We start from the raw sequence: 225,347 nt of genomic DNA, 5'->3' as shown, positions 1-225,347 counted from the left end.
CGCTGCCGGGCGCGACGGCCGACACCTGGGGCAGCGTGTACCACGACCGCGACGGGGACCACACCGCCGACGACGGCGAGACCGTCACCGGCGTCACCCTCACCCTCGTCAACGTCTACACCGGCGAGGACGTCGCCTCCGCCGTCGCCAGGGCCGGGGACGGCCGCGCCGACTTCACCGGTGTGCCCGCGGGGCGCTACCGCGTCGACGTCAGCGGACCGTGGCGGCCCGCCGAGGCCAGCACCGTGATCCCCGTGGTCGCGGGAACCGATCGGTACCAGGGCTGGTCGCTGCGCGTCGTGCCCGCACCGGAACAACCGGGCCCTGGCGGCGACGGCGACGAGAACCCGGGTCCGGCCCAGGGAGGCGGCGGCTCCGACGCGGCAGGCAAGGGCGGCTCCACCGGCCAGGCCACCGAGGACCTGGCCAGCACCGGCGTGGACGCCGTGACCCTGACGGTGTCGGCGGTGCTGGCACTGCTCGCCGGTAGCGCGGCCCTGCTGCTCGCCCGGCGCCGCCGCGCGACGTCGTAGTTACACGAGCCTGCGGTCGGAAGCCCAGCGGGACAGCTCGTAGCGGTTGGACAGCTGGGTCTTGCGCAGGACGCTGGACACGTGCGTCTCCACGGTCTTCACCGAGATGAACAGCTCGGAGGCGATCTCCTTGTAGGCGTAGCCCCGCGCGAGCAGGCGCAGCACGTCGCGCTCGCGCGGGGTCAGCAGGTCCAGCTCCGGGTCGCTGATCGGCTCGGAGCCCGGCCGGTCGGCGAAGGCGTCCAGCACGAACCCGGCCAGCCTCGGCGAGAACACCGCGTCACCGTCGGCGACCCGGACGATCGCGCGGACCAGCTCCTTCGAGGAGATCGTCTTCGTGACGTAGCCGCGGGCACCGGCCCGGATCACGGCGATGACGTCCTCGGCGGCGTCCGACACCGACAGCGCGAGGAACACCACGTCCGGCAGCTCCGGGCGCAGGCGGCGCAACACCTCCGCGCCGCCGCCGTCCGGCATGTGCACGTCGAGCAGCACCACCTGCGGACGTGCCCTGCCGATCCCGGCGACCGCCTCGGCCACCGAACCGGCCTCGCCCACCACGCGCACCTCCTCGGTGATGGACTCGAGCTCGGCGCGGACCCCCGCGCGGAACAGCGCGTGGTCGTCCACGAGGAACACCGACACCGGCTCCCTCGGCTGCTGGCTGTCTGTCACGTCGCCCCCTGCGCTGTCTTGACGTTGACCTTGCGCGGCATCTCCAGCTGCACCTCGGTGCCCTCACCGGGCGAGGTCCGCAGCCGGCACGTCCCGCCGTTGCGTTCCATCCTGCCCCTGATCGAGTCCGCGAGGCCATGCCGGTCGCCGGGAACGGCCTCCGGGTCGAAGCCCTTGCCGCGGTCGCGCACGAACACCGTGACCGCCGTGGGCTCCACCTCGGCGTAGACGCTGACCTCCTCGACACCGGCGTGCTTGGCCGCGTTGACGATGGCCTCCCTTGCCGCCTGCACGAGCGCCGCCAGTGGCTCGTCCAGCTCCGCCTCCCCCACCACGACGTGCTGCACCGAGATGGCGAACGTGTCCTCCACCTCGCCGCACGCGGCGGCGATGCCCTGCGCGAGGCTGCCCCTGCTCTCCTGCAGGTCCGACGTGGCGGGCTGGCCGTAGCCGGACGGCCCGTACAGCCAGCCGCGCAGCTCCCGCTCCTGGCCGCGAGCCAGCCGGGCCACCTCCCGCGGCGACTCGGCCTGCTTCTGGATCAGCGCGAGCGTCTGCAGCACCGAGTCGTGCAGGTGCGCGGCGATCTCCGCGCGTTCCTCGGTGCGGATGCGGGCTCGGCGCTCCTCGCCGAGGTCTCGCACCATGCGCAGCCAGAACGGCACGGTCAGCACCGCGACGCCGACGAGGGTCGCCAGCACCGAGATGAGCGCGAACTGCATCTGGTCGAAGTTGCTGCCGCGCAGCACGATCACCCCGATACCGGTGGTGACCAGTGCCACCCCGGCCAGCACGCGCACGAACGCCGACCAGCGCCGGTCGCCGAGCACCGCTCCGGCCACGCCCGAGCGCGCGCCCTGCCGCCAGCGCCTGCGCTGCGACTCGTCGGCCTCCCGCCACACCACGGCGATGCCGACCATGACCACGGCGAGCGGCAACCCGACCCAGCCCTGGAACAGGCCGGTGATCGCTCCGCCCACGACGGTGAGGCCGATGCCCAGCGCGAGCAGGCCGAACGCCTGCTGGCGTTCCCTCGGCGACTCGGTGGTGCCGGGTTCGTCCCTCGACTGCTGCGGCGCGAACACCCACAGCAGCCCGTAGGCCACGAGCCCCATGCCGCCGAACGCGGCGAGCACCGCGAAGGCGGCCCGCACCCAGACGACCCGGACGCCGAGGTGGTCGGCCAGCCCGCCCGCGACGCCCGCGACGACACGTCCGCTACGGCGCCGGTACATCTTCGGCGGGCCCTCGGCGTCCGCCACGGCGCGGGACGCGGCCTTGGCCGCGCTCGCGGGCGCGGAGCCCGTCGGCGCGGAGCTCACCTCCCCGCCGGGCGCGGCGGGCACGGCGGGCACGGTGGCCCCGGTGGCCGCGGTGTCCTGCCCGGTCTGCTGTTCCTGCACGTCATCCATGGTCACACGGGTTCAGGGAGCTTTCATCAGGGAAACCCCCGGGACTTTCCCCGATGTGCCCGGGCGGGCCCGGGACGCATCCTCGAGGACATGAGTGGCGCGACGAACGCCTCGAGACACCTCAGCGGTTTCGAGGACACAGTGAAGGACTTCTGGGCGAGCAGGCCCAGGCGGCCGCACCGGGGCCGCAAGCTGGCCGGTGTGGCGGCAGGCGTCGGGTACCGCTACGGCATCGATCCCGTCGTGGTCCGCGTCGCGCTGGTCGTGCTGACCATCTTCGGTGGCATCGGCATCACCCTCTACGTGCTGGGCTGGCTGTTCCTGCCCGGCGAGGACGACGAGGTGTCGGCCTTCGAGAGCCTCATCGGCCGGGGCCGCAGCTCGGTGTCGAAGCCGCTGGCCGTCCTGCTGTGCCTGCTGCTGTTTCCGGTGTCGGGCTGGGCCTTCGCGGGCAGCGACTGGTTCGACGGCGGCGGGTTCATCGGCCTGGCTCTGGTGATCACGGCCGTCTACCTGCTGCACCGCAGCCGGGGCCACCTCAACCGGCCCGTGCCGGTGCGGGCCGCGCAGCACGACCGGGCGTCGGCCACGGGGAGCGTGACCATGCCCGTCACCACCGTGTCCGGTGAGCAGCGAATGCCGCCCGACTGGGACCCGCTGGGTGCCGCGCCGCTGGCCTGGGACCTGCCCGACCCGGCGCCCGCGCCGGAGCCGCCCGCGCCGGCACCCCCGCCGCGCCCCAAGTCCAAGATCGGTGTCGCCGCGTTCGGCGTGGCGCTCGCGGTCGGTGGTGTCGGCGCCGCGCTCGCCGCGAGCGGCACGCCGTGGTTCACCTGGGCCCACGTCATCGGGCTGGTGCTGGGCGTGCTCGGCGTCGGGCTCGTCGCCGGCTCGTTCCTCGGCGGCGGGCGTGGGCTGATCTGGCTGGCGGCCCTGCTGTCGGTGGCCGGGATCGCCCTCACCACCGTGCGGTTCGACCAGTTCGGCGGTGGGTTCGGCGACCTGACCGAGCGGCCACGGACGGCCGCCGACGTGCGGCCGCTGTACGAGCGCACGGCAGGCAACGTCCAGCTCGACCTGCGCGCCATCGAGGACACGCCCGCACCGGTCACGACCACCGTGCGTGCCGGCGCAGGCGAGATCAGCGTGCTCGTCCCGCGCGACGCCGACGTGACCTACACCTGCCAGACCACCGCGGGTGACGTCGACTGCCTCGGCAGGAAACAGTCCGGAGCCGGGCTCGACCCGCTCACCGGCACTCATCTCGGCAGCGACGGCGAGGGCGGACCGCGGTTCGACCTGACCGTCGAGTCGGCTGCCGGAACACTGGAGGTGACCCGTGGCTGACCAGGAGAACGGCAACGTGCAGCAGCGCAGGCCAGGGGTCGACGTGCTGACCCTGCTCGCCGGGATCGCGACCCTGCTGGTCTCGGCCTACGTGCTCTCCGACGGCGTCACCTGGCTGCCCGCGTTCGACCTGCGCTGGGTGCTGGCGGGCGGCGCGGTGCTGGTGGGCACGTTGATGCTCGCGGCGTCCGTGCGAGGCGGCGGGCGGCGGAAGTGCTGAGGCGGCTCAGCTGAGCACGTCGGCGACGACGAGGCCGACGCCGAGCAGGGTCGAGGCGACGACGCCGGCGGCGAGGAGCTTGTGCCGCTTCACGCGGGAATCGCGCAGCTGCTGCTCGGTGCGGGTGGAGATGAGGAAGTGGCCGCCGTTGTCCGGCTTGCCGATCACCAGCGGCCCGATCCGGTCGTGCACCTCGCCCAGGATGTACAGCCTGCGCCCCGGCCGGATGACCCACTCCTTGTAGTCGAAGCCGATGGTGGTGCTGCCGCCGCCCGCCACGAAGTCCGGGAGCCGGACCCCGAACACCTCGACGCCGCCACCGCCCCGGTGCGGCTCGAACCGGTTGACGGTCTGCTCGGCGCCGTCGGGGTTCGTCCCGGTGGGATCGACCCCGATGGTGCGCCTCTCGTCGTCGATGAGCGCGAAGCCCTCCCAGGACGTGTGCCCGGCGACCTTCTCGGTGCGGCGGCTGCGGCGCCGCTTGCCGTCGCGGTACTCCACAGTCTCGTACTGGCGGTGCACCTCGTAGCGGTACCAGACGCACTCCGTCTTGGAGAGCTCCGCCTTGAGCGGCCCCTCCGGGCGGGGATGGGCCGCGCCGACCACCTCGGCGGTCTTGCGGAACGAGCCCGTGGCGCCGAGCTCGTCGGAGACCTGGCGGAAGCGTTCCAGCTCCGGGATCGGCAGCGTCTCGGTGCCGATCATGGCGTGCAGCTCGCTCTTCGTGTGCCGCATGTAGAGGAACGCGGCCACGGCGAGCGCGAGCAGCAGAGCACCGGCGATCCACACGATCGCTCACCCCCAGTCCGGCCCGGCGGGCCTCGTCACTCCCATTCGATCGTGCCCGGCGGCTTGCTCGTGACATCGAGCACCACACGGTTCACGTCGGCCACCTCGTTGGTGATGCGGGTCGAGATCCGTTCGAGCACGTCGTAGGGCAGGCGCGTCCAGTCGGCCGTCATGGCGTCCTCACTGGACACCGGACGCAGCACGACCGGGTGGCCGTAGGTGCGGCCGTCGCCCTGCACGCCGACGCTGCGGACGTCGGCGAGCAGCACCACGGGGCACTGCCAGATGTCGCTGTCCAGCCCCGCGGCCGACAGCTCCTCCCGCGCGATGGCGTCGGCGGCGCGCAGGGTCTCCAGCCGCCCGGCGGTGACCTCGCCGATGATGCGGATGGCGAGGCCGGGGCCGGGGAAGGGCTGCCGGTGCACGATGGTCTCGGGCAGGCCGAGCTCGAGGCCGACGCGGCGCACCTCGTCCTTGAACAGCAGGCGCAGCGGCTCGACGAGCGAGAACCGCAGGTCCTCCGGGAGGCCGCCGACGTTGTGGTGGCTCTTGATGTTCGAGGTGCCCGTGCCGCCACCGGACTCGACGACGTCCGGGTACAGCGTGCCCTGCACCAGGAACTCCGCCTCGCCCTTGGCCTTGAGGTCCCTCGCCGCCTGCTCGAAGACGCGGATGAACTCCCTGCCGATGATCTTGCGCTTCTCCTCCGGGTCGGTGACCCCCGCCAGTGCCGACAGGAACCGCTGGCGGGCGTCGACCGTGACGAGGTTGACCCCGGTCGCGGCGACGAAGTCGCGCTCCACCTGGGCCCGCTCCCCGGCTCGCAGCAGGCCGTGGTCGACGAAGACGCAGGTGAGCCGGTCGCCGATGGCGCGCTGGACGAGCGCGGCGGCCACGGCCGAGTCCACACCGCCGGACAGGCCGCAGATGGCGTGCCCGTCGCCGATCTGGGCGCGGATGCGGGCCACCTGGTCGTCCACGATGCTCGCGGTGGTCCACTGCGGACGGATCCCGGCGATCTCGTGCAGGAAACGGCGCAGCACCTCCTGGCCGTGCGGCGAGTGCGCCACCTCGGGGTGGTACTGCACGCCTGCCAGCCTGCGGGCGGTGTCCTCGAACCCGGCGACGGGCGCGCCCTGGCTGGTGGCGGTGACGGCGAAGCCCTCGGGAGCCTTGGTGACGCAGTCGCCGTGGCTCATCCACACCGGGTGCCGCGCGGGCAGCTCCTCGTGCAGCGCGCCGCCGGACACCCCCAGCTCGGTGCGGCCGAACTCGCGGGTGCCGGTGTGCTCGACGGTGCCGCCGAGCGCCTGCGCCATCGCCTGGAAGCCATAGCAGATGCCGAAGACGGGGACACCGGTCTGGAACAGGGCCTCATCGACGCGGGGTGCCTCGTCGGCGTAGACGCTGGAGGGCCCGCCGGACAGGATGATCGCCGAGGGCTTGCGCTCCAGCAGCTCGTCGACGGGTGTGGTGTGCGGCACGACCTCGGAGTACACCTGCGCCTCGCGGACCCGCCTGGCGATCAGCTGCGCGTACTGCGCGCCGTAGTCCACCACGAGCACGGGACCCTCTGCCACTGCCGGACCTCCTGCCTAGCCGATTGGTCACCCCATCGTCGCAGGTGAGCTACCCGGTCGTGAGCGCAGGTCGGGCGTTACGGTGCTCGCTATGGACGCCATCACACCGCAGCCGAGGGCGGCCTGGATCGCCGGGCGCGCCGAGCAGGGCGAGGGCACGCTGGCCGTCGGCCACCCCTACGACGGCACCGAGGTCGCGACGGTCGCCGTCCCCGGCCCTGAGCAGGTCGAACGTGCCGTGACGGCGGCGGGTGCGGCGTTCGCCGAGCTGCGGGGCACCCCGGCGCACGTGCGTGCGGCGGCGCTGCGCGGGGTCGCCGACGAGCTGACCGCGCGCACCGAGGAGTTCGCCGAGCTGCTCACCGCCGAGTGCGGCACGCCGCTGCGCTGGGCCGAGGCCGAGGTCGGCGAGGCGGCCTCCGCCCTGCGCGCCGGAGCGGCCACCACGCTGCGTTTAGCGGGCGAACTGCAGCGGCTGGACTCCGACGCCGCGGGTGAAGGGCGCCTGGCCGTGGTGCGGCGGGTGCCGGGGCGCCCGGTGCTGGCGGCGCTCGACGTCCACGGGCCACTGGGGCTGGCCGCGCGCTACACCGCCGCCGCGCTGGCCGTGGGTGCGCCGGTGGTGCTGGCGCCCGCCGCGCGAGCGCCGCTGTCGGCGCTCGCGCTCGGCGAGGTGCTGACCGGGGCGGGCCTGCCTGCGGGTTCCTTCTCCGTGCTGCCGCTCGCCGGCACGGAGACACTCGCCGCCGACGCGCGGCTGACGGCCGTGCACCCACCCTGCCCGGGCACCGCGGCCGCGGTGGTGCTGGCCGACTGGCCGGACCTGGGCGAGGCGGCGGCCCGGATCGCCGTGGCGGGAACCCGGCAGGCGGGGCAGGCGCCGGAGTCGGTCCGCCGGGTGGTCGTCGACGCGGCGGTCGCGGACGAGTTCGTCGGCAGGCTGACCGACGCGGTGCGCGGGCAGCGCACCGGCGACCCGTACGACACGGAGGTCTCCGTGGGGCCGCTGCCGGACGAGCCCGCGGCCCAGCGACTGGAGGCGTGGCTCGACGAGGCGACGGCGGCCGGGGCCAAGGTCCTCACCGGCGGCGCGCGCCGGGGCGCGAGCGTGGAGCCGGTGTTGCTGACGGAGCTGTCCCCCGACGCCGCCGCCTGGCGGGCGGCGGCACCGGGCCCGGCGCTGGCCGTGGCCGTGATGGACTCGCCGGAGCAGGCGTTCGCCGCGGCGGCCGGCCCGAGCGCGGGCGTGTTCACCCGCGACGTCGAGCACGCGCTGCGGGCGTCGGCGGCGCTCGGCGCGTCGTCGGTGGTGGTCGGGGACGTTCCCGGCTACCACCCCGGCAGCGTGCGCGCCGCCGTCGGCGAGATCACCGCGGAGCAGGTGACGGTCGTCCCGGGGCCCGCGTGGTGAGCGCGGCGGGCGCGTGCGCGGGCACGGCCGGGTTCTTCGGCGCGATCGGCTCGAGCCGCCGGTAGGCCTCGTCCTGCGCGGGCCGTGCGTCGGGCTCGCCCTTGTTCGGCCAGAGCGAGAACGCACGCTCCGCCTGCGCGGTGATGGTCAGCGACGGGTTGACACCGAGGTTGGCCGTGATCGCCGCGCCGTCGACGACGTGCAGGTTCGGGTAGCCGAACACCCGGTGGTACGGGTCGATGACGCCCTCGGCGGCGCTGGTGCCGATGGGAGCCCCGCCGATGAAGTGCGCGGTGAGCGGGATGTCGAAGATCTCGCCCCACGTGCCGCCCGCGGTGCCGCCGATGTGCTCGGCCGTGCGCAGGTTGGCCTCGTGGCCGGCGGCGATGAACGTCGGGTTCGGCTCGCCGTGGCCCTGGCGGGACGTGTAGCGCCTGCGGCCGAACAGCCCGCGCCGGGTGTAGGTGGTGATCGAGTTGTCGAGGCTCTGCATCACCAGCAGGATCACGGTGCGCTCGCTCCACCGGTAGCCGTTGAGCAGCTTGAGCGTCTGGAGCGGGTGGCGGGCGATGAACCGCAGAGCCTGCCGCCAGCGGGGCACCTCGGATCCGCCGTCGGTGGCGATGGTCTGCAGCAGGCTCATGGCGTTGCTGCCCTTGCCGTAGCGGACCGGCTCGATGTGGGTGTTCTCGTCGGGGTGGATCGACGACGTGATCGCCACGCCCCGGCTGTAGTCGTGCTCGGGGTCGACCGTGGCGCGGGCGGCGCCGATGATGGCCTCGGAGTTGGTCCTGGTCAGCTCGCCGAGACGCGGGGACAGCCGCGGCAGGGCGCCGGTGTCGCGCATCTCGTGCAGCAGCCGCTGGGTGCCCCAGGTGCCTGCGGCGAGCACGACGTGGGCCGCGGTGAGGGTGTGCGTGAACCGGCGCGAGGTGGTGCCGGTCTTGCGGACGTCGACCTCGAACGGCCCTGCCCCGCCGCCGCGGGGCCGGATGGCGGTGACGGTGGTGAGCGGGATGACCTTCGCCCCGCCCTGTTCGGCGAGGTAGAGGTAGTTCTTCACCAGCGTGTTCTTGGCGCCGACGCGGCAGCCGGTCATGCAGGAGCCGCATTCGGTGCAGCCGGTGCGCGCCGGTCCCGCTCCGCCGAAGTAGGGGTCGGCAGCGTGCTCGCCGGGCTTGCCGAAGTACACGCCGACCGGGGTCGGGTGGTAGCTGTCGGGCACGCCGAGATCCACGGCGACCTTGCGCATCACCTCGTCGGACGGCGTGACGCTGGGGTTGGTGACCACGCCGAGCATGCGGCTGGCCTGGTCGTAGTGCGGGGAGAGTTCGGCCTCCCAGTCGGTGATGTGCGACCACTGGCTGTCGGTGTAGAACGGCTTGAGCGGGCGGTAGAGGGTGTTGGCGTAGACGAGCGAGCCGCCGCCGACGCCGGCGCCCGCGAGCACCATCACGTCCTTGAGCATGTGGATGCGCTGGATGCCGAAGCAGCCGAGCCTTGGCGCCCACAGGTAGCGGCGCAGGTCCCAGGAGGTCTTGGCGAACTCGTCGTCGGCGAACCGGCGACCGGCCTCGATCACCGCGACCCGGTAGCCCTTCTCGGTGAGCCGCAGGGCGGCCACGCTTCCGCCGAACCCGGAGCCGACCACGATGACGTCGTAGTCGGGGTGGTCGGCGCGGCCGGAGGAGCCGGAAGATCCATCGCCACTGATGGTGTTACGCGCAGTCACACCTAAAGCCTAACCGCGGCCCCCTTTTCTGACCAGAGGTAAGTTACCGCCGGGTCACCTACAGGTGCAGTTAGCAGGCATACTGCTGTCGTTGCAGACGCGGGGTAGTGCAGTAAGCCCGCGAAACGCGCTTTGCCGGGGCCCGCGGAGTGCGTTTCGCGGGCTGAATGTCGTCAGGCGCGAACGGTGAGGCCCACCTTCTGGAACTCTTTCAGGTCGGAGTAGCCGGTCTTGGCCAGCGCCCGGCGGAGTGCGCCGAACAGGTTGACCACGCCCTCGGCGTCCGACGACGGACCCTGCAGCAGCGTCTTGAAGTCCACGTCCCGGCTCGGGCCGGGCACCACGCGCGAGCGCGGCAGGGACGGGTGCGCTGCCGCCGCCGTCCAGTACAGACCACCTGCCGGTGCCTCACTGGCCGCCGCCAGCGGCGCCCCCAGCATCACCGCGTCCGCACCGCACGCGATGGCCTTGGCGATGTCGCCGCTGCAGGCGACCCCGCCGTCGGCGAGAACGTGCACGTACCGCCCGCCCGTCTCGTCGAGGTAGTCGCGGCGCGCGGCGGCCGCGTCGATGATGGCCGTGGCCATCGGCACCCCGATGCCCAGCACGCGGTCGGTGCTGGTGACGCCGGGGCTGTAGCCGTGGCCGACGATCACACCCGCCGCGCCGGTGCGCATCAGGTGCATCGCGGTGCGGTAGTCGCTGACGCCGCCCGCGATGACGGGCACGTCCAGGTCGGCGATGAACTCCTTGAGGTTGAGCGGGTCGCCGTCGCGGGCGACGTGCTCGGCCGAGACGATCGTGCCCTGCACCACGAGGATCTCGACCCCAGCCGACAGCAGCTGCGGGGTCAGCTCGGCGGCGTGCTGCGGGCTGACGCGCGCCGCGACGGTGACGCCCGCGTCGCGCACCGTGCGGATGGCCTCGGTGAGCAGGTCGGTGCGGATGGACGCCGAGTGCAACTCCTGCAGCAGCTGCACCAGTTCCGCCTGGTCGGCGCCGTCCTTGGCGGCCTCGACGATGCGGGTGAGCGCGCTCTGCGCGTCGGCGTGGCGCGCCCACACGCCTTCGGCGTTGAGCACGCCCAGCCCCCCGAGCTTGCCGATCGCCACCGCGGTGTCCGGCGACACCACCGCGTCGGTGGGGTGCGTCACGAGCGGCAGGTCGAACCGGTACGCGTCGATCTGCCAGCTGGTGGACACCACCTTCGACGACCGCGTACGCCGCGACGGCACGATGTCGATGTCCGCCAGGTCGTACGACCGCCGCGCGGTGCGCCCCATCCCGATCTCGACCAGATCCCGCACGTGAAGTCCCTTCTGCCCGCGAAACGCTGCGGGGCCATTGTCGCCGCCGCCCGCGAGCCCCCTCGCCACGGGTCACCACCCGAACCGCGTTTCGCGGGCGAAACCCGGTAGTTGCACGCGCCGGGTACCGCAGTGAGCCCGCTGAACGCACGGACCGCGGCCCGGCGGAGTGCAGTTCGCGGGCGAAACGCGGTAGTTGCAGGCGCGCGGTAGTGCAGTTCGCCGGCGAAACGCGGGGGCGGGGTCAGCGGGTGGTGTAGTTCGGCGACTCGACGGTCATGGTGACGTCGTGAGGGTGGCTCTCCTTGAGCCCGGCCGCCGTGATCCGCACCAGCTGCGCCTTCTGCAGCTCCGGGATCGTCGTGGCGCCCGCGTAGCCCATACCCGAGCGCAGCCCCCCGGCGAGCTGGTGCACGACCCCGGAGAGCGGACCCCGGAACGGGATCCTGCCCTCGATGCCCTCCGGCACCAGCTTGTCCTCGGACAGCACGTCGTCCTGCGCGTAACGGTCCTTGGAGTAGGAGCGCTGCTCCCCGCGCGTCCGCATCGCGCCCAGCGAGCCCATGCCCCGGTACGTCTTGTACTGCTTGCCGTTGACGAGGATGACCTCGCCAGGCGCCTCGGCCGTCCCGGCCAGCAGGCTGCCGAGCATCACGGCGGACGCCCCGGCCGCGATGGCCTTGACGATGTCGCCCGAGTACTGGATGCCGCCGTCGCCGATGACCGGAACCCCGGCGGGCCTGCACGCCCGGTCGGCCTCGTAGATCGCCGAGATCTGCGGCACGCCGACACCGGCCACCACGCGGGTCGTGCAGATCGAACCCGGCCCCACGCCCACCTTCACGGCGTCCGCCCCGGCTTCCACGAGCGCCTGCGCCCCGGCCCGCGTGGCGACGTTGCCGCCGACGACGTCGACCGTGTCGCCGAGCTCCTTCTTCAGCGTCGACACCATGTCCAGCACCGCCCGCGAGTGGCCGTGCGCCGTGTCGACCATCAGCACGTCCACGCCCGCGTCGGCCAGCGCCATCGCCCGCTGGTGCCCGTCCGCACCGACACCCACGGCGGCACCGACCAGCAGGCGGCCGTCCGGGTCCTTGGTGGCGTTCGGATACTGCTCGGTCTTGACGAAGTCCTTCACCGTGATCAGCCCGCGCAGCTTGCCCGCGCCGTCCACGATGGGCAGCTTCTCGATCTTGTGCCTGCGCAGCAGGCCGAGCGCCGCGTCCGCCGTCACCCCCACCTGCGCGGTCACCAGCGGCGCCTTGGTCATCACCTCGCTGACCGGCTTGCTGTGGTCGACCTCGAAGCGCATGTCCCGGTTGGTGATGATGCCCACCAGCGCGCCGGCGGCGTCGGTGACCGGCACGCCGGAGATGCGGAACCGCGCGCACAGCGCGTCCACCTCGGCCAGTGTGTCGTCGGGCGAGCAGGTGACCGGATCGGTGACCATGCCGGCCTCCGAACGCTTGACGACCTCCACGGCCTGCGCCTGCTCCTCGATCGGCAGGTTGCGCTGCAACACGCCCATGCCGCCCTGCCTGGCCATCGCGATGGCCATCCGCGCCTCGGTGACCGTGTCCATCGCGGCGGACAGCAGCGGCACCCGCAGCGTCACGTTGCGCGAGAGCCGGGTGCTCGTGTCGACGGTGCTGGGCACGACGTCCGACTCGGCCGGCAGCAGCAGGACGTCGTCGAAAGTCAGGCCGAGCATCGCGAACTTGTCCGGAACGGCACCTGGTGCCGCCTCCGCGGAGGGGAACGCGTCGGCGGAGGTGATCTCGCTCGTCATAGCTGGCGACTGACCTTCCTCGGCATGTAAGCCAACAGGGGTATACGGACCTGTTAACGATGGTATCTGGACGTACCCCCGGTCCCGCCCGGTACCGTGCAGGCCGTGCCGCACGACGTGTTGCCCCCAGACCCGTTTGCCGACGACCCGAACGACCCGGCGAAGGAGATCGCCGCCCTGGACGAACCCGCGGGCGAGCCGATCAGCGCCGAGGAGCGCTCCGAGCTGCTCGCGGACCTGTCGGACCTCGCCGTCTACCAGGCGCTGCTGGAGCCGCGAGGCGTCCGGGGAATCGTCGTGGACTGCGGCGAATGCGATCAGCCGCACTACCACGACTGGCACCTGCTCAGGGCAAGCCTCGAGCAGCTGCTCGCCGATGGGCACATGCGCCCGCACGAGCCCGCGTACGACCCGAATCCGACCGACTACGTCAGCTGGGACTACTGCCGTGGGTTCGCCGACGGTGTCACGGCCACGGAGAGCGCGTACTAGCCGCAAGCACGCCCGAACGACCCGCCGCACCCGCAAGCAGCAGGGCGCGTGACCGATCTCTCACGGTCACGCGCCCTGCTTGCGTCGGCGGGTCAGCCTTCGGGTTCCTCGCCCAGATCGGACACGGCGGCGCCCTGCCTGCCGCCGCTCTCGGACTCGCTGCCGGTGGTGTCTCCCGTCGACGAGCTCGGCGGGGGCGTCGTCGTGGAGGTCGTCGGCGGCGTGGTGGGGCTCGTCGGTGTGGTCGGTTCCACCGGCTGGTGCGGCTCGGAGGAGCCGGGCGGCTCGCTCGGGTCGGCCGGGCTGGTGTCGGAAGGTGAGGACGATCCGCTGCCCGGTGTGCTGGAGGAGGTCGCGGGCGGTTGCTGCGGCTGCCGCTCGGGCTCGTCGAGCTGCGCCATCAGCTCCGTGTGCCGCGCGCGCAGCTCGGCCAGTTCCTCCTCGGCCGTCACCTCGGCCAGTGCCTGCTCCGCCTTGGCGAGTGCCTTGCGCGCGTCGTCGTAACGCTGCTGGGCCAGCGCGAGGCGGGCTTCCTGCAGGTCGGTGCGGACGGACGCGGCCGCCTCCACCGAGCGCGCGTGGTCGGCGTAGAGGACCTTGCTCAGTCCCCAGAGGGTGTCGCCGGGCTGGGCGTCGCGTGCGGCCAGCGCGGTGCCGGTGAACCCGATGGCCAGTACGGCGGCCGCGGCGGCGACGGGCACGAGCATCCGGCGTCTGCGGCCCCGGCTGCCGTTGCGCTTGGCCAGCGAGGCCGTCTTGATGGTGGTCACCGCCGAGGGCGTGTCCACCAGTTCGGCCAGCGGCTCGCTGTCGATGTCCCTGCGCCAGGCCAGCAGCAGGGCGTTGAGTTCCTCGTCGCCGAGACCGCTCGCGACCTGCGGGTCCGGCCCGCCCAGGGCGTCGAGCAGCGCGTCGTCGGCCTGGATCGCCGAAAGATCCGGCGGACCACCCTGCTCGTCGCCGGACGACGACATGGAGGTGCGCTCAGAGAACGACGAGGACGACGCCGACGGCATCGTGTCGTCGAGGGCATCGCTGCCGAGCGGGCGTTCGTGGTTGCCGCTCTCGCGTTCCGTCACTCAGACCACCTCCTCAGCGGCCAGCACCTTGCGCAGCCGGGCAAGCGCACGATGCTGCGCGACCCTGACCGCACCCGGGGTGGACCCGACAGCCTCGGCGGTCTCCTCCGCGGAAAGACCGACAACCACCCGCAACACCACGATCTCGCGTTGTTTGTCCGGCAGGACCTGCAGCAGCTGCGACATCCGCTCGTTCAGCTCTCCCTGCAGGGCCCGCTGCTCGGGACCGACTCCACCCTCGATCTCGTCCGGCACCTCGGCAACGGGCTCGGCACGGTTACGGGCCGCCGCGCGATGCGCGTCGGCCACCTTGTGCTGGGCAATCCCGTAGACGAAGGCCAGGAAGGGGCGTCCCTGGTCCCGGTACGAGGGCAACGCCGTGAGCACCGCCAGACACACCTCCTGGGCTACGTCGTCTGCTGAAGCGAACGAACGCTCCTGCCTGCCAACCCTGGCGCGGCAGTACCGCACCACAAGGGGACGGATAGCGGCCAGTAGCCGCTCGACCGCCTGTGGATCACCCTCGACAGCGGCGGCGACTGACTCGTCCAGTCCATCCCCCACAGTGGCCATCGCAGACAACAGTCCCGGTGTTACGTGTAGGCGTGCAAAGAAGACGGCGTGCGGCCCTGGTTATCCCTCACGCCGGTGACACCCACCGTACCTTCCGGCACCCCCAGTTTTCCGTCATGGTCGCCTTACGCGCGGCACGCACATTGCAACCTGCAGGAACACGACTGTACCAAGATCGGTGCCGGTGACGGCGCACATCACACAAACACGGCACGCCACACCGCGACTGCGGTGTGGCGTGCCGAGGGTCTGCGCGCGGCTGGGGAGCGTGGAGTCAGGACACGAGGCCACGCCGGAAGCCGTGCGCGACGGCCTGGGCGCGGTCGCGGACGCCGAGCTTGCGGAACAGCCGCCGGGCGTGCGTCTTGACGGTGTCCTCCGAGAGGTAGAGCTCCCTGCCGATCTGGCCGTTGCTCTTGCCCTGGCTCATCCCCCGCAGCACCTGCAGTTCCCGCTCGGTGAGCTGCACGCCGGGATCAGAGGGCTGCCGTGGTGCGGGCACGGACGTGCTCGCGAGCGTGTGCGCCAGCGCGGCGACCAGCTCGGGCCGGGAGGCGTCCCAGCGCAGGTAGCCACGCGCGCCGCCCGCGATGGCGGCGGCGATGCTGCCGGCGTCGTCCGGGGCGCCGAACACGATCACGTTCGCCTGCGGGTTCGCCGAGACCAGCCTGCGGGTGGCCTCCACTCCGGTGGGCACCGCGCGCTGGGTGCCCACGAGCACGACGTCCACCGGCTGCCGGGAGTAGCGGGCGAGCAACTCGTCACCGTGCGCTACACAGTCGATGCGACTGACGCCGGGAACGGCAGACATCACGCGGGTGAGCCCTTCGCGGACACTGCGTCGGTCGTCGCAGATCAAGACCGTCGTCACGGGGTTTCCTTCCTGCAGCCGGGTGACATTCCACTTCCCCTATCGGACGCTTTAGGTCTCACCTTGACACGATCCGGTGGCTTTTTTTGAAGAAGGCCTCGCCCGTATGTCGGTATACCGCGTGTGACCCAGGCAACAGCCTAGATCGGCACCCACGCCGACGCACGAGCCAGGCGGCGCCCCAAGGGGTCAGCCGCTGGTAACAGAGCGTATAACTCGCGAGTAACTCTGGATCGGTTCCAATCGGCGCGCGCGGGGTCCAGGTCGGCCGCGAGCAGGCCGGCGGGCCACGTGAGCGAGCCCAGCCGCCACCGCCGCGCCCGCTCCGCGGCGTCGGTCACGAGCGAGGCGGCCCGGTGGCGGTCTCCGGGATCTCCCGTGGCGGCCAGCGCCGCGGCGAGGACGAGATCGGACTTCACGGCATGCCGCGCGGCACCCCGGTCGCGGGCGAGCAGCGCCGCGCGCTCGGCGGCGGGCACCGCGTCGCCGGGCAGGCCACGGGCCAGCGCCAGCTCCGCGCCCACCCAGCCCGCGCGGACGCGGGCGCGCCAGCCCGGCTCCCCGGCCTCCGCCCTCGCGACCAGCCTGCGCGCCGCGCCGAACCTGCCGAGAGCGAGGTTGTCGGCGGCGAGGCCGAGCAGGGCGTCGGCGAGCGCCCCGGCCGCGTCGGCGCCGTCCTCGTCGGGCGGGCCGCAGGCGCCCGACGCTCTCAGCGCGGCGGCGCCGTCCCAGGGCAGAGCGGCGGCATGACCGCCGAGCTGACGGCGGTGGGCGGCGAAGGTCGCGCCCGCCAGCGCGGCGAGCACCGGATCGCCGCCGCGCTGCAACTCACCGAGCAGTGCGGCGGCCGCCGCATACCGGCCCCTGGCGCCGAGAACCACGGCCGCGAGCCACCGGCCCCTCGGTGTCGTCGCGGCGGCGAGTCTGCGGTCGGCGATGTCCGGCGCGTCGCCGAACGCCGCGCGGCGCAGCGCGGCCTCCTCGTCGTGATGCACAGCCTCATCCTCGCCCGGCGTCGCCGAGCAGCACGTACTCGACCCGGTCGGCGGCCTGGCGGATGTCACCGAGCAGCTCCACCCTTGGCGGGAGCTCGACGCCGCGCCAGCCGGGCCCGCACGCGAACAGCCGACCGCGCTGCCTGCCCCGCCAGAGCCGGGTGAACAGCCGGGGGCCGGCGGCCGAGCCGCGGTGCGCCCACAGCACCACGGAGGCCGGGGCGCTCCTGCGGGCGGCGACGGCCAGCACGTCGGCGGGCAGTGGCATGCCGAACAGCTGGGTGACCAGGCTCCGCTCGGCGAGCGCGGCGGCCAGCACGTACACCGGCAGGGTGTCGCGCTCGCCGGGCGCCGCGGTGAGCAGCACGGGCCGCTCGTTGCGTGGCGTGGACAGCACCGGCGTGGCCCTGACCAGGGCGGCGAAGACGCACTCGGTGAGCAGGTAGCTCACCTCCGGGCTGCTGCGCTCGTCGCGCCAGCCGCCGAGCGCGGTCACGACGGGCTGGATCACCCGCTCCCACGCGTCGAGCACGCCCAGCACACCGATCGACTCGGCGAGCAGGTGCTGGACGGTGCGCGCGTCGAGTGCGAGCGCGGCGGCGGAGAGGCGCCGGGCGAACCGGGCCGGACCCGGCGCGTCGTGCTCGGCCTGCGACGGCCCGGCTGAGGGCCGCATCCCGTCGCCGCCGGAGACCTCGACCCGGACCGCGGCCCGGTTCGCGGCCGTCTTGGGGACCTGTTCGAGTGCGAACCGCGCCGCCTCGGCGGTGGACGCGCCACGCAGCAGCGCGCGCTGCATCATCTCCAGCCGGACCACGTCGGTGGCGCTGTAGCGGCGATGCCTGCCACCGGTGTGCCTGCTGGGGCCGAGACCGTAGCGGCGGTCCCAGGTGCGCAGGGTGGACGGCGCCACCCCCAGCCTGCGGGCGACCGCGGCGACCGGCAGTGTCGGCTCCGCGGATGCCACCGTGGGAACCGGTTCGCGCACAGCCGGCGCCGCGCCGGCTGCGTGATCTGAGCCGGACTCCGATCCCACTCGGACAAATATCCCGGGACGACCGAGCGACGGCAACCGGAACATTTCCGAGCGCTGTGTCACGAATCACACAGGCGGGGGAAGCCTAACGGCTGAATTGATCCGAACCCCTTGAACAAGTATTGGCGCGCTTCTAACGTTACGCGCGTTGCGCCAAATGGAGTAGTCGCACCCAGCACAACTGCAGAATCCGGCCGCGTGGGGCCGGATACCGGAGGCGGTCACGATGGCAGACACGCGCAGGCTCCCTGGCCCGAACGCCGACGTTTGGGACTGGCAACTCGAGGGGGCATGTCGGGGGATGGACAGCGGGTCCTTCTTCCACCCGGACGGTGAGCGGGGGCCGGCGAGAGCACGGAGAGAAGCCAGGGCGAAGGCCATCTGCCACAGCTGTCCCGTTCTGCGACTGTGCCGCGAACACGCGCTCGCGGTACACGAGCCGTACGGGATCTGGGGTGGCCTTTCCGAGTCCGAACGCGAAAACATCATCAAATCCCAGAAGCGCACCCTGACGCTGACCGGAAGGTGAGTCAGACGCGAAAAACGGGGCGGCACCCGGAAAGCCCGGGTGCCGCCCCGTTCGTCTTCCGGGCGGCGAGCGCAGGTCAGTGCGCGTGGCCGTGCCCGTGGCCCGCGTCGTCGTCCTGCGGCTCCGGCTTGTCCACCACGGAGCTCTCCGTGGTGAGCACGAGCCGGGCGATGGACGCGGCGTTGGCCACCGCGGAACGCGTGACCTTCACCGGGTCGACGATTCCCGCGGCCAGCAGGTCGGTGAGCTCGCCGGTGGCGGCGTTGAGGCCGTGGCCCCAGTCCAGCTCGATGACCTTGGACACCAGGACGGCGCCCTCCTGGCCGGAGTTGCTGGCGATCCAGTAGAGCGGAGCGGCCAGCGCCTCCCGCACGATCTTCACGCCGGTCGCCTCGTCGCCGGTGAGACCGAGGTTGCCCTCCAGTTCCTTGGCGGCGTGCAGCAGCGCCGAACCACCGCCGGGCACGATGCCCTCCTCGACGGCCGCCTTGGTGGAGGCCACGGCGTCCTCGATGCGGTGCTTGCGCTCGTTCAGCTCGGTCTCGGTGGCCGCGCCGACCTTGATCACCGCCACACCGCCGCCGAGCTTGGCCAGCCGCTCCTGCAGCTTCTCGCGGTCCCAGTCGGAGTCGGTGGTCTCGATCTCCTTGCGGATCTGGGCGATCCGCGCCTCGAGTGCATCCTTGGTGCCCGCGCCGTCGACGATCGTGGTGGTGTCCTTGGTGACCTCGATGCGCCGGGCCTTGCCCAGCACCTCCAGGCCGGACTCGGACAGCTTCAGGCCCACCTCGCTCGAGACGACCTGGGCACCCGTGACCACCGCGAGGTCGTCCAGGAACGCCTTGCGCCGGTCACCGAAGAACGGTGCCTTGACCGCCACCGCGCTGATGGTCTTGCGCAGCGCGTTGACCACCAGGGTGGACAGGGCCTCACCCTCGACGTCCTCGGCGATGATCAGCAGCGGCCGCTTGGCCTCCGCCACCTTCTCCAGCAGAGGGAGCAGGTCGTTCAGCGCCGAGATCTTCTCCCTGTGCAGCAGCACGAAGGCGTCCTCGAGGATCGCCCGCTGCTCCTCGGGGTTGGTGGCGAAGTGCGCCGAGATGTAGCCCTTGTCGAACTGCACGCCCTCGGTGATGTCGAGTTCGGTGGCCAGCGTGGAGGACTCCTCCACGGTGATCACGCCGTCCTCGCCGACCTTCTCCACGGCCTCGCCGAGCAGCGCGCCGATGTTGGCGTCCCGCGAGGTCACGGTGCCGACCTGGGCGATGTTGTCGCGGCCCTTGACCGGGGTGGCGTTGGCCTTGAGCGTCTCGATGACCTTGTCGGCGGCCTTCTCGATGCCCCGGCCCAGTGCGGTCGGGTTGGCGCCGGCGGCCACGTTGCGCAGGCCGACCTTCACCAGCGACTGCGCGAGGACCGTGGCCGTCGTGGTGCCGTCACCGGCGACGTCGTTGGTCTTGGTGGCGACGCTCTTGGCCAGCTGGGCACCGAGGTTCTCGAACGGGTCCTCCAGCTCGATCTCGCGGGCGACGGTGACGCCGTCCAGCGTGATCGTCGGGCCGCCGAACTTCTTGTCCAGCACGACGTGGCGGCCGCGCGGGCCGAGCGTCACCTTGACCGCGTCGGCGAGCTTGTCCACCCCGCGCTCGAGAGCCCGACGAGCGTCCTCGTCGAAGTTGATCTGCTTGGGCATTGATTAACCTCTCTCCATGCGCGAAGCGCCCCGGCCCCCGGCTTGAGCGGGGCCCGGGGCGCTCGAACGCATACGCGGGTCGTCAGTTGATGACGGCCAGCACGTCGCGGGCGGACAGGATCAAGTAGTCCTCACCGTTGTACTTGACCTCGGTGCCGCCGTACTTCGAATAGATGACGACGTCGCCTTCCTTGACATCCACGGGGATGCGGTTGCCCTTGTCGTCGATACGGCCCGGGCCTACGGCCAGAACCTTGCCCTCCTGGGGCTTCTCCTTGGCGGTGTCGGGAATGACGAGACCGGAAGCCGTCGTCTCCTCGGCCTCGCTCGTCTGGACAACGATCTTGTCCTCGAGCGGTTTGATGTTCACGCTCACCGGGTTGACCTCCACGGGTCGTCGAAAGCGTTGGCAGGTACCTAGTTGGTTACGGCTCCTACCACCCCGCCGTCGCGGGTGCCGGGGCGTGTGTGGTGCCGTGCAATTAGCACTCTAATCACCTGAGTGCTAGCCGCGCAACCAGGGTATTGACTTGCCCCTGCGCTGTTCAGCGGGGGTGCTCTCCACCGGACATTCACCGCACGCTCACCCGATCGGGCAGAGTTTGTCATCCGGTCATCGCAGGGTGTTCTCCGAACTGGCTGATCGACACCACGTTGGGAGTCCCCCGTGCCCGGAACAGGTGAGAAGAGCCCCTCCGCCGCAGCCACTCCGTCCCGCCGCACCGTTCTCGCCGGCAGCGCCGCCCTCGGCGCCGCCGGGCTGGCCACCACCCTGCCGCCGGCGGCGTCGGCCGCGCCCGGTGCGGGCAGGCCGGTCACCGGCGACCCGTTCACGCTCGGCGTCGCCTCGGGTGAGCCCGACTCGCAGGGCGTGGTGCTGTGGACGCGCCTGGCGCCGTCGCCGCTGGCCGAGGACGGGCTCGGCGGCATGCCGGGCGGCGCCGTGGACGTCGAGTGGGAGATCGCCCTCGACGAGCGCTTCCGGCGGGTGGTGCGCCGCGGCGTCGAGCGCACCGGCCCCGAGGAGGGCTACGCGGTGCACGTCGAGGTGGCCGGGCTGCGCCCGGGCTGGGAGTACTTCTACCGGTTCCGCAGCGGCCGCCACGTCTCCCCCGCGGGCCGCACCCGCACCACCCCGCTGCCCGGCGTGCTGGGTGCGGGCCTGACGATGTGCTTCGCGTCCTGCTCGCAGTTCGAACACGGCTATTTCACCGCCTACTCGCACCTGGCCGCCGACGAGCCCGACCTGGTGCTGCACCTGGGCGACTACCTGTACGAGTACAAGCCGCAGGTCTACGTCTCCCCCGACGGCAACGTGCGCGACCACGCGGGCCCGGAGACCGAGACGCTGGCCAACTACCGGCAGCGCTACGCCCAGTACCGCACCGACGCCGACCTGCGGGCCGCGCACGCTGCCGCGCCGTGGCTGGTGGTGCCCGACGACCACGAGGTCGACAACAACTGGGCGGGCGACGTCCACGAGAAGCCGGAGATCCCGCAGCCCGACTTCCTCCAGCGCCGCGCCAACGCCTTCCGCGCCTACTACGAGAACATGCCGCTGCGCAGGCGCAGCAGGCCGAGGGGCTCGACCATCCAGCTGTACCGGACGGTGGCGTGGGGCTCGCTGGCGAACTTTCACATGCTCGACACCCGCCAGTACCGCGACGACCAGGCGTGCGACGACGGCTGGAAGGTGTGCGAGGACTCCGCCGACCCGGCGCGCACGCTCACCGGCGACGAGCAGGAGACGTGGCTGCTGCGCCAGTTCCGCCGGTCCCGTGCCCGCTGGGACGTGCTGGGTCAGCAGGTGTTCTTCGCCCGGCGCGTCAACGCCTCCGGCGCGAACAGCATGGACGCCTGGGACGGCTACAAGGGCTCGCAGGAGCGGGTCACCGAGGGCTGGCTCGACGCCGGCGTGCGCAACCCGGTGGTGCTGACCGGCGACGTGCACACCCACTGGGCCAACGAGCTCAAGGCGAACTACGCCGACCCGGACAGCCCCGTGGTGGGCGCCGAGCTGGTGACGACGTCGATCACCTCGGGTGGCAACGGCGCCGACTCCGATCCGGCGCAGGACCCGAACCTCGCGCGCAACCCGCACATCAAGTTCCGCAACAACCAGCGCGGCTACGTGCGCACGCGGATCACCCGCGACGCGCTGCGCGCCGACTTCCGGGTCGTGCAGCGCGTCACCGAGCCGGGCTCGCCGGTGAGCACCCGGGCGTCGTTCGTGATCGCCGACCGGCACCGCGGGCTCACCGAGGTGTCGCCCTCCCCCTAGACGGAGACCGCGCTGACGGGCAGCGCCGGGTTCGCGGAGAGATCCAGCGAGCTCGGCGCGCAGCCCGCGGCGACGACGTGCGCGCCGAGCGCGGCGATCATGGCGCCGTTGTCGGTGCACAGCCGGGGCCGGGGCACGCGCAGCTCGATGCCGGCCTCGGCGCAGCGCTGCGCGGCCAGCGAGGACAGCCGCGAGTTGGCGGCCACCCCTCCGGAGATCACGAGGGTGCCGATGCCGGACTCGGTGGCGGCGCGCACCGCCTTCGCCGTGAGCACGTCGGCCACCGCCTCCTGGAAGGACGCGGCGACGTCGGCCACGGGGATCTCCTCGCCACGTGCCTGGGCGCCCTCGACCCAGCGGGCGACGGCGGTCTTGAGGCCAGAGAAGGAGAAGTCGAACTTGGCGTCGCGGGGTCCGGTCATACCGCGCGGGAACGCGATCGCCTGCGGGTCGCCAGCCTTGGCGGCCTTGTCGATGGGCGGGCCACCGGGATAGGGCAGGCCGAGCAGGCGCGCGACCTTGTCGTAGGCCTCGCCGGCCGCGTCGTCCACTGTGGATCCGATCTCGGTGATCTTGCCCGCGATGTCGTCGACGCGCAGCAGCTGGGTGTGGCCACCGGAGACGAGCAGCGCCAGGCACGGCGAGGGCAGCGGCCCGTGCTGGAGGGTGTCGACGGCGATGTGCCCGGCCAGGTGGTTGACGCCGTAGAGCGGGACGCCGAGCGCGGCCGCGTAGGCCTTGGCCGCGGAGACGCCGACGAGCAGGGCGCCGGCCAGCCCGGGGCCCGCGGTGACGGCGATGGCGTCCACATCGGACATCTCGAGCCCTGCGGTGGTGAACGCCCTGCGGGTGGTGGGCACCATGGCCTCCAGGTGCGCCCTGCTGGCGACCTCCGGCACCACGCCACCGAAGCGGGCGTGCTGCTCGACGCTGGAGGCTACCTCGTCGGCCAGCAGTTCCACGGTGCCGTCGTCGTGCAGGCGGACCAGGCCGATGCCGGTCTCGTCGCACGAGCTCTCGACTCCCATGATGATCCTCGACATCAGTGGGCCACCTCCTGCGCCTGCCTGGCCTGCCGCTTCATGGTGTAGGCATCGGCGCCGGAGGGCTGGTAGTAGCCCCTGCGGACGCCGATCCGGGCGAAGCCGTGCCGCTCGTACAGCCGGATCGCGTTGTCGTTGTCGGTGCGGACCTCGAGGAACACGGGCGCGCCGAGCTCGTCGGCGCGGGTCAGCAGCGCCTCCAGCAGGGCGGTGCCGATGCCCTGTCCCTGGTGGTCCGGGTGCACGCCGATGGTGTGCACGCTGGTCTCGCGGTCGCCGGGAATGCCCGCGATGGCGAGCCCGGCGTACCCGGCGACGTCGTCGGTGTCGGTGAGTGCGGCGAGGTAGTAGCCGCCGGCGTCGAGCTCGGCGTGGAACGCGGCAGCGCTCCACGGGTCGTCGCCCGCGAAGAGGATCCTCTCGATCTCGACGCAGCGGCGGATGTGCTTGCGGCGCAACGGTTCCAGCCTCACGGCGCGGTCACCCGCTTCCGGGCTCCCGGCTCGGTGGCGTCGGGCCTGCGCAGGTACAGCGGGGTGAGCGGCGCCGGTTCGTCGCCGGCGAGGAGGCTCTCCCTCGCCGCGCGGACGAGGCCGAGCGGGGTGGGGTGCTCGTGGTCGAGCACGCGGCATCCGCCGGGGTCGAGGTCGGCGGCCCTGCCGACGTGCGGACCGTCGGCGCGGGTGCCGTCGGCGTCGTAGGCGGCCCAGTAGACCTCGCGGCGGCGGGCGTCGGTGAGGACTAGCAGCGGCTCGCCGGGGCCCGCGGCCGCGGCGATCGCGTCGAGGCTGCAGACGGGGTAGGCGGGGATGCCGAGGCTGTGGGCGAGCGTGGCGGCGGTGACCATGCCGGCGCGCAGCCCGGTGTACGGGCCGGGCCCGACACCGCAGGCGATCGCGCCGAGGTCGCGCAGCGTCACGCCGGCCTGCTCGGTGGCGGCGAGCACGTGCGGCGTGAGCAGTTCGCCGTGCGCGCGGGCGTCGACGGTGACGCGGGTGGCGACGGTGTCGAGGCCCCCGGTCTGCGGATCGACAGCGACGATCCCGGCGGTGACGGCGGGCGTGGCGGTGTCGATGGCGAGTACTAGCACCCTTCGAGCGTACGACCAGCCGTTCGGGTGGCGCGCACAACCTGTGCTCCGGCCACACGTCTGGGTTCTGCGATGACGATCATGCGTTTCGCGGCCGGACTGTCGTCGGTGCTGGCGTGCTGCCTGCTCACACCGCAGGTGGCGTCGGCCACCGCGCCCGCCTTCCTTGTTGTCGACAAGTCGACCGTCGCGCCCGGTGAACTGGTACGGGTGAGCGCGGGGTGCCCGCTCGGGGAGGGCGTCAACCACGTGGGCTCGGCGGCGTTCGCGCCGACCGGGCACGACGGCCCGTACAGCGGCAACGGCGGGGTCGCGAGGCTGACCGCGCAGGCCGCGGGAGCCGCCGCGGGCCGGGCCGTGATCCGTCCCGACGCCGCCCCCGGCCGCTACGACGTCACCCTCCGCTGCGGCGGCGGCCACGCGGGCACGACCACCCTCGACGTGCGTTTCGCGGGCTAACTGCACTCCCCGGAGCGCGTTGAGCGGGCTGACTGCAGTCCGCGGAGCGCGTTTCGCGGGCTGACTGCGGTTGCGGGTGTGGTCAGTCGGTGTCGTCGTCGGGGTTCCAGGCGAGCAGGCGCACCTTGGCGACGGTTCGCAGGTGCCTGCGCATCGCGGCGGCCGCCTTCTTCGGGTCGCCCTGACAGATCGCGTCGAAGATGGCGGTGTGCTGGCTGAGGGAACGCGACGGCCTGCCCGGCTGCCGCAGCGACTCGGTCCGGCTCTCGGTGACCTGGTCGGCGATCGAGCGCATGAACTCGGCCAGCAGCGAACTGTGCGCGGCGGCGGTCACGGCGGCGTGGAAACGGCGGTCGCCCTCGACGCCGTGGCCACCGGCGCCGACCTCCTCGCGCATGTAGTCGAGAGCGGCCTCGAGTGCGTCGAGGTCCTCGCGGGTGCGACGTTCGGCCGCCAGCTCGGCGAGCTTGGTCTCCAGCGCCTCGCGTGCCTCCAGCACGTCCGGCAGCCTGCGCCGCCGCTCGACCAGCCGCTCCACCGGCTCGATCTCGAGCGTGTCACGTACCAGGTAGGTGCCGCCTCCGTGGCGAGCCTCGATGAGACCCTGCACTTCGAGCACGACGATCGCCTGCTTGATCGACGCCCTGCTGACACCCAGCCGTTGCGCCAGCTCGCGCTCGGCGGGCAGTTTGTCACCCGCGCGCAGCCCGGCGTCGGCGACGTACTCCCTGAGCCGCTCGATCACCTGCTCGTACAGTCGCTGCCGGGCCATCGGTCGCAAGGCCTCGGACACTCGGGTCCCTTCGCTTGGTGCCGACCTCGTCGCAGGCAGCGTAACAGCCCTGCTGGCGCAAGTGGATGAGCCACTGGACCACTGAAGCCTTGACAAGCGTTCCCGGGTCACCGCAAAGTGGGTCAGCCACTGAGCCACTTCGCGCCGGCGCCGGTCGGAGATCAGGGCGTACGACAGCGAGCCCAACGACGGGAGCACCGCATGTCCGCCGAACTTGTCTCGATACTTGCCCTCGTGGTGGTGTTCGTCATCGCCACCACAAGATCCATCAACATGGGGGCGCTGGCCTTCGCCGCCGCCTTCGGCGTCGGCACACTGGCCGGAGGCATGGACGCCGACGGCATCTTCGCCGGGTTCCCCGGCGACCTGTTCGTGGTGCTGGTCGGCGTCACGTACCTGTTCGCCATCGCCCGCGCCAACGGCACAACCGACTGGCTGGTGCACGCATCGATCCGGCTGGTCGGGGGGCGCCTGGCGCTGATCCCGTGGGTGATGTTCGCGATCAGCGCCGCGCTGACGGCGATCGGCGCGGTGAGCCCCGCCGCGGTGGCGATCGTCGCGCCGATCGCGCTCGGCTTCGCCGCGCAGTACGGGATCAGCCCGCTGCTGATGGGCGCGATGGTGGTTCACGGCGCCCAGGCGGGCGGGTTCTCGCCGATCAGCATCTACGGCACCATCGTCAACGGCATCGTCGCCAGGGAGAACCTGCCCGGCAACGAGATCGTGCTCTTCCTCGCCAGCCTCGTCGTCAACCTGGTCATCGCCGCGATCGTGTTCGCCGTGTGCGGCGGCCTGAAGCTGGCGCGCTCCGCGGCGCAGGCACATGAGCTGGCCACTGTCGGCGGCGGCAACGCCCCCACGGGCTCCACCGGCTCCACCGGCGACGGCTCCGGCGGAAGCGGCACGCAGGATGCGCCGGAACCGCCGCGGCTGAACGCGGCACGCGCAGCCACGCTCGTCAGCCTCGCTGCGCTCGTGGTGTGCGCACTGGTGTTCGACCTCGACGTCGGGCTGACCGCCATCACCCTGGCCGTGCTGCTCAGCATCGTGTGGCCGGACACCAGCAAGAAGGCCATCGGACAGGTCACCTGGCCGACAGTGCTGCTGATCTGCGGAATGCTCACCTACGTCGGGGTGCTCCAGGAGATGGGCACCATCGACTACGCGGGCAACGCGGTGTCCGATGTGGGAGTTCCGCTCGTGTCGGCGCTGCTGATCTGCTACATCGGTGCGCTGGTGTCGGCCTTCGCGTCGTCGGTGGGCATCATGGGCGCGCTGATCCCGCTGGCCGTGCCCTTCCTGCTCGAAGGCGCGGTCGGCCCGGTCGCGATGATCGCGGCACTGGCGGTGTCGTCGACGGTGGTGGACGTGAGCCCGTTCTCCACCAACGGCGCGCTCGTGCTGGCGAGCGCCCCGGACGTGGACCGCGACCGCTTCTTCCGCCAGTTGATGGTGTACGGAGGCATCATTGTCGCGGTGGCTCCGCTCGCGGTATGGCTGGTGCTGCTCGTGCCCGGCTTCGGATGATCCTGCGACCGACAGCGAACGACAAGGAGACGACGTGACCGCGCTCTTCCCCGCCCTCCGCACCGAGCAGGACAAGCCGGCGTTGCGGTTCGGCGACCGCGGGCTGACCTACGCCGAACTCGCCGCCGTCGCCGGGTCACTGGCCCTGGACCTGCGCGCCCGGCAGTGCTCGCGGGTGGCCGTGTGGGCGACGCCGAGCCTGGAGACCAGCGTGGCGGTGCTCGCCGCGCTGCTCGCCGGAGTGCCCGCGGTGCCGGTGAACCCCAAGATCGGAGAACGGGAGCTGGCGCACATCGTCTCGGACAGCGCCCCGTCACTGGTTCTCGCGGCGCCGGGCGCCGAGCTGCCGGCGGGCCTGGCGCCGCTGACGAGGCTGGACGTCGACGTCACCGCGTCGGCGGAGGCGCCGCTTCCTGAGGAGCCGGGAGACGAGGCACCTGCCGTGATCGTCTACACGTCGGGCACCACCGGTCCCCCGAAGGGCGTCGTGCTCCCGCGGCGCGCGATCGCCTCGACACTGGACGCCCTGGAGGACGCGTGGCAGTGGAGCGCCGACGACGTGCTGGTGCACGGGCTGCCGTTGTTCCACGTGCACGGGCTGATCCTCGGCATCCTGGGTCCGCTGCGCCGGGGCGGCACCGTGCACCACCTCGGCCGGTTCTCGACCGACGCCGTGGCGAAGGAGCTGGCCGGTGAGGCCACGATGATGTTCGGTGTGCCGACCATGTATCACCGGATCGCCGTGGAGGTCGGCGACAACCCTGAGCTGGCGTCGGCACTGCGGGGCGCGCGGCTGCTGGTGTCGGGGTCGGCGGCGCTGCCGGTGCACGATCACCAGCGGATCACCGAGGCCACCGGCCAGCAGGTGGTGGAGCGCTACGGGATGTCGGAGACGCTGATGAACACGAGCGTCCGCGCGGACGGCGAGCGCAGGCCCGGCACCGTCGGCGTGCCGCTGCGGGGCGTGGAGCTGCGGCTCGTGGACGACGCGGAGAGGCCCATCGCCGCGAGCGACGGGGAGACGGTCGGCGAGATCCAGGTGCGCGGCCCGAACCTGTTCACCGAGTACCTGAACCGGCCGGACGCGACGGCGGAGGCGTTCACCGACGACGGCTGGTTCCGCACCGGCGACATGGCCACCCGTGATCCCGACGGCTACGTCCGCATCGTGGGCCGCAAGGCCACCGACATCATCAAGAGCGGCGGCTACAAGATCGGCGCGGGAGAGATCGAGAACGCGCTGCTGGAGCACCCGGCGGTGGCGGAAGTGGCGGTCACCGGCGAGCCGGACGACGATCTCGGTGAGCGCATCGTCGCGTGGGTCGTGGCCGACGGTGAGCCTCCGGCGCAGCGGGAGCTGGCCGAGCACGTCGCGCGGCTGCTCACGCCGCACAAACGGCCGCGGGTGGTGCGCTATCTCGACGCGCTGCCGCGCAACGACATGGGCAAGGTCATGAAGCGAGCGCTCGATGCGTGAGTCCGCGCGAGCCTGGATCGACGCGGTGGCGTCGGCGTTCACGGAGCTGCCCGGTACCGAGCCCGCGGAGTCCGGTGAGGACGGCCCGATCGGCTGGCCGGGCTACGACGAGGCCCGCACGCGGGCCGCGGAACGGACGGGCGAGCCGGAGTCGGTGGTGTGCGGCGTCGGCAAGGTCGGCCGCACGGAGGCGGTGCTGGTCTCGTTCGAGTTCTCGTTTCTCGGCGGCTCGCTGGGCGGGCGCACGGGGTTGCGGATCGAGCGGGCCTTCGCGCGGGCGAGGGAACTCGGTGCGCCGGTGGTGTCGCTCATCGCGACCGGGGGCAGCCGCATGCAGGAGGGCATGCGGGCCCTGACGCAGCTGCAGCGGCTCGCGCGGGCTGCGGCGCTGACCGGCAAGGCCGGTGTGCCGCAGGTGGCGGTGTTGCGCGACCCGACCACCGGCGGCGGCTGGGCGACGCTGGGCGCCGGCGCCGACGTGACGCTGGCGCTGGCCGGGGCGCAGGTCGGTTTCGCCGGGTCGCGGGTGCGCCCGGAAGGGGAGCCGGCCGCGTACACGGCCGAGGGACAGCTGGAGTCCGGGCACGTCGACCAGGTGGTGGAGCTGGCGCGACTGCGAGAGGCATTGGAGCGCTGGCTGCGGTTGTTGACCACCCCGGCGCCGGAGGCGGTGCCACCGCCCCCGGCGCTGGGCAGCGTGGACGTGCCGCGGACCGGGTGGGACGCGGTGCGGCGGGCCCGTGATCCGCGGCGGCCGCGTGCGATGTCCTACCTGGACAGCTACTTCGACTGGCGCGAGGACATCAGCGGCGACCGGTGCGGCGGTGTGGATGCCGGGGTGGTGTGCGGGTTCGGCTGGCGCGACGGCGCGGCGGTGGCCTACGCAACGCAGTGCGGGACGCCGACACGCCCGGCCGGGTTCCGGACCGCGGCGCGGCTGGTGCGGCTGGCCGACCGACTCGGAATCCCGGTGCTGACACTGGTGGACACGCCGGGCGCGGCGAACGACGCCGACGCCGAACGCGCGGGTGTGGGCCCGGCGATCGCGGAGCTGTTCGCGGCCGTGGCCGGTGCGACGGTGCCGGTGACGACGCTCGTGATCGGCGAGGGCGGCTCCGGGGGTGCGCTGGCGTTCGCGGCGCCGGAACGCACGTGGGTGACGCCGGACAGCTACTTCTCCGTCACGTCGCCGGAGGCGGCGGCCTCGATCCTCAAACGTGCCGACGAGGAGGTGCCGGAGACGGCGGACCGGCTGCGGTTGCGCCCGCAGGACCTCGTCGGCCTCGGCATCGCCCGCGGAATCGTCGGACCCGCACGCTAATGTGAAAGGTGGGGGTCCCCCTCGTGCACGAACGGGCCTCTCGTGACCAGCGGGTCGGCCACCACCCGGGCGAGCCCGCTCAACGCACGTTCGGTGGCGGACCGAAGTGCAGTCAGCCCGCTGAACGCAGGTCGGGGCAGCGGCCAAAGTGCAGTTAGCCCGCTAAACGCAGGTCGGTGACCCTGGCGGTCCAGGTGCCGTGGGGTTCGAGGTCGACGGTGCGCACCTCGTCGCCGCGGCGGTCGAGGCGGACCACCAGATGATCCTCGGACAGGCGCTCCGCCAGGCCCTCCCCCCACTCGACCACCACGGCCGACTCCTCCAAATCCGTGTCCAGATCGAGGTCGTCGAGCTGCGAGAGGTCACCGCCGAGCCGGTACGCGTCGACGTGCACCAGCGGCACACCCCGCTGCCCCGCAGGGTGCACCCGCGCCAGCACGAAGGTCGGCGAGCTCACCCGGCCCGAAACCTGCATGCCCTCGGCGATGCCCCTCGTCATCGTGGTCTTGCCCGCGCCGAGCGGCCCCGCCAGCAACACGAGGTCACCGGCCCGCAAGGCGCCGCCGAGCCTCCGTCCGAAGTCGACGGTGTCCTCGGCGGTCGCCAGCTCGACCGTCATCTGCGCCACCACCGCAACCTCCGTGTCCGCTTGTCGCCGTCCACGCCGGAACACTGCTGCACCAAGTCGATGATGTGGCTGTTGACCAGTTCCGGCTGTTCCAAGTGCACCATATGCCCCGCGCCACGCACCCGGACCAGCCGCGCCTCCGGCAGCTCGGCCGCCATCCGCTCCGCGTGCGAGAACGGCGTCAGCCGGTCGGAGTCGCCGCCGACCACCATGACGGGCACGTGCTTGAGCCCGGCCAGCGCGGCATACCGGTTGTGGCTGCCGAGCGTGTCCACGAAGTTCACCAGCTGCCGCACCGACGTCGCCGCCAGCATCTCCAGCATGAAGTCCACGAGCCGGGAATCCACGTCGCGCCTGCCGAACGCCAGCCGCCGCACCGCCTGCCGCGTCAGCTGACCACCGGCCGCGCGCACGAACTCCACCAGCCCCGGCTGCCACCCGGCCAGCTCACCCACCCCGCGCGTCAGCGGGTTGTACTTCGACAGCAGCGACCGGCGCAGGCCCCTGCCACCGACCTCCCCGGCAGCCGTCGCGATGAGCACCACGCCACACACCTGCTCGGCGAACACCTCCGGATGCCCCTGCGCCAACTCCATGATCACCATGCCGCCCATGGAATGCCCCAGCAGGACAACCGGCTCGCCGGGTGTCACGGCCCGGAGCACGGCGTGCAGGTCCGCGGCCAGCTGCTCGATCGTGCTCGTGTCCGGGTTCGACGCCGCCGACTGGCCGTGCCCACGATGGTCGTAGTACACCTGCCGCACCCGGGGCAGCCGCAGCGAATCCAGCGCCCGCCGCTGGAAATGCCAGCTTTGCCGCGACAGTGCGAACCCGTGCACGCCCACCACGGTGAGCGCCGGTCTGCCACCGTCGGGCTCGATCTCCTCCACCGAGATCGGCGAACCGTCGTCGGCGGCCACCGTCGACGTGCGGCCAGGTGGCAGCGCACCGAACAGCTCCCCTCCCGCCGGGTCGCCACCGGAAGGCAGCGGCGGGGAAGCCATCACCGGCCGTCCTCCCCGACGTAGCGACGGCGCACCCGCGGCCGGTACATCCCGGTGACGATCTCGTAGTCGATGGTGCCGATCACGTCGGCCCACTCGGTGGCCGTCGGCTCGCCCCGCTCACCCGAGCCGAACAGCACCACCTCGGCACCGAGTTCCGGTTCGTGGTCGCCGCAGTCCACGACCAGCTGGTCCATGCACACCCGCCCGGCGATCGGGCGCCGCGCGCCGTCGAGCCACACGCTCATCCGGCCGGACAGCGTCCGCGGAACGCCGTCCGCGTACCCGGCGGGCACCAACGCCAGCGTGGTGTCCCGCTCCGCCGTCCACGTATGTCCATAGGAGACGGACTCACCGGCCTCGATCCGCTTGGTGAGCACCACGCTGGAGCGCAGGGTCATCGCCGGGCGCAACGGTTCGGGCTGCGGCACCGGGTTCAGCCCGTACATCGCGATGCCCGGCCGCACCAGGTCGAAATGCAGGTCCGGACGGGTCAGTGTGGCGGCCGAGTTCGCCAGGTGCCGCAGCGGTTCCAGGCCGGCGTCGCGGGCGAGCGCGTAGGCGTCGGCGAACCGCTCGGCCTGCCGGTCGACCGACGGGTGACCCGGCTCGTCGGCACAGGCCAGATGCGACCAGACCGCCACGACGTCCACCCCGGGTTCGGCGGCGGCCCGCTTCACCAGGTCCGGCCACGCGTAGGCGGGGCAGCCGTTGCGCGCCAGCCCGGTGTCAATCTTCAGGTGCACCCGCGCGGGTTTCCCCGCCCGGCCCGCGGCATCCGCCACCCGCTCCAACTCTGTGAGAGAACTCACAGAAAGGTCCACGTCGTGGGCGATCCCCGGCGCGAAGTCGACGTCCGGGGTGTCCAGCCAGCTGAACAGCCGGGCGTCGATCCCCGCCTCGCGCAGGGCGAGCGCCTCACCGAGCGAGCACGCACCGAGCCACGTCGCCCCGCCGCTCATCGCCGCTCTGGCCGCCGGGACGGCACCGTGGCCGTAGCCGTCCGCCTTGACGACGGCCATCGTCTCCGCGCCGGACGCGGCGGCACGCGCGGCCAGCAGCCCGAGGTTGTGCCGGATCGCGCCGAGATCGATCACGATCTCGGCGCGGGGCGGGTGGTTGTCAGTCATGGCGTGCGCTGCGATGTCATTGAAGGAACGCCGGTCACCTATCCGTTCTCGGCGTACTCGCATACCTCCGTTCGAGGGGATTTTCCCACAGCGGTGTCACACGTTGTGCACGAGTGCGCGGGACTCGAGATGCCGCTGCCGGATCCGCTCGCCCTGCTCGGCATCGCCCGCGGTCGGCTCCGCGAGCCGCGACGCCACATCGGTCTGCCACGCGGGCGGCTCCGGCGTGCCCGCCAGGGCCCACGCGGCCTGCCGCGCGGCGCCGATGGCGACGTGCTCGGCGGGCTCGGGTACCGCCACCGGCACGCCGAACACCATCGGAGCGATGGTGCGCACGCTCTGCGACTGCGCCGCGCCGCCGATGAGCAGCACGCGCCGCACGCTGATCCCCTGCTCGCGCACGGCCTCCAGTCCGGCGGCCAGCCCGCACAGCATGCCCTCGACGGCGGCTCGCGCCAGGTTCTCCGGGGTCATGTTGGCGCGCCGCAGGCCGAACACCGAGCCCGCCGCCTCCGGCAGGTTGGGCGTGCGCTCGCCGTCGAGGTACGGCAACAGCGTGAGCCCCTCCGCGCCCGGGTCCGCCGCCAGCGCGAGGCGGTCGAGCTCCGCGAGCTCCACGTTCAGCAGGCGGGCGGTCGCCGTGAGCACCCGGGCGGCATTGAGCGTGCACGCCAGCGGCAGGAAGCGCCCGGTGGCGTCGGCGAACCCGGCGACCGTGCCGGTCGGGTCGGCCGCGGGCGTCTCGCACACCCCGAACACGGTGCCGCTCGTGCCGAGCGACACCACCACGTCCCCATCGCCGATCTCCAGCGCGAGTGCGGCGGCCATGTTGTCGCCGGTGCCCGCCGACACCAGCGTGCCGTCCGGCGTGTGGCCCGCGGCCTCGGCCGGGTCCAGCACCCGCGGCAACTCAGGGTGACGACCCCCGAAGGCCTGCGTCAGGATGTCGGTGCGGTAAGCGCCTTTAGCGGGCGAAAAGTAGCCGGTGCCGGACGCATCGCCACGGTCGGTCACCGGGTCGCCGCCCGTGAGCCGCCACGTCAGCCAGTCGTGGGGCAGCATGACGCGCGCCACCCGGTCGGCCAGTTCGGGTTCGTGCTCGGCCATCCAGCGCAGCTTCGTCACGGTGAAGCTCGCCACCGGCACGGACCCGACCGCGTCGGCCCACGCCTGCGGACCGCCCAGTTCCTCGGTGAGGTCGGCCGCCGCCTTCGCCGACCGGGTGTCGTTCCACAACAGGGCGGGCCGCACCACGGCACCGCCGTCGTCGACGGTCACCATCCCGTGCTGCTGCCCGGCCACGCCGATCGCCGCGACACCGTCCAGCAGCCCGCCGGTCGCCGACGTGAACGCCGACCACCACTCGCCGGGATCCACCTCCGTGGTGTCGGGGTGCTCGGCGCGTCCCGTGCGCACCACCGTGCCCGTCCTGGCGTCGCACACCATCACCTTCGTCGACTGGGTCGAGGAGTCGACACCGGCGACCAGAACTTCGTCGTTGCTGTTCATACCCCTGAGCTTTCCTGTTCGGCGCCCACGTCCGCCAGCACAACCTGATTACCGATCGCCCGCAGCGCCTCGACCTCGTCGGCGGGCGCCTGGCTGTCGGCGATCACCAGGTCGTAGGCACCCGCCTCCGCGTACGCGTAAGTGGCGGTCCTTCCGAACTTCGACCGGTCGACCACCAGCACGTTCCTGTTCGCGGCGGCCAGCGCCGCCTCCTTGAGCTCCGCGTACTCCCGCACCGGGTGGTACAGCCGCCCGCCCGCGACCGCGGCCGCCGAGACCAGCGCCACATCGGCCCGGATGCGTCCCAGCGCGGCGAGTGCGTCCGGGCCGATGCACGAGTCGAACTCGGTGTAGCGCCCGCCGAGCAGGATCACCTCGGCCCGCCCGGGCTCGCCCACGATGCGCGCGATCTCCAGCGAGTTGGTCACCACGGTCAGCTCGTCCACCTCGACGAGCCTGCGCGCGAGCGGGAACAGCGTCGTGGAGTCGTCCAGGAACACGGTCTGCCCGGCCGCCACCTCGCGCACGGCCCGCGCGCACAGCGCTTCCTTCTCCGTCCGATGCAGGCCCTCCCGAAACCGTTTCGCGGTCTCCATGGTCAGCGCCGGGTAGGCCGCGACCCTGCCGCGCAGCTTGCGCAGCAGCTTGCGCTCGGCCAGATCGTCGAGGTCGCGGTGCATCGTCATGAGGCTCACACCGAACCGCCCGGTGAGGTCGTCGATGCGCACCTCGCCGAGTTCGATCACCGTGCGCAGGATCTCCTGCCTGCGCTGCTCGACGGCAGCGTCCGGCGGGCGGGTCCTAGGCATACGGCAACACTACGGGTTTGATCACGCTGTCATCGCGGGCCGCGACGGTGAGCGCCTGCTCCACCTCGCCGAGCCCGAACCGGTGCGTCACCAGCCGGTCGAGGTTGACCTCGCCCGACGCCGCGAGCGCGATCGCCGCAGGCCACGTGTTGGCGTAGCGGAACGTGCCGGTCACCTCGATCTCGAAGCCCTGCACGTGTGCCAGCGGCAGCGGGATCTCGTCGCCGCCCATGCCGACGAGCACCACGCGCCCGGCACGGCCGACCTGCCGGATGGCCTCCCCGATCGCCGAGGGCACGCCGGAACACTCCAGCAGCACGTCCGGCTCGAACCCGGAGCCGGACAGCGACGTGGCGGAGACGTCGATCGTGGCCGTCGCACCGAGTTCCCCGGCCACGCGCAACCGCTTGGCGTTGACGTCGGTGACCACCACGTCGGTGGCCCCGAACGCGCGCGCCGTCTGCGCGGCGACCAGCCCGATCGGGCCCGCGCCGGTGATCAGCACCCGTGAGCCAGGCTGCACGGCGGCCTTGCGGCAGGCCCACACCCCCACCGACAGTGGCTCGAGCAGCCCGGCCGCCTCGTCGCTGAGCCCGTCGGGTACCGCGTAGGCGAACTCCTGCCGCAATGTCACGTACTCGCAGAACGCGCCGTCGATCGGCGGCGTGCCGAAGAAGCGCATGTCCGGGCACAGGTTGTACCGGCCGAGCCCGCACTGCCTGCACCGGGAACACGGCACGCCGGGTTCGAGCGCGACCCGCTGCCCCGGCTGGTGCAGGGTCGCGCCCTCGCCCGTCGCGACGACGACGCCGCTGGGCTCGTGGCCGAGCACGAGTGGCCGCTCGACGACGAAATCGCCGATGCGGCCGTGCTCGTAGTAGTGGACGTCGGAGCCGCACGTGCCGACGGCACGGACCTGCACCAGCACCTCGCCGGGTCCCGGCGAGGGCACCGGCCGCTGCTCGGTCACCACGTCGTGGATGCCGTTCAGCACGGACACCGTCATCGCTTCGGGAAGGTCATTCACCGGTCACGGCTCCCAACGTCAGTCCGGTCACCAGCCAGCGGCGCACCGCCAGCCCGGCGACGATCATCGGCAACACCACGATCGTGCCGATCGCGGTCAGCTGGCCCCAGTCGATCCCGGTCTGGGTCACGAGCTGGTCGGCGGCCATGGGCAGCGTCTGCGAGTTCGGCCCGCTGAACACCAGGGCGAACGCGTAGTCGTTCCACGAGAACACCAGGCACAGCACGAACGTCGTCACCAGGCCCGCCTTCGTCAGGGGCAGGATCACGTGCCAGAACGCCTGCCAGCGCGTGCAGCCCTCGACGAGCGCGGACTCCTCGACCGACGGGGGGATCTGCGCGAAGAACGCGCTCATCAGCCAGATCGCGAACGGCAGGTTGAACGTGAGGTAGGCCAGGATCAGCCCCGGGATGGTGTCGATGAGGTTCGCGCCGCGGAAGAGCAGGAACAGCGGCAGCACCACGACGGCGATCGGTGCCATGCGCGTGCTGATGATCCAGAACGCCAGGTGCTTCTTGCCGCGCATCCTGCTTCCGGCGAGGCCGTAGCCCGCGAGCGCGCCGAGCACCACCGCCAGCACCGAGGAGATGCCCGCGGCGAGCACGCTGTGCAGGATGTAGGGCCCGAGGTTGTTGGCTCCGGAGAACAGCTTCGCGTAGTTGTCCAGCGTGGGCTCGAAGAGCACCGTGGGCTCGGCAGAGGTGACGTCGGCCCCGGACTTGAACGACGACAACGCCATCCACACCAGCGGCACGAGTGTCCACAGCAGAGCGAGCACCAGCACCAGCCCGATGCCGAGGCGAGCCCGGCGCGTGGTGCGATCGACGGGGTGGGTGCGCAGCGTCGTCATCGGGTCAGCCCCTTCCGGTCCAGGATGCCGACGAACACCCGTGCGATCGCGATCGTCACGGCGAGCATCACGAGGCCGATCACGGCGGCGTAGCCGAGGTCGAAGAAGCGGAAAGCGGTCTCGTACAACCGGATCGGCACCACCTTGGTCGCGTCGGCGGGCCCGCCGTTGGTGGTCACGGCGATGATGTCGAAGTAGCGGATCGCGTCCATGGAACGGATCAGCAGCGCCACCAGCAGCACGCTGGAGATCGACGGCAGGATGATGTGGCGCAGCGTCTGCCACGGCCCGGCGCCGTCGAGCGCGGCCGCCTCGCGCACACTCTGCGACACGGCGGTGAGGCCGGCCAGGGTGATCAGCGTGATGAGCGGCGTCCACTGCCAGACGTCCATCGCCACGACCGCGAGGAAGGCCGAGTAGCTGCCGCCCAGGATGTCTCCCTCGTAGCCGACGAGCCGCAGCAGCCACGAGTACAGGCCGAACGTCGAGTCGGTGAGGAAGCGGCCGAGCAGCCCGGCGATCACCGGCGCGACGAACATCGGCAGCAACAGCAGGCTCAGCACGGCGTTGCGGCCGCGCATCAGCTTCCACAGGCACAGGGCGAGGCCGAGGCCGAGCACCATCTCCAGGCCCACGGTCAGCACGAAGAACACCAGCGTGCGCAGCCACTGCGTCCACAGGTCGACGTCGGCAAAGAAGCGCGCCCAGTACTCGAGGCCGACGAAACTGAACGACACCCCGCCGAGCAGGCGCACCCGCGAGAAGCTCATCGCGAGGACCGTGAGGAACGGGATGACCGACAGCACGGCCAGCAGCAGCAGGCCGGGCGTCATCATGGCGCCGTGGAAGCCGAACCGGCCGCGGCGGCGGTGCGGCCGGTCCGGGGCCGCCCGCTGTCCGGTCTCCGGCGCCTCGATGGTCAGGCTCACGACACCCACCCCCGCTCGGTGATCCGGTCGAAGCGGGTGGCGGTCTCGCGCATCGCGTCGGCGGGCGAGACGTCACCGGCGAGCATGCGCGACAGCTGCGTGTAGATGGCGGTGTCGCATTCGTTCCACATCGGAATCTTGGGCCGCAGTCCGATGTTTGCGGGCTCCCACGCCTTCCGGACGGCGGGTGCGGTGAGGATGTTCGGCATCGCGCTCGGCCGGTGCTCGGCCCGCTTCACTTCCGGCAGCTCGTACACCGAGGTGCGGGTCGGTGTGCCGCCACCGGCGTCGCTCTTGAGGTTGGCGAGCTGGGTGGCGGGTGAGGTCGCCCAGTTGGCGAACAGCCAGGCGGCGCCGCGTTCGTTGGGCAGTGTGTTGCCGTTGATGGCGATGCCGGTGCCGCCGAAGATGTTGGCGCTGCGCACCGGGCCGCGCGGCATGGGAGCGTAGGCGAATTTGCCGGGCATCGCCTGCTCGTTGGCGGCGGCGTACTCGTGCCAGTTGGGGCACATGGCGATGCGGCCGGACGACAGGGCGGGCGCGAGGCCGTTCCAGTCCCAGGTGCGCGACGACGGGTCGGCGATCGCGAGCAGCCGCTGGTAGAACTCGGCGGCCTCGACGGCGGCGTCGCTGCCGAGGCGGCACGGGCCCGGCTCGACGGTGCCGTAGAGCCCGACGCGCTCGCCGTCGCCGAAGTAGTCGCCGCCGTAGGACCACAGCACGTTCGAGAAGTCGCACATCAGCGAGTCGTGCTGCTTGGCCTGGTGACCGGTGCCGTAGGCGACGTCGTCGGTGTTGTCGTTGAACCACCGGGCGATCCGGTAGTACTCCTCCCAGGTGCGCTCGCCGCTGGGCGTGGGATCGAAGCCGAGGTCGTCGGCCATGCGGTCGTGGTGCTTGGCGAACAGGTCCGCCCGGTACTGCCAGACGATGGTCGGGCAGTCGTAGGGCAGGGCGTAGACGGCGTCGCCGCCGAAGCGGCCCACGGCGTCGAGCTGGGTCGGGATGAAGTCGCCGAAGCCGCCCTCGATGCCGGGCAGGCGCGGGTCGTTCGCGAGCTCGCGCAGGTCGACCAGGCCCTTCGAGTAGGGGGCGAGCACCTGGTACGGGTCGGCGTAGATCACGTGGTACTGGGATTCGCCGCCCGCGAGGTCGAGGGCGACCTTCTGCACGAGCGCGGTGAGCTCGAGCGTGATGATGTTGACGTGGATGCCGGTCAGCTCGGTGAACGGCCGCAGGTTGGCGGCGATGGCCGCGGTCGGCGCCGTGTTCTCCGAGACGAAGTTGACGGTGGCGCCTGCGAACTGCCGCCACCGGTCGTCCGTGGCCACCCGCGCCACGTCCTGCCGCCCGCCGCACGCTGCAGTTAGCCCGCTGAACGCAGCGAGGGCCGCCGCGCCGCGGAGCATCGTTCGGCGGTCGATTACCCCGCGCTGGGTCATCGGTTCCTCCGGTAAGCCCGATCGTCAGCATGCGCATGTCCGCATGCCGCGCCATTCTTACCAGAGAATCTCGCCGTTGTTAACACATAACTCGATAACTTCGCTCTCTTGCCGCCGCCCCCGAGCGCGTTTAGCCCGCTAAACGCACTTGGGGGTTCGCGAATGCACATCCGGGCGGCGGGGGTGAGCGCGCCCGGGGAGCCGGGCCGGGGGCGTCTGCCGTTGGTGGCCGGCCGTTACCGGGCGAGCGAGCGCGCCTGCCGGACCGCGTCCGGGACGGCGGCGAGCACTCCCGACGCCGACACCGGAACCCCACCCGCGGCGAGTTGCCCGGCTCGGGAGTGCACGTCGGCGGCGACACCGGCGGCAAGCCACGGATCGAGGCCCGACGCGAGCAGCGAACCGGTGAGCCCCGACAGCACGTCCCCCGACCCGGCGGTCGCCAGCCACGAACCCCGCGCGGCGTTCACGAGCGCCCGCCCGTCGGGATGGGCCACGATCGTCGTGTGCCCCTTGAGCAGCACCACCGCGTCGAACCGGCGAGCGGCGGCGCGGGCGGCACTCACCCGGTCGGCACCCGGCCTCGCACCGGTCAGCCGCTCGAACTCACCGTCGTGCGGCGTGAGCACGAGCGGCGTCTCCGGATCGCGCGCGTCCAGCACGTCCGGGTGCTGCGCGATCAGCGTGATCGCATCGGCATCGGCGCAGACCGGCACCCCCTGGCCGAGCGCGTGCGCGAGCACGTCCTTGCCGTCCCGGCCGGTGCCGATGCCCGGTCCCACGACCCACGCCTGCACCCGGCCCGCGTCGAAGATCGAGCCGGTGGCCACCACCTCCGGCCAGTGCCAGCGCACCACGTCGGCGGCGTGCCCCGCATACCGGACCATCCCCGATGTCGCGCGCACGGCTGCCGCGGCGGCGAGCACGGCGGCACCCGGGTAGGCCGACGAGCCCGCGGCGACGCCGGTGACGCCCTGCGTGTACTTGTTGTCCGCGGGGCCGGGCAGCGGCCACGCGGCGGCGACATCGGCCGGGTCCAACTGCAGCAGGTCCGCCTCGCCGAGCTCACCGCCGAGCCCGATGTCGACGAGCGTCACGTCCCCGCAACGTTCCGGGTTGAGCACGTGCACCGGCTTGTGCGCGCCGAAGGTGACCGTCGCGGTGGCCTGCACGGCCGGACCCTCCACCCAGCCGGTGTCCGGCTCGACGCCGCTCGGCAGATCCACGGCGAGCACGGGCGCATCGACCTGGGCCACCAGCTCCGCCGCGTCGGCGCGCAGCGGACCCTTCGCGGAGATGCCGACGATGCCGTCGATCACCAGGTCCGCCTTCGCGATCCACTGTGGACCCTGCTCGGGCGCGACGGCCCGGCCGCCCGCGCGCGTCAGCGCCGCGAGGCCGGCCGGGTGCGCCTTCTCCGGCTTCAGCAGCACCGCGGTCACGCCCACACCGCGCCTGCGCAGAAACGCACCTGCCCACAAGGCATCGCCGCCGTTGTTGCCGGCACCGACCAGGAGCACCACCCGCCGGCCCACCACCGCGCCGGTGTGCTCGGCAAGCAACTCCGCCGCGCGGACGCTCACGCCGTAGGCGGCGCGCCGCATCAGCGCGCCCTCGGGTGTCGCGGCCAGCAGGCGCGCCTCGGCGGCGCGCACGTGATCGGTCGTCCAGATTCCGCGCACAGCGCCTGTCTACTCCACCGTCACCGACTTCGCCAGATTCCGGGGCTTGTCGACGTCGTAGCCCCGGCTGCGGGCGATCTCGGCCGCGAGCACCTGCAGCGGCACCGTCGACACGAGCGGCTGCAGCAGCGTGGGCACGGCGGGTACCTCGACCAGCTCGTCGGCGAACGGACGCACCGTCTCGTCCCCTTCCTCGGCGATGACGATCGTGCGGGCACCCCGCGCCTGGATCTCGCTGATGTTGGAGACCAGCTTGGCGTGCAGCACCGCGCGGCCCTTCGGCGACGGCATCACGACCACCACGGGCAGGCCCTCTTCGATCAGTGCGATCGGCCCGTGCTTGAGCTCGCCCGCCGCGAAGCCCTCGGCGTGCATGTAGGCAAGCTCCTTGAGTTTGAGCGCACCCTCCAGCGCGACGGGAAAGCCGACGTGCCTGCCGAGGAACAGCACCGCCTTGGCGTCGGACATGCGGCGGCCCAGCTCGCGAACCTGATCCACAGTGGATAGAACCTTGTGGACGGCCGCGGGCATGGCCTCCAGTTCGGCGAACTCCCGCGCCACCTCGTCCGGGTACTTGGTGCCGCGTGCCTGGGCCAGCGCGAGCCCGACCAGGTAGTTGGCGGCGATCTGCGCGAGGAACGCCTTGGTGGAGGCGACGCCGATCTCCGGTCCGGCGTGCGTGTACAGCACGGCGTCGGACTCGCGCGGGATCTGGGCACCGTTGGTGTTGCAGACGGCCAGCACCCTGGCCTTCTGCTCGCGCGCGTGCCGCACCGCCTCGAGTGTGTCGGCGGTCTCGCCGGACTGGGAGACGGCCACGACGAGGGTGTCCCGGTCGAGCACGGGATCGCGGTAGCGGAACTCGCTGGCCAGCTCGACCTCGACGGGCAGCCGGCACCAGTGCTCGATCGCATACTTGGCCACGAGCCCGGAGTGGTACGCCGAGCCGCAGGCGACGACGAACACCTTGTCGACGTCACGCAGGTCCTGGTCGGACATGCGCTGCTCGTCCAGCACGATCCGGCCGGACTCGAAGTGCCCGCGCAGTGTGTTGGCCAGCGCGTCGGGCTGTTCCTCGATCTCCTTGAGCATGAAGTACTCGTGGCCGCCCTTCTCCGCCGCGGAGAGGTCCCAGTCCACGGTGAAGGGCTTGCCCTGCGCGGGTTCGCCGAAGAAGTCGGTCACCTCGCAGCCGTCGCGGCTGATCACCACCAGCTGGTCCTGGCCGAGCTCGATGGCGTCGCGGGTGTGCTCGATGAAGGCGGCAACATCGGAGGCGACGAACGTCTCGCCGTCGCCGACGCCGACGACGAGCGGCGACGACCGGCGCGCGGCCACCACCAGGTCCGGCTCGTCGGCGTGCGTGACGACCAGCGTGAACGCGCCCTCGAGCCGGCGGCACACGGCACGCACGCTGGCCGGGAGGTCACCCTTCGTGTCGCCCTCGGCGTAGGCGCGGGCAACGAGGTGAGCGGCGGTCTCGGTGTCGGTGTCGCTGGTCAGCTCCACGCCCGCGGCCTCGAGCTCGGCACGGAGCGCGGCGAAGTTCTCGATGATGCCGTTGTGCACGACCGCCACGCGCTCACTGCCGTCGCGGTGCGGGTGCGAGTTGCGGTCGATCGGCGCGCCGTGTGTCGCCCAGCGGGTGTGTCCCATACCCGCGGTGCCCGCGAAGGAACTCCGGCCGGCCGTGTCGAGGGCGGCCTCCAGGTTCGCCAGCCGCCCCGCCTTGCGCTCGACGGTCAGCGCGCCGCCACCGTCCAGCACCGCCACGCCGGCCGAGTCGTAGCCCCGGTACTCCATCCGGCGCAACCCGCCAAGCACCACGTCGAGCGCCTGCCGATGCCCGACGTATCCCACGATTCCACACACGTCCCCCAGCGTAACGACACAGCGTCACCCCCCGGCCCCGGCTCAGCGGGAGCGCGTTTAGCCCGCTAAACGCACTCTGGCGGCCGCCGCGCGCCGCGTTTCGCGGGCGAACTGCACTCGGCGCGCTGCGGTTCGCCCGCGAAACGCACTCCGTCTGCCGAGGGCGGGCCGGTCGGATACTCTCCAGCCATGGCCAGCAAGCCCAAGCGGTTACTCGACGAGCTGTCCCACCCCGGGCCCCACGAGGTGCTGCGCGGCGACCTCGCCCTCGTCGGCCTGCCCGGCGTCGTGTACACGCCCGCCGAGGGGCTGAACCTGCCGGCCGTCGCGTTCGGGCACGGGTGGCTCCAGCCGCCCGGCCGCTACCGGGAGCTGCTGCGCCACCTCGCGAGCTGGGGCATCGTCGCCGCCGCCCCGGCGACCCACCGCGGCCCGCTGCCCTCGCACCGGCTGTTCGCCGCCGACCTGCGCTCCACGCTCGACATGGTCACCGGCGTCCGGCTCGGCCCGGACGGCATCAGTGTCGACCCCCGCAAACTCGGCGTCGCCGGTCACTCCATCGGCGGTGGAGCCGCCGTCCTCGCCGCCGCGACAGAGGGTGACCCGCACATCAAGGCGGTCGCGACCATCGCCGCCGCCCAGACGATGCCCCAGGCCACCACCGCCGCCCGTTCCGTCACGGTTCCGGGCCTGCACTTGGCGGCCGACGACGACCTGGTCGCGCCCGCGACCGGCAACTCCGAGGCCATCGCCAACGCCTGGGCCGGGCCCGTGCAGCTGCGCACCATCCCCAAGTCGTCGCACCTCGGGGTCACCGAGGGTATGCACTGGAGCCAGCCGTTCCTGCACGGCAAACCCCACCGCACCACGCAGCGGGTGGTGCGCGCGCTGTTCACGGCGTTCTTCCTCACGGAACTGACCGGCACCGACACCTACCGACCGCTGCTGGACGCCGACCTCAAGACCGCACACCTGAACAGGGAAGCCGAGCCCGCGCTCAGCTGACGTCCGGCACTCGCAGCAGCCCGCACCCGACGGTGCCGTCGTCGTCCAGTGCCGTCACCAGGGCAAATCCAGGCCGGTCCAGAACGGCGACGACCTGGAACATCCCGATGGCCGCCCCGACGTCACCGACCGCCTCCGCAGGGTCCACGACTGCAGTCAGCCCGCTAAACGCAGCGTCGGCGACCGCGCGCTCCGCCTCGCCCAGTAGGCCGCCGGGGGCCGACAGGGCCACGGTGGTCACGTCGCCCGCCTCGATGGCGGCCCGCTCGAGCACACGCCGCACACCCGACGCGAGCGCCGCCTCGGGGTCACCGTCCACGGCCACGCGGGTCTCGATGCCGAGCACCTCCGCCAGCACGGGCCGCGGCGAACCCGCCGGCTCGACGAACACCGCCGCGGCCCCCTCGCCGAGCAGGCTGCCCCTGCGGCCCCGGTGCTCCTCCAGCCAAGCCCGCGCCGCGCTGTACTCCTCCACCGCGCCGCACACCACACCGCTCGCCCGCCCCGCGGCGAGCAGCCGCGTCCCGTACCGCAGCACCCCGAGCCCCGACAGCCTGCCGCCCGCGATCGTGGAGTTCGGCCCGGTCAGCTTGTGCCAGATCGCCGCCTGCGCCGCCGCACTGTTCATCAGCGCGAACGGCATCGTGGCAGGGTTGACGAAGTACGGTTTGCGGCGCGTCAGCGAGTCCCGGGTGAACTCCAGTTGGGTCTGCGCGCTGCCCGAGGTGGTGCCGAGCACCACCCCGGTGCGCTCGTCCACCGCAAGACCGGCCAGCACGTCACCCACGACGCCGATTCCCAGCGCGCTCGACCGGTCCATCGAGCCGGTGCCCTTCGTGCCCAGCGCCTCGTCCACCACGAAGTCCGCCGCCAGGAACGCCTCGTCGCCCGGTCCCCCGTCGACCCGGGTGGGCCGCGCCTGACCTGCCCGTAGCGCCGCGCGCCCGACCCCGCACGCCGAGATCGCCGACCACGCCGTGACCACCGCGCCCGTCACCGCGGCCTCCCCAGCACGACGACGGCGTTGTTACCGCCGAACGCGAGCGCGTTGTTCTGCACCACGTTCAGCTCGGCCTCCACGGCGGTGTTCGGCACGCAGTCGATGCCACACTCCGGGTCGGTCTCGCCGTGGTTGATGGTCGGTGGCACGAAGCTCCCGGCGATGCCCAGGGCACACGCGGCGGCTCCCAGAGCACTGGCAGCGCCCATCGTGTGCCCGAGCATGGATTTCACCGACACCGTACGGGGCGGCTGCTCGCCGAACACCTGCCGGATCGCGCCGCATTCGGTCGCGTCGTTGGCCTTGGTGCCGGTACCGTGCGCGGAGATCAGGTCGACCTCGTCCGGCGCCACCCCCGCGTCGGCCAGCGCCAGCTCCATGCAGCGCCGCACGCTGTCGCCATCGGGCGCCACCTGGTGGTGGGCGTCACAGTTCAGTCCGTACCCGAGCACCTCGGCGTAGCTGCGCGCCCCGCGCTCGCGCGCCGCCTCCAGCGGTTCCAGCAGCAGGACGGCGGCACCCTCACCGGTGAGGATGCCGCGCCGGTCCTTGTCGAACGGCCTGCACCGCTCCGGATCGACGGCACCCAGCCGGTAGAACCCGGTGAACGTCATCCGGCACAGCGCGTCCGCACCCCCGGACAGCGCGTACTCGGCCTCGCCGAGACGGACGGCGTCGAACCCGTTGCCGATCGCGTAGTTGCCCGCCGCGCAGGCTGTCGCGACGGTCGACACGTCGACGTCGGTCAGTCCCAGTTCCCGCGCGACGCCGACCGCAAGCCGGCTCGCAGGCACCCGGCGCGCCGCGGCCGGGTCCATCGCCTCGAAGCTCTCGCGGACAACGGTCTGCGCGAGCCGCTCACCGTCGTCGGAACCGCCGTCGGTGGTCCCGATCGACACGACCCCGGGCCGCTCGCGCAGCGCGCTCTCGGCGATGCCCGCGTCGGCGACCGCCATCCTCGCCGCCGCGATGGCGAACTGCGTCGCCCGGCCCGCCTCGGACACGGGAACGCGACGCAGCCAGCGCTCCGGCTCGAAGCCGCGCACCTCGCACCCGTTGGCATGGGCGAAACCCGTCGTGTCGAACGCCTCGATCGGGCCCGCGCCGCTGCGTCCCTCCCACAACGCCTCGGCGAACTCGCCGGCGCCGGTGCCGATGCTCGACACCACACCGATACCGGTGACCACGACCCTGCGCACGGCTCACGCGTCCAGCGCGGCGCTCAGCACCTCGTAGACGCCGCGGAGGTTGACGAGCCGGGCCAGCTCGTCCTCGTCGATCTCCACGTCGAACTCGATCTCCAGATGAGCCAGCAGCTCGATCATCTTCATCGAGTCCGCCTCGAGGTCATCGATGAACAGGTCCGTCTCGCTCACCTGCTCGGCGTCGACCTCCAGTACGCGGCAGACGAGCTGTTTGATCTCGTCGCTGCGCTCGGCGACCAGTGCGTTCATGTCAGCCAGCTGTTGTTCGAGAAGTCGTCGTCATCGAAGCTCTGCTCCCGGCGGGCGTGCCGCGGCGCCCGCCGGGGCGGTGGCGCCGGTGCCGGCTCGGGCTCCGGGGGTGGCGGTGGCGCCACCGAGCGGGAGTACTTGCGCTCCTGCGGCTCCGCCTGCGCCTGCGCATCGGCCTGCGGTGGTGACGGCGGTGGCGGCGGCGCCGACGAGTAGCCGGTGTAGCGGGCGAACTCGTCGGGCTGCTCGTCCTCCTCCGGGCCGAAGCCCATGACCTTGTCCTTGTCCGCGAGTGCCTTCTCGGTCACCCAGCCGCCGGCTTCCTTCTGCCTGCGTCCGAGCTCACCGAGATGCTTGGCGGCCCGCTCGGCGACCTTGCCCTGCTTCTGCAGGCTGTCACTCGCCCGCTGGCGCGCCTCCGAGGCCCTGCGCTCGCGCAGGGCCCGGCGGTCGGCCAGCTCGCGACTGATCTGGCCGAGACGCGCGATGACCGCCGCGGCCTTGCCCTCCGCCATCAGCCCTCCTCCTGTTCCGTCACGGGCGGTTACCTGTCGAACCGCACCGAGCGGTCACCGTCGTCGTGGAGCGAGCCGCTGATCCGTTGACCGCCGCCGCTGTTGCCGAAGATGCCGCCGTCGAGCCGGTAGGGGTTCGCGCCGCGTTCCTGGTCTCCGCCCTGGCCGCCGCCTGCGCCACCGCCCATGGCACCCATGCCGCCGCCCATCATGCCCATCCCGCCTGCGCCGCCCGCGCTGGCGCCACCCTGCGCGGCCGGAGCCGCCATGGCCTCCCCCATGCCGCCGGGCGCGGCAGCCACCCCGGCTCCGGCGCCGGCGGGTGTGGACTGCTCCTGGGCGCCGGACTGAGCCCCGGCGCTGAGCGTCTCCTCGGTGCCGGTCCCCACACCCGCGCTCCCGCCGGGGCCCCCACCGGCAACGCCTGGGTCGACGCCGCCGGCGCCGCCACCCATGCCGCCACCGGCCGCCGCGGCCTGCGCGTCCGTGCCGCCACCGCCGCCACCGCCGCCTCCGGCGAATCCGGCGGAGTCCGCACCGGCACCGGCCGGAGCCGCCGCGGCAGCGGCCCCCACGCCGGCCCCATCGCCGCCGGCCGGAACGCCGACGTCCCGCACGCCGTCGGCGGGACCACCGCGCACCGGATCGCCGGGCGCGCCACCCCCCTCGCCGCCCGCCAGGGGGTTCTCCCCGTACGCGGGCATCGTCCGGAAGTTCTCACGCGGCGCTCCGCCGCCGGCGCCGCCGGGACCCTGGCCGCCCGCCGTGCCGTCCTGAGTGGACTCGCCGAGCGTGTAGGTGGTGGGCGGCGGGGTGCCGTCGTCCACGGTGACCTTCGTGGGCCCGTCAGGGCCCTCCGGCTGCTCGGCCGTGATCTTGAGATTGCCGTCCTCGATGTGGATCTTGCCGTCCGGTCCCGGACGGTAGACCTTCTCGTCCCCTGCCGATCCCTCGCCCGAGCCCTGCGGCCCGAACTCGCCGTCTCGGCCGCCGCCCTCACCCCCGCGGCCGCCGTCCGTGCCCTCCGTGCCCTGCTCGCCGGTGCCGAAGTCGAGTTTGTAGTCCTTGGGCTGACCGGAGCCGTCGTCGACCGAGATGTCCATCTTGCCGTCGGCGTCCGGCTCGGTCATCTCCAGCTTGTGGTCGCCCTTCTCGACGGTGACCGTGTCCTGGTCGTCGCCGACGTCCTTGATGGCCTCGCCGGTCTCCGGGTCGATCGGGTACGGCTCACCGGTCTCCGGGTCGACCTCCAGGTCCTCGCCGGTCACCGGGTTCTTGCCGGGCTCCGGCGGCTTGTCCGCCCCCGGCGTCTCCATCTCGGGCACCGAGGGCGTGCCCCCACCGCCGGTGCCACCGCCGCCCGTGCCACCACCACCGGTGCCGGAACCTCCCGGCGTGCCGGGGCCGCCCGGGTTCGGCTGGGGCTGTGGCTGGGGTTGCGGCTGGGGTTGAGGGTTGGCGGCGCCCTCAGGGAACTCGCTCTTGTAGTCCTTGAGGTAGGTGTTGAGTTCCTCCCACGCCTGGTCGACCTGCTCCTTCGTGTTCTCGCACAGGTCCTTGAATTGCGCGTAGAGGTTGTCGTAGAGGTCGGTGTTCCACGACTGGCGAATCCACGTCTTGCACTCGTTCATCACCATCTGCTTGTTCTCGTCGTTGAGACCGCAGTCGTCGGAGCGGATGGTGGACTCGATATTGGTGCCGCACTCGGCGTCGACCCAGGCTGCGACCTCCAGCACCTCGTCCTGCGAGTCGAACTCTCCACGGGCGAGCTTCATCACCTGGCTGGCGATCTCCGGCACCGCGCTGCCGATGGTGGGCGTGTACATCGCGATGACCTCGTCGGCCTTGCTCTTGCACAACTCGTAGACGCTGCCGACGGTTTCCTCGATCACCTGCGCGGCGCCGTCGAGGTACTCGAGGAGTTCCTGCACGTTGGGTGCGATGTCCTCGCTGTACTTCTGGTAGGACGCGTTGGCGCCGGCACCGGTCCAGTCCTTGTACAGCGAGTTCAGGCTGGACTCGGTGGTGCCGTGGGTCTCCTTCAGCACGGTGTGCGCGTCGCGCAGCCGCTGAGCCTCGTCGAGGAACTTCTGGAAGTTGATGCCCCGCTGCTCGTCGAACAACTTCACGACGTCGCTGTCGTAGTTCAGGGGGCTGTCGATGTGACGGGAGTCGGACGGCGCCTCGGCGTCGATGGGCAGGAACTGTTCGAAGACCTCAAGGGCGGGCTTGGCCAGGTCGAACAACTCGTCGGACGTGGTGACGGCGCCGCTGCCGGAGCCGGGCGCCTGCGCACTGTCCAGTTCGGACTGGTTGCCGTCCAGCCGGTCGCGGACCTGGCGGTCGTGGTAGCCCGCCTGCTCGGACTCGTCCCTGGCGTTCTGGTAGACCTCGTCCGGGTTCACCCACTGGCCCTGGTTGTTCATCCCGAGCCCGGGTGCGACGTTGTACTGCTCGTAGTACTGGTCGGCGGCGCCGTTGTCGCTGCCGTCACCGGCCACCGAATACGCGGCGAGCACGTCCTGCTTCGTATCCGCCGAAACGTAGGGGTCGTCGAGAATGCGCTGCGTCTCTTCCCAGGTCTTCTCGCTCACATCCCGCTCCCCGACTGCGTGGCCGCCGAGGCCTGCTCGGACTCCGCCGCGGCGTACTGGTCACCCGCACTGCCGATGGACTGCGCCAGCCCGATGAGCGACGTGCACATGGCGTTGGCGCCCTTGCCCAGCTCGTCGATGGCGGCCGTGAAGTCGGCGCCCCACTGCGTGTGCGCCGTGCCGAACTCCGCTTCGGTCACCTTCGCGGGCGCGAGATCCTTCACCTCGTCCTGCGCGTCCTCGGCCGCGTCGTTGATCGCCTTGGCCTGGCTGGCCATCGCGCCGGTGTCGGCGGTGTAGCCGCCCGGCGCGTTGACACCTCCCGACGGCCCCGGCGAACTCGTCGTGGTGCTCTGCCCCGGTACGGACACGGCAGCTCCCCCTCAAGCTCGGTGTGGTGCGGTCGCTCCTACGACGCACGGGGGTCACGCCCGGTGCCGTCGCTAATGCACAGAATCTACCGATGTGCTGGTCAACCCGCACCGAAATCGGGGGTTTGCGTTACCAAACGGTATACGCCCGCGCAGGTGTCAGGACGCGGAGGCGACCACGCCGGCGAGCCGGTCGGCGGCGGCCTGGGCGGTGTCCTCGGCGGGCGCCTCGACCATCACCCGGATGAGCTGCTCCGTGCCGGACGGGCGCAGCAGCACACGGCCCTCGTCACCGAGTTCGGCGGTGACGGCGTCGACCGCTTCCCGGACGGTGGACGACGCGGCGACGGCCGCCTTGTCGGCAACGCGCACGTTGACCAGCACCTGGGGCAGCCTGCGCATGACGCCCGCGAGCTCGGCGAGGGGCTTGCCGGTCGCGGCGACGCGGCCCATGAGGCGCAACGCCGTCAGCAGGCCATCGCCTGTGGTGGCGTAGCCGGGCAGGACGACGTGGCCGGACTGCTCGCCACCGAGGGAGTAGCCGCCTGCGCGCAGTTCCTCGAGCACGTAGCGGTCGCCCACGGCGGTGGTACGCAGAGTGACGCCGTGGTCACGCATGGCAAGGTGCAGACCGAGGTTGCTCATCACCGTGGCGACCAGCGTGCTCTCGGCGAGCTCGCCCGCCTCGGCCATGGCGAGGGCGAGAACGGCCATGATCTGGTCGCCGTCGACGAGGTTTCCCCCGGCGTCCACGGCCAGGCAGCGGTCGGCGTCGCCGTCGTGTGCGATGCCGAGGTCGGCGCCGTGCTCGACCACCGCGGCGCACAGCTGCTCCGGGTGGGTGGAGCCGCAGCCGTCGTTGATGTTGACGCCGTTCGGCTCTGCGTGCAGGGCGATGACCTCGGCGCCCGCCTTCCGGTAGGCCGCGGGTGCGGCGGCCGAGGACGCTCCGTTGGCGCAGTCGACGACGACCCGCAGGCCGGTGAGCGGGTGCGGCGTCGCGGCCATGAGGTGGGCGAGGTAGCGATCGAGTGCGTCGCCGACGTCGGAGACCCGGCCGATCTGCTCCCCCGTGGGACGGTGAGGCTGGGCGGCGAGGCCGCTCTCGATCTCGTCTTCGATGCCGTCGGGCAGCTTGTGCCCACCGTCACCGAAGAGCTTGATGCCGTTGTCGGGCATCGGGTTGTGGGACGCGGAGATCATCACGCCCAGGTCGGCCGTCAGGTCGCCGACAAGGTGAGCGACGGCGGGGGTCGGCAGCACGCCGACCCGCAGCACGTCGGCGCCCGCGGAGGCGAGGCCTGCCACCACGGCGGCCTCGAGCATCTCGCCGCTGGCGCGCGGGTCGCGGCCGACGATCGCGACGGGGCGGTGTGAACGGTCATGGGCGGCGAGCACCCTGGCGGCACTGGCGGCGACCGACATCGCGAGTTCGGGCGTGAGTTCGGCGTTGGCGAGGCCGCGCACCCCGTCGGTGCCGAAAAGGCGGGCCATGTCCTCGACCTCCGTGTTCGTAGCTTCGCCGGCGTGTGTCGCGCCGGTCCGTGCCCCACCACCGTCGCGGTATCCCCCGAAAGGGGCGACCCGAACCAACCTAGCGGCCTGCCACCCCACCCCTCAGCCCGGGACGCACTCGGCGCGTTTAGCCCGCTAAACGCACTCCGGCGGCCCCGGCAAAGCGCGTTCAGCGGGCTCATTGCACCGATGAGCATGCCTCAGCAGTGCAGTAAGCCCGCTAAACGCAGGTCGGGGGCACCTGGGTACGACAGCACGAAGCGCCCGTCCGAGAAGTCGGACGGGCGCTCGCGTGTGTTGCAGGTCTCGTCAGCGCTTGCTGTACTGCGGCGCCTTGCGGGCCTTCTTGAGGCCGTACTTCTTCCGCTCGGTGGACCGGGCGTCCCGCGTCAGGAAGCCGGCCTTCTTCAGCGCCGGGCGGTCCTCGCTGTCCACCTCGGCGAGCGCACGCGCGATCGCCAGGCGCAGCGCACCGGCCTGGCCGGAGATGCCGCCGCCGTGCAGACGGGCGAAGATGTCGAACGACTCGGGCTTCTCCACGGTGGCCAGCGGCTCACGGATGAGCTGCTGGTGCACCTTGTTGGGGAAGTAGTCCTCGAGCGTCTTGCCGTTGAGCCTGAACTGGCCGGAGCCGGGCACGATCCGCACGCGGACGACCGCCTCCTTGCGGCGGCCGACCGTCTGCGCCGTGCCACCGGCAGCACGAGACGGCTTCGGCGCGGCCGGCGTCTCGCTGGTCACGACCGCGTCGGTCGCGGCCTCGGTCTCGGTGCTGGTCACGAACTGTTCCTCACTCACTGGGTCACCTGAGCGATCTTGGTGATCTCACGCTGCTGGGGCTTCTGTGCGGCGTGGGGGTGCTCGGGGCCTGCGTAGACCTTGAGCTTCTTCGCCTGCGCGCGGCCCAGCTTGTTCTTCGGCAGCATGCCCTTCACGACCTTCTCGACCAGCCGCTCGGGGCGGGTGTCGAGCAGCTCGCCGAAGGAGCGCTTCCGCAGGCCACCGGGGTAGCCGCTGTGCCGGTACGCGAACTTCTGCTCGCGCTTGTTGCCGGTGAGCGCCACCTTGTCGGCGTTGACGATGATGACGAAGTCACCAGTGTCCACATGCGGGGCGTAGGTGGGCTTGTGCTTGCCGCGCAGCAGCGTGGCGACCTCGGTCGCGAGCCGGCCGAGCACGACATCCTCGGCATCGATCACGTGCCAGGCACGGGTGATATCGCCGGGCTTGGGGCTGTACGTGGGCAAGGGTCTACCTCGTCGTCAACGGTCGTGTGGGGTCCGTGCGGGCGCAGCGCGTACGGCTGATGCGCGCACAACAACTTATGAAGATACCCGGTCGCTCAGAAGAGGGTGAAGGCGGGGGTCCGGCCCGACCTCCCATACTAATGTTTCCGGCAGCACACCGCGACCAGACGCTCCGGGGAGAAGAAAACATGAGACAGCGGCCGGCCGCCACCTCGCGCCCACGGCCCCTACGCCTGTCCGCCCTGGTCACGGCGGGTGTCCTGCTGCTGACGCTCGGCGCCGCCTGCTCCCCGGGCCGGGCCGGTACCGCGTTGCCCGACGGCGACCAGGCCGCCGAATACGTCAGCGCCAAGTTCACCCGGACCCTGGAACGGCTGGCCGACGACTTCGGCGGCAACGAACCGCGGCGGAGCACCCACCGGTCCTTCACGCGCATCGACGACAAGAAGGCCGACAACACGATCACCGCGATCCAGGTCGGCAGCCCCCCGTCGCGCCTCTACAAGAACCACTCCAACCGCGACTCCTCCGACTACCGCGACTACTTCCACCCTGCAGGCAGCGACGTCGAGTACATGCGGCTGGGACCGGTATACAAGGACCTCGCCCCCACCGAGTGGGTGTCGAAGCCGTACACCGCCGGCTCCCTCAACGTCTGCTACTGGGGTGGCTACACCGCCGTCTGCCGGATGCTGGACACCGTCAGCCAGTCGATGCAGAACGGCAGCGCCGCGAAGCAGGCGAAGAGCCTCGAGGACGGCAGCGTCGAACTCACCGCGGAGGTCACGCTGCGTGAGTTCCTCGACCAGCGGGTCGTCATTCTGCCCGACTGGGTGCTCGAACGGATCAGCGAGAAGATGCGCGACGGCGTGCTGAACACCCGGATCGCGCTCGACCCCGAGGGCAAGCTCATGGAGATCGAGATGAAGGGGCTGATCTCCGCCGACGGCCACGAGATCGAGATCAACGAGCACTATCAGGTGCTCGATCCCCCCACGGAGAACGATCTTCCGAAGGTGCCCTCGCCCGACGAGGTCACCGCGCTCACCACCGAGGCACAGGTCGACGACTTCTATCGGCGGATGGCCGAGATCACGAGCAGCGAGGGATAGCGGATGACACAGCCGCCCCACCAGCCACAGGGATGGTGGCAGCCGCCGCCGAACAACGGCCCGGGCTACCCGCCGCCGCAGACCGGATATGGGCAGCAGCCACCGATGCCAGCCGCGCACCAGCCGGCGCCCGCCTACGGTGGGAGCTTCCAGTCGCAGTACGGGGGCCTCGGCGCCTTCGACGGGACGACCGGATCGAGGCCCCGGCGTTCGAGGAAGCCACTGCTGGTCGCTGCCGGCGCGGTCGTCCTGGTCGCGGCGGCCGGTGCCGGGGCGTGGCTGCTCGGAGCCTTCCGTGGAGATGTGTTGGAGCAGGAGTCACTGCAGAACGGCGTGGCCACGGTCCTGCGCGACAGCTACGGCGAGCACGACGTGAGCAACGTGCAGTGCCCGGAGAACCAGGCGATCGAGACCGGCCACACGTTCGAATGCACGGTGGAGATCTCGGGCCGGCGCAAGGCGGTGTCGATCCGCGTTCTCAACGACAAACCCGAGTACGAGGTGGGGGCACCACAGTAGACAGTGGTGCGCCGGGAAACGTCGGCGCACACACGAAGGCGGGCCCGGCAGCAGTTGCCGGGCCCGCCTTCGTGTGTGATCCGCAGGGGATCAGAACATCCCCATGACGCCCTTGTCGGTCGCCTGGTAGCCGTCCGCGATCTGCGGCAGCGCGGTGCCGATCTGCGCGAGAACCTGCTTCAGCTCGTCCAGCGACTGGTTCCACTCCAGCTGCACGTTGTTCCAGGCCTCCATGGCCTCACCGGTCCAGGAGTCCACCAGCGGGGCGAGCCTGCCCTTGAGCTCCTCGAACAGCGCGTCGAGCTCGGCGCCGGTGCGGTCGCAGTCCTCGGCCGCGGTGTGGATGGTCGCGTAATCAACCTTGATGCCGTCAGGCATTGCCTACCTCCGTGAAGAAAGTCTGTGGAAATCGATGGGAAGGGTCAGCCGGCTCAGAGGCCGCCGAGCGTGTTGCCGATGTTGCTGATGGCGGAGTTCTGCTCCTCTTCCGCCTGCTGGTACTTGACACCGGACTGCTGGAGCAGCTCACCGATGTGCTGCAGCGCGTCGTTCAGCTTCCGGTTCTTCTCGTCGAACGCCGCCATGACGTTCTGGAAGGCGCGCGCCGCCTCGCCATCCCAGCCGGCCCGCGTGGCCTCGATGTTGTCGCGCAGCTGGTTCATGTTCTGGTCCATGCGCGACTTGATCTCTTCGACGTCCTGGTACGCCTGCTGGAACTGCTCCGGTGTCCCGGTAAAACCGCCTGCCATCGGGAGTGACCCCCTTCGTTTGTGGTTCGGCCTGTACGTCGGTCGTTCGTACTGGCTCTACGACGGAGACACTGCCATGAACGGTTCCCCGTTGTCGCGGCATGTGCCCAAGTAGTTGCTACCGTGAACGCTCCACATCGGAACCCGCCTGTGGACCAGCCGCAACCCCGATATCCAGGCCGTTTACCCCCGCCCACCCAGCTCCGCCCCCAAAGTGCGTTTAGCGGGCTAACTGCAGTCGGGGGAGCGGGCGGCCACCCGGGGGCACCGGGTTCCCGGGTGTGGTTCACCCGTGGGTGGGTCCGCCGGGTGGGCTCAGTTGGTGAACTCGAGGGTGCGCACGATCTGCTCACAGGCAGCCTCGACCCGCTGCCGCTGCCGGGCCTCCTGGCAGCCGATGCTCACCTGGGCGGTGCCTCGTGCGAAGACGTACCAGTTGACGATCGCGGCCGGTTTCGTCTCGACGTAGTGGATGGCGTCCTTGCCACCGAACGCGTGGTGCTCCCGGAACTCGCCGTAGCGCGTGGGGTTTGCCGCCAGCTGCTGCTGCAGCGCCGCGGCCAGCCGTCCGCGCTGGGCACCCGCGTCGTAGCCGAGGACGAACTCCTGCACGACCACCAGGTCGTCGTCCTCGGACCCCTGTGCGTCGTGGGGCTTCACCACCACCTGCCGGTCGGCGACGTTGTCCCCCGTCTGGGTCCAGTCCGCCGGCGCCACGAACTTGTACGAGTACTGCGCGAACGTGCGTCCCTGCGGCACCGGTGGTTCGTCGTCGCCGAGCGTCGCCACCAGCGTCACCGTGGCGGCGGCCACCAGCACCAAGGCCCCCGTGACCAGCCACAGCAGCGTGCGCCTGCGCCGAGGCTGGGTCGTCACCCCGCCGGTCTGTGGCGGCACCATGCCCTGCCGCACCGGCGGCATCGGCTGCCCCGCATGGCCACCGGGCCTGGCCGGCACCGGCTGCCGCGGCGCGCCGCCGCCCGCGCCCGCCGAACGCGCGGGCGGACTACCGTAACCGGGCCTGGCCACGACCGCCGTCCGCTCGTCGCGCACCGGCCCGCCCGCACCGGAGCGCGCCATGGCGGCCCCGGGCAGCGCACCAGTCCGATCCGGAAGCAGCTGCACCGCCCGCAGCGCGCCGCGCGCCACCACGGTCTCCGGCTGGTCCAGCGTGGTCGGCACAACGCCGGTCCGCTCGTGCACCAGCCGCGACACCATCGGAATCCGGCTCGACCCGCCCACCAGGAAGATGGCCGTCAGCTGCTGGGGACGCAGCCCCGCCGCCTCGATGGTCACGCTCGTCAGCTCCACCGCCCGGCCCAGCGGGGTGGCGACCAGACGTTCCAGATCCTCCCGGGTCACGTGGGCGTCCGCGAACGGCGGCGGCATCGGCACGTCCGTGTAGGCGTGCCGCGACAACGTCTCCTTCGCACCGCGAATGTCCTGGCGCAGCACCCTGCGCCGCCTGCGGTCGGCCAGCTCCCGGCCCTGCACGAGCTGGTCCCAGGCCCGCTGGTCGGCCGAGGACACCAGCGAGCCCACGTGCTCGAGTAGCGCCTGGTCGATGTCGGCGCCGCCGAAGCTGGGGTCGCCACGGGTGGCGAGCACCTCGAAGCCGCCCCTGCGGTGGGGACCCGCCGTCCGGCGCACCACGCTGACGTCGATCGTGCCGCCGCCGAGGTCCAGCACGGCCAGGGTGTCGCCGGGCTTGCCGCAGAACTCGACCGTGCGCTCCTGCCGGACGTCCGAGGGCGCGAACGTGGCGGCGTGGAACACCGCCGCGGCCACCGGTTCGGGTACCAGGGCCACCTCGTGCGCCAGCCGCCCGGCCGCCTGCCGCAGCAGGCGGGTCCGCACCGCGCCCCAGTCAGCCGGATGGGTCAGGACCAGCAGCCGCACCTCGGCACCCGCCGCGAGCCGGCGCGCCTCGCTCACCGCGCGGGCCAGCACGGCGTTCATCACGTCGACGACCCGCAGCACCGTGTCGCCCAGCAGCAGTTCGCCCTCGTCGATCCTGCGCTTCGGGTTCGGCTCGAACCGCGACGGATCGACCGCCGCCTGTCGTTCGGCCTCCTGCCCGACGAACAGCGTGCCGTCGGGCGCCGCGTACACGGCCGAGGACATCAGCGGCTGGCCGTCCACCACGACGACCTGTGGTTCGCGACCGTTCACCGAGGCGACCACGCAGGTGCTCGATGTCCCGAAGTCCACCGCCACCCGCAAGGTCACCAACAGCTCCCACTCGTCGTGAATATGTCGGAGGCCACTCTTGCAGATGCCTCCGACACGCCACCGCCGCGGCTCGCCGCCGGCCCTACTCCGGCTGAATCCACGAGACGTGCATGAGCTGCTTACCGACCTTGCGACTGACGAGAACACCCCGTCCGGGTGGCATCGGCCCCGCCTTCACGTTGCCGAGCAGTGCACCCTCGTCCTTGGACCCGTTCATGATCAGGCCCGGCATCGCCAGCTCCTTGAGCTTGCCGATGATCGGATCCATGCCGGTCCGCGCTGCACCACCGGTGCGCCTCGCGACCACCATGTGCAGGCCGACGTCCTTGGCCTGCGGCAGGTACTCCGACAGCGGGCGCAGCGGGTTGTTCGACGACGTCGCGACGAGGTCGTAGTCGTCGACCACGACGAACAGCTCCGGACCACTCCACCACGAGCGATCCTTCAGCTGCTGAGGCGTCACGTCCGGCCCGGGCAGGCGCTTGGCCATCGACGCCGCGACCTCCTTGACCATGCCGTCCAGCTGGTTCGCCGACACGGCGTAGCCGAGCAGCTGGTCGCCGTCGACGAAACCGAGCATGGTGCGCCGGTAGTCGACGAGGATGACGACCGCTTCCTTCTTCGAGTACCGCGTGGTGATGCCACGAACGATCTGCCGGAGCAGGTTCGTCTTGCCCGACTCGCCGTCCGCGTACGCGAGGAAATGCGGGTCGGCGTCGAAGTCGAGGTAGACCGGCGCCAGCTCGTCCTCGTTGACCCCGATGGGGATGAGCCGCGAGTCGCGACGCGGGTCCTGCGCGACCAGCTCCTCGTAGGTGATGAGCTCGGGCAGCAGCCTGACCTGGGGTGCGGGCCTGCCCTTCCACGCCGCCGAGATCTTCGCGACGGCGTCCGCCACGCCGTTACCCACGTCCTGGTCGTCGCTGGAGCCGTCGATACGCGGCAGCCCGGCAAGAAAGTGCAGCTTGTCCCTGGTCAGGCCGCGGCCCGGACGGCCTGCGGGCACGTTGACGGCCACCCTGCGGTCGATGTCGGACTCGCTCGGGTCACCGAGCCGCAGCTCGAAGCGCGTGCCGAGCATGTCCTTGATCGCGGGCCGGATGTCGGCCCACCGGTTCGACGCGATGATGACGTGGACGCCATAGGTGAGTCCCTGTACCGCCAGCTTGGTGATCTGCGGCTCGAGCTCGTCGAAGTCGTCCCGCAGCGCCCTCCAGCCGTCGACGACGAGAAACGCGTCGCCGAAGGGGTCCTGCTCGGCGGTGATCTCGCCACGGCGCTTGCGATTGCGGAAATCGTTCATCGAGTCGACGCTGAGCGCCCCGAACCGCGCCTCCCGTTCGTTGACCAGCGTGGTCAGCTCGGCAACGATGCGGCGCGCCTTGTCCGGCTCGCGGCGGGCCACGGCGACGCCGCCGACGTGCGGCAGCCCGTCGAGCCCGGCGAGCGTGCCACCGCCGAGGTCGATGCAGTAGAACTGCGCCTCCGCGGGCGTGTGGGTGAGCGCCATCGACATGATCAGCGTGCGCAGCAGTGTCGACTTGCCCGACTGGGGACCGCCGACCACCACGCCGTGGCCCGCGGCGCCGGAGAAGTCGGCCCACATCGGGTCACGCCGCTGCTCGTACGGGCGGTCGACGATGCCGAGCGGAACCTGGAGCCTCCCGTTGCCGAAGAACCCGACCGGCGACAGACCACGATCCTCGGTCGGGTTGAGGTTCGGCAGCAGGGTGTCCAGCGAATTGGGTTCCTTGAGCGGCGGCAGCCACACCTCGTGCGCGGGAGGGCCCTGGCCGACCAGCCGGGAGACGATCACGTCGAGCTCGCTCGGCTCGACGGCCTCCTCGGACTCCTGCCGGGGCTGCTCGACGATCTCCGGCTCCGGCTCCGGCTCGCGGGGCAGCTCCACGAAGTCCGGCACGAACAGCTGCGGCCGTTTGTCGGCGCGCACCACCTTGGCGCCCGGCGCCGCGGCCTTGATGCCGGCGGGCCGGTACGGGCCCGACACGTATGACGCCTTGAACCGCACCAGCGTGGAGGTGTCGTACTTGAGGTAGCCACCACCGGGCACCGACGGCAGCTCGAAGGCGTCCGGCACGCCGATCGCCGCGCGGGACTCGGCCGCGGAGAACGTCTTCAGACCGATCCGGTAGGACAGGTGCGAGTCCAGGCCGCGCAGCTTGCCCTCCTCCAGGCGCTGGGAGGCGAGCAGCATGTGCATCTGCAGCGACCGGCCGAGGCGGCCGATGGCGACGAAGAGGTCGATGAAGTCGGGCTTGGCCGACAGCAGCTCCGAGAACTCGTCGACGACGATGAACAGCGCCGGCAGGGGGTCAAGGTCGGCGCCGTTCTCCCTCGCCTTCTCGTACTCCCAGACGTTCTTGAAGTTGCCGCCGTTCTTCAGGGCCTCCTGCCTGCGGTTCATCTCCCCGGCCAGCGCGTCTTTCATGCGGTCGACCAGTGTCACCTCGTCGGCCAGGTTGGTGATGACGGCCGACACGTGCGGGGCCTTGTCCAGCCCGAGGAACGTGGCACCACCCTTGAAGTCGACGAGCACGAAGTTCAGCGTCGTCGACGAGTGGGTGGCGAGCATGCCCAGCACCAGAGTCCGAAGGAACTCCGACTTACCGGAGCCGGTGGCGCCGATGCACAGGCCGTGCGGGCCCATGCCCTCCATGGCCGCTTCCTTGATGTCCAGCTCCACCGGCTGGCCGTACTCGCCGACGCCGAAGGGCACGCGATAGCGGTCCCGGACCGGGCGCGGCCGCCACGCCTGCTGGACGTCGAATGTCATCGGGTCGCCGGGGATGCCCAGCAGCTCCAGCAGCGACGGGTTGGACAGCAGCGGCTGCTCCTCGCTGTCGTCCGCGGCGGCCGTGCCCATCCGGTAGGGCGAGATCTTGCGGGCGAGCGCCTCGGCCTCCACGACGCTGAGCGTGTCGGGCTTGCCGAACCACTCGACCCCGCCGGCGCTGCGGGCGCCGAGGCGGGTCTCCTCGACCACCAGCCGCAGCCCGCGCCGGGCGGCCAGGTTGCCGATCGAGTCGGAGAGGTCGATGAGCGTGACGCCGACCAGGCCTTCCTCGAGCAGAATCTGTTCCTCACCGGTGACGTCGGCGTCGTCGATGACGATCACGACGTGCGGCTGGTCGGGCGCGGGTGTCGCGTTGCGGGAGAACCGCTGCCGGTCCCGCAGCTCCTCGTCCAGCCACTGCTCGATCTGCGCGAGGGAGCCGGCCATCATGCGCATCTGCCCGATGCCGTCGGACAGCGCAGGGTGCTGCACGTGGGGCAGCCACTTGGCCCACTCCCACTCCTCCTTGGCGCGGCCCGCGGTGGCCACACCGATCAGCACGTCGTCCGGGCTGTGGAACGTGACCAGCTGGGCGAGCATGGCCCTGGTCAGCCCTCGCGTCAACGTCTTGTCGCCCTGCATGCCGACTGCGGCGAACCCCCGCAGCGTGATCTGGGTCGGCAGGTCGGGCACGATCGAGTGGGCGCGGACGAAACGGCGCAGCGCGAGCGTGGCGATGGGCTCCAGCTCGTCGACCGGGCCGGTCTGCGGCGGCACGAGCCGGGTGGCGAGCCGGTGGGAGCTGCGCCCGACGCGCAGGTGCAGAAAGTCCTGGTCGCTCTGCCTGCGCTCCCACATGCGCCGGGTCGTCGCCAGTGACCACAGGCTCCCCGGATCGGGGTGGACCCATTCGAGGGCGGCCCGCTGGTCGGCCATCGCCTCGCGGGCGCGGTCGCGCATCTGGCCGAGGTACCGCAGGTAGTCCTTGCGGTCCTCGTTCATCTCGGCCTTCTTCTGCTGACCGCCGCGGCCGCCACCGGCGAACATGCCGACCATGGACATCATCATCATGAGCGGCATCATGAGGAAGAACGGGCTGCGGGCCATGCCCGTGTCGGCCGAGAACATGAAGACGACCATGCCGACCATCGCCACGATCATGACGACGGGCATCAGCTTCATGATGATGTTGCCGGGAATGGTCCTCGGAACCTCGGGCGGCGGCTCGAGGTGGACCTCGCCACCCGGCGGGCGGGGAGCAGCAAGCCGTGGCGAGCGCTTGAACTGCAACGTGCTCACGGAAAATGGTCCCCTCTTCGACTCGACGATGGCGGCCGACCAGGCGCGCCGCTCAACGTATCGCACACCCCTGACAGCGGCGGAGCGCCGCTGCCGGACGACCACGGTATCGGCTCGGCGGGCGTTCGTCCCCGGAAATGCGTAAACGCGCACCCGGTCGAGGCACCGGCGACACGAAATCCGGGATAGTGGCCCACCACCGGGCGGCGAGGGTCAATACTGTAGGCCGCGCGACGCCGGACAAGGCGGCCTCGCCGGGCGGCGAGGCCGCCCGCAGGTGCGGTTCGGTATAAGTAGCTGGCGGCATTCTCACCAGGTAGGGGGCGAACAGGTGGCAACGGGCACGACCGTATTCAGCAGGGTCACGGTGGTGGCGCCGCGGACCCGCATCGACGTGGCGCTGCCTGCCGATGTGGCCGTGGCCGACCTGATGCCGATGCTGCTGGAGATGGCCAAGGAGGTCAGCCCGGACGGCGGGGCCCGGCACGGCGGGTGGGTGCTCGCCAAGCTGGGTGACGCTCCGCTCGATCCCAGTCGCACACTCGCCTCTCTCGGCGTGATCGACGGCGAGCTGCTCCAGCTGCGCAAACGCAACGAGAATCCGCCCCCTCCGCTGTACGACGACGTCGTCGACGCGATCGCCGAGGCGGAGCCGGACGGCTTCCGGCCGTGGACCAAGGAGACGGCCCAGCGCATCGGGCACATCGCGGGCGGGCTGGCGCTGGTCACCGCCGCGCTCGCCCTGTTCTTCGGCGGCTCCCTGTTCGGCGGCAATGGGCTGGCGGCCGCGATCACCGCCGGTGTCGGCGCCATCGCCTGCGTGGCCGTCGGTGCCACGCTCGCGAAGGCCTATCAGGCCGAGTCCACCGGGGTCCTCGTGGCCGCGGCCGGCGGGCTGCCGCTGGCCTTCGTCAGCGGCTTCTCCATCGTCCCCGGCGTGTCACTGCGGGCGAACCTGCTGCTCGCGAGCGCGCTGGTGGTCGTGGTGGCCGCCGTGTGCATTCTCGTGATCGGCGCGGGCATCACGACGTTCATCGCGGCCGCGACCGCGGGCACGCTGGGGCTCGTCGCCTTCCTGGTGGCGACGCTCATCGCCCACCCGGCGCCCGGCATCGCCGCGGGCACCGCCGCCGTGTCCCTCGCCGGCATCTCCATGCTGCCGCGGGCCACGATCTGGCTGGCCAAGCTGCCACTGCCTCATGTTCCGGGCACCGCGGAGGAGCTCAAGGAGGACTCCGGTTACCCGGACTACTCGGCAATCGAGCGCAAGACCAGCGTGGCGCACAACTACATGACCGGGCTGCTCGTCGGGTGCGGTTCTGTCACGGCGATCTCGGCGATCGTCACGTCGTCGGCGCCCGGCATCTACGGCATTCTCACCAGTGTTCTCGCCACGCTCGTACTGCTGCTGCGGGCGCGTACCTACGCCAACGGCAGCCAGGCCGTGGCCTTGCTGACCACCGGCATGTTCTCGGCGGGCGGCATCCTGATCGGGTGGCTGTGGACCGAGGATCCCGCCGGCCGCCTCATCTGGGTCTTCGGAGCGCTGATCCTGCTCGCCGCCGGCGCGCTGGTGCTCGGCGTGGTGTTCCCGAACCAGCGTTTCTCGCCGCCGATGCGCAGGACGGTGGAGATCATCGAGGCGGTGTGCATCGCGTCGATCCTGCCGCTCGCACTGGCCGTGATGGGGCTGTACTCGACGCTGCGCCACCTCGACTTCGGGTGATCGGGCAAGCCGCTTCATGAGAGCGAGGGGTTCACGCGTGCGCTCGGCAAGGCCCGTTCAGCGGGCGACCGCATTGTTGATGACCGCGACGATCGGCGCGCTCGGCCCCGGCCTCCTGCCGTTGCCCGCGGCGGCGCAGCCGACGGTGGCGCCCGAGGACGGCGGTTTCTACGCGTCCCCGCCGCCGGTCGACATGGGTTACCTGCCGGGCGACACCGGGCAGCCGGACCAGAACTACACGCAGAAGGTCGGCTGCGTCGAGCGGGACCTGGAGAACAACATCCAGCTGAACCAGGCGCCCTGGGGTCAGCTGTACCTGCGGCTCGACGAAGTCCACCGGCTCATGCGCGGCACCACAAAGGGTGTCGGCATCAAGCCGAACGGCCAGCCGGTACGGGTCGCCGTGATCGACACCGGCGTCACCGCGAGCCACCCGTTCTTCGAGGGCCGGGTGAAGTCCGGCGGTGACTACGTCAAGGACACCGGGCAGCCGGGGCTGGAGGACTGCGACGGCCACGGCACGGAGGTCGCCGGCATCATCGCCGCGGACACTCCCGAGGACCAGATGAAGTTCACCGGGGTCGCACCCGACGCGGAGATCATCTCGATCCGGCAGTCGAGCCAGAACTATGCGCCCGACGACTCCGCCACGCCGAGCCAGGGAGCAGGCGGGGACGCAGGCGGCCAGTCCGGTGGAGATGCGGGCGACGCGGGTGGAGATGCGGGTGACGCGGGCGGCGCCGGTGGCGCGTCGGGTCCCGGCCGCCCCGGCGGTACCGGTGCCGCGCAGGACGGCGGGGGCCGGACGCAGGGCGACGAGGGTTCGGCCGGGACGCTGGACACGCTGGCGCAGGCCGTGGTGCGGGCGACGGCCATGGGCGTCGACGTCATCAACGTCTCGATCAACAACTGCCGCTCCGCCGACGGCGGCATCACGGAGGGCGAGAAGCGCCTGCAGGCGGCCGTGCACAACGCGGTCGAGAACAACGTCGTGGTCGTGGCGGCCGCAGGCAACCTCAGTGAGAAGTGCGAGCAGAACGACCAGCCCGACGCGAACGCCCCGAAGACCATCGTGACGCCGCCGTGGTTCGCCGAGGACGTGCTGTCGGTGGCCGCGATCGACAAGACCGGCGGCGTCGCCGATTTCTCCCTCAACGGGCCGTGGGTCAGCGTCGCCGCGCCCGGGACCGAGATCATCTCGCTGGACCCGGCCGAGGGCTCGTCCGGCCTGGCGAACCTGACGATCGAGAACGGCGAGTCGCAGCCGATCAAGGGCACCAGCTTCGCGGCGCCCTACGTCGCCGGGCTGGCCGCGCTGGTGCGGGCGAAGTTCCCGGAACTGAACGCACGCGAGGTGATGAACCGCATCACGAGCACCGCGCAGCACCCGGCGGCGCCGGGTGGCCGGGACAACTTCGTGGGCTACGGGGTGATCGATCCGATGGCGGCGCTCACGGCGACGGTGCCCGAGGAGGAGGGGCTGCCTCCCGACTCGGCCGTGGCGTTGCCCTCCGACATGCCGCCTGCGGCCGACCGGAACTGGACGCCGGTGATCGTGGCGCTGGCGGGGTCCGGCGGCGCCCTGACGGCCCTGCTGGTGACCCTTTTCGTGGTCCACACGATCCGCAGGAACCGACCGGCCGAACCCCGCTGACGGACACGGACACCCGGACCCCCGCAGCCCTCTTCCCGTGCCCACCTCCGCCTGCCTCATGCGCGTTTAGCGGGCTAACTGCAGTCGGCCCCCGGCCACCGGAGCGCGTTTAGCGGGCTCACTGCACCCGGGTGGCCCCCGCTGACTGCAGTTGGCCCGCTAAACGCAGCGGTGGTGCGTTGTGGATCTTGGCCGTTGGGCTCTGGCGACTCGCCGAGAGGGACACGCGCAGACGAAAGGGCGGCCTTCGGAGCCCGGCACCGACCGGGCCCGAAGGCCGCCCTTGCACTCTCAGTTGCCGCCGGCCGCGGCTGCCCCCTCCTCCTGGACGATCGTGCCGCCCTCAGGATCCACGGGGATGGCGTCGTAGGTGCGCATGACGTCCTGCGTGTTCAGCGACGCGCCCACCGGGAGAAGCTTGATGATCGACTCGGGCGCAGGCCGTAGATCGGTCAGGCCGAGGGCAGTCGCGGTTGCCTGGTTCGGCACGCTGTAGCGCATACCGCGATCGGAGATCAACTGGATGCTGCCCTTACCGAACGTCTCCGCGGTCGTCGCCGAACGCACGGCCGCGGCGAAACCGGGCCGCATGTGGAAGTAGTCGATCTTCCAGCCGTCCGGACCCGGAGTGCCGATCTTGACCAGCTGCGGCTGGCCCTGCGCATTCTTCGGGCCAGGCATCACGGAGCGCACGTAGACCGCTGTCCGTACGGCCTCGCTCGCGCCCTCTCCCACGACGGTCCAGCCGAGGCACGACACGGGATGCTGGCGCGGCGAAAGAACACTGGGGACACTCTGCGGGTAGTACCCGACGTCCAAATACTCCTCGCTGCCCGGCTCCACGAACGGCATGTTCGTCAACTGGTCGGGGTTCACCGCCGGAATGCCGCCTCCGGCACCGGTGGTGGTGTTCTTGAACCGGGTCAGCTCAGCCACCGCCTGCGGGACTTGCTGCACACCCGAACGGCTGACGACGTAGTAGTCGCTGCCCTCCGTTCGCGGGATCCGGAAGACCGAGCCCACCGGGAGCGCGTCGATGTTGAAGCCCGACGTCGCGCTGCCTGCCCCCTCGATCTCAGGCGCCTTCAGCTCGCCCACCGCGGGGATCGCGTTCAGCAGGCCCGTCGAGATGTGCCGCGCATCGCTCGGGTCCAGTTCGAGCGCCTGCCGAACGGCCTCATCGGACAGGTCCACTTCGGCCCTCACGGCGTTGGCGCTGCCGTCCTCGGGCTCGGGCCCCTGCCGGTACACGAGGTAGGTCTTGCCGTCGTCGGCGGTTACCAGGAGTGCCTGCTCCTGGCTCAACTGCGAGCCGAGGTTGGTGTTGCCGGCGAACACCGTCGTTTCGGTCGTCGCGTTCTGCCGCGCGAGCTCGTCCGGAACGGTCTCGTCCATGACGATCTCGTCACAGACCGCCCAGTCGGTGGAGATCAGCTGGTCCTGGTTGGGCAGGAGTTCCGGGCCGTTCGGTATGCCCTGAAGCCGGCCACGTGGGATGTCCTTGAGCTGCTCGTCCGGGACGACCTCCGGTTCGACGGCCTGGACGGCTCCGCCCTGCTGTTGTGCGGCGCCGCCCTCGCCGCCGCCCTGCTGGGCCATGAGCATCAGGCGGGCCGACGCGAGATTGAACGTGGGAATGAGCTTCTTGGGGTTGCCCGCCACCACATAGACCGAACCCGACTGCTCACCGATGACGATGCCCGAATCGGGTGCTTTTGGCGCAGGCTTGAAGAAGCCGAAGATCACGAAGCCCAGCATCGCGAGGGCGCTGAGCACCACTCCGACGATGGTCGCACGCGAGTGCGTTCGCATAGGGTCGTGCAACATCACTGAGTCCTTGCGGACCAGCGCGGACTGCATCCGCCGCAGCACGAACTGGTACGCCTGGACTTGCGACTTGGTTGTCGGTGTTGACGGCATTCTCGACCTACAGCTCTCCCACTCGCGGTACGGTTCCGCAGGATAGCCGTGCGGGGACCGGTCTGGTGTTGGTTTCTACCAACTCAGGGAAGCGTCCGGTCCCCCGGGACCGGCTCCCAGCGCAGTTGCACGAACGAGGGGAAGAGAACGAGCGGATGTCCGTCACCACTCCTCCACGTCCGCCGGGTCCTCCACCTGGCTCACAGCCGCCTCCAGGGCGGCCTCCGGGGCCCCCGCAGGGCCCGCGAGGCCCGGGTGGGCCAGGTGGCCATGGCGGTGGGCCTGGCGGTCCTGGTGGTCCACGCGGGCCACAGGGGCCCGGTGGCCCGGGCGGACCCGGTGGGCCGGGGGGACCGGGCGGTCCTGGTGGGCCGCCTCCGGGACAGCAACCCCCTCGTCCGGGAGGCGCCGGTTCGGCGCCCCGGCCGACGCCGGTAGCCCCTCCGGCGCGACGGCGCGCGCTCGGCGCGAACCTGGGCCCGCTGCCCGTGATGAACATCGTGATGCTGGAGGTCGGACTGGCCGTCGGCCTCGTGCTCCTGGCCATCGACGATTCACTGTTGTATGTCGCCATCGGCATCGTCGCGGTCGCCCTCCTGCTCGCGTTCTTGCGCTGGGGTGGCCAGTGGTTCACTCAATGGGCTGGACTTACCGCGCGATACACGTTCCGGTCCCACGATCGGGTCGCGACCCCGCCGACTCCCACGAGCATCGAGGAGATCGCCGCGGAGGACGACGGGCAGGGAGTCATCGGCCCGGACGACGCGCGGGTCAGCCTCCTCAGGCTCGTCGTGCCCGACCTGGTGGTGGCGCAGGGCAGGGACCACGAGCACCAGGAAGTCGGTCTTGCGTGGCATGACGGCACCTGGACGGCGGTTCTGCTCGTGGAGCCGACCCCGGCGCTGATCACCCAGGCGGGTGGCGCGCCGAGTCTGCCGTTGTCCGCGCTGGCACCGTGCCTGGAAGACCGCGGGGTCGTGCTGGACTCCATCCAGATGACGTGGCATTGCTATCCGGGCAGCGCGGCGCTGCCGACCGACTCGCCTGCGCTCACCTCGTACATGGAGGTGCTGGGGCCGCTGCCTGCCGCTGCGCGGCGAACGACCTGGGTGTCGATTCGGCTGGACCCTCGGCGGTGCCCGTCCGCCGTTCGTGAGCGTGGCGGCGGTGTGGTGGGCGCTCATCGGGCACTGATGGGCGCGCTCTCCCGGGTGCGTAACGCCCTGGAGTCACGCGGCGTGCCGACACGTCCACTGGATCCGGACGAGCTGCTGCGTGCCGGTATTTCGGCGGCTGAACTGACCGGGGTCGCTGGTTCGCATTCCCGGGTCGCCCTTCACGAGCGCTGGACCGGTGTCACCGCGGCGGGTATTGGACACGCCAGCTACGCGATCACCGGGTGGCCGAAGGGCAAGATCACCAACAGCCTCAACGCGTTGACCAGTGTGCGCGCCTTGTCGGCAACGGTGGCGATGGCGATCTCGCCGTCACAGGAGGAGGGCCAGGTCGGGCTGCGAGGTGTCGTGCGGGTCAGCGCAAGGAACCCGCGCGAGCTCGACGCGGCCGATCAGCGGCTGTCGGGTCTGGCGGAGCGCGTGGGCGTGAGCCTGACGCCGCTACGAGGCTTGCAGGCCGATGGCTTCGCCGCCACGCTGCCGATGGGAGGCAAGGCATGAGCAGCTCGCGCGTCCACGACGCGAACCAGGGCATCGGGGTGGCGCCCGAGTTCACGGTGGATCCGGCGCTGCTGGACGCGATCAGCCCGTCCGGCGACCGGGGTGGGATCGTGCTCGGATCCGGGTTGCAGGGTGAGCCGCTGACGGTGTCGGCGCTGCGGGCGGCGCCCACCCGAATCGTGCTGGTCGGCGGGCTGTATCTGGCGCGGCAGGTGGCGTTGCGGGCGATGGCAGTCGGTGCGTGGGTCGTCGTGGCGACCGGCCGGCCGACCGCGTGGCACGTGCTGTCGAAGGCCGCCGGCACGCTGCCGAACGGTCAGCCGTCTCCGTTGGTGCAGATCCGGCGGCTTTCGCCGGTCGAGTTGCCACGTCCCTCGGAGGACGCGCCGTTGCTGGTCGTGCATGACGGTGGCCCGACCCCGCAGGATCTCTTCCCGCCGCGGTCGCCGTGGCAGACGACGGTGTACGTGCTGCCCTACCTGCACCCGCAGGCCGGTGCGCTGGCGAACGCGGCGGATCTGGTGCTGATGCAGCGCCTGCCGGCGGGCCAGGCGGAACTGGCCGCGCGGATCTGGCGGCTGCCACCGCAGATGATGCGGCAGCTCACGACGCTGAAGGACGACCAGGCAGTGGCACTGGGACGTAACCTGTGGCGCCCGTTGCGACTGGTCACCACCGGCAAGGAGCAACAAATCCTCGGCCCGGTCCGCCGCGGCGACTGACCGCACCCCCCAAACTGCATTTAGCCCGCTGAACGCACCCGGGCGCGTTCAGCGGGCTAAATGCAGTTTGGGGGTGCGTTTCGCGGGCTAAACGCGGTTTGGGCGGCGCATTGGGCCCAGGTGGATGCTGGGCAATGTGTCAAGGGTCGTGTGGCAGCTTGTGGACAAGGCCGGCGATGTGGACAACGACGCCTCTCGAAGAACGTTTTGGCGAATTGTGTCGGTGCTGTCAGCCACGCTGCATCCATGGTGAAAACAACACACCCAGAAGACCTGACGGACGTTTTCCGCGGCTCTGTCGCTCGCGCCGAGGGATACGTGACAGCTGGACAGCTACGGGGGCCTCGCTTCCGGCGCCTGTTCCAGGATGTCTACGCGCCTGCCCACTTACCGGTGACGCACGAACTCCGATGCCGGGGCGCCGCCTTGCTGGTGCCGAAGGACGCCGTCCTCACCGGACGGTCAGCAGCGACGGTTCTCGGCGTGGACCTGGCCAAACCGCACGACCCTGTGGAGTTCGTCGTCCCGGAGGAGTCGCGCTTCGGCCCGATCAAGGGCATCCACGTGCGTCGCACTGCCGTCAAACGACGAGAATCGCGGCCCTGGCACGGCATACGCATCGCTCGACCGTCCCGAATCGCACTCGATCTGCTGCTTCGCCATTCGCCGCGAACCCGCGGCTGGGTCCGTCGCCTACGCATCGCCGTCCCCGACCTTGACGCCTTTCTCCGCTCAAGGCTGGTCTCTCGCGCGACAGTCGAACGGTCGCTTTTCCGGCGCCGGAATCGCGGCATTCGACTCGCTCGGCACGCCCTGACGCTGTCCGACGCGCGCGCCGAATCTCCGCCCGAGTCCGAACTCCGCGTGATTCTGCGAGTCGGCGGGTTCGATCCCACACCGCAGTACAGCATCAGACGTGGCAGGAAAGAGATCGCAAGGCTCGATCTCGCCCTGGCGGACAGCAAGACAGCAATCGAGTACGACGGACGTTGGCATTTGGAACAGCTGCAAACCAAGCTGGACACGGCTCGGCGACGGTGGCTGACCTCCACGGGGTGGCACGTCATTGTCGTCACCGCGGAACAGCTGGCCGAGGACTACCGCAAGATTCTCGAGGAGGTTCGCGCCGCACATCGGCGACGGTGGGCTTAACCGTTGTCGGCGACCTCAGCGCGCACATTGCGCGTCAGCTCGGCACGCGCGGCCAACTCGGCGTCCGGTGGGTAGTCGACCCGTACCAGCGTCAGACCGTGCGGCGGCGCGACCACGCTCTCGCGAACGCGGCTGTCCAACACTTGGCCGGGCCACGACTTCGGCCGTCGCCCATCGCCCACCATCAGCAGGGCCCCAACGAGGCTGCGCACCATGGAGTGGCAGAAGGCGTCTGCTGACACAGTCGCGTGCACATCGTGTTCACCCACGCGCGTCCACACCAGTTGCTGCAGTTCTCGAACGGTGGTCGCACCTTCGCGCTGTTTGCAGAAGGCCGCGAAGTCATGCAGCCCGAGCAGCGCCTCGGAGGCCTCATTCATCGACTCCACGGACAGTGAACGCCGCCAGGCAAGCGTGTCGTGCCGCCGCAGCGGATCCACACCCCACGGCGCATCCGACACCTGGTAGCGATAGTGCCTCCGCACCGCTGAGAACCGTGCATCGAACCCAGCGGGCGCAACCGTCGCGCCCAGTACACGCACATCGGTCGGCAGTATCCGGTTCCAGCGATGCCGCATACGGTCAAGATCAGGAACCCCGTTCGCATCAACGGGAAGCCGGCCCGACGACGTTTCGCCCGCGAAAGGCACTACGTCGACATGGACCACCTGGCCGGTGGCGTGGACGCCTGCGTCCGTGCGGCCGGCGACCACCACGGGGCGCGGCACGGCGGCGCCGGGCGGTTGCTTGGCCAGGGCGTCCTCCAGGACGCCCTGAACGGTTCGCCTGTCCGGCTGCCGAGCCCAGCCGGAGAAGCCCGACCCGTCGTAGCTGACGTCGAGGCGCAGACGAACGAGCCCGCCCTCCCCAGAGGGAGTAGCGGGCTCGTTTCGCGGGCTAACTGCAGCCGTCAGGACTCATCCTTCTTGCTGGCAGGCTGGTCGGCGTCGGCACCCTCGGCGGGGTCGGCGGTCGCCTCGTCCGTCGCGGAGGCCGGAGCCTCCGTGTCGGTGTCCTCCTCGGACTTCGCCTCGGCGTCAGCCAGCTCAGCGTCGGTGTCCTCGGCCTTGGCCTCGTCCGCCGTCGCCTCCGCGGGCTCGTCGGTCCCGGCCTCCGCAGCGGCGGGCGCCGCGGCAGCCTGGTCCTTGGCGAACTTCGTCTTGCGAGCTGCCTCAGCCTCGGAGGTCACGGTCTTCTCCGACACCAGCTCGATGACCGCCATCGGGGCGTTGTCGCCCTTGCGCGGCAGCGTCTTGGTGATGCGGACGTAACCACCGTTGCGGTCCTCGAAGAACGGACCGATCTCGGCCATCAGCTTGTGCACGACGTCCTTGTCACGGATGACCCGCATGATCTGACGCCGATTGTGCAGGTCGCCGCGCTTGGCCTTGCTGATCAGCTTCTCGGCCAGCGGGCGCACCCGCTTGGCCTTCACCTCGGTGGTGGTGATCCTGCCGTGCTCGAACAGCGACGTGGCCAGGTTCGCCAGCATCAGCCGTTCGTGCGACGGCGAGCCACCGAGACGGGGTCCCTTGGTGGGGGTGGGCATCGGTTCTCCTCGTTCAGCTTCTCAGCCGCAAGACCAGGCGGTCCACACCGGTGTCCGTTGTGGACCGCCGCGCCCGGTCCTACAGCTGCTCCGTCTCTGCGTAGTCCTGGCCATCGTCGTGGCCGCCGTCCGGGAGGCCGTCAACGCCGTCGCTGCTCCAGCTCTCGCCTTCGTAGCTGGACGCGGCGGCCGTCGGGTCGAACCCGGGCGGGCTGTCCTTCAGCGTGAGGCCGAGACCGGCGAGCTTCATCTTGACCTCGTCGATCGACTTCGCACCGAAGTTCCGGATGTCGAGCAGGTCGGCCTCGCTGCGCGAGACCAGCTCGCCGACCGTGTGGATTCCCTCGCGCTTGAGGCAGTTGTAGGACCGCACGGTCAGGTCCAGGTCCTCGATCGGCATCGCGTAGGCGGCGATGGTGTCCGCCTCCTGCGGCGACGGGCCGATCTCGATGCCCTCGGCGTCGACGTTGAGCTCCCGAGCCAGGCCGAACAGCTCGACCAGCGTCTTACCAGCCGACGCGACGGCGTCACGCGGCGTGATCGACGGCTTGGTCTCCACGTCGAGGATCAGCTTGTCGAAGTCTGTCCGCTGCTCGACACGGGTGGCCTCGACCTTGTAGGTCACCTTCAGCACCGGCGAGTAGATCGAGTCGACCGGAATCCGGCCGATCTCGGCGCCGGCCTGCTTGTTCTGCAGCGCGGGCACGTAGCCGCGGCCACGCTCGACCACCAGCTCGATCTCCAGCTTGCCCTTGCCGTTGAGCGAGGCGATGTGCAGATCGGGGTTGTGCACGGTGACACCGGCGGGCGGCACGATGTCGGCAGCCGTCACCTCGCCAGGCCCCTGCTTGCGCAGGTACATGGTGACCGGCTCGTCCTCCTCGGAGGAGACGACAAGCTCCTTGAGGTTCAGGATGATCTCGGTGACGTCTTCCTTCACCCCGGGCACGGTGGTGAACTCGTGCAGCACGCCGTCGATGCGGATGCTGGTCACCGCAGCGCCCGGAATGGACGACAGCAGCGTGCGCCGCAGCGAGTTGCCGAGCGTGTAGCCGAAGCCCGGCTCGAGCGGCTCGATGGTGAACCGAGAGCGGGTCTCGTTGACCGTCTCCTCGCCGAGGGACGGCCGCTGGGAAATCAGCACTTTCCTTCTTCCTTTCCTGCCGACGCCCGCCATATGACGCCGAAAGGTGTGGCGTAGCGGCGACGCCTTCCAAGCGCCGCCGCCGGACCCCCTCCTGGCCGGAGCCAGGCCGAGATCACTTCGAGTAGAACTCGACGATCAGCTGTTCCTGCACCGGAATCTCGATCTGCGCACGCTCCGGGAGCTGGTGCACCAGGATGCGCAGGTTCGACGGCACGACCTGCAGCCACGCCGGGATGGGACGCTCGCCCATCGCCTCCTTGGCGGCCACGAACGGCAGCATCTGCAACGACTTCGGCCGCACGTCGATGATGTCGAACTTGGACACCCGGAAGCTGGGAATGTTGACGTTCTCGCCGTTGACCATGAAGTGGCCGTGGCTGACCAGCTGCCGGGCCTGCCGGCGCGTGCGAGCCAGGCCGGCACGGTAAACGACGTTGTCGAGGCGCGACTCGAGAATCTGCAGCAGGTTCTCGCCGGTCTTGCCTGCGCGCCGAGCCGCCTCCTCGTAGTAGCGCTTGAACTGGCGCTCGAGGATGCCGTAGGTGTGGCGAGCCTTCTGCTTCTCCTGCAGCTGAAGCAGGTACTCGCTCTCCTTGATCCGACCGCGGCCGTGCTGGCCGGGCGGGTACGGACGGCGCTCGAACGCCTGGTCGCCGCCGATGAGGTCAACCTTGAGGCGCCGCGAGATACGGGTTGCGGGGCCGGTGTAACGAGCCATGTGTGCTTACTCCTCCCCGTTCCTCAGACCCGGCGCCGCTTCGGCGGGCGGCAGCCGTTGTGGGGCTGCGGGGTCACGTCCTGGATGGTGCCGACCTCGAGACCCGCGGCCTGCAGCGAGCGGATCGCCGTCTCGCGGCCGGAACCGGGGCCCTTCACGAACACGTCGACCTTTTTCATGCCGTGCTCGGCGGCCTTACGAGCGGCGTTCTCGGCGGCCATCTGCGCGGCGAACGGCGTGGACTTACGAGAGCCCTTGAAGCCGACGTGCCCGGACGAAGCCCATGAGATCACGGCACCGTTCGGGTCGGTGATGGAGATGATCGTGTTGTTGAACGTGCTCTTGATGTGGGCGTGCCCATGAGCGACGTTTTTCTTTTCCTTGCGGCGAACCTTCTTGGCGCCGCCAGTACGAGCCTTCGGTGGCATGTCTGGGTGATTCTCCTCTTAGCGCGAGTTCTGCTGGTGGGCTGCCGCGGCTTCACGCTGGCCGCGCCGGATCACGCTGCCGGCGTCGGTGTACAGCTGGCGCAGCGCCATCGGACGGGCGTAGAGAGCCTTGGGCGATACACACGAGGCCGCGCCGCGGCGCTGGTTGACGGCGCCCTGCACGACCCTCTTGCCACGTACGCTCACTTCTTGCCCGCCTTCTTCTTGCCGGCGACCGTCTTCTTCGGGCCCTTGCGGGTGCGGGCGTTCGTCTTCGTGCGCTGCCCGCGGACGGGCAGGCCACGGCGCCACCGCAGACCCTCGTAGCACCCGATCTCGATCTTGCGACGGATGTCAGCGTTTACCTCGCGGCGGAGGTCACCCTCGACCTTGAAGTTCTCTTCGATGTAGTCCCGCAGCTTCACAAGGTCGTCGTCGCTCAGGTCCTTCACGCGGGTGTCCGCGCTCAGCTCTGTAGCGGCGAGCAGTTCCTTGGAGCGGGTACGGCCGATGCCGTAGATGTAGGTCAGCGCGATCTCCAACCGCTTCTCGCGGGGGAGGTCGACGCCAGCGAGTCGTGCCATTGGCGCTTGTGCTCCTTCTTCGTCGTGTCCCCAGGTCTGCTCCCCGTCCATTCCGGGACGACTCGCTGTCGTCCACCCGCTCTCGCGGATGGTGTCCCGGCCCCGGCCTGGAGTCCGGGGGTGAACCAGACCGTCGCTCGCGCGCGCGGCCCGGCAGGTGCGGGGAGTATGCAGATGTCAAGCCACTCTGTGACGAGTGCTCGTGATCAGCCCTGCCGCTGCTTGTGCCGCAGGTTGTCGCAGATCACCATGATCCGGCCGTGGCGGCGGACGATCTGGCACTTGTCGCAGATCCTCTTGACGCTCGGTTTGACCTTCACGTCTCCTGCTTTCTGAGCTTGTGCTGCGTTGCTGCGTGCCCCTGGCGGAGGTCACCCTCCGCCACGCTCACCGTGATCACTTGTAGCGGTAGACGATGCGACCACGGGACAAGTCGTAGGGTGACAGCTCTACGACAACCCTGTCCTCCGGCAGGATGCGGATGTAGTGCTGCCGCATCTTGCCGCTGATGTGGGCCAGGACCTTGTGGCCGTTCTCCAACTCGACGCGGAACATCGCGTTGGGAAGCGGCTCGATCACGCGGCCTTCGACTTCAATGGCCCCGTCCTTCTTCGCCATATCCTCCGCGTTTCGTGATTGGTTGAGCCGTGGGTGCTTACCTTGCTTGACGGCACGCGCGCCACCTCGACTCCAATGCCCGGGATACACAAGCGCGATGGAATCGACGTGATGAGCACGCCGACTAAACAGTGTACGCACCCCGTGTCAAGCCGCCCAAACGGGGCCCGGATGTGTTAGGCACGCGACAACCGGACGTCACCAGCCGTTCAATAGTAACACCGTCACCGAACTCCGGCATCACCCGACTCGCTGCATTTCGCCCGCTAAACGCACGTCACCGGCGCCCATGCCGGCACGGTTAGCGGGTTAAACGCAGTCCGGGGCAGGCGTGGGCGCCGGGGTTGCGGGATGTCAGGAAGACGCGTCTTCGGGCGCGGTCAGCACCCACGGACCGTCATCGGTCACTGCCACGGTGTGTTCCCAGTGGGCTGCCCGGGAGCCGTCGGCGGTGATGACGGTCCAGCCGTCGTCCAGCTCGACCGTCTCCGCCGAACCACCCGTGAGCATCGGCTCGATCGCCAGCGCCATCCCGGGCCGTAGCACGGGACCCTTGCCGGGTTTGCCCAGATTCGGCAGGAAGGGTTCCATGTGCATCTGCCTGCCGATGCCGTGCCCGCCGTACTCGGCAACCAGGCCGTAGTCGAACCCGTCGGCCTGACGCGCGCGCTCCGCCGCCGTTTCGATCGCATGGGAGATATCGGTCAGGTGGGCACCGGCCTCGACTGCCTCGATCCCGGCCCACATGGCCGCGCGTGTGGCCGCCGACAGCGACCGGTCGCCGACAGGTACGTCACCCACCTGAATGGTCACGGCCGAGTCGCCATGCCAGCCGTCGAGGATCGCGCCGCAGTCGATCGACAGCAGATCGCCCTCCGCAAGCGTTTGCGGACCGGGGATGCCATGCACGATCTGCTCGTTCACCGACGCACAGATCGACGCAGGAAAGCCGTGGTAGCCCTTGAACGACGGCGCCGCGCCGGCGTCCCGGATCGTCTGCTCCGCCAGTTCGTCCAGCTCAGCAGTGGTCACCCCGGGTTGCGCGGCCTTGGTCACGGCGGCCAGTGTCCGCGCCACGACCAAGCCGGCCGCTCGCATGGCCTCCAGCTCGGTCCGCGTTTTGATCTCGATCATGCCGCCCCGGCGCAACCGCCTCAGCGCGCGGAAAACCCGCAGGGTCACGACGTGGCTTCGAGCGCGTTCAGCACCCTCGACGACACCTCGTCGACGTCGCCGACGCCGTCCACGGTCACCAGAATGTCCCCGTAGTACTCCAGCAGCGGCGCGGTCTCCGACCGGTACACCTGCTGCCGGCGGCGGATGACCTCCTCGGTGTCGTCGGTCCGGCCGCGCGCCAGCAGGCGCTCGACAAGCACGTCCTCCGCGACTTGCAACTCGATCACCGCGTCGAGAGCCATGCCTGCCTCAGCCAGCATCTCGCCGAGTACCTCGGCCTGCTTGGTGTTGCGGGGGAAGCCGTCGAGCAGGAAACCGCGCTTGGCATCGGGATCGGCCAGCCGCTCCCGCACCATCTCGTTGGTCACCGAGTCCGGAACCAGGTCACCGGAGTCGAGATAGCGCTTGGCCTCCTGGCCGAGCGGGGTCTGCTCGCTCACGTGCGCCCGGAACAGGTCGCCCGTGGAGATGTGCGGGACGCCGAGCCGCGCCGACAATGCGGCCGCCTGCGTGCCCTTACCGGCACCTGGGGGACCGACAAGAACCACACGCGTCATCGGAGGAACCCTTCGTAGTTGCGCTGCATGAGCTGGCTTTCGATCTGCTTCACGGTGTCAAGACCGACACCGACCATGATCAGCACAGCAGTGCCGCCGAACGGGAAGTTCTGGTTGTTCCCCTGGCCGGTGATGGACAGGAAGAAGTTCGGCAGGATGGCCACGATGCCCAGGTAGATCGACCCGGGCAGGGTGATCCGGCTGAGGACGAAGCCGAGGTACTCGGCGGTGGGCCTTCCGGGTCGGATGCCGGGGATGAACCCGCCGAACTTCTTCATCTCCTCAGCACGTTCGTCGACGTTGAACGTGATGGTGATGTAGAAGTACGTGAAGAAGATGATCAGCGCGAAGTACAGCGTGATGTGCACCCAGCTCGACTGGTCGACCAGGTAGGTCTGCAGGAACCGCTGCCAGGTGGACGCCTCGTTCTGGTCACCGATGAGGCTGCCGATGAGGTTCGGCAGGTACAGCAGCGACGACGCGAAGATCACCGGGATGACACCGGCCTGGTTCACCTTGATCGGCAGGTAGGTCGAGGTGCCGCCGTACATCCGCCTGCCGATCATGCGCTTGGCGTACTGCACGGGAATCCGACGCTGGCCCTGTTCGACGAAGATGACGCTCGCGATGATCGCCAGTCCGAGGAGGCACACGAAGAAGAAGACGAGGCCACCCTGGTTGTTCAGGATGTTGCCGCCTTCCGCGGGGATCCGCGCCGCGATGTTGAGGAAGATCAGCAGCGACATGCCGTTGCCGACGCCGCGCTCGGTGATGAGCTCGCCGAGCCACATCATGACGGCGGTGCCGGCCGTCATCGTCAGCACGGTGAGCGCCAGCGTGTACACGCTGTTGTCCGGCAGCACCGGCTGGGAGCACTCGCCGAACAGGCCACCGCGGTCGGCGAGGGCGATGATGCCCGTCGCCTGCAGGATCGCGAGCGCGATCGTCAGGTAGCGCGTGTACTGGGTGAGCTTGCCCTGACCGGCCTGACCCTCCTTCTTCAGCTCTTCGAAGCGAGGGATCACCACGGTGAGCAGCTGCACGATGATGCTCGCCGTGATGTAGGGCATGATGCCCGTCGCGAAGATGGAGAGCTGCAGGAGCGCACCGCCGCTGAAGAGGTTCAGCAGCGAGAAGAAGCTCTGGTCTTGGAGCTGCGCCTGACAGGCCTGAACGTTCGGGTATGACACCCCGGGCGCCGGCATGACCGCACCGATCCGGTACACGGCGACGATCATCAGCGTGAACAGGATCTTCTTGCGCAGGTCCGGCGTCGCGAGAGCCGAGCGGAAGGCGCTGAGCACGCGGGGGACCTCCTCGGCGTCGTCGGTGGTCGACCGACGATCGGCTTTGGCCGGCATGGGGACCGGCAGGGCACACTGTCGCTGGCGGGCAAGCCAGGAGCGCTTCGGGGCATAGGTGTCCCGAAGCGTGACGTCGACTCTAACAGCCCCTCCCGGGGCGACCTCACGTAGTGCACTGTTCCGCTGTCCCGGCTCCGACCGCCACGCCGCCACAGTGCAGTTAGCCCGCGAAACGCACCGCGCCGAGGCCGGCAGAACGCGTTTCGCGGGCCAATTGCAGTACGGGGGGGCGTCAGCAGTCGGGGGTGGTGGACTCGACCTTGACGTCCCAGGCCGGCTGTGACGCCGGGCCGTCCACGACCACGTCGTGCACGTACCAGTAGTAGTGGCCGTAGTAGGGATCGCCGAAGTGCATCTCGTACGTGCCGGTCACGCGCTCGCGCATCGGCGCCGCGAAGATGTCCACCGCCTGGTGCGGACCCAGCTCATGCCGGATCTCGTCGGCCTTCGTGGTGGTCCAGCTCCACTCCTGGCTGAAGCTGGCCTCGTAGCCGGCCTCGAAGACCTCGCCCAGCGTCACACCCGCGCTGATGGTGACGCCCACCGAGTTGGTCGTGGTCTGCGACGACTCCCAGCGGATGACCCTGGTCGACGTCCCCTCAGAGCAGTTCTGCGCGCCACCTGCCAGCTCGTACGACCCGCGGTAGACCTCGGGCGAACCGGACGGATGAAACTCACACACGTCCGTTCTGCCCTGCTCGCACTCTTCCAGCAGCTGGCGGACGGTCGGCTCGTCGGCGGCTGACGCCACACCCGGCATCGCCAGCGCACCCACGATCGCCGCCGCGCCGGTGAGCACCGCTGCCATTCGCGTGCCACGTCGCATGTCGCTCGTCTCCTCTCAGCTCAGGCCCACGGTCACGGTGCGGTCGTTGATGTGGCCGCCCACGGTCGAATGGTTGTCTTTGTAGGGCCCGGCCCGGTCGCCGGACCCTGGGTAGAGCCAGACCCAGCACGAGGACCACGCCTGCACCGACGAGATTCGGTTCTTCCAGTCGTCACCGAGGTCGAGCCAGAAGTCGACCTTGTCGTTCTTCGGGCACGGCTCGGGAACCGTGATGGTGAGCGAGGATCCGCCGTAGTTCTCGTCCTCGAACACGACGGCGCCGATCACCTCGCCCGAGGCGCGGGCGACGTCGCTGCCCTGGTCCTGAGCGCGGGACTGAGCCTCGGCCCGCGTCGGGTAACAGGTGTGGTCGCCCGTTGCCGCTGAGTAGACGCAGTGCTCCTCGGTCTGTGTCGCGCCCGCGGGCGCCGCAGTGAGTGGCAACGCGACAAGTGCGCCGAATGCGGCAGAGACGGCCACGGCGGCGCCTCGTCTGTGCCGCCGGGCGTCGGTTCGGATGGGTGCCATTCGATCTCCTCCCCGCAGGCGAAGCCCGCTGCGGAATCGGTTCAGTCGGCACGTCGACTGTCCCGAAACGCAGCCATAGAGGTCCAGACCAACTCCGCGGTAACCCACCGACGTATCTCGCGGACCCTCCGATCAGCCGGGGCCAGTCGAGTGAACTCGGCCCCCGGTCTGCACCGGAGACGTCCGCCGGGGAGAACCGCCCGCCGCGTTTCGCGGGCAGAATGCGGTCCCCGGAGTGCAGTTAGCCCGCTAAACGCGGTCCAGGCGGGCGGGGAGAAGTGCAGTTAGCCCGCTAAACGCGGTTTGGGGAGGGGGCAGACGGCAACGGCCCGCCGGGTTCGCTGGGAACCGGGCGGGCCGTTGGTCGTTCGGTATCGCGCTCAGAGCGTGGTGGCGGAGCCACCCGCGGCTTCGAGCTTCTCCTTCGCACTTGCCGAGAAGGCGTCGGCGGTGACGTCCAGCTTGACGCCCTCGACGTCGCCGTTGCCCAGCACCTTCACGAGCTTGCCCTTGCGGACCAGGCCGCGGGCGACGAGCTCGTCCTTGCCGACCTGTCCGCCGTCGGCGAACACGCGGGCGATGTCGCCCACGTTCACCGGCTGGTACTCGGTGCGGAAGCGGTTCTTGAAGCCACGCAGCTTCGGCAGCCGCATGTGGATGGGCATCTGCCCACCCTCGAAGCCGGCGGGCACGTTCTTGCGGGCCTTGGTGCCCTTCGTGCCGCGGCCCGCGGTCTTGCCCTTCGAACCCTCACCACGGCCGACCCGGATCTTGTCCTGCTTCGAACCGGGGGCGGGCCGCAGATGGTGGATCTTGATGGCCATTACTTGACCTCCTCGACTTCCACCAGGTGCCGCACCGTGTGGATCAGGCCACGCACCTGCGGCGTGTCCTCACGCACCACGGACTGGCGGATCTTGCGCAGCCCGAGGGTCCGCAGCGAGGCCCGGTGGTTCTGCTTGGTGCCGATCATGCTCCGGACCTGGGTGACCTTCAGCTGAGCCATGTCACACCCCCTGGCCGGCACGCTGCCGCAGCATCCGGGCCGGAGCCACGTCCTCGAGGGGCAGGCCACGGCGGGCCGCGACCTCCTCGGGGCGCTGCAGGTCCTTCAGTGCCCGCACGGTCGCGTGCACGATGTTGATCGCGTTGTCGCTGCCGAGCGACTTGGACAGCACATCGTGCACACCCGCGCACTCCAGCACGGCACGGACCGGGCCACCGGCGATGACACCGGTACCGGGGCTGGCCGGGCGCAGCAGCACCACACCGGCAGCCTCCTCACCCTGGACCGGGTGCGGGATGGTGCCTGCGATCCGAGGCACGCGGAAGAAGTTCTTCTTCGCCTCCTCGACGCCCTTGGCGATCGCCGCGGGCACCTCCTTGGCCTTGCCATAGCCGACGCCGACCTGCCCGTCGCCGTCACCGACGACGACCAGCGCGGTGAAGCTGAAGCGACGACCACCCTTGACGACCTTGGCCACGCGGTTGATCGCTACGACGCGCTCGAGGTGCGGGGTCTTGTCCTGGGCCGCCCCGCCACGGCCACCGTCACGACGGTCCCTGCGGTCCCGGCCGCCACCGCGCTCGCGGTCGCCGCCCGGTCCGCCCTGGCCGCCGGATTGCCGCGTACGTCCCGGCATCAGGCGTTCCTTCCGTTCTCGAGAATGTTCACTGTCCTAGAACTCCAACCCCGCCTCGCGGGCGGCGTCGGCCAGCGCGGCGATCCGGCCGTGGTAGGCGTTGCCACCCCGGTCGAAGACCACACTGGAGATGCCCGCGTTCTTGGCGCGGGCCGCGACCAGCTCGCCGACCTTGGCGGCCTTGGCCTTCTTGTCGCCCTCCATCGTCCGCACGTCCGCCTCCAGGCTGGACGCCGACGCCAGGGTGTGCCCCGCGAGGTCGTCGATCAGCTGAACGACGATGTGCCGCGTGGACCGCTTCACCGACATCCTCGGCCGCTGCGAGGTGCCGCTGATCTTCTTGCGCAGCCGGTTGTGCCGACGGACCTTCGCGGCGCGACGCCGGGTGGAGATGTCCTTGCCGATCGGCTTGCGCTTGGTAACCGCTTCGCTCATGATCACTTACCCGTCTTTCCGACCTTGCGACGGATACGCTCGCCCTCGTAGCGCAGGCCCTTGCCCTTGTACGGGTCCGGACGGCGCAGCTTGCGGATGACCGCGGCGGTCTGGCCGACCCTCTGCTTGTCGATGCCGGACACCGAGAACCGCGTGGGGCTCTCCACCTTGAAGGTGATGCCGTCGGGAGCTTTGATCGTCACCGGGTGGCTGTAGCCGAGCGCGAACTCCAGGTCGGAACCCTTCGCCTGCACGCGGTAGCCGACCCCGTGGATCTCCATCTTCTTCTCGTAGCCCTCGGTGACACCCACGACGAGGTTGTTCACCAGGGTGCGGGTCAGCCCGTGCAGCGAGCGGCTCTCCCGCTCGTCGTCCGGACGCTTCACCTCGATGACGCCGTCCTCGCCGCGCTCCACCGTGATGGGCTCGGGAACCGTGTGCTCGAGGGTGCCCTTGGGCCCCTTGACCGTGACGTGCTGCCCGTCGATGGTCACCTCGACCCCGGAGGGGACGGTGATCGGCAGCTTTCCGATGCGTGACATGGCCAGTCCCCCTTCCTCACCAGACGTAGGCGAGGACTTCGCCGCCCACGCCATTGCGCTTGCACTGCCGGTCGGTCTGCAGGCCCGAGGACGTCGAGATGATCGCGACGCCAAGGCCGCCAAGGACGTTGGGCAGGTTCGTCGACTTCGCGTACACCCGCAGTCCCGGCTTCGACACCCGGCGCAGGCCGGCGATGCTGCGCTCTCGGTTCGGGCCGAACTTGAGCTCGACGACGAGGTTCTTGTGCTTCTCGCCCGGCTCGGTGCGGTAGCTCGCGATGTAGCCCTCACGCTTGAGGATCTCGGCGATGTTCGCCTTGATCTTGGAGTGAGGAAGCACGACCTCGTCGTGGTACGCCGAGTTCGCGTTGCGCAGACGTGTCAGGAAGTCTGCGATCGGGTCGGTCATCGTCATGGTGACCTGTCAACCTTTCTCGCCCTGGTTCCCCGCGGAGGCGGGGCCTGTGGCGAAGTGGGGGTGGTAAAAAGCCTTCACCAGCTGGACTTGTTCACGCCCGGAAGCTGGCCCGCGTGCGCCATCTCCCGCAGGCAGATCCGGCACAGGCCGAACTTGCGGTACACCGAGTGCGGCCTGCCGCAGCGCTGGCACCGGGTGTAGGCGCGGACCTTGAACTTCGGCTTACGGGCGGCCTTGGCGATCAGAGCTTTCTTGGCCATCTGCTCAGTTCTCCTTGAACGGGAAGCCGAGCTTGCGAAGCAGCGCGCGGCCCTCGTCGTCGTTCGTGGCGGTCGTGACCACCGTGACGTCCATGCCGCGAGGGCGGTCGATGGAGTCGGGGTCGATCTCGTGGAACATCGACTGCTCGGTCAGCCCGAACGTGTAGTTGCCGTTGCCGTCGAACTGCCTCGGCGACAGGCCACGGAAGTCACGGATGCGCGGCAGCGCGATGGTCAGCAGCCGGTCCAGGAACTCCCACATGCGGTCGCCGCGCAGCGTCACGCGTGCACCGATCGGCTGGCCCTCGCGCAGCTTGAACTGAGCGATGGACTTGCGCGCCCTGCGCACCTCGGGCTTCTGCCCGGTGATGGCGGCGAGGTCCCGAATGGCACCCTCGATCAGCTTGCTGTCCCGAGCGGCGTCGCCGACGCCCATGTTCACCACGACCTTGACCACACCGGGAATCTGGTGCGGGTTGGCGTAGCTGAACTCCTCGCGCAGTTCGGCCTTGATCTCGTCGCGGTACCGGGCCCTCAGCCGCGGGCCCGCGTACGTCGTCTCTGCGGTCGTCATCAGATGTCCTTGCCCGTCCTCCGCGAGATACGAACCTTCTTGCCGTCCTCGCCGATGCGGTAGCCGACGCGAGTCGGCTTGCCGTCGGAGTCCACGACCATCACGTTCGACACGTGGATGGGCGCCTCCTGGGTGATGATGCCGCCGGACTGGGCGCCACGCTGCGTCTGCGTGATGCGCGTGTGCTTCTTGATCCGGTTCACACCCTCGACCAGGACCCGCTGGCGGTCCGGGTAGGCCTGGATGACCTTGCCCTTGGCGCCCTTGTCCTTACCGGCGATGACGAGGACGGTGTCCCCCTTCTTCACCTTCATTCAGAGCACCTCCGGCGCGAGCGAGATGATCTTCATGAACTTCCGGTCGCGGAGCTCGCGACCGACCGGACCGAAGATGCGGGTGCCTCGCGGCTCGTTGTCGTTCTTGATGAGCACCGCGGCGTTCTCGTCGAAGCGGATGTAGGAGCCGTCGGGGCGACGCTTCTCCTTAACCGTGCGGACGACGACGGCCTTGACCACGTCACCCCGCTTCACATTGGCGCCCGGGATGGCGTCCTTGACGGTGGCGACGATGATGTCGCCGATGCCCGCGTAGCGCCGCCCCGAGCCACCGAGCACGCGGATGGTCAGGATCTCCTTGGCACCCGTGTTGTCGGCGACTCGTAGTCGCGACTCCTGCTGGATCACGTCAACTCCTGTATGTCGCGCCGGTTCTCGGCGTCGCCGAGCCTGGCGGAACGAAGGGAGCCCTGAACGGGCCCCTGCTTACTGTGCCTTGCGTTCGACACACACGTCGGCGTCACCAGAGCCTGCGCTGCGACTTCCAGCACAAGCCCAGCCACGCAACGGCCCTGCTGCCGCCGCCGCGTACCGCCGCGGGCGGGTCGAACGCATCACTTGGCCTTCTCGCGGATCTCGACCAGCCGCCAGCGCTTGGTGGCGGACATCGGCCGGGTCTCCATCAGCAGCACCCGGTCACCCACGCCGGCCGTGTTCTGCTCGTCGTGCGCCTTCACCTTCTTGGTGGAGCGCATGACCTTGCCGTACAGCGGGTGCTTCTTGCGGTCCTCGAGCTCGACCACGATCGTCTTGTTCATCTTGTCGGACACGACCAGGCCCTCGCGGACCTTCCGGTAGTTGCGGCCCGACTCCTTCTTCTGCGCCGGCTCCGTCATGCCGCACCCTCACTCTCGTTCTCCTCGGGCGCGATGGACAGCCCGAGCTCCCGCTCACGCATCACGGTGTAGATCCGCGCGATGTCGGCGCGGACCGTGCGCAGCCTGCGGTTGTTGTCGAGCTGACCGGTCGCCATCTGGAAGCGGAGGTTGAACAGCTCCTCCTTGGCCTCCTTGAGGCGCAGCACCAGCTCTTCCGCAGTGAGCTCACGAAGCTCCGACGCCGCGACTCCTGCAGCCTTCGCCATCAGAACTCACTACCTTCCCGGGTCACGATCCGGCACTTCATCGGCAGCTTGTGGATCGCACGGCGCAGCGCCTCGCGAGCCACCGCCTCGTTCGGGAAGCTCATCTCGAACATCACGCGACCGGGCTTGACGTTGGCGACCCACCACTCGGGCGAGCCCTTGCCGGAACCCATGCGGGTCTCGGCGGGCTTCTTGGTGAGCGGCCGGTCCGGGAAGATGTTGATCCAGATCTTGCCGCCACGCTTGATGTGCCGGGTCATGGCGATACGAGCGGACTCGATCTGCCGGTTCGTCACATAGCTGTGCTCGAGCGCCTGGATGCCGTACTCACCGAAGTTGACCTTCGTGCCGCCCTTCGCGGCGCCCGACCGGCTCGGCGAGTGCTGCTTGCGGTGCTTGACCTTGCGTGGGATGAGCACGCGTCAGCCCTCCGTTTTCTCTGCGGCGTCCGGGGACGCCACCTGCGGGGCCTGGCTCGTCGCGGCGTCGGTGTCGCTCTGCGCGCCACCCTGGGACGCCGCGGCAGCCCGGCCGGCTTCGGTCGACGTCGGCGTGGTGCCCGACGCGCCGGAACGGCGCCGCGAGGGACGCTCACGGCGCGGGGCGCGCTCGGCAGCGGCCGCCGCGTCACGCTCGGCCCTGCCCTTGAGCCCGCCGACGATGTCGCCCTTGTAGATCCAGACCTTCACGCCGATGCGGCCGAAGGTCGTGCGAGCCTCGAAGAAGCCGTAGTCGATGTCGGCCCGCAGCGTGTGCAGCGGGACGCGACCGTCGCGGTAGTGCTCGGAGCGCGACATCTCGGCACCGCCGAGACGGCCGCTGCACTGCACGCGGATGCCCTTGACCTGTGGCGAGCGCATCGACGTCTGGATCGCCTTGCGCATCGCACGCCGGAAGGCGACACGGTTGGACAGCTGCTCGGCGACGCCCTGTGCGACGAGCTGGGCGTCGGCCTCGGGGTTCTTGACCTCGAGGATGTTCAGCTGCACCTGCTTGCCGGTCAGCTTCTCCAGCGCGCCACGGATCCGGTCGGCCTCCGCGCCGCGGCGGCCGATGACGATGCCCGGCCGGGCGGTGTGGATGTCGACACGGACCCGGTCGCGGGTGCGCTCGATCTCCACCTTGGAGATGCCGGCCCGCTCCATGCCCGTGGACAGCAGCTTGCGGATCTTGACGTCCTCGGCCACGTACTCCGAGTACTGCTTGTCGGCGTACCAGCGCGACTTCCAGTCAGTGGTGATCCCGAGCCGGAAGCCGTGCGGGTTGATCTTCTGGCCCACTACCGGCCACCTGCCTTCTTCTTGCTCTTGGTCTTCGCCTCCGGCCGGGACTCCACCTCGACCGTGATGTGCGACGTCCGCTTCCGGATCCGGTACGCGCGGCCCTGGGCCCGCGGCCGGATGCGCTTCAGGGTCGGGCCGTCGTCGGCGTAGGCGTTCTTGACCCAGAGCGTGTCCGGGTCCAGGTCGAGGTTGTTCTCGGCGTTGGCCATGGCGCTGGCGAGCACCTTGGCCACCGGGCCACTGGCGGCCTGCGGGGAGAACCGCAGCACGGCCAGCGCCTCGTTGGCGTTACGGCCCTTGATCAGCTCGATCACCCGGCGCACCTTGCTCGGCGAGTCCCGGACGAAGCGAGCCCGAGCGAAGGCCGTGGGCAGCTCTTCGGCCTCCACGGCTGCGCTCTTCTCACGCGCGTTCATCGTCTAGTTCCTCTTCTCGGTGCGCGGCTCAGCGGCGACGCGACTTGCGGTCATCCTTGACGTGGCCCTTGAAGGTCCGCGTCGGGGCGAACTCGCCCAGCTTGTGGCCCACCATGGCCTCGGTGACGAACACCGGGACGTGCTTGCGGCCGTCGTGCACCGCGATGGTGTGACCGAGCATGTCCGGGATGATCGTGGACCTGCGGGACCAGGTCTTGATCACGGTCTTCTTGCCCGACTCGTTGAGCGCGTCCACCTTCTTGAGCAGGTGGTCGTCCACGAACGGGCCCTTTTTCAGGCTGCGCGGCATGTGCTTCTACCTCCCTGCTCAGCGCTTCTTGCCGGTGCGCCGGCGGCGGACGATCAACTGGTCGCTCGGCTTGCGACGGCGGGTGCGGCCCTCCGGCTTGCCGTTCGGGTTCACCGGGTGACGGCCACCGGACGTCTTGCCCTCACCACCACCGTGCGGGTGGTCGACCGGGTTCATGACCACACCACGGACGGTGGGGCGCTTGCCCCGCCACCGGTTGCGGCCCGCCTTGCCCCAGTTGATGTTGGAGTGCTCGGAGTTGCCGACCTCGCCGACGGTGGCGCGGTTACGCACGTCCACGTTGCGGATCTCGCCCGAGGGCATCCGCAGCTGGGCGTACGGGCCGTCCTTGGCGACGAGCTGCACGCGGGCGCCGGCCGACCGCGCGATCTTCGCGCCGCCACCGGGGCGGAGCTCGATCGCGTGGATCACGGTGCCCACCGGGATGTTGCGCAGCGGCAGGTTGTTGCCCGGCTTGATGTCGGCCCGCGGGCCGTTCTCCACCCGGTCACCCTGCTTGAGCTTCTCCGGCGCGATGATGTAGCGCTTCTCGCCGTCGGCGTAGTGCAACAGCGCGATCCGCGCCGAGCGGTTCGGGTCGTACTCGATGTGCGCGACCTTGGCAGGCACGCCGTCCTTGTCGTGACGACGGAAGTCGATGACGCGGTAGGCGCGCTTGTGCCCGCCACCCTTGTGCCGGGTGGTGATCTTGCCGGACGAGTTGCGGCCGCCGGACTTGCTCAGCGGGCGCAGCAGCGACTTCTCCGGCGTCGACCGGGTGATCTCCGCGAAATCGGAGACCGAGGAGCCCCGGCGCCCCGGAGTCGTTGGCTTGTACTTGCGGATGCCCATGTCTTCTCAGTCCCTTACGCGGCTGGTCCGCCGAAGATCTCGATCGGCCTGCTCTCGGCCGACAGCGTCACGATGGCCCGCTTGGTGTCCTTGCGCTTGCCGTAGCCGTAGCGGGTGCGCTTGCGCTTGCCGTTGCGGTTCAGCGTGTTCACGCTGATCACCTTGACGTCGAAGATCTTCTCGACCGCGATCTTGATCTGGGTCTTGTTGGCGTCAGGGTGGACGAGGAACGTGTACTTGTGGTCCTCGAGCAGCCCGTAGGACTTCTCGGAGATCACCGGCGCGAGAATCACGTCGCGCGGGTCGGGGATCGCCACCGAACTCACTGCTCGTCACTCCCTTCGGCCTCACTCGACGTCGCGGAGGCCTTGGCGCTCTTGCCCTTGGCAGGGCCCGCGAGGAACGCGTCGAACGCCGCCTTTGTGAAGACCACGTCGTCGTTGACCAGCACGTCGTAGGTGTTCAACTGGTCCGGCGTGATCAGGTGGACGTACGAAAGGTTCCGCGCCGACAGCCAGCTCAGCTCGTCGTCACGGTGGAGCACGACCAGCACGCGCTTGGCCTGCGTCACCGCGGCGAGGGCCCGCTTGGCGTCCTTCGTGGACGGCTTCTCGCCGGTGACCAGTTCGGTCACGACGTGCAGCTGGCCCTCGCGCGCCCGGTCGGAGAGGGCGCCACGCAGGGCGGCGGCCTTCATCTTCTTCGGGGTGCGCTGCGTGTAGTCGCGCGGCGTGGGGCCGTGCACCGTGCCGCCACCGGTGAACTGCGGCGCGCGGACCGAGCCCTGACGGGCGCGGCCGGTGCCCTTCTGCCGGTAGGGCTTGCGGCCACCACCGCGGACCTCGCCGCGGGTCTTGGTGTCGTGCGTGCCCTGGCGGGCCGCGGCCAGCTGAGCCACGACGACCTGGTGCATCAGCGGGATGTTCGCCTGCACGTCGAAAATCTCGGCAGGCAGCTCGACCGTGCCCTCGGCCTGCCCGGCAGGCGTCTTCAGCTCGATCGTCGCGGTCATGCCGTCACACCACCCTTCGCGGCGCTGCGGACGAAGATCAGGCCGCCCTTGGGGCCGGGGACCGCACCCTTGATCAGCAGCAGGCCGTCCTCGGCGCGCACCGAGTGCACGGTCAGGCCCTGCGTGGTAACCCGGTTGTTGCCCATCCGGCCTGCCATGCGCAGGCCCTTGAACACGCGGCCCGGCGTGGCGCAGCCGCCGATCGAGCCGGGTGCGCGGTGCTTCGCCTGGTTACCGTGGCTGGCGCCCTGGCCCTTGAAGCCGTGGCGCTTCATGACACCCGCGTAGCCCTTGCCCTTGGTGGTGCCGGTCACGTCGACCACGGCGCCGGTCTCGAAGAGCTCGGCGGTGATCTCCTGGCCCACCTCGTAGGTGTCGGCGTCGTTGGTGCGCAGCTCGGCGAGGTAACGCCGGGGCGTCACGCCTGCCTTGTCGAAGTGCCCGGTCCTCGGCTTGTTGACCTTGCGCGGGTCGATCTGGCCGAACGCCAGCTGTACGGCCGAGTAGCCGTCCTTGTCCTTGTCGCGCACCTGGGTCACCACGTTCGGCCCCGCCTGCACGACGGTCACCGGGATCACCCGGTTGTTCTCGTCGAACACCTGCGTCATGCCGAGCTTGGTGCCCAGAATGCCCTTCACTTGCCTGTCAGACATGAGTCTCTTATCTCCGCCGCTCGCCCAACGCTTACTGGATGTTCACGTCGACGCTCGCCGGAAGGTCGATGCGCATCAGCGCGTCGACCGTCTTCGGCGTCGGGTCCAGGATGTCGATCAGCCGCTTGTGCGTGCGCATCTCGAAGTGCTCGCGCGAGTCCTTGTACTTGTGCGGCGAGCGGATGACGCAGTAAACGTTCTTCTCGGTGGGCAGCGGCACCGGGCCGACGACCGAGGCGCCGGTGCGCGTCACCGTCTCCACGATCTTGCGCGCGCTGGCGTCGATCGCCTCGTGGTCGTAGGCCTTGAGCCTGATGCGGATCTTCTGTCCCGCCATGGTTCGCAGCTCGTTCCTTCGTCCTTTGACTCGGCCGACTCGCCATCGGCTCGTCAGCCCGAGTACCGTCTTGTGCCGCTATTTCCGCACGTCAACGACCAGGTCCCCGGTCCACGCGGTCGGGCGTGTCGCGCCCACCACGCAGACTGATCCCGTGGGATCGTTGTCGTGCCACTAGGTCTTCTTCGTGGAGCTCCGGCGCTGACCGGCCGCTCCCGACTCACGGAGGCCGCAAGTCCAGGACACTCGCGGCAGGGCGGCCGATTCCGTGTGGTGTTTCTTCCTTCGGGAATCGGCCGCCCCGCGTCGAGCAACCTTAATAGGATGCCATATCGAGAACCGGCACCCGCACCCGGGGTGGGTGCTTACTTGATGATCTTGGTGACCTGGCCGGCGCCGACGGTACGGCCACCCTCACGGATGGCGAACCGCAGACCCTCGTCCATGGCGACCGGCTGGATCAGCTTCACCGAGATCTCGGTGTTGTCGCCCGGCATGACCATCTCGGTGCCCTCGGGGAGGGTCACGACGCCGGTCACGTCGGTGGTGCGGAAGTAGAACTGCGGCCGGTAGTTGTTGAAGAACGGCGTGTGCCGGCCACCCTCGTCCTTGGACAGGATGTAGACCTGGCCCTCGAACTCGGTGTGCGGCGTGGTGGTGCCGGGCTTCGTGACGACCTGGCCACGCTCGACGTCCTCGCGCTTCACACCACGGAGCAGCAGGGCGGCGTTGTCGCCGGCCTGGCCGTAGTCGAGCATCTTGTTGAACATCTCGATGCTCGTCACCGTGGTCTTGCGGGAGTCGGGCCGGATGCCGACGATCTCGACCTCTTCGTTCAGCTTGATCTCGCCGCGCTCGATCCGGCCGGTGACGACCGTACCGCGACCGGTGATCGTGAAGACGTCCTCGATCGGCATCAGGAACGGCTTGTCGGTGGCACGCACCGGGTCCGGAACGCTCTCGTCGACGGCGTCCATGAGCTCGAGCACGCTCTGAGCCCACTTCTCGTCGCCCTCGAGGGCCTTGAGGCCGGAGACCTTGACCACCGGAGCGTCGTCGCCGGGGAACTCCTGAGCCGACAGCAGCTCACGGACCTCCATCTCGACGAGCTCGAGGATCTCCTCGTCGTCGACCATGTCGGCCTTGTTGAGGGCCACCACGATGTAGGGCACACCCACCTGACGGGCGAGCAGCACGTGCTCACGCGTCTGCGGCATCGGGCCGTCGGTCGCCGCGACCACGAGGATCGCGCCGTCCATCTGAGCGGCACCGGTGATCATGTTCTTGATGTAGTCGGCGTGCCCAGGAGCGTCGACGTGCGCGTAGTGGCGCTTCTCCGTCTGGTACTCGACGTGCGAGATGTTGATCGTGATGCCGCGCTGCTTCTCCTCAGGCGCGTTGTCGATCTGGTCGAACGCACGCGACTGGTTGAGCTCGGGGTACTTCTCGTGGAGAACCTTGGTGATCGCCGCGGTCAGCGTGGTCTTGCCGTGGTCGACGTGACCGATGGTGCCGATGTTGACGTGCGGCTTGCTCCGCTCGAACTTCGCCTTCGCCACTGGAATTGTCCTCCTGGACTTTCTTGCTCGCCTGCCGACGTGGCAGCCGCAGGCGACTCGATCTGGTCGGTTGTGCGGACCTTAGGGGAGGCCCCTTTCGCGCCCGCGTTGGGTGCTCCGGGTTCTTACTCCCCCGTCGCCACGGTGTCGTATGAAAGGCTCCGGAGTCGCTCCGCTCCTCGTTCGCTTGCGCTCACTGCGATGCTCACTCCCCCGTCGCCTTCGCGATGATCTCCTTCGCGACGTTCGACGGAACCTCCGCGTAGGAGTCGAACTGCATGGAGTAGTTCGCACGACCCTGGGTCTTCGACCGCAGGTCGCCCACGTAACCGAACATCTCCGACAGCGGCACGAGCGCCTTCACGACGCGCGTACCCGACCGCTCCTCCATGGCCTGGATCTGGCCACGGCGGGAGTTCAGGTCACCGATGACGTCGCCCATGTAGTCCTCGGGCGTGGTCACCTCGACCGCCATCATCGGCTCCAGCAGTACCGGGTTCGCCTTCTTCGCGGCTTCCTTCATCGCCATCGAACCGGCGATCTTGAAGGCCATCTCCGAAGAGTCGACCTCGTGGTACGCACCATCCAACAGGGTGAACTTCAACCCGACGAGCGGGTAGCCGGCCAGGACGCCGTACTGCATGGCGTCCTGGGCGCCCGCGTCGACCGACGGGATGTACTCCCTCGGCACGCGGCCACCGGTCACCTTGTTGTCGAACTCGTACAGCGCGCCATCCGTGGTCTCGAGCGGCTCGAGCTTGATGATGACCTTGGCGAACTGCCCGGAGCCACCCGTCTGCTTCTTGTGGGTGTACTCCAGCTTGTCGATGGTCTTCCGGATGGTCTCCCGGTAGGCCACCTGCGGCTTGCCGATGTTCGCCTCGACCTTGAAGTCGGACTTCATCCGGTTGACGAGGACCTCGAGGTGGAGCTCGCCCATGCCCTCGATGATCGTCTGACCGGTCTCCTCGTCCTGGCTGACGCGGAAGGTCGGGTCCTCGTCGGCCAGCTTCTGGATCGCGGTGGAGAGCTTCTCCTGGTCGGCCTTCGTCTTGGGCTCGATCGCGACCTTGATGACCGGCTCGGGGAAGGTCATCGACTCCAGCACGATCGGGTTCTGCGGGTCCGCCAGGGTGTCACCCGTGGTGGTGTCCTTCAGCCCCTGCACCGCGTAGATGTGGCCGGCCTGCGCCTCGTCGACCGGGTTCTCCTTGTTGGAGTGCATCTGGAAGAGCTTGCCGATGCGCTCCTTGCGCTCCTTGGTCGCGTTGATGACCTGGGAGCCGGAGGAGACCTTGCCCGAGTAGACGCGGATGTAGGTCAGCTTGCCGTAGAACGGGTGCACGGCGACCTTCGACACCAGCGCCGAGAACGGCTCGTCGGTCGACGGCTTGCGCGACGCCTTGGTCTCGCCGTCGAGCAGCAGACCCTCGACCGGCGGGACGTCCATCGGCGCGGGCAGGTAGTCGATCACGGCGTCGAGCATGGGCTGCACGCCCTTGTTCTTGAACGCCGAGCCTGCCAGCACCGGGAAGGCCTCCCTGGCGATGGTCAGCTTGCGGATGCCCGCCTTGATCTCCGCCTCGGTCAGCTCCTCGCCGCCGAAGTACTTCTCCATCAGCTCGTCGTCGGTCTCGGCGACCGCCTCGATGAGCTTGTCGCGGTACTCCGCGGCCGTGTCGGCGAGGTCGGCCGGGATCTCCTCGACCTCGTAGTCCTCGCCCTTCTTGACGTCACCACGCCAGGTCAGCGCCTTCATGCGGACGAGGTCGACGACACCCTGGAAGTCGCTCTCGGCACCGATGGGCAGCTGGATGACCAGCGGGCGGGCGCCGAGGCGCTCGGAGATGGTGCGGACGGTGAAGTAGAAGTCGGCGCCCAGCTTGTCCATCTTGTTGACGAAGCAGATGCGCGGGACCTCGTACTTGTCGGCCTGCCGCCAGACCTGCTCGGACTGGGGCTCGACACCCTCCTTGCCGTCGAACACGGCAACGGCACCGTCGAGCACGCGCAGGGAACGCTCCACCTCGACGGTGAAGTCGACGTGGCCCGGCGTGTCGATGATGTTGATCTGGTAGTCGTTCCAGAAGGTGGTGGTGGCAGCCGAGGTGATGGTGATACCCCGCTTCTGCTCCTCCTCCATCCAGTCCATCGTCGCGGCGCCGTCGTGCACCTCGCCGATCTTGTAGTTGATCCCGGTGTAGAACAGGATCCGCTCGGTGGTGGTGGTCTTACCGGCGTCGATGTGGGCCATGATGCCGATGTTGCGGACCTTGCTCAGGTCGGTCAGCACGTCACGTGCCACTTCAGTGTTCCCCTGTCTCAAACGTGGGGCCCGGCATTGGCTCGATCAGTCGGACCGGGCGGTGTTCGTTGCTCACCAGCGGTAGTGAGCGAAAGCCTTGTTGGACTCGGCCATCTTGTGAGTGTCCTCGCGGCGCTTCACGCTGGCCCCGAGGCCGTTGCTCGCGTCGAGCAGCTCGTTCTGCAGGCGCTCGATCATGGTCTTCTCCCGGCGCTGCCGCGCGAAGGTCACGATCCAGCGAAGCGCAAGGGTCGTCGAGCGGCCCGGCTTGACCTCGATCGGCACCTGGTAGGTGGCGCCACCGACCCGGCGGCTCTTCACCTCGAGGGTGGGCCGCACGTTGTCGAGCGCACGCTTCAGCGTGACGACCGGGTCGGTGCCGGTCTTCTCGCGAGCGCCTTCCATCGCGCCGTAGACGATGCGCTCGGCCAGCGAGCGCTTGCCGTCCGTCAGCACCTTATTCACCAGCTGGGTGACGAGCGGCGAGGCGTAGACGGGGTCAGCGATCAGTGGCCGCTTCGGGGCCGGACCCTTGCGGGGCATTAGCTCTTCTCCTTCTTCGCGCCATACCGGCTGCGCGCCTGCTTGCGGTTCTTCACACCCTGCGTGTCGAGGGAGCCGCGGATGATCTTGTAGCGAACACCCGGGAGGTCCTTCACACGACCGCCGCGCACGAGCACCATCGAGTGCTCCTGCAGGTTGTGCCCCTCACCGGGAATGTAGGCCGTGACCTCGATGCCGCTGGTCAGCTTCACACGCGCGACCTTGCGCAGCGCCGAGTTCGGCTTCTTGGGCGTCGTGGTGTACACGCGGGTGCACACGCCGCGCCGCTGCGGGCTCCCCTTGAGCGCCGCGGTCTTCTGCTTGGCAGCCTTGTCCTGGCGGCCCTTGCGGACCAGCTGCTGGATCGTGGGCAATGGACCAGCTTTCTGTCGCGTCCTGTAGCTCTACTTGTCTCCCCGGCCCCCGCGGTCGGGCGTGTCGGCCCGCGTCAGGATCTTCCGATCCGTTAACTTCCCATCGGGATTTCCGTGGAGCCCCGCCTGACCGAGACCGCGGGTGGGCACCTGAGTACCCAGCCGTGGCCACACGGCACCGGAGCAGCCCGACGCGTGCCGGGCACGGTCGTCAAAGATACCCGCCCACTCTGAGAGCGACCACATCGGGGTCCGTTTCGGCCCATGACGCGGCACGGACGGGTGGCTTACAGGACCAGTTTACCGGATCCTCGCCTGCGCGCAGGCCGGATGCGCGATCATCGAGCCGCGTCGAGCACCCGTGACCACCACCCTAGCTGGGGTGGCAAGCAGTGTCAGCCGAGTGCGACCGGCTCGTCGCTCAGTTCGAGCAGGTCCGGCCGACGCTGAAGGACGTCGACGAGCAGTTCGCGAGCCTCGGCCGGATACACGGCCGCCCACCGAACTGGAGGTCGTGGCCACATCACCCGATCGACTGAGCACGGTGGCCGCCGGTCCCGAGCGGTGCGGAAGGGCTTCGGCACCATGACCGGCAAGGAGAGGGCTGATTCGACGTGCCGGCGTGGCTGCCGGACGATCCGGCCGGGTGGATCCGGCTCGTTCCGCTCGCCATGGGCCTGGCCTGGTGGGGCACGCGGCGCCTGCGCGTGGCGTCGTTCGCTGCCGGCGGTGCCCGGGGTAGGTGTTCCACACCCGGGAGCGCGCACGCGTACCGAGACGTCGGCAGGTCACCCCGGCACGTACAGCGACGACTCGCGCTACGACCACGTGGTGACCGGCCCGGCATGACGGGCTACAACACCGGCTTCCCCCTGAGCCCGCCCGCGACATTCTGCCCGCGAAACGCGCCCGGCCTGCCGCCCCGGGGCGCGTTTCGCGGGCAGAACGCACCCCGGCGGACTCCACGACGGGGCCGGCGACGGGTGCCCGGCGCAGCGGCGCGGTGAGCGGCCCGCACCCCCGGACGGGCCCGGCGACGACAGTTTGCCCGCTAAACGCGCTGGGGGACGGGGCCGGCGACGACAGTGAGCCCGCTAAACGCGGTCCGGGGTGACGTCGTGCCAGTGGTGGACGGGGTCGTGGATGAAATAGCGGGCGAAGGTGTCCACCGTGAAATGGGCTCCGTCGCTGCGCGTGCCGGTGCGCTGCCACTGGTCCTCCCGCACCTGTTCGAAGCGCACGGCGAGGGCCTCCGCCGCCTCGGCGAGTTCCACCGCCACCCGGTGCGGGTCCTGCTCGGCGTACCGCTCGGTGACCGCCGTCTCGTCCTGGTCCCAGTTCGGGAAGGCCGGGCCGTCCTCGGACAGCATGAGCACCAGACGCTCGTCGTAGAGCCGGAAGACGTCCCGGACATGGCAGGCGTACTCCAGCGGCGACCACTTGTCTGGCCGCGGCCGGGTCCGCACGTCCTCCCCCGCGTCCAGCAGTTGCCTCCAGGACGCCGCGTTCATTCGCAGCATCGCGGGCACCTGCTGCGGCGTGATGGACGACGCGTCGAATCCGCACTCGGTGCAGGTGCGGTGCAGGACCCAGGTCCAGTCCTTCGTGTCAGGCGTAATCACGAGCAGATCGTCACCCGCCGCGCCCCAGAGCACCAGCGAGAATCCGTTGCGCACCGTTAAGCGACGCTGAACGGCACTCGGCCCCGGGGCGCGGGAGGCACCCCGGGGCCGAGCGGATCATCCGGCTACGCAGACGAGATCAGCGGAAGTCACGACCGAAGTCGTAGTCGTCCAGCGGCACCGCGGCGCCGGTACCGGTCCCGAACACGTCCGGGGTGTAGTAGCCGTCGTCGTAGGACGGGATCGCGTACGCCGCGACCCGCGCCTCCTCGGTCGGCTGCACCTGGATGTTGCGGTACCGGTTGATGCCCGTGCCGGCCGGGATCAACTTACCGATGATCACGTTCTCCTTCAGGCCCACGAGCTTGTCGCTGCGGCCGTTGATCGCCGCGTCGGTCAGGACACGCGTGGTCTCCTGGAACGACGCCGCCGACAGCCACGAGTCCGTGGTCAGCGAGGCCTTCGTGATGCCCATCAGCACCGGGCGGCCCGAGGCGGGCTCGCCGCCCTCGGCCACCGCCTGCCGGTTGATCTGCTCGAAGCGCGTGCGCTCGGGCAGCTCGCCGGGCAGGAACTCGGTGGCACCGGAGTCGATGATCGTCACGCGGCGCAGCATCTGCCGCACGATGACCTCGATGTGCTTGTCGTGGATCGACACGCCCTGCGCCCGGTACACCTTCTGGACCTCGTCCACGAGGTGCATCTGCGCCTCGCGCGGACCCATGACACGCAGCACCTCGTGCGGGTCCGGCGTGCCCTCGAGCAGCAGCTGGCCGACGTTGACGTGGTCGCCGTCCGCCAGCGGGCCGTTCGGGCCGACCGCGAGCCGCTGCCGCTTCGACAGCTTGTCGAAGACGATCTCCTCGCTGCCGTCGTCCGGGATGAGCGTGATCTTCCAGAACCGCTCGCTCTCCTCGATGCGCACGCGGCCATCGACGTCGGCGATCGGCGCCTTGCCCTTCGGCACCCGGGCCTCGAACAGCTCGGTCACACGCGGCAGACCGGTCGTGATGTCGTCACCAGCGACACCACCCTGGTGGAAGGTACGCATGGTCAGCTGCGTGCCCGGCTCACCGATCGACTGGGCCGCGACGATACCTACGGCCTCGCCGACGTCCACCAGCTTGCCGGTGGCCATCGAGCGGCCGTAGCACATCGCGCAGACACCCTGCGCCGACTCGCAGGTCAGCACGCTGCGCACCTTGACCCTGGTGATGCCACTGGAGACCAGCGTCTCGATGGCCGGGTCGCCGAGGTCGTCGCCCGCGTTGAGCACCACGTTGCCCTGCGCGTCCACCGCGTCGGAGGCGAGGCAGCGCGCGTAGGCGCTGGTCTCCACGTGCTGGGACCGCACGATCCGGCCGTCGCCGAGGTCCTCCGCGATGGTCATGTTGATGCCGCGGCTGGTGGCGCAGTCGATCTCGCGCACGATGACGTCCTGCGACACGTCCACCAGACGACGGGTCAGGTAACCCGAGTCGGCGGTCCGCAGCGCGGTGTCGGCCAGGCCCTTCCTGGCGCCGTGGGTGGCGATGAAGTACTCCGCCACCGAAAGGCCCTCACGGAAGTTCGACTTGATCGGCCGCGGGATGTACTCACCCTTCGGGTTGGACACCAGACCGCGCATACCGGCCAGCGACCGGACCTGGGTCATGTTGCCCGCCGCACCGGACTTCACGATCATCGCGATCGGGTTGTCCTCGGGGAAGTGCTCCTCCATGACCTTGGCCACGTCCTCCGTCGCCTGGCCCCACACCTTGACGAGCTCGTTGTTGCGCTCGGCGTGCGAGAGCTGACCACGCTGGTAGCGCTTCTCCACCTGGGCGGCCCTGGCCTCGTACTGGTCCAGGATCTCCTTCTTCTCCGGCGGCACCAGCACGTCGGAGATGGCGACCGTGACACCGGAGCGCGTGGCCCAGTGGAAGCCGGCGTCCTTGAGCCGGTCCAGGGTCTGCGCGACCTGCGTCATCGAGTAGCGCTCGGCGAGGTCGTTGACGATGACCGCCTGCCGCTTCTTCGGCAGCGGCTCGTTGACGAACGGGTAGTCCGCCGGGAGCAGCTCGTTGAACAGCACGCGGCCCAGGGTCGTCTCGGCCAGCCACGGCTGGCCGGGCTCCCAGCCCGCCTCGCGCAGCGTCGGCTCCTCGGCCTTCGGCGGCTGCCGGTCCTTGACCCGGATCTTCACCGGGGCGTGCAGGCCGACCTGCTTCATGTCGAACGCCATGATGGCCTCGGCCACCGACGAGTAGGACTTGCCCGCGCCGAGCGCGTTCTCGTCCTGCCGCGTCAGGTGGAACAGGCCGGTCACCATGTCCAGTCGCGGCATGGCCAGCGGACGGCCCGACGCCGGCGACAGGATGTTGTTCGCCGACAGCATCAGGATGCGTGCCTCGGCCTGCGCCTCCGCCGACAGCGGGAGGTGCACGGCCATCTGGTCACCGTCGAAGTCGGCGTTGAACGCCTCGCAGACCAGCGGGTGCAGCTGGATGGCCTTGCCTTCCACCAGCTGCGGCTCGAAGGCCTGGATACCGAGGCGGTGCAGCGTCGGCGCACGGTTGAGCAGCACCGGGTGCCCGTTGATGACCTCTTCCAGCACGTCCCACACCTGCGGGCGGGCCCGCTCCACCATCCGCTTGGCGGACTTGATGTTCTGCGCGTGGTTGAGGTCCACCAGCCGCTTCATGACGAACGGCTTGAACAGCTCGAGCGCCATGTCCTTCGGCAGGCCGCACTGGTGCAGCTTCAGCTGCGGGCCGACGATGATGACCGAACGGCCCGAGTAGTCGACCCGCTTGCCGAGCAGGTTCTGCCGGAACCGGCCCTGCTTGCCCTTGAGCAGGTCGGACAGCGACTTCAGCGGCCGGTTGCCCGGGCCGGTCACCGGACGGCCACGGCGGCCGTTGTCGAACAGCGCGTCGACGGCCTCCTGCAGCATCCGCTTCTCGTTGTTGACGATGATCTCGGGCGCGCCGAGGTCGATCAGTCGCTTGAGGCGGTTGTTGCGGTTGATGACCCGGCGGTACAGGTCGTTGAGGTCCGACGTGGCGAACCGGCCACCGTCGAGCTGCACCATCGGGCGCAGCTCCGGCGGGATCACCGGCACCGCGTCGAGCACCATGCCGCGCGGGTCGTTGCCGGTCGCCTGGAACGCGGCGACGACCTTGAGCCGCTTGAGGGCGCGGAGCTTCTTCTGCCCCTTGCCGTTGCGGATGGTCTCGCGCAGCGACTCGGCCTCAGCGTCGACGTCGAACTCGGTGGCCAGCTTCTGGATGGCCTCCGCGCCCATGCCGCCGGTGAAGTACTCGCCGTAGCGGTCGACCAGCTCGCGGTAGAGCTGCTCGTCGACGATCAGCTGACGCGGCTCGAGCTTGGTGAACGTCGACCAGACCTCCTCGAGCCGGTCCAGCTCACGCTGGGCCCGGTCGCGGATCTGGCGCATCTCACGCTCGCCGCCCTCCTTGACCTTGCGGCGGACGTCGGACTTGGCGCCCTCGCCCTCCAGCTCGGCCAGGTCGGCCTCGAGCTTCTGCGCCCGCGCCTCGATGTCGGCGTCGCGCTTGGCCTCGATGTTCTTGCGCTCGACGCTGATCTCGTTCTCCAGCGTCGGCTGGTCGTTGTGCCGCAGCTCGGTGTTCACGCTCGTGATCACGTACGCCGCGAAGTAGATGATCTTCTCGAGGTCCTTCGGCGCCAGGTCCAGCAGGTAGCCCAGCCGCGAGGGAACACCCTTGAAGTACCAGATGTGGGTGACCGGTGCGGCCAGCTCGATGTGGCCCATGCGCTCACGGCGGACCTTGGCCCTGGTCACCTCGACGCCGCAGCGCTCGCAGATGATGCCCTTGAACCGGACCCGCTTGTACTTGCCGCAGTAGCATTCCCAGTCGCGGGTCGGACCGAAGATCTTCTCGCAGAAGAGCCCGTCCTTCTCCGGCTTGAGCGTGCGGTAGTTGATGGTCTCCGGCTTCTTGACCTCACCGAAGGACCACTGGCGAATGTCGTCGGCGGTGGCCAGCCCGATCCGGAGCTCATCGAAGAAATTGACGTCCAGCACGTCCTTGCATCCCCTTGGGGTTGATTCGGCTAGAGGGGTCGGCTACCCGGGCGGGAAGGGCACGCGGGAGGTGTGTCCTTCCCGCCCGGATGGCTGGGTCATTGCACGACGTCGTCCACCGAGGGCGACTCGTTGCGGGACAGGTTGATGCCCAGGTTCGCGGCGGCGCGTTCGAGGTCCTCGTCGTCGGAGTCGCGCATCTCGATGGCGGCCCCGTCACTCGAGAGCACCTCGACGTTGAGGCACAGCGACTGAAGCTCCTTCAGCAGCACCTTGAACGACTCGGGGATCCCCGGCGACGGCATGTTCTCGCCCTTGACGATGGCCTCGTAGACCTTCACGCGGCCGAGCACGTCGTCGGACTTGATGGTGAGCAGCTCCTGCAGCGTGTACGCCGCGCCGTAGGCCTGCATCGCCCAGCACTCCATCTCACCGAAGCGCTGGCCACCGAACTGCGCCTTACCACCCAGCGGCTGCTGGGTGATCATCGAGTACGGACCCGTCGACCGGGCGTGGATCTTGTCGTCCACCATGTGGTGCAGCTTCAGGATGTACATGTAGCCCACCGACACCGGGTACGGGAACGGCTCGCCGGAGCGCCCGTCGAGCAGCGTCGCCTTGCCGTCGGCGTCGACCATGCGGTCGCCGTCGCGGTTCGGCTTGGTGCAGGACAGCAGCCCCATGAGCTCCTGCTCCTTGGCGCCGTCGAACACCGGGGTCGCGGTGTTCGTCCCGGGCTCGACGTCGCGCAGCTCCTCCGAGAGGTTCTTCGCCCAGTCCGGGGCGCCCTCGACCTTCCAGCCCTGCGAGGCCAGCCAGCCGAGGTGCAGCTCCAGGATCTGGCCGATGTTCATCCGTCGCGGCACACCGTGGGTGTTCAGCACGATGTCGACCGGGGTGCCGTCCTCCATGAACGGCATGTCCTCGACCGGCAGGATCTTGCCGATGACGCCCTTGTTGCCGTGCCGGCCGGCGAGCTTGTCGCCGTCCTGGATCTTGCTCTTCTTGGCCACGTAGACGCGGACGAGCTCGTTGACGCCCGGGGGCAGCTCGTCGTCGTCCTCGCGGGAGAACACCCGGATGCCGATGACCTTGCCGGTCTCGCCGTGCGGCACCTTCAGCGAGGTGTCCCGGACCTCGCGGGCCTTCTCGCCGAAGATCGCGCGCAGCAGCCGCTCCTCCGGCGTCAGCTCGGTCTCGCCCTTCGGCGTGACCTTGCCGACCAGGATGTCGCCGTCACGGACCTCGGCGCCGATGCGGATGATGCCGCGCTCGTCGAGGTCGGCCAGCACGTCCTCGGAGACGTTCGGGATGTCCCTGGTGATCTCCTCGGCACCGAGCTTGGTGTCACGGGCGTCGATCTCGTGCTCCTCGATGTGGATCGAGGTGAGCACGTCGTCCTGGACGAGCCGCTGCGAGATGACGATGGCGTCCTCGTAGTTGTGGCCCTCCCACGGCATGACCGCCACGAGCAGGTTCTTGCCGAGCGCCATCTCGCCGTTGTCCGTGGACGGCCCGTCGGCGATGACCTGGCCCTTCTCGATGCGGTCGCCCTCGTTGACCACCGGCCGGTGGTTGAAGCACGTGCCCGCGTTGGTGCGGCGGAACTTGTACAGCCCGTAGCTCTTGCGCGTGCCGTCGTCGTGCATGACGGTCACCATGTCGGCCGAGAGCTCCTCGACCACGCCTGCCTGCTCGGCGACGATCACGTCACCGGCGTCGACGGCGGCGGTGAGCTCCACGCCCGTTCCGACCAGCGGGGCCTCGTTGCGCAGCAGCGGAACGGCCTGCCGCTGCATGTTGGCACCCATCAGCGCGCGGTTGGCGTCGTCGTGCTCGAGGAACGGGATCATGCCGGTGGCGACGGAGACCATCTGCCGCGGCGACACGTCCATGTAGTCGATCTCGAGCGGGTCGAGCAGCTCGACCTCGCCGCCCTTCCTCCGGCCCAGCACCTGGTCCTCGGCGAAGTGGCCGTCGTCGGTGAGCGGCGCGTTGGCCTGCGCCTTGACGAAACGGTCCTCCTCGTCGGCGGTCAGGTAGTGCACCTCGTCGGTGACCTGACCCTCGACGACCTTCCGGTACGGCGTCTCGATGAAGCCGAACGGGTTGACCCGCGCGTAGGAGCACAGCGAGCCGATGAGGCCGATGTTGGGACCTTCCGGCGTCTCGATCGGGCACATCCGGCCGTAGTGGCTGGGGTGCACGTCGCGGACGTCCATGCCGGCGCGCTCACGGGAAAGGCCGCCGGGGCCCAGCGCCGAGAGGCGGCGCTTGTGGGTCAAGCCCGACAGCGGGTTGTTCTGGTCCATGAACTGCGACAGCTGGGAGGTTCCAAAGAACTCCTTGATCGCGGCGACGACCGGGCGGATGTTGATCAGGGTCTGCGGCGTGATCGCCTCGACGTCCTGAGTGGTCATCCGCTCACGGACCACGCGCTCCATGCGGGAGAGGCCGACCCGGATCTGGTTCTGGATCAGCTCGCCGACGGTGCGCAGGCGGCGGTTGCCGAAGTGGTCGATGTCGTCGGTCTCGACCGGCACCTCGGTCTCGCCACGCTGCATCGTCTCCTCGCCCGCGTGCAGGCGGACGAGGTACTCGATGGTGGTGACGATGTCCTCTTCGGTGAGCGTGCCGGTGTCGTAGGGCAGGTCGAGGCCGAGCTTCTTGTTGATCTTGTACCGGCCGACCTTGGCGAGGTCGTAGCGCTTGTCCTTGAAGAACAGGTTCTCCAGGAGCGTCTGGGCGCTCTCCTTCGTCGGCGGCTCACCGGGGCGCAGCTTCCGGTAGATGTCGAGCAGCGCCTCGTCGGTCCCCGCGGTGTGGTCCTTCTCCAGGGTCGCGAGCAGCGTCTCGGAGAAGGCGAAGCGCTCCCGGATCGCCTCGGTGGTCCAGCCGAGCGCCTTGAGCAGCACGGTGACGGGCTGGCGGCGCTTGCGGTCGATGCGGACACCCACGGTGTCGCGCTTGTCGACGTCGAACTCGAGCCACGCACCACGACTCGGAATGATCTTGACGCTGAAGACGTCCTTGTCGGTCGTCTTGTCGACGGCCTGGTCGAAGTACACACCCGGCGAACGGACGAGCTGCGACACGACGACGCGCTCGGTGCCGTTGATGATGAAGGTGCCCTTGTCGGTCATCACGGGGAAGTCGCCCATGAAGACCGTCTGGCTCTTGATCTCACCGGTGTTGTTGTTGACGAACTCGGCGGTGACGAACAGCGGCGCCGCGTAGGTCATGTCCTTGTCCTTGCACTCCTCGACGGAGGCCTTGACCTCGTCGAAGCGCGGGTCGGAGAAGGACAGGGACATGGATCCGGAGAAGTCCTCGATCGGGGAGATCTCGTTGAGGACCTCCTCCAGACCACCGACCGGGTTCTCCTCGCCCTCGTCGACGGCGCGTGCGTACCACGCCTCCGCGCCGGTAAACCATTCGAATGACCGAATCTGCACGTCAAGCAGGTCTGGAGTGCTCAGCGGCTCGCGGATCTTCGCGAACGAAACCCGCTTCGGTGCTCCAGGAATTCCCGTTAGCTCTCGTGTCGAGGTGGTCGCAGCAGTGGCCTGGTTCGCGGGAGAGACTGCCAAGATGCGTCCTTCCGGGGACATAGCGGTTGAGCAGCCGCGCTAGCAACGAGCAACGCGTACTGTCAAGGGTGCGGTGTTGCCGACCATCCTAGCTACCGTAAATAGGCAGCCTGAAAGTGGGCAGCGCAAACAAGCAGTCTAGCCCCGAAGACGGCACTTGTCGAGGGGGCGCGCCGGACGGGCGCCCAGCCTCTCTCACTCGTCTTCTGGCTCGCCTCCCGCACGGCGCGCCGTTGCCTGTAAGCGTGAACCCCCGCGGACGCTGAGTCAAGCGCCCACGAGGGGTCCGCACCGTTTGACCCGCTCGGAGCAGGCGTCAACCCGAGCCCCACGTGCCCCGTGCGCCACAGCCGGCCACGCTCCTCAGTTGCCCGCGGAGCCGCCCGTGCCACTCGCCGGGGGTGCCTGCCGGCCGGGAGCCGGCGTGGGCGCCGGCTGGCCCGCCGTGTAGGTGTCCATGTTGGTCACCTTCCACTGGTCGTCGCGCTTCTCCGTGATGAACCACAGCGCCGCGCTGCCCGCCGACGTCTGGTTGTCCTGCGTCCTGGTGGCCGTCTGGTCGATGTACACCATGACCTTGGCGCGGTCGTCCTCGAGCGCCACGACCGCGCTGCGGGTGGCCTTCACGGTGACGACGATCTTCTGCTCGGGCGCACGCTTGCGCACGTCGCTCATCAGCGCGTCGTAGGTCTTGCGGACCTCGTCGTTGACGAGCAGCTCGTCGGCGGCCTTCTCGGTCTTGCCGATGTCGTTGTAGTCGATGGAGAACAGGCGCTCGGCTGCGCTGCTCATCGCGTCCTTGACCTGCGCGGTGGCGGCCACGTCGATGAGCGCCGTGTTGTCCGTGGCGGCGCTGACCTCGCTGTGGCGGTACTTGAACAGCACCGCGAGCCCGCTGAACACCACGGCCAGCACGAGCAGCACGGCGACGGCCGCATAGCCACGCCCTGCTCCGCGGCCACGCGCGCCGTCCTGCCGCTCCGTCCGCTCGGACGGCGTGGCCTCGGCGAGGTCGTCCTCGCTCTCCGGCTTCGGAGTGCCGGTGTCGCGAGCCTTGCGGCGCGGACCTGGCTTCGGCGCCGCGGGCTCGTCGGCAGGCTCCCCGGCCTGCTCGGCCTGCTCGGCTTCCTCCACCGGCTCGGCAGAGGCGGTCTCCGGCTCGGCGGTCTCCGTGACCTCGGGGGTCTCCTCGGGCTCCTGCGGCTCCGGCCGCGGCCGGGCGGGACGGACCGACGGCCCCGCCGGCTTGCGCAGGCCGGCGACCCGGGGACGCCGGGACGGCTCGCTCGCGCCGGGAATGCGGCGGGAAGGTGGCACGACTGACTCCGTTCTGACGCGTTACTGGCCCGTACCGGCGACCGGCACCTCGCCGATTCCGGACAGCTTCCACACCTGGTCGCCGCCGTCGTCGACGCGGGTCATCTCGACCTCGAGCCGCAGCACCTTGGTGCCCTCGTTGTCGCCCTGCTTGACCTGGGTCTTGACCATCGCCAGCGCGCTGGCCTTGCCCTCGTGCTCGTTGAGCTCCTCGACGGCGACGTCCTGCACGGTGGACACCACCTTGGTCTTGGCGTCCTCGATGGCCTTGCGGTAGGTCTTCTCCGACTGGTTGATCTGGTTGAGCAGATCACCCGTGGTGACTTCCTTCTGCCTGCTGAAGTAGGCGTCCAGGTTCTCGTAGTCGAGCTCCGTGTAGGCCGTCACGGCGTTGCCCGCGGCGCGCACGACGTTCTCCCTGGCCGCGGCGATGTTGGCGGTGTCGTCCGAAGACGCGGCCCACCACATGATCCCGAAGGTCACGGCGACCACGAAGGCCGCCGCGGCCAGCGCGGCGCTGCCCAGCACCAGCCACCGTGGCGGCCGCCGGGTGGGACCGTCAGCGGGGGTGCTCCGCTGCTCGTCCGAACTCATAGCGCTCCAGAGTAGGTCGGGTGTGTGATCTCGGCGTCAGCCCGGCAGCCCCACCAGCTGGCTCAGGCTCGTGATGGACAGCCCAGGGCTGCCCGCCACCCCGGGCACGCCGCGCAGGGAGGCCAGCTCCTCCTCGTCCCTGGTGGAGTTGGACCGCACCTGCTCCTGGCTCGGCTCCACCGGCACACCGTTGAACGGCGCGTTCTGGGACCCGCGGACGCTGATCGGGCTGCCCGGCGGCTCCGCGCAGTAGGCGTCGGCCTTGGGCGGGCGTTCCGTGGTGTCGTTGCCCGCACGGTACTGCTCGGGCGGCCGGTAGCCCTTGGTGCACGAGGGCGGGTTGAACATGTTCAGCGCCAGGCCCAGGTGCGCCGTGCCGTCGCCGGGAGTGACGCTGAACGCGCCCGTGGCCACCACCGGATAGGTCACCAGCGCCTGCTCGAGGCCGTCCTGCCTGGTGATCATCAGGTTCGACGTGGTGAGCAGGTTCGCCACCAGCGAGCTCAGGCCGGGGCCGGTCTCGGCGAGCACCGCGTTGATCTGGTCGGCCGCCCGCGGGGTGGCGTCGATGAGCCTGCGCAGGTCGCCGTCGGAGTTCTTCAGCGTCTCCGACAGCGACGCCAGGTCGCGGCTGAACGAGCGCATCGACCCGGACAGCTCGTTCTGCGTGTTCAGCACGACGTTGCCCTGCTCCAGCAGCTGCACGGTCTGCGGCAGGTACTGTTGGGCGACCCGGGTGAAGTCGCGGGTGGTGTCCATCAGCACCTGCAGGTCGTCGCCCGTGCCCTGGAAGGCGTCGTAGGACTCGTCGACCACCGTGCGCAGCGCGTCGGTGGGCACCGACGAGGCGAGGCTGTTCAGGTCGCCGATCACCTTCTCCGTGGGCACCGGGGTGTCGGTGCGCTCGGCCGGGATCACGGACCCGTTCTCCAGGAACGGGCCCTGCTCGGTGACCGGGCGCAGGTCGACGTACTGCTCGCCGACCGCCGAGCGGTTCGCGACGACGGCGTGCAGGTCCTCCGGCACCTTCGGTGCCTCCGGCTCGATGTTGAGGTCGGCCTGCAGGCCCGTCTTGGTGAGGCTGAGCCTGCCCACCTTGCCGATGTTGAAGCCGCGGTAGGTCACCTCGGCGCCGGTGAAGATGCCGCCCGACTCGGTGAGCTGCATGTGCACGGTGTAGCCGCCGGAGCCGAAGGCCTTCTCGACCTCGGTGAACCGCACGAGGGCGTAGACGATCGCGACGATCGAGATGATCGCGAAGGCGATGAGCTGGATCCTCGTCTTGCGTACCAGCATCAGCCCGCACCCCCTGTGTTGTCTCGGACGCGCACACGCGATCGCGTCGCCGGGGCATCCTCGCAGCAGTACCGGTCACCGGCGTGAGAGCGGATGCCCCGCCCCCGCGATCGCGGGGCCTCCGGCCGGGGCGCGTCCCGGTGGCCGCGCTCTACGACGCGCGCGCACATCAGCCCGCACCCCCCGACAGGATCGAGAAGATCCCCTCCACGCCCGTCGGCTGGGGCTGCTGCCCGCTCTGCTGGCCGCCCGGCGGCGGGCTCTGCGTGCCCGGCACCGGCAGCGGCGGAGGGGCGTTCTCCGGCGTGCCCTGCTGGCCGCTGGTCAGCCCACCGAGGATCGGCACGTCCTGCAGCGGGTTCTGCCTGCTGCGGCCCATGTTGGCCAGCACCTCCCCCAGGTTGAGGTCGATGGTGGCGTAGAGGTTGAAGTAGTCGCCCTTCGCGCCCTCCACCGCGGCGTCGCTGAACGGGTAGGTCAGCAGCAGTTCCAGCGCCTTCGGCAGGTCCGAGCCCGCCTCGCCGAGCTTGCGCAGCGTCGGCAGCAGCGCCTTGAGGTTCGCCACCAGGTCCTCCTGGCTGGCGTTGACCGTGTCGACGGCCACCGTGGAGAGCCGGTCGAGTGCCTGCAGCATCGTCACCAGCTGGCCGCGCTGCTGTTCGAGCACCTGCAGGCCGGGCCCCAGGTTCTCGATCGCGCCGGCGATCTGGTCGCGCTGCGCGTTGAGCGTCGACGACAGCCGGTTGAGCCCGTCGAGAGCGCGGGTGATGTCGCTCGACTGCGCGTCCAGCGTGCTCACCAGCCGGTCGGCGTTGTGCAGCAGAGCCTTGATGTCCGGCTCGTTGCCCTCGAGTGTGTTGTTCAGCTCCTTGGTGATGGTGTTGAGCTGCTCGACACCGCCGCCGTTGAGCAGCATGGACAGTGCGCCGAGCACCTCCTCCACCTCGACGCTGCGGTTGGTGCGCGCCACCGGGATGAGGTCGCCGTCGGCGAGCTCGGCCTGCGACGGCGCCTCGGCAGGAGGCGTGAGCTCGACGTACTTCTCGCCGAGCAGGCTGGACTGGCGCAGGTTGGCGACGGCGTTGGCCGGCAGCGTCACGTCGCCGTTGACGAGCAGGGTGACCTCGGCGGTCCAGCCGTCCTCGGCGAGGCCGACGTTCTCGACCTGGCCCACGGGCACCTCGTTGACCCGCACGCCCGACTGGGGCACCAGGTCGAGCACGTCACGGAACTGCACCTTCACCCGGTAGGGGTCGTCGCCGAGGTCGGCGCCGCCCGGCAGCGGGACGTCGTAGATCCCCTCGAACCCGCAGCCGGACACCGCCAGCAGGGCCGCGGCGGACATCGCGACGACGGCCTTGTGCAGGCGCCTCATCACTGGCCACCTCCCGAACTCACCAGCTGGTCGGTCAGCGGAAGCGGCAGCGGCGGCAGCTGCCCCTGGTTCAGGGCGTTGACCGACTGCGCCAGCGACGGCAGCGGCAGCGCCTTGTCCAGCAGGGGCGCGACCGAGCCGCACGCCTCACCGACCGCGTCGAGCGCTTCGGGAGTCTGCTTGAGGAAGTTGCAGATCATCACGATCGGCGGCTGGGTCAGCTCGTTGAGGTTGGCCCGGGCGTCGAGCGTGCCGGAGGACGCGTTGTAGGTGTTGGCGAGGTTGCCCAGCGCCAGCGGCGCGATGTCGAGCGTCTCGGCAAGCGCGGCGCGCTGGTCGACGAGCACCCGCGTGATCGAGGAGAGCTTGTCGACGTTGGACTTCACCCGGCCCCGGTTGGCCTGGATGAAGTCGCGGACCGAGTACAGGGTGGTGCCGAGCTGGCGCACGGTCGCCGACAGGTTGTCCTTCTCCCCCGCCAGGTACGAGCTGACGTCGGCGAGCTGGGTCTCGAACCGGCGGACCTCGTCGTCGCTGTTCGCCAGTGTCGTCGACAGCTTGGCGAGGTTCTCGACGGTCTTGAACAGGTCGCCGGAGTTGCCGGAGAGGGTGCCCGCGGCCATGCTGAGCTTGGTGATCGTGTCGTTGAGCATCCTGCCGTTGCCGTCCATGTTGGCGGACAGGGTGTTCAGCAGGTCCGACAGCGAGCCGTCGGCGTTGGCGCCGTTCGGGCCGAGCGACTCCGAGACCCGGCTCAGGCTCTCGCCCAGCTGGTCGATCTCGAGCGGCACGGCGGTGCGGTTCATCGGGATCACCGAGCCGTCGTCGAGCTGGGAGCCCCCCGTGTAGGCGGGGGCGAGCTGGACGTAGCGGTCGGAGACCAGCGACGGCGCGACGATCACGGCCTGCGCGTCAGCGGGGACCGAGACCTCCCGGTCGTAGGTCATGTCGACCTTCACCTTGTCGCCCAGGGGCTCGACGTTGGTGACCTCGCCCATCTGCACGCCGAGCACGCGCACGTCGTTGCCCTCGTAGAGGCCGATCGCGGTCGGGAAGTAGGCGGTGACGTGCTTGACGCCCGCGTCCTTGAGCGTCCACCACAGCCCGCCCGCGACCACGAGGCCGAGGACGCACGCGATCGCGACGCCGCGAGCGAGGCTCTGTCCGAAGCGGGTGTCGGTCATCGCGCGTGGCACCCCTCTTCGTTGAGCGGCCCGATGGAGGGCAGCAGCAGGCCGCAGATGTAGTTGTCGAACCAGCGGCCGTTGCCGATCGTGTTGTTGAACACGCGGATGAACGGCGCGAACCGTTTGATCCCCTCGGCGAGCGAGTCCTGGTTGCGCTGCAGCATGCCGGTGAGCTGGTCGAGCTCCTTCAGGACCGGGTCGAGCTGGGCCTGGTTGTCGTCGACGAGGCCCTGCAGCTGGGTGGCGAGGTCGCGGCTGCCCTGGAGCAGCGCCGAGATGGCCTGCTCCCTGCGGGCCAGTTCCGCGAGCAGCAGGTTGCCGTCCTCCATCAGCTTGGACAGCTGCGCGTCCCGGTCGGCCAGCGTCTGGCTGACCTGCCTGGTGTTGGCGAGCAGCGTGGCCAGCTGGCGGTCGCGGGAGGCGATCGTGTCGGACAGCCGGGAAAGGCCGGTCAGCGCGCCGCGCACGTCGTCCGGGGTTCCGGACAGGGTCTGGCTGAGCACGTCGAAGCTCTGCGCGAGCTGGTCGGTGTCGATCTGGTCGGCGGTCTGCGACAGGCCGCGGAACGCCTCGAGCACGTCGTACGGGGCGGCGGTGCGTTCCCGGGGGATGGTCTCGCCGGGGTCGAGCGCGGCGTCGCCGACCGGGTCGAGCGCCACGTACTTCTGGCCGAGCAGGGTCTTGATCTTGATGGCGGCGCTGGTGCGGTCGCCCAGCCACGCGTCCTTGACCTTGAAGGAGACGCGCACGACGTCGCCCGCGAGTTCGATGTCGGTGACCTTGCCGACCTTGACGCCCGCGACGCGGACCTCGTCCTCGGTCTGCAGGCCCGCCGCCTCGCTGAAGTCGGCCGTGTAGGTGGTGCCGCCGCCGATGATCGGCAGGTCGTCGGAGTTGAGCGCGGCGACGGTGCCGAGCACCATCAGGACGATGCCGACGACGGCGATCGGGATCGGGTTGCGCTTGGAGAAGCTCTTCATGCCGTGCACCGCTCCCTGCTCGCCGGCTGGATCGGCAGGTCCACCGGCTTGCTCATCAGGCCCGGGATCTGCACGCTGCCGTGCGTCTCGCACAGGTAGAAGTTGAACCAGGAGCCGTAGTCGGCGGTGGCGGCCATCCGTGTGACCTTCTCGGGCAGGAACCGGATGAAGTGTTCCACGACCGGCTCGTTGTCGTTGAGGTTGCCCGCCAGCACGCCCAGCGCCTTGATGTCCTCCTTCAGCGGCTGCCTCGCCTCGCCGAGCAGGCCCGCGGTGGTGCTGGTCAGCTCGCCGAGGGACTCGATGGCCTGCCCGATGGGCTCGCGGTCGGCCGCAAGGCCGGAGACGAACTGCTGCAGGCGCGTGATGAGGTCCGACAGCTGCGGTGTGCGCTCGTTGATGGTGGCCAGCACGTTGTTGAGGTTGTCGATGACCTGGCCGATCACCTTGTCCTTCTCGGCGATCGTGGTGGTCAGCGACGCGGTGTGCGACAGCAGGCTCTCCACCGTGCCGCCCTCGCCCTGCAGCACCTGGATGATCTCGTAGGAGAGCTTGTTGACGTCCTCGGGCGCGAGCGCCCGAAACAGTGGCTTGAACCCGTTGAACAGTTCCGTGAGGTCCAGCGCAGGCCGCGTGCGTTCCAGCGGGATCGTGTCGCCGGGCTCCAGGGTGCCGCCGATCTCGCCGGTGCCGCGATCGAGCGAGATGTAGCGCTGCCCGACGAGGTTGCGGAACTTGATGGTGGCGGTGACGCCGGCGGGCAGGGTGCGGCCCGCGTCGACCTCGAACTCCACCTCTGCCTGCCTGCGGTCGGCGATGCGCACGGCGGCGACCTGGCCGACGCGCACGCCCGCGATGCGGACGTCGTCGCCGGGGATCACCATCGTCGCGTCGGTGAACCGGGCCGTGTAGGTCTTGGTGCTGGCGAGGTTCACGTTCGCGATGCTGATGCCGAGGACCGCGGTGAACACGACGGTGACGACGATGAAGATCACCAGCTTCGTCAGCGGCGCTCCCACATTTCTCACCGGACAGTCACCTCCGCCCCTCGGTAGAGCGGTGCGACGAGCAGGGCGCCCCAGCCGGGCACCTCGGCGGAGTCCATCCCGATCTGCGGCCCGATGAGCCGCGAGAGCAGGGCGTACTCGGCCGACGAGTTGGCCGGGTTGCCGCCCGCGGTGGTGCCGGAGCCGTTGTAGCCGCCCGCGTTGGCGGCGTTGTTCGCCGGGTTCAGCCCGTCGTTCTGCGAGCGGGCGGGCGGCGGCGAGGTGCTGCCGTCCCGCAGCGGCCCGTCCGGCGGGTGCTGCGGGAACGGGTCCGGGTACTGCTCCATGTCGTAACAGCGTGGTCCGCGCTTGTCGTTGTACTCGGGTTCGTCCTGGCCGGGCTTGTACGGGCCGCGGTTGGTGGTGATCTCGATGGTGGCGTGCAGGCCGGGTTTGGAGGTGCCCTTGCCGAAGGCCCTGTCGATGCGCGGCAGCAGCTCGGCCATCTGCCCGAGGAAGCACGGGTACTCCGGCGCGTACCTGGCCAGCAGCTCGGCCGTGGGCCGGGCCGTCTCCCCGAGGCTGATGATGTTGCTCGCGTTGGCCTCGAGGAAGGACTGCAGGTTCACCGAGACGTTGGTCATGCTCCCGTAGAGGGTCTGCAGGTTCTGCCGCTGCTCGACGATCGTGCGGCTGGTGGTGGTGAGGTTGTCGAGCGTGCGCACGAGGTCGGGCGCGGCGGCGGTGAGGTTGTCGGAGAACGTGGCGAGCTGGCGCAGGTTCTCCTGCAGGTCGGGCAGGTGCGGGTTGAGCCTGCCGAGGTAGTCGCCGAGCTCGGACAGGGTCTGGCCGAGCGGCTCGCCCCTGCCCTGCAGCGCCGTCGAGATCGCGGTGAGCGTGCTCGAGAGCTTCTGCGGCTGCACCGCCTGCAGCACCGGCATGAGACTTTCCAGCGCCTGCTCCAGCTCGATGGCGCTGGAGGTGCGGTCCTGCGGGATCACGTCGCCGTTGCGCAGGCTCTGCGGCGAAGGGTCGTCCGGGATCTCCAGGGAGACGAACCGCTCGCCGAACAGCGTCTTCGGCAGGAACCGGGCCGACACGTTGCTGGGCACCAGGTCGGCCTGGTCGGGGCGCAGGTGCAGGGTGAGTTCGGCGCCCGTCTCGGTCGGCGTGATGTCGGCGACGCTGCCGACGATCAGGCCGCGCACCTTGACGTCGGAGTTCTCGGTGAGCTGGTTGCCGATCTTGTCGGCCTGGAGCTTGACGGTGACGAACGTCGAGAAGCTCTTGTTGTAGATCGCGACGCTGAGCGCCACCCCGCCGACGAGCAGGGCGATCAGAAGCAGGCCCAGCAGCCTGCGGCGCAGCGTGACCATGGCCGCCTTCATGCTGCGTCCTCCGCGTACCCTGTCCTGCCCGTCATCCGGCGATCCTCACCGTCGTGTCCGTGCCCCAGATGGCGAAGCCGATGAAGAAGTTCACCACCGCGACCGTGACGATCGACAACCGGACCGCGCGGCCGACGGCGACGCCGACGCCTGCCGGGCCACCGCTGGCGCGGTAGCCGTAGTAGCAGTGGGTGAGGATGATCAGCACACTGAAGATCAGCACTTTGACGAACGAGTAGAAGACGTCCTGCGGTGGCAGGAACAGGTCGAAGTAGTGGTCGTACGTGCCCGCCGACTGGTCGTAGATGTAGATGACCACCAGCCGGGACGCCAGGTAGGAGCTGAGCAGACCGATCACGTAGAGCGGGATGACCGCCACGAACCCCGCGATGATCCGCGTCGTCACCAGGTACGGCAGGCTCGGCACGCCCATGACCTCGAGCGCGTCGATCTCCTCGGAGATGCGCATGGCGCCGAGCTGGGCCGTGAAGCCGGCGCCGACGGTCGCGGACAGGGCGAGCCCCGCCACGAGCGGTGCGATCTCCCGCGTGTTGAAGAACGAGGTGAGGAAGCCGGTGAACGCCGACGTGCCGATGGAGTTCAGGGCCGAGAAGCCCTGCAGACCGACGAGCACACCGGTGAAGAGCGTCAGCCCGATCATCACGCCGACCGTGCCGCCGATGACCGCGAGCGAGCCGGAGCCGAAGCTGACCTCGGCGAGCAGACGCAGCACTTCCTTCGTGTACCGCCGCAGCGTCCTGGGCGCCCAGGCGATCGCGCGCAGGTAGAACGACATCTGGTCGCCGAGGGTGTCGAGCGTCTCCAGCGGCCGGTTCGCGATCCGTTTCGCGTTCTGGGATAGGGATGCCATGGTCGTCTCAGTCCAACTTCGCCGGAACGATCTGCAGGTAGATCAGCGTGATCACGAAGTTGACCACGAACAGCAGCAGGAACGTGATGACGACGGACTGGTTGACCGCGTCGCCGACGCCCTTCGGCCCCGGTGGGGGGTTCAGGCCCCGGTAGGCGGCGACCACCGCGGCGATGAAGCCGAAGATCAGCGCCTTGAGCTCGCCGACCCACAGGTCGGGCAGCTGCGCGAGCGCCGAGAAACTGGCGAGGTAGGCGCCGGGTGTGCCGTCCTGGAGCACGACGTTGAAGAAGTAGCCGCCGAGCACGCCGATGACGCTGACCATGCCGTTGAGCAGCAGCGCGACGAGCATGCAGGCGAGCACCCTCGGCACGATGAGCCGCTGCACCGCGGAGACGCCGAGCACCTCCATGGCATCGATCTCCTCGCGGATGGTGCGCGCGCCGATGTCGGCACAGATGGCCGAGCCGCCCGCACCGGCGACGAGCAGCGCCGTGACCAGTGGGCTGGCCTGCTGCACGGTGGCGAGGACGCTGCCCGCGCCCGTGTAGGACTGGGCGCCGAGCTGGCGGGCCAGCGAACCGAACTGCAGCGAGATGACCGCGCCGAAGGGGATGGCGACCAGCGCGGTCGGCAGGATCGTGACGCTGGCGATGAACCACGACTGCTGGATGAACTCGCGCAGCTGGAAGGGCCGCTGGAAGATTCCGCGGCCGACGTCCAGGCCGAGGGCGAACAGCTTCCCGGTCTCGCGGAGCATCCCGATGCCGGGGACCCTGGCCGTCGAGGCCCCAGAGCTCATGAGGTTCCCTGGTCGTACCGGGGCAGCCGCTGGGTGGGGTGCGACTGCGTGGACTGGGGCTCCCGCCAGCCGCCGCCGTCCGGGAGCTGGGCGACGTCCTCGGTGGGCAGCTGGCCGCGCCGCGCGCCGACGGTGCTGTGCTGTTCGCCGATGCCGTAGTAGCGCCGGTCCTCGGGGCTGAGCGAGTCGAGGATGCCCTGCTGGGCGGCCGGGGGCAGGGTGTGCAGGATCTTCATCACGCGGTCCTTGCGGCGCCGTGCGCCCTGCCGCTCCGGCACGCCGGGGGCGGGCTGCATCTGCGGCGGGATGCCCACGACCTCTTCCACACCACCCGCGTGGTGGCCTGCCTCGAACATGGCGCGCTCGGCGGCCATCGTCGCCGAGTCCTTCTCCTCGCTCATACCGATCGGGCCGTCCATGCGGCCGTTGAGGAACTGTTTGACCACCGGTTCCTCGCTGGTGAGCAGCACCTCGCGCGGCCCGAACATGACCAGCTCCTTGCGGAAGAGCATGCCCAGGTTGTCCGGCACCGTCCTGGCCAGGTTGATGTTGTGGGTGACGATCAGGAACGTGGCGTCGATCTGGGCGTTCACGTCGAGGAACAGCTGGGAGATGTAGGTGGTGCGCACCGGGTCGAGGCCGGAGTCGGGCTCGTCGACCAGGATGATCTCCGGGTCCAGCACCAGCGCCCGCGCGAGGCCCGCGCGCTTGCGCATACCGCCGGAGATCTCGCCGGGCAGTTTCTTCTCGGCGCCGGCGAGACCGGTCATCTCCAGCTTTTCGAGCACGATCCTGCGGATCTCGGTCTCGGACTTCTTGGTGTGCTCGCGCAGGGGGAAGGCGACGTTGTCGTAGAGGTTCATCGAGCCGAAGAGCGCGCCGTCCTGGAACAACACGCCGAACAGCTTGCGCGTCTCGTACAGCTTGTGTTCCGAGCAGCGCACGATGTCCACGCCGTTGATGACGCACTTGCCGCGGTCGGGCTTGAGCAGCCCGATCATCGACTTGAGGAACACCGACTTGCCGGTGCCCGACGGGCCCAGCATCACCGAGACCTCGCCCGGTGGCAGCGTCAGCGTCACATCACGCCAGATGGCCTGCTTACCGAAGGACTTCGTCAAGCCCTCGATGACCACCTCGGCACCCATCGCACCTCCCGGAGCTTTTTCGCGGCGACACGCCCCGAAGCCTGCGTCACCCACATGCAACGAGTTGAGTGCGCACAGGTTACTCGCCAGTTTCAGTCAGTAAGCCACCGCTCGGCCGTTTGGCAGGGGTGCAAGGTAACCCACGCGTGTTTCGCACGCACGAAAAGGGCGGGCACCTGCCGCAGCAGATGCCCGCCCTTCGCGTTGGGCCGGGGTCAGCTCACTTGAGCGAGACCTGCGCGCCGGCGGCCTCGAGCTTCTCCTTGGCGGCGTCCGCCGCCTCCTTGTCGACCTTCTCGAGCAGGGGCTTCGGGGCGCCCTCGACGAGCTCCTTGGCCTCCTTCAGGCCCAGGCCGGACACGATCTCGCGGACGACCTTGATGACCTGGATCTTCTTGTCGCCCGCGCCCTCGAGCACGACGTCGAACTCGTCCTGCTCCTCCTCGGCCGGGGCGGCACCGCCGGCGGCGGCACCCGGGGCGGCGACGGCCGCGACCGGCGCGGCGGCGGTGACGTCGAAGGTCTCCTCGAACTTCTTCACGAAGTCGGAGAGCTCGAGCAGCGTCAGCTCCTTGAACGCGTCGAGCAGTTCGTCAGTGCTCAGCTTCGCCATGATGGCGTTCCTTTCTCGTACGGACTCTGTCGTCGGGGGTGGGGTGTTCGGTCAGCTCTCGGCACTGTCGCCTTCGCCGCCCTCGGACTTGCGCTTGTCCTCGAGCGCGGCGGCAAGGCGGGCGACCTGGGACGCCGGCGCCTGGAACAGCGCGGCGGCCTGGGACAGCTTCGCCTTGAACGCACCGGCGGCCTTGGACAGCACCACTTCGCGGCTCTCGAGGTCGGCGATCTGCTCGATCTCGGAGACGGTGAGCGGCCGCCCGTCCATGTAGCCGCCCTTGATCACGAGGGCGCTGTGGTCCTTGGCGAAGTTCTTCAGAGCCTTCGCGGCGTCGACCGGCTCACCCTCGATGAAGGCGATGGCGGTCGGGCCGACGAACAGCTCGTCGAGACCCTCGATGCCCGCGTCCTGAGCGGCACGCTTGACGAGGGTGTTCTTCGCGACCCGGTACTTGGCGGTGTTGCCGAGAGCGCGGCGCAGCTCACCGAGCTGGGACACGGAGAGGCCGGTGTACTCGGTGACAACGGTTGCCGAGCTGTTGCGGAACCTGTCCGCGATCTCGGCGACGGCCGCCACCTTGTCGGGCTTCGCCATGGTCGCCTCCTCTCTGGGCTAGGTGACCACTGGCGCGCCCGGACCCCCAACACGACAAACGCCCCGGCGCAGCAGGCGCGGGGCGTCGGGCGCGCGGTGACGCGCGCGGCGATCCTCGTTCCTCCTGCGCGGGCCGCCCGCCGTGTCGCGGACCTTCGTTCCCGGAGCCGTGGAGCCCGGGAAGACCAGCGGTCTTCGGTAGAACCGCTGACCAGCATACGCGACCGCCCGCACACCCCCACCCCACCCCCACCAAAGCGCGTTTAGCGGGCGAACTGCACTACTGAGCAATGCTCACTACCGCGTTCTGCCCGCGAACTGCGCTCCGGGTGGGTCCGCGGAGTGCGTTTTGCGGGCTAAACGCGGTGCCGGGGCCACGAGGCGTGTGCGAGCGGGCATCATGGGTCACGTGGTGGAGCAGCGACCTGACGGAGAGCCCGGCCCCGAGCAGCGGCCGCCGGGCGAGCCCGCGCCCGGCTCGGAGATCGAGCCGGCACAGCAGAGCGCCCCTGCCGAGTCCGGAACGGGCGGCCAACAGCACCAGGCCCCGCCGCAGCTGGACCCCGAGCAGCTCCGCCAGTTCGAGGAGTTTCAGCAGTTTCAGCGCTTCCAGGAGTTCCAGCGGTTCCAGCAAGGGCAGCAGCCGCCGCAGCCGGGCGGTGAGCTCGCCGCGAGCCGGCAGCACCATCCCGCGCCGACGGCCACCCAGCAGCTCATCCCGCAGCAGCCTCCGCGCCCGCCGCGGAAGGTGCCCAGCTGGCTGCAGTGGCTCGGCAAGAAGGTGCTCGGCTGGCTGATCTTCTTCATCCTGCTCGCGATCGCGCTGACCTGGGCCTACAACTACTTCATCGGCGGCAGCGACGACAGCGACAGCCCGGAGAGCCAGGCCCAGCTCGGCGGCCAGAAGCTCGAGAAGAACTTCCTGATGGAGGACGACCCGTACGGCGCCGTGCGGTTCGTCTACGACAACATCGCGCAGAATCTCGCTGAAGACGCCTGCCAGCGCTTCGACTACCCGAACGGTGCCGATCAGAAGTTCGCGCAGGATCTGGGGTACTCGAGCTGCCGGGAGGCCGTCACCGCCATCAACCGGCAACTGGCCAGCCCGGACGACTACGCCGAAGCCATTCCGTCGGGCGTGCCGACGGAGCTGTTCGACGAGGTGACCGCCATGAGACCGGGAGCCACCATCAAGGTCGACTCCTGCGACGCCACCGCATTGCGTGGGGGCGTCAAGGGCGGTCCCGCCCTCGGCACGTTCGTGCTGACCAAACAGAAGTACAAGAGTCAGTGGCTCATCACCGGACATGAGCCCGGGCCCAAGACCTGCCCGGCAACACCGAGCAACTGAGCGCACGCGAAAAGGGCGGCCACCCAGCACGGGTGGCCGCCCTTTCGGGACTCGCGGACGTTACGCGGTCGCGGGCTCCTCGGCGAGGAGGTCGCGGGTGCGCGCCGGGTCGACCTGGATGCCCGGACCCATGGTCGTGCTGAAGGTGACCTTCTTCACGTACCGGCCCTTGGCGGCCGACGGCTTCGCACGCAGCACCTCGTCGAGGGCCGCCGCGTAGTTCTCCACCAGCTTCTCGGCGTCGAACGACGTCTTGCCGATCACGAGGTGCAGGTTGGCCTGCTTGTCCACGCGGAAGCTGATCTTGCCGCCCTTGATGTCGGTGACGGCCTTGCCGACCGCCGGGGTGACGGTGCCGGTCTTCGGGTTCGGCATCAGGCCACGCGGGCCGAGGATGCGGGCCACCCGGCCGACCTTCGCCATCTGGTCCGGCGTCGCGATCGCGGCGTCGAAGTCGAGCCAGCCACCCTGGATGCGCTCGATCAACTCGTCGGAGCCGACCGCGTCGGCACCGGCGGCCTCGGCCTCGGCGGCCTTGTCGCCGGTGGCGAAAACGATGACGCGGACGGTCTTACCCGTTCCGTGCGGCAGGTTCACGGTGCCGCGGACCATCTGGTCGGCCTTACGGGGGTCCACGCCGAGTCGCATCGCGACCTCGACCGTGGCGTCCATCTTGACCTTGGAAGACTCCTTGGCGAGCCGCGCGGCCTCGAGCGGCGCGTACAGCCGCTCGCGGTCGATCAGCTCGGAGGCCTGACGATAGGCCTTGCTGCGCTTAGCCATGCTCTGTCCTTTTGCGAATAGTCTGTGGATCAGTTGTGGTCCGGGCCAGCGCCTGACCCTGCCACCGGCGACAAGGCGCCGTTATTCGACCGTGAGGCCCATCGACCGGGCGGTGCCGGCGATGATCTTCGCGGCCTGCTCGACGTCGTTGGCGTTGAGGTCGCTCTTCTTGGTCTCGGCGATCTCGCGCACCTGGTCCCAGGTGACCTTGCCGATCTTGGTCTTGTGCGGCTCGCCGCTGCCCTTCTCGACACCGGCGGCCTTCAGCAGCAGCTTCGCGGCCGGCGGGGTCTTGAGCTTGAAGTCGAACGAGCGGTCCTCGAACACAGAGATCTCGACCGGCACGACGTTGCCGCGCTGCGACTCGGTGGCCGCGTTATAGGCCTTGCAGAACTCCATGATGTTGACCCCGTGCTGACCCAGTGCCGGGCCCACGGGGGGCGCCGGGTTGGCGGCGCCCGCCTGGATCTGCAGCTTGATGATCGCTGCAAGCTTCTTCTTCTTGGGTGGCATTCTTCGTCCCTGTTCAGTGATGCTCTCCTCGCGCACCTGCCGTGGCGCGAGGACCGACCGACCGCCGCAGCGGCCGTCAGATCTTGGAGACCTGGTTGAACGACAGCTCGACCGGCGTCTCGCGGCCGAAGATCGACACCAGGACCTTCAGTTTCTGCGCGTCCGCGTTGACCTCGCTGATCGTCGCGGGCAGCGTGGCGAACGGACCGTCCATGACGGTGACCGACTCGCCCACCTCGAAGTCCACCTCGACGGCACGGCCCGCGGCCGGGGCCTCCGCGGCGGCGGGCTCGCCCTTGCCCGCCTTCGCGGGCGCGGCCTTCTCCACCTGCGGCGCCAGGAACTTCAGCACGTCGTCGAGCGACAGCGGCGACGGCTTGGACGTCGCGCCGACGAAGCCGGTGACGCCCGGCGTGTTCCGCACGGCACTCCACGAGGCGTCGTTGAGGTCCATCCGCACCAGGATGTAGCCGGGCAGCACCTTGCGCTGCACCTGCTTACGCTGGCCGTTCTTGATCTCGGTGACCTCCTCGGTGGGCACCTCGATCTGGAAGATGTAGTCCTCGACGTCCAGGGTCTGCCGACGGGTCTCGAGGTTGTTCTTGACCTTGTTCTCGTAGCCGGCGTACGAGTGCACGACGTACCACTCGCCCGGCAACGACTTCAGCTCCGCGCGCAGCGCCTCGACCGGGTCCTGCTCCTCGGCCTGCTCCGCGGCGGCAGCGGTGTCGGCCTCCGTGTCCTCGGCGGCCTCGACCGGCGCCTCGGCGGGCTCGGTGTATTCCGAGTCCGCTTCACCGGTGGCCGCGAGCACCTGCTCGTCGGAGAGGCCGGTCAGGTCCTGACCGGCTCCTGAGCCGTTCTCGGAGGTCACTTTCCGTCCTCTCAGTTGATCGCGTGTGGTGGTCGCGGTCGCCGACTCATCGACTCCCGCCACCCGCGAGGCCTGACGGGCCGCTCAGTTGCCGAATACGAAATCCATGCCCTCGAGGAACAGGATGTCGAGTCCGGCGACCAGGGCCACCATGAACGCCACGAACACCAGCACCACCGAGGTGTAGGTGATCATTTGCTTGCGCGTCGGCCAGATGACCTTGCGCAGCTCGGCCCATACCTCGCGTACGAACCGCGTGAGGCGCGCGAACAGGGAAGCCTGCTTCGCGTCCTTGCGGGTCCGCTTCGGCGTCGGCCTGTCCTTGCCGACGGGCTTGGCGGCCTTGTCCGATGCCTTCCCCTTCGGCGCGGGGCGCTTCTTCGCGTCCGCACCCTTCCCGGCCTCGGAGTCGGCCTCGGAGCCCGTGCCGGCAGGGCGCGCGGAGGCACGGCGCTCACGCCGAGCCGCGGCGGTGACCGGACGGGAGTCAGAGCGCTTCGCGCCCTTCTCCTTGTCGTCCTTCTCGCCGTCCTCGCTCACGAGCTACTCCTCCGCTCCACCTGACACGTCAACGCAGGGGTGACAGGACTTGAACCTGCAACCTGCGGTTTTGGAGACCGCTGCTCTGCCATTTGAGCTACACCCCTTTGAGCGGGAGATCCGCTCACCCGGACGCACGTCACCGGCCCCACCTCAGCCGCGGGGTCGAGTGTCGGACGTTCCAAGTTCGGCAGTCTACGGCAAGCCCGACAGCCACTTGCAACCGCGCCCTCCACTACGCGTCCGGGGCGGCGTCCGCGCCGGTCCGTCCCCGTGAAAAAATGTCGGTATGGCCACACCTGGAAGCACTGTCACCAGCCCTCGTTCTCGCGTCTCCGCCCGCATCGCGGGCATCACGCCGTCGGCGACCCTCGCCGTCGATGCGAAGGCGAAGGCGCTCAAGGCGGAGGGCCGCCCTGTGATCGGCTTCGGTGCCGGCCAGCCCGACTTTCCCACCCCCGACTACGTCGTCGAGGCCGCGGCCGCCGCGGTGCACGAGCGCACCAACCACGGCTACACCGCGGCAGGCGGACTGCCGGAGCTGCGGGAGGCCCTCGCGGCCAAGACGCTGCGCGACTCGGGCTTCGCGTGCGACCCCTCGCAGATCCTTGTGACCAACGGCGGCAAGCAGGCCGTTTATTCCGCGTTCGCCACGCTGCTCGACCCGGGCGACGAGGTGCTGCTGCTCGCGCCGTACTGGACGACCTACCCCGAGTCGATCACCCTCGCGGGTGGTGTCCCGGTACAGGTCACCGCCGACGAGTCCACCGGTTACCTGGCGACCGTCGAGCAGCTGGAAGCGGCCCGCACGGAGCGCACGAAGGTGCTGCTGTTCAACTCGCCGTCGAACCCGACCGGCGCCGTGTACCCGCGCGAGCAGGTCGAGGCGATCGGCCGCTGGGCCCTGGAGCACGGCATCTGGGTGGTCACCGACGAGATCTACGAGCACCTCGTCTACGACGGCGTCAAGGCCGAGTCGATGCCGGTGCTGGTGCCCGAGCTCGCCGACCAGACGCTGATCCTCAACGGTGTCGCGAAGACCTACTCGATGACCGGCTGGCGGGTCGGCTGGATCATCGGGCCGCAGGACGTCGTCAAGGCGGCGACCAGCTTCCAGTCACACATGTGCGGCAACGTCGCCAACGTCTCCCAGCGCGCCGCGCTCGCGGCGGTCGAGGGGCCGCTGGACATCGTCCACACGATGCGCGAGGCGTTCGACGCTCGGCGCAAGCGGATCGTGTCGCTGCTGTCCGGCATCCCGGGCGTGGAGTGCCCGACCCCGCAGGGCGCGTTCTACGCGTACCCGTCGGTGAAGGGTGTGCTGGGCAAGGAGATTCGCGGCGAGCGCCCCGCCGACACGGTCGCGCTGGCCGACCTGATCCTGCGTGAGGCCGAGGTCGCCGTGGTGCCGGGTGAGGCGTTCGGAACGCCCGGCTACTTCCGGTTCTCCTACGCGCTCGCCGAGGCCGACCTGGTGGAGGGTGTCACCCGCGTCGGCAACCTGCTCTCCGAGGCGAAGTAGCCCGTTCCCCGCGAGTTCCGGCGGCCCCGAGGACGACCTGTCCTCGGGGCCGCCGTCGTTGACGCTCCCCTCAAGGTGCGTTTGTTCTAGTATAGTTAGAACTATGTTGGTTCGCGTCGATCCTGGCTCGCCGGTGCCGTTGTTCGAACAGGTGGCCGCGTCGATCCGGCGGGCGCTCGCCGACGGTGAGGTCTCGCCGGGCGAGCAGCTGCCGCCCGGCCGTGAGCTCGCGGCGTCGCTGGAGATCAACGTGCACACCGTGCTGCGGGCCTATGCGCTGCTGCGCGACGAGGGACTCATCGAGCTGCGCCGTCGCCGCGGCGCGGTGGTCACCGGCGGCGCCGACATCCGGGCCAGGCTCACCGCGCTGGCGGGCGAGCTGGTCGGCGAGGCGCGGCGGGCGGGTGTGAGCGTCGAGGAACTCACCGGGATCGTGAGGGAGCAGTACTCATGAGGATCGGGACCGTGCGCCCCGTCGCGGCCATGCTGGCGCTGCCCGGGCTGGCTGCGGGGGCGGGCTGGCTGTTCCGGCGCGCCTGGGCACCGCGGCTGCCGGGGAGCGTCGCGATTCACTGGGGCCCCGAGGGCGTCGACCGCGGCGCGGATCTGGACGTCTTGACGGCTTGGACGCTCGGTGCCACGGGCGTTTTGGCCGTGGCGTCGGCCGTGCTCGCGATCGCCGGCATCCGTCGCGGCTACGGCGTGCGGCGGCCGGTCGTCGCGTTCGCGGCGTGGCTCGCCACGATGCCCGCGGCGTGTCTGATCGCCTCCCTGCAAGCCACGCTCGACGTGCCGTCGTGGCACCAGGCCGCGGGGGCGGGCGGGGTCATCGCGATCGTACTGGGGGTCAGCGGCGCCGCGGGGGCACTGGCCGCCGTCGTCGCGGGGCCCGGCACGGCACCGGAGCGGCCTGCCGGGGCGGCACCGGAGGGCCCGTCGCTGGGGCTGGCTCCGGGTGAGCGAGCGGCGTGGGTGGGTCGCACGACCAACGTCGGGCTGGCCGTGCTGCTGGCACTCCTCGTGCCGGCGATCGCATTGGCGACAATCCTGCTGACCGCCGCGGGGCCGGCACTGGCCGCCTACCTCGCCATCGGCGCGGTGTCGGTGCTGGTGGCGCTTGCTCTGGCGCGGATCAGCGTGGTCGTCGACTCCACCGGGGTCACCATCCGCATGGGCGCGTTCGGGCTGCCGCGGCGGCACGTGCCACTCGGCGACATCGCCGACGCGAGGGTCGAGCAGCTGGGCGTGCTGAGCGGCGGCGGGTTCGGGGTGCGCGTCAATCCGGTCAGCGGTTACACGGCCTACAAGATCCGCACCGGCCCCGCGCTGGCGCTGCATCTGCGTTCCGGATACCGGATCCTGGCCACCGTCGACCGGCCCGAGCAGGCGGCGGGGCTGGTCAACGACCTGGTGCGGCGCGAGTCGACGGGGCGGGCGTGATCGGCTAGAAACGCGGGTGATGACCACCTGGGCCCGCATCGCCGCCGTCACCGCACTCGCCGTCGCCGCGTCCGCGTGCGGTGGAGAGGAGAAACCCCGGCAGGGTCCGGAACAGCCGCCCGGCCGCTACGTGGCGCTCGGGGACTCCTACACCTCGGCACCGGCCACGGGCGATGCCGTGGGGTCCCCGCCCGGGTGCGACCGGTCGGCGAACAACTATCCCCGGCTGGTGGCCGCGAAGCTCGATCCGGCTGAGTTCGTCGACGTCAGCTGCAGCGGTGCCACCACCGAGCATCTCGTGTCGCCACAGCGGACTCAGGACGGCACCAACCCGCCTCAGCTCAACGCCGTGACGGCCGGAACGACGCTGGTCACGATCGGTATCGGGGGCAACGACGTTGGCCTCATCGGCCTGGCCGCGCGGTGCCGGACGCGGGATCCGGCCGCGTCGCCGTGCCGTGACCAGCTGACCGCGAGCGGGCGCGACGAGCTGCGGAACCGGCTCGACCGCGCCGCGGCGGCGGTGGGCGGGGCGCTGCGTCAGGTGACGGCCAGGGCGCCCGACGCGCGGGTGATCGTGGTCGGCTACCCGACGATCCTGCCCGCCGACCCGGACGCGTGCTGGCCCGAGCTGCCGTACAGCCCGCAGGACGTGGCCTACCTGCGACAGGGGCTCGAACGGTTCAACACGATCCTCGCCGAGCAGGCGCGGCGGCACGGCGCCGAGTTCGCCGACACCGCCGCCCCGACCCGCGGCCACGGGATGTGCGCGCCGCCGGAAGACCGCTGGGTCGAGGGCCCGGAGCCGGTGACGGGCGCGGCACCGCTGCACCCCACCGCCCGCGGCGAGGAGGCGATGGCCGCCGCCGTCCTGCAGTTAGCGGGCACAACGCGGTAGTGAGCATTGCTCAGGAGTGCAGTGAGCCCGCTAAACGCACGTCGGGGAGTGCAGTGAGCGGGCTGAACGCACTTCGGGGGTCAGAGGCGGACGACGGCCTGTGCCTTGCCGAGGACCGTCTTGCCGTCGAACTTGGCGGTGACGTCGACCCGAACGGTGCCGTCGTCGCGGACCTCGCCGATCTTGCCGGTGAACTCGACCAGCGCGCCCTCGTCGTCGTCCGGCACGACCACCGGACGGGTGAAGCGCACGCCGTAGGACACGACCCGGCCCGGGTCGCCGAGCCAGTCACTCACCATCCGGCCGCCGAGGGCCATGGTGAGCATGCCGTGCGCGATGACGTCCGGCAGGCCCACGCTCTTGGCGAAGCGCTCGTTCCAGTGAATCGGGTTGAAGTCCAGGGACGCGCCCGCGTAACGCACCAGCTGCGCCCGCGTGACCCGCACGGACAGCCCCGGAAGCTCGTCGCCGACCCGCACCGCCATCACTGCCCCCTCACCACGAGCTGCGCGTGCGTCGTGCACACGGGCTCGCCGTCCTCGGTGACGATGTCGGCGCGCACGTTGAGAAAGTCGTTGCCCGCGCGCGCGAAGATGTCGTCGATGTACGTCGTGAGCTGCAACCGGTCGCCGGCGCGCACCGGACGGTGGTGGGTGAACCTCTGGTCGCCGTGCACCATGCGTGAGTAGTCGAGTCCCAGCTCGGGGTCGGCGACGATCGCGTTGATCGCGGCCAGGTTGATGATCGTGAGGAATGTGGGGGGCGCGATCACGTCCGGGTAGCCCGCGGCCTTCGCGGCCCCGGCATCGCGGTAGAGGGCGCTGTCGTCGTCGATGGCATCGGCGAACTCGGCGATCTTCTCCCGGCTCACCTCGTACGTGCTGGCAGGCGGATACGTCCGGCCGACGAAGGAAGGATCCAAAGGCACCCGAGCAGGTTACCCGCGACCCCGGCGACGGCCGCCCGGCCGGGTCGCGCCGACCCGGCCGGGCACCGCCGCCTCCCCCGTCAGTTCAGCGAGACCCCGTAGGCGCTCAGCGCCTCGGTCACCGGCTGGAAGTACGAGTTGCCGCCGCCCATGCCGGAGGTGATCCCCAGCCCGACGCTGCCCGCGAACAGGCAGCCGCCGGAGTCACCGGAGTTGACGGCGGCGCTCGTCTGCACCAGTTCGTGCACCGCGCCCTCGGCGTAGTTCACGGTGACGTCCACGGCCTCGACCGTGCCGCAGGTGAGGTTGGTCGTGCTGCCGCTCTTGCAGATCTGCTGGCCCACCGTGGCGTCCGCCGCCGACGTGATCGCCTGGGTGGTTCCGTCCCACAACGTCACCTCGCCGGGCGCGCTGCCGGTGTCGTTGCGGATCAGGCCGTAGTCGTCGCCGGGGAAGCTCGCCTCGACCGACGGCCCGACGTTCCACTGCGCCACCGCGCCGGTGCAGTGCCCGGCGTCGACGATGTAGTTCTGGCCTCCGCGGTTGACGTTGAAGCCCGCCGAGCACCGGCTGCCGCCGCCCGTGATGGCCTCGCCGTTGTAGATGGCCTTGTGCATTTCGCCCGCGAAACGCTCCACGCGCACCGCGTCGCCGAAGCGGTCGGCCGTCGCGAGCAGTACGGACGCGGCGGCGTCGGCCGCCGCCTCGGACACCGTCACCACGACCTGGTTGGCCCGGGGATCGAGGCCGATGGAGGTGTGCGCCACCGGGGGCACGGCCTCGAGCGCGGCCCTCGCCGCGTCGAGCCGCGCGGTGGAACGGCTGACGAACCTGGCCGTGGCGCCTTCGGCGCGGACCTGCTCGGCCGCCGCCTCGGACACGACGTTCACCACGGGCAGGCCACGGGCGTCGAGATACCCGCCGACCTGCTGGTCGCCAAGGCGTGTGGTCAGCTCACTCAGCGTCCGGGCGCTGTCCTGCTGGACCCGGAGAATCCGCGCGGCGGCGGCGTCACTGACGCCGCGGTCCTCGGTGATCGTGGAGATCGCCGCCGCGGCCACGTCGCCCGAGTAGCCCTCGATACTCGTGGCGGACGCCGCCGTCGGCACCAGGACGCCGAGAGCGAGCCCTCCCGCCGCGGCCAAGCCGACAGTTCTGGACATTCGGTTCATACCGGCACTCACCTTTCGCAGGGTGTATCACCCGATAGAGTGACGGTGGTCACCAACAGGCCGGTAGCACCTTTCGTTGGATTCTTTCCAACACTGTCCAGGCATGACAAAACCGCCCCCGGCGGACCGAGGGCGGTTTCGAAGGCTGAGGATTCAGCGGAAGGTCAGCGGGTTTCCTTGTGCGTCCGGTGCGTACCGCAGTTCGGGCAGAACTTCTTCATCTCCAGGCGGTCCGGGTCGTTCCGCTTGTTCTTCCTGGTGATGTAGTTGCGGTTCTTGCACTCCTCGCACGCCAGCGTGATCTTCGGTCGCACGTCGGTGGCAGCCACATCGGCTCCTTCTAGCTACTCGGTTCCCCACCTGGTCGGGGGGTCCGGGGGGCGGAGCCCTCCCGGGCGGGGTCTGAGGGTCGCACCCCCAGGGCTTGGGCGGAGCGAGGCGGGTTTGCGCTCTTTCGCAAACACGGCTCCCCCGCTCGCGTAGCGGTGGCCGGACTTGAACCGGCGACACAGCGATTATGAGCCGCTTGCTCTACCGACTGAGCTACACCGCCTCACACAGTCAGGACCGCGATACTTCAGTGTACGCATCGCGGCCCCAACTCCGAGCCCCTTTACGGAATCGAACCGTAGACCTTCTCCTTACCATGGAGACGCTCTGCCGACTGAGCTAAAGGGGCGTGCTCAACGAGCCTCGAATAGAGTACATGAGCCGGTGACCAGCCGAACGAGGGGGGTCGGCACCGGAAAAGTCTCAGGTCAGCAGGGTCAGCACGGTCTCGGCCTTGTGCCCGGGCGAGCGCGCCGTGCGGGCCTGCAGCCACGCCTCCAGCCGCTCCTCGGACAGCGGGCGCGAGATCAGGTAGCCCTGCGCGACGTCGCAGCCCATCGCCTCCAGCTGGTCGCGGGCCACGTCCTCCTCGACACCCTCGGCCACCACCGTCAGTCCCAGCGAGTGCCCCAGCTCGACGATCGAGCGCACCACGGCGAGGTCGCCGAGATCGGTGCCCATGCCGAGCACGAAGCTCTTGTCGATCTTGACCTGGTCCACCGGCAGCTGCCGCAGGTAGGCCAGCGACGAGTAGCCGGTGCCGAAGTCGTCCACGGCCAGCACGATGCCGAGGCTGTGCAGCTCGCGCAGGATCGGCAGGGCCCGCTGCGGGTCGGCCATGACGCCGGACTCGGTGAGCTCGAAGGTCAGCAGCTCCGCGGGCACGCCGAACCGCTCCAGCGCGTCGGCGACCTTGGCCGGGAAGTCGGCGTCGGCCAGGTTGCGCACCGAGAGGTTCACCGCCACCGAGATCCGCAGGCCCTCGTCGAGCCAGCGGCGCACGCGATCGAGCGCCTTCTCCAGCACGAACGACGTGAGCGCGCCGACCAGGCCCGCCGCCTCGACGGCGGGCACGAACTCGTCAGGGTCGACCTTGCCGAACTCCGGATGCTGCCAGCGCACGAGAGCCTCGACACCCAGCACGTGCTTGCCCGGAAGCGACACCTTGGGCTGGTAGTGCACGCTGACCTGGCCGTCCTCCAGCGCCTGCCGGAACTGGGTGACCATCTGGAAGCGGCGCAGGAAGATCTGGCCCATGCTCGGCGCGTAGCCGCGGACCTCCTCGCCACCCCGGGTGGCCCGCACGGCCACGTCGGCGCGCTGCAGCAGGCCGTCGACGTCGCGGATGGGCCCGCTCTCCTCGACGGTGGTGGAGGCGTAGCCGACCATCGCGTTGGCCTCGACCGTGAGCCGGTCCACCGGGTACGGCACGGACAGCTGCTCCCGCAGCCGCTCCGCGATCTCGTGCGCGCCCTCGGCGGTGCAGTCCACGAGCAGAGCCGCGAACGAGGCGCCCTCCAGCCGCGCGACCGGGATGTCGGGGCCGAGCGCGTCGCGGAGCCGCCTGCCCGCCGCCATCACCATGCGGTCGGCCCAGGCGTAGCCGAGCGCGTCGCTGACGGTGGAGAACACGTCCAGGTCCACGCGCAGCGCCACACACTCCTCGCGCTCGTGCAGCGGCTCCCGCGCGACCTGGCGAAAGCCGGGCCGGTTGAGCAGCCCGGTGAGCGGATCGTGGTAGGCGTCGTGCCGCAGCGTGGCGAGCAGCCTGCGGTTGTCCAGCGCGGTCGCGAGGTGGCTGGCCATCGTGCCGAGCAGCTGCACGTCGTACTTGCCGAACCCCCGCCAGCGGGAGAGCCGGTCGTGTGCCTCGATGACGCCGAGCAGCTGGTTGGCGCTGCGCAGCGGCACGACGAGGGCCTCCTGCGCGCCCCGGTCGAGCAGTGCCGCGCGCACCTCGGGGTTGGCCTCGGTGATGCGGAAGTGCCGCACGTGGGCACCGGGAAGGCGCAGCAGCGGGTCGTCGGGCCGGACGTAGGCGGCAGGCAGCTGCTGGCCGCCGACGACGGCCCGCATGGGCTCGTCGGGCTCCAGCCGCAGCCGCAGCACGACCCGCGCCGCCGCGAGCTGGTCCTTGACCCGCTCGGCGATGGTCGACCACTCGCCGACGTCGATCTCCTCGCCCAGCTCCCCCGCCTTGCCCGCGGGCCGGGCGGCGGCCTGCTGGCCTGACCTCGCGACCATCAGGCTGACGTCGGAGAGCGCCTCCATGTCGCGCTGCTCGCGCAGCAGGTCGGAGTAGGCCCAGTACAGGGCGGCGAGGCCGAGGCTGACGGCGAGCACGATCGGCCAGGCCTCGGGGGTCTTGGAGATGACGAGGTAGCCGGTGAGGCCCACCGAGGCGTTGACGAAGCCCACGACGAGGATGCGCCCTGCCAGGCGCAGCACCGTGCCGACGCGCATCCGGCGGCGCAGCACCCGCACGGCCGCCATCGCGAGCAGCGTGCTGGCCAGCGGCGCGGTGAGCGTGCCGGCGAGCGCGGCGACCCACGGCATTCCGTCCGGCCCGCCGATGGCCTGGCTGACCAGGCCCGCCACGGCGAAGGCGCTGGTGACCTCGATGAGGAAGGCGCCGGCGTTGTAGAGCACCCGCCCGGTCACCTTGCGGGCGAGCAGGGTGGTCACACCCGCGACGACGTGGGCCGCGAGGACCACCTCGAACGGCGCGACGAAGAACCCGATGACGAGCGGGATCTCCGTGAACGAGATCGTCCACGAGATGCCGCTGCGCACGTCGACGTTGACGCCGAGCTGCTCGGCGCCGAGGAAGGCGAGCGCGAGCAGTGGTCCGATCCACCACAGGTGGACTGAGCCATCGAAGGGCAGCCACGTCGAGACCGCGGCCGCGGCCAGCAGCCCGACGGTGAGCACGACCGCGGTGTAGACCCGGAACCGGCGTTCGTCGGCGTGCGCCTCGGTGGTCGCGCCGGCTCCCTGGCGCAGTGCCGGTGCGGTGGTTGCGCTGGGCGCAGTCGCGGGAGAGCCGTCAGGCTCCTCGTGTGCGTCCGGCATGCAACCTCCTCCCGTCGCGCACGCCTGGGGACCGGATCCGCTGATGAAGGCCTTACTGTACCCCGGAGGGCGTATCAAGGCCGCAATTCGAACTCCATCAGATCACCTGAGGGTTAACGGAGCACCAACGCGGTGATACTGAAGCGTCGTCGCGGGTGACTTCACCACTGTCAGGGTCGCCCCCTGTAGTCGCATCCTGAGTGACCTATCTCATACCACGTCCTGTTGGATATCGCCATGGAGATCGACGACATCGACACCGAGCACGCGAAACGGCTGAGCGGGGCGGATCCGCTGCTGCCTCCGCCGTCGCCGCTGGACGGCACGGCCGCGGCCGGGACGGACGGGACCGTGCTGAGCACCCCGCAGGCGACGGGGCACGCCACCCGCTCCGAGGTGGGCGCCGCATCCGCCGCCGCGCTGTGGCGCCCGCTCACCGAGTACCGCCTGGACGTCCGGCTCGCCGGGGACGATCCGGGCGAGGCTCTGGAGCCGCTGCTCGCCCGCTGGGAGAAGCTGCTCGCCGGCTCCGCGACACGCGGGGACTGGGACACGGCCGCCGTCGTGGTCCGGCCCAGCCGGGACACCGCGGGCGGAGACGCCCTGTTGCGGCACGGGTTCGCGCCGATGCGGGTGCTCGCCGTGCGGCCCGCCGACCGCCTCGGCAGCGGACCGCCCGCGGTGCCCGGCGTGCGCATCCGCAGGGCCGAGCCGCGCGACGCCGGCACGGTGGTGCGCCTGCAACTCGAGCTGCGCCGCTACGACGCCCAGTTCGGCATGGTCACGCCACGGCCGGAGGAGGAGCGGGCGGTGGCGGCGGAGACGCGTGAGCTGCTGGCCGTGCCGTCACCCGCGCTGTGGATCGCGGAGCTGTACGGCAGGCCGCTCGGGTACGTCCACCTGCAGCTGCCGCCCGCCTCGGACTGGATCGCGGGTCACGTGGCCGCGCGCCGGGTCGGCTACCTGGCCTCGCAGGCCGTCGCCGAGGAGGCCCGCGGCAGCGGTGTGGGCTCGGCACTGATCGCGCACGTCCACCAGCTGGTCGACGAGGAGGGCGTGGAGGCGGTGCTGCTGCACCACGCGCTCGCGAACCCGCGCTCGACGCCGTTCTGGTATGCCCAGGGCTACCGGCCGCTGTGGACGTACTGGTACCGCAGGCCGGCCAATCCTTGATCGCTGCGGGCGAACGCCCGGAGGAAACAAACCCACGCTCCACAAAGTTGAGCGAGACATACTCAACAAGACGGGAGCGTGTCATGAACCAGACCCAGGTCTTCCCTGTCCTCCCCGTCGACGACGACGTCGTGCTGCCGGGCATGGTCGTACCGTTCGACCTCGCCTCGGCCGAGACGAAGGCCGCCGTGGAGGCCGCGCAGGCGGCGGCGCCGGGCGGCGCCGCGCTGCCCGGCATCCGGTCGGCCACGGCGGGCAGGGCCGAGGTGCTGCTCGTCCCGAGGATCGACGGCGAGCTCGTCGAGATCGGCACCGTCGCGGCGGTCGAGCGCATCGGCCGCGTGCCCGGCGGCGCCACCGTGGCGCTGCTGCGTGGCACCCGCCGTGCCCTGCTGGGCGAGGTCGCCGACGGTCCGGGCGAGGCCCGCCGCGTGCACACCACGCCGGTCGCCGAGCTGCCGGTCGACGAGCGCGCCCGTGAGCTGGCCGCGGAGTTCAAGTCCGTGGTGATCTCGCTGCTGCAGCAGCGCGGCGTGTGGCAGATGCTCGACGCGGTGCAGCAGCTCGAGGACCCTTCGGCCATCGCCGACCTCGCTGGCAACGCGCCGTACCTGGACACCGCGCAGAAGCTGGAGCTGCTGCGCACCGTCGACGTTGCCGCGCGGCTGGAGACCGCACTCGAGGCGAGCAAGGCCTTCCTCGCCGAACTGCAGGTCAACGACACCATCCGCAAGGACGTCGAGCAGGACATGGAGAAGCAGCAGAAGGAGTTCCTGCTGCGCCGCCAGCTGGAGGCGATCCGCAAGGAGCTCGGCGAGCTCGACGGCACCGGGAACGACGACGACTACCGCACCAGGGTCGAGTCGGCCGGCCTGCCCGAGCACGTCCACAAGGCCGCGCTGGCCGAGGTGGACAAGCTGGAACGGACGTCGGACCAGTCGCCGGAGGCCGGCTGGATCCGGACGTGGCTGGACACGGTGCTGGAGATGCCGTGGCACACCAGGACCACCGACGTGCACGACATCGCGGGGGCGCGGCGGGTGCTCGACGCCGACCACGCGGGGCTGGACGACGTGAAGGAACGCATCATCGAGTACCTGGCCGTGCGGCAGCGCCGCGCGGAGTCCACTGTGGGCGGTCGTCACTCCGGAGCGGTGCTGGCGCTGGCCGGCCCTCCCGGGGTCGGCAAGACGTCGCTGGGCGAGTCGGTCGCGAAGGCGATGGGCCGCAGGTTCGTGCGGGTGGCGCTCGGCGGCATCCGGGACGAGGCGGAGATCCGCGGCCACCGGCGCACCTACGTCGGGGCGCTGCCGGGCCGGATCGTGCGCGCCATCAAGGAGGCGGGCTCGATGAACCCGGTGGTGCTGCTGGACGAGGTGGACAAGGTGGGCGCCGACTACCGGGGCGACCCGACGGCGGCGCTGCTGGAGGTGCTGGACCCGGAGCAGAACCACACGTTCCGCGACCACTACCTCGAGGTGGATCTCGACCTGTCGGACGTGGTGTTCCTGGCCACGGCCAACGCGCTCGAGACGATCCCCGGCCCGCTGCTGGACCGGATGGAGCTGGTGACCCTCGACGGCTACACCGAGCACGAGAAGGTGACCATCGGCCGCGACCACCTGCTCCCCCGGGAGCTGGAGCGCGCGGGCATGGGCCGGGACGACGTGGTGCTCACCGACGCCGCGCTGAGCCGGATCGCCGCCGAGTACACGCGGGAGGCCGGGGTCCGCGACGCCAACCGCACCATCGCGAAGGTGCTGCGCAAGATCGCCACCAAGGTCGCGCTCGGCGAGGCGGAGCTGCCGGTGACGGTCGGCGCCGAGGAGCTGGAGAGCTACCTCGGCAGGCCCCGGCACGTGCCGGAGTCGTCGCTGCCCGCGGGCGTGCAGCGCACGTCGATCCCGGGCGTGGCGACGGGGCTCGCGGTGACCGGTGCGGGTGGCGACGTGCTCTACGTCGAGGCGTCGCTGGCCGACGCGGAGACCGGCGGCACGGGCCTGACGCTCACCGGCCAGCTCGGCGACGTGATGAAGGAGTCGGCGCAGATCGCGCTGTCGTACCTGCGGTCGCGGGGCGCGGAGCTGGAGCTTCCCGTGGGCGATCTCGCCGAGCGCGGGGTGCACGTCCACGTGCCCGCGGGCGCGGTGCCCAAGGACGGGCCGTCGGCCGGGGTGACGATGACCACGGCGCTGGCGTCGCTGCTGTCCGGCAGGCTCGTGCGCTCGGACGTCGCGATGACCGGCGAGGTGTCGCTGACCGGCCGCGTGCTGCCGATCGGCGGGGTCAAGCAGAAGCTGCTGGCCGCGCACCGGGCCGGGTTGACGACGGTGGTGATCCCGCAGCGCAACGAGCCGGACCTGGACGACGTGCCCGCCGAAATCCTGGCCCAGCTCGACGTGCATCCGGTGAGCAGTGTGCGGGAGGTGCTGGAGCTGGCGCTGGAGCCCGCGACGGCTCCGCTGGCCAGCGCCGCGTGAGCAGGGTTCACGTCGAGGACCGGTCGCGCAGCCGTCGTGCCACGAAGAAGGCGATGGCGGCGACGACGGCGACGATGACGACCTTCTGGAAGATCGAGGCGTACTGCTCGACGATGTGCCAGTTGGCGCCGAGGAAGTAGCCGCCGAGGACGAAGGCGGTGTTCCAGATGAGGCTGCCGAGCGTGGTGAGGGTGAGGAACTTCCACACCGGCATCCGCTCGACTCCCGCGGGCAGCGAGATGACGCTGCGGACGAGCGGGACCATGCGGCCCAGGAACACCGCCTTCGGTCCGTGCTTGGCGAACCAGCGCTCGGCATGGTCGAAGTCGTCGGCCTTGACCAGCGGCACGCGGGCCATCAGCCGTCGCACGCGGTCGCGGCCGAGCAGCATCCCCAGGTAGTAGACGATCACCGCGCCGACCACGGAGCCGACCGTGGTCCACACCAGCGCCTCGACCAGTGAGAAGGTGCCCCTTGCCGCCGTGAACCCGGCCAGCGGCAGCACCAGCTCACTGGGAATCGGCGGGAAGAGGTTGTCGAGGCCGACCGTGATGGCGGCCCCGGGGCCACCGAGCGTCTCCATCAGGCTGACGGCCCATCCGGCGATGCCGCCGAGCGGCTCGGTGGTCGCGGCGTGGTGAAAGTCCATGCCTTCGACGCTACGAATCCCGGCCTTCGCTCACCATGAAGTGTGGCACCCGTTCGAGTGCCGAGAGCCACACCGGTGATCCTGCGGAAAACCGCAGTCCGCGCGCGTGCGCGCTCCGGCTAGGTTCGGGGGCATGGCCGACTCCGCCGTGCGCCGGGTGTGCCGCGCGACCGCCGGGCTGGCGCTCGGCGGGGCCAGCGCGTTCGCCGAATTCGGTTACGTGCTGCTGGCCCTCCCCGCGCTGGCGGTGCCCGCCGCGCGGCACCGCGTGTTCGCCGGTGCCCGCGTGCTGGCGGAGCTGGAGCGGGCGCGGCTGGCGCGCTTCCTCGCCAGCGACAACTCCGCCGACTACACGGGCAGGCGGGCACTGGAGTACCTCGCCCTGCGCAGTGTCGTCGGCGGGATCGGCGCAGGCATCTTCCTGCTCATCCTGTGGGGCGCCGTGTCGGCGGGAATCATGGCGCGGCAGCTGGCGACGGGCCGGCCCATCGGGGGCGGCGACCTCGACGGCGACTGGTACGACCCGATCACGGTCGTCCTGTTCGGCACCCTGCTGGTGTTTCTCGCCGTGCAGGGGCTCGTCGGGGTCGCGGTGCTCGACCGGCGGCTCGCGCACCGGTTTCTCGGGCCGAGCGAGCAGGAGCTGCTGCGGCGCCGGGTGTCGGAGCTGGCCACGACGCGCGCCGAGGTGGTGGCCGCGGTCAACGACGAGCGCAGGCGCATCGAGCGGGATCTGCACGACGGCGTGCAGCAGCGGCTCGTCGCGCTGGGCATGCTGCTCGGCAGGGCCCGCCGTACCCGGGACGCCGAGCACGTCGCCGAGCTGCTGCGGCAGGCCCACGACGAGTCGCAGGAGGCGCTGCAGGAGCTGCGTGAGGTGACCTGGCGGGTGTATCCGATCGCGCTCGACTCGGGAGGGTTGCAGGTGGCGCTGGAGTCGCTGGCGGAACGGTCGAGCCTGCCGGTGACGGTGGACTACGCACTCGTGCGGCGGCCGGACGAGGCGACCGAGACGGTCGCCTACTTCGTGGCGTCGGAGGCGGTGACCAACGCGATCAAGCACGCGGGTGCGTCGCGGATCGGCATCGCGGTGGAGCAGGATGCGAGCATGATCGTCGTGCGGATCACCGACGACGGCACGGGCGGCGCCAGTGCGGACGGCGGAGGGCTTTCCGGGCTCGCCCGCAGGGTCGCGGCCGCCGACGGAGTGTTCAGTGTGGACAGCCCGCCGGGCGGGCCGACCACCGTCACGGCGGAGCTGCCATGCGCGTGATCCTCGCCGAGGACTCGACGCTGTTGCGCGAGGGCCTGATCCGGCTGCTTGCCGAGGAGGGGCACGAGGTGGTGGCGGCCGTGGCCGACGGCGCCGCGCTCGTCGCGGCCACCGCCGAGCACCGGCCGGACGTGATCGTCACCGACGTCCGCATGCCGCCGGGACACACCGACGAGGGATTGCGGGCCGCGCTGGAGATCCGGGCGCGCTGGCCGGAGATCGGGGTGCTGGTGCTGTCGCAGTACGTGGAGAAGCGCTACGCCACCGAGCTGATCACCGACGACGCGGGCCGGGTCGGATACCTGCTCAAGGACCGGGTGGCGCAGGTCGGCGAGTTCCTCGACGCGCTGGACCGGGTGGCCGCAGGCGGTGCCGCGTTCGACCCGGAGGTGGTGCGCCGCCTGCTGGCCCGCACCAGCCGCGCCGACCCGCTCACGCGCCTGACGACGCGTGAGCGGGAGGTGCTGGAGAAGATGGCGCAGGGGCACACCAACGCCGGGATCGCCGCGCAGCTGTACGTGTCGCAGAGCGCGGTGGAAAAGCACGTCAACGCGATCTTCGACAAGCTCGGCCTCGCGCACACCGACGGCTTCAGCCGCCGCGTGCTGGCCGTGCTGCGCTTTCTGAACTCCTAGGTGGCGGCGAGCTGGGGCCGCTTCTCCCGCACCAGCGCGTACATCCCGGCCGAGGCGAGCATGATGCCGCCCGCGACCCAGGTGCCGACGGCCCAGCTGCCGGTGGCGTCGCGCAGCACGCCGCTGACCACCGGGCTGGCGACGGCGCCGATCTCGGAGATCAGGTTCAGCAGGCCGAACGCCGAGCCGCGCTGCTTCTCCGGCACCAGGTCGCCGGTGATGCCCTGCGCGATGGGCTGCAGCGCGTTGAAGAACAGGCCGGAGCAGAACAGGATCAGGCCGAGCAGCAGCAGTGACGGGTCGCCGTCGCCGCTGATGGAGAGCGCGAAGGCGAACACGAGCAGCGAGTAGACGACGGTGAACGTGATGAGCAGCGGCTTGCGGCCGACGCCGCGGCGCAGCGCGCGGTCGGCCAGCCACCCGCCGACGGGGAAGCCGATGATGCCCGCGCCCGCGTTGAACGCCGCGGTGAGCGCCGCCGCGAGCAGGGAGCTCTCGGTGGCCTCCCGCACGATCTCCACCGACCAGAAGCTGAAGAACCACAGGTTCCACAGGATCGCGATGTAGGCGAAGTAGATGATCACGATGTCGCGGCTCAGCAGTGTCGACGCCTCGGGGGTGCGGCGCAGCCTTCCGACGATGACGCCGATGACCACCACGGCGAGCACGCCGGAGCCGATGGCGGTGCCCCACGTGGGCCAGCGCAGTTGGTCGGCGACGACGAACAGCGTCAGCACGGCCACGAGCAGCGGCACCGACACGGCGATCAGGCGCAGCAGCGGCGGGCCGAGGCGCAGCCTGCCGCCGAGGTGGCGGTGGAAGAAGAACCAGCAGCCCAGCGCCACGACGACCGACAGGGCCGCGAACGCGAGGAAGGGCATCCGCCAGGACTCGACGCCCATGCCGAGTGAGGAACCCCAGTCGATGAGCAGCGGGGTGCAGATGATGCCCAGGGTGAGTCCGACGGAGAGCCCGGAGATCACCACGCCGAGGCCGAGCGTGCGGCGCCGGGGCGGGGTGTGGTTGAGGATGAGCGTGCGGTCGTTGGAGTAGAACACGCCCTCGCCGAGCCCGGTGAGCACCCGGGCCCCGACGAACGCGATGAGCCCGACGACCACGCCGGACACCAGCGTCATCACCGCGGCCCACAGCAGGGACAGCACGATCATCTCGCGGTGGCCGAAGCGGTCGCCGAGCCTGCCGCCGGGGTACTGGGTGAGCATGTAGCCGGTGAAGAACAGCGAGCCGACAAGGCCGCCCAGCGCCCTCGGGTCGCTGGCCTCACCGATGAACCCGACCTCGTTCTCGATCATCCAGCTGACGACCGGGCCGGTGAGCGTGCGGTCGGCATAGCTGACGACCCAGCCCAGCAGCAACATCAGCCACAACGCCCGGTAGGGCTTGCCCGCCTGCCTGCCTGCGGGCAGGAACGTCGACTCTGACCGTGTCATGGGGCAGCACCCTGACAGCGGTTCGCCCGCCGCGCCCGCCCGGCATTCCGGTGAACGGAATCCACAAAATCTTTCAGCTGGTGAAAACGGGCGTGGTCCGGAGCAGGTCACAGCGCTCACAGTCGGACGCACTCCCACCACTCACGCCGAGGAGCGACGTCAATGACGACCCCGACGACCTTTGCCCGCAACCAGTGGTACGTGGCGGCGTACGGCCGCGAGATCGGCCGCGAACTCTTCGCCCGGACCATCTGCGGCGAGCCGATCGTGTTCTACCGCACCGAGGCCGGCGAGGCGGTGGCGCTCGCCGACCGGTGCGTGCACCGGCGGTATCCACTGTCGGAGAGCAGGCTCGACGGCGACCGCATCGTGTGCGGCTACCACGGATTCACCTATGACACGGCCGGTTCGTGCGTGTTCGTGCCCGGCCAGACCCGCATTCCGCGCACCGCCCGGGTGCCGAGCTACCCGCTGGTGGAGCAGGACTCGTTCGTGTGGGTGTGGATCGGCGACCGGGACAAGGCGGACCCGGCGGCGGTTCCGCGTGCACCGTGGCTCGCGGATCCGGCGTACACGACCGTGTCGGGGATGGAGCCGCTGGCCGCACGCTACGAGCTGCTGGTGGACAACCTGCTGGACCTGTCCCACGAGACCTACCTGCACGGCGGCTACATCGGCACGCCCGAGGTGGCGAACACGCCGATCACCACGGAGGTGGACGAGGAGAAGGAGATCATCTACGTCAGCAGGCACATGGCCGACGCCGAGTGCCCGTCCTTCTACGCGAAGTCGACCGGCATCGAGGGCCGCATCACCCGGTGGCAGGACATCGAGTACCACCCGCCGTGCCTGTACCTGCTGCACAGCCGGATCGCGCCGGTGGGTGTGCTGCCGAACGACGACGGCACCGACCCGGACGGCTTCCACGTCGAGGTGGTGTACGCGATCACGCCGGAGACCGAGCACTCGACGCACGACTTCTGGGCGGTGGCACGGGACTTCGCGCTCGACGACGAGGGCGTGTCGGCGTTCCTTGCCGAGAGCAACCGCACGGTGGTGCTGCAGGACGTGACGGCGCTGAACATCCTGGAGCAGGTCATCCAGTCGGAGCCGGAGGGCTACCAGGAGCTGTCGATCAACATCGACACCGGCGGCCTCGCCGCTCGGCGGTTCCTCAAGCGGATGGTCGAGCGTGGGCAGCAGCCCGCCGAGCGGCCCGCGGCGGTGCGGTCATGAGTGCCCGGGTGGCGATGCTGCACGGCGACACCGTGTTCCGCATCCACTGGGTGCTGGGCACCGACCGGCTGGTGGGCGTGTGCCACTGCGGCGCCGAGCACGAGTCGGAGGAACCGGTGGAGCTGTGGGACTGGCTGCTCGCCCACCCCGAGGGCCACGACACGCGTCCCGGCGAGCCCGCGCCTCCGCCGGAGCGTGCGCTGGCGGGGGTGTGACCGCGATGGACGAGCGGGAGCTGGTGCTGGCCCGCAAGGAGCGCGTGGCCGAAGGCGTGGTGTGCCTGACGCTGCGCGAGCCGGACGGCGGCGCGGTGCCGGAGTGGACGCCGGGGGCGCACGTGGACCTGCTGCTGGCCGACGGCCTCGAGCGGCAGTACTCGCTGTGCGGCGACCCGGCGGACCGCTCCGCGCTGACCGTGGCGGTGCTGCGGGAACCCCAGGGCCGGGGCGGCTCGGCGTTCGTGCACGACCGGCTCACCGAGGGCACGCGGGTGCGGGTGCGCGGGCCGAGGAACAACTTCGCGCTGGTGGACGCGCCACGCTACCTGTTCCTTGCCGGTGGCATCGGGATCACGCCGATCCTGCCGATGGTGGCCGAGGCCGACGCGCGCGGCGTGGACTGGCGGCTGGTGTACGGCGGGCGGACGCGGACGTCGATGGCGTTCGCCGGCGAGCTGGTGGCCAAGTACGGCGACCGGGTGTCCCTGCGGCCGCAGGACGAGACCGGGCTGTTGCCCCTCGACAGCCTGCTCGGCACGCCGGAGCCGGACACGGCGGTGTACTGCTGCGGGCCGGAGCCCCTGCTGGCGGCCGTGGAGCAGCGATGCGCGGCATGGGGTCCGGGTGCGCTGCACGTGGAGCGGTTCTCACCGAAGGCCGATGCGGACGCGGGGCCGCGCGAGTCGTTCGAGGTGGAGCTGGCCGTCTCGGGGCGGACGTTGCCGGTGCCCGCCGACAAGTCGATCCTCGAGGTGGTCGAGGAGGCCGGGATACCGGTGCTGTCGTCGTGCCAGGAGGGCACGTGCGGCACGTGCGAGACGGAGGTGCGCGAGGGCGTGCCCGACCATCGCGACTCGCTGCTCACCGAGGAGGAACGCGCGGCGGGTGAGACGATGATGATCTGCGTGTCGCGGTCGTGCGGGCCTCGGCTGGTGCTCGAATTGTAGACGTGACGGGAGTTCGGGTGGGCGGAGATGCCCGGTCGGTGACGGCCAAGGTGCTCGCCATGCTGGAGGCGTTCACGCCCTCCACCCCGGACCTGTCGCTGAGCGAGCTGGCCCGGCGGGCCGGGGTGTCGCTGCCGACGGCGCATCGGCGGGCCGCGGAGCTGGTGGCGTGGGGCGCGCTGGAGCGCGGCGCCGACGGCCGGTACCGGATCGGGCTGCGGCTGTGGGAGGTGGCGTCGCTGGCGCCGCGTGGCCTGGGGCTGCGGGACGCGGCGATGCCGTTTCTGGAGGACCTGTACGAGGTCACGCACGAGAACGTGCAGCTCGCCGTGCGCGAGGGCCTGGAGCTGGTCTTCGTGGAGCGCATCGCGGGCAGGTACGCGGTGCCCGTGCTGACGCGGGTGGGTGGCCGGTTCGCGCTGCACGCGACGGGTGTGGGGCTGGTGCTGCTGGCGCACGCCCCCGCGGAGGTGCAGGAGCAGGCGCTGACGTCGCCGCTGCACGCCTACACGCCGAAGACGATCACCGAGCCGGACCGGCTGCGGGAGGTGCTGGCGGCGGTGCGGCGCAACGGCTACGCCGTGAGCGACGGGCAGGTGACGCTGGACGCGCTGTCGGTGGCGGCGCCGATCCGCGGGCGGGGCGACACGGTGGTGGCCGCCGTGTCGCTCGTCGTGCGTGCGGGTTCGGCGGAGCCGCTGACCCTGGCCCCGCTCGTTCAGGCCGCCGCCCGCGGCATCTCCCGGACCCTGCTGCCCCGCCTCGCCGGCAACCCCTGACCACCCCCTGAAGTGCGTTTAGCGGGCTTACTGCACTACTTAGCCATGCTCAGGAGTGCAGTAAGCCCGCGAACTGCGCTCCGGGGGCCGTCGGCGGAGTGCGTTGAGCGGGCTAACTGCACTGTGGGGCCGTACGGTGGCGGGGGACGCACAGGGAGGTTGTTGATGGCTGACGACGAGATCATCGGCAGGATCGACGAGCTCATCGCCGAGGAGCGCGAGCTGCGGTCGCGCGTCACCGGCACCGGGCTCACCGACGCGGACAAGACGCGCCTGCGGGACCTCGAGCAGCGGCTCGACCAGTGCTGGGACCTGCTGCGGCAGCGGCGTGCGCGGGCCGAGTTCGGTGAGGACCCCGACGAGGCGCAGCCGCGGCCGATCAGCGAGGTGGAGTCGTACCGGCAGTGACCCTCGCCGGGACGCCCTGCTGATCGACAAAGGGATGCGGCCACCGTGGGTGAGGTCTACCGTAATTCGTGACCGTCTCGGGCCCGCTCTCCGGCGGCTCGAGGATGCACCCACGCAGGTGGAGGTGCGCCCCTTTGGACACGCAGATCGGTCTCCGGCCGACGCCCATCCAGCAGCCACGCCCCCACACGGGCAAGCGCGGCCAGGCGATGCTGTCGCTGCTGCGCACCACCGACCACAAGCAGATCGGCGTGCTGTACCTGGTCACGGCCATGTCGTTCTTCATGATCGGCGGCCTGATGGCGCTGCTCATGCGGGGCGAGCTGGCGCGGCCGGGACTGCAGTTCCTGTCGCAGGAGCAGTACAACCAGCTGTTCACCATGCACGGCACGATCATGCTGCTGCTCTACGCGACGCCGGTGCTCTTCGCCTTCGCCAACCTGGTGCTGCCGCTGCAGATCGGCTCGCCCGACGTGGCGTTCCCCCGGCTGAACGCGTTCTCGTACTGGTTGTTCCTGTTCGGCGGGCTCATCGTGCTCAGCTCGCTGCTCACCCCGGGCGGGGGCGCGGACTTCGGCTGGACCGCCTACACGCCGCTGTCGCGCGCGGCGTACTCCGTGGGCGTCGGCGGGGACCTGTGGATCAGCGGGCTGATCGTGTCGGGGCTCGGCACCATCCTGGGCGCGGTCAACATGATCACGACGATCGTGTGCCTGCGCTGCCCCGGCATGACGATGTGGCGGATGCCGATCTTCACCTGGAACATCCTGTTCACCAGCGTGCTCGTGCTGCTCGCCTTCCCGATCCTGACGGCCGCGCTGTTCGGGCTGCTCGCCGACCGGCACATCGGGGCTCACGTGTTCGACCCGGCCAACGGCGGCGCGATTCTGTGGCAGCACCTGTTCTGGTTCTTCGGCCATCCCGAGGTCTACATCGTCGCGCTGCCGTTCTTCGGCATCATCACCGAGATCATCCCGGTGTTCAGCCGCAAGCCGCTCTTCGGTTACCGGCTCATGGTGTTCGCGACGATGGGCATCACGGCCCTGTCGGTGGCGGTGTGGGCGCACCACATGTTCGCCACCGGCGCGGTGCTGCTGCCGTTCTTCTCCTTCATGACCTTCCTCATCGCCGTGCCGACCGGCATCAAGTTCTTCAACTGGATCGGGACGATGTGGAAGGGGCAGCTGAGCTTCGAGTCGCCGATGCTGTGGTCGATCGGGTTCCTGGTGACGTTCCTGCTCGGCGGGCTCACCGGCATCATCCTCGCCGCCCCGCCCCTGGACTTCCATGTTCACGACAGCTACTTCGTGGTGGCGCACTTCCACTACGTGCTGTTCGGCACCATCGTGTTCGCCACGTTCGCGGGGATCTACTTCTGGTTCCCGAAGTTCACCGGGAGGATGCTCAACGAGCCGCTGGCGAAGCTGCACTTTTGGCTGACGTTCCTCGGCTTCCACACGACGTTCCTCGTGCAGCACTGGCTCGGCGACGAGGGCATGCCGCGCCGGTACGCCGACTACCTCGCCTCCGACGGGTTCACCGTGCTCAACATGGTGTCCACCATCGGCGCGTTCGTGCTGGGGCTGTCGATGCTGCCGTTCGTGTGGAACGTCGTGCGCAGCTACCGGTTCGGCGACCCCGTCGAGGTCGACGACCCGTGGGGCTACGGCAACTCGCTGGAGTGGGCCACCAGCTCCCCACCGCCGCGGCACAACTTCACGGAACTGCCCCGCATCCGGTCGGAGCGGCCTGCCTTCGAGCTGCACTACCCGCACATGGTCGAACGCCTGCACGACGAGGGACACATCACGCTCACCGGCAGGACCAAGCCGCACACCGCCGAACCGCAGCCGCCGGAGAAGAAGGCCTCCGACGCCACGAAGGGCGAGCTGGGCTGACGGCGAGGCGTGGCAGACTCGGCGTCGTGGCTGATCGAGACCGAGACGAGGAGGGCCGCGCCCGCAACGCCCGTCCGCGCGACGGGCTCGGCAGGCCGCTGCCCTACGACGCGCAGGGAGTCGAGCGGCAGCCGGAAGGCGTGGAACGCACACCGCAACAGGCGCTGTCCGAGGCGCAGCAACTGCTCGACGACGGCAAGCCGTTCCACGCTCACGAGGTGTTCGAGGACGCGTGGAAGTCCGGCCCCGACCACGAGCGGGAACTGTGGCGGGGCCTGGCACAGCTGGCGGTCGGCGTGACCCACGCGGCGCGCGGCAACCTCACCGGTGGCGCGTCGCTGCTGCGGCGGGGCGCGGAGAACATCCAGCCGTTCGCCGCCGACCCGCCGCACGGCATCGACGTCGCGGGGTTGCGCGAGTGGGCGCTGACCCTCGCGAACGGACTGCCCGCACACCAGGACCCACCGGATCCCGCGGCGATCGCACCCCGCCTCCGCTGACAAAGCCGGTCGCCGCAAGCTCCCGAATGCCACATTCGTAGCGTTCAACTTCCCCAATGCGGCATTCGTAGCGTCTGACGCCACCAATGCCGCATTGGGGAGCTTGGGGCGGCGGCGAAGGGTTACGCCGCGACCATTCCGTGCGGATCCAGGACGTACTTCTTCGCGGCTCCTCGGTCGAACTGCTGGTAGCCGTCAGGGGCGTCGCTCAACGGCAACACGGTGGCGTTCACCGCCTCGGCGATGCGCGCCTTGCCGCTGAGGATCATGTTCATCAGCAGGCGGTTGTACTTCTTCACCGGGCACTGGCCGGTGGTGAACGAGTGCGACTTCGCCCACCCCAGCCCGATGCGCACCCCGAGCTGGCCGACCTTGGCGTTCTCGTCGACACCACCCGGGTCGCCGGTGACGTACAGGCCCGGGATGCCCAGCGACGCGCCCGCGCGCGCGATGGTCATGATGTCGTTGAGCACGGTGGCAGGCTGCTCGGCCGCGTCCTGGCCGTGCCCGCGCGCCTCGAAGCCCACCGCGTCGACGGCCGCGTCGACCTCCGGCTCGCCCAGCACCTCGGCGATCATGTCGCCCAGCTCGCCCGAACGGCTCAGATCCACGGTCTCGCAACCGAAGCTGCGGGCCTGCTCCAGCCGGTCGGCGTTGAGGTCGCCGACGACGACCACGGACGCGCCCAGCAGCTGGGCGGCGTGCGCGGCCGCGAGCCCCACGGGTCCCGCACCGGCGACGTACACCGTCGAACCGGTGGTCACGCCGGCCGTGTAGGCGCCGTGGTAACCGGTCGGGAAGATGTCCGACAGCATCGTCAGGTCGAGGATCTTCTCCAGCGCCTGGTCCCGGTCGGGGAACCGCAGCAGGTTGAAGTCCGCGTAGGGCACCATCACGTACTCGGCCTGCCCGCCGAGCCAGCCGCCCATGTCGACATAGCCGTACGCGGCGCCCGGGCGGGCGGGGTTGACGTTGAGGCAGATGCCGGTCTTGCCCTCGAAGCACATCCGGCACCGCCCGCAGGCGATGTTGAACGGCACCGAGCAGATGTCGCCCGGTTTGACGAACAGCACGTCGTCCCCGGCCTCCACCACCTCCCCGGTGATCTCGTGCCCGAGAGTCTGGCCCACGGGCGCCGTGGTGCGGCCGCGCACCATGTGCTGGTCGCTGCCGCAGATGTTGGTGGAGACGATTTTCAGGATCGCCGCGTGCGGAGCCTGCTTCGGCAGGCCGAGCCCGTCGACGACGTCATCGGGAAGTTCGAGCTTCGGATAGTCGATCTGCTCGACCGAAACCTGTCCTGGCCCTTGGTAGACGACAACACGATTACCCGGCATGGTGAAAACCCCTTTGTTTTTCGCCGGTTTCTGCGGGCGTCATCCGAACGTAAACCCTGGCGCGCGGTCCTGCCAGCCATCGCGACCTCCGCTTCGGCCGCAAAAGTCCGGCGGGCCCTTTCGAGGGGCATTCGGTCGCCTGCGCGGCCGCCACGAGGTGACTACCGTCGGAGTACATGGGCGAGCGGACGGGCACCGTGCTGGACACCGGCGAACTGCGCGACATCGATGCCTACTGGCGCGCGGCGAACTACCTGTCCGCGGGCCAGATCTATTTGCTCGACAACCCGCTGCTGCGCGAGCCGCTGCGCGCGGAGCACATCAAACCGAGGCTGCTGGGGCACTGGGGCACCACGCCGGGCCTGAACTTCGTGTGCGCGCACCTGAACCGCATCATTCAGCGGCGCGACGCCAACGTGATGTACGTGCTGGGTCCCGGTCACGGTGGGCCCGCGGCGTGGGCCAACGCCTGGCTGGAGGGCACCTGCAGCGAGGCCTACCCGCACATCGACCGCGACGAGCGGGGCATGCGCGCGCTGTTCCGGCAGTTCTCCTTTCCCGGCGGCGTGCCCAGCCACGTCTCCCCCGAGGTGCCCGGCTCGATCCACGAGGGCGGGGAGCTCGGCTACGCGCTCGCGCACGCCTTCGGCGCGGCCCTGGACAACCCGGACCTGCTGGTGGCGTGCGTGATCGGCGACGGCGAGGCGGAGACGGGGCCGCTGGCCACCAGCTGGCACGCCGCGAAGTTCCTGCACCCGCGACGGGACGGCGCGGTCCTGCCGATCCTGCACCTCAACGGCTACAAGATCGCCAACCCGACGCTGCTGGCGCGCATCCCCCACGAGGAGCTCGACGCGCTGCTCCGCGGCTACGGCTACCTTCCGTACTACGTCGAGGGCCACGAGCCGGAGGCCATGCACCAGGTGATGGCGGCCACGCTCGACGAGATCGTCGACGTGATCGGCGCCGTGAAGCGCGGTGAGCGGAAGCGCTGGCCGGTGCTCGTGCTGCGCACGCCGAAGGGCTGGACCGGCCCCGCCGAGGTGGACGGTATGGCCGTGGAGGGCACCTGGCGTTCCCACCAGGTGCCGCTGCCCGCGGTGCGGGAGAACCCGGAGCACCTGGCGGCACTGCAGGCGTGGCTGCGGTCGTACCGGCCGGAGGAGCTGTTCGACGCCGACGGCGGCCCGGTCGAGTCGCTGCGAGCGCGGGTGCCGTCCGGCCCGCGGCGGCTCGGCGCCAACCCGCACGCCAACGGCGGGCTGCTGCTGCGCCAGCTGGACCTGCCGGACTTCCGCGAGCACGCGGCGGAGGTGGCCAAGCCGGGCGGCTCGGCGTCCGAGCCCACGCGGGTGCTGGGCCGCTGGCTGCGGGACGTGCTGGCCGCCAACGACGACGCGGCGAACTTCCGGCTGTTCGGGCCCGACGAGACGGCCTCCAACCGGCTGGACGCGGTGTACGAGGTGACCGGCAAGCAGTGGCAGGCGCAGCTCCTGGACTCCGACGAGCACCTGGCGCGGGAGGGCCGGGTGATCGAGATGCTGTCCGAGCACGTCTGCCAGGGCCTGCTGGAGGGCTACCTGCTCACCGGACGGCACGGCCTGTTCTCCTGCTACGAGGCGTTCATCCACATCGTCGACTCGATGTTCAACCAGCACGCCAAGTGGCTGAAGACGAGCCGGCGGCTGGACTGGCGGCGGCCCATCGCGTCGCTGAACTACCTGCTCACCTCGCACGTGTGGCGGCAGGACCACAACGGCTTCTCGCACCAGGATCCCGGTTTCATCGACCACGCGGTGAACAAGAAGGCCGAGGTGATCCGCGTGTACCTGCCGCCGGACACCAACACGCTGCTTTCGGTGGCCGACCACTGCCTGCGCAGCCGCGACTACGTGAACATCATCGTGGCGGGCAAGAACCAGCTGCCCGACTGGCTGCCCATGGAGGAGGCGGTCCTGCACTGCGCCCGCGGCGCGGGCATCTGGGAGTGGGCGAGCACCGACACCGAGGGCGAGCCGGACGTGGTGCTGGCGTGCGCGGGTGACGCGCCGACCCTGGAGGTGCTGGCGGCCGCGGCCTGGCTGCGGGACCACCTGCCCGGCCTGAAGGTGCGCGTGGTCAACGTCGTGGACCTGATGCGCCTGCAGCCGGACACCGAGCATCCGCACGGCATGACCGACCGCGAGTTCGACGCGCTGTTCACCACGGACAAGCCGGTGCTGTTCGCCTACCACGGCTACCCGTGGCTGATCCACCGCCTGACCTACCGCCGCGCCAACCACGACAACCTGCACGTGCGCGGCTACAAGGAGGAGGGCACGACGACGACGCCGTTCGACATGCTCGTCATGAACGACATGGACCGGTTCCGGCTGTGCATCGACGTACTCGACCGGGTGCCCGGGCTCGGGGTCACCACGGCCCGGCTGCGGCAGCAGCTCGTGGACACCCGCGCCCGCCACCACGCGTGGATCCGCGAGCACGGTGAGGACCTGCCCGAGGTCCGCGACTGGTCCTGGCCGTACTGACCGGGGGTCGGCATGCACGTGCTCGTCGTCAACGCCGGATCGTCCAGCCTCAAGGTGCGCCTGCTCGGCGCGGGCGACGAGGTGGTCGACACGCTCGATCTGGGGTCGTGGCAGGGCGCGCACGAGAGCGACGAGCTGGCCGAGTTCGTGAAGGGCCTGCCCGCGGTGGACGCCGTGGGCCACCGGATCGTGCACGGCGGCACCGAGTTCCGCGACCCGGTGGTGCTCGACGACCGGGTGCGCGAGCGCATCGCCGCGCTCACGGAGCTGGCGCCGCTGCACCAGCCACGGGGGCTCGCCGGGATCGACGCGGTGGCCGGGGTGCTGCCCGGCACACCGGCCGTGGCGTGTTTCGACACCGCGTTCCACACCACGCTGCCGGACGAGGCCGCCGTCTACGCGCTGCCGCACGAGTGGAACCGGCGCTGGTCGCTGCGCCGGTACGGCTTCCACGGCCTTTCGCACGACTACGCCGCGCGCCGGGCCGCCGACCTGCTCGGCAGGCCGGTCGGCGAACTGCGCACCGTCACCTGCCACCTCGGCGCGGGCGCGTCGCTGGCCGCGGTGGCCGGAGGCAGGTCCGTGGACACCACCATGGGATTCACCCCGCTCGCCGGGCTGGTGATGGCCACGCGCACCGGCAGCGTCGACCCGGGACTGGTGCTGTGGCTGCAGCAGCACGCCGGGCTGGACGCCGGGCAGGTGAGCCACGCGCTGGAGCACGAGTCGGGCCTGGCCGGGCTGGCCGGCGGCAGCGGCGACATGCGCGAGGTGCTGCGCGGGGCCGACGCAGGCGAGCCGAGGGCCACGCTCGCGTTCGGCGTGTACGTGCACCGTCTGCGCCGGGAGATCGCCGCGATGACGGCCTCGCTCGGCGGGCTGGACGCGCTGGTGTTCACCGGCGGTGTCGGTGAGCACGGGCCCAGGGTGCGGCAGGCGGCCGTCGAGAGCCTCGGCTACCTGGGTGTGCGGGTCGACCCCGGCCGCAACGACGCCGCGACCGGCGACGCCGACATCGGCGCCGACGGAGCGGACGTGCGGACACTCGTGGTGACCGCGCGGGAGGACCTGGAGATCGCCCGGCACACCCGCGCCACATTGTTGTCCTAAGTAGATCGCCGGAACTTCCTGCCCGGCTATGCTCTTGCGGCGAGGGAGGGCCGCCGTGACCGCAGAGCTGTTCGGCCCCTACCGCCTGGACGCGCTCATCGGCCGGGGCGGGATGGGCGAGGTCTACCGCGCGTACGACACACGCAAGGACCGCGTCGTCGCGCTCAAGCGGCTGCCGCACACGCTCGCCGCCGACGCCGACTTCCAGGCACGCTTCCGCCGCGAGTCCCGGGTGGCGGCGCGGCTGCGGGAGCCGCACGTGATCCCCATCCACGACTACGGCGAGATCGACGGCCTGCTGTTTCTGGACATGCGGCTCGTGGACGGCGTCGACCTGGCCACGCTGCTGCACCGCGACGGCCCGCTGGAGCCCGACCGGGCGGTGCGGGTGGTCGCGCAGGTGGCGGGCGCGCTCGACGCCGCGCACGCCGACGGCCTCGTCCACCGCGACGTGAAGCCGTCGAACGTGCTGCTCAGCGGCGACGACCACGTGTACCTCGTGGACTTCGGCATCGCCAGCTCGGCGACCGGCACGCGGCTGACCGGCACCGGCGACATGATCGGCACCCCGCACTACATGGCGCCGGAGCGGTTCGGCTCGGGCCGGGTGGACGCGCGCAGCGACGTGTACGCCCTGACCTGCGTGCTGTACGAGGCGCTGACCGGGCACAAGCCGTTCGCGGGCGAGGACGCGCTCGCCCAGCTCTACGCCCACGCCAACCGGGTGCCGCCCGCGCCGTCGCGGACCAGGCCCGGCGTGCCTGCCGGGTTCGACGCCGTGGTGGCCAAGGGCATGGCGAAGGAGCCCGCCGACCGGTTCGCCGGCGCCGGGGAGCTGGCCTCGGCGGCCAGAGCGGCGCTGGAGACCGCGCCCGCACCGGCGACGGAGCCGTTCGTGACGCAGCCGGTGACCACGCCGATCCCGCCAACGCCACCGCCGCGGGAACCGGCGCGCGGCGGCAGGCGGGCGGCGCTGGCGGTGGCCGGGGTGGTGCTCGTCGGCGCGGTGGCCGGGATGGTCATCCTGCTCAGCATGCGCGGCGACGGCGATACGCCGCCCGCCGATCCGACCGCGTCGCGGCGGCCCGCCGCGGTGACGGCGGCCGCGACGATCCCCGTCGGGCAGCGCCCCGAGGGCGTGGCCGTCTCCCCCGACGGCGCCCGCGTGTACGTGACGAACTCGGAGGCCGGAACGGTGTCGGTGCTCGCCGCCGGGGACGGCCGGGTGGTGGCGACCGTGGACGTCGGCGCCGAGCCCGGCGGTGTCGCGGTGTCGCCCGACGGTGCGGTCGTCTACGTCGCCGACTACGGGTCGGACACGGTGTCGGTGATCGACGCCGGACGCGCCGAGGTGACCACGACCATCCCGGTGGGACCAAGCCCCGATCGGGTCGCGTTCGCCGCGGACGGCGACCGCGCGTACGTCACCAACGACGCGGCCGGGACGGTGACGATCCTCGATACGGTCGCCCACCGCGTCGCCGGCACCGTGGCGGCCGGGCCGAAGCCGTTCGACGTGCTCGTCTCCCCCGACGGTGGCGAGCTGTACGTGGCCGACGCGGAGGACGGCACGCTCACCGGGCTGGCGGCCGCCAGCGGCGAGGTGACGCGAAGCATCGCGCTGGGCGGCAGGCTGCAGGACTCGGCGCTGTCTCCGGACGGCGCCACGGCGTATGTGCCCGACCAGAACGGCGGCACGCTGGCCGTGGTGCGCACCGGCGACGGCTCGGTGGAGGCGACCGTGCAGGTCGGCACGCAGCCGCAGGGTGCTGCCGTGTCCCCGGACGGCAGGCGCGTGTACGTCGTCGGCGCGGACGGGCTGGTGGTGCTCGACGCGGCCACGAGGAAAGTCGTCGCGCGGGTGCCGGTCGGGGCCGAGCCGCTCGACGTGGCGGTGAGCCCGGACGGCGCGCGGGCCTACGTGGCGCTGGGCGGCGGGAACGCCGTCCGGGTCGTCAGGCTCCGTTAGTCCGGAGGGAAGCGGGGCGCCCCGGCGCTGAGCACGGCCGTCCGCACCGCACCCGGCCAGGCGCGCTGGAGGCCTTCGACGAGGGCGGTGAGCAGCGCGGGCACGTCCCTCGCGGCCGAGCCGTGCAGGGCCTCGGCGACCACCAGCACCTCGCGGGTGCCGTCGCGCACGGCGGAGTGGCCGCTCTGCCGGTTGGTCCACCGCCGGGCGTGGGCCCTGCCCTCGGCGTCAGCGAAGATCACCTCACCGGGGCGCGGGTGCTCGACCTCGCCGCCGAAGGTGAGGTACCGCTCGCCGCCGTCGGCGTGGCGGACCTCGAGGAACCCGGCGACGCGATCGAGGTCGAACACGGCGACGGGGATGGCGTAGGCCAGCGAGAGCGCGTTGCCGAGGTCGATGAGCGGGTGGATGCGCGGCAGGGTGCCCTCGCGGCGGAACCGGCGCAGCAGCGACTCGGCCGCGCACCGGTACCGGGTGGGTTTGAGGCCGAGCCGCGTGAAGGTGCGCCGCCACGCCTGGATCTCCGGCAGGTCGGACTCGGCCGCTCCGGCGAGGCGGGCCCGGGCAACGGCGTGCAACGGGCCGAGAGCGGCGTCCACGTCGCCGTCCGGCGTGATGCCGCCCGCGCGGGCGACCCCGGCGACCAGCGTGGGATGCTCGGCCCAGATGTCGTCGGCGTGCCGGAAGTGCATGGTGCTCACGTGGTGGCGGCGAGGGTGACCCCGAGACCCGCGAACGTGCCCGCGAAGACGCGCCGCAGCCAGGCCAGCACGCGGGGCCGGGTCAGCACGCGGTCGCGCACCGCGGCGGCGGCGAGGCCGTAGCCTGTGAAGACCACGAACGTGGCCAGCATGAACACCCCGCTCAAGGCCAGCATGCGGCCGAGCGAGCCGGGCGCGCCGAGCGGCACGAACTGGGGCAGGAACGCGACGAAGAACAACGTCAGCTTGGGGTTGAGCAGGTTGACCAGCACCCCGGAGGCGATCACGCGGCCGGCGGAACGCCGCGGCGCCTCCCTGCCGACCGTGAGGGCCTCGCGGTCGCGCAGCGTCGCCACCGCCAGGTACAGCAGGTACGCCACGCCCAGGTACTTGACGACCTGGAAGGCGAGCGCGCTCGTGTGCAGCAGGGCCGCGAGCCCCGTGATGGTGGCGAGCAGGTGCGGAACGATGCCCAGCGTGCAGCCGAACGCGGCGACGACCCCCGCGCGGCGGCCCTGTGTCACGCCGGTCGACAGGGTGTAGACGACGCCCGTGCCCGGGGTCGCGACGACCACCAGCGTGGTCAGCAGGAACGCGATGCTCATCGCACCACTGTGCTGCCAGAATGGCTCGATGGGCAGGGCCAAACGACGTCCGGTCGAGCAGACCATAACGACCGGGTCGGATTTCCTGCAGCTCGACATCGGCGCCGCACCACGCGGCGGGCGTACCGGGTGGCTCGCGGAGCGGTTGCGCGCCGCCATCGCGGACGGCACGCTGCCGGTGGGCAGCAGGCTCCCGCCGAGCCGGGTGCTGGCGGCGGAGCTGCGCGTGTCGCGGAGCGTGGTCACCGACGCGTACCGGCGGCTGACGGAGGACGGGCACGTCGCCGGGCGCGGCAGGGCGGGCACGGTGGTGGTGGCCGCGCCGGTGCGCCCCCGGCCGCCTGCACCCGGCAACGCGCCCACGCCGCCCGCGGAGGTGTTCCCCGCCGAGCCGGGCGAGGACGTGTTCGACACGCTGCGCACGGCGCCCGCGCGGATCGACCTGTCGCCGGGCGTGCCGGACCTGGCGGCGTTTCCGCGGTCGGCCTGGTTGCGGGCGGAACGCACGGTGCTCGGCAGGCTGGCCCCCGCGGACTTCGGCTACGGCGATCCACGGGGTACGCCCGCGTTGCGCCGGGCGCTGGCGACCTGGCTGGCCCGCAACCGGGGCATCAGCGTGGAACCCGGTGAGGTGGTGGTCGTCGCCGGGGTGGCGCAGGCGCTCGGACTGCTCGCGCAGGTGCTGCGCGCGGACGGCATCAGCACGGTCGGCGTGGAGGATCCGGGCTCGCTCGGCGCGCGCAGGCACCTGGCGAACTGGGGGCTGGCGACGCCGCCGGTGACCGTGGACGGGGGCGGAGTGCAGGTCGACGAGCTGGCCGGGTTGCCCGCGGTGATGCTGACCCCTGCGCACCAGTTCCCCACCGGGGTCGTGCTGGACGGCGGGCGGCGGCGAGGCCTGATGCGGTGGGCCGAGGCGGGTGGGCTGATCGTCGAGGACGACTACGACGCCGAGCACCGCTACGACCGGCCCCCGGTGCCCGCATTGCGGTCGATGCTGGCCGAGCACGTCTGTTACGCGGGCAGCGTGTCGAAGCTGCTGGCGCCCGCGCTGCGGATCGGCTGGCTGCTCGTGCCGCGGCGGTATCGGGCGGCGGTGGTGGCGGCCAAGCGCGACGCCGACCTCGGCAACGCGGCCCTGCCGCAGCTGGTGCTCGCCGAGCTGATGGATTCGGGCGAGCTGGAGCGGCAGCTGCGGCTGCTGCGCAGGCGGCACATCCGGCGGCGCGACGCCATGATCCGGGCGATCGGGGCACACCTTCCGGGCGCGACCGTGCACGGGGCCGCGGCAGGGCTGCACCTGATGGTCACCCTCGCGGCCGGGGTGGACGATGTTGGCCTTGCGGCCGCCGCGCTGGCCCAGGGCGTGAAGGTGCAGCCGCTGTCCTGGCACCGTCAGCGGCCCGGCGTCCCGGGGCTGGTGCTGGGCTACGCGGCCAGCGCGGCGGGCGACATCGAGCAGGGCATCGCCACGCTGGGCCCCCTTGTGCGCCGCGGTTTGCCGGCACCGACCGCCGGGTAGGTCCCTGGAAGTGCCCTGCAAGCGACTGCAAGCGACGCCGAAGGAGCGAGCCGGGGAGCGGTGATGCTGAGTCCGCACGAGCGCCAGCAACTGGACAGGATCGAGCAGTGGTTCGAGGCCGATGATCCCGCGTTCGCCGACGACCTGAGCGCACTGGCCCGGCGAGGGGTCTGGCCGCGGGTGGGGCGGATCGTCCTTGATCTGCTGGCGGCGGCCGCGATTCTGGTGGGCCTGTACACGCTGGATCTCGGCCTGGTGTTCCTCGGGCTGATCACGGCGGGCGGTGCGGCGTGGCTGCACCTGTCGGCGGCGCCCGCCGAGACCGGGCCGGAGCCCGACCGCGAGGAGTAGCCGGCACCGCGTGCGCGAGCCCGGCCGGTTTGGCATCGTTGCTGCCGACCGTCACGCGGCCGCGACGAGGGAGCACCATGATCTTCATTACCGCCAAGTTCCGGGTTCTGCCCGAGTACGCCGAGCAGTGGCCGCAGATCGCGCGGGAGTTCACCGAGGCGACGAGGTCCGAACCCGGGTGCCTCTGGTTCGACTGGTCCCGCAGCCTCGACGACCCGGCCGAGTACGTGCTCGTGGAGGCCTTCCGCGACGGGGACGCCGGTGCCGCGCACGTGCAGTCGGAGCACTTCCGGAAGGCCCAGCGGACACTGCCGCAGCACCTCGCGGAGACACCGCGCATCGTCAGCACCACCGTGGACCAGGACGACTGGTCCGAACTCGGTGAGATGGCCGTCACGCAGCGTTGATCCGCGACACGGAGCGCAAGGCGCCACCTACTCGTTGCAGTATTGTGACCCAAATGTTGTGATGTAAGTCATCGCCGGTGGATTCCGGGAGCGGGCCCACGCATAGTCGCAGGCGCCCCCGACCCCGGGTCGCACGTGCCCCCGACGTGCGGCCCAATGATTCCTGGAGCCGCCATGGGTGCGCGTCGCCGCCTGGCGCGGATCGCGTCCACTGTTGTGCTTGTCCTGCTGACGTTCGCGACGGTGCTCGGCAGCCCGGCCGCGACGGGCCAGCAGCCTGCGAGCGACCTGGAGCGGCGGATCGCGGCCGCCGAAGCCGAGCTGAGGGCCGCGCAGGCGAAGCTGGCGGCGACCTACGAGACGTTCACGAACGCCGAGCGGCGGCACGAGCGGGCCTCGGCCGCGGCCGAGGCCGCGCAAGCGAAGGCCACCCGCGCACGCACCGAGGCCGCCGAGGCGGCGCGGCGGGAGCGCGAGGTGCGGACGAAGTTCGACAGGTTCACCTCGGCCAGTTTCCGGCAGGGCTCCACGGTCGGCTCCATCTCGGCGTATCTCGGCGCGGAAAGCCCGACCGAGATGCTCGACCGCGCGTCGCTGCTCAACGTCCTCGGCGCCGAGCATCTCGATGTTCTGGACACCATGCGCCGCGCCGTGGAGCGCAAGACGACGCTGGAGCGGACGGCACGGACGGCGCTGCGCAGAGCCGTCGCCAACCGCAATGACGCGGCGAAGGCGAAGCAGGCCGCCGAGCGGGCGTACACGGCGGCGGAGGAAGCGCAGAACGCGGCGAAGGCCGAGACCGAACGGCTCGCCGACGAGCGAGCGGCGCTCGCCTCGCAGGCAGGCAGCACCGTCAGCGGCGGCGGCCAGACCGGCACCGGTGGCGTGGTGCTGCCCGCGCAGGGCACGCTGACCTCCACCTACGGCGCCCGCTGGGGCACGATCCACTACGGCATCGACATCGCCAACGAGATCGGCACGCCCATCGTGTCGGCGATGGCGGGCGAGGTGATCGACTCCGGGCCGGCCAGCGGCTTCGGGCTGTGGGTGCGTGTCCAGCACAGCAACGGGCTGATCACCGTCTACGGCCACATCAACGAGTCGCTGGTCTCCGTCGGCCAGCAGGTGTCGGCGGGCCAGCAGATCGCGACCATCGGCAACCGGGGCCAGTCCACGGGACCGCACCTGCACTTCGAGGTCCACCAGGACGGCAGCAAGATCGACCCGCTGATCTGGCTCCGCAGCCACGGGATCGACATCTGAACCGGACATCCACAGTGGACCATGACGGGGAGGCGGGTAGGCTTCGTCGGCCCCGCCCGTGACAGAAGGATCGTCGTTTCCTCATGCGCAGCAACCTCGTCGTCCCCTCGCTGGCCCTGATCGCCGGTCTCGCAGCAGCCTGCGGCCCTTCGGCGGAAAGCGACCCACCGGCACCGGCCCCGTCCTCCACCGCGGCCACCAGCAGTACCGCCACCGCCGAGAGCAACCACAACCGCAGCGACGTCGAGTTCGCCCAGCAGATGGTGCCGCACCACGAGCAGGCGGTGGTCGCCGCCGACCTTGCCCTGGAGCGCTCCCCCAGCCCGGAAATCCAGGCTCTGGCCCAGCGGATCAAGGGTGCGCAGCAGCCGGAGCTGGACCAGCTGCTGGCGCTGCTGCGGCTGTGGGGCGAGAGCGTGACGCCGGGCGGCGGCGCGAGCGGCGACCACGACCACTCGCGGCTGATGAGCGAGGAGACGTTCCAGCAGCTCCAGGAGGCTACCGCTGCGGAGTTCGACGAGCTGTGGCTGCGTTCGATGATCGAGCACCACCAGGGCGCCGTCGAGCTGGCCGAGACGCAGCTTCGCGCGGGCGCCGACTCCCTGGCCTCGCTGTACGCGCGGACCATCGTCGACCGGCAGCGCCCCGAGGTCCAGGAGATGACGGCGCTTCTCGAGCGGTAGGCAGCCGGTGCCGCTCAGGGCAGGTACCGGTCGAGCCGGCGAAGGAACGCGCCAAGGCGTCCGCGCTCGTGCCACCCCCTGGCGATGACCGCGGCGCGGGCCGAGCCGACCAGCGCACGGAGGTGTGCGGCCACACCGCGGCTGTGCCGGTCCTCGAGTGCGCGAGCGCGGCGCTGCACCCAACGGGCGCAGGAGACGCAGATGCCGACCTCAGGGTGGTTGCCCAGGTGCACCAGCTCGGCGTCGTCGCGGTTCACACCGCAGCACCAGCACACCGAAGAAAGCGGCTCGGCCCCGGTTCGCCCGGCGTCGGCGGTCACGGGCCGGCCCCGGCCGCGGTGCCCGGGTCCGGATCCAGCAGCCCGCCGAAGATGTGCGCACCGAGCCGGGCGGCGCCGTGGATGTCGAGGATGTCGCCGGCAACGCCGGGATGGGCAGCGGCCCAGGCGCGCGCCGCATCCGGGTGTGGGAAGGCGTTGAGATGGTCGCAGCAGACGTCGGCGGAGGGCCCGGCGGCGTTCTCGGTGCCGACGAACACCACCGTGCGAGCCGGGTCGCAGGCGACGTGGCCGTCGGTCACGGTCACCGTGATCGGCTCGTGCGTATCCGGTGCCACCGTGGCGATGGTGGCGTCGACGCCGAGCATGAACGGCATCCCGAGCGCGTCGATCATGCACATCGCGGACACCTCCGGGCCGCCCTCCAGCCGGACCCGGTGCCGGGTGGGCACGGCGGAGAACGGATACGCGGCGCGGATCCGGCCGTGCCGATCCGTGCGGATGACGTCGCGCTCGTGCAGGCGAGCCAGCACGTCGTCGATCCGGTCGCCGGACGGCGCCGCCGCCGTCGCGAGCGTGGATCGCCCCGGTGCCACGCCGTGCGCGGCGAACGAGCGCAGGATCAGCTGGTGCACGGCTCGCTCGGCGGGATCGGCGGGAGCCGCCCGGGCCCGCACGCCGCGCAGGGCGCTCGCGGCGTCGTCGGTGTCCGCCCCGGCCGCACAGCACGCGCCCTCAGCTGAGCTGGTGCCTGCCACGACCTGGCGCAGCGCGGCGACGGACGGAGCGCCGGACGCCCGCCCTTCGGCGTCGCGGTAGAGCCGGCAGGACAAGCTCGGTGCGCTGCCGGGTTCGGCGAAGGGGTCGGCCCCGTCGACCAGCAACGTGGGCGATCCCGTCATGCCTTCCTTCTCCGCGTCGATCAGGTCGGTGACGACGCGGGTGGTGACGCCGATCGCGGCGTCGTCCGCCGCCTGCCTCAGCCGCTGCCGCAGCAGCTCGACGTTGGGGCAGTCGGGTACGTGCAGGATCCGCAGCTCCATCACGCCTCCTTCCGGCCGGTCTGCAGCGCGTCCAGCAGCGGGCACCGCCGATCGCGGCGCGGCCTTTCGCAGGTCTCCACGAGCTCGACCAGTGACTCCCGCATCCGGTGGAGGTCGGCGATCCTGGCCTCCAGCGCCCGGAGCCGGGACCTGGCGAGAGCGCGGGCGCTGTCACAGTCGTCGGGCCCGCCGTCGGCCAGGTGCAGCAGGTCGCGCACCTCGTCGAGCGTGAAACCCAGCTCCTGCGCCCGTTTGACGAAGCGCACCCTGCTCACGGCCGCCGCCGGGTACACCCGGTAGCCCGTCGCCGTCCGAGGAGGCTCGCTGACCAGCCCGCGACGCTCGTAGTACCGCAGGGTCTGCGGGTGGACCCCCGCCCGGGCGGCGACTTCGCTGCTGCGCATGTCCCCATCCTCAACCCTGTACCCGGCTACGGAGTCAAGTCGCACCCTCGGGCAACCGGCCTGCCAGTCACGAGCGGGGCTCCCAGCGGAAGTAGCGACGTGCCGTCAGCACCCCGACCGCAGCCCACGCCGCCAGCACCGCCGCGCCGGGCACCAGTTCGGTGAAGCGGCTGTCGTCGTAGGCGACGCGCAGCAGGTCCACCACCGCCCCGCCGGGCAGCACGAGCCGCACACCCTCGATGTCCGGCAGGCTCATCCCGGCCCAGACCGCGCTGCCGATCAGCCCGAGGAACACGGGCGTCGCCAGGGTCTGGGCCTGCTCGCCCGACGACGCGAAACCCGTCACCGCCATGCCCAGCCCCACGCTCATCACCGTGCCCAGCACGAGCACCACGAGCATCGGCAACGGGTCGGGCACGGCGGAGGTGACGATGCCCGTGAGGACCGTCATCAGCACCCCCTGCACCAGGGTCACCAGCACCACCGGCGCGAGCACGCCCGCGAGGATGGTGGCGTCCGAGACCACCCCCGACCGCAACCGCTTCAGGTACAGCTCGTCGCGCCGGTAGCACAACGTCGCGGAGGCCGTCACGCAGCCGGACATGCCGAACACCGTGACCAGCATGAGCGACATCGGGTACGACCAGTCGGCCTCGCCATCACCCTGCGCGCCGGAGACGAGGAACATGCCCGCGATCGCGAGCGGCAACAGTATCGCCGTCGTGGCGACGACGATGTTGCGCAGAAGCAGTTTCAGCTCGGCGCGGAAGATGGCGCCCAGTGCCGCGCTCATCGGAACGCCCCCTCCTGGGTGTCGGAACCAATCGAGTTGACGACGCCGTGGAAGACGTCGTCGAGCGACGCGTGGTGGGCGCGGAACCGGCGCAGTCGCACCCCGCTCGCCTCGGCCCAGCCCACGACGGTGGTCAGGTCGCGCTGCAGCTCGCGGGTACGTATCCGCACGAGTCCTTCGGCCAGCCGGTCCCGGTCGATGTCGCCGCGGACCTCGGGCAACGCGGCTCCCTCCGCCAGCTCGAAGTCGATCCGCGCGCGCTCGCTGTCGAGCACGTCGACGAGGCCGCCGGAGACGGCGATCCGGCCTTCGTGCATGATCGCCAGCCGGTGCGCGAGCCGTTCGGCCTCCTCGAGATAGTGCGTGGTGAGCAGCACGGTGGTGCCGCCGGCGAGCAGGTCGCGGATGACCTCCCACGTGGCCATCCTCGACTCGGGGTCGAGACCGGTGGTGGGTTCGTCCAGGAACAGCAGCTCCGGTTCCCCCATCGTGGCCAGTACCAGATCGAGGCGCCGCTTCTCGCCGCCGGAAAGCTGCTTGACTCGTACGTCCGCGCGGTGCGCGAGCCCGAGCCTCTCCAGTGGACGTTCCATGTCGGACGGTCGACCGATCATGTGCTGCCACAGCCGGCGGACTCGAGCACCGTGAGGTCCCCGGCGAAACCGCTGTGCTGCAACATGATCCCCGCCGACCGGCGCACGGCGGCACGCTGCCGGAACGGGTCCGCCCCCAGTACGCGCACCCGGCCACCGGTCGGTGCCCGGTGTCCCTCGACGGTCTCCATCGTCGTGGTCTTGCCCGCGCCGTTCGTACCGAGCAACGCGAACAGCTCACCCCTGCATACCTCGAAGCTCACACCGCGCACGGCCTCGAAATCCCCGTACGCGCAGCGCAGGTCCTCGACCGCGACAACGACGTCTCTCATGTCCTGCAGCGTGCCGTTCGGGATACGCGACCGGTAGGACCGGACGTCAGCCGTCCGGATGCGATTCACACGAGCGGGCCATGACAGATGTCACGACCGGCCCCCTGACTATCGTTGCCGGGTGACCGAAGCGACGATCGCGCTCGAAGGGCGCCGGATTCACCGCCTGCGCCGGTACACGCTGTGGACGCTGGTCACGACGAGCGTGTTCGTGTTGATGCCCGTGCTGCCGGCGACCGGGGGCCTGGCACTGCCCGTTCTGGTGCCGCTGTCCGCGGCGGCCGTCGTGAGCGGCGTGCAGCGGGTCCGGCTGGTCCACCAGGCCGTCCGCGACACGGGCCACCCCGGTGGACCACGCGCCGAGCACGTCGTCACTGTCGCCGTGGCCCTGCTGGCCTGGGGTGCCGGAGTCGCGCTCGACCCTGCGCCGGTGACGTGGGCGTTCCTGCCCGCGCTCGTCGGCGGGGCCGTGGTGCTGAACCTGCCATCACGATGGCGCGTCCGTGCCGCACTGCTGGTTTCCGTGCTCGTGGCGCTGGTCTGTTTCGCCGCGACGCCGCTGCGCGACGCCGCCGGCGGTCCGTGGTTCCCCTGGCTCGTGGCGGCGCTCGCGCTCGGCATCACGGCGTTTCTCACGCTGGTGGACGTCGCGCAGCTCTGGTTCTGGGACGCGGTGGTCGAGGTCGACCGCGCCCGGGCGGCGAACGAGGAGCTCGCCGTGGCCCGCGAGCGGCTGCGGTTCGCGTCGGACCTGCACGACATCCAGGGTCACCACCTGCAGGCGATCATGCTCAAGGGCGAGCTCACGGAGCGTCTCATCGGGCACGACGACGAGGCCGCCCGCGCGCACGCCACCGAGCTGACCGAGCTGGCGAGAACGGCGCTGCGGGACACGCGCCGCGTCGTGCGGGGCTACCGGACGACGAGTCTCGACACCGAGATCACCAACGCCGTCGAGCTGCTCGGCGCGGCGGGCATCGAGATGGAGGTACGGGGCACCCTGGGCGCGGTGCCCCCGCCGTTGCAGGACCTGTTCGGTGCGCTGGTGCGGGAGGGCACGACGAACATCCTGCGGCACAGCCAGGCGAGGCGGTGCGAGCTCGCGCTCGACACGGAAGGCCCCGTGGCACGCGTGCGGCTCGCGAACGACGGCACGTCGGCGCACCCGGACCCGGCAGGCAGTGGCATCGCCGGGCTGCGCGAACGCTTCGCCACGCTCGGCGGCGAGGTGAGTGCCCGCCCGTCCGGCGAGGGCTGGTTCGAACTGTGCGGCACGGCGCGGAAACCGGGCGGGGGCGACGCATGATCCGGATCGTGCTGGCCGACGACGAGGACCTGATCCGCGGCGCGCTCGCCGCCCTGCTCGAGCTCGAGGATGACATCGAGGTGGTCGGGCAGGCCAGCAACGGCAGGGCCGCCGTCGACCTGGTGCGCGCACATCGTCCGGACCTCGCGGTGCTCGACCTGGAGATGCCGGGCTGGGACGGGCTGGATGCCGCGCGACGGCTGCACACCGAGTCGGAGATCCCGGTGGTCATCGTGACCCGGCACGCCCGGCCAGGCGTGCTCAAGCGTGCGCTCGCGGGCGGCGTGCGCGGGTTCGTGCCCAAGACCACACCGGCGAGCAGACTCGCGGAGATCCTGCGGGACGTGCACGCGGGAAAGCGCTACGTCGACCCCGAGATCGCGGCGTCGGCACTGTCCGCGACGAGCTGCCCACTGACCGAGCGGGAGCTGGAGCTGCTGCGGTACGCCCAGGACGGGGGCACGGTCAACACGATCGCCGAGCGAGCACACCTGGCGTCCGGAACCGTGCGCAACTACCTGTCGTCGGCGATGACGAAGCTCGGCGTCGACACCCGCCACGAAGCCGCCCGCAAGGCCTGGGAAGAAGGCTGGATCTGACGCTTCCCCAGTCGCGTGGGCGCCTTCGCTGCACGGCTGGTGGCTCCGTGGGACCGCATCGGCACAAGTAGCCGCGTGGGCCCGAGAACGTCCGACAACGGAAGAACGCCCCGCTGCCCTGTCTTGGCAGGTCAGCGGGGCGTTTCAGCTCGTGTGGCGGGTGAGGGATTCGAACCCCCGTAGGCTGTGCCGGCTGATTTACAGACGGATCAGCAAACCGGTGCTGACCAGGCTTTTCGAGCCGCGACAGCGCAGCTTTGCCGTACCCTTGCCGCGCGGTGCCATTGGTGACGTTACTCAGCGCGCTCCCGGCTCGTAGATTAGATCTATGAGCAACGACAAGGAGCCAAGTTCCGACGAACTTGCGGCGCTCCCCGTACTCTCGTGGAGATGGGTCGCCCTTGCCGTCGTTCTCGTCGCTGCGCTGACAGTCGTTGCGGTGTGGTCGCTCCTCTCCTTCGTCAGAAGCGGAGCCGATACGGCGCAAGTCGCTACAGAATTGGACGCCCTCCGGACTGCGCTTAGCCTCACGTTGGGCGCTGGGGGCGCGATCGCGCTTTGGCTCGCCGCGCGTCGGCAACGCTCGACAGAACTACAGCTCCGGGAGAACGCCCGGATCGCGAAGGCAGTAAGAGCACACGAGGCAGCGGTCGCCGCTACTAATGAATTCGACGCAACAGAAAGAAGAGTCACCGAACTCTATACGACGGCCGTCGAACAACTCGGCTCGTCAGCAGCACCGGTCCGTCTTGGGGGGTTATATGCGCTAGAACGACTAGCCCAACAGCATCCCGAGCATCGACAGACCATTGTCAATGTAATTTGCGCATACCTGCGCATGCCCTTTGGCGAGGAGCGGCAGGACCTTACGGACCAATACCTTCAAGGACAAGAACCCTGCGTCGTTGACAAAGATAAGTCCGCATCCGAGGAATTGCAGGTCCGACTCACCGCTCAGCGAATTCTCGAACTCAACCTGCGCAGGTCAGATGTCGACCAACAACCACGATGGACCGACGTTAGTCTCGATCTGCGCGGCGCAACGCTTGTTAACTTCTCACTAGAACAGTGTACAGTCAACGAGGCGAAATTCTCAAACGCACGATTCGTCGGAACTGCCACATTCTACGAAGCAAGGTTCTCCACGCTGACATGGTTTTTTGAGAGCGCATTCGACAGTCCAGCCTTGTTTCAGAGGTGCATGTTTGATGGCGGCGTCGTCTTTACAAGGGCTTTCTTTTCCTGCGTCTTAGTGATGACAGAGGCCACCATCGACGAGGCGGCGTTCTTTTTCGGCGCTACACTCGGAAGCCGTGCCGACTTTTCTAGAACTTCCTTTAACGGCGATTTCAACTTCGGAGAGGTTACGCTAAGCACAGCTCATTATGACGACTTCAATCTTGCCCAAGGTGGCTGGGACCCGCCCCATTTTCAGTTCACAGACACGACTATTCCACCGACGGATGGGGACAGCGAGCGAGTGCCACCATATGGATGGGCCTTAACTTCCGGCGAAAAAGGTTTGCGTCTGCTTCAGACTGATGAAGGGGAACCGGTGCCCGAATCGCGCGTGCTCACACAGACTGCGAAGTGTGAGCATCGCGACGAGTGAGGCGGACTATCCGCGACACGCTTGGCTGTGGCGGCGTGAAGTCGGCACCTGAGATCGTCGTGACTTCGCTGACGTCGAACGTCTCGCGCAGTCGATCGAAGTCTGTGCGCTGCCCCGCCGCGAGTACTGCAGTACGGAAGGACAGTTCCGGCAGTACATCGACCAGCGCTTCCGTCACCACGTTTGGCAAGTTGCCGATCAGCACGTCGTAGCGGAGTTCACGGACCAGCCGTAGTGCGTCGCCCTGTATGACCGTCGCGTGGGGTACCTGGCGGCGCAGGGTGTCGATTAGCCGGGTGTCGAGTTCGACGACGGTGAGGCTCTTGCAGGGCGGCATGTTGCGAGCGACTGTTCCGGCCCCGGCGCCGACTTCGAGCACTGCGTCGTCGGGCCGGATTCCTGCTGCTTCGTACACCAGGGCCAGCTTGTCCGGAGAGACTAGGAAGTACTGTTCGAACATCGGGTCTGCGAGCACGCTCAGTTCGTCGTTGTTCACCATGCCTCCGTCATGTCCGCATCGTCCAACGCTATCCCGAGCTGAGCGATTCCGCTCTCGATATTCGCCGGAACCTTCTGGTGCGCCGCGACCTTGGCGATGGCCTCGCGCAGCAGGACTTTCGTTCGGGTCGATTCAACCTCAGGAATCAGCGGAAGGAGCGACTTGATGGTCGCCTCCGCGTCATTCCATGTGCCCAGGTCAATTTGAGCTTGCAGCAGGTAGGCGCGGTGCAAGTACTGGCTTCGTGTTTCTGCTGGTGCGGTCGCTTCCACGGAGTGTTCAAACTCCGCGATTGCCAGGCCGTCCCGCTGCAAGGATTGTGTTGCCATCGCCTTGTGCCACGCCAGTTCGCGCTCGTCAATCCACCAAGCCCAGTCCGGATCATCATCCCGTACCCCTTCCAGGTACAACGACTCAATCTCGGTGAACAAAGACATCGCAGACTCGTCACCACCTTGCGCAAGCGCCCGCGCTTTTCTGGTCAGGAAAAGAGCGCGGATACGGGGTGAGAGATCGTAGCCGCCTTCAAGCACCGACCTGGCGATTTGCAGCGCTTCATTGGGCCTGCCCATCGCACCGGCGTGCATGCTCGCATTCTGGAGCGTCAGCAGTTCGATGTTCCGGTCGCCCGCCAGCCGTGTGTAGTAGAGCGATTCCTGGTTCATCCTGCGAACGAGGTCGTGTTTTTCGGCGTCGTATGCCAGCCACCCCGCCAACTCGGCAACCTCGCCGGTCAGTGCGTTGAGGTCCTGTTCTATAGCTGGTTCGTAGGCCCCGGTCCCGAGGAGGTTCTGCAGCGACTTGAAGAACCGGACCGACATGCGCACGATGTCGGCCGCGCCGAATCGGTTATCGAGCGCGACAAGGTGCCTGAGATAGGCGCGCGCCGACTCGAGGTACACGGTGTCGCCATAGTCGACGACCGCTGGCGGGGCCGTCGGCACGATCAGCGGTGACGGCGCGGGCTCCTCGACCAGCCCGAGGGCTTGCGGGGACATCCCGAAGACGTCACACAGCTCGTCTTGCCACTCGGTCGCCTTCTTCTTCCCCTGCTCCCACCACCGGTACTGGCGAAGCACGCTCTCAGGCTTCGGCGGCATCTGGCCGCGCGTTCGGCGAGCACGCGCCAGCCGCGCACACACGTCGTTCTGCGACCAGCCCTTGGCCGTCCGTGCGCGCTTAAGCTTCGTCTGCTCTTCGTCCCCCACAGCACCTCCCCACGCTGCATTTTGCCTGCTCAGGCTGGGGGTGAGCCGAGAGATGCGCAACCGGCTCACCCCCGGCTCATCTACCTGGGGCGTTCGTTTCCGACGACTCTTGATCTCAACGGCAGCAAGCCGGACGACCGATCAAGGGAGGAGACCCCGATGGGAAAGAAGGACCCACTGCAGGCACTGGCCAGCAACGGTGGCGGCACCATCCGGAAGCTCGTAGGAATCGCCGTCACGATCGCGCTCGTGGTGATCGTCGTGAGGTTTCCGAGCGACGCGGCAGCGTGGGCCAAGGCGCTCGTGGGGTTGGGCTCGGACATCATCGACGGCCTCGTCAGCTTCATTCGGCAGGCGTTCTAGTCCCGATGGCAGCTTCGACGTCGGCGAGGCGACGCTGCAGCTCAGTGACCGTTTCCTGCAGGTCAGCGACAGCCTCACGAAGGTTGGGCGAAGTCTCGGGAATGGCGTTCGTGACGAACGCTCCAACGGTAGGCCGAACGACAAGCCAGCCCTCATCGCGAAGGGTACTCACGGCGCGCTGTGCGGTGTTCATCGCGACGTCGTGTTCCTTCGCCAGCTCCCTGCTGGACGGTAGCTGCTCCCCCGGCTTGAGCTTGCCGCTGCGGATGGCTCGACGGATGGACTCCGCTACCTGCTCGTAGCGCGCAAGACCCGGCTCATCGCTCATCACGAGCCCGAGCATAGCCGGGGATGACCACCACTGACTTAGTTCACCCGGATAGCGGAGCGACACGATGACTCATTTTGACTTAAGTTAATGTGCGTCATCGGACAACGAAGGGAAGCCATGAAGACCGCACGGATCACCAGCCGCCAGGCCCGCGAGTCGGTTGACCTGGCGTTCGACCAGGACATCTGGAGTGTCACGAAGGAGGAGGAGATGGCTGCGGAGGTCGCCGAGATCGACGCGCTGATTGACGAGGTTGACCGCGAGCTGGCAGCCGAGGCCGGTGCGGCGGCATCGCGTGCACTGCGTCCGTTCACCGATGTCGACCGTGCTCGCCGGGCGCAGCGGCGCGCGGTTCGCGATGCGCTCGCCCTGCTGGATCGCAAGGCGCTCATTGCTGGCGTGCCCGGTCAGGGCAAGAGCGTGGCCGCGTGGGTGGTGCGCGACGGGGAGGTGGCGGCCTGATGGGCACGAAGGACCAGGGGTTGGTGCACGTCACGGCGCGGAAGTCGTTGTGGTCGGGCCGGATTTGGGCGCTGTGCGGGGCGACGCAGACGGCGGGCAACTACGAGACGGACACGTGGCGGTTGTTCGGCCTGCCCGGCTCGAGGTGCCCGGCGTGCGAGCGGATCAAGAAGAACGGGGGCAAGCGATGACCGTGCGGCTTGCCTGTGACCCCGGCCTGGCGCCTTCCGCCAAGAACACGACCAGGCCGGGACTCCCCAACCAGCCAGCAACGGACTCGACGGGAAGGACCCCGATGGTAGGCGAGATCAGCGCCGACGCGGCGGCCGCGCGGGAGGACGCGCTGCGCCAGCTGCGTGAGGCTTTGCGCGCGGTGGACGCCTGGGTCGGTTTCGTCCGGCAGGCCGCCGAGCAGCGGGTGGGCAGTACCGACCCCGACGCGGTGGTCAGCGATCCCGCCTATGCGGCGGCGCTGGGGTTGTGGGAGGCCCTGCACGCCAGCCACTACCGGTTCGCGTCACGGGCCGCCGCGATCGAGGCGGGTGAGGTCGGATGAACCCCCGCAACCGCAAGCAGTCGGTGCCGACGCTGGCTGAGGGGGTGGCGGTCTGATGTCGCTGTTCGACGTACTCAGTCGGTTCGGGACGGTGGCGCTGCTCCGTTTCGTTGGCGCGGTGCTGCTGTTTCTGACCCTGCATCTGCTGCGGATTCCGCTGGTGCTGCTGGCCCGGGTGCTGGAAGGGGTGCTGCACCGCATCGACGGCTACGCCTCGCGCCAGGCCAGCCGAGAGCCCCGGCGGCCGGTGAACGACTTCTACGACCACCGTCATGATCACACCCGTTTCCGGGAGGGGGAGCGCCATGCCTTCGCGTGACACGAACGTCCACACGGGCCACCCCCGTACCCGCACCGAAATCGCCACGGAGTGGTGCGTGTGGCACGTCGGCGAGCTGACCGGCGTCGCCCTGCCCACGGTGCTGGCCGCGACCGTGAACGGCTGGTTCGGGCTGCTGTCCGGGCTCGTGGCGGCCGGGTGGGCGGCGAACGAGGTGCGCCTGGCCCGCGCTCGCAACCAGATCACAGCGGAGCGCCAGCGGCGCGCCCTGACCGCCGTCGGGGCCGACGACACGGACACCACCGAGAACGCCGCCGCCGAGGGTGTCGGGCAGGCGGGTACGGGGGAGAAGGGGGCGAGCGCATGAGTTCGTGGCGGGAGGAACGCCGCAAGGACCGGGCCGCCGAAGCCGAGGCCAAGCGCGCCGACCAGCTGGCCGCTGCCGAGGCCGAGGCGGTGCGGATGGCGGCGATGGCCGACGCACGGCGCGCGGCCACCGCACAGGAACACGCCCACCAGCAGCAGTGTGCCGAAGCCAAGCAGGCGGCCAAGGACAAGCGGCGCGCGCAGCGTGCGGCCAAGCTGGCGGCGCTACGCGGGTGGGCGGGGGCGCATGTGGTGCACCTGCTGATCTATCCGCTGGCGCTGGTGTCGGCGGCGATGGCGGTCCCGGCGATGGCCGACTACGGCCACCACCTCTACGGGATGGCCATCGGGTTAGCGCTGCCGCTGCTCTCAGAGCTGGGCATGTGGGCCTTCGCCCTGGCCGTGGAGGTCTCCCGTGCCCGCTACCCGCAGCGGCCGGTGTGGGCGCTGCAGGTGGGTGTGTGGCTGTTCGCCGGGGTGAACTTCACCCTCAACCTGCTGCACGGCCTGGAGCGGGGCCTGTCGGCCGGTGCGGCGATGGGGCTGGTGTCGGTGGCCGGGGTGGTGGCGCATCAGCTCACCGTGGCCGGTGCCCGCCGCACCCGCACCGAACGCGCCGAAGCCCGCATCGACCGGCAGGCCGCCCGCAAGGTCGCCCGGGTGCGCCGGGCCGCCGTGCGCCACGCCGTCGCCGAGATCGACGCCCACGGCGCCGCCCGGCTGGTCTACACCCCGGGCCGCTACGTGCTCGCCGGACGCACCCGCCGCCGTCTGGAGGCGGCGATCGTGCCCGGCCTGCCCGTTGAGTCGGCCTCGACGGATTGGGACGGCGAGCTGGCCGGGCTGCTCGCCACCGGCACTTTGCCGGCCAACCCGCATCCGGAGGCGAGCGAGGGCGAGTCGGACCCGGGTGATCGGGGTGCGGTCGGCACCCTCGACCCGACCGGTGACCAGGAAAAATCGAGGGCCGATCGGGGCCGCATCGGCGGCCGAGTCGGCCGGTCGCTGGCCGAGCTGCGCGCCGCGCTGGACGCGGCGATCGAAGCCGGGCAGGTCGATCCCACCTCCGCCGAGTCCATCCGCAAGGCGCTGCGCTGCGCGCCGAAGTACGCGCGCCAGCTCCGCGACGAGTACCGCCAGGGAGGCCACCAATGACCACCCACGACCACAACACCCCGCACGACGGGGACCGGGAACTGGCGCGGGTGCACTACCTGCCCACCCGCGCCGACACCACCGCGCAGTCTCCGGCCACGTCCGACGCCGACGTGGTGGAGGGCGAGCTGGTCTCCGATGAGGAGTACCACCGCTTGACCAGCCAGAAGGCGCAGGCCATCGCCCGGTATCAGGGCTACAAGCACGACGTGGTGGTTGTGGCCCGCACGGTGAAGACCGTGGCCACGCATCAGCGCACGAAGACGGTGGTGCGCCACGCCCTGGGCTATCCGCTGGCCGGGGCCGGGGTGGTGGCGAAGCGGTGGCGCGACACGCACGGCGCGAACCGCTACGAGCGGCAGATGCGGGCCGCCGAGGCCGCGGGCGATGAGGAGAAGCTGCGCTACTGGCAGGAAGCCGACGTGGCCGAAAAGCAGCGCCGTCACCAGCGGGTCATGGACTGGATCACCGCCCCCGGGCAGTGGATCAAAGCCGGGGCGGTTGGCCTGGCCGGGCTGGCCGGGTTCCTGCTGGTCCTCGGCATCATCCTCGCGGTCAACTCCGGGGACATCGCCGACGTGATCGGCCCGATCTCAGCGGTGGTGGACGCGGTGGCGTTCACGGTGTGGTTCCTGACCGCCTATGGGGTGTTTCTGCTGCTCGGCGGCACCGCGCTGGGGTTGTTCTACCTGTATCAGCAGGGCCGCAAGCATGCGGAGATGCCCTCCTGGCTGGCCACACCCACGGGCGAGGGCGACGTGATGGACGGCCTACCCGATGAGGGCACGATCCTCAACGCGCTGCACAACCTCAACATCCGGGGCTTCAACCAGGCCATCAAGGAAGGCTGGCGAATCAAGTTCCTGATGCCGCCAACCATCGACGGCAAGGGCTGGCGCGCCCAGCTCGCGCTCCCACCCGCGTGCCCGGTCGAGGAGATCGTCAAGCGCAAGACCACCCTGGCGCACAACCTGGTCCGCTACCCGATCGAGGTGTGGCCCACCGAACCCAAACCGGCCGTGCTGGATTTGTGGGTGGCCAAGTCAGGGGCGCTGTCCGGGCCGGTCGATCCGTGGCCGCTGCTCGACGACCTCGACCACGCCTGCACCGACTACTTCCAGGGTGTTCCGGCCGGGGTCACGATCAAGGGCGATGTGGTGCGGGGCCGGTTGTTCGAGGCCAACTACGTCTTCGGCGGCATGATGGGCTCCGGCAAGTCCACCCTCGCGATCACGCTCACGTTGGGCGCGATGCTGGACCCGCTGGTCGACATCGACGTGATCGTGATGGCCGAAAACGCCGACTTCGAGCCCATGAAACCCCGCCTGCGCTCGCTCAAGACGGGTGCGGGTGAGGAGACCGTGGACGCGTGCATGAACCTGCTGACCTCCCTGTATGAGGACCTCGCCGTGCGGGGGCAGGCGTTGCGGGAGCACGACGCCCGTGCCGTGACACGCCAGATCGCCGCCAAGGACGCCCGGTTGCGGCCGCGTGTGGTGGTGATCGATGAGTGCCAGAACCTCTTCCTCGGCAAGCACGGCAAGGCCGCCATCGAGGTCGCCTCGAAACTCATGTCCACCGCCCGCAAGTACGCCATCACCCTGATGTTTCTCACCCCGGAGCCGTCCAAGGACGCCCTGCCACGCAAGATCATCACAATTGCCAGCAACAAGGCGTGCTTCGCCATCGGCGACCAGAACGGCAACGATGCCGTGCTCGGCACCGGCTCCTACAAGACCGGCATCTCGGCGGTCGGGTTGACGCCGAAGACGGACGAAGGCCCCGGCGATATCGGCACCTGCATGCAGCGCGGGTTCACTGCCAAACCCGGCCTGCTGCGCAGCTTCTACGTCAACCAGGACGACGCGCACCGCGTCACCAAGCGCGCGCTGCAGCTCCGCCAGCAGGCCACCCTCCCGCAACCCGAACACGAACCCGTTGCCGACGAGGTGGACCCGCTGGCCGACATCGCCGCCGTGCTCGGTGACCAGCCCCGCATGAAGACGCAGAACGTCCTGCAGCGCCTCACCGAACGCGACCGCGCCACCTACGGCGACTGGACCCCGCAACGGCTGACCGCGTTCCTCGCCGAGCACGACGCCGCCCCCTACAAGTCCCACGGCGTCATGCAGGTCAGCGCCGCCCGCGTCCGCGAAGCCCTCACCGAACGTGACGACCTCGCGGACCCCGACCACGCCAACGGCGACCCCACCGACGACGAATAGCCCAGGGAAGCGGGCCGGGGAGGCCCCGAATCCGGGGGAAAACTCCCCGACCGCCTCCCCAACCCACCTCCCCCGGCACGACCAGCACAAACCACCACACCGGGGAGGCCAGGGAGGCCGGGGACCCGCCCCCAGCGCAGGCCGCACACCCGCCACCACCACACACCCGCATCCCTCGACGCCGCTCCCTCCCCACGGGGCGACGCCACGGCACCCCCATGCCGAAACCAGCCACACACCGTCACACACCGTCACTGATCGAAGGGTTTCGATGAGCACCACAACCACCACCGCGCAGGATGCGCTGCTGGACTGGGCGCTGTATCTGGCCGCGATGGGCTGGCCCGTGTTCCCGTTGCGGCCCGGCACGAAGCGCCAGCCCGCCGTGAAGGCCTGGGAGCAGCGCGCCACCACCGACCCCGCCCGTATCCGCCGCTGCTGGAGTGCCGACCACTACAACATCGCCGTGGCGACCGGCCCGGCCCGGCTTGTGGTCATCGACCTCGACACCGCCAAGGACGGCGAGACCGGGCCGGACGGCGCGACCGCCCTGGCCGCGGTGGCCGCTGAGCGCGGCGCGCCCCTGCCGGAGACCTTCACCGTGACCACGCCCTCGGGTGGGCGGCACTGGTACTACCGCTGCCCGCCCGGCGTGCACCTGCGCAACACCCAAAGCCAGATCTGCTCGCGGGTGGACACCCGCGCCGGGGGCGGATACGTGGTGGGGCCGGGCTCGATCACCGGCGAGGGCGGCTACGAGCTCGCCGACGAACGCGACCCGGTCGAACTCCCGGCCTGGTTGGTCCAGGCCGCCTCCGTTCGCCTGCCTACGGCCCACTCAGCGCCCGTTGAGGTCCGCTCTGCCGACGCCACCGCCTACGGGTCGGCGGCACTGCGGGGCGAGACGCAGCGCGTGCGAGCGGCGCAGCCAGGCAGCCATAACGCGGTGCTGTCCTCGGCGGCCTACACGATCGGCCGCAAGGTCGGGGCCGGACTCATCGACCACGCCACCGCCCGCGCCGAACTGCTCGCCGCCGGAAACACCCTCATCGGCCCCGAGCACTGGCCGCCCGACGCCCGCGAAGTCGCCCGCGTCGTCGACGCCGGACTCACCGCCGGGGCCGCCAACCCCGTGCACAGGAAGGACGCCGCCTGATGCCCGCACCTCGACACCGCCACCCCCACCTCGGCATCGCCGGGCGCAACCCGCTGGCCCGCACCCGCCAGCCCGTCGTGTCCTGGGCCGACTTCGGCCTGACCGCCGACGACCTCGCCTGGCACGAACACGCCGCCTGCCGCGACACCGACCCCGACGCGTTCTTCCCCGAACGCGACCCCGACATCCGCGCCAACATCGCCACCGCCCGCCGCATCTGCCAGCACTGCCCCGTACGCCGGGACTGCCTCGACTACGCCCTCGCCCACCCCGACGTCGAAGGCATTTGGGGCGGACTCACCACCCGCGAACGCCGCCAACTCCCCGCACCCGTCCAGCCGCACCGGCCGCGCACCCACGCCCGGGACCGCGAAATCGCGCGGCTCACCCGCGCCGGGCTCACCGCCACCGAAGTCGCCACCCGCCTGGCGATCAGCCCCCGCACCGTCGAACGCGCCCGCCAACGCCTGGAGGAGGTCGCCTAAATGTCGATGCCCGCCCGCCCGCTGCGGGTCGTGCACCCGCCGCACGTGCCCGCCGATGCCGACACGTTCGAGGCCCGCGCCGCCCTGGCGGTCTCGCGTGCCCGGTCGTGGCTGCCCACTGTGGACGACGCGGTGTTCGACTGCTACCTCGGCCACCTCGTGCGGCAGGTGGAGCCGACCAGCGAGGCCGACCCGATCGCGATTCTGGCGTCGCTGCTGTGCTTCGCCGGGGTCCACCTGGGCCGCGACCCGCACGTGCGGGCGGGCGACGACCACCACCCGCTGCTCGTGTGGCCGCTCATCATCGGCCACACCAACACCGGCAAGAAAGGCACCTCCTGGTCGGCGGCCAAGCGGGTCATCGCCGAGGCCGACCGCAACTTCGTCACCGCCAACGTCAAGTCCGGGCTCACCTCCGGCGAGGGCCTGGCCCAACAGTTCGCCCTCGGCGACGACGAAGCCGACCCCGACGCGCAACCACGGGATCTGCGGCTGCTCGCCTTCGAGAACGAGTGGGGCGGGGTGATGGCCAAGATGAAACGCGAGGGCAACAGCCTCTCCCACATCCTGCGCGCCGCGTGGGAGGGCGGCGACCTGTCCACCCTCACCGTCAACGCCCGCGTCGCCCCCGAGTCGCACGTGGGCATCCTCGCCCACATCACCCCCGACGAGTTCCGCGCCAGACTCTCCGACGCCGACATGGCAGGCGGCACCTACAACCGCTTCCTGCCGCTGGCGGTCGCCTGGTCCAAAGCCCTGCCCGACAGCGCAGGCGCCGACCCCCACCTCGTGCTGTCGCTGGCGGCCGGGTTGGCCGACCGGCTCGACACCGGCGGCCGCCTCGGCGTGCTCGACCTCGCCGACGACGCCCGCCCACTGTGGCGGGAGCTGTACCTGGAGTTCAACACCGACACCCACCACCCCAAGGTCGCCCAGTTCGTCTCCCGCGCCCTCCCGTACTGCAAGCGCATCGCCGGAATCCACGCCGCCCTCGACGGCGAACCCGCCATCCACGCCGCCCACCTCACCCCGGCCGCCGCGCTCGTGCGCTACTCCATCGACTCCGCCCGCGCCCTGTTCATCGACACCCAAACCCCCACCCGCCTCGCCGCCTGGATCGCCGAGGCAGGCCAGCAGGGCCGCACCCGCAAAGACATCACCCGCGACTTCTTCGGCGGCAACAAGAAAGCCGCCGAGATCACCGCCCTGCTCGACCAGCTCATCGACGCCGGGCGCATCACCCGCAGCGTCCACCGCCGCGAAGGAGGCGGACGCGGCACCGAGATCTACAGCGCCCGCGCCCCCGACGACCCCACGAACCAAACGAACTAACGAAGTTTGCCCCTCACCAGCGCAAACCCGCCGAGCAAAGTTCGTAACCACGAACTTTGCTCCCCACAAACCCCCAGGTCACACCCAAAGTTCGTAACTTCGTCAACTTCGTAGGAGCAGCCATGCAGCCACCCGTATCCGCCACCGCCGACCACCGCGACTGCAGGGGATTTACACATGGCTACCCAACGCCAACACCTCACCGTTGCCGACGTGTGCGCCGAGCTGAGCATTTCGAGGCGCACGTTCTACGAATGGCGCGCTAAAAAGCGCGCACCGCGCTGCATCAAGCTACCGAATGGCGACATTCGCATTCGCCGAATCGACCTTGACGACTGGCTCGGTTCCTGCGAGGAGGCCGCCTAGTGGCTAAAACACACGACGTACGGATCTGGCAGGTCAAAGAGTATGTGGGCAAACGGAAGACCACCTACCGTGTTCGTTGGATAGTGAATGGAATTGAGTTCGGCGAAACATTCGACACCTCCGCCCTCGCCGACAGCTTTCGATCGGGATTGGTCACCGCCAGCAGGAACGGAGAAGCCTTCGACACCGAGACCGGGCTTCCTGTTTCGGTGGCTCGCGAGCGCAACAAGATGTGCTGGTATGACTTCGCTATCGCCTACGCGGACATGAAGTGGCCAGACGCAGCACCCAAGTACCGACGTTCACTCGCCGAATCATTGATGTCGATTACCGTGCCAATGTTGAAACCAGACCGACCACTGCCTGAGCCCAAGATCCTTCGGAAAGCGCTCAAGACGGCATTCAGCAAGCGAGCACGCGAAGCGAACGAGGACCCTGAACTGGCGCGCGCCATGCGCATGGCCGCACGTGCAAGCCGAGAGGTTAACGAGCTGGCCAACACAGAGATTCTACGGACAGTACTTAGCAAGCTTGATCTGAAATTGGACGGAAAGCGCGCATCCCGAAACACGGTACGAATACGGCGCATTGCGCTCCGGAATGCCATTGACTTCGCTATCGAAAGAAAACTGCTCGACTCTAACCCGCTCGCTGACGTGAAGATGAAAAAGCGCAAGTTCACCCTGCACCAAGTCGATCCTCGGTCCGTCATCAATCCCACACAGGCACGCGTATTGCTGCAGGCCGTTAGCGAATACGGTAGGCAGGGGCCGCCATTGGTGGCGTTCTTCGGACTCATGTACTACGCAGGTTTGCGCCCTGAGGAAGCAGCGAACGTGAAGAAAGAGAACCTCTCACTACCCGATTCGGGCTGGGGCGAGCTGCGGCTAGAAAGGGCGCGAGCAGAGGTCAGCGCGGAATGGACAGACTCAGGAGAAGCCAGTGAGGAGGGCCCACTGAAGCATCGAGAGCTAGACGAAGGCCGTAAGGTTCCCTGCCCGCCTGCTCTGACGAGGATGTTGCACCAACACCTTGCCCGGTTCGGCACTGCACCCGACGGCCGTCTGTTTCGAGGGGCAAGGGACGGCGGACGCATCGGCAGCTCCGTGTACGGGCGCGTGTGGGCTGCAGCCCGCGAGCGTGCGTTCACAGCCGAGGTCGCCGCCGGGCCACTCGCCAAGCGGCCCTACGACCTCCGTCACGCCGCTGTGTCGACGTGGCTGGCGGCCGGTGTGCAGCCGACCAAGGTCGCGGAGTGGGCCGGGCACAGCCTGGCCGTGCTGCTCCGTGTGTACGCCAAGTGTCTCGACGGCAGTGAGCAGACCGACCGCGAACGCGTGCAGGACATCCTCGGCGACGGCTAGAAAACTTTGCCGCGTATTTGCCGTAGACACCCGGCGGACACCGCATACGTCCGCACACCACCGCACGCATGAGAAACGCCCCGCTGCCCTGTCTTGGCAGGTCAGCGGGGCGTTTCAGCTCGTGTGGCGGGTGAGGGATTCGAACCCCCGTAGGCTGTGCCGGCTGATTTACAGTCAGCTCCCTTTGGCCGCTCGGGCAACCCGCCAGGACCGGTCCTCACCGGCCGACGAACAGAGTACCCAACGCACCAGGCCTGCCGCCGACCGGGGTAGCCGGTGACTAGGGTGGTACCAATCCAGAACTTCCCGACGACGAGGTGTGTGACGTGGCCGATCCGTCTTTCGACGTGGTGAGCAAGGTCGACCGCCAGGAGGTGGACAACGCGCTGAACCAGGCCGGTAAGGAGCTGTCCACGCGGTTCGACTTCCGGGGCACCGGCGCCAGGATCGAATGGTCCGGTGACGAGACCATCACCATCGAGGCCGAGACCGAGGAGCGGGTCCGCGCCGCGGTGGACGTCTTCAAGGAGAAGCTGGTCAAGCGGGGCATCTCACTGAAGGCCTTCGAGGCCGGTGAGCCCGCCGTCTCCGGCAAGGTGCACAAGGTGCACGGCAAGGTCCTCGAAGGCATCGCCTCCGACAAGGCCAAGGCCATCGCCAAGTACATCCGCGACGAGGGCCCCAAGGGCGTGCAGGCCCAGATCCAGGGCGACCAGCTGCGGGTGTCCGGCAAGAAGAAGGACCACCTTCAGGAGGTCATCAGCCTGCTGAAGAACAAGGACTTCGGCATCGCACTGCAGTTCATCAACTACCGGTAACGGCTGCGCCTACCTGCGCATGCTCACTCCACCCTGGCCTCGGGCACAACCCCGGTCAACCGAGTGCCAACTCCACGAGCGTCCGGTTTGATGCATGGCGTCGGGCCAGTAGCCGACGTAGGTGCTGAACGTGACGGTCGGGATCGTGTGCCCCATGACGAGGCGGACCATCTTCACGTTCGCACCGCCAAAGATCAACACGGCCGCGAAGTAGTGCCACAGGTCGCGCAGGCTGAAGCCGCTCCGCAGTCGCATCTGTTCGGCGGCAGGTCGGGAGATGTTCGACCAGTCGGCCCGGTGGTTCGGTTGCCCGTCGCCACACGTGAACAGAAGGTTGGCGTAGCGGCGAGTCGGCCGTCGCGGGTCAGTCTCGTTCTCGATCTCTCCTGGCATTGGCCGGAACCCCTCTAGGTGGCGTTCGAAGCGCCGCCGCGACGAGGGCTGGGAGCTCGTTGCTCCAGCGACTGGTCTTGGTACTGGGTGGCGCGATGTACGGCTGCCTACTGACGCTACGGTGAACCGCTCCCGAACATGGAACTACCGCGCGTCGTCGATGGCGTTACGTTCAAGGGCCCCTGCCGCGTCGCTGATCCGGCCCGTCCGATCCCGGCCATCAAGCGCGGGCTTGCGTCTGCCTTGCCGCCCGCGCTGCGGCCCGGTAAGGCAGGCGCCGAGCAGTCCCACAGCCGCCGCCAGAAGAATGAGGTGTCCTCGCGGACAAGCAGGTCTGCGAACTTGCCGGGGGAGTGCCCACGTCACGCTCGCCGTTGGCCCGGCGGCAACTCGTCGACCTCGCCGAGGGCTACCACGCCGTGTCAAGATGCAACTTGCTGAGGCGGGCTGAACTCGGAGTTGACATGCCGTTTGACACACCGTGACGAGCTACGTCAGGTCGACGAGAGTCCGCCCACGGGCATTACGGTTTGTCAAGACTTCTGGGTGATGTCCTCCCAGCGCGCCTGTCGGAATTGTTCGTAATTCGCGACCCGCAAGCGCCCACTAACGTCATTAATGACCAACTGCCCAACGTTAATTATCTCTTTGACATATCCTTGTATTTCGCCAATTGATCGCCTCTTTTGAAGCGTTTCCAAGCGCGCTCGAACGTCGGCCTTTGGTTTAGTGATATCCAACTCGTGGGCGATCTCGTTCCTCGCCACAAATGCACGCTTGAGCATTGCCGACTCCGACTTTCCTGGCTTTATTCGACTGCGAATATGTCGATCAGTCACACCCAGCGCAACAGCGATCTCTTCCACTCGCTCAACCGACTGCGCACTGGACGACCGAAGATGCTGTGACCACCGGTTCAGCACGATACCCTTCGGACTTTGACCCTCGCCGAGCAGGATCCTGACCAGCGACCGGGCATCAATACCTCCCGCATCAGACGACGAAATGTGCTCTTCGGCGAACCCATGAAAAGTCTCCCGGCTCTTTACCTCGAACTCCACAAGGTAAACAATCGTGTCGTCTACTAGCTGTTTAAGCGTGCGATCGAGACCAGCTCCAGCAAACAGGAGCGCCGACCTCAAAGAACTCTGCGCAGCATGCGTAAAAAGACCAGTAAGGGTCTTTCCGGTGGAGATTTTTTCAACCCGATTGATAATATGGGCAGAGGATATAGACTCGAGTGCCGTCGTGCGAGCTACTCTCAGCGCATTCTGGGCCTCTCGGCAGATAGCAACTAAGGATTCCTCCGGTTGCACGAAGCCACGTTCAAGGTCGTCTAATGACGCGTATGAGACCAGGTCCTTCGCCCAGTCGCAAGCAGTCTTCAACTCCAGCTCAGACGTAGCGGCCACTAGGCGTCAGCACCCTTCCACAACGTGACGGCAACATCGCTGCGTAGGTATTCTGCGCTCAGACGCCGTTTGTTACGCCTGTGCCATGAACTCGACCTCACCGGTACAGATCCGGTACAGATGGCCCATTCCAGGGGCGATCACTGACGACGAGCCACCATCGACAAACGCAGGCCACAACCTACGCGCAGGACGTCGCTTCTGGGGTCAAGGCGCAGTTCATTAACTACCGGTAACGGCCGGCCGGGGGCCGAGGAACAGGCCCCCGCTGGCGTCGATGACCTGGCCGGTGATCCACCGTGCCGCGTCGGAGGCGAGAAACGCGACCACGTCGGCGACGTCGTCGGGCCCGCCCAGCCGCTCGAGCGCCGTCGTTCCGGCGATGAGTTCGGCCAGGCCGGGCGGGTCGAAGACCGGGCCGTTGGTCGCCGTCCGGGTGGCCCCGGGTGCCACGGCGTTCACCGTGATTCCCCGGGCCCCGAGTTCGTTGGCCAGCGTCAGGCTCATCGTCTCCACCGCGCCCTTCGTCATGGCGAACGACGTCTGGGCGGGGTTGGCCATCCGCGTCGCCACCGATGAGATCGTGACGATGCGCCCGCCATCGCGAAGCATGGGCAAGGCCCGCTGGATGATGAAGTACGGCGCGCGCACGTTCACCGCGAAGAGGTGGTCGAACTGCGCCCGCGTCGTGGCTCCGAGCGGACCGGCAGGCGGGGCCGCCGCGTTGTTGACGAGGATGTCGAGCGAGCGCCCCGCGAGCGCTTCCTCCACTCCCGCGAACAGCGTGTCGACGTCGTCGTCCCCGCCGAGTTCCGCCCGGACGGCGCGCGCGCTTCCACCCGCTCGCTCGATCGCCTCGACTGTCGCCTTCGCACCGGCTGCATCCGTGCCGAAATGCACGATGACCAGCGCGCCGTGCGCTGCCAGCCGGGTCGCGATCGCCTGCCCGATACCGCGCGACGCTCCGGTCACGAGAGCCGTTCGTCCGGTCAGCTCGCCCATGCCACCCACCCCATCCCATTATCTGTTAGTCGCTACCAATATGGTAGTGACTACCAACGTGTTAGTGTCTACCACGTGCCCGGCCAGTACTCAACACTGCGAGCGCAGCGGCGAGCAGAGACCCAGCGCGCGATACAGGCGCACGCCATCCGGCTGTTCACCGAGCGCGGATACGACGCCACGACCGTGACCGATGTCGCCGAAGCGGCTGGCGTCTCGCCCATGACCGTGTACCGGCACTTCCCCACCAAGGAAGACCTCGTGCTTCTCGACCAGCACGGGGCGCTCGTCGCCGAGCGGATCGCCGCGTCGCCGGACGTGCAGCCGCTGGTCCGCCGCATCGGCAGGGCGCTCATCGAGTCGGCCACGACGTTGACCGGTGGCGACGACCTGGCGGCGGGCCGAGAGTTCCTGCTTGCCCGCCTCCGGCTCATGATCTCGACACCGGCGTTGCGGGCCAAGCACCTCGACAACCACTACGCCCTGCAACGGAGCATCGTTGACGCGCTCGGGGTCGATGCCGCCGATCCCGACACAGTCCTGCGTATCCAGGCGGCGGCCAGTGCCTGCCTGGCCACACTCCACACCGCGCTGGTGTGCTGGGCCGAGGACGACGGACGGGGCCAGCTGCCGGACATGATCGCGAAGGCGCTCGCCGCCGCCTTCGGTGAGGACGCCACCGACCCCCACGGCTAGGCAGCCAAGGCCGCGCCGATGAGCCCGCCGTCTCCGGGCCACCGGCTCGGGACTACCGCTCGGCGAGCCGTCCGGCGATGTCCTTCGACGTCTGCTCGAGTACCGCGCTCATGCTCTGCGTGTCCTTGTAGGTGCTCGGGTTCCAGCTGGTGATCTCTACCACCGTCCTGCCGACCTTGAACGTGAACCCCGGGTTGTGCTCGCCGTACCTCACGAAGCACACGTACCCGTCGCCGACCACGTTCTTGAGCTTGATCGGCGGCCCATGGGGATGGTCGTACTTCCGGTCACCATCGCAGTCGTAGCTGTTGTCCTGCTCAGCACCGCGGAGCTCGCGGTAGTGCGAGAACTCCACGACCATGTCCTCCGGTGGCACGTCCGAGTCCCCGACGACGGAGTTCGCGACCTGCTCGTTCTGCCGCCTGCACGATGTCCGCACGAAGGTGCTCGGCTCGTGATCCTGCGTTCCGCCTTGCGCTGACGGCGTGGTCATGACCTCGGACATGCTGTAGCGCTCCTCCACCCTGCCGATGTCCGGCATGTCGAAGGACTGCTGGTAGTCCTCGGCCGGGAACAACGTGCAGGGCGGCTGTACCCAGGAATAGGGCTCGGCATACGAGTATCGCGCCGGCGGGGTGGGCCCCTCCGCCAGCCCCCGCGCGACCGAGGTCACCAGGGCGTCGCGGACCTGCTCCGGCGACCGGCCGGCCACCCCGGTCTCCTCCACGTCCGCCAGCAGGGTCGCGTAGTAGTCGTCCCCGAAGAACCCGACGAGCCATCCGCCCAGGTCGGCCTCCGTGGTCACGACGCGAATTCCGGCGATCGTCTCCTCGCTCAGAATCTCCTTGTCGACCGTGTTGTTCCTGCTGAAGATCCGCTCGGTCGCCTCGCGTCCGTCAGGATGGTCGAACGGCGACTGGTGGATGGTCAACCCGAGCAGATTGCCACCGGGGCCGGGCAGGTTGCATGTGCTCTGGCCGCTGTTCGACGTGCTGCTCTGCTGCGCGGGATCGTGCCTGCCGTCGGCGATCTGATGCCAGTTGACCAACTGGGGCTGCGGGGCTTGGCCGAGGTCCAGCGTGAACCCCGCCTCGGTCACGTCCGCCATCGACAGCACCAGGCAGGCGTCGTACGCGGGCGTGCCTCCGAACTCGAACGGACCCTCGCTGCCCGGTTCCTGGAGCAGAATCTGCCCGTCCGGGACAGCGGTGCGCTGCTCCGCGGGCGACTGGCCGATCGCCGCAGGAGTGCCGCCCACCGTGCTGGTGCAGCCGGTGGCCAGGATCACAGCCAGCAGGCCAAGAGACGACTGGATGGCTCGGGACCGCTTCACCTGAACTCCCCCCGGACACCGGCGCGCGTCGGCCGCATGCTACTTGATCCATCGGGACGCCCAAGGCTGGAGCATGGTGTAATCGCGCGGTCACTGCGCGAAGGGGGCGTGATGCACCGCCTGGTCGTCCTGTCGTTCTGCCTGCTGCTGTCCACGGGCCTGCTCTCCCCCGCCGCGGCAGCCCAGCCCACCGGGCGCACCCTGCTGCACGACGGCGCGGGCTCCTACCCCCGGCTCATCCGCACCGAGCACGGCGGCCTGCTGCGCGACGGCCGCATCCTCGCCTCCATCACCAGCCGCGACCGCCACGGCTACTACGCGCCGATCTTCGAGAGCCTCGACGAGGGCCGCAGCTTCACCCGCGTCGGCGAGGTGCGCGACCCCGCAGGCCGGGCGGGCATGTGCTGCGGCACGCTCTACGAACTGCCGCAGCGCGTCGGCAGGCTGCGGGCAGGCACGCTGTTGTGGGCCGCCAGCTACCGCCAGCACGCCGGACCGTCACGCCGCATCGGCATCCGGGTCTGGGCCAGCCGCAACCTCGGCCGCACCTGGAGTTTCCTCGCCGAACCCGTCCGCTCCCACAACCGCGACGGCGTGTGGGAGCCGGAGTTCACGGTCGACGCCGCGGGCAGGCTCTGGCTGCACTACGCCGACGAGACCGAGGCACCCCAGCACGCCCAGGTGCTCAACCGCGTCGCCAGCGTCGACGGCATCACCTGGGGCGCCAAGCAGCGCACGATGGCCATCCCGCCCCACCGGGTGCGGCCCGGCATGCCCATCGTGCGGAGGCTGCCCGACGGGCGGTACTACTTCGCCTACGAGATCTGCAACTACGGCGACCGCTTCTGCGACCCCTACTTCAAGATCTCCCCCGACGGCGCCACCTTCGGCGACCCGGCCGCACCCGGCACCCGCGTCGCCACCGCCACGGGCAACCACTTCCAGCACGCGCAGACCATCACGCTGTTCCCCGGCGGCCCGCGCGGTACCCGCATCCTCATGGTCGGCCAGATCTACGTCGACAAGCGCAGCCGCCCGCTGCCCGGCAACGGCAGGACCCTGCTCGCCAACGACCACCTCGGCAGCGGCCCGTGGTACGAGGTGCCCGCGCCGGTGCACGTCCGCCGCCCCTACGACAACTGGTGCCCCAACTACAGCTCCACCCTGCTGCCCGTCAACGGCGGCCGGGACGTGCTGCAGGTCGCCGCCGACTACACCAACGGCGTGTGCAAGGCCTACTTCGGTACGGGCCCGGCGCGCTGAGCCCTCCGATACCCTGGCTCCCCGGCGGGGTCACCAGTCGAGTGAATGGGGAGCAGGCAGATGAAGGGCATCGTGCTGGCAGGCGGCAGCGGCACCCGCCTCCATCCGATCACCCAGGCGGTGTCCAAGCAGCTGCTGCCCGTCTACGACAAGCCGATGATCTACTACCCGCTGTCGGTTCTCATGCTCGCCGGCATCCGGGAAATGCTGGTCATCTCCACGCCCACCGACCTGCCGAACTTCCGGCGCCTCCTCGGCGACGGCAGCCAGCTCGGCCTCGACCTGCGCTACGCCGAGCAGCCCAGCCCCAACGGCCTGGCCGAGGCGTTCGTCATCGGCGCCGACTTCATCGGCGACGACGACGTGGCGCTGATTCTCGGCGACAACATCTTCTACGGCCGCGGGTTCTCCGGGACGCTGAAGGAGCAGGTGGACACCCTCGACGGCTGCGTGCTCTTCGGCTATTCCGTCAAGGACCCGCAGCGCTACGGCGTCGGCGAGGTCGACGAGCGGGGCAAGCTGCTCTCCATCGAGGAGAAGCCGGCCCGCCCGCGCTCCAACCAGGCCATCACCGGGCTCTACCTCTACGACAACGAGGTGGTCGACATCGCCCGCAACCTCACCCCGTCGGCCCGCGGCGAACTGGAGATCACCGACGTCAACCTCACCTACCTGCGCCGCGACCGCGCCCGCCTGGTGCAGCTCAGCCGCGGGTTCGCGTGGCTGGACACCGGCACCCACGACTCGCTGCTGGAGGCCGCACAGTTCGTGCAGGTGCTCGAGCACCGCACCGGCGTGCGCATCGCCTGTCTGGAGGAGGTGGCGCTGCGGATGGGCTTCATCAGCCCCGACGAGTGCTTCCAGCTGGGCGCGAAGCTCACCAAGAGCGGCTACGGCGAGTACGTGATGGACGTCGCCCGACAGGCGGGCGCCTCGTAGCGGACGGCGTCAGAACCTCCGGCGGGCCATCTCCTCCAGGCGCCGCACCCGGTCCTCGATCGGCGGGTGCGACGAGAACAGGTGCGCCATCCGCTCGCCCGGCCGGAACGGGTTGGCGATCATCAGGTGCGACTGCGACACCACCTTGGGCTCCGGCGCCAGCGGCAGCGACCGCGTGCCCCGTTCCAGTTTCCGCAGGGCCGAGGCCAGCGCCAGCGGGTCGCCGGTCAGCTCCGCGCCGGACGCGTCGGCCTGGTACTCCCGCGAACGGCTGACGCTCATGCGGATGATGCCTGCGGCGACCGGCCCGAGCAGCGCGATGAGCAGCATGGCCAGCGGGTTGGCGCCCTCCCGGTTGTTGCCGCCGAACAGGCCCGCGAACATCGCCAGGTTCGCCAGCACACTCACCACGCTGGCCAGCGCACCGGCCACGCAGGAGATGAGGATGTCGCGGTTGTAGACATGTGACAGCTCGTGCCCCAGCACGGCCCGCAGCTCCCGCTCGTCGAGCAGGTCGAGGATGCCGGTGGTGCAGCACACCGCCGCGTTGCGCGGGTTGCGGCCGGTGGCGAACGCGTTCGGCGCGCGGGTGGGGCTGACGTAGAGCCGCGGCATCGGCTGGCGCGCCGTGGTCGCCAGCTCCCGCACGATGCGGTACATCGCGGGCTGCTCGGCCTCCGACACGGGCCGCGCCCGCATCGCCCGCAACGCCAGCTTGTCCGAGTTGAAGTAGGCGTAGGCGTTCACGCCGAGCGCGAGCAGGAGCCCGATGAACAGGGCACCCCGGCCGAACAACCCGCTGATCCCGACGATGAGGGCACTCATCAGGCCGAGCAGCAGCGCGGTCTTCAGTCCGTTCCGGTGCTTGTGCACAGCCCATCCCTCCCATCGAGTGTCGCGACGTCCCGGTACACGCTCACACGATTCGAACGCCCCCGCGGTAGGTGAAGTTCCAGGTAGAGGTCACTCAGCCGGGGTGAAGCCGCAATCTCACTCGCATGTCAGCCGCTGTTCAAAGCGACGTCAGGTTACGGTCCCACCAGGATTTCCGCCTCGACGTGGAAACCAAACGGGAGGACAGGTGGGCAAGCCGGTGTGGAGCCGCAGGGCCGTGCTCGGTCTTGCCACGGCGGCGACGGCCGCCACGTTCCCGGCGCCGACGGCCGCCGCGGCACAGGTCAGCACGGTGGCGGTGGGGCCGGGTCCCGCCGCGGTCGCGGTGAACGCCCGCACCGGCCTGGCGTACGTGGCGTGCGCCGACGGCGCGCTCGCCGTCGTCGGCGGCCGCACGCCCGCACTGCGCGCGCGGGTGCGCGTCGGCGCCAGCACGTCCGGTGTCGCGGTGAGCGAACTCACCGGTCGCGTGTACGTCAGCAACAGTCTCGCCGGGACCGTCACCGTGCTCGACGGCCGCACCCACCGCACGCTCGGCGTCGTCGGCGCGGGCCCGGGCGCCGCCGCGCTCGCCGCCGAGGAGGCCACCGGCACCGTGTACGCCGCGTCGCGGACCACCGGCGCGGTGGCCATACTCGACGGCACCAGCGGTGCACCGTCGGCGCTCGTGGTCGCCGACGGCGGGCCGCTCGGCGGCGCCGCACTGGACGCCGAGCGGCGGGTGGGATACTTCACCAGCCCGGGCACCGCCTCCGTGCGAGTGCTCGACCTGCGCGAACCGGCCTTCACCGGCACGATCGCGGTCGGCGACGCGCCCGAGGGCATCGCACTGCACCTCGCCAGCCGCACGCTCTACGTCGCCAACTCCGGCATCCACCACCTCTCGGTCGTCGACGCCGCGACCCGGACGGAGACGAGCACCATCCTGCTGGAGAGCGCGGCGTCCTCGGTGGCCGTGCACCAGCGCAGCCGCGCGGTCTACACCAACGGCGGGCCGAACGGCGTCGTGCGCATCGACGGCCGCGGCGGCCGCATCACGGGAGAACTCGATCTCGGCATCAATCCCGGCGCACTCGCCGTGGACCAGTGGCGTGGCACCGTCCACGTCGCCGACCCCGTGCACGGCCTCGTGCACGTCATCACCGGCTTCTGAGCCGCGACGGCAAGGCGGTTCCACCTATTCCACAGTGGACCGAAATGACGCGTCCGCTCACGGGTTCGTGGTTCACCGACAGCACCGCGAGATCGCCTGTTTCCCACGGAAACCGCGTTCGGATCACCAGTCGGTAAATCCCGTAACGGCGCCCGGCCGGCCAGCGAATCCTCTGACGAGTCGCGGCTGCCGGGCAGGCAGCGGGAGGAGAGCCGAATGAAGATCAGCGTCTTCGGGCTCGGATATGTGGGCTGCGTGTCCGCCGCGTGCCTGGCCAGCCAGGGACACGAGGTCGTCGGTGTCGACGTCAATCCGGTCAAGGTCGATCTGGTCCGCGCGGGCAAGGCGCCCGTCGTGGAGGAACGTATCGGCGAACTGACGGCCGAGGTCGTCGCCAGCGGTGCGCTGCGGGCGAGCGGCGACTCCGCCGCCGCGGTGACGGAGACCGAGGTGTCGCTCGTCTGCGTCGGCACGCCGTCGGCGGCCAACGGCAGCCTCTCCACGGCCTACCTGGAGCGGGTCACCGAAGAGATCGGTGCCGCGATCGCCACGCACCCGGGCAGGCACACCGTCGTCTTCCGCAGCACGATGCTGCCGGGCACGTGCCTGGAACTGCTCGTGCCCATTCTGGAGAAGGCCTCCGGCCGCACCGCGGGCGCCGACTTCGGTGTCGCCGTGAACCCGGAGTTCCTGCGCGAGGGCAGCAGCGTCCGGGACTTCTTCGCCCCGCCCAAGACCGTCATCGGCGAGATCGACGCCGCCAGCGGCGACGTGGTGGCCGCGCTGTACGAGGGGCTGCCCGGCGAGGTGTTCCGGGTGCCGATCCCGGTCGCCGAGATGACCAAGTACGCCGACAACGCCTTCCACGGCCTCAAGATCGGCTTCGCCAACGAACTGGGCGCCATCTGCCGGGCACTGGGCCTGGACTCGCACCGCGTGATGGACGTCTTCCTCGCCGACCGCAAGCTCAACATCAGCCCGGCGTACCTGCGGCCCGGCTTCGCCTTCGGCGGCTCGTGCCTGCCCAAGGACCTGCGCGGCCTTGTCTACGCGGCGCACAGGGCGGACGTGTCGGTGCCGATCCTGTCGCACGTGCTGACCTCCAACGAGGAGCACCTGCGCCGCGCCTTCGATCTGGTGGCCCGCACCGGCAGGCGCCGGGTCGGGCTGTTCGGGCTCTCGTTCAAACCCGGCACCGACGACCTGCGCGAAAGCCCGCTCGTGGAGCTGGCGGAGCGACTGCTCGGCAAGGGCTACGACCTGCGCATCTACGACGCCAACGTGAGCCTGTCGCGGCTCATGGGCGCCAACAGGGAGTACATCGAGAGCAGGCTGCCGCACCTCGGCCAGCTGCTCGCCGGCTCGGTCGAGGAGGTGCTGGCCCACGCCGAGGTGTGCCTGGTCGGCAGCACCGACCCCGCCGTGCTCGGCGCGCTGCCGCACGGCGGTGACCGCGTGCTCATCGACCTCGTCCGCATGCCCGACGCCGACGTGCGCCGGGCCGAAGAGGGGTACGTCGGCCTTGCCTGGTAGAGCTCGCAGAGCGCTCGTTCTCGTCGAGAACCTGTCCGTGCCGTTCGACCGGCGCGTGTGGCAGGAGTGCACCACCCTGCGCGACGCGGGCTGGGAGGTGCACGTCGTCTGTCCACAAGGGACGAAACGGGACACGGAGCCCGAGACCGTGATCGACGGCGTGCACATCCTGCGCTACCCGCTGCGCGCCGCCACCGGAGGGCCCGCGGGGTACCTGCAGGAGTACGGCTCCGCGCTCTGGCACACGCTGCGGCTGGCCCGCAGGGTCGGCAGGGTGGACGTGATCCACGCGTGCAACCCGCCCGACCTGCTGTTCGTCGTCGGGCTGCTCGGCAAGCTGCGCGGGGCGAGGTTCGTCTTCGACCAGCACGACCTGGTTCCGGAGCTGTACCTGTCCCGGTTCGGCCGTGGCGAGGACCTGCTCTACCGCATGGTGTGCCTGCTGGAGCGGCTCACCTACGCCTGCGCCGACGTCGTGATCTCCACCAACGAGAGCTACCGCGAGCAGGCGCTGCGGCGCGGCCGCAAGTCGCCGGACGACGTGTTCGTCGTGCGCAGCGCGCCCGCCATCGAGCGGTTCCGCCAGGTCCCCGCCGAGCCGGAGCTCAAACGCGGCAAGCCCCACCTGCTGTGCTACCTGGGCGTGATGGGCCCGCAGGACGGCGTCGACTACGCCCTGCGCTCGCTCGCCGCGCTGCGCGACGACCTCGGCCGCACCGACTGGCACGCGGTGTTCGTCGGCGCAGGAGACACGTTCGACGACATGGTCGCGCTCTCCGAGCGGCTGGGCCTCGCCGGGCAGGTGGAGTTCACCGGTCGCATCCCGGACGCCGACCTCGTGCGTTACCTGTCCACCGCCGACGTGTGCCTGTCCCCCGACCCGCTCAACCCGCTCAACGACGTCTCCACGATGAACAAGGTCCTGGAGTACATGGCGATGAGCAGGCCGATCGTGTCGTTCGACCTGCGCGAGGCGCGCGTGTCGGCGGGAGACGCCGCCGTATACGCCACCGCCAACGACGAGCACGAGTTCGCCAAGCTGATCGCGCGGCTGCTCGACGACCCCGAGCAGCGCGAGCGCATGGGCAGGCTCGGCCACGACCGGGTCAACGGGCCGCTGTCGTGGGCCAACTCCCAGCGGGCCCTGCTCGCCGCCTACGCGGCCGCGGTGGCGGCTCGCCGGTGATTTTCCGTTTCTTTTCGAACAAGACACCGTCGGGGGCGTAACCAACATGCCGGTCAGCGCGACGTCGCAGGTAACAGCCGATCAGACGGGGGAGGCGCGACGTTGACCGACGATGTGGTGCGGCTGCCCGTGATCGGGCGGATACTCCGCAGACGCTGGCGGCTGCTCGCCGCGCTGGCGGTGCTGGGCGCGCTGCTGGGCGCGGGCGCCTCGGCGCTGTTCTCCCCCGGTTACGAGACCACCACCCGCGTGCTGCTGCAGGGGCCGCGGGAGCCGGACGAGTTGTTCACCGAGGCCGAGGTCGCGAGCAGCGCCCAGGTACTCGACCGCACCGCGGCCGCGCTGCGGTGGGGCGTCACGGGCGCCGAGCTGCGGGAGTCGGTGACCGCCGAGGTGGTCGACGGCAACGTCATCGAGATCAGTGGCACGGCCGACACGCCGGAGAAGGCCCGGCAGCTCGCCGACCGGGTCGCCGACGAGTACGTCGCGTTCACCACCCAGCTGGCCACCGACACCGCGGGCACCGCCGCCGAGCTGCGGGAACGGCAGCGGGAGGCGGTCCGGCGGCAGGCCGAGGAGACCTACCAGCGGATCAGTGAGCTGCAGCAGGAGATGTCCTCGGGCCTCACCGTCGAGACCGTGCAGGTGCGCACCGAGCTGGAGTCGCTCCGCAACGCGCTCACCGAGGCCGTGCAGACGCTCGACGAGGTCGACGCCGCGGCCGTGCGGTCGGGCATCATCGTCTTCGAACGCGCGGCCCTGCCCACGAGCGCGGCCGCGCCGACGCTGCTGCACTTCGTCGGCGGCGGGGCGCTGCTGTTCCTGCTGGCCGGCGTGCTCGGCCACCTGATCGCGGCCCGCACCGACCGGCGGCTCGCCACCGAGGACGAGATCGCCGCGGCCGTCAACGCACCGGTGCTGGCCAACATCGACGTCCCGGTGCCGGACGAGCCCGCACCCGAGGAGCCCGCGGCGCGGTCGTGGCAGGCGCGGCTGCGCCGGTTCCTGCTCGGCACGGGCCCCTGGAACACACCCGAACTCCCGGCACCCGGCGACGAGCACGGCCGCAGCGTCCGCTACCGGCGGGTGCTGACCAGGCTGCCCGGCAGGCCGGTGCTGGTGCTCGTTCCGGACGACGACCCGGCGGCCCGGCAGGCGGCCGCCCGCCTGCGGGAGACGGCCGTCGCCGACCCGGCGGGCCACCGGACGCCGCTGCACGTACTGGAGGTCTGCCTGGCCCGGCCGACCGTGCCCGACGGCGACTACGCGGGCATGCTCGTCGTCATCACCGCGGGCACCCGCACCGGCTGGGAGCTGGTGAGCCTCGTGGAGGCGGGCGCCGACGCCGGCCTGCGCCCCCTGGGTGTCGTCGTCACCTTCCGCGCCCGGCAGGACGACGACGTCCCGCAGGCGCCCCCACCCGAGAACGCGGCGACCGTGGCCGCCGGAGGCGACGCGATGGCAGGTTCACCGTGAGCACCGACAGTTCCCCGTCCGCGCCGCCGCTGATCGACCTCTCGCGGATCCTCGTCGCCCTGCGCAGGCGTCGCAGGCTCTGGCTCTCGCTCGGACTGGCCGGGCTGCTCGCGGGCGCCGCGATGGCGTTCGTGCTGCCCTCGCCACCGCAGGCGGTGACCCGGCTGATGATCATCCACGAGCAGGACGCGCCCACCGACGGCGGCACCCTGATGCAGACCGACGTGGCCGTGCTGCAGACGACCCGCATCGCGGCCGCCGCCCTGGAACGGCTCGGCAGCTCCGAGGACCCGGAGAGGTTCGTGCGGGCCTACGAGGGCACGGGCGTCACCAACAACGTGCTGGAGCTGACCGTCGAGGGCCGCAGCGGCCAGGACGCCCTCGCGAGGGCGACGGCGCTGTCCGAGGCGTTTCTCGCCGACTATCTGAACCGGGTGCGGGCAGGCGCCGAAGCGGACGCGCAGGCCCTGCGTGACCAGCGCGGCCGCCTCCAGGCCGACCTCACCCAGGTCGACCGCCGCATCGCCACGCTGACCATCGAGGGCAGCAGCGCCCCCGAGCTGGAGACCCTGTACGCGCGAAGGGCGGAACTGTCCGCGCAGATCGCCGACCTCAGCCGTCGCGCCGAGGAGGCGGCCATCGGGGCGCCGCGGGTCGCCGCCGGAACGCAGGTGGTGGACCCACCGAGGCTGGTGCCGCGCAAGCTGCTCGTCACCGGCGCCACCAGCTCGCTCGTCGGGCTGTTGGTCGGGCTCGCGGCGGGGCTGGGCCTGGTGACGGTGACGAGCCTGCTCCGCGACCGGCCGGTACTGCGCAGGGAGATCTCCGAGCACCTCGGTGCCTCCGTCATCGCACAGCTGGCGACCCCGCCGAAGGGACCGTCCCGCCTGTGGCGGCGTTCGCGCAGGGTCACCGACCGCAGGCGCGTCGCGGTGACGGTGGCCAGGATCGCCCGCGACGACACCTCCCCCCTCTCGTTGCTGGATCTGGGCTGCCCGAGGATGACCGCGGCACTGGCCGCGGACCTGGCCGGGGAGCTGGCGACCGATGGCGAGATCACCGTGATCAACGACCTGGCGGGCACCGAGCTGACCATGCCCGAGGGTCCGATCCGCGTGGTCGAACCCGGTTCGGGACCACACACCGGGCGGGTGATCGGTGTGGGCTCGGTCGCGCCCGGCACCGCGTGGACCGACGTGCGCGCGCTCGGGGCCGAGACGGTACTCGTCGTGCGCGCCGGACAGGCCGAGACCGCGTGGCTGCACACCGTGGCGCGCCAGCTCGCCGACCTGGAGATCCCGGTCGTCGGCGTGGTGCTCGTCGACCCCGACCCGCGCGACCGCAGCGACGGGACCCTCTGGGAGGGCCTGCACACCGCGCTGCGGGGCCGGACCCGGCTCGCCGACGGCGCCGTGTTCGACGCGCCCACGACCCGGTTCGCGCCGGTGCCCGCGGCGACCAACGGCAACGGCAACGGCGCGCCGAGCCACGACGGCGACCTGCCCACGCGGCGGTTCGCGCCGGTTGCCCGCAGATCACAGGACTAGCGCGTGTGCTCACGCCCGAGACCCGGAGACTAGGGGACCCCATACATGTGCGGCATCGCAGGCACGTATCTCTGGCCGGACGGCGGGCCGCTCACCGAGCGCCTCACCAAGACGCTCGCCCACCGGGGCCCGGACGGCTCCGGTCAGTACCGGCACGCCGCCGGGGCCGGTGAGGTCCACCTCGGACACCGCAGGCTGTCGATCATCGACCTGTCCGAGACCGGCGCGCAGCCGATGGTCGCCGACGGGCTCGCCCTGACCTACAACGGCGAGCTCTACAACGCTCCCGAGCTGCGCGCGGAACTGGAGAGCGCGGGCGTGCGGTTCCGGGGCACGTCCGACACCGAGGTGCTGCTGCGGGCGTTCCGGCGCTGGGGTACCGGCTGCCTGCCCCGGCTGCGCGGCATGTTCGCCTTCGCCGTGTTCGACGAGCGCACCGGCGAGCTGACCCTGGCCCGCGACCAGCTCGGCATCAAACCGCTGTTCCTGGTGCGGCGCGGCGGCGGCGTGGTGTTCGCCTCCGAACTCAAGGCACTGGCCGGTGAGCTGGGCGACACCCTCCGCATCGACGAGGCCGCACTCGTCGCGTCGCTGCTGTACTACTGGGTGCCCGACGGCCGGTGCGCGTTCCGCGAGGCCGAGAAGCTGCCGCCCGGCACGTGGCTGCGGCTGCGGCCCGACGGGCGCAGCGAGGCGGGGCGGTTCTTCTCGCTGGCCGAGGTGGCCGCCGAGGGCGAGGCGATCGCGCGGGACCCGGCGCGCCGGCCGGACCTGCACGCCGTCGTCGAGGAGTCCACGCGCAAGCACCTGCTCGCCGACGTGCCCGTGGCGACGTTCCTCTCCGGCGGACTCGACTCCAGCTACCTCACCGCGCTCGCCGCCCGGCACCAGCCCGGCATCTCCGCCTACACCATCGGCTTCCGCGCCGAGGACGCGAAGTTCGAGGCGATGCCCGACGACCTGCGCTACGCGCGGCAGGTGGCGCGGCGCTTCGGCGTGCGGCTGCACGAGATCGAGATCGCGCCGCAGGTGCAGGAACTGCTGCCACGCATGACCTACCACCTCGACGAGCCGATCGGCGACCCCGCCGCCATCAACACGTTCCTCATCTGCTCGGCCGCCCGCGAGGCCGGGGTGAAGGTGATGCTGTCCGGGATGGGCGCCGACGAGCTGTTCGCCGGCTACCGCAAGCACCTGGCCAACCTCATCGGCCTGCGTTACCAGCGCATCCCCGGCGTCCTGCGGCGGCCGGTGCGCGCCGCCGTGGACGCGCTGCCCGTGGCCACGGCCCGCCGCGGCTACCGGTCGGTGCGCTTCGCCAAGCGTTTCCTCTCCTTCGCCGAGCTGCCGGAGGAGACGGCGTTCCGGCGCAGCTACACCATGTACGACCACGACGAGCTCGCCGGACTCCTCAACCCGGACCTCGCCTCCACTGTGGACGACGTGCTCACCGAGCACGCCGACACCTACCACGACAACACACTGACCGACTTCGTCAACCGCATGTGCCTTGCCGATGCGCGGCTGTTCCTGCCCGGGCTCAACCTCGCCTACACCGACCGCTCCAGCATGGCCGCCTCCACCGAGGTGCGAGTGCCCTTCGTCGACGTCGAGGTGGTCAGGGCCGCGTTCAGCTTCCCCGGCAGCCGCAAGATCGCGGGCAGGCAGGGCAAGGCGGTGCTCAAGCAGGCCGCCGAGCGGGTGCTGCCCCCGGAGATCGTGTACCGGCCCAAGGGACTGTTCAGCGCGCCGCTGCGGGCCTGGATGAGCCGTGACCTCGCGCCGCTGGTGCGCGAGGTCGTCAACGACGGCGAGCTGGTGCGCTCCGGGTTCCTGCGCCGGGAGGCGTTGCAGCGGCTCGTCGACGAGGACGCCTCCGGCAGGCAGGACCGCTCCAAACACCTCTGGCATGTCCTGACCCTCGAGTACTGGTACCGCAGCGCAACCCAAGGAGCGTCGTGAAGCAAGTCGTGCAGAACTACAAGAGCGGCGAGCTGGCCCTGCTGGACGTGCCCGTCCCGGCCTGCAAGCCGGGCGGCGTGCTGGTGCGGACGGCGTTCTCGCTCATCTCCACCGGCACGGAGATGATGAAGGTCTCCGAGGCGAGCCTGTCGCTGCTCGGCAAGGCCAAGGCAAGGCCCGACCAGGTGGCCAAGGTGATGCAGAGCGTCGCCACCAACGGCGTGGCGGCGACCTACCGCAAGGTGACCAGCAAGCTCGACTCCTACACGCCGCTGGGCTACTCGCTGTGCGGCGTGGTGGAGGAGGTCGGCGAGGGTGTCGACGACGTCGCCGTCGGCGATCTGGTGGCCTGCGCGGGCAACGAGCACGCGCTGCACTCGGAGCTGAACTGGGTGCCGCGCAACCTGTACTGCCGGGTGCCCGACGGCGTGGCGCCGCGGCACGCGGCGTTCGGCACGGTCGGCTCCATCGCCCTGCAGGGGGTGCGGCGGGGTGAACCGCAGCTCGGCGACGTGGCGCTGGTCATCGGCCTCGGTCTCATCGGGCAGCTGGTGGTGCAGCTGCTCGTGGCCTCCGGGGTGCGGGTGCTCGGTGTGGACCCCGACCCGGACCGGTGTGCCCTGGCGGAACGGCTCGGCGCGCTGGTGTGCGGCGACCCCGGCTCCGGCGTGGTGGACACGGCCGTGGGCGAGCTGACGGCGGGCCACGGCGTCGACCAGGTGTACCTGGCCGCCGGCGGCGGCAGCAACGAGCCGGTGGAGCTGGCCGCGCGGCTCAGCCGCGACCGGGGACGCGTGATCGACATCGGCAAGTGCAGCCTCAACCTGCCGTGGAACGCCTACTACGAGAAGGAGCTGGACGTCCGGTTCTCCCGCTCGTACGGGCCCGGTCGCTACGACCCCGAGTACGAGCTCGAGGGCCGCGACTACCCCATCGGCTACGTGCGCTGGACCGAGCGGCGCAACCTGGAGTGCTTCGTGGACCTGCTCGGCAGGGGCCGCGTCGACGTGGAGCCGCTGGTCTCGCACATCGCCGACTTCACCGACGCCGTCGAGACCTACCGGCGGCTGGGTGAGGGGGAGCTGAAGGCCGTCGCGGTGCTGTTCCGCTACCCGGACGCCGCGACCGAGCCCCCGGCCGCCGTCGCGGCCGCCACGGTCCGCGGGGTCGCGGCGCGCACCAGCCCGGTGTCCGGCCGCGTGCGGCTCGGGTTCGTCGGCGCCGGCAACTACGCGTCGTCGATGCTGCTGCCGCACCTGGCCGAGCGCGACGACGTCGAGCTGCGTCACGTGGTCACCACCTCGGCGCTGTCCGGGGCGAACGCGCAGCGCAAGTTCGGCTTCGCGCAGGCGTCCACCGACACCGAGGCGCTGCTCGCCGACCCGGCGATCGACGCGGTGTTCGTGGTGACCCGGCACAGCTCACACGCGGCGCTGACCCGGCGCGCCCTGCTCGCGGGCAAGGCGGTGTTCGTGGAAAAGCCGCTCGCCCTCTCCGAGTCCGAACTGGACACCGTGCTGGCGGCCATCGAGGAGTCGGGCAACGACCGGCTGCAGGTCGGTTTCAACCGGCGCTTCGCCCCGCTGCTGCGCCAGGCCAAGGGCCGATTCGGGCGGCGGATCGGCCCCGCGTCGGTGCGCTACCTGGTCAACGCGGGCAGGCTCGACGACGGCAGCTGGTACAACCGGTCCGGCACCGAGGGCACCCGGTTCGAGGGCGAGGGCGGCCACTTCGTCGACACCGTCAGCTGGCTGCTCGCCGCCGACCCCGTGTCGGTCTACGCGTCCTCGACGCCCGGCCAGTCGGACCTGCAGGTACTGCTGCGCTACGCCGACGGCTCCACCGCGGCCATCAGCTACGTCACCAGCGGCTCGGCGCAGTTCCCGAAGGAGACCCTGGATCTGGTCGCCGACGGCAAGGTGCTGCGGTTCGACGACTTCCAGCGCGCGTCGCTGTACGCCCGCAGGAAGCACACCAGCCCCCGCGTGCCGACCGGCCGCGACAAGGGGCAGGCCGCCGAGCTGGACGCGTTCGTCACCGCCGTGCGCACCGGCGGGCCGATGCCGGTGCCGGTGACGTCGCTGGCGGCCACCACGCTGGCCACGCTCGCGGTGCGGACCAGCCTCGGCACGGGCGCCCCGGTGCGGCTGGAGGTCAAGAGCCCGGCCGCCGCGGGGACGCTGCGATGAACATGGGTGTCGGCTGGTACCTGCGGAGGCTGTCCCGGATGGGACCCCGCGAGGTGGCAGGCCGGGCGCGGGACACGGTGCGGAAGCGTCGCTGGCGGGCGGTGGCCGGGCCGCAGCGGGGCACGCCGTGGCTGCCCGCCAGGGAGTTCCGCGCCACGCTGGCCGAGGGGGCCCTCGACGGGGTGGACGACGGCGCAGGGCGACGCCTGCTGGCGAGCGCCGACCGGCTGCTCGACGGCAACGCCGAGTACTTCGGCGTGGCCCGCGGGGACCTGGTCCACCCGGACTGGGCGTTCGACCCGCGCACCGGGCGGCGGGCACCCGCCGACGCCTACACGTTCGACATCCCGTACCGGGACGAGACCGCGGTCGGGGACATCAAGCAGATCTGGGAGCCCTCCCGGCACCAGCACCTCACCGTGCTCGCGGCGGCGTACGCGCTGACCGGCGACGACCGCTACGCCCACCGCGTCGCCGAGCACCTGAAGTCCTGGTGGGCGGCCAACCCACCGCTGCGTGGCGTGCACTGGGTCAGCGGCATCGAGCTGGGCATCCGGCTGCTGTCGTGGGTGTGGGTGCGCAGGTTGCTCGACGGCTGGGCCGGCGCGCCGGGGCTGTTCGAGGACAACCCGGAGGCACTGCACCAGATCCGGTTCCACCAGCGGTGGCTGGCGGCCCTGCCGAGCCGGGGCTCCTCGGCCAACAACCACGTCATCGCCGAACTGTCCGGGCAGCTGGCCGCCTCCTGCGCCTTCCCGTGGTTCGCCGAGTCGGCCCGCTGGCGGGCCACCGCGCTGCGCTCACTGGACGAGCAGCTGCGCGCCAACACTTTCGGCTCCGGCCTGAACCGGGAGCTGGCCACCGAGTACCACGGCCTTGTGCTGGAGCTGGGGCTCGCGGCGGCGGCCGAAGCCGAGGCCGCGGACGTGCCGCTGCCGTCGTCGACGTGGCAGACGCTGCTGCGCATGACCGACGCGCTCGCGGCCATTGTGGACAACCAGGTGCGCCCGCCACGGCAGGGCGACGCCGACGACGGGCACGGGCTCGTCCTCGACGGCGAGGGCACCGACCGCTGGGCCTCCCTGCTCGCCACGGGCGGAGTCCTGTTCGGACGGCTGGACTGGTGGCCGGACACCACCGCGGCCGGCTCCGGCGACGTGCGCACCTTGCTGCTCGCGGAGTTGATCCGGCCGAAACGGCTCCCGGTGACCCGGCCCGCACGCAGGCGCGCGCACCTGGCCGACGCGGGGCTGACCATCCTGCGGGACGCCTCCGGCGAGATCTGGTGCCGCTGCGACGGCGGGCCGCACGGCTTCCTCTCCATCGCCGCCCACGCCCACGCCGACGCGCTCTCCGTGGAGGTGCGCCACGACGGCGTTGACGTCCTCGCCGACCCGGGAACCTACTGCTACCACGGCGAACCGCGCTGGCGCGCCTACTTCCGCTCCACCCGCGGGCACAACACGCTGGAGCTGGACGGCGAGGACCAGTCCACCTCGGGCGGGCCGTTCCTGTGGACGCGGCACGCGCGCAGTCGCGTGCTCGTCGCGCACGCCCGGCCCGACGGCGTGTCGCGGTGGCGGGCCGACCACGACGGCTACAGCCGCCGCGGCCGCCCGGTGACGCACCGCCGCTCGGCCGACCTCGACGGGCCCGCCGGTGAGCTGCGGCTACTGGACGAGGTACTGAGCCCGCAGCGGCACGCGTGCGTGCTGTCGTTCCACCTCGGGCCGTCCATCACCGCCGAGCTCGACGGCCACCGCGCGCTGCTGCGCTGGACCCGGGACGGCCAGGACCGGGTCGCACTGCTCACGCTGCCGGACACGCTCGCGTGGAGCGCGCACCGGGGCGAGCAGAATCCGCCCCTTGGCTGGTACTCGCCGTCGTTCGGGGTGCGCGAGCCCGCGACCACCCTCGCCGGCGCCGGCAGTACCGAACCGGGCGTCACCACGTTCGCGACCACGCTGCGCTTCGGCGTCACCGGGTGGTGAACGCGGTCATGCGCGTGGTGGTGGTGCACAACCGGTACCGCTCGGAGCATCCGAGTGGCGAGGACCGCGTGGTCGACCAGGAGACCGCGCTGCTCGCCTCGGCGGGGCACGACGTGGAGCTGTTCGAGCGGCGCAGCGACGACATCGCCGCGATGCCGCTGCCGCGCAAGGCCGCCGTGCCGCTGCTCGTGCCGTGGAACCCGGTGGCGCGCCGGGAACTGGCGGCCCTGCTGCGGGCCCGCAGGCCGGACGTCGTGCACATCCACAGCACGTTCCCGCTGCTGAGCCCGTCCGTGGTGGCCGCGTGCGCCGACGCGGGCGTGCCCGCCGTGGCGACCCTGCACAACTACCAGGCGGTGTGCGCGCCGGGCACGTTCTACCGCGACGGCCGCATCTGCACCGACTGCGCGGACGCCGGGCCGCTGCCCGCCGTGCGGCACGGCTGCTACCGCGGTTCGCCGCTGGCCACACTGCCGCTGGCCGTGAGCCTCGTGGCGAACCGGCGGCGGAACGACACCGGCATCGCGCGGTTCTTCTGCATCTCCGCCGCGCAGCGCCTGCTGCTCGTGCAGGCCGGCATGCCCGCCGACCGGCTCGCGGTCAAGCACAACTTCGTCCCCGAGCCGGGGCGGCGGCGCGACGGAGCCGGCGAGCACATCCTCTACATCGGACGGTTGACCGAGGAGAAGGGCGTGCGGCTGCTGATGGCCGCGTGGGACCTGCTGCACGCACGGGGCGGTACCGGCCTTCCGCTGGTGGTCGCGGGCAGCGGCCCGCTGGAGACCGAGGTGGTCGCGTGGGCGCGCGGCCGCGGCGACGTGCGGTTCCTCGGCCTGCGCGACCGGGACGGCTGCGCCGAGCTCACCGCGCGGGCCGCGGCGCTCGTCGCGCCGTCGGAATGGCTGGAGGGCTTCGGGCTCGTGGTGGTGGAGGCGATGGCCGCCGGGGTGCCCGTGGTCGCCTCCGGCCACGGCGCGTTCCCGGAACTCGTCGACGACGGTGTCACCGGGCTGCTGCACCGGCCCGGCGACGCGGAGTCACTGGCCGCGTGCGTGCGCCGGATCGTGGCCGACCTGCGGGACAACGCGCGCATGGGCACGGCGGGGCGCGCCCGTTACGAGCAGGACTTCGACCCGGCGGCCGGGCTGCGCGCGCTGCTGGCCGGGTACCGCGCGGCCATCGCCGCCCCGGCATCCTGCGAGCCGGTATGACCGGCGGGCAGGGTGGTTCAGGCCCGGTTCTCCTGGCCCGCCACGATCGTCGCGACGGTGATCGGCTCGGCGAGCGCGGCCGGCTCCCGGTCCTCCGCGCGCTCGCCCGAGCCCGGCCGGGCCCTGCTCGCCATCCACGACGCGAGGTGCCGGTAGCACTCGGCGCGCTCGGCCCACGTCAGCGGCGCACGGTGCAGCGCGGAGACGAAACCCCACACGTACTCGCCGAGCAGCCGCACGGTCGGATGCCGCAGCGGGTCGGCGCGCCGGGGGTCCATGTTCGCGCACCGGGCGCGGATGGTCGGCCTCGCGCGTTCGGCGCGGTCCGGGTGGTCCCGGCGGAAGTACAGCAACTCCGGCACCTGGTGGAAACGGCCGAGCAGGCCCAGCTCGGCCATGATCGTGCGGTCGGAGTGGTGGTAGCTGTCGTTGAGCGGGGTCCTGCGCAGCACGTCGGTGCGGATCACGCCGTAGAAGTCGTCGCCGCCGACGCCGAACAGCAGCGCGCGGAAACGGTCCGGCGCGTGCGGCGAGTCGGTGGCCATCGTGTACTCGACGGGCTGGGTGACGGTGCCGTCGCCGTCGATCAGCGCCTTCCACGAGTGCGCGAGGACCACGTCCGGCTGCTCGTCGAGCGCCTCGACGCAGCGGCGCAGCAGGTCCCTGCCGTAGAGATCGTCGTGGGATGCCCACTTGAACAGCTCGCCCCGCGCCTGGTGAACCGTGAAGTTGTGGTTCGGGCACGCGCCGATGTTGCGCGGCTGGCGCCAGTAGCGGATGCGGTCGTCCCGCGCGGCGTAGTCGCGGCAGATGTCCTCGGTGCCGTCGGTGGAGGCGTTGTCGGAGATGATCAGCTCGTAGTCGCCGTAGGTCTGGCCGAGGAGGGCGTCCAGTGACTCGGCGAGGTAGCGCTCCCCGTTGTAGATGGGCAGACCGATACTCAGCCGGGGAACAGCATTCACGGTGGTTGATCCCTTCGTGGACGGCCGAGGGCGGATCGCTGCGCGATGTCATGGGCAGAGTCGGTCGCGTGGCAGCCGTCGTTACAGGCCAGGCGCGCTGTAACGCGCGCCGCGCCGCACCGACTCTCCCTGCAGGCGGGAAGGCGGCCATGCGATGACGGCGACCGAGACCAGAACCGGCCCGGTGGCAGGGCGGGAGGACCAGCGGGGCACGTCCCGGCTGGTCGGCCTGGTGTGGGCGCTGCTCGTGGTCAACACTCTCGGCTCGCTCGGCGTCGAGACGATCGTGCCGATTCCCCGGCAGCTGCTGCAGCTCATCACGATGGGTTCGCTGTGCGTGGCGTTCGTGCTGGCGCTGGCGCTCAACCGCAGGCTGCGGTTCCGGCCGAGCGTGTTCCTGCTCCTGCTCACGGCGCTGCTGGTGGTCAGCGTGGTGTCGAGCCTGTTCCTGGAGTCGGGGCTGGGCGCGTTGTTCCGCTGCGCGCGGCTCACCGTCTTCGTGGCGACGCTGTGGCTGCTGACGCGCTGGTGGGGCACCGGGATGGACCTCGTCCGCCACCACATCCGGGCGCTCGCCGGCGTGCTCGCGCTCGTGGCACTGGGGCTGGTGATCGCGCCGGGCACCGCGATGCCCGCCGACTTCGACGGTCGTCTCGTCGGCGTGGTGTGGCCGATCACCGCCACGCAGGTGGCCGACTACGCCGCCGTGGTGGCCGGGCTGGCCGTCGTGCTGTGGCTGTCGCGCTCATGCAGCGGGCGCAGCGCGTTCTTCGTCGTCGTTCCCGCGATGGTGCTGCTGCTGTTGACGCACACCCGCACCGCCACCGTCGGCCTGCTCGCCGCCGTGCCGGTGGCGGGGCTGAGCCTCGCGCTCACCAACGCCAGGGCCCGCAAGGCGGTCGGCGCCATCACGGCGGCCGGTGCCGTGCTCGCCATCGCCTTCTCCACCGCGCTCACCACGTGGTTCCAGCGCGGACAGGACGCCGATGCGCTGTCCAACCTCACCGGCAGGCAGTACGTGTGGGACAAGCTGCTCGCCGAGGATCGCTCGCTGCGGGAACAGCTGCTCGGTGTGGGGCTCACCGACAAGTCGTTCGGCGGGCTGCCGATCGACAGCACGTGGCTGGCCGTCTACCACGAGCAGGGGCTCGTGGGGGTCACGATCGTCGCGCTGATGATGCTGACGCTGTTCTTCGCCGCGTTCACGCGGGCGCCCTCGCCCCAGCGCGCCTGCGCGATCTTCCTCATCGTCTACCTGATGATCGCGTCGTACACGCAGGTGGGCCTCGGTGACGTCACCGGGTACCTCCTGCACTTCGTGGTGGCGGCGGCGCTGCTCGCGGCCCCGCCCGCGACCACGCCACCCGGTCTCGGGAAGGGAAGGCAGGCCGATGGCCTTTCGGCGAATCCTCGCCGCGCTGGGCTGGCGTAGGACCGTTCTCGTCGTCGCCGTGCTGGCACTGGCGGCCGTGGGTTCGGTGTTCGCGCTCGACGGCGCCGCGGGCAACGGCCGTGACGGCGGCACGGGTGACAGCGCTAACGGCGGCGCCCGGACCACGCAGGCGCAGCCCCAGCGGCCCGCGCAGCGCCCCGACCCCGGTGGCTGGCCCGCCGAGCCCCCGGCCCGTGTCTGCGGCAACCAGCAGGTGCTCGGCGGCGGTCCGCAGACACCGCCACGGGGCGCGGTGGTGGTGCCCGCCGGGGACAACAGCGGCATGGAGACCCGGCTGCGCACCCCGGACACGACGTTCTGGTTCGCGCCCGGGGTGCACACGCTCTCCCGCGACGAGTTCGGCCAGATCATCCCCGGCGACGGCAGCACGTTCGTCGGCGCGCCGGGTGCCGTGCTCGACGGCAAGCGCATCAACCGCTACGCCTTCACCGGCGAGGCGAGCGGCGTGACCATCCGCTACCTGACCATCCGCAACTTCGTGGCTCCGATGAACGAGGGCGTGGTCAACCACAACGACGGCACCGGCTGGCTCGTCGAGTACAGCACGATCCGCGACAACGGCGGCGCCGGGCTCATGGTGGGCGCGCCCGACAACACCTATCGCTACAACTGCATTGCGGGCAACGGCCAGTACGGCATCAACGCCTGCTGCGGCACCGAGAGCGAGCCGGTGTCCGGCCTCGTGCTCGACCACAACGAGATCACCGGCAACAACACCGACGACTGGGAGAACAAGGTCGAGGGCTGCGGCTGCACCGGCGGGGTGAAGTTCTGGATCAACTCCGACGTGACCGTCACCAACAACTGGGTGCACGACAACCGCGGCGTCGGGTTGTGGCTGGACAACAACAACGCCGGCTTCGTGATCGAGCACAACTACATCTCCGGCAACGACGGGCAGGCGCTGTTCCTGGAGACCGGCTACGACGCACGCGTCCGCTACAACAACTTCCAGCGCAACGCGATCGTCGAGGGCAGGCAGTTCCGGATGCGCGACGACCCGTTCCCGATCTCGGCCATCTACGTCTCCGAGAACGGCAGCCCGCGGGGCTACGGGCTGAAGACCGTGCCCACCGTGATCAGCCACAACAACTTCGAGAACAACTGGGGCGGCGTGACGTTGTGGGAGAGCGCCGACCGGTACTGCTCCTCGTCGGCGCACACCCATCCGCCGTTCTGCACGATCAAGGTCGACCTCTACGACGACGCGCGGTGCGAGACCGCGGTCGAGGACGAGATACCCGACGACATCGACAAGTACCGCTGCCGCTGGTCCACCGAGAACAACGTGGTGGAGCACAACGTGTTCCGCATCGACAAGTCGGCCGTCGGCCGCGGCTGCGCCGGAGCCGACTACTGCGGCATCAACGGCCTGCTCGCCGGCTACGGCACCTATCCCCCGTTCCCCGGTTACGAGATCCCCTGGCGCACCACGTTCCGGCAGGGCAACGTGTTCCGGAGCAACTCCTACATCGGCGACTGGACCTTCGCCGGGTTCCAGCCCACCACGGCCAGCGGCGGCCGGGTCAGCTGGGCCGACTGGACCGCGCCCGCACCCCCGATCCCGGCGACGTTCACCCACAACAACCGGCCGGAAACCTTCGGGCAGGACAAGGGCAGCACGTACCGCACGCGGTAACAACCGGCCCCCTCGCACCGACTTCCAGGCCGGATCACCACGACAGAACGGATGGGCGAGCAGTGAAGTCGAACGCGTTGAGCCGCAGGATCGCCCGCACCCGCCTGGCGCCGGTCGTGGCCTTCCCCGTGCGGGCCAAGGCCGTGCTCACCCACGACGCGCGGGTGCTGGGCACGTCGCTGCGCTGGCTGGTCACCTCCCGGGAACACCACAACTTCACCTACGACCTGACGCCGCGCAACCGCGAGCACCTGGCGTGGTTCCTCGCGACGGTCACGGGCGAGCCGGTGTCGCGCATCCGGGCCTGGCTGGAGGAGGTGGAGCAGGACGACGAGCTGCGCGCGACGCTGGAACGGGGCCTCGCCACGAGCAACCGCCGCGGGCTCGCCGACCGCACGGTGCGCTACGGCCGCCGCATCGCCTGGTACGCGCTGGTCCGCGCGCTGAAGCCGCGGCACGTGGTGGAGTCGGGCATCGACAAGGGCCTCGGCTCGTGCCTGATCGCGGCCGCCCTGCGCCGCAACGCCGGTGAGGGGCGGCCGGGACGGCTCAGCGCCCTCGACATCAACCCCGACGCCGGCTACCTGGTGCAGGGCGCGTACCGCGACTACGTGGACATCCGCCGCGGCGACTCGCTGGAGACCATTCCCGCGCTGACCGAGCCGGTGGATGTGTTCATCCACGACAGCTGGCACAGCCCCGAGCACGAGCACGCCGAGTTCACGCTCATGGAGGACAGGCTCGCCGACGCGGCGCTGCTGCTCACCGACAACGCGGCGGAGACCGACGTGCTGGTGCAGCACGCGGAGAAGACCGGCCGCCGGTTCCTGTACTTCCACGAGTTCCCCGACCGGCACTGGCATCCCGGTGACGGCACCGGTGTCGCCTGGTTCGACCGCTGATTCGCGGGCTGCCGTCGTGACCCGCAGGACCTGCGACGCGAGTGCGTACCCGAAGCCGCTGGTCGCCCTCGCGCGGCACCGGCTGCCCGGCGCCGTCGCCTCGTTTCCCGCCGAGCCGCTCGGCGAGCAGGCGTGGCACCGCGCGCTGGCGGCCGCCCAGGATCACCGGGTGACCGGGCTGCTGCACGCCGCGATCACCGACGGCGCGCTGCCCGTCACCGGCGAGCAGGCACGGCAGGCGAAGGCCACGCACCGCACCGCGCAGCTGCGGGTGCTGATCCTGGAGCGCGAGCTGGCCCGCGTCGCCGGCCTGCTCGGGGACGCGGGCATCGAGTGCAGGGCGCTCAAGGGCAGCGCGCTGGCCCGGCTCGACTACCCCGACCCCACGCTGCGCTCGTTCAACGACCTCGACGTGCTCGTGCGCGCCGGCGACATCGACCACGCGGCGGCGGTGCTCGGCGACGCCGGGTTCGTGCGCACCCTCGCCGAGCCGCGCCCCGGGTTCGACCGCCGGTTCGACAAGGGCATGACGCTGCTCCCTCCCGCCGGGTACGAGCTGGACCTGCATCGCACGTTCGTGCTCGGCCCGTGGGGTGTGCTCGTCGACCTCGACCGGCTGTGGGACGGCGGCGACGAGTTCGCCGTCGGCGGGCGGACGCTGCGGGCGTTGTCACGGCCGAACCGGTTCCTGCACGCCTGCTACCACGCCGCGCTCGGGGACTGGCCGCTGCGGCTCGGCTCGCTGCGCGACATCGCGGAACTGCTGCGCTCCGTCGACAAGGGACCCGACGCCGGGGTCGTGCGGCGCGTCGCCGCCGACTGGGGCGCCGAGGCGGTGGTGGCGGCCGCCGTGGCCGACACCGTCCGGCTGCTCGGCCTCGACGGCACCGGGGAGCTGGCCCGCTGGGCCCGGGACTACGTGCCGGACCGGCGGGAGGAGCAGTGGCTGGCGCTGCACACGCACGAGGACAAGACCTTTGCCGCGCAGGCGCTCGCGACGCTGCGGGTGCTGCCGCGCTGGCGGGACCGCGCGTCGTACCTGCACGCGCTCGTGCTGCCCGACGCGCGCTACACGCAGGGCAGGCACAGCTCGACCCTGGGCCGCTTCGCCTACGCGGTCAAGGAGATCCGCAAGGGACGTGGTGCCCGCTGACTCAGCGGGTCGCGGCGAGCAGCGCGTCGAGCGGCCGGGGCACGGCCTCCCGGCCGACCGCGGCCTCGACGAGCAGGCCTGCGTAACGCAGCTTGCGCCGCGCACCGCTGCCGAGAAACCGCCGCAGCTGCGCCGTGAGTTCCCTGCCGCGCCAGGCGGGCTGGCTCTGCAGCGAACGGAAGGCGGCGAGATCGCCCTGCGCGTCGAACAGTGCCTCCACCGCTGTGGGACCGACGGAGCGGATCAGCTCGTCCTCGAGGTCGTCGACGCAGACGTGGAAGCCGAGCCGCTCCAGGTCCGCGCGGGTGCGAGGGGAACCGGCACCGGCCGCGGCCAGCGCGCGCACGAAGACCTCCGCCTCCCGCAGGTCGCAGAGACCGGCGAGCCGCACCCGGCCGCCCTGGGGACCGAACCGTGCCAGGAAGCGCCCGACCGCATGCGCGCCGCCCATCGGCACGATCACCACCCGCTCCGCCCCGAGGTCACGGTCGCGACCCGAGGCCAGTGCCTGCAGTGCGATCTGGTCGCTGAGCCCCTCGACGAGCACCACGACACGGGCGTCCTGGGCCTTCGCCAGGGCGTCGGCCGTGGCCTGGGCGGACGCGCCCGCGTCGTTCACGCAGCCATCATCGGCGTTGCACCCGGCACGCGTCCACGGATTAACCGCGGCCCCCCGTTGTCGCCAGCCACGCCTGCTGCAGCAGGCTCATCGTCGGCGCGTGCGGGCGGTCGGAGAGCCAGTTGGCGCGCAACGCCTCCGGGTCGACGAGGGTGGCGTCGACACCGGCACCCTGCCAGTTCCGGGCGAACTCGCGGGTGCGCTCGGTGAAGACGGCGCCGCCGAACACGGCCTTGGTCGTGCGTTCGAACACCGCGCGCGGCAACAGGTCGCGGAACAGCGAGCGCATCGTGGCGGTGCGGCCGGTCCAGCCCCAGAACCCGGCCTCGGCGGCCACCGCGGCGACGAGTTCCGGCTCGGCGAAGGCCTGCACGTACTCGGCGTCCAGTTCGGACGCGAGCAGGCGCACCGTCTCGTACGCCCGCAGGACGCATCGCCTGCGGGTGAACTGCCAGGCGTGGGTACCGGCGTGCAGCGCGTAGGCGGCGATGTCGGCGGCGTCGCGGCGGGCCAGTTCGACCTCCACCGGTTCCCGTAGCCACGGCCGCCGGTACCGTTGCCGCAGGGCGGCAGCACGGCGCACGGCGGCCGGGGCGAGCGAGCGCGCGGCGTAGGCGTACACGCGGGGAGTGACCCGCCCCCGCGCCTTGAGGGCCTTGGTGATCGGGGTGATGCGCTTGAGTCCGAACACCTCGTCGCCGCCCTCGCCCGTGAGCAGCGTGCCCCCGCGTGCCAGGTCGAGCATCCGCCACGTCGGTGCGACGTTGGGCGGCCACACAAGTCCGTGCCTGCGCAGCAGCGGCGCGGTGATCGGCCCGATCGGGTCGTGTTCGTCGTGCACGGTGAGCACGATTCGTTCGGTGATGCCGAGGTGGTCGAGCACGAGGCTCTGCCAGGCGGCCTCGTCGGTGTCCGGTGCCGCAGGGTAGGCCAGCGTGACCGGCACGGGCAGCGGAAGGCCCTCCCTGCGGGCCACGTCCACCGCCGCCGCGAGCAGCACGGAGGAGTCCCGCCCGCCGGAGAACGCGACCAGGCACGGCGAGCGGGTCAGGTGCCGCCGCAGGAGCGCGTCGAGTACCTGCCGTGGGCCGGAGTCCACGACGGACGGACGGGGTGCGGGATCGTAACCGTTGATCCAGCCGCCCGCGATCTCCAGCGGGTCCATCGTGTACAGGCCCACGGCAGGCCTCCTTCATCGTCGAAACATCACGAGAACGTGTTGTCCCCGAAAATGGGCAACACCCACGTCAGGTTGTCCGTGTCGCTGCCGAACAACGTCGCCTGGGTCAACTCCGTCACGGAACCGAGCACGGTGATCTCCGGAGCCTCGTATGGCTGGCGCATAATTCACCCCCTCTCCCCTTTCCGCGGGAAAGAAACCCGGGACGGCTACGAGAAGGTCAGATCGCCGAAGAGCGTGCCCGCCGCGAAATCCGCGTCGAGCTTGCTGCCCTCGGACTCGCCGAGCGTCAGCTCGGGAACCGATCCGAGGTCGTCCACGGCAGGGGCGACATACACCTTCCTCATTTTCTCACCCCCTTCCGCCGAATATGGGCAAGCCTTGACGAGCGGCCGTCACGCAACGGTCTTGTCAATGGCTCGTACCTTTGCGCCCTTTCGTTACTCTTGCTGGCGCATTGTGTTCATTCGGCAACGCAACCGGTACCACGCGGGTATTGCGCGAGCGGCGAAAAACCGGTCGGCTGACGTTACGATCTACTGGTGAGTCCGGTTCGGATGGTGCGCGCGGCCACCGCCACGCCGCGGCTGATCGCCGCCGCCGCCAGGGAGGTGGCTCGTGCCGACCGGCTGGGCACCGTGGTGGCGGCCGTGTACCAGATCCTCGGGGCCGTCGCCGCGCTCGGCGTCGTGGCCGCGGGCAAGCTGGTCTTCGACGCCCTGCTCGAACCGGAGCAGGCCGCTGTCGGGCTGACCCCGGCCCTGCTCGCGCTGGCGTTCATGACCGCGCTGACGGGCTCCATCAACCCATTGCAGACCCAGCAGCACCGTCTGCTCGGGGAGCGGGTGTCGCAGCGGGTGTGGGACAGGGTGCTCGACACGACCGCCCGCGCCGACCTGGTGACCTACGAGTCCACGGGGTTCGCCACCGCGCTGGAGCGGGTCCAGCAGAACGCGCTGACCCGGCCGTTCATGGTCACCGCTTCGCTGCTCGGGCTCACCGGCGGGCTGCTCGGCGTGGCGACCATGTCGGCCGTGCTGATCGGTGTGGAGCCGCTGCTGGTGCCGATCCTGCTGGCGGCGGGCATTCCCGCGGTGCTGCTGTCGCGGTGGGCCAGCCGTACCGAGTTCGCCTTCGCCCACCGGCTGACGGCACTGTTCCGGCGCAGGCAGTACCTGCGCCAGCTGCTCACCCAGCGGCCCTACGCGGCCGAGCTGCGGGCGTTCGGCTCCACCGGGCCGCTGCGCGACCGGCACGGGACGCTCAACAGCCAGGTGACCACCGCGCTGCGCGGGCAGGTCCGCCGCCGCCAGCTGATCGCCGCGCTGACCACCGTGGGTGTCGCGCTGGCGCTGACCGCCGCGCTGCTGGCCATCGTGGAACTGGTGCGCCGCGGCCGGATCGGACTGCCCGAGGCCGGTGCCGCGGCCATCGCCGTGCGCCTGCTCAGCGGGCAGCTCAACACGATGTTCACCTCGATCGGAGGGCTGCTGGAGTCGGCGCCGTTCCTGGCCGACCTGGAGCGTTTCGTGGCCTCCGGCCCGCCCGCGGCGCCCGGGGGCCGCAAGCGGCAGCTGACCGAGCGGCTCGTGCTGCACGACGTGAGTTTCCGCTACCCCGAGCAGGAACGGCCCGCCGTGGACGCGGTGGACATCGAGATCGGCGCAGGCGAGGTGGTGGCGCTCGTCGGGGAGAACGGCTCCGGCAAGACGACGCTGGCCAAGATCGTGGCCGGGCTGTACGACCCGCAGAGCGGCTCGCGGCGGTGGGACGGCGCCGTGGCGGCGGCGCCCGACGTGCGGGCCTCGGTGACGGTGATCTTCCAGGACTTCGTGCGTTACCAGCTCACGCTGCGCGACAACATCGCGATCAGCGACGCGAGCAGGCAGCCCACCGACGAGGCGGTGCTCGACGTCGCGCGGCGGGCCGGGGTATTGGGCGCGGTGGACGACCTGCGCGACGGCGTGGACACCATGCTCGGGCGGGACCTGGACGAGGGTGCGGACCTCTCCGGTGGGCAGTGGCAGCGGGTGGCGCTGGCGCGGGCCCTGTACCGCGACACCGCGCTGGTTGTGCTGGACGAGCCGGCGGCTGCGCTGGACCCGCGTGCCGAGCACGAACTGTTCGCCGACGTGCGGGCGTTGCTGAACGGCAGGTCGGCGCTGCTCATCTCGCACCGGTTCTCCAACACGCGCCTCGCCGACCGGATCTACGTCATGGACGCGGGCCGGGTCGTCGAATGCGGTACCCACGACGAGCTGATGGCCAGGGCGGGCCACTACGCGGAGCTCTACACCCTCCAGTCCGCCGCCTACCGCTGACCCGCCTCGCGAGTCCTGCACTCAGGCCCGCGAGTTCTGCACTCAGGCTCGCGAGTCCTGCACTCAGTGCGCTCCGCTCCGGGCGACGACCTCCCCCAGCGGGCTCGCGCAACGACGCCACCCGGGTCTGAACGCAGAACTCGCGGGCCTGGACGCAGAACTCGCGGGCCTGGACGCAGAACTCGCGGGTCTGGACGCAGGACTCGCGGTCAGGTGACCGTGGTCAGCAGGTCCGTCAGGACATCGTCGCGGAAGGGCGGGCCCCAGGGGATCGTGGCGTCGAAGACCGGCACCCGCTCCACCAGATCCGCCAGCGCCTGGAAGGAACGGTCCATCGATGCCGGGTCCCGCCAGCCCAGCACGCGCGGGAACTGCGTCAGCCGCAGGAAGGCCTTCGACGGCGGCAGCCGGACCACCGACACCTCCCGCGCGTCCCTGCTCGGCCGGGGCACCACGCACGCGGCCAGCGGCAGCGGACCGTCGGCGTGCACCCGGGGCCGCAGCGCCAGCCTGCCGTCGGCCGTGGGCCGCACCGCCGACGGCGGCGCCGTCTCCGCCAGGCCCCGCGCGCTCGTGCGCAGCCTGCTCTCCGTGCTGCCCGGGTACACGCGCAGCTCACCGCCCGCCCGGTCGACGCGCAGCACGTCGTCGGCGACCAGGCCGCAGCCGTGCCCGCACAGTGCGGCCGCCAGCGTCGACTTGCCCATCCCGGAGGCACCCACGAACGCCAGCGCCCTGCCGTCCCGCTGCACCGCGCTCGCGTGCAGCACGAGGTGGTGGCGCAGCATGAGCCGCACGGCGAGCAGCGTCCCGGCCGCGAGCACCGGCAGCAACCCCGGGTCGGTGCCCGGATGCAGCCGGGCGGTGACCTCGGCCAGCCCCGCGTCGCCGGTGAACTCACACAGCGCCGGGTAACGCAGCGTCGTGCGCTGCCCGTCGGTGCCGAGGCTGTAGAAGACGACGCCGTCCGAGCCGGTCAGCTCGGCAAGCAGCCTGCCGGGTGGTCGCCCGCCCGGTACCGGCCGGCCCTCGCCGTGCCGCAGCACCAGGTCGGGCACCCCCTGCGGCAGCGGTGCCGGCGGCAACGGCAGCTCCACCTCGCTGGCGACGTCGAGGCCGTGTGCGCGGTAGCGGTGCTTCACGATGTCCCTCACCTGCCCGCCGCGCCGAGCGGCGCGTACGCCGAGGCGGACGGATCCAGCGTCCGGCCGTCGATCTCCAGCCACGAGTGCGCCGAGAACTCCCCAGCGGCGTCGCGCTTCACCCCGATCCGCAGCACGGGCCGGAGCCTGCGCAGCCGGTGGCCAAGCAGCAGGCAGCGGCGCAGGCACGTGTCGCCCGCGGGCCAGCGCGCCAGCACGAGCTGCGCCGCGCGCACCGCCGCCCGGGTGCGGCGCGGCAGCACCGCGGGCTCGGCGGCAGGCGGCGCCGCGCTGTCCAGGTCCCAGCGCACCCCGAACCGGCGGCAGGTCGCGGGCAGGTCGCTGAGCCGCAGGCTCGCCTCGATCAACACCATCGTCGCGGCCGCGCGAGCCAGCTCCCACGCCAGCCGCACCCGTCGGCGCACCGTCATGACCGCTCCTTCGCCGTCGCCAGCCAGGCCTGCTGCAGCAGCATCGCGGTGCCCGCCGGTGGCACGTCGGACAGCCACGCCGCCCGCAGTGCCACCGGGTCCACGAGGCCCTCGTCCACACCCTGTCCGGCCCACTCCGTCGCGAACGCCCGCGCCACGGGGCCGAACCGGGAGCCGTTGAACTCGGCCTTGTCGCGCCGGGCGAGCATTTCCTCGGGCAGCAGGCCATCCGCGAGCAGCCGCATCGCGGCCGCGCGCGTGAGCCCGCCCCAGCGCCCGCCGAACGCCGCGTACGACGCCACGAACGCCGGATCGGACAGCGGCTCCACCAGCGTGGCGTCGTGGCCGCGCACCACGGCGGTGCGGGTGCGCCTGCCGACGACACCCGCGCGCGGCGCCAGAGCCGACCACACGCTGCGGTCCCAGCGCAACGGCCGCCTGCCGTGCCTGCGCGCGGCGGCCGCGAGTGCCGCCCGGCGCGGTTCCGGCCGCAGCCAGCGGGCCTCGCCGAGCGCGCGGCGCGCCAGCGCGGACCGGATCGGAGCCGGTGCGGCGCAGGTGGCGGCGAGCCGCCAGTCGGCGCGGGTCAGGCCCCGCGCGCGCCGCCGCGCGACCGCCCGCAGCACCCCGGCCCGGTGCCCGCCGAGCACCTCGTCGCCCGCGTTGCCGGTGACCAGCGACCCGCCAGCGGCGTGGCGGGCGAGCAGGATCGTGTTGCCCAGCGCGGCGGGAAACGTGGGCCCGCCGTGAGCACGCAGCACGGGCGCCGTGAGCGGCCCGACGAGGTCGAGTTCGTCGCCGATGTCCTGCCGCACCCACTCGAAGGCCAGGCCCCGCTCGCGCAGGTGCGCCGCCACGAGGTCCTGCCACGCCGACTCGTCGGCGGCCGCGTCGCCGGGGTAGCGGAAGGTCACCGCCACCGGCGGCTCGAACCCGTCGCGCACGGCCAGGTCGGCGGCGACGGCGAGCAGCAGGGACGAGTCCCGGCCGCCGGAGAACGCCACGACGCACGGGGAGCGCCGCAGCGCGGGACGCAGCGCGTCGCGCAGGGCTCTCGCCGGGTCGGGCTCGACCCGCGCGGGCCGCGCGGGCAGCAGCGCGACGTCGCCCGCCGGGTGGCCGATGGCGACGTCGCGCGGCGGGATGACGGGCAGCGCCGGATGGCTAGTGCAGAAGCTGGGCATCGCGAAGCCGGTCGACGAACGTCTCGATGTCGCGACGGGCGGTGCCCTCGTCGATCTCGTACTCCTCGGTGATGGCGCCCACCAGCTCGTCGAGCGACCGCTCCTCGGCCAGCAGCTCGAACACGCGCGTGCCGACACCGGTGACGGTGAAGTACCGGGAGGTGGACAGGCTGAGCACGATGGTCTCGTCGCCGATGGTGCGGGCCGAGATGTCGGCCGATCGCAGGCGCATGCTGGCCCCTTCCTCCCGCGGTTCCATAGTGGATTCGCGGGCGACGGGTCGTTTGTTACTCCGATCGGCCGTCGCGAAACGAATGGCGCAACGACCCCGACTTCTGCAGTGTGGAGAGCGTGAGCGGCAGTGAGACGGCGGCGCCGGCCGCCCTTCCCCCGGCACTGCGCGTGCCGCTCGGGATCGTGGCCTGCCTCGCCGCGCTGGTCGTGATCGGCCTCGGCGGGCTCTACGCCGGGCAGGCCACGGCGTCGGGGTTCGACGGCGGGATGCTGGCGGCGGCAGGCGGGTACGCGGCGGAGCCGTCGCCAGTGCGCACACTCGCCCTGATGATCGACTTCGGTGGCGAGCCCCTGGGTGCGGCGGTGCTGGTGGCCGCGCTCGCCGGACTCTGCCTGGCGCTGGGCAGGCGGCGGCTCGCCCTGCTGGCCCTGGCCGGGCCCGCGCTCGCGGTCGTGGCCACCACCCTGCTCAAACCCGTGGCCGGGCGCACGATCAACGGCGGGCACCTGTCCTACCCCAGCGGCCACACGGCGCTGCTCACCGCGGTGGCGATCGTGCTGGCGCTGCTGCTCGTACGCGTGGTGAGGGCGATGAGGGCGAGGTGGGTGGCGCTGGCGCTGGTGCTCGCGCTGGGGGTGGGCGCGGGCGCCGCGATGGGCTGGTCGCAGTCGGCGCTCAACGCCCACTACCCCACCGACACGATCGGTGGCCTGTGCACGGCGTTCGTGCTCGTGCCGCTCGCGGGCATGGTCATCGACCGGGTGGCGTCGGTAGGGTGAACCGATGTGTCCCGCAATCTGAAGTTCCGCGCCGTCACGTCCTTTCAGCGCTACGTCCTCAATCCGCTCACGCGCCGCACACCGGGCCAGGTGCTGCTGGAGACCACCGGCCGCAAGTCCGGGCAGCCGCGACGCACGCCCGTCGGAGGACGGCTGACCGGCACGGAGTTCTGGCTGGTGTCCGAGCACGGCGAGCGGTCCCAGTACGTCCGCAACATCCAGGCCGATCCGAGGGTGCGGGTGCGGGTCAAGGGCCGCTGGCACCGGGGCACCGCACACCTGCTGCCTGACGACGACCCGCTGGCCCGCCTCAAGCAGCTGCCCCGGGGCAACAGCGCCGCGGTCCGCTCCGTGGGCACGGACCTGCTGACGATCCGCGTCGACCTCGACGACTAGGCCCGGCGGCGGAACACCGGCTTCACCGAGCGGCCGCCCATCCACGGCGCCGGATTGCCCGCGTCCAGCGCTTTGCGGTACACCGCGCACGCCTGGCCGACGACGTCGATCGTGTGGTCGATGTCGGAGTCGGTGAGCGCGCTGCTGACCACAAAGGACGGTCCGATGACGCCACCGGCGAGCAGCTGGCGCAGGAACAGCGTCCGGTAGGGCTGCGACGGCGCGCCGTCGGCGTCCAGCGTCGCGAACACCAGGTTGCTCGCCCGGCCACGCACCAGCACGTGCTCGCCGACACCCATCCCTGCCGCGGCCTCGCGCACGCCGTCGGCGAGACGCTGCCCGAGCGTGTGCAGCCGGGTGGTGACGCCCTCCTCGGTGTAGGTGTCGAACACCGCCATCGCCGCGGCGAGCGAGTGGGTCTCCGCGCCGTGCGTGGTGGACAGCAGGAACACCCGGTCGCGGGAGTCGCGCAGGCCGCCCTGCTCCATCAGCTCCCTGCGCCCGGCCAGCGCCGAGACGGCGAAGCCGTTGCCGAGGGCCTTGCCGAAGGTGGACAGGTCGGGCGTGACGCCGTAGAGGCCCTGCGCCCCGGCTTCGGACCAGCGGAACCCGGTGATCATCTCGTCGAAGATCAGCACGCAGCCGTGCCGGTGGGCCAGGTCGCGCAGCCCGGCGAGGTAGCCGGCAGGCGGCTCGTGCTGGGTGGCCGGTTCGAGGATCAGGCACGCGATTCGCCCGTCGTGCTCGCGCAGCAGCTGTTCGGTGGCGGCCAGGTCGCCGTACGGGAACGACACGGTCAGCTCAGTGACCGGGCCGGGGATGCCCGCCGCCATCGGCGTGGTGCCGATGAACCAGTCGTCGGTGGAGAAGAACGCGTGGTCGCGGCAGATCGCCACGAGCGGCCTGCCGGTGGCGGCACGCGCGAGCCGCACGGCGGCGGTGGTGACGTCGGAGCCGTTCTTGGCGAACTTGACCATCTCGGCCGTGCGGACACTCGCCAGGAACCGTTCGGCCGCCTCGGCCTCGAGGATGCTGGGCCGGACGAAGTTGGCACCGCGGTCGAGTTCGCGGCGCGCGGCCTCGGTGACCCGGGGATGGGCGTGGCCGAGACTGACCGAGCGCAGCCCGGAACCGTACTCGACGTAGCGGTTGCCGTCGACGTCCCACACGTGCGCCCCGCGGCCGTGGGAGATGACGGGGGCGCAGTCATCGGGATACTGGTCGTCGCCCTTGGCGTAGGTGTGGGCGCCGCCGGGGATCGCGGCGTGCAGCCGCTCGTTGGCCTCCCGCGAGCGGGCCTGCGGTCGTTCGGTGTCCATGGCGGTCATCCCAACTGTGAGAGGGCCTCGGCGAGTGAGGGCGCGCGCCGGTCGCGTTCGGAGGCGAGCGTCACGGGAAGCGGCCACGGGATGGCCAGCTCCGGGTCGGTGAAGGCGATCGACACGTCCTCGGCGGGGTCGTGCGGCCGGTCGATCCGGTAGGAGACGTCGGCGGGCTCGGTGAGCGCCTGGAAGCCGTGCGCGCACCCCGCGGGCACGTAGAGGCTCACCTGTGTCTCGCCGGTGAGCTCGAAGTGCTCGATGTTGCGGTAGGTCGGCGAACCGGCGCGCAGGTCCACGATCACGTCGAACACCGCGCCGGACGAGCAGCGCACCAGCTTGGCCTCGCCGGCACCGGAACGCAGGTGCATGCCGCGCACGACGCCCTTGCGGGAGCGGGAGAGGCTGTCCTGCGCGAACCCGCCGGGGTCGATACCCACGGAGCGCGCGAGGGCGGCGTCGAACGTGCGGCTGAAGAAGCCGCGCTCGTCGCGATGCGGCGTCGGCTCGAAGAGGTAGGCCCCGGCGATGCCGGGCACGGGAATGGCCTTCACGGCACCTCCGGTGTTCTGCGGACGCTCGCGAGCGGAGCTGCGCGATGGTCGCTCACGGCGCCTCCAGCAAGGTCTTCGACAACAGGGCGAACTGCTCGGCGAGGCGCTCGGTCTGCTCGCGGTTGCGGCGCGCGAGGGTGGCGGTGAGCTCCTCCCGCCTGCTTTCGAGCTTGGTGAACTGCTCCAGCAGCCGGTCGAAGTCCACCGAGCGGGCGGGCTGGCAGAACTCACCGAGTCCCATGCCCGCCATGAGCACGTCGTTCTTGGCGGCGTAGCCCAGCGAGAGCGTGGGTTTGCCGAGCTTCAGCGCACTCAGCACGTTGTGGTAGCGGGTGGCGACGACCGTGTCCACCTCGTTCATCCGCGTCAGCAGTGCGGCGAGGTCGGCGGGGCGCTCGGCGGTGACGCGGGAGGTGTCGAGCCCCGGGGTGGCTAGGATCTCGGCCACCACCCGCTCGTCGACCTCGTCGCCGGTGAACAGCCGCACGCTGCGGCCGCCGTCGGCCAGCGTGCGCACGAACCGCCGCATCGTCTCGACGTAGGCGCGGTGCAGCCGCTCGGCGCGGGCCCGGTCGTCGTTGCCGCCGTAGTAGGCCATCACCCCCACCCCGACCGCGCCCGTCTCCGGCGTAGCGGGCGGCACGGGCAGCGCGAACGCCAGATCCGGGTACACGGGGTCGCGGCTGACGTCGACGCCCATCTCGCGCATGGCCTGCCGGGACAGCTCGTCGCGGTAGGAGCGGTAGGTCGCCAGCCGCGCGGCACTGGTGACGAGCCACCGGGTCGCCGGGTCCCGGATCGTGCTCGCCCCGACGCTGATCAGCGCCACCTTCGCGCCGGTGAGCCGTGCCGCGACGGCGAGGAAGAACAGCGCGTACGGGAAGCCCCACGGCCGCAGCGGCAGCGTCGCCTCCAGCACCCCCATGCCGGGCACGATCACCACGTCCTGGCGGCGCACCCACGCGAGCGTCCGGAAGGGATCGAGCAGCTTGCCCAGCAGCTTGCGCGGCGCCGCCAGGACACCCGCGGCCGTGCCGGGTTGGGCGTCGTACCAGTGCAGCGGGGTGGCCGGGGTGCCGTAGCGCTGCCTCACCCGCTCCGGGCCCATGCAGAGGAAGTCGAGCCGGGCCTCCGGGTGCCGCTCGCGCAGGTAGCCGACGACGGCGTCGAGCGAGCCGTCGTTGCCGAGGTTGCCCGACCCGAGCAGGCCGAAGAAACCGATCCGCCGCGTCATGCCGCCTGCCTCGCCTCGCCGGTGGGGGTGGAGGTGCCCTCGGGGGCCGGGACGTCGCGCTGGGCGGCACGGAACTGCGCCCACCACACGACGGCGCCGAACAGCGTGGCCGCCGCCACGCCCCACGCCGAGCCCTCCGCACCCGAGATCGCGGCGCCGCTCAGCCCGCCCGCGACGTAGGCGGCCGAGGCGATGAGCTGGCAGCGCATGCTGCGCCGCGAAGCCCCGAGCGCGCGCAGGCCCGCCGCGGCGCCGGTGATGAAACTGGCGTTGGTGACGCTGAGCGTGAGCGGCACGATCAGCGCCGACGCCGGCGCCCACACGTCACCGAGCACGAGCCTGCCGACGGAGTCCGGCAACAGCACCAGCAGGGCCAGCCCCCACAGGAGCACCCCGGCCGCCTGGCCGCCGCCGAGCGCGGCGCAGAACCACGGCAGCTTGCGGGCGTCGCGCCGCAGCACACGCGCCGCCTCGGCCACCCCCACCGAGGCCAGGCCCATCAGCACCGCGAGGAACGGCCCGAGCAGCAGCTCGGCCCCGCGCACCGCGCCGACGTCGGCCAGCCCGGCGATGGCACCCAGGCCGTACATGCGCAGCTGTGAGCCGCCGCTGTTGCTGACGTTCTCCACCAGGTACCGCGTGCCGAGGTCACGCTGCTCGACCAGCCAGGCGCGCACGGCGGTCAGCCGGGGCACGAGCCGCGTCTGCACGCAGCCATAGGCGGCGGCGACGGCGGCGGAGCCACCCCAGGCCAGCAGGAAGGCGACGACGCTGCCCTGCCCCGCCGCGAGCACCATCGCGGGCACGAGCGCGCCCGCCCACACGAGGTCGTTGGCCAGCGCCCTGCGGCCCTCGCCCGAGGCGAAGAACGCGAACCGCCAGGCATCCTGCAGCAGCAGCGCCGGCAGGATGACACCGAGCGCGACGAAGGCCGCACCGACGGAGCCGCCGATGGCCAGCCCCAGCAGCAGGCTCAGCACGCCGGACGCCACGCCGACCGCCAGTGCCGTGCCCGCCGAGCGGGCGACAGCGCCGCGCCACGACTCGGTGGCCACGCCGCTGAAGCGCACCATCAGCGGGTCGGTCGCCAGGCCACGCGAGACGTTGATCAGCACCCCGTAGGTGACCCACGCGATGCTGAACACGCCGAACGCGACGGCGCCGAGTTCACGCGCGACGTAGATGCCGACGGCGAAGTTGGTGAGACTGGACGCGGCCTGGTCGGCGAGGCCCCAGCTGAGCCGCCCCGCCATCGCCCGCAGCCCGCGCGGGGGTGCGGGCAGCCGGTGCCGTCCCGCCACCACGATCACTCCTTGAGCAGGCCCGCGCCCTGCAGGGCACGGGCGGCGTCGGCGACGGCGTCGAACGGAAGGGCGGAGCGCTCGGCGATGTCGAGCAGCGAGTGCTCTCCGTCGGAGAGGTTGAGCACCCACAGCATCGCCAGCTGCGCCCTCCCGTCACCCCGCCCACCACCCCCCGTTGCGGTTACCCTTCCGGCCTCGCTGCGGCCGCCGAGCGAGTCGTACAGCCCGCGCCTGCCGAGCTGTGGCTCCCCGTACGGGCTGAGGTTGACGTAGCGGCGGTCGCGGTCGAGCACCGAGAACGCCTCCCGGCAGACGGCCAGGGTGTCCTCCATCGCCTCGGCCGACACGAAGTCCGGGTTGTCGGCGGAGGTGTGGTACTCGGGATAGCCCGCGTACGGGGTCCGGGTGAGCGAGCCGACGCCGAGGTTGAAGCCGGGCGAGCAGAACTGCCGCTCGTCGTAGCCGTACGGCGAGAACTCCACGACGCTGTGCGGGCGGCCGCTCGCGCGCAGCACGTGCCGCAGCACACGGTCGATGCCGGCGTCGCCGCGCCTGCTCTGCTTGTAGGTCAGCGCGCCGCGGTCGCCCGCGCACGCGAGCACGAGGCCGTGCCTGACCCTGTCGATGCGCTCGGCGTTGCGGGCCAGCCACGTGATCGAGCCGATGGTGCCCGGCGCGAACAGGAACCGGTAGGTGTGGTGCGGGCGGCGTTCGGCCAGCTCGGCGGCCAGCGCCGTGGCCACGGCGACGCCCGCCAGGTTGTCGTTGGCCAGCGAAGGGTGACACACGTGGCACGACACGAGCACCTCGTCGCTCACCTCACCGGGCACGACATGCTCGGCGTAGGTGAGCGAGCCGTCGGTGAGCGTGGAGTCGATGACCACCTCGTAGTCGCCGTCGGGCATCTTCTCGAGCGTGTCCTGGGACAGGCAGAACCCCCAGGCAGGGGCGTAGTAGCTCGTGCGGTAGGGCACCAGCGACGGCTGCTCGGGCAGCGTGTGCAGGTGCGGGCGCAGCTCGGCGAGGCTCATCGTCGCCGACACCGGCACGCTGTAGCTGACGACGTGCAGGCTGGAGTCGGCGAAGTCCACCACCCGCCGCCCCGTCGCGACGTGGGTGAGGTGCGCGGCGCGGATGTTCCACTCCTGCGGCACCGTCCAGTCCAGCACCTGGGTGCCGGTGGGGACCTCGTGCACCGTGAGGCCGATGTGCTCGCCGACGATGTCCAGGGTGCGGCGGACACCGTCGCCGGTGATGCTGCGGCACAGCGGGTACAGCCGCCGCACCAGCTCGTGCATCTGGGTCCCGGTGGTGATCATCGCGGTCGCAGGCTCTCGTCGACGGTGCCCGCCTCGCCGCGGTCGCGCAGGCGGGCCAGCCGCGTGAAGCGCCGCTCGAAGTCGCGCTGGGTGAGGCCGTGTTTCTGGTAGGCCTCGATGAGTTCGACGGCGCCGTCCTTGACCGACCACTCGCAGTCGAAGCCGGGGATCGCCTCGCGGAAGCGGGAGAAGTCGACCCGGTACGACCGTGGGTCGGCGCCGGCCTCGCCGGTGATCGCGAGCCGCGCGCCCGGCACCGCCTCGACGACCTCCCCGGCGATCTGCGCCACCGTCACGTTGTTGCGCTCGGTGCCGATGTTGAACGGCGTGTCGTGCACGGCCTGCTTCGGCGCGCCGAGCGCGGCGGTGAACGCGGCCGCGATGTCGCGGGCGTGCACGAGCGGCCGCCAGGGTGTGCCGTCGGAGAGCACGCGCACCTCGCCGGTGAGGAAGGCGTGCGCGACGAGGTTGTTGAGCACGATGTCGGCCCGCAGGCGCGGTGAGTAGCCGAACGCGGTGGCGTTGCGCAGGTACACGGGGCTGAAGTCGTCGTCGGCCAGCGCGTGCAGCTCGTCCTCGACGCGCACCTTCGACTCGGCGTAGGGCGTCACCGGGCGCAGCGGCGCATCCTCGCCCACCAGCTCCTCGCCGCCGGAGGCACCGTAGACCGAGCAGGTGGAGGCGTAGAGGAACCGCCGCACCCCGGCGTCCTTGGCGAGCCGGGCGAGCCGGACCGACGCGTGGTGGTTGATGTCGTAGGTCAGCTCCGGCGCGAGCGAGCCGAGCGGGTCGTTCGACAGCGCGGCCAGGTGGATCACGGCGTCCACTCCGGACACGTGCTCGGCGGTGACGTCCCGCAGGTCCACCCGGTGCGCGGGCAGCTCGGCGGGCGCGGGGCCCAGCAGGCAGTCGTCGAACAGCCCCGAGTCGAGGCCGGTGACCTCGTGCCCGGCGGCGGCGAGCACCGGCGCCATCACCGTGCCCAGGTATCCCGTGTGCCCGGTCAGCAACACGCGCATGGCTCAGCCTCCCAAACCGAGAACAAGCTTGCTGGTGTGGAAGCCCTCCGCGTAGCGCGCCTGGCATTCGATGCCGCGGATGCGCGCCAGTCCGAGAAAGGCCTCCCGGTCGTACCAAGGACGATGTCGCTGCGAGGCGTAGTGCTGTTGCAGCAATCGCACTTTCGTTTCCGCGAGTTCACCGGACAGCGGCTGGTAGACGTTCGGTGTGCCGAGGTCGCCGTCCCACTTGACGATCTCGTAGCCGAGCACCAGGTGGTCGCGAAACGCCGTGGGCACCAGCAGCGCCAGCCCGCGATGGTCCTGGTGCGCGTCGTCGGTGCGCGGCGCGAACACCACGTCCGGGTCGGTGCGGCGGCGCAGGTCCTCGACGGCCGACTTGGCCTCGTCCCAGTGCGCGGGGAACCGGCCGTCGGGCAGTTTCAGCACGGTGGCCGACAGCTCGGCACCCGGGCAGAACGCGGCGAGAGCGGCTCGCTCCTCGTCCTCGCGCTCGCTGCCGCCGCCGGAGAGCACCAGCGCGTCGACCCGCAGCCCCGGCCGGGCGGCGCAGAGCGCGAACAGTGTGCCGCCCGCGCCGATCGCGATGTCGTCGCAGTGCGCGCCGAGCACCGCCACCCGGTTGATCCGGCCTGGCCGGAGCCCGATCACGCGGTCCTCGCCGTCGCGGGCTCGCGTTCCCACAGTGCCCACGGCCGGTCTCCCCGTGCGTAGGCGTCGTCGAGCGCGGCGCGTTCCTTCACGGTGTCGGTCGGCTTCCAGAAACCCCGGTAGGGGTAGGCCAGCAGCCTCCCGCGCTTGGCGAGCTCGGCGCAGCCGTCGGCCACGAGGTCGCCGTTCTCCGGGATGTGGTCGAAGACGTCCTGGCGCAGCACGAAGTAGCCGCCGTTCTCCCACAGCGGCATCTCGCTGACCGCGGTGATGGAGCCGACGCGGCCGCCCTCGTCCATCTCGACGCAGTGGAACGACGACTGCGGCGGCACCACCATCATCGACGCGCCCGCGTCGGAGCGGGCGAACCGCTCGATCATCTCGGGCAGCGGAGCGTCGGTGAGCACGTCGGCGTAGTTGGCGAGGAACATCTCGTCGCCGTCGAGGTACTGGCGCACCCGGCGCAGCCGCTCGCCGATGGCCGACTCGATGCCGGTCTGCACGAAGGTGATGGACCAGTCGGAGATGTCGGTGGAGAGCAGTTCCGCCTTGCCGCCCCGCAGCACGAAGTCGTTGGAGGCGGTCTCGGAGTAGTTGAGGAAGAAGTCCTTGATGTGGTGCGCCCCGTAGCCGAGGCAGAGGATGAACTCGGTGTGCCCGAAGTGGGCGTAGTAGCGCATCACGTGCCAGATCAGCGGTCGCGGGCCGACCATCTGCATCGGCTTCGGGGCGTCGCCACCCGCTCCGCCTCTCATCCGCATGCCGTACCCGCCGCAGAACAGAACGACCTTCACGGGGCAACCTCGATGATCTCCAGCCGGGGAATGGGGAACACCAGGCGGGCGCCCCACTCGCCGATATAGGACAGTTGGTCGGTGAGCTCGGCCCGCAGGTTCCAGGGCAGGACGAGCACGTAGTCGGGCCGGTCGGCGGCGATGCGTTCCGGCGGCAGGATCGGGATGCGGGTGCCGGGGGTGAACCGGCCGTGCTTGTAGGGGTTGCGGTCCACCGTGTACGCCAGCAGGTCCGGGCGGATCCCGCAGTGGTTGAGCAGTGTGTTGCCCTTGCCGGGCGCGCCGTAGCCGACCACCGTCTTGCCGTGGGCGGCGGCATCGACGAGGAACCGCAGCAGGTCGAGCCGGACCCGGTTGACCGCCGCGGCGAACTCGGCGTAGCCGGACAGCTCGTGCAGGCCGGCCGCCTTTTCCCGCGCGAGCACGTCGACCACCCGCGCGCTCGGCTCGCCCGCGACCTCGGCGGGCCGGGCCCACAACCGGATGGAGCCGCCGTGCGTCGGCAGCAGCTCGACGTCCACAAGCGACAGACCACCGGAGGCCAGCGCGCGCCGCGCCGATTCCACCGTGTAGTACTGGAAGTGCTCGTGGTAGATCGTGTCGTACTGCACCTTCTCGATGAGCGTGAGCAGGTGCTGCACCTCGATGGACACCCAGCCGTCGTCGGCGACGAGCGCACGGAGCCCCTTCGTGAAGCCGATGACGTCCGGGATGTGCGCGTAGACGTTGTTGGCCACCACCAGATCGGCGGGCCCGTGCCTTTCGCGCACCCACGTTCCGGTCTCGGGGCTGAGGAACGCCGTCACGGTGGGCACGCCCGCCTCGCGCGCGGCCTTGCCGACGTTGACCGACGGTTCGATTCCCAGGCAGCGGATCCCTTGTTCCACAACGTGTTTGAGCAGGTACCCGTCGTTGCTGGCGACCTCGACCACGAAGGAGTCGCGACCGAGGCCGAGCCGCTGGACGGCCTGGCCGGTGAACGTCTTCGCGTGCTCGACCCACGAGCTCGAGAACGACGAGAAGTACGCGTACTCCGTGAAGGTGTCCTCCGGGCTGATGAGCGGCGGAATCTGCGCCAGCCAGCACTCCGTGCACACCCGCAGGTGCAGCGGGTAGGTCGGTTCCGGCTCGTCGAGCTGCTGCGCGGTGAGGAACCGCTCGCAGGGCGGCGTCGCGCCCAGGTCCACGACACTCGCCAGGCTCGTCGAACCGCAGAGTCGGCATGTGGTCATCTACTGGCTCCTCGGCCCGGCGGGGTGGTGATGCACCGGCTGATTCGCTCCGCACAGCGCGGTTGTTACAGCCGCCCGCGACGGCACGCGCAGCCGATTCGCAATTGAGACCTGCAGGTTTGCGCGTTTCCTCATCGGGCCATTCCCTGTTGGTCGTTCGCCGGGAGCCCTCGTTTGACAGCGCGTATTCGCCAGGGCTTACGATGAAGTTCGGCATGGCGAACATTGGTGGGCAGATGGACACGGACGAGACCCGGTCGCTCGCGCTGCGGCGCCGTCGCGCCCGCCGCCGCGACGCCCGCCTGCTGACCGCGCTCGGCATCGTGTTCGCGCTCGCGGTGTCCGGAGCCGTCGGATACGCCGTGCAGCCGGGTGGCTCCGGCCCCGGCGACGGCGCACTGCGCGTCGTCACCACCACGAACTTCCTCGACGACACGGTGCGGCGGATCGGCGGCGACGACGTCACGACCGTGCGGCTCATGGGCCCGGGCGTCGATCCCCACCTGTACCAGGCGAAGGCGAGCGACCTGGACGAGATGCGCTCCGCCGACGCCGTGATCGCGGTGGGGCTGTTCCTGGAGGGCTCCCTGCAGCGCACGCTCGACGAGGTGGCGCGCAGCAAGCCGGTGCTCTTCGCGGGCGAGGCGATCCCGGAGCGGCTGCTGCTCAGCCCGCCCGCCGACGCGGCGCCCGAGGAGGAGCACGACCCGCACGTGTGGTTCGACCCGCAGCTGTGGGTCCACGTCGTGGACGCCATCACGGGTGAGCTGTCCGAGCTCGATCCCGCCAACGCCGCCGACTACCGGCGGCGCGGCGCCGCCTACCGCGCCGACGTGCTCGCCATGGCCCGTGACGTGCGCGCCCTGATCGAGCGGATACCGGAGCGCAAGCGCCAGATCGTGACCTCCCACGACGCGTTCCGCTACTTCGGCAGGGCCTTCGGCATGGACGTCGTCGCCATCCAGGGCATCTCGACCCAGCAGGAGGCGACCACCACGGACATCTCGCGGGTCGCGGCCAGGATCGCGCGCAGCGGCGTGCGGTCGGTGTTCGTGGAGACCAGCGTCTCCCGGCAGACGCTGGAAGCCGTCCTCGCGGCCGTGCGAAGGCAGGGCGGCGACGTGCGCATCGGTGGTGAGCTCTACTCCGACGCCGCGGGCGACGACGGCACACCGGAAGGCACGTATCTCGGAATGGTGCGGGCCAACGCGCACCGGCTCGTGGAGGGACTGGCGTGACGAAGACGATGACCCAGGCACCCGCGGCACTCGCGGTCCACGAGCTGAGTGCCTCCTACGGCGGCAGAACGGTGCTCGACGGCGTCAGCGTGGACATTCCCGCGGGGCGGCTGTCGGGCATCGTCGGGCCCAACGGGGCGGGCAAGTCGACACTGGTGAAGGCCGCGCTCGGGCTCGTGCCCGCCACGCGCGGGCACGTCCGGCTGCTGGGCGAGCCCCTGAAACGGGTGCGCAGCCGGGTCGCCTACGTGCCGCAGCAGGAGACCGTGGCCCGCGACTTCCCCATCACCGCCGTGCAGGTGGTCGAGATGGGCCGTTACCCGCACCGGGGCTGGCTGCGCAGGCTCACCCGCGCCGACGACGAGCTGGTGGCGGCCGCCATGGAGCAGGTGGGCGTCGCCGATCTCGCGGGGCAGCCGATCGACGAGCTCTCCGGCGGCCAGCGGCAGCGGGTGTTCCTCGCCCGCGCGCTCGCCCAGCAGGCGGAGCTGGTGATCCTCGACGAGCCGTTCACCGCCGTCGACGCCCGCACCGAGTCGGCCCTGCTGGACGTGCTCACCGGGCTGTGCGCCGAAGGCCGCTCCGTGGTGGCCGTGCACCACGATCTGCGCACCGTGCTCGACCGGTTCGACCACGCCGTGCTGATGGCGGGGGGCATCGTCGCCGAGGGCGACCCCGCCGACGTGCTCACGCCCGCGAACCTCGAACAGGCCTACGGGATCGTGGTCGCCCGATGATCGGCTGGCTGCTCGACGCCCTGCCGCTGTCGTATCCGGACGCGGTGGTGGTGGTCGGCACCGCCGTGGTCGGGTTCGTCGCCGGCGCGCTCGGCCCGCTGGCGGTGCTGCGGCAGCGCAGCATGTTCGGCGACGCCATGAGCCACGGAACACTGGCGGGCGTCGCCGTCGCGTTCCTCGTCACCGGTGTCAAGGTGCCGGAGGTGCTGCTGCTCGGCGCCGCCGTGTCGGCGGGGCTGGCCGCGTTCGCGATGATCGGGCTGGAACGCGCGGGACGGCTGCGCCCGGACGCCGCCATCGGGGTGGTGCTGTCGACGTCGCTGGCCCTGGGCATCGTGCTGCTGACCCACATCGGCAGCAGTGGCGACGCGCAGCAGTCGGGGCTCAACGAGTACCTCGTGGGCCAGGCGGCCGGCATCGTGGAGCGCGACATCGTGCTCGCGCTGGCCCTGGGCGCGGCGGCGCTGGCCGTGGTCACGGTCGGCTTCCGGCTGCTGCGCTCGGCGACCTTCGATCCGGGGTTCACCGCCGTCGCCGGGGTGCCGACGTGGGCGGTGGACGCGGCCAGCACGGGCCTGCTGGCGCTGGCCGTGGTCCTCGGTGTGCGCACGGTCGGCGCGATCCTCATGGTGGCCCTGCTCGTCGCACCCGTCGTCGCGGCGCGGCAGCTGACCAAGCGGCTCGCGGCGCTCGTGCCGCTGTCCGGGCTGTTCGGCGCGGTGTGCGGCGCGGTCGGCGGCGTGGTGTCCGGGAAGGCGGAACTGCCCGCGGGGCCGGTGATCGTGCTGCTGGCGACGGCGCTGGCGGTGCTGTCGGTGGTGTTCGCGCCCAGGCGGGGTGTCCTCGCGCGGGTCAGGAG

The 225,347-nt window shown here is 70.6% G+C and carries 225 protein-coding genes, 4 tRNA genes and 1 pseudogene (2 of these 230 running past the window's edge); 82 read left to right on the top strand and 148 right to left on the bottom strand.

Annotated elements, in window-relative coordinates:
* Window positions 1-533 carry the 3' end of a CARDB domain-containing protein gene (locus BAY60_RS09085; protein ID WP_112280299.1) on the top strand. 1,165 nt of this gene lie to the left of the window's left edge, so only the last 533 of its 1,698 coding nucleotides appear in the window; its start codon lies off the left edge, out of view; its stop codon occupies window positions 531-533.
* On the opposite strand, the gene BAY60_RS09080 is transcribed toward BAY60_RS09085, so the two are convergent.
* Window positions 534-1,208, bottom strand: coding sequence for a response regulator (locus BAY60_RS09080; RefSeq protein ID WP_112280298.1), 675 nt, complete (start codon window positions 1,206-1,208; stop codon window positions 534-536).
* The gene (locus BAY60_RS09075) at window positions 1,205-2,620 is read right to left on the bottom strand and encodes an ATP-binding protein (RefSeq protein ID WP_112280818.1); all 1,416 of its coding nucleotides are present in this window, start codon (window positions 2,618-2,620) and stop codon (window positions 1,205-1,207) included. Before BAY60_RS09075 ends, BAY60_RS09080 begins: the two co-directional genes overlap by 4 nt.
* Before the next feature lie 90 nt (window positions 2,621-2,710).
* Here BAY60_RS09075 and BAY60_RS09070 point away from each other — a divergent pair, with 90 nt between their 5' ends.
* Complete coding sequence (locus tag BAY60_RS09070) at window positions 2,711-3,967, top strand: PspC domain-containing protein (RefSeq protein WP_112280297.1); 1,257 nt, start codon at window positions 2,711-2,713, stop codon at window positions 3,965-3,967.
* Entirely contained in the window at window positions 3,960-4,187 is a 228-nt protein-coding gene (locus tag BAY60_RS09065) for a hypothetical protein (RefSeq protein ID WP_112280296.1), read from the top strand. Before BAY60_RS09070 ends, BAY60_RS09065 begins: the two co-directional genes overlap by 8 nt.
* 6 nt (window positions 4,188-4,193) lie before the next feature.
* On the opposite strand, the gene BAY60_RS09060 is transcribed toward BAY60_RS09065, so the two are convergent.
* On the bottom strand, window positions 4,194-4,976 hold the full coding sequence (locus tag BAY60_RS09060; RefSeq protein WP_112280295.1) for a GIDE domain-containing protein: 783 nt from the start codon (window positions 4,974-4,976) through the stop codon (window positions 4,194-4,196).
* A gap of 35 nt (window positions 4,977-5,011) precedes the next feature.
* Window positions 5,012-6,556 carry a glutamine-hydrolyzing GMP synthase gene (gene guaA / locus BAY60_RS09055; protein ID WP_112280294.1) on the bottom strand — a complete coding sequence of 515 codons (1,545 nt, stop codon included), beginning with the start codon at window positions 6,554-6,556 and terminating at the stop codon, window positions 5,012-5,014.
* Window positions 6,557-6,647: 91 nt separating this feature from the next.
* Here guaA and BAY60_RS09050 point away from each other — a divergent pair, with 91 nt between their 5' ends.
* A complete protein-coding gene (locus tag BAY60_RS09050) occupies window positions 6,648-7,967 on the top strand; it encodes an aldehyde dehydrogenase family protein (protein WP_112280293.1) in 1,320 nt (439 codons plus the stop codon).
* On the opposite strand, the gene BAY60_RS09045 is transcribed toward BAY60_RS09050, so the two are convergent.
* From BAY60_RS09045 to guaB, 3 genes are all read right to left on the bottom strand, one after another.
* Window positions 7,924-9,681, bottom strand: a complete 1,758-nt coding sequence (locus tag BAY60_RS09045) for an FAD-dependent oxidoreductase (RefSeq protein WP_170160372.1) — start codon at window positions 9,679-9,681, stop codon at window positions 7,924-7,926. The genes BAY60_RS09050 and BAY60_RS09045 overlap by 44 nt on opposite strands.
* 191 nt (window positions 9,682-9,872) lie before the next feature.
* Complete coding sequence (locus BAY60_RS09040) at window positions 9,873-11,006, bottom strand: GuaB3 family IMP dehydrogenase-related protein (protein WP_112280292.1); 1,134 nt, start codon at window positions 11,004-11,006, stop codon at window positions 9,873-9,875.
* Between the two features lie 244 nt (window positions 11,007-11,250).
* Window positions 11,251-12,795: an IMP dehydrogenase gene (guaB, locus tag BAY60_RS09035; protein ID WP_112280291.1), complete on the bottom strand. Its 1,545-nt coding sequence runs from the start codon at window positions 12,793-12,795 to the stop codon at window positions 11,251-11,253.
* A gap of 96 nt (window positions 12,796-12,891) precedes the next feature.
* On the opposite strand from guaB, the gene BAY60_RS09030 reads away from it, so the two are divergent.
* Window positions 12,892-13,287 (top strand): DUF5319 domain-containing protein, encoded by a 396-nt coding sequence (locus BAY60_RS09030; RefSeq protein ID WP_170160334.1) that lies wholly within the window; start codon window positions 12,892-12,894, stop codon window positions 13,285-13,287.
* 92 nt (window positions 13,288-13,379) lie between these two features.
* On the opposite strand, the gene BAY60_RS09025 is transcribed toward BAY60_RS09030, so the two are convergent.
* From BAY60_RS09025 to BAY60_RS09005, 5 genes are all read right to left on the bottom strand, one after another.
* Complete coding sequence (locus BAY60_RS09025; RefSeq protein ID WP_425466453.1) at window positions 13,380-14,366, bottom strand: anti-sigma-D factor RsdA; 987 nt, start codon at window positions 14,364-14,366, stop codon at window positions 13,380-13,382.
* Complete coding sequence (locus tag BAY60_RS09020; RefSeq protein ID WP_112280289.1) at window positions 14,367-14,939, bottom strand: sigma-70 family RNA polymerase sigma factor; 573 nt, start codon at window positions 14,937-14,939, stop codon at window positions 14,367-14,369.
* A 274-nt stretch (window positions 14,940-15,213) separates the two neighbouring features.
* The gene (locus BAY60_RS09015; protein ID WP_003073605.1) at window positions 15,214-15,810 is read right to left on the bottom strand and encodes a response regulator transcription factor; all 597 of its coding nucleotides are present in this window, start codon (window positions 15,808-15,810) and stop codon (window positions 15,214-15,216) included.
* Between the two features lie 140 nt (window positions 15,811-15,950).
* Window positions 15,951-16,805 carry a hypothetical protein gene (locus tag BAY60_RS09010; protein WP_112280288.1) on the bottom strand — a complete coding sequence of 285 codons (855 nt, stop codon included), beginning with the start codon at window positions 16,803-16,805 and terminating at the stop codon, window positions 15,951-15,953.
* Between the two features lie 4 nt (window positions 16,806-16,809).
* Window positions 16,810-17,772: a MerR family transcriptional regulator gene (locus BAY60_RS09005; protein WP_245992379.1), complete on the bottom strand. Its 963-nt coding sequence runs from the start codon at window positions 17,770-17,772 to the stop codon at window positions 16,810-16,812.
* A gap of 295 nt (window positions 17,773-18,067) precedes the next feature.
* Between BAY60_RS09005 and BAY60_RS09000 the strand changes: the two genes are divergently transcribed.
* On the top strand, window positions 18,068-18,370 hold the full coding sequence (locus BAY60_RS09000) for a WhiB family transcriptional regulator (RefSeq protein WP_112280286.1): 303 nt from the start codon (window positions 18,068-18,070) through the stop codon (window positions 18,368-18,370).
* A gap of 76 nt (window positions 18,371-18,446) precedes the next feature.
* Here BAY60_RS09000 and groL read toward each other — a convergent pair whose 3' ends face one another.
* Window positions 18,447-20,063 (bottom strand): chaperonin GroEL, encoded by a 1,617-nt coding sequence (groL, locus tag BAY60_RS08995; protein WP_112280285.1) that lies wholly within the window; start codon window positions 20,061-20,063, stop codon window positions 18,447-18,449.
* Between the two features lie 82 nt (window positions 20,064-20,145).
* Window positions 20,146-20,439 (bottom strand): co-chaperone GroES, encoded by a 294-nt coding sequence (gene groES / locus BAY60_RS08990; RefSeq protein ID WP_092531321.1) that lies wholly within the window; start codon window positions 20,437-20,439, stop codon window positions 20,146-20,148.
* A 291-nt stretch (window positions 20,440-20,730) separates the two neighbouring features.
* On the opposite strand from groES, the gene BAY60_RS08985 reads away from it, so the two are divergent.
* Entirely contained in the window at window positions 20,731-22,344 is a 1,614-nt protein-coding gene (locus BAY60_RS08985; RefSeq protein WP_112280284.1) for an alkaline phosphatase D family protein, read from the top strand.
* Here the strand turns inward: BAY60_RS08985 and tsaD are convergent.
* Genes tsaD through tsaB form a run of 3 tightly spaced genes read right to left on the bottom strand, consistent with a single transcriptional unit; the run spans window position 22,341 to window position 24,477 of the window.
* Window positions 22,341-23,387, bottom strand: coding sequence for a tRNA (adenosine(37)-N6)-threonylcarbamoyltransferase complex transferase subunit TsaD (gene tsaD / locus BAY60_RS08980; RefSeq protein WP_112280283.1), 1,047 nt, complete (start codon window positions 23,385-23,387; stop codon window positions 22,341-22,343). The genes BAY60_RS08985 and tsaD overlap by 4 nt on opposite strands.
* Window positions 23,387-23,860, bottom strand: a complete 474-nt coding sequence (rimI, locus tag BAY60_RS08975; RefSeq protein ID WP_112280282.1) for a ribosomal protein S18-alanine N-acetyltransferase — start codon at window positions 23,858-23,860, stop codon at window positions 23,387-23,389. Before rimI ends, tsaD begins: the two co-directional genes overlap by 1 nt.
* Window positions 23,857-24,477 (bottom strand): tRNA (adenosine(37)-N6)-threonylcarbamoyltransferase complex dimerization subunit type 1 TsaB, encoded by a 621-nt coding sequence (gene tsaB / locus BAY60_RS08970; protein WP_112280281.1) that lies wholly within the window; start codon window positions 24,475-24,477, stop codon window positions 23,857-23,859. Before tsaB ends, rimI begins: the two co-directional genes overlap by 4 nt.
* Before the next feature lie 72 nt (window positions 24,478-24,549).
* Here tsaB and BAY60_RS08965 point away from each other — a divergent pair, with 72 nt between their 5' ends.
* Window positions 24,550-24,936, top strand: coding sequence for a hypothetical protein (locus BAY60_RS08965; RefSeq protein WP_112280280.1), 387 nt, complete (start codon window positions 24,550-24,552; stop codon window positions 24,934-24,936).
* Between the two features lie 82 nt (window positions 24,937-25,018).
* Here BAY60_RS08965 and BAY60_RS08960 read toward each other — a convergent pair whose 3' ends face one another.
* The gene (locus BAY60_RS08960) at window positions 25,019-25,708 is read right to left on the bottom strand and encodes a FadR/GntR family transcriptional regulator (RefSeq protein ID WP_211330207.1); all 690 of its coding nucleotides are present in this window, start codon (window positions 25,706-25,708) and stop codon (window positions 25,019-25,021) included.
* Between the two features lie 222 nt (window positions 25,709-25,930).
* On the opposite strand from BAY60_RS08960, the gene BAY60_RS08955 reads away from it, so the two are divergent.
* From BAY60_RS08955 to BAY60_RS08945, 3 genes are read left to right on the top strand one after another with little or no spacing between them, the layout of a single operon-like run.
* Entirely contained in the window at window positions 25,931-27,256 is a 1,326-nt protein-coding gene (locus BAY60_RS08955; protein WP_112280278.1) for an SLC13 family permease, read from the top strand.
* A gap of 34 nt (window positions 27,257-27,290) precedes the next feature.
* A complete protein-coding gene (locus tag BAY60_RS08950) occupies window positions 27,291-28,733 on the top strand; it encodes an acyl-CoA synthetase (RefSeq protein WP_112280277.1) in 1,443 nt (480 codons plus the stop codon).
* Window positions 28,726-30,054: a carboxyl transferase domain-containing protein gene (locus tag BAY60_RS08945; protein WP_112280276.1), complete on the top strand. Its 1,329-nt coding sequence runs from the start codon at window positions 28,726-28,728 to the stop codon at window positions 30,052-30,054. The genes BAY60_RS08950 and BAY60_RS08945 overlap by 8 nt, the downstream gene beginning before the upstream one ends.
* 154 nt (window positions 30,055-30,208) lie before the next feature.
* Here BAY60_RS08945 and tsaE read toward each other — a convergent pair whose 3' ends face one another.
* The 11 genes from tsaE to glmS form a co-directional block, all read right to left on the bottom strand.
* Entirely contained in the window at window positions 30,209-30,682 is a 474-nt protein-coding gene (gene tsaE / locus BAY60_RS08940; RefSeq protein WP_170160333.1) for a tRNA (adenosine(37)-N6)-threonylcarbamoyltransferase complex ATPase subunit type 1 TsaE, read from the bottom strand.
* Window positions 30,670-31,686: an alpha/beta fold hydrolase gene (locus BAY60_RS08935; protein WP_112280274.1), complete on the bottom strand. Its 1,017-nt coding sequence runs from the start codon at window positions 31,684-31,686 to the stop codon at window positions 30,670-30,672. The genes tsaE and BAY60_RS08935 overlap by 13 nt, the downstream gene beginning before the upstream one ends.
* Window positions 31,686-32,816 (bottom strand): alanine racemase, encoded by a 1,131-nt coding sequence (gene alr / locus BAY60_RS08930; protein WP_112280273.1) that lies wholly within the window; start codon window positions 32,814-32,816, stop codon window positions 31,686-31,688. The genes BAY60_RS08935 and alr overlap by 1 nt, the downstream gene beginning before the upstream one ends.
* Window positions 32,817-32,912: 96 nt before the next feature.
* A complete protein-coding gene (gene xylB, locus BAY60_RS08925; protein WP_112280272.1) occupies window positions 32,913-34,325 on the bottom strand; it encodes a xylulokinase in 1,413 nt (470 codons plus the stop codon).
* Complete coding sequence (locus BAY60_RS08920; RefSeq protein ID WP_112280271.1) at window positions 34,322-35,134, bottom strand: DeoR/GlpR family DNA-binding transcription regulator; 813 nt, start codon at window positions 35,132-35,134, stop codon at window positions 34,322-34,324. The genes xylB and BAY60_RS08920 overlap by 4 nt, the downstream gene beginning before the upstream one ends.
* Window positions 35,127-36,140 carry an NAD(P)-dependent alcohol dehydrogenase gene (locus BAY60_RS08915; protein ID WP_112280270.1) on the bottom strand — a complete coding sequence of 338 codons (1,014 nt, stop codon included), beginning with the start codon at window positions 36,138-36,140 and terminating at the stop codon, window positions 35,127-35,129. Before BAY60_RS08915 ends, BAY60_RS08920 begins: the two co-directional genes overlap by 8 nt.
* A gap of 13 nt (window positions 36,141-36,153) precedes the next feature.
* On the bottom strand, window positions 36,154-37,011 hold the full coding sequence (locus BAY60_RS08910) for a carbohydrate ABC transporter permease (RefSeq protein ID WP_112280269.1): 858 nt from the start codon (window positions 37,009-37,011) through the stop codon (window positions 36,154-36,156).
* A complete protein-coding gene (locus BAY60_RS08905) occupies window positions 37,008-37,940 on the bottom strand; it encodes a carbohydrate ABC transporter permease (RefSeq protein WP_245992378.1) in 933 nt (310 codons plus the stop codon). Before BAY60_RS08905 ends, BAY60_RS08910 begins: the two co-directional genes overlap by 4 nt.
* The gene (locus tag BAY60_RS08900; protein WP_245992377.1) at window positions 37,937-39,271 is read right to left on the bottom strand and encodes an extracellular solute-binding protein; all 1,335 of its coding nucleotides are present in this window, start codon (window positions 39,269-39,271) and stop codon (window positions 37,937-37,939) included. The genes BAY60_RS08905 and BAY60_RS08900 overlap by 4 nt, the downstream gene beginning before the upstream one ends.
* Before the next feature lie 347 nt (window positions 39,272-39,618).
* Window positions 39,619-41,064, bottom strand: coding sequence for an NAD(P)H-hydrate dehydratase (locus tag BAY60_RS08895; protein ID WP_112280266.1), 1,446 nt, complete (start codon window positions 41,062-41,064; stop codon window positions 39,619-39,621).
* Between the two features lie 9 nt (window positions 41,065-41,073).
* Complete coding sequence (glmS, locus tag BAY60_RS08890) at window positions 41,074-42,936, bottom strand: glutamine--fructose-6-phosphate transaminase (isomerizing) (protein ID WP_112280265.1); 1,863 nt, start codon at window positions 42,934-42,936, stop codon at window positions 41,074-41,076.
* Between the two features lie 189 nt (window positions 42,937-43,125).
* On the opposite strand from glmS, the gene BAY60_RS08885 reads away from it, so the two are divergent.
* Window positions 43,126-43,941: a dienelactone hydrolase family protein gene (locus tag BAY60_RS08885; protein ID WP_112280264.1), complete on the top strand. Its 816-nt coding sequence runs from the start codon at window positions 43,126-43,128 to the stop codon at window positions 43,939-43,941.
* Here BAY60_RS08885 and BAY60_RS08880 read toward each other — a convergent pair.
* The 9 genes from BAY60_RS08880 to rplM all read right to left on the bottom strand — a co-directional run bounded on the left by BAY60_RS08880 (window position 43,934) and on the right by rplM (window position 52,637).
* On the bottom strand, window positions 43,934-44,938 hold the full coding sequence (locus tag BAY60_RS08880; protein ID WP_245992376.1) for a beta-ketoacyl synthase N-terminal-like domain-containing protein: 1,005 nt from the start codon (window positions 44,936-44,938) through the stop codon (window positions 43,934-43,936). The genes BAY60_RS08885 and BAY60_RS08880 overlap by 8 nt on opposite strands.
* Entirely contained in the window at window positions 44,935-46,140 is a 1,206-nt protein-coding gene (locus BAY60_RS08875) for a beta-ketoacyl-[acyl-carrier-protein] synthase family protein (RefSeq protein ID WP_112280263.1), read from the bottom strand. The genes BAY60_RS08880 and BAY60_RS08875 overlap by 4 nt, the downstream gene beginning before the upstream one ends.
* A gap of 3 nt (window positions 46,141-46,143) precedes the next feature.
* A complete protein-coding gene (locus BAY60_RS08870; protein ID WP_112280262.1) occupies window positions 46,144-46,395 on the bottom strand; it encodes an acyl carrier protein in 252 nt (83 codons plus the stop codon).
* Window positions 46,392-46,910 carry a hypothetical protein gene (locus BAY60_RS08865; protein WP_112280261.1) on the bottom strand — a complete coding sequence of 173 codons (519 nt, stop codon included), beginning with the start codon at window positions 46,908-46,910 and terminating at the stop codon, window positions 46,392-46,394. The genes BAY60_RS08870 and BAY60_RS08865 overlap by 4 nt, the downstream gene beginning before the upstream one ends.
* A gap of 29 nt (window positions 46,911-46,939) precedes the next feature.
* Entirely contained in the window at window positions 46,940-49,504 is a 2,565-nt protein-coding gene (locus BAY60_RS38290) for a WXG100 family type VII secretion target (RefSeq protein WP_112280260.1), read from the bottom strand.
* Window positions 49,501-49,875: a hypothetical protein gene (locus tag BAY60_RS08855; protein ID WP_112280259.1), complete on the bottom strand. Its 375-nt coding sequence runs from the start codon at window positions 49,873-49,875 to the stop codon at window positions 49,501-49,503. The genes BAY60_RS38290 and BAY60_RS08855 overlap by 4 nt, the downstream gene beginning before the upstream one ends.
* Before the next feature lie 159 nt (window positions 49,876-50,034).
* Entirely contained in the window at window positions 50,035-51,369 is a 1,335-nt protein-coding gene (gene glmM, locus BAY60_RS08850) for a phosphoglucosamine mutase (RefSeq protein ID WP_112280258.1), read from the bottom strand.
* A 330-nt stretch (window positions 51,370-51,699) separates the two neighbouring features.
* Window positions 51,700-52,170, bottom strand: coding sequence for a 30S ribosomal protein S9 (gene rpsI / locus BAY60_RS08845; protein WP_112280814.1), 471 nt, complete (start codon window positions 52,168-52,170; stop codon window positions 51,700-51,702).
* Window positions 52,171-52,184: 14 nt separating this feature from the next.
* A complete protein-coding gene (gene rplM, locus BAY60_RS08840) occupies window positions 52,185-52,637 on the bottom strand; it encodes a 50S ribosomal protein L13 (RefSeq protein ID WP_112280257.1) in 453 nt (150 codons plus the stop codon).
* 188 nt (window positions 52,638-52,825) lie between these two features.
* Between rplM and BAY60_RS08835 the strand changes: the two genes are divergently transcribed.
* Window positions 52,826-53,749, top strand: a complete 924-nt coding sequence (locus tag BAY60_RS08835; protein WP_112280256.1) for a hypothetical protein — start codon at window positions 52,826-52,828, stop codon at window positions 53,747-53,749.
* 3 nt (window positions 53,750-53,752) lie between these two features.
* Complete coding sequence (locus BAY60_RS08830; RefSeq protein ID WP_112280255.1) at window positions 53,753-54,268, top strand: DUF4333 domain-containing protein; 516 nt, start codon at window positions 53,753-53,755, stop codon at window positions 54,266-54,268.
* 90 nt (window positions 54,269-54,358) lie between these two features.
* On the opposite strand, the gene BAY60_RS08825 is transcribed toward BAY60_RS08830, so the two are convergent.
* The 4 genes from BAY60_RS08825 to eccCa all read right to left on the bottom strand — a co-directional run bounded on the left by BAY60_RS08825 (window position 54,359) and on the right by eccCa (window position 61,342).
* Window positions 54,359-54,646: a WXG100 family type VII secretion target gene (locus BAY60_RS08825; RefSeq protein WP_112280254.1), complete on the bottom strand. Its 288-nt coding sequence runs from the start codon at window positions 54,644-54,646 to the stop codon at window positions 54,359-54,361.
* A gap of 53 nt (window positions 54,647-54,699) precedes the next feature.
* Window positions 54,700-55,017 carry a WXG100 family type VII secretion target gene (locus BAY60_RS08820; protein WP_112280253.1) on the bottom strand — a complete coding sequence of 106 codons (318 nt, stop codon included), beginning with the start codon at window positions 55,015-55,017 and terminating at the stop codon, window positions 54,700-54,702.
* 315 nt (window positions 55,018-55,332) lie between these two features.
* Window positions 55,333-57,246 carry a type VII secretion-associated protein gene (locus BAY60_RS08815; protein ID WP_112280252.1) on the bottom strand — a complete coding sequence of 638 codons (1,914 nt, stop codon included), beginning with the start codon at window positions 57,244-57,246 and terminating at the stop codon, window positions 55,333-55,335.
* Between the two features lie 85 nt (window positions 57,247-57,331).
* On the bottom strand, window positions 57,332-61,342 hold the full coding sequence (gene eccCa, locus BAY60_RS08810) for a type VII secretion protein EccCa (protein ID WP_112280251.1): 4,011 nt from the start codon (window positions 61,340-61,342) through the stop codon (window positions 57,332-57,334).
* A 331-nt stretch (window positions 61,343-61,673) separates the two neighbouring features.
* Between eccCa and eccD the strand changes: the two genes are divergently transcribed.
* Together eccD and BAY60_RS08800 are read left to right on the top strand one after the other, a co-directional pair.
* The gene (gene eccD, locus BAY60_RS08805; RefSeq protein WP_112280250.1) at window positions 61,674-63,068 is read left to right on the top strand and encodes a type VII secretion integral membrane protein EccD; all 1,395 of its coding nucleotides are present in this window, start codon (window positions 61,674-61,676) and stop codon (window positions 63,066-63,068) included.
* Window positions 63,069-63,147: 79 nt separating this feature from the next.
* Window positions 63,148-64,722, top strand: a complete 1,575-nt coding sequence (locus BAY60_RS08800) for a S8 family serine peptidase (RefSeq protein ID WP_245992375.1) — start codon at window positions 63,148-63,150, stop codon at window positions 64,720-64,722.
* A gap of 291 nt (window positions 64,723-65,013) precedes the next feature.
* Here BAY60_RS08800 and eccB read toward each other — a convergent pair whose 3' ends face one another.
* Together eccB and BAY60_RS37515 are read right to left on the bottom strand one after the other, a co-directional pair.
* Window positions 65,014-66,642 (bottom strand): type VII secretion protein EccB, encoded by a 1,629-nt coding sequence (gene eccB / locus BAY60_RS08795; protein WP_112280248.1) that lies wholly within the window; start codon window positions 66,640-66,642, stop codon window positions 65,014-65,016.
* A 162-nt stretch (window positions 66,643-66,804) separates the two neighbouring features.
* Window positions 66,805-66,945, bottom strand: a complete 141-nt coding sequence (locus BAY60_RS37515) for a hypothetical protein (protein WP_211330206.1) — start codon at window positions 66,943-66,945, stop codon at window positions 66,805-66,807.
* 188 nt (window positions 66,946-67,133) lie between these two features.
* Here BAY60_RS37515 and eccE point away from each other — a divergent pair, with 188 nt between their 5' ends.
* The 3 genes from eccE (at window position 67,134) to BAY60_RS08775 (ending at window position 70,192) form a co-directional block, all read left to right on the top strand.
* A complete protein-coding gene (eccE, locus tag BAY60_RS08785; RefSeq protein ID WP_112280246.1) occupies window positions 67,134-68,318 on the top strand; it encodes a type VII secretion protein EccE in 1,185 nt (394 codons plus the stop codon).
* On the top strand, window positions 68,315-69,040 hold the full coding sequence (locus BAY60_RS08780) for a hypothetical protein (protein WP_112280245.1): 726 nt from the start codon (window positions 68,315-68,317) through the stop codon (window positions 69,038-69,040). Before eccE ends, BAY60_RS08780 begins: the two co-directional genes overlap by 4 nt.
* Window positions 69,041-69,433: 393 nt before the next feature.
* Complete coding sequence (locus tag BAY60_RS08775; RefSeq protein WP_342769760.1) at window positions 69,434-70,192, top strand: endonuclease domain-containing protein; 759 nt, start codon at window positions 69,434-69,436, stop codon at window positions 70,190-70,192.
* On the opposite strand, the gene truA is transcribed toward BAY60_RS08775, so the two are convergent.
* The 55 genes from truA to rplJ form a co-directional block, all read right to left on the bottom strand.
* Window positions 70,189-71,040 carry a tRNA pseudouridine(38-40) synthase TruA gene (gene truA / locus BAY60_RS08770; RefSeq protein ID WP_211330281.1) on the bottom strand — a complete coding sequence of 284 codons (852 nt, stop codon included), beginning with the start codon at window positions 71,038-71,040 and terminating at the stop codon, window positions 70,189-70,191. The genes BAY60_RS08775 and truA overlap by 4 nt on opposite strands.
* 62 nt (window positions 71,041-71,102) lie before the next feature.
* The gene (gene rplQ, locus BAY60_RS08765) at window positions 71,103-71,741 is read right to left on the bottom strand and encodes a 50S ribosomal protein L17 (protein WP_112280242.1); all 639 of its coding nucleotides are present in this window, start codon (window positions 71,739-71,741) and stop codon (window positions 71,103-71,105) included.
* 79 nt (window positions 71,742-71,820) lie between these two features.
* Window positions 71,821-72,885, bottom strand: coding sequence for a DNA-directed RNA polymerase subunit alpha (locus BAY60_RS08760; RefSeq protein ID WP_112280241.1), 1,065 nt, complete (start codon window positions 72,883-72,885; stop codon window positions 71,821-71,823).
* 115 nt (window positions 72,886-73,000) lie between these two features.
* Window positions 73,001-73,606 carry a 30S ribosomal protein S4 gene (gene rpsD / locus BAY60_RS08755; protein WP_112280240.1) on the bottom strand — a complete coding sequence of 202 codons (606 nt, stop codon included), beginning with the start codon at window positions 73,604-73,606 and terminating at the stop codon, window positions 73,001-73,003.
* A gap of 23 nt (window positions 73,607-73,629) precedes the next feature.
* Window positions 73,630-74,034, bottom strand: a complete 405-nt coding sequence (gene rpsK, locus BAY60_RS08750) for a 30S ribosomal protein S11 (RefSeq protein WP_112280239.1) — start codon at window positions 74,032-74,034, stop codon at window positions 73,630-73,632.
* Between the two features lie 18 nt (window positions 74,035-74,052).
* Window positions 74,053-74,241 carry a hypothetical protein gene (locus tag BAY60_RS08745; RefSeq protein ID WP_112280238.1) on the bottom strand — a complete coding sequence of 63 codons (189 nt, stop codon included), beginning with the start codon at window positions 74,239-74,241 and terminating at the stop codon, window positions 74,053-74,055.
* Window positions 74,238-74,618: a 30S ribosomal protein S13 gene (gene rpsM / locus BAY60_RS08740; RefSeq protein ID WP_112280237.1), complete on the bottom strand. Its 381-nt coding sequence runs from the start codon at window positions 74,616-74,618 to the stop codon at window positions 74,238-74,240. Before rpsM ends, BAY60_RS08745 begins: the two co-directional genes overlap by 4 nt.
* Window positions 74,619-74,824: 206 nt before the next feature.
* On the bottom strand, window positions 74,825-74,938 hold the full coding sequence (gene rpmJ / locus BAY60_RS08735; RefSeq protein WP_005461389.1) for a 50S ribosomal protein L36: 114 nt from the start codon (window positions 74,936-74,938) through the stop codon (window positions 74,825-74,827).
* A 76-nt stretch (window positions 74,939-75,014) separates the two neighbouring features.
* Window positions 75,015-75,236 (bottom strand): translation initiation factor IF-1, encoded by a 222-nt coding sequence (infA, locus tag BAY60_RS08730; RefSeq protein ID WP_005443304.1) that lies wholly within the window; start codon window positions 75,234-75,236, stop codon window positions 75,015-75,017.
* 354 nt (window positions 75,237-75,590) lie between these two features.
* The gene (gene map / locus BAY60_RS08725; RefSeq protein WP_112280813.1) at window positions 75,591-76,370 is read right to left on the bottom strand and encodes a type I methionyl aminopeptidase; all 780 of its coding nucleotides are present in this window, start codon (window positions 76,368-76,370) and stop codon (window positions 75,591-75,593) included.
* A 44-nt stretch (window positions 76,371-76,414) separates the two neighbouring features.
* Window positions 76,415-76,969 (bottom strand): adenylate kinase, encoded by a 555-nt coding sequence (locus tag BAY60_RS08720; RefSeq protein ID WP_112280236.1) that lies wholly within the window; start codon window positions 76,967-76,969, stop codon window positions 76,415-76,417.
* A complete protein-coding gene (gene secY / locus BAY60_RS08715) occupies window positions 76,966-78,273 on the bottom strand; it encodes a preprotein translocase subunit SecY (protein ID WP_112280812.1) in 1,308 nt (435 codons plus the stop codon). Before secY ends, BAY60_RS08720 begins: the two co-directional genes overlap by 4 nt.
* Window positions 78,274-78,565: 292 nt before the next feature.
* Window positions 78,566-79,159 (bottom strand): hypothetical protein, encoded by a 594-nt coding sequence (locus BAY60_RS08710; RefSeq protein ID WP_245992374.1) that lies wholly within the window; start codon window positions 79,157-79,159, stop codon window positions 78,566-78,568.
* Window positions 79,160-79,174: 15 nt separating this feature from the next.
* Window positions 79,175-79,687, bottom strand: a complete 513-nt coding sequence (locus BAY60_RS08705) for a beta/gamma crystallin family protein (protein ID WP_245992373.1) — start codon at window positions 79,685-79,687, stop codon at window positions 79,175-79,177.
* 380 nt (window positions 79,688-80,067) lie between these two features.
* Window positions 80,068-80,511 (bottom strand): 50S ribosomal protein L15, encoded by a 444-nt coding sequence (gene rplO, locus BAY60_RS08700; RefSeq protein ID WP_112280235.1) that lies wholly within the window; start codon window positions 80,509-80,511, stop codon window positions 80,068-80,070.
* Window positions 80,511-80,693: a 50S ribosomal protein L30 gene (gene rpmD, locus BAY60_RS08695; protein ID WP_112280234.1), complete on the bottom strand. Its 183-nt coding sequence runs from the start codon at window positions 80,691-80,693 to the stop codon at window positions 80,511-80,513. The genes rplO and rpmD overlap by 1 nt, the downstream gene beginning before the upstream one ends.
* 1 nt (window position 80,694) lies before the next feature.
* Window positions 80,695-81,330, bottom strand: coding sequence for a 30S ribosomal protein S5 (rpsE, locus tag BAY60_RS08690; RefSeq protein WP_009152394.1), 636 nt, complete (start codon window positions 81,328-81,330; stop codon window positions 80,695-80,697).
* Window positions 81,331-81,366: 36 nt separating this feature from the next.
* The gene (gene rplR / locus BAY60_RS08685; protein ID WP_112280233.1) at window positions 81,367-81,765 is read right to left on the bottom strand and encodes a 50S ribosomal protein L18; all 399 of its coding nucleotides are present in this window, start codon (window positions 81,763-81,765) and stop codon (window positions 81,367-81,369) included.
* 2 nt (window positions 81,766-81,767) lie between these two features.
* Entirely contained in the window at window positions 81,768-82,307 is a 540-nt protein-coding gene (gene rplF, locus BAY60_RS08680; RefSeq protein ID WP_112280232.1) for a 50S ribosomal protein L6, read from the bottom strand.
* Between the two features lie 16 nt (window positions 82,308-82,323).
* Window positions 82,324-82,722 (bottom strand): 30S ribosomal protein S8, encoded by a 399-nt coding sequence (gene rpsH / locus BAY60_RS08675; protein ID WP_112280231.1) that lies wholly within the window; start codon window positions 82,720-82,722, stop codon window positions 82,324-82,326.
* A gap of 77 nt (window positions 82,723-82,799) precedes the next feature.
* Window positions 82,800-82,985, bottom strand: coding sequence for a type Z 30S ribosomal protein S14 (locus BAY60_RS08670; RefSeq protein ID WP_112280230.1), 186 nt, complete (start codon window positions 82,983-82,985; stop codon window positions 82,800-82,802).
* Between the two features lie 4 nt (window positions 82,986-82,989).
* Window positions 82,990-83,559, bottom strand: coding sequence for a 50S ribosomal protein L5 (gene rplE, locus BAY60_RS08665; protein WP_112280229.1), 570 nt, complete (start codon window positions 83,557-83,559; stop codon window positions 82,990-82,992).
* Window positions 83,559-83,873: a 50S ribosomal protein L24 gene (rplX, locus tag BAY60_RS08660; RefSeq protein ID WP_112280228.1), complete on the bottom strand. Its 315-nt coding sequence runs from the start codon at window positions 83,871-83,873 to the stop codon at window positions 83,559-83,561. Before rplX ends, rplE begins: the two co-directional genes overlap by 1 nt.
* A complete protein-coding gene (gene rplN, locus BAY60_RS08655) occupies window positions 83,874-84,242 on the bottom strand; it encodes a 50S ribosomal protein L14 (protein ID WP_112280227.1) in 369 nt (122 codons plus the stop codon). It lies immediately after the preceding gene.
* Between the two features lie 206 nt (window positions 84,243-84,448).
* Window positions 84,449-84,730 carry a 30S ribosomal protein S17 gene (gene rpsQ, locus BAY60_RS08650; protein ID WP_112280226.1) on the bottom strand — a complete coding sequence of 94 codons (282 nt, stop codon included), beginning with the start codon at window positions 84,728-84,730 and terminating at the stop codon, window positions 84,449-84,451.
* Complete coding sequence (gene rpmC / locus BAY60_RS08645; protein WP_112280225.1) at window positions 84,727-84,978, bottom strand: 50S ribosomal protein L29; 252 nt, start codon at window positions 84,976-84,978, stop codon at window positions 84,727-84,729. The genes rpsQ and rpmC overlap by 4 nt, the downstream gene beginning before the upstream one ends.
* A complete protein-coding gene (rplP, locus tag BAY60_RS08640) occupies window positions 84,978-85,397 on the bottom strand; it encodes a 50S ribosomal protein L16 (RefSeq protein ID WP_112280224.1) in 420 nt (139 codons plus the stop codon). The genes rpmC and rplP overlap by 1 nt, the downstream gene beginning before the upstream one ends.
* A 3-nt stretch (window positions 85,398-85,400) precedes the next feature.
* Complete coding sequence (rpsC, locus tag BAY60_RS08635) at window positions 85,401-86,258, bottom strand: 30S ribosomal protein S3 (RefSeq protein WP_112280223.1); 858 nt, start codon at window positions 86,256-86,258, stop codon at window positions 85,401-85,403.
* A complete protein-coding gene (gene rplV / locus BAY60_RS08630) occupies window positions 86,258-86,677 on the bottom strand; it encodes a 50S ribosomal protein L22 (protein WP_112280222.1) in 420 nt (139 codons plus the stop codon). Before rplV ends, rpsC begins: the two co-directional genes overlap by 1 nt.
* Before the next feature lie 28 nt (window positions 86,678-86,705).
* Window positions 86,706-86,987, bottom strand: coding sequence for a 30S ribosomal protein S19 (gene rpsS, locus BAY60_RS08625; protein WP_009152380.1), 282 nt, complete (start codon window positions 86,985-86,987; stop codon window positions 86,706-86,708).
* An 18-nt stretch (window positions 86,988-87,005) separates the two neighbouring features.
* Window positions 87,006-87,839 (bottom strand): 50S ribosomal protein L2, encoded by an 834-nt coding sequence (gene rplB / locus BAY60_RS08620; RefSeq protein ID WP_112280221.1) that lies wholly within the window; start codon window positions 87,837-87,839, stop codon window positions 87,006-87,008.
* 14 nt (window positions 87,840-87,853) lie between these two features.
* On the bottom strand, window positions 87,854-88,165 hold the full coding sequence (rplW, locus tag BAY60_RS08615) for a 50S ribosomal protein L23 (RefSeq protein ID WP_112280220.1): 312 nt from the start codon (window positions 88,163-88,165) through the stop codon (window positions 87,854-87,856).
* On the bottom strand, window positions 88,162-88,851 hold the full coding sequence (rplD, locus tag BAY60_RS08610; protein ID WP_112280219.1) for a 50S ribosomal protein L4: 690 nt from the start codon (window positions 88,849-88,851) through the stop codon (window positions 88,162-88,164). The genes rplW and rplD overlap by 4 nt, the downstream gene beginning before the upstream one ends.
* Window positions 88,848-89,504, bottom strand: coding sequence for a 50S ribosomal protein L3 (gene rplC, locus BAY60_RS08605; protein WP_112280218.1), 657 nt, complete (start codon window positions 89,502-89,504; stop codon window positions 88,848-88,850). The genes rplD and rplC overlap by 4 nt, the downstream gene beginning before the upstream one ends.
* Before the next feature lie 31 nt (window positions 89,505-89,535).
* A complete protein-coding gene (gene rpsJ, locus BAY60_RS08600; RefSeq protein ID WP_003883485.1) occupies window positions 89,536-89,841 on the bottom strand; it encodes a 30S ribosomal protein S10 in 306 nt (101 codons plus the stop codon).
* Between the two features lie 365 nt (window positions 89,842-90,206).
* Window positions 90,207-91,400 (bottom strand): elongation factor Tu, encoded by a 1,194-nt coding sequence (gene tuf, locus BAY60_RS08595; RefSeq protein WP_112280217.1) that lies wholly within the window; start codon window positions 91,398-91,400, stop codon window positions 90,207-90,209.
* Between the two features lie 205 nt (window positions 91,401-91,605).
* A complete protein-coding gene (fusA, locus tag BAY60_RS08590; RefSeq protein WP_112280216.1) occupies window positions 91,606-93,705 on the bottom strand; it encodes an elongation factor G in 2,100 nt (699 codons plus the stop codon).
* 72 nt (window positions 93,706-93,777) lie between these two features.
* Entirely contained in the window at window positions 93,778-94,248 is a 471-nt protein-coding gene (rpsG, locus tag BAY60_RS08585; RefSeq protein WP_112280215.1) for a 30S ribosomal protein S7, read from the bottom strand.
* Window positions 94,248-94,622 carry a 30S ribosomal protein S12 gene (rpsL, locus tag BAY60_RS08580; protein ID WP_003102113.1) on the bottom strand — a complete coding sequence of 125 codons (375 nt, stop codon included), beginning with the start codon at window positions 94,620-94,622 and terminating at the stop codon, window positions 94,248-94,250. The genes rpsG and rpsL overlap by 1 nt, the downstream gene beginning before the upstream one ends.
* Before the next feature lie 1,094 nt (window positions 94,623-95,716).
* Entirely contained in the window at window positions 95,717-96,298 is a 582-nt protein-coding gene (locus BAY60_RS08575; protein WP_245992372.1) for a DinB family protein, read from the bottom strand.
* An 85-nt stretch (window positions 96,299-96,383) separates the two neighbouring features.
* Window positions 96,384-100,295: a DNA-directed RNA polymerase subunit beta' gene (locus BAY60_RS08570; RefSeq protein ID WP_112280214.1), complete on the bottom strand. Its 3,912-nt coding sequence runs from the start codon at window positions 100,293-100,295 to the stop codon at window positions 96,384-96,386.
* A gap of 98 nt (window positions 100,296-100,393) precedes the next feature.
* Window positions 100,394-103,885, bottom strand: coding sequence for a DNA-directed RNA polymerase subunit beta (rpoB, locus tag BAY60_RS08565; protein WP_112280213.1), 3,492 nt, complete (start codon window positions 103,883-103,885; stop codon window positions 100,394-100,396).
* Between the two features lie 363 nt (window positions 103,886-104,248).
* Window positions 104,249-105,202 (bottom strand): hypothetical protein, encoded by a 954-nt coding sequence (locus BAY60_RS08560; RefSeq protein WP_112280212.1) that lies wholly within the window; start codon window positions 105,200-105,202, stop codon window positions 104,249-104,251.
* A gap of 21 nt (window positions 105,203-105,223) precedes the next feature.
* On the bottom strand, window positions 105,224-105,796 hold the full coding sequence (locus BAY60_RS08555) for a hypothetical protein (RefSeq protein WP_112280211.1): 573 nt from the start codon (window positions 105,794-105,796) through the stop codon (window positions 105,224-105,226).
* A 36-nt stretch (window positions 105,797-105,832) separates the two neighbouring features.
* On the bottom strand, window positions 105,833-107,092 hold the full coding sequence (locus BAY60_RS08550; protein ID WP_112280210.1) for an MCE family protein: 1,260 nt from the start codon (window positions 107,090-107,092) through the stop codon (window positions 105,833-105,835).
* 169 nt (window positions 107,093-107,261) lie between these two features.
* The gene (locus BAY60_RS08545) at window positions 107,262-108,467 is read right to left on the bottom strand and encodes an MCE family protein (RefSeq protein WP_112280209.1); all 1,206 of its coding nucleotides are present in this window, start codon (window positions 108,465-108,467) and stop codon (window positions 107,262-107,264) included.
* On the bottom strand, window positions 108,467-109,651 hold the full coding sequence (locus tag BAY60_RS08540; RefSeq protein ID WP_112280808.1) for an MCE family protein: 1,185 nt from the start codon (window positions 109,649-109,651) through the stop codon (window positions 108,467-108,469). Before BAY60_RS08540 ends, BAY60_RS08545 begins: the two co-directional genes overlap by 1 nt.
* The gene (locus BAY60_RS08535) at window positions 109,648-110,634 is read right to left on the bottom strand and encodes an MCE family protein (protein ID WP_112280807.1); all 987 of its coding nucleotides are present in this window, start codon (window positions 110,632-110,634) and stop codon (window positions 109,648-109,650) included. Before BAY60_RS08535 ends, BAY60_RS08540 begins: the two co-directional genes overlap by 4 nt.
* The gene (locus BAY60_RS08530; protein WP_112280208.1) at window positions 110,631-111,662 is read right to left on the bottom strand and encodes an MCE family protein; all 1,032 of its coding nucleotides are present in this window, start codon (window positions 111,660-111,662) and stop codon (window positions 110,631-110,633) included. The genes BAY60_RS08535 and BAY60_RS08530 overlap by 4 nt, the downstream gene beginning before the upstream one ends.
* Window positions 111,659-113,008 carry an MCE family protein gene (locus BAY60_RS08525; protein WP_112280207.1) on the bottom strand — a complete coding sequence of 450 codons (1,350 nt, stop codon included), beginning with the start codon at window positions 113,006-113,008 and terminating at the stop codon, window positions 111,659-111,661. Before BAY60_RS08525 ends, BAY60_RS08530 begins: the two co-directional genes overlap by 4 nt.
* A 31-nt stretch (window positions 113,009-113,039) precedes the next feature.
* Window positions 113,040-113,879 carry an MlaE family ABC transporter permease gene (locus BAY60_RS08520; RefSeq protein WP_112280206.1) on the bottom strand — a complete coding sequence of 280 codons (840 nt, stop codon included), beginning with the start codon at window positions 113,877-113,879 and terminating at the stop codon, window positions 113,040-113,042.
* Between the two features lie 7 nt (window positions 113,880-113,886).
* Complete coding sequence (locus tag BAY60_RS08515) at window positions 113,887-114,681, bottom strand: MlaE family ABC transporter permease (protein ID WP_112280205.1); 795 nt, start codon at window positions 114,679-114,681, stop codon at window positions 113,887-113,889.
* A complete protein-coding gene (locus BAY60_RS08510) occupies window positions 114,678-115,829 on the bottom strand; it encodes an ABC transporter ATP-binding protein (protein ID WP_112280204.1) in 1,152 nt (383 codons plus the stop codon). Before BAY60_RS08510 ends, BAY60_RS08515 begins: the two co-directional genes overlap by 4 nt.
* Before the next feature lie 220 nt (window positions 115,830-116,049).
* On the bottom strand, window positions 116,050-116,442 hold the full coding sequence (gene rplL, locus BAY60_RS08505) for a 50S ribosomal protein L7/L12 (protein WP_112280203.1): 393 nt from the start codon (window positions 116,440-116,442) through the stop codon (window positions 116,050-116,052).
* 51 nt (window positions 116,443-116,493) lie between these two features.
* Window positions 116,494-117,039 carry a 50S ribosomal protein L10 gene (gene rplJ / locus BAY60_RS08500; protein ID WP_112280202.1) on the bottom strand — a complete coding sequence of 182 codons (546 nt, stop codon included), beginning with the start codon at window positions 117,037-117,039 and terminating at the stop codon, window positions 116,494-116,496.
* 400 nt (window positions 117,040-117,439) lie between these two features.
* On the opposite strand from rplJ, the gene BAY60_RS08495 reads away from it, so the two are divergent.
* Window positions 117,440-118,390, top strand: a complete 951-nt coding sequence (locus BAY60_RS08495; protein ID WP_112280201.1) for a hypothetical protein — start codon at window positions 117,440-117,442, stop codon at window positions 118,388-118,390.
* A gap of 60 nt (window positions 118,391-118,450) precedes the next feature.
* Here BAY60_RS08495 and rplA read toward each other — a convergent pair whose 3' ends face one another.
* From rplA to BAY60_RS08470, 5 genes are all read right to left on the bottom strand, one after another.
* Window positions 118,451-119,173 (bottom strand): 50S ribosomal protein L1, encoded by a 723-nt coding sequence (rplA, locus tag BAY60_RS08490; protein ID WP_112280200.1) that lies wholly within the window; start codon window positions 119,171-119,173, stop codon window positions 118,451-118,453.
* A gap of 81 nt (window positions 119,174-119,254) precedes the next feature.
* Window positions 119,255-119,686 (bottom strand): 50S ribosomal protein L11, encoded by a 432-nt coding sequence (gene rplK, locus BAY60_RS08485; RefSeq protein ID WP_112280199.1) that lies wholly within the window; start codon window positions 119,684-119,686, stop codon window positions 119,255-119,257.
* A 76-nt stretch (window positions 119,687-119,762) separates the two neighbouring features.
* On the bottom strand, window positions 119,763-120,560 hold the full coding sequence (nusG, locus tag BAY60_RS08480; protein ID WP_112280198.1) for a transcription termination/antitermination protein NusG: 798 nt from the start codon (window positions 120,558-120,560) through the stop codon (window positions 119,763-119,765).
* A gap of 84 nt (window positions 120,561-120,644) precedes the next feature.
* Entirely contained in the window at window positions 120,645-121,100 is a 456-nt protein-coding gene (gene secE / locus BAY60_RS08475) for a preprotein translocase subunit SecE (protein WP_112280197.1), read from the bottom strand.
* Window positions 121,101-121,134: 34 nt separating this feature from the next.
* Window positions 121,135-121,207: transfer RNA gene (locus tag BAY60_RS08470), tRNA-Trp, on the bottom strand.
* Between the two features lie 182 nt (window positions 121,208-121,389).
* On the opposite strand from BAY60_RS08470, the gene BAY60_RS08465 reads away from it, so the two are divergent.
* From BAY60_RS08465 to BAY60_RS08450, 4 genes are all read left to right on the top strand, one after another.
* On the top strand, window positions 121,390-122,622 hold the full coding sequence (locus tag BAY60_RS08465) for a pyridoxal phosphate-dependent aminotransferase (RefSeq protein WP_112280196.1): 1,233 nt from the start codon (window positions 121,390-121,392) through the stop codon (window positions 122,620-122,622).
* Between the two features lie 103 nt (window positions 122,623-122,725).
* Window positions 122,726-123,076 carry a GntR family transcriptional regulator gene (locus tag BAY60_RS08460; RefSeq protein WP_112280195.1) on the top strand — a complete coding sequence of 117 codons (351 nt, stop codon included), beginning with the start codon at window positions 122,726-122,728 and terminating at the stop codon, window positions 123,074-123,076.
* Complete coding sequence (locus tag BAY60_RS08455; protein WP_112280194.1) at window positions 123,073-124,062, top strand: DUF1648 domain-containing protein; 990 nt, start codon at window positions 123,073-123,075, stop codon at window positions 124,060-124,062. Before BAY60_RS08460 ends, BAY60_RS08455 begins: the two co-directional genes overlap by 4 nt.
* 19 nt (window positions 124,063-124,081) lie before the next feature.
* On the top strand, window positions 124,082-124,960 hold the full coding sequence (locus BAY60_RS08450) for an SGNH/GDSL hydrolase family protein (RefSeq protein ID WP_112280193.1): 879 nt from the start codon (window positions 124,082-124,084) through the stop codon (window positions 124,958-124,960).
* Window positions 124,961-125,040: 80 nt separating this feature from the next.
* Here the strand turns inward: BAY60_RS08450 and BAY60_RS08445 are convergent, their stop codons facing one another.
* The 7 genes from BAY60_RS08445 to BAY60_RS08415 all read right to left on the bottom strand — a co-directional run bounded on the left by BAY60_RS08445 (window position 125,041) and on the right by BAY60_RS08415 (window position 130,462).
* Window positions 125,041-125,445 (bottom strand): MaoC family dehydratase, encoded by a 405-nt coding sequence (locus BAY60_RS08445; RefSeq protein WP_112280192.1) that lies wholly within the window; start codon window positions 125,443-125,445, stop codon window positions 125,041-125,043.
* A complete protein-coding gene (locus tag BAY60_RS08440) occupies window positions 125,445-125,888 on the bottom strand; it encodes a MaoC family dehydratase N-terminal domain-containing protein (RefSeq protein ID WP_112280191.1) in 444 nt (147 codons plus the stop codon). The genes BAY60_RS08445 and BAY60_RS08440 overlap by 1 nt, the downstream gene beginning before the upstream one ends.
* Window positions 125,889-125,968: 80 nt before the next feature.
* Window positions 125,969-127,060 (bottom strand): S1 family peptidase, encoded by a 1,092-nt coding sequence (locus BAY60_RS08435; RefSeq protein ID WP_112280190.1) that lies wholly within the window; start codon window positions 127,058-127,060, stop codon window positions 125,969-125,971.
* 164 nt (window positions 127,061-127,224) lie between these two features.
* Window positions 127,225-127,389, bottom strand: coding sequence for a 50S ribosomal protein L33 (gene rpmG / locus BAY60_RS08430; protein ID WP_112280189.1), 165 nt, complete (start codon window positions 127,387-127,389; stop codon window positions 127,225-127,227).
* A 151-nt stretch (window positions 127,390-127,540) separates the two neighbouring features.
* A tRNA-Met gene (locus BAY60_RS08425) sits at window positions 127,541-127,613 on the bottom strand.
* A 53-nt stretch (window positions 127,614-127,666) separates the two neighbouring features.
* Window positions 127,667-127,739: transfer RNA gene (locus tag BAY60_RS08420), tRNA-Thr, on the bottom strand.
* A 74-nt stretch (window positions 127,740-127,813) separates the two neighbouring features.
* Window positions 127,814-130,462, bottom strand: coding sequence for a putative bifunctional diguanylate cyclase/phosphodiesterase (locus tag BAY60_RS08415; RefSeq protein WP_112280188.1), 2,649 nt, complete (start codon window positions 130,460-130,462; stop codon window positions 127,814-127,816).
* Window positions 130,463-130,699: 237 nt separating this feature from the next.
* Between BAY60_RS08415 and BAY60_RS08410 the strand changes: the two genes are divergently transcribed.
* Window positions 130,700-131,635: a GNAT family N-acetyltransferase gene (locus tag BAY60_RS08410; protein ID WP_112280187.1), complete on the top strand. Its 936-nt coding sequence runs from the start codon at window positions 130,700-130,702 to the stop codon at window positions 131,633-131,635.
* Window positions 131,636-131,718: 83 nt separating this feature from the next.
* Window positions 131,719-134,115 carry an endopeptidase La gene (lon, locus tag BAY60_RS08405; RefSeq protein WP_112280186.1) on the top strand — a complete coding sequence of 799 codons (2,397 nt, stop codon included), beginning with the start codon at window positions 131,719-131,721 and terminating at the stop codon, window positions 134,113-134,115.
* A gap of 7 nt (window positions 134,116-134,122) precedes the next feature.
* On the opposite strand, the gene BAY60_RS08400 is transcribed toward lon, so the two are convergent.
* Window positions 134,123-134,764 carry a DedA family protein gene (locus BAY60_RS08400; RefSeq protein WP_112280185.1) on the bottom strand — a complete coding sequence of 214 codons (642 nt, stop codon included), beginning with the start codon at window positions 134,762-134,764 and terminating at the stop codon, window positions 134,123-134,125.
* A 133-nt stretch (window positions 134,765-134,897) separates the two neighbouring features.
* Here BAY60_RS08400 and BAY60_RS08395 point away from each other — a divergent pair, with 133 nt between their 5' ends.
* Together BAY60_RS08395 and BAY60_RS08390 are read left to right on the top strand one after the other, a co-directional pair.
* Complete coding sequence (locus BAY60_RS08395) at window positions 134,898-136,037, top strand: sensor histidine kinase (RefSeq protein WP_112280184.1); 1,140 nt, start codon at window positions 134,898-134,900, stop codon at window positions 136,035-136,037.
* A complete protein-coding gene (locus BAY60_RS08390; RefSeq protein WP_112280183.1) occupies window positions 136,028-136,672 on the top strand; it encodes a response regulator transcription factor in 645 nt (214 codons plus the stop codon). The genes BAY60_RS08395 and BAY60_RS08390 overlap by 10 nt, the downstream gene beginning before the upstream one ends.
* On the opposite strand, the gene BAY60_RS08385 is transcribed toward BAY60_RS08390, so the two are convergent.
* Window positions 136,669-138,123 carry an MFS transporter gene (locus BAY60_RS08385; RefSeq protein WP_112280182.1) on the bottom strand — a complete coding sequence of 485 codons (1,455 nt, stop codon included), beginning with the start codon at window positions 138,121-138,123 and terminating at the stop codon, window positions 136,669-136,671. The genes BAY60_RS08390 and BAY60_RS08385 overlap by 4 nt on opposite strands.
* 162 nt (window positions 138,124-138,285) lie before the next feature.
* Between BAY60_RS08385 and BAY60_RS08380 the strand changes: the two genes are divergently transcribed.
* The 7 genes from BAY60_RS08380 to BAY60_RS08350 all read left to right on the top strand — a co-directional run bounded on the left by BAY60_RS08380 (window position 138,286) and on the right by BAY60_RS08350 (window position 144,109).
* On the top strand, window positions 138,286-139,359 hold the full coding sequence (locus tag BAY60_RS08380; RefSeq protein ID WP_112280181.1) for an aromatic ring-hydroxylating dioxygenase subunit alpha: 1,074 nt from the start codon (window positions 138,286-138,288) through the stop codon (window positions 139,357-139,359).
* Window positions 139,356-139,574 carry a hypothetical protein gene (locus BAY60_RS08375; RefSeq protein ID WP_112280180.1) on the top strand — a complete coding sequence of 73 codons (219 nt, stop codon included), beginning with the start codon at window positions 139,356-139,358 and terminating at the stop codon, window positions 139,572-139,574. Before BAY60_RS08380 ends, BAY60_RS08375 begins: the two co-directional genes overlap by 4 nt.
* Before the next feature lie 5 nt (window positions 139,575-139,579).
* Window positions 139,580-140,524 (top strand): PDR/VanB family oxidoreductase, encoded by a 945-nt coding sequence (locus BAY60_RS08370; RefSeq protein ID WP_211330205.1) that lies wholly within the window; start codon window positions 139,580-139,582, stop codon window positions 140,522-140,524.
* A 2-nt stretch (window positions 140,525-140,526) separates the two neighbouring features.
* A complete protein-coding gene (locus BAY60_RS08365) occupies window positions 140,527-141,303 on the top strand; it encodes an IclR family transcriptional regulator (RefSeq protein ID WP_425466452.1) in 777 nt (258 codons plus the stop codon).
* Between the two features lie 165 nt (window positions 141,304-141,468).
* Window positions 141,469-141,711: a DUF2630 family protein gene (locus BAY60_RS08360; protein ID WP_112280177.1), complete on the top strand. Its 243-nt coding sequence runs from the start codon at window positions 141,469-141,471 to the stop codon at window positions 141,709-141,711.
* Between the two features lie 134 nt (window positions 141,712-141,845).
* Complete coding sequence (ctaD, locus tag BAY60_RS08355) at window positions 141,846-143,609, top strand: aa3-type cytochrome oxidase subunit I (RefSeq protein ID WP_170160332.1); 1,764 nt, start codon at window positions 141,846-141,848, stop codon at window positions 143,607-143,609.
* A gap of 26 nt (window positions 143,610-143,635) precedes the next feature.
* Entirely contained in the window at window positions 143,636-144,109 is a 474-nt protein-coding gene (locus BAY60_RS08350) for a DUF309 domain-containing protein (protein WP_112280176.1), read from the top strand.
* Window positions 144,110-144,231: 122 nt separating this feature from the next.
* Here the strand turns inward: BAY60_RS08350 and fdhA are convergent, their stop codons facing one another.
* Window positions 144,232-145,446 (bottom strand): formaldehyde dehydrogenase, glutathione-independent, encoded by a 1,215-nt coding sequence (fdhA, locus tag BAY60_RS08345; RefSeq protein WP_112280175.1) that lies wholly within the window; start codon window positions 145,444-145,446, stop codon window positions 144,232-144,234.
* A gap of 176 nt (window positions 145,447-145,622) precedes the next feature.
* Here fdhA and BAY60_RS08340 point away from each other — a divergent pair, with 176 nt between their 5' ends.
* The 3 genes from BAY60_RS08340 to BAY60_RS08330 are packed head-to-tail and all read left to right on the top strand — an operon-like array spanning window position 145,623 to window position 151,053.
* On the top strand, window positions 145,623-147,974 hold the full coding sequence (locus BAY60_RS08340) for a phosphoketolase family protein (RefSeq protein ID WP_112280174.1): 2,352 nt from the start codon (window positions 145,623-145,625) through the stop codon (window positions 147,972-147,974).
* Window positions 147,975-147,986: 12 nt separating this feature from the next.
* Window positions 147,987-149,084, top strand: coding sequence for an acetate/propionate family kinase (locus BAY60_RS08335; RefSeq protein WP_112280173.1), 1,098 nt, complete (start codon window positions 147,987-147,989; stop codon window positions 149,082-149,084).
* Window positions 149,085-149,139: 55 nt separating this feature from the next.
* Window positions 149,140-151,053 carry a serine/threonine-protein kinase gene (locus tag BAY60_RS08330; RefSeq protein ID WP_245992371.1) on the top strand — a complete coding sequence of 638 codons (1,914 nt, stop codon included), beginning with the start codon at window positions 149,140-149,142 and terminating at the stop codon, window positions 151,051-151,053.
* On the opposite strand, the gene BAY60_RS08325 is transcribed toward BAY60_RS08330, so the two are convergent.
* Together BAY60_RS08325 and BAY60_RS08320 are read right to left on the bottom strand one after the other, a co-directional pair.
* The gene (locus BAY60_RS08325) at window positions 151,050-151,745 is read right to left on the bottom strand and encodes a B3/B4 domain-containing protein (protein ID WP_112280805.1); all 696 of its coding nucleotides are present in this window, start codon (window positions 151,743-151,745) and stop codon (window positions 151,050-151,052) included. The two genes, BAY60_RS08330 and BAY60_RS08325, sit on opposite strands and share 4 nt — an antisense overlap.
* Window positions 151,746-151,750: 5 nt before the next feature.
* Window positions 151,751-152,359 carry a LysE family translocator gene (locus tag BAY60_RS08320; RefSeq protein ID WP_112280171.1) on the bottom strand — a complete coding sequence of 203 codons (609 nt, stop codon included), beginning with the start codon at window positions 152,357-152,359 and terminating at the stop codon, window positions 151,751-151,753.
* 28 nt (window positions 152,360-152,387) lie between these two features.
* On the opposite strand from BAY60_RS08320, the gene pdxR reads away from it, so the two are divergent.
* The 5 genes from pdxR to BAY60_RS08295 all read left to right on the top strand — a co-directional run bounded on the left by pdxR (window position 152,388) and on the right by BAY60_RS08295 (window position 156,585).
* On the top strand, window positions 152,388-153,881 hold the full coding sequence (gene pdxR / locus BAY60_RS08315; protein ID WP_112280804.1) for a MocR-like pyridoxine biosynthesis transcription factor PdxR: 1,494 nt from the start codon (window positions 152,388-152,390) through the stop codon (window positions 153,879-153,881).
* Between the two features lie 63 nt (window positions 153,882-153,944).
* Window positions 153,945-154,232, top strand: coding sequence for a DUF3040 domain-containing protein (locus BAY60_RS08310; RefSeq protein WP_112280170.1), 288 nt, complete (start codon window positions 153,945-153,947; stop codon window positions 154,230-154,232).
* 77 nt (window positions 154,233-154,309) lie between these two features.
* On the top strand, window positions 154,310-154,639 hold the full coding sequence (locus BAY60_RS08305) for a putative quinol monooxygenase (protein WP_112280169.1): 330 nt from the start codon (window positions 154,310-154,312) through the stop codon (window positions 154,637-154,639).
* A 174-nt stretch (window positions 154,640-154,813) separates the two neighbouring features.
* On the top strand, window positions 154,814-155,902 hold the full coding sequence (locus BAY60_RS08300; protein ID WP_112280168.1) for a M23 family metallopeptidase: 1,089 nt from the start codon (window positions 154,814-154,816) through the stop codon (window positions 155,900-155,902).
* An 83-nt stretch (window positions 155,903-155,985) separates the two neighbouring features.
* Window positions 155,986-156,585, top strand: coding sequence for a DUF305 domain-containing protein (locus BAY60_RS08295; protein WP_112280167.1), 600 nt, complete (start codon window positions 155,986-155,988; stop codon window positions 156,583-156,585).
* Window positions 156,586-156,599: 14 nt separating this feature from the next.
* On the opposite strand, the gene BAY60_RS08290 is transcribed toward BAY60_RS08295, so the two are convergent.
* From BAY60_RS08290 to BAY60_RS38580, 5 genes and pseudogenes are all read right to left on the bottom strand, one after another.
* Entirely contained in the window at window positions 156,600-156,842 is a 243-nt protein-coding gene (locus tag BAY60_RS08290) for a hypothetical protein (protein WP_245992370.1), read from the bottom strand.
* Window positions 156,843-156,901: 59 nt separating this feature from the next.
* Window positions 156,902-157,906, bottom strand: a complete 1,005-nt coding sequence (locus BAY60_RS08285; RefSeq protein WP_112280165.1) for an alkylmercury lyase family protein — start codon at window positions 157,904-157,906, stop codon at window positions 156,902-156,904.
* Window positions 157,906-158,310, bottom strand: a complete 405-nt coding sequence (locus BAY60_RS08280; protein ID WP_112280164.1) for a MerR family transcriptional regulator — start codon at window positions 158,308-158,310, stop codon at window positions 157,906-157,908. The genes BAY60_RS08285 and BAY60_RS08280 overlap by 1 nt, the downstream gene beginning before the upstream one ends.
* A gap of 67 nt (window positions 158,311-158,377) precedes the next feature.
* On the bottom strand, window positions 158,378-159,103 hold the full coding sequence (locus BAY60_RS08275) for an ABC transporter permease (protein ID WP_112280163.1): 726 nt from the start codon (window positions 159,101-159,103) through the stop codon (window positions 158,378-158,380).
* A pseudogene (locus BAY60_RS38580) lies at window positions 159,100-160,028 on the bottom strand (ABC transporter ATP-binding protein). The gene BAY60_RS08275 and the pseudogene BAY60_RS38580 overlap by 4 nt, the downstream one beginning before the upstream one ends.
* A gap of 121 nt (window positions 160,029-160,149) precedes the next feature.
* On the opposite strand from BAY60_RS38580, the gene BAY60_RS08265 reads away from it, so the two are divergent.
* The 3 genes from BAY60_RS08265 to BAY60_RS36730 all read left to right on the top strand — a co-directional run bounded on the left by BAY60_RS08265 (window position 160,150) and on the right by BAY60_RS36730 (window position 163,545).
* Window positions 160,150-161,334 carry a sensor histidine kinase gene (locus BAY60_RS08265; RefSeq protein WP_245992369.1) on the top strand — a complete coding sequence of 395 codons (1,185 nt, stop codon included), beginning with the start codon at window positions 160,150-160,152 and terminating at the stop codon, window positions 161,332-161,334.
* Window positions 161,331-161,933: a response regulator transcription factor gene (locus tag BAY60_RS08260; protein WP_112280803.1), complete on the top strand. Its 603-nt coding sequence runs from the start codon at window positions 161,331-161,333 to the stop codon at window positions 161,931-161,933. The genes BAY60_RS08265 and BAY60_RS08260 overlap by 4 nt, the downstream gene beginning before the upstream one ends.
* Window positions 161,934-162,261: 328 nt before the next feature.
* Window positions 162,262-163,545, top strand: coding sequence for a pentapeptide repeat-containing protein (locus tag BAY60_RS36730; RefSeq protein WP_146770989.1), 1,284 nt, complete (start codon window positions 162,262-162,264; stop codon window positions 163,543-163,545).
* Here the strand turns inward: BAY60_RS36730 and BAY60_RS08255 are convergent.
* The gene (locus tag BAY60_RS08255; protein WP_170160331.1) at window positions 163,508-164,041 is read right to left on the bottom strand and encodes an rRNA adenine N-6-methyltransferase family protein; all 534 of its coding nucleotides are present in this window, start codon (window positions 164,039-164,041) and stop codon (window positions 163,508-163,510) included. The two genes, BAY60_RS36730 and BAY60_RS08255, sit on opposite strands and share 38 nt — an antisense overlap.
* Window positions 164,038-165,252: an NsdA family TPR-like regulatory protein gene (locus tag BAY60_RS08250; RefSeq protein WP_112280160.1), complete on the bottom strand. Its 1,215-nt coding sequence runs from the start codon at window positions 165,250-165,252 to the stop codon at window positions 164,038-164,040. The genes BAY60_RS08255 and BAY60_RS08250 overlap by 4 nt, the downstream gene beginning before the upstream one ends.
* Before the next feature lie 159 nt (window positions 165,253-165,411).
* Here BAY60_RS08250 and BAY60_RS08245 point away from each other — a divergent pair, with 159 nt between their 5' ends.
* Window positions 165,412-165,615, top strand: coding sequence for a hypothetical protein (locus BAY60_RS08245; protein WP_112280159.1), 204 nt, complete (start codon window positions 165,412-165,414; stop codon window positions 165,613-165,615).
* Here the strand turns inward: BAY60_RS08245 and BAY60_RS08240 are convergent.
* Window positions 165,596-165,943, bottom strand: coding sequence for a GntR family transcriptional regulator (locus BAY60_RS08240; protein ID WP_245992423.1), 348 nt, complete (start codon window positions 165,941-165,943; stop codon window positions 165,596-165,598). The genes BAY60_RS08245 and BAY60_RS08240 overlap by 20 nt on opposite strands.
* Window positions 165,944-166,063: 120 nt before the next feature.
* Between BAY60_RS08240 and BAY60_RS08235 the strand changes: the two genes are divergently transcribed.
* The 12 genes from BAY60_RS08235 (at window position 166,064) to BAY60_RS08180 (ending at window position 175,693) form a co-directional block, all read left to right on the top strand.
* On the top strand, window positions 166,064-166,408 hold the full coding sequence (locus BAY60_RS08235) for a hypothetical protein (protein ID WP_211330204.1): 345 nt from the start codon (window positions 166,064-166,066) through the stop codon (window positions 166,406-166,408).
* Window positions 166,408-166,599 (top strand): hypothetical protein, encoded by a 192-nt coding sequence (locus BAY60_RS08230; protein ID WP_112280157.1) that lies wholly within the window; start codon window positions 166,408-166,410, stop codon window positions 166,597-166,599. Before BAY60_RS08235 ends, BAY60_RS08230 begins: the two co-directional genes overlap by 1 nt.
* A 104-nt stretch (window positions 166,600-166,703) precedes the next feature.
* Window positions 166,704-166,964: a hypothetical protein gene (locus tag BAY60_RS08225; protein WP_112280156.1), complete on the top strand. Its 261-nt coding sequence runs from the start codon at window positions 166,704-166,706 to the stop codon at window positions 166,962-166,964.
* Window positions 166,965-167,019: 55 nt separating this feature from the next.
* Window positions 167,020-167,283 (top strand): hypothetical protein, encoded by a 264-nt coding sequence (locus tag BAY60_RS08220; RefSeq protein WP_112280155.1) that lies wholly within the window; start codon window positions 167,020-167,022, stop codon window positions 167,281-167,283.
* Window positions 167,270-167,611, top strand: a complete 342-nt coding sequence (locus BAY60_RS08215; RefSeq protein ID WP_211330203.1) for a hypothetical protein — start codon at window positions 167,270-167,272, stop codon at window positions 167,609-167,611. Before BAY60_RS08220 ends, BAY60_RS08215 begins: the two co-directional genes overlap by 14 nt.
* Entirely contained in the window at window positions 167,608-168,765 is a 1,158-nt protein-coding gene (locus tag BAY60_RS08210) for a hypothetical protein (protein ID WP_112280154.1), read from the top strand. The genes BAY60_RS08215 and BAY60_RS08210 overlap by 4 nt, the downstream gene beginning before the upstream one ends.
* Entirely contained in the window at window positions 168,762-170,990 is a 2,229-nt protein-coding gene (locus BAY60_RS08205; protein ID WP_112280153.1) for a zonular occludens toxin domain-containing protein, read from the top strand. The genes BAY60_RS08210 and BAY60_RS08205 overlap by 4 nt, the downstream gene beginning before the upstream one ends.
* A gap of 271 nt (window positions 170,991-171,261) precedes the next feature.
* Window positions 171,262-172,146 carry a bifunctional DNA primase/polymerase gene (locus tag BAY60_RS08200; RefSeq protein ID WP_112280152.1) on the top strand — a complete coding sequence of 295 codons (885 nt, stop codon included), beginning with the start codon at window positions 171,262-171,264 and terminating at the stop codon, window positions 172,144-172,146.
* Window positions 172,146-172,631, top strand: coding sequence for a WhiB family transcriptional regulator (locus tag BAY60_RS08195; protein WP_112280151.1), 486 nt, complete (start codon window positions 172,146-172,148; stop codon window positions 172,629-172,631). Before BAY60_RS08200 ends, BAY60_RS08195 begins: the two co-directional genes overlap by 1 nt.
* Complete coding sequence (locus tag BAY60_RS08190; protein ID WP_112280150.1) at window positions 172,632-173,963, top strand: DUF3987 domain-containing protein; 1,332 nt, start codon at window positions 172,632-172,634, stop codon at window positions 173,961-173,963.
* A gap of 177 nt (window positions 173,964-174,140) precedes the next feature.
* Entirely contained in the window at window positions 174,141-174,329 is a 189-nt protein-coding gene (locus BAY60_RS08185) for a helix-turn-helix transcriptional regulator (RefSeq protein ID WP_112280149.1), read from the top strand.
* Window positions 174,329-175,693: a tyrosine-type recombinase/integrase gene (locus tag BAY60_RS08180; RefSeq protein WP_112280148.1), complete on the top strand. Its 1,365-nt coding sequence runs from the start codon at window positions 174,329-174,331 to the stop codon at window positions 175,691-175,693. Before BAY60_RS08185 ends, BAY60_RS08180 begins: the two co-directional genes overlap by 1 nt.
* 124 nt (window positions 175,694-175,817) lie before the next feature.
* Here the strand turns inward: BAY60_RS08180 and BAY60_RS08175 are convergent.
* Window positions 175,818-175,899, bottom strand: a tRNA-Tyr gene (locus tag BAY60_RS08175).
* Between the two features lie 120 nt (window positions 175,900-176,019).
* Here BAY60_RS08175 and BAY60_RS08170 point away from each other — a divergent pair.
* Window positions 176,020-176,511 (top strand): YajQ family cyclic di-GMP-binding protein, encoded by a 492-nt coding sequence (locus tag BAY60_RS08170; protein ID WP_112280147.1) that lies wholly within the window; start codon window positions 176,020-176,022, stop codon window positions 176,509-176,511.
* Window positions 176,512-176,520: 9 nt separating this feature from the next.
* Here BAY60_RS08170 and BAY60_RS08165 read toward each other — a convergent pair whose 3' ends face one another.
* The 3 genes from BAY60_RS08165 to BAY60_RS08160 form a co-directional block, all read right to left on the bottom strand.
* Entirely contained in the window at window positions 176,521-176,904 is a 384-nt protein-coding gene (locus BAY60_RS08165) for a site-specific integrase (RefSeq protein WP_112280146.1), read from the bottom strand.
* A 533-nt stretch (window positions 176,905-177,437) separates the two neighbouring features.
* Window positions 177,438-178,220, bottom strand: coding sequence for a hypothetical protein (locus BAY60_RS36725; RefSeq protein ID WP_146770988.1), 783 nt, complete (start codon window positions 178,218-178,220; stop codon window positions 177,438-177,440).
* Window positions 178,221-178,538: 318 nt separating this feature from the next.
* Window positions 178,539-179,318 carry an SDR family oxidoreductase gene (locus tag BAY60_RS08160; RefSeq protein WP_112280145.1) on the bottom strand — a complete coding sequence of 260 codons (780 nt, stop codon included), beginning with the start codon at window positions 179,316-179,318 and terminating at the stop codon, window positions 178,539-178,541.
* Between the two features lie 75 nt (window positions 179,319-179,393).
* Here BAY60_RS08160 and BAY60_RS08155 point away from each other — a divergent pair, with 75 nt between their 5' ends.
* The gene (locus tag BAY60_RS08155; protein WP_112280144.1) at window positions 179,394-180,014 is read left to right on the top strand and encodes a TetR/AcrR family transcriptional regulator; all 621 of its coding nucleotides are present in this window, start codon (window positions 179,394-179,396) and stop codon (window positions 180,012-180,014) included.
* Window positions 180,015-180,066: 52 nt separating this feature from the next.
* Here BAY60_RS08155 and BAY60_RS08150 read toward each other — a convergent pair whose 3' ends face one another.
* Entirely contained in the window at window positions 180,067-181,347 is a 1,281-nt protein-coding gene (locus BAY60_RS08150) for a hypothetical protein (RefSeq protein ID WP_146770987.1), read from the bottom strand.
* A 111-nt stretch (window positions 181,348-181,458) separates the two neighbouring features.
* Here BAY60_RS08150 and BAY60_RS08145 point away from each other — a divergent pair, with 111 nt between their 5' ends.
* Together BAY60_RS08145 and rfbA are read left to right on the top strand one after the other, a co-directional pair.
* Window positions 181,459-182,610: a sialidase family protein gene (locus BAY60_RS08145; protein WP_112280142.1), complete on the top strand. Its 1,152-nt coding sequence runs from the start codon at window positions 181,459-181,461 to the stop codon at window positions 182,608-182,610.
* Between the two features lie 60 nt (window positions 182,611-182,670).
* Complete coding sequence (rfbA, locus tag BAY60_RS08140) at window positions 182,671-183,549, top strand: glucose-1-phosphate thymidylyltransferase RfbA (protein ID WP_112280141.1); 879 nt, start codon at window positions 182,671-182,673, stop codon at window positions 183,547-183,549.
* 9 nt (window positions 183,550-183,558) lie between these two features.
* Here rfbA and htpX read toward each other — a convergent pair whose 3' ends face one another.
* Entirely contained in the window at window positions 183,559-184,422 is an 864-nt protein-coding gene (gene htpX, locus BAY60_RS08135) for a zinc metalloprotease HtpX (RefSeq protein ID WP_112280140.1), read from the bottom strand.
* A gap of 208 nt (window positions 184,423-184,630) precedes the next feature.
* Between htpX and BAY60_RS08130 the strand changes: the two genes are divergently transcribed.
* From BAY60_RS08130 to BAY60_RS08095, 9 genes are all read left to right on the top strand, one after another.
* Window positions 184,631-185,596, top strand: a complete 966-nt coding sequence (locus tag BAY60_RS08130; RefSeq protein ID WP_112280139.1) for a YncE family protein — start codon at window positions 184,631-184,633, stop codon at window positions 185,594-185,596.
* A 216-nt stretch (window positions 185,597-185,812) separates the two neighbouring features.
* Window positions 185,813-187,129, top strand: a complete 1,317-nt coding sequence (locus BAY60_RS08125) for a nucleotide sugar dehydrogenase (protein ID WP_112280138.1) — start codon at window positions 185,813-185,815, stop codon at window positions 187,127-187,129.
* Window positions 187,119-188,315 (top strand): glycosyltransferase family 4 protein, encoded by a 1,197-nt coding sequence (locus BAY60_RS08120; protein WP_112280137.1) that lies wholly within the window; start codon window positions 187,119-187,121, stop codon window positions 188,313-188,315. The genes BAY60_RS08125 and BAY60_RS08120 overlap by 11 nt, the downstream gene beginning before the upstream one ends.
* Before the next feature lie 102 nt (window positions 188,316-188,417).
* On the top strand, window positions 188,418-189,791 hold the full coding sequence (locus BAY60_RS37030) for a GumC domain-containing protein (protein WP_170160330.1): 1,374 nt from the start codon (window positions 188,418-188,420) through the stop codon (window positions 189,789-189,791).
* A complete protein-coding gene (locus tag BAY60_RS08115; RefSeq protein WP_170160329.1) occupies window positions 189,788-191,338 on the top strand; it encodes a Wzz/FepE/Etk N-terminal domain-containing protein in 1,551 nt (516 codons plus the stop codon). Before BAY60_RS37030 ends, BAY60_RS08115 begins: the two co-directional genes overlap by 4 nt.
* 45 nt (window positions 191,339-191,383) lie before the next feature.
* The gene (gene asnB / locus BAY60_RS08110; RefSeq protein WP_112280135.1) at window positions 191,384-193,300 is read left to right on the top strand and encodes an asparagine synthase (glutamine-hydrolyzing); all 1,917 of its coding nucleotides are present in this window, start codon (window positions 191,384-191,386) and stop codon (window positions 193,298-193,300) included.
* Window positions 193,297-195,489 (top strand): bi-domain-containing oxidoreductase, encoded by a 2,193-nt coding sequence (locus BAY60_RS08105; protein ID WP_112280134.1) that lies wholly within the window; start codon window positions 193,297-193,299, stop codon window positions 195,487-195,489. The genes asnB and BAY60_RS08105 overlap by 4 nt, the downstream gene beginning before the upstream one ends.
* 2 nt (window positions 195,490-195,491) lie before the next feature.
* Window positions 195,492-197,480: a heparinase II/III family protein gene (locus BAY60_RS08100; RefSeq protein WP_211330276.1), complete on the top strand. Its 1,989-nt coding sequence runs from the start codon at window positions 195,492-195,494 to the stop codon at window positions 197,478-197,480.
* A gap of 8 nt (window positions 197,481-197,488) precedes the next feature.
* Window positions 197,489-198,691, top strand: a complete 1,203-nt coding sequence (locus BAY60_RS08095) for a glycosyltransferase family 4 protein (protein WP_112280802.1) — start codon at window positions 197,489-197,491, stop codon at window positions 198,689-198,691.
* A gap of 17 nt (window positions 198,692-198,708) precedes the next feature.
* On the opposite strand, the gene BAY60_RS08090 is transcribed toward BAY60_RS08095, so the two are convergent.
* On the bottom strand, window positions 198,709-199,653 hold the full coding sequence (locus BAY60_RS08090) for a glycosyltransferase family 2 protein (protein ID WP_112280132.1): 945 nt from the start codon (window positions 199,651-199,653) through the stop codon (window positions 198,709-198,711).
* A gap of 154 nt (window positions 199,654-199,807) precedes the next feature.
* On the opposite strand from BAY60_RS08090, the gene BAY60_RS08085 reads away from it, so the two are divergent.
* The 4 genes from BAY60_RS08085 to BAY60_RS08070 all read left to right on the top strand — a co-directional run bounded on the left by BAY60_RS08085 (window position 199,808) and on the right by BAY60_RS08070 (window position 204,800).
* A complete protein-coding gene (locus tag BAY60_RS08085) occupies window positions 199,808-201,085 on the top strand; it encodes an O-antigen ligase family protein (protein WP_112280131.1) in 1,278 nt (425 codons plus the stop codon).
* Window positions 201,045-202,745 (top strand): right-handed parallel beta-helix repeat-containing protein, encoded by a 1,701-nt coding sequence (locus BAY60_RS08080; RefSeq protein ID WP_112280130.1) that lies wholly within the window; start codon window positions 201,045-201,047, stop codon window positions 202,743-202,745. The genes BAY60_RS08085 and BAY60_RS08080 overlap by 41 nt, the downstream gene beginning before the upstream one ends.
* Before the next feature lie 62 nt (window positions 202,746-202,807).
* Window positions 202,808-203,647, top strand: coding sequence for a class I SAM-dependent methyltransferase (locus BAY60_RS08075; RefSeq protein WP_112280129.1), 840 nt, complete (start codon window positions 202,808-202,810; stop codon window positions 203,645-203,647).
* A gap of 16 nt (window positions 203,648-203,663) precedes the next feature.
* Complete coding sequence (locus tag BAY60_RS08070; RefSeq protein WP_170160328.1) at window positions 203,664-204,800, top strand: nucleotidyltransferase family protein; 1,137 nt, start codon at window positions 203,664-203,666, stop codon at window positions 204,798-204,800.
* 1 nt (window position 204,801) lies between these two features.
* Here BAY60_RS08070 and BAY60_RS08065 read toward each other — a convergent pair whose 3' ends face one another.
* Genes BAY60_RS08065 through BAY60_RS08050 form a run of 4 tightly spaced genes read right to left on the bottom strand, consistent with a single transcriptional unit; the run spans window position 204,802 to window position 206,946 of the window.
* Entirely contained in the window at window positions 204,802-205,419 is a 618-nt protein-coding gene (locus tag BAY60_RS08065) for a TOPRIM nucleotidyl transferase/hydrolase domain-containing protein (protein WP_112280127.1), read from the bottom strand.
* A gap of 40 nt (window positions 205,420-205,459) precedes the next feature.
* The gene (locus BAY60_RS08060; RefSeq protein WP_245992368.1) at window positions 205,460-206,599 is read right to left on the bottom strand and encodes an asparagine synthase-related protein; all 1,140 of its coding nucleotides are present in this window, start codon (window positions 206,597-206,599) and stop codon (window positions 205,460-205,462) included.
* A gap of 26 nt (window positions 206,600-206,625) precedes the next feature.
* Window positions 206,626-206,763, bottom strand: a complete 138-nt coding sequence (locus tag BAY60_RS08055) for a lasso RiPP family leader peptide-containing protein (protein WP_112280126.1) — start codon at window positions 206,761-206,763, stop codon at window positions 206,626-206,628.
* Window positions 206,764-206,808: 45 nt separating this feature from the next.
* A complete protein-coding gene (locus BAY60_RS08050) occupies window positions 206,809-206,946 on the bottom strand; it encodes a lasso RiPP family leader peptide-containing protein (protein WP_112280125.1) in 138 nt (45 codons plus the stop codon).
* 195 nt (window positions 206,947-207,141) lie between these two features.
* On the opposite strand from BAY60_RS08050, the gene BAY60_RS08045 reads away from it, so the two are divergent.
* The gene (locus tag BAY60_RS08045) at window positions 207,142-208,920 is read left to right on the top strand and encodes an ABC transporter ATP-binding protein (protein WP_112280124.1); all 1,779 of its coding nucleotides are present in this window, start codon (window positions 207,142-207,144) and stop codon (window positions 208,918-208,920) included.
* 209 nt (window positions 208,921-209,129) lie between these two features.
* Here the strand turns inward: BAY60_RS08045 and BAY60_RS08040 are convergent, their stop codons facing one another.
* From BAY60_RS08040 to BAY60_RS08025, 4 genes are read right to left on the bottom strand one after another with little or no spacing between them, the layout of a single operon-like run.
* Window positions 209,130-210,074 carry a hypothetical protein gene (locus BAY60_RS08040; RefSeq protein WP_245992367.1) on the bottom strand — a complete coding sequence of 315 codons (945 nt, stop codon included), beginning with the start codon at window positions 210,072-210,074 and terminating at the stop codon, window positions 209,130-209,132.
* Window positions 210,071-210,493, bottom strand: coding sequence for a lasso peptide biosynthesis B2 protein (locus tag BAY60_RS08035; RefSeq protein WP_112280122.1), 423 nt, complete (start codon window positions 210,491-210,493; stop codon window positions 210,071-210,073). The genes BAY60_RS08040 and BAY60_RS08035 overlap by 4 nt, the downstream gene beginning before the upstream one ends.
* Window positions 210,490-211,677 (bottom strand): asparagine synthase-related protein, encoded by a 1,188-nt coding sequence (locus BAY60_RS08030; RefSeq protein WP_112280121.1) that lies wholly within the window; start codon window positions 211,675-211,677, stop codon window positions 210,490-210,492. Before BAY60_RS08030 ends, BAY60_RS08035 begins: the two co-directional genes overlap by 4 nt.
* Entirely contained in the window at window positions 211,658-211,909 is a 252-nt protein-coding gene (locus BAY60_RS08025) for a PqqD family protein (protein WP_112280800.1), read from the bottom strand. The genes BAY60_RS08030 and BAY60_RS08025 overlap by 20 nt, the downstream gene beginning before the upstream one ends.
* A 119-nt stretch (window positions 211,910-212,028) precedes the next feature.
* Between BAY60_RS08025 and BAY60_RS08020 the strand changes: the two genes are divergently transcribed.
* Together BAY60_RS08020 and BAY60_RS08015 are read left to right on the top strand one after the other, a co-directional pair.
* Window positions 212,029-212,691, top strand: coding sequence for a phosphatase PAP2 family protein (locus tag BAY60_RS08020; RefSeq protein ID WP_112280799.1), 663 nt, complete (start codon window positions 212,029-212,031; stop codon window positions 212,689-212,691).
* Window positions 212,692-212,697: 6 nt separating this feature from the next.
* Window positions 212,698-213,087 (top strand): nitroreductase/quinone reductase family protein, encoded by a 390-nt coding sequence (locus tag BAY60_RS08015; RefSeq protein WP_112280120.1) that lies wholly within the window; start codon window positions 212,698-212,700, stop codon window positions 213,085-213,087.
* Here the strand turns inward: BAY60_RS08015 and BAY60_RS08010 are convergent.
* Genes BAY60_RS08010 through BAY60_RS07970 form a run of 9 tightly spaced genes read right to left on the bottom strand, consistent with a single transcriptional unit; the run spans window position 213,084 to window position 222,513 of the window.
* Window positions 213,084-214,406 (bottom strand): glutamate-1-semialdehyde 2,1-aminomutase, encoded by a 1,323-nt coding sequence (locus BAY60_RS08010; protein ID WP_112280798.1) that lies wholly within the window; start codon window positions 214,404-214,406, stop codon window positions 213,084-213,086. The genes BAY60_RS08015 and BAY60_RS08010 overlap by 4 nt on opposite strands.
* A 5-nt stretch (window positions 214,407-214,411) precedes the next feature.
* Window positions 214,412-214,960 (bottom strand): dTDP-4-dehydrorhamnose 3,5-epimerase family protein, encoded by a 549-nt coding sequence (locus BAY60_RS08005; RefSeq protein WP_112280119.1) that lies wholly within the window; start codon window positions 214,958-214,960, stop codon window positions 214,412-214,414.
* A gap of 52 nt (window positions 214,961-215,012) precedes the next feature.
* A complete protein-coding gene (locus tag BAY60_RS08000; protein WP_112280118.1) occupies window positions 215,013-216,194 on the bottom strand; it encodes a polysaccharide pyruvyl transferase family protein in 1,182 nt (393 codons plus the stop codon).
* Window positions 216,191-217,447, bottom strand: a complete 1,257-nt coding sequence (locus BAY60_RS07995; RefSeq protein ID WP_112280797.1) for an MATE family efflux transporter — start codon at window positions 217,445-217,447, stop codon at window positions 216,191-216,193. Before BAY60_RS07995 ends, BAY60_RS08000 begins: the two co-directional genes overlap by 4 nt.
* Window positions 217,448-217,500: 53 nt before the next feature.
* Window positions 217,501-218,817, bottom strand: a complete 1,317-nt coding sequence (locus tag BAY60_RS07990) for a DUF4910 domain-containing protein (protein ID WP_112280117.1) — start codon at window positions 218,815-218,817, stop codon at window positions 217,501-217,503.
* The gene (locus BAY60_RS07985; RefSeq protein WP_112280116.1) at window positions 218,814-219,836 is read right to left on the bottom strand and encodes an NAD-dependent epimerase/dehydratase family protein; all 1,023 of its coding nucleotides are present in this window, start codon (window positions 219,834-219,836) and stop codon (window positions 218,814-218,816) included. Before BAY60_RS07985 ends, BAY60_RS07990 begins: the two co-directional genes overlap by 4 nt.
* A gap of 3 nt (window positions 219,837-219,839) precedes the next feature.
* Entirely contained in the window at window positions 219,840-220,487 is a 648-nt protein-coding gene (locus tag BAY60_RS07980) for a PIG-L deacetylase family protein (protein ID WP_112280796.1), read from the bottom strand.
* Window positions 220,484-221,281 carry a sugar phosphate nucleotidyltransferase gene (locus BAY60_RS07975; RefSeq protein ID WP_112280115.1) on the bottom strand — a complete coding sequence of 266 codons (798 nt, stop codon included), beginning with the start codon at window positions 221,279-221,281 and terminating at the stop codon, window positions 220,484-220,486. Before BAY60_RS07975 ends, BAY60_RS07980 begins: the two co-directional genes overlap by 4 nt.
* On the bottom strand, window positions 221,278-222,513 hold the full coding sequence (locus BAY60_RS07970; RefSeq protein WP_112280114.1) for a class I SAM-dependent methyltransferase: 1,236 nt from the start codon (window positions 222,511-222,513) through the stop codon (window positions 221,278-221,280). Before BAY60_RS07970 ends, BAY60_RS07975 begins: the two co-directional genes overlap by 4 nt.
* Before the next feature lie 215 nt (window positions 222,514-222,728).
* Here BAY60_RS07970 and BAY60_RS07965 point away from each other — a divergent pair, with 215 nt between their 5' ends.
* The 3 genes in view from BAY60_RS07965 to BAY60_RS07955 are tightly spaced (at most 8 nt apart) and all read left to right on the top strand, a layout consistent with a single transcriptional unit that may run on beyond the window.
* The gene (locus BAY60_RS07965; RefSeq protein ID WP_425466451.1) at window positions 222,729-223,751 is read left to right on the top strand and encodes a metal ABC transporter solute-binding protein, Zn/Mn family; all 1,023 of its coding nucleotides are present in this window, start codon (window positions 222,729-222,731) and stop codon (window positions 223,749-223,751) included.
* Between the two features lie 8 nt (window positions 223,752-223,759).
* Window positions 223,760-224,488, top strand: a complete 729-nt coding sequence (locus BAY60_RS07960) for a metal ABC transporter ATP-binding protein (RefSeq protein ID WP_112280794.1) — start codon at window positions 223,760-223,762, stop codon at window positions 224,486-224,488.
* On the top strand, window positions 224,485-225,347 hold the 5' portion of the coding sequence (locus BAY60_RS07955) for a metal ABC transporter permease (RefSeq protein ID WP_112280113.1). It continues 19 nt past the right edge of the window; only the first 863 of its 882 coding nucleotides appear in the window; the start codon lies at window positions 224,485-224,487; its stop codon lies off the right edge, out of view. The genes BAY60_RS07960 and BAY60_RS07955 overlap by 4 nt, the downstream gene beginning before the upstream one ends.

Origin of the sequence: Prauserella muralis, assembly GCF_003202285.1 — a bacterium.
Classification (GTDB): domain Bacteria; phylum Actinomycetota; class Actinomycetes; order Mycobacteriales; family Pseudonocardiaceae; genus Prauserella_B; species Prauserella_B muralis.
The sequence above is the reverse complement of the archived record's forward strand: the minus strand, read 5'-3'. Positions and strand labels throughout refer to the sequence as shown.

Excerpts from the sequence above, each read along its gene's own strand:
- BAY60_RS36730 (WP_146770989.1), top strand. The coding sequence starts at position 162,262 with ATGAGCAACGACAAGGAGCCAAGTTCCGACGAACTTGCGGCGCTCCCC.
- BAY60_RS07995 (WP_112280797.1), bottom strand. The coding sequence starts at position 217,447 with ATGGCGGGGCGGCTCAGCTGGGGCCTCGCCGACCAGGCCGCGTCCAGT.
- rpsK (WP_112280239.1), bottom strand. The coding sequence starts at position 74,034 with ATGCCACCGAAGGCTCGTACTGGCGGCGCCAAGAAGGTTCGCCGCAAG.
- rpsD (WP_112280240.1), bottom strand. The coding sequence starts at position 73,606 with ATGGCTCGTTACACCGGCCCCGCAACCCGTATCTCGCGGCGCCTCAAG.
- BAY60_RS08325 (WP_112280805.1), bottom strand. The coding sequence starts at position 151,745 with ATGCACTTCCGGCACGCCGACGACATCTGGGCCGAGCATCCCACGCTG.
- BAY60_RS08445 (WP_112280192.1), bottom strand. The coding sequence starts at position 125,445 with ATGGCGGTGCGGGTCGGCGACGAGCTTCCGGGGCTGTCCGTGCGGGTC.
- BAY60_RS08080 (WP_112280130.1), top strand. The coding sequence starts at position 201,045 with ATGGCCTTTCGGCGAATCCTCGCCGCGCTGGGCTGGCGTAGGACCGTT.
- rplQ (WP_112280242.1), bottom strand. The coding sequence starts at position 71,741 with ATGCCCACCCCCACCAAGGGACCCCGTCTCGGTGGCTCGCCGTCGCAC.
- BAY60_RS08780 (WP_112280245.1), top strand. The coding sequence starts at position 68,315 with ATGAGCAGCTCGCGCGTCCACGACGCGAACCAGGGCATCGGGGTGGCG.
- lon (WP_112280186.1), top strand. The coding sequence starts at position 131,719 with ATGAACCAGACCCAGGTCTTCCCTGTCCTCCCCGTCGACGACGACGTC.
- pdxR (WP_112280804.1), top strand. The coding sequence starts at position 152,388 with ATGGGCAGGGCCAAACGACGTCCGGTCGAGCAGACCATAACGACCGGG.
- BAY60_RS08055 (WP_112280126.1), bottom strand. The coding sequence starts at position 206,763 with ATGCGCCAGCCATACGAGGCTCCGGAGATCACCGTGCTCGGTTCCGTG.
- BAY60_RS07965 (WP_425466451.1), top strand. The coding sequence starts at position 222,729 with ATGGCGAACATTGGTGGGCAGATGGACACGGACGAGACCCGGTCGCTC.
- BAY60_RS08030 (WP_112280121.1), bottom strand. The coding sequence starts at position 211,677 with ATGCCCAGCTTCTGCACTAGCCATCCGGCGCTGCCCGTCATCCCGCCG.
- rpsJ (WP_003883485.1), bottom strand. The coding sequence starts at position 89,841 with ATGGCGGGACAGAAGATCCGCATCAGGCTCAAGGCCTACGACCACGAG.
- rplX (WP_112280228.1), bottom strand. The coding sequence starts at position 83,873 with ATGAAGGTGAAGAAGGGGGACACCGTCCTCGTCATCGCCGGTAAGGAC.
- BAY60_RS08555 (WP_112280211.1), bottom strand. The coding sequence starts at position 105,796 with ATGAGTTCGGACGAGCAGCGGAGCACCCCCGCTGACGGTCCCACCCGG.
- BAY60_RS08125 (WP_112280138.1), top strand. The coding sequence starts at position 185,813 with ATGAAGATCAGCGTCTTCGGGCTCGGATATGTGGGCTGCGTGTCCGCC.
- BAY60_RS08835 (WP_112280256.1), top strand. The coding sequence starts at position 52,826 with ATGAGACAGCGGCCGGCCGCCACCTCGCGCCCACGGCCCCTACGCCTG.
- BAY60_RS08360 (WP_112280177.1), top strand. The coding sequence starts at position 141,469 with ATGGCTGACGACGAGATCATCGGCAGGATCGACGAGCTCATCGCCGAG.
- BAY60_RS08800 (WP_245992375.1), top strand. The coding sequence starts at position 63,148 with ATGACCGCGACGATCGGCGCGCTCGGCCCCGGCCTCCTGCCGTTGCCC.
- BAY60_RS08320 (WP_112280171.1), bottom strand. The coding sequence starts at position 152,359 with ATGAGCATCGCGTTCCTGCTGACCACGCTGGTGGTCGTCGCGACCCCG.
- rplL (WP_112280203.1), bottom strand. The coding sequence starts at position 116,442 with ATGGCGAAGCTGAGCACTGACGAACTGCTCGACGCGTTCAAGGAGCTG.
- BAY60_RS07960 (WP_112280794.1), top strand. The coding sequence starts at position 223,760 with ATGACCCAGGCACCCGCGGCACTCGCGGTCCACGAGCTGAGTGCCTCC.
- rplK (WP_112280199.1), bottom strand. The coding sequence starts at position 119,686 with ATGCCACCCAAGAAGAAGAAGCTTGCAGCGATCATCAAGCTGCAGATC.
- rplC (WP_112280218.1), bottom strand. The coding sequence starts at position 89,504 with ATGTCTGACAGGCAAGTGAAGGGCATTCTGGGCACCAAGCTCGGCATG.
- map (WP_112280813.1), bottom strand. The coding sequence starts at position 76,370 with ATGATCGAGATCAAAACGCGGACCGAGCTGGAGGCCATGCGAGCGGCC.
- BAY60_RS08385 (WP_112280182.1), bottom strand. The coding sequence starts at position 138,123 with ATGACACGGTCAGAGTCGACGTTCCTGCCCGCAGGCAGGCAGGCGGGC.
- BAY60_RS08200 (WP_112280152.1), top strand. The coding sequence starts at position 171,262 with ATGAGCACCACAACCACCACCGCGCAGGATGCGCTGCTGGACTGGGCG.
- BAY60_RS08220 (WP_112280155.1), top strand. The coding sequence starts at position 167,020 with ATGTCGCTGTTCGACGTACTCAGTCGGTTCGGGACGGTGGCGCTGCTC.
- BAY60_RS08540 (WP_112280808.1), bottom strand. The coding sequence starts at position 109,651 with ATGACCGACACCCGCTTCGGACAGAGCCTCGCTCGCGGCGTCGCGATC.
- BAY60_RS08235 (WP_211330204.1), top strand. The coding sequence starts at position 166,064 with ATGAAGACCGCACGGATCACCAGCCGCCAGGCCCGCGAGTCGGTTGAC.
- BAY60_RS08035 (WP_112280122.1), bottom strand. The coding sequence starts at position 210,493 with ATGACGGTGCGCCGACGGGTGCGGCTGGCGTGGGAGCTGGCTCGCGCG.
- BAY60_RS08300 (WP_112280168.1), top strand. The coding sequence starts at position 154,814 with ATGGGTGCGCGTCGCCGCCTGGCGCGGATCGCGTCCACTGTTGTGCTT.
- BAY60_RS08380 (WP_112280181.1), top strand. The coding sequence starts at position 138,286 with ATGACGACCCCGACGACCTTTGCCCGCAACCAGTGGTACGTGGCGGCG.
- BAY60_RS08240 (WP_245992423.1), bottom strand. The coding sequence starts at position 165,943 with ATGAGCGATGAGCCGGGTCTTGCGCGCTACGAGCAGGTAGCGGAGTCC.
- BAY60_RS08525 (WP_112280207.1), bottom strand. The coding sequence starts at position 113,008 with ATGAAGGCGGCCATGGTCACGCTGCGCCGCAGGCTGCTGGGCCTGCTT.
- BAY60_RS08205 (WP_112280153.1), top strand. The coding sequence starts at position 168,762 with ATGACCACCCACGACCACAACACCCCGCACGACGGGGACCGGGAACTG.
- groL (WP_112280285.1), bottom strand. The coding sequence starts at position 20,063 with ATGCCCAAGCAGATCAACTTCGACGAGGACGCTCGTCGGGCTCTCGAG.
- BAY60_RS08865 (WP_112280261.1), bottom strand. The coding sequence starts at position 46,910 with ATGGCGGAGGGCAAGGCCGCGGCGGTCATCGCGCGTCTCGGCCAGATC.
- BAY60_RS08410 (WP_112280187.1), top strand. The coding sequence starts at position 130,700 with ATGGAGATCGACGACATCGACACCGAGCACGCGAAACGGCTGAGCGGG.
- BAY60_RS08455 (WP_112280194.1), top strand. The coding sequence starts at position 123,073 with ATGAGGATCGGGACCGTGCGCCCCGTCGCGGCCATGCTGGCGCTGCCC.
- rpsE (WP_009152394.1), bottom strand. The coding sequence starts at position 81,330 with ATGCCGGGACGTACGCGGCAATCCGGCGGCCAGGGCGGACCGGGCGGC.
- rplO (WP_112280235.1), bottom strand. The coding sequence starts at position 80,511 with ATGGCCATCAAGATCCACCATCTGCGGCCCGCCCCCGGTTCGAAGCAG.
- eccE (WP_112280246.1), top strand. The coding sequence starts at position 67,134 with ATGAACATCGTGATGCTGGAGGTCGGACTGGCCGTCGGCCTCGTGCTC.
- BAY60_RS08280 (WP_112280164.1), bottom strand. The coding sequence starts at position 158,310 with ATGCGCAGCAGCGAAGTCGCCGCCCGGGCGGGGGTCCACCCGCAGACC.
- BAY60_RS08820 (WP_112280253.1), bottom strand. The coding sequence starts at position 55,017 with ATGGCAGGCGGTTTTACCGGGACACCGGAGCAGTTCCAGCAGGCGTAC.
- BAY60_RS08960 (WP_211330207.1), bottom strand. The coding sequence starts at position 25,708 with ATGGCCCGGCAGCGACTGTACGAGCAGGTGATCGAGCGGCTCAGGGAG.
- rpsS (WP_009152380.1), bottom strand. The coding sequence starts at position 86,987 with ATGCCGCGCAGCCTGAAAAAGGGCCCGTTCGTGGACGACCACCTGCTC.
- BAY60_RS07985 (WP_112280116.1), bottom strand. The coding sequence starts at position 219,836 with ATGCGCGTGTTGCTGACCGGGCACACGGGATACCTGGGCACGGTGATG.
- BAY60_RS08340 (WP_112280174.1), top strand. The coding sequence starts at position 145,623 with ATGGGCGAGCGGACGGGCACCGTGCTGGACACCGGCGAACTGCGCGAC.
- rplR (WP_112280233.1), bottom strand. The coding sequence starts at position 81,765 with ATGAGCGAAGCGGTTACCAAGCGCAAGCCGATCGGCAAGGACATCTCC.
- rplE (WP_112280229.1), bottom strand. The coding sequence starts at position 83,559 with ATGACGACCGCAGAGACGACGTACGCGGGCCCGCGGCTGAGGGCCCGG.
- rpmC (WP_112280225.1), bottom strand. The coding sequence starts at position 84,978 with ATGGCGAAGGCTGCAGGAGTCGCGGCGTCGGAGCTTCGTGAGCTCACT.
- rpsH (WP_112280231.1), bottom strand. The coding sequence starts at position 82,722 with ATGACGATGACCGACCCGATCGCAGACTTCCTGACACGTCTGCGCAAC.
- BAY60_RS08435 (WP_112280190.1), bottom strand. The coding sequence starts at position 127,060 with ATGAACCGAATGTCCAGAACTGTCGGCTTGGCCGCGGCGGGAGGGCTC.
- BAY60_RS08390 (WP_112280183.1), top strand. The coding sequence starts at position 136,028 with ATGCGCGTGATCCTCGCCGAGGACTCGACGCTGTTGCGCGAGGGCCTG.
- BAY60_RS08935 (WP_112280274.1), bottom strand. The coding sequence starts at position 31,686 with ATGGCTTCCCCGCCGCTGCCTTCCGGTGGCGACCCGGCGGGAGGGGAG.
- BAY60_RS08920 (WP_112280271.1), bottom strand. The coding sequence starts at position 35,134 with ATGCCTAGGACCCGCCCGCCGGACGCTGCCGTCGAGCAGCGCAGGCAG.
- rplD (WP_112280219.1), bottom strand. The coding sequence starts at position 88,851 with ATGACCGCGACGATCGAGCTGAAGACGCCTGCCGGGCAGGCCGAGGGC.
- BAY60_RS08010 (WP_112280798.1), bottom strand. The coding sequence starts at position 214,406 with ATGGACACCGAACGACCGCAGGCCCGCTCGCGGGAGGCCAACGAGCGG.
- BAY60_RS08185 (WP_112280149.1), top strand. The coding sequence starts at position 174,141 with ATGGCTACCCAACGCCAACACCTCACCGTTGCCGACGTGTGCGCCGAG.
- BAY60_RS08370 (WP_211330205.1), top strand. The coding sequence starts at position 139,580 with ATGGACGAGCGGGAGCTGGTGCTGGCCCGCAAGGAGCGCGTGGCCGAA.
- BAY60_RS08285 (WP_112280165.1), bottom strand. The coding sequence starts at position 157,906 with ATGGAGCTGCGGATCCTGCACGTACCCGACTGCCCCAACGTCGAGCTG.
- asnB (WP_112280135.1), top strand. The coding sequence starts at position 191,384 with ATGTGCGGCATCGCAGGCACGTATCTCTGGCCGGACGGCGGGCCGCTC.
- BAY60_RS08550 (WP_112280210.1), bottom strand. The coding sequence starts at position 107,092 with ATGCTGGTACGCAAGACGAGGATCCAGCTCATCGCCTTCGCGATCATC.
- BAY60_RS08825 (WP_112280254.1), bottom strand. The coding sequence starts at position 54,646 with ATGCCTGACGGCATCAAGGTTGATTACGCGACCATCCACACCGCGGCC.
- BAY60_RS08510 (WP_112280204.1), bottom strand. The coding sequence starts at position 115,829 with ATGGGTGCCGAGGTGGTCATCGAGGGCTTGACGAAGTCCTTCGGTAAG.
- BAY60_RS08215 (WP_211330203.1), top strand. The coding sequence starts at position 167,270 with ATGCCTTCGCGTGACACGAACGTCCACACGGGCCACCCCCGTACCCGC.
- BAY60_RS08915 (WP_112280270.1), bottom strand. The coding sequence starts at position 36,140 with ATGACGGTGTCCGTGCTGAACGGCATCCACGACGTGGTGACCGAGCAG.
- BAY60_RS08705 (WP_245992373.1), bottom strand. The coding sequence starts at position 79,687 with ATGGCACCCATCCGAACCGACGCCCGGCGGCACAGACGAGGCGCCGCC.
- alr (WP_112280273.1), bottom strand. The coding sequence starts at position 32,816 with ATGACTGACAACCACCCGCCCCGCGCCGAGATCGTGATCGATCTCGGC.
- BAY60_RS08955 (WP_112280278.1), top strand. The coding sequence starts at position 25,931 with ATGTCCGCCGAACTTGTCTCGATACTTGCCCTCGTGGTGGTGTTCGTC.
- BAY60_RS08910 (WP_112280269.1), bottom strand. The coding sequence starts at position 37,011 with ATGACGACGCTGCGCACCCACCCCGTCGATCGCACCACGCGCCGGGCT.
- rplA (WP_112280200.1), bottom strand. The coding sequence starts at position 119,173 with ATGGCTAAGCGCAGCAAGGCCTATCGTCAGGCCTCCGAGCTGATCGAC.
- glmM (WP_112280258.1), bottom strand. The coding sequence starts at position 51,369 with ATGGCCCGCCTTTTCGGCACCGACGGGGTGCGCGGCCTCGCCAACGCC.
- BAY60_RS08160 (WP_112280145.1), bottom strand. The coding sequence starts at position 179,318 with ATGGGCGAGCTGACCGGACGAACGGCTCTCGTGACCGGAGCGTCGCGC.
- BAY60_RS08495 (WP_112280201.1), top strand. The coding sequence starts at position 117,440 with ATGGGTCACGTGGTGGAGCAGCGACCTGACGGAGAGCCCGGCCCCGAG.
- BAY60_RS08545 (WP_112280209.1), bottom strand. The coding sequence starts at position 108,467 with ATGAGGCGCCTGCACAAGGCCGTCGTCGCGATGTCCGCCGCGGCCCTG.
- BAY60_RS08465 (WP_112280196.1), top strand. The coding sequence starts at position 121,390 with ATGGCCACACCTGGAAGCACTGTCACCAGCCCTCGTTCTCGCGTCTCC.
- BAY60_RS08945 (WP_112280276.1), top strand. The coding sequence starts at position 28,726 with ATGCGTGAGTCCGCGCGAGCCTGGATCGACGCGGTGGCGTCGGCGTTC.
- rplJ (WP_112280202.1), bottom strand. The coding sequence starts at position 117,039 with ATGGCGAAGCCCGACAAGGTGGCGGCCGTCGCCGAGATCGCGGACAGG.
- BAY60_RS08710 (WP_245992374.1), bottom strand. The coding sequence starts at position 79,159 with ATGCGACGTGGCACGCGAATGGCAGCGGTGCTCACCGGCGCGGCGGCG.
- BAY60_RS08515 (WP_112280205.1), bottom strand. The coding sequence starts at position 114,681 with ATGAGCTCTGGGGCCTCGACGGCCAGGGTCCCCGGCATCGGGATGCTC.
- rplF (WP_112280232.1), bottom strand. The coding sequence starts at position 82,307 with ATGTCACGCATCGGAAAGCTGCCGATCACCGTCCCCTCCGGGGTCGAG.
- BAY60_RS08095 (WP_112280802.1), top strand. The coding sequence starts at position 197,489 with ATGCGCGTGGTGGTGGTGCACAACCGGTACCGCTCGGAGCATCCGAGT.
- BAY60_RS08395 (WP_112280184.1), top strand. The coding sequence starts at position 134,898 with ATGGCCGACTCCGCCGTGCGCCGGGTGTGCCGCGCGACCGCCGGGCTG.
- rpsM (WP_112280237.1), bottom strand. The coding sequence starts at position 74,618 with ATGGCACGACTCGCTGGCGTCGACCTCCCCCGCGAGAAGCGGTTGGAG.
- BAY60_RS08965 (WP_112280280.1), top strand. The coding sequence starts at position 24,550 with ATGACGATCATGCGTTTCGCGGCCGGACTGTCGTCGGTGCTGGCGTGC.
- BAY60_RS07970 (WP_112280114.1), bottom strand. The coding sequence starts at position 222,513 with ATGACCACATGCCGACTCTGCGGTTCGACGAGCCTGGCGAGTGTCGTG.
- BAY60_RS08460 (WP_112280195.1), top strand. The coding sequence starts at position 122,726 with ATGTTGGTTCGCGTCGATCCTGGCTCGCCGGTGCCGTTGTTCGAACAG.
- BAY60_RS08885 (WP_112280264.1), top strand. The coding sequence starts at position 43,126 with ATGGCCAGCAAGCCCAAGCGGTTACTCGACGAGCTGTCCCACCCCGGG.
- BAY60_RS08520 (WP_112280206.1), bottom strand. The coding sequence starts at position 113,879 with ATGGCATCCCTATCCCAGAACGCGAAACGGATCGCGAACCGGCCGCTG.
- rpsG (WP_112280215.1), bottom strand. The coding sequence starts at position 94,248 with ATGCCCCGCAAGGGTCCGGCCCCGAAGCGGCCACTGATCGCTGACCCC.
- fdhA (WP_112280175.1), bottom strand. The coding sequence starts at position 145,446 with ATGCCGGGTAATCGTGTTGTCGTCTACCAAGGGCCAGGACAGGTTTCG.
- infA (WP_005443304.1), bottom strand. The coding sequence starts at position 75,236 with ATGGCGAAGAAGGACGGGGCCATTGAAGTCGAAGGCCGCGTGATCGAG.
- BAY60_RS08165 (WP_112280146.1), bottom strand. The coding sequence starts at position 176,904 with ATGCCAGGAGAGATCGAGAACGAGACTGACCCGCGACGGCCGACTCGC.
- xylB (WP_112280272.1), bottom strand. The coding sequence starts at position 34,325 with ATGAACAGCAACGACGAAGTTCTGGTCGCCGGTGTCGACTCCTCGACC.
- BAY60_RS09020 (WP_112280289.1), bottom strand. The coding sequence starts at position 14,939 with ATGGCCACTGTGGGGGATGGACTGGACGAGTCAGTCGCCGCCGCTGTC.
- BAY60_RS08375 (WP_112280180.1), top strand. The coding sequence starts at position 139,356 with ATGAGTGCCCGGGTGGCGATGCTGCACGGCGACACCGTGTTCCGCATC.
- BAY60_RS08230 (WP_112280157.1), top strand. The coding sequence starts at position 166,408 with ATGGGCACGAAGGACCAGGGGTTGGTGCACGTCACGGCGCGGAAGTCG.
- BAY60_RS08000 (WP_112280118.1), bottom strand. The coding sequence starts at position 216,194 with ATGACGCGGCGGATCGGTTTCTTCGGCCTGCTCGGGTCGGGCAACCTC.
- BAY60_RS08305 (WP_112280169.1), top strand. The coding sequence starts at position 154,310 with ATGATCTTCATTACCGCCAAGTTCCGGGTTCTGCCCGAGTACGCCGAG.
- BAY60_RS08450 (WP_112280193.1), top strand. The coding sequence starts at position 124,082 with ATGACCACCTGGGCCCGCATCGCCGCCGTCACCGCACTCGCCGTCGCC.
- BAY60_RS08275 (WP_112280163.1), bottom strand. The coding sequence starts at position 159,103 with ATGAGCGCGGCACTGGGCGCCATCTTCCGCGCCGAGCTGAAACTGCTT.
- BAY60_RS08225 (WP_112280156.1), top strand. The coding sequence starts at position 166,704 with ATGGTAGGCGAGATCAGCGCCGACGCGGCGGCCGCGCGGGAGGACGCG.
- BAY60_RS07990 (WP_112280117.1), bottom strand. The coding sequence starts at position 218,817 with ATGATCACCACCGGGACCCAGATGCACGAGCTGGTGCGGCGGCTGTAC.
- rpmD (WP_112280234.1), bottom strand. The coding sequence starts at position 80,693 with ATGGCTCAGCTGAAGGTCACCCAGGTCCGGAGCATGATCGGCACCAAG.
- BAY60_RS09075 (WP_112280818.1), bottom strand. The coding sequence starts at position 2,620 with ATGGATGACGTGCAGGAACAGCAGACCGGGCAGGACACCGCGGCCACC.
- BAY60_RS09050 (WP_112280293.1), top strand. The coding sequence starts at position 6,648 with ATGGACGCCATCACACCGCAGCCGAGGGCGGCCTGGATCGCCGGGCGC.
- rpsQ (WP_112280226.1), bottom strand. The coding sequence starts at position 84,730 with ATGACGGAGCCGGCGCAGAAGAAGGAGTCGGGCCGCAACTACCGGAAG.
- BAY60_RS08310 (WP_112280170.1), top strand. The coding sequence starts at position 153,945 with ATGCTGAGTCCGCACGAGCGCCAGCAACTGGACAGGATCGAGCAGTGG.
- BAY60_RS08085 (WP_112280131.1), top strand. The coding sequence starts at position 199,808 with ATGACGGCGACCGAGACCAGAACCGGCCCGGTGGCAGGGCGGGAGGAC.
- BAY60_RS08720 (WP_112280236.1), bottom strand. The coding sequence starts at position 76,969 with ATGACGCGTGTGGTTCTTGTCGGTCCCCCAGGTGCCGGTAAGGGCACG.
- rplV (WP_112280222.1), bottom strand. The coding sequence starts at position 86,677 with ATGAACGCGCGTGAGAAGAGCGCAGCCGTGGAGGCCGAAGAGCTGCCC.
- BAY60_RS08025 (WP_112280800.1), bottom strand. The coding sequence starts at position 211,909 with ATGCGCCTGCGATCGGCCGACATCTCGGCCCGCACCATCGGCGACGAG.
- BAY60_RS08050 (WP_112280125.1), bottom strand. The coding sequence starts at position 206,946 with ATGAGGAAGGTGTATGTCGCCCCTGCCGTGGACGACCTCGGATCGGTT.
- eccB (WP_112280248.1), bottom strand. The coding sequence starts at position 66,642 with ATGCCGTCAACACCGACAACCAAGTCGCAAGTCCAGGCGTACCAGTTC.
- rfbA (WP_112280141.1), top strand. The coding sequence starts at position 182,671 with ATGAAGGGCATCGTGCTGGCAGGCGGCAGCGGCACCCGCCTCCATCCG.
- rplB (WP_112280221.1), bottom strand. The coding sequence starts at position 87,839 with ATGGGCATCCGCAAGTACAAGCCAACGACTCCGGGGCGCCGGGGCTCC.
- BAY60_RS08870 (WP_112280262.1), bottom strand. The coding sequence starts at position 46,395 with ATGAACGCACTGGTCGCCGAGCGCAGCGACGAGATCAAACAGCTCGTC.
- BAY60_RS08535 (WP_112280807.1), bottom strand. The coding sequence starts at position 110,634 with ATGAAGAGCTTCTCCAAGCGCAACCCGATCCCGATCGCCGTCGTCGGC.
- BAY60_RS08100 (WP_211330276.1), top strand. The coding sequence starts at position 195,492 with ATGGGTGTCGGCTGGTACCTGCGGAGGCTGTCCCGGATGGGACCCCGC.
- BAY60_RS08145 (WP_112280142.1), top strand. The coding sequence starts at position 181,459 with ATGCACCGCCTGGTCGTCCTGTCGTTCTGCCTGCTGCTGTCCACGGGC.
- guaB (WP_112280291.1), bottom strand. The coding sequence starts at position 12,795 with ATGACGAGCGAGATCACCTCCGCCGACGCGTTCCCCTCCGCGGAGGCG.
- BAY60_RS09070 (WP_112280297.1), top strand. The coding sequence starts at position 2,711 with ATGAGTGGCGCGACGAACGCCTCGAGACACCTCAGCGGTTTCGAGGAC.
- BAY60_RS08295 (WP_112280167.1), top strand. The coding sequence starts at position 155,986 with ATGCGCAGCAACCTCGTCGTCCCCTCGCTGGCCCTGATCGCCGGTCTC.
- BAY60_RS08415 (WP_112280188.1), bottom strand. The coding sequence starts at position 130,462 with ATGCCGGACGCACACGAGGAGCCTGACGGCTCTCCCGCGACTGCGCCC.
- tsaD (WP_112280283.1), bottom strand. The coding sequence starts at position 23,387 with ATGTCGAGGATCATCATGGGAGTCGAGAGCTCGTGCGACGAGACCGGC.
- BAY60_RS08335 (WP_112280173.1), top strand. The coding sequence starts at position 147,987 with ATGCACGTGCTCGTCGTCAACGCCGGATCGTCCAGCCTCAAGGTGCGC.
- BAY60_RS08400 (WP_112280185.1), bottom strand. The coding sequence starts at position 134,764 with ATGGACTTTCACCACGCCGCGACCACCGAGCCGCTCGGCGGCATCGCC.
- BAY60_RS09000 (WP_112280286.1), top strand. The coding sequence starts at position 18,068 with ATGGCAGACACGCGCAGGCTCCCTGGCCCGAACGCCGACGTTTGGGAC.
- BAY60_RS08260 (WP_112280803.1), top strand. The coding sequence starts at position 161,331 with ATGATCCGGATCGTGCTGGCCGACGACGAGGACCTGATCCGCGGCGCG.
- BAY60_RS08830 (WP_112280255.1), top strand. The coding sequence starts at position 53,753 with ATGACACAGCCGCCCCACCAGCCACAGGGATGGTGGCAGCCGCCGCCG.
- BAY60_RS08210 (WP_112280154.1), top strand. The coding sequence starts at position 167,608 with ATGAGTTCGTGGCGGGAGGAACGCCGCAAGGACCGGGCCGCCGAAGCC.
- BAY60_RS08190 (WP_112280150.1), top strand. The coding sequence starts at position 172,632 with ATGTCGATGCCCGCCCGCCCGCTGCGGGTCGTGCACCCGCCGCACGTG.
- BAY60_RS08670 (WP_112280230.1), bottom strand. The coding sequence starts at position 82,985 with ATGGCCAAGAAAGCTCTGATCGCCAAGGCCGCCCGTAAGCCGAAGTTC.
- BAY60_RS08195 (WP_112280151.1), top strand. The coding sequence starts at position 172,146 with ATGCCCGCACCTCGACACCGCCACCCCCACCTCGGCATCGCCGGGCGC.
- BAY60_RS08245 (WP_112280159.1), top strand. The coding sequence starts at position 165,412 with ATGGGAAAGAAGGACCCACTGCAGGCACTGGCCAGCAACGGTGGCGGC.